The 175643-nt window shown below is 54.0% G+C and carries 153 protein-coding genes (1 of these 153 only partly in view); 75 read left to right on the forward strand and 78 right to left on the reverse strand.

All coding sequences use genetic code 11. The features are described from left to right. Window positions 1-440 carry the 3' portion of a hypothetical protein gene (locus tag ABNT34_RS06760; protein WP_348729979.1) on the forward strand. 235 nt of this gene lie to the left of the window's left edge, so only the last 440 of its 675 coding nucleotides appear in the window; the start codon falls outside the window, past its left edge; its stop codon occupies window positions 438-440. Between the two features lies 1 nt (window position 441). Here the strand turns inward: ABNT34_RS06760 and ABNT34_RS06765 are convergent, their stop codons facing one another. Further along, window positions 442-1533, reverse strand: a complete 1092-nt coding sequence (locus ABNT34_RS06765; RefSeq protein ID WP_348729981.1) for a serine hydrolase domain-containing protein — start codon at window positions 1531-1533, stop codon at window positions 442-444. 104 nt (window positions 1534-1637) lie between these two features. Next, window positions 1638-2432, reverse strand: a complete 795-nt coding sequence (locus ABNT34_RS06770) for a DUF2306 domain-containing protein (RefSeq protein ID WP_348729983.1) — start codon at window positions 2430-2432, stop codon at window positions 1638-1640. A gap of 98 nt (window positions 2433-2530) precedes the next feature. Between ABNT34_RS06770 and ABNT34_RS06775 the strand changes: the two genes are divergently transcribed. Next, on the forward strand, window positions 2531-3757 hold the full coding sequence (locus tag ABNT34_RS06775; RefSeq protein ID WP_348729985.1) for a helix-turn-helix transcriptional regulator: 1227 nt from the start codon (window positions 2531-2533) through the stop codon (window positions 3755-3757). 194 nt (window positions 3758-3951) lie between these two features. Further along, window positions 3952-5253, forward strand: coding sequence for an alpha/beta hydrolase (locus tag ABNT34_RS06780; protein ID WP_348729987.1), 1302 nt, complete (start codon window positions 3952-3954; stop codon window positions 5251-5253). Here ABNT34_RS06780 and ABNT34_RS06785 read toward each other — a convergent pair. The 3 genes from ABNT34_RS06785 to ABNT34_RS06795 form a co-directional block, all read right to left on the reverse strand. After that, complete coding sequence (locus ABNT34_RS06785; protein WP_348729989.1) at window positions 5241-6107, reverse strand: SH3 domain-containing protein; 867 nt, start codon at window positions 6105-6107, stop codon at window positions 5241-5243. The two genes, ABNT34_RS06780 and ABNT34_RS06785, sit on opposite strands and share 13 nt — an antisense overlap. A 17-nt stretch (window positions 6108-6124) precedes the next feature. Further along, window positions 6125-7279, reverse strand: a complete 1155-nt coding sequence (locus tag ABNT34_RS06790) for an alpha/beta fold hydrolase (protein WP_348729990.1) — start codon at window positions 7277-7279, stop codon at window positions 6125-6127. A 162-nt stretch (window positions 7280-7441) separates the two neighbouring features. Continuing rightward, window positions 7442-7867 carry a GNAT family N-acetyltransferase gene (locus ABNT34_RS06795; protein ID WP_348729992.1) on the reverse strand — a complete coding sequence of 142 codons (426 nt, stop codon included), beginning with the start codon at window positions 7865-7867 and terminating at the stop codon, window positions 7442-7444. A 118-nt stretch (window positions 7868-7985) separates the two neighbouring features. Here ABNT34_RS06795 and ABNT34_RS06800 point away from each other — a divergent pair, with 118 nt between their 5' ends. Continuing rightward, on the forward strand, window positions 7986-8870 hold the full coding sequence (locus ABNT34_RS06800) for a PhzF family phenazine biosynthesis protein (protein WP_348729994.1): 885 nt from the start codon (window positions 7986-7988) through the stop codon (window positions 8868-8870). A gap of 17 nt (window positions 8871-8887) precedes the next feature. On the opposite strand, the gene ABNT34_RS06805 is transcribed toward ABNT34_RS06800, so the two are convergent. From ABNT34_RS06805 to ABNT34_RS06815, 3 genes are all read right to left on the reverse strand, one after another. Further along, entirely contained in the window at window positions 8888-9166 is a 279-nt protein-coding gene (locus tag ABNT34_RS06805; RefSeq protein ID WP_348729996.1) for a hypothetical protein, read from the reverse strand. A 21-nt stretch (window positions 9167-9187) separates the two neighbouring features. Beyond that, window positions 9188-9946 carry a type 1 glutamine amidotransferase gene (locus tag ABNT34_RS06810; protein ID WP_348729998.1) on the reverse strand — a complete coding sequence of 253 codons (759 nt, stop codon included), beginning with the start codon at window positions 9944-9946 and terminating at the stop codon, window positions 9188-9190. A gap of 319 nt (window positions 9947-10265) precedes the next feature. Then, window positions 10266-12461 (reverse strand): M3 family metallopeptidase, encoded by a 2196-nt coding sequence (locus ABNT34_RS06815; RefSeq protein ID WP_348730000.1) that lies wholly within the window; start codon window positions 12459-12461, stop codon window positions 10266-10268. A gap of 235 nt (window positions 12462-12696) precedes the next feature. Here ABNT34_RS06815 and ABNT34_RS06820 point away from each other — a divergent pair, with 235 nt between their 5' ends. The 13 genes from ABNT34_RS06820 to ABNT34_RS06880 all read left to right on the forward strand — a co-directional run bounded on the left by ABNT34_RS06820 (window position 12697) and on the right by ABNT34_RS06880 (window position 27878). Further along, entirely contained in the window at window positions 12697-13317 is a 621-nt protein-coding gene (locus ABNT34_RS06820; protein ID WP_348730002.1) for a hypothetical protein, read from the forward strand. Window positions 13318-13329: 12 nt separating this feature from the next. Next, window positions 13330-13764 carry a GNAT family N-acetyltransferase gene (locus ABNT34_RS06825; protein ID WP_348730004.1) on the forward strand — a complete coding sequence of 145 codons (435 nt, stop codon included), beginning with the start codon at window positions 13330-13332 and terminating at the stop codon, window positions 13762-13764. A 22-nt stretch (window positions 13765-13786) separates the two neighbouring features. Beyond that, entirely contained in the window at window positions 13787-16381 is a 2595-nt protein-coding gene (locus ABNT34_RS06830) for an EAL domain-containing protein (protein WP_348730006.1), read from the forward strand. 118 nt (window positions 16382-16499) lie between these two features. Beyond that, window positions 16500-18536: an oligopeptidase A gene (gene prlC / locus ABNT34_RS06835; RefSeq protein WP_348730008.1), complete on the forward strand. Its 2037-nt coding sequence runs from the start codon at window positions 16500-16502 to the stop codon at window positions 18534-18536. 116 nt (window positions 18537-18652) lie between these two features. Beyond that, complete coding sequence (locus ABNT34_RS06840) at window positions 18653-19054, forward strand: hypothetical protein (RefSeq protein WP_348730010.1); 402 nt, start codon at window positions 18653-18655, stop codon at window positions 19052-19054. A gap of 35 nt (window positions 19055-19089) precedes the next feature. Continuing rightward, window positions 19090-19797, forward strand: a complete 708-nt coding sequence (locus ABNT34_RS06845; protein WP_348730011.1) for a DNA-3-methyladenine glycosylase I — start codon at window positions 19090-19092, stop codon at window positions 19795-19797. Next, window positions 19797-20561 (forward strand): class I SAM-dependent methyltransferase, encoded by a 765-nt coding sequence (locus ABNT34_RS06850; RefSeq protein WP_348730013.1) that lies wholly within the window; start codon window positions 19797-19799, stop codon window positions 20559-20561. Before ABNT34_RS06845 ends, ABNT34_RS06850 begins: the two co-directional genes overlap by 1 nt. A gap of 18 nt (window positions 20562-20579) precedes the next feature. After that, window positions 20580-21080 carry a peroxiredoxin gene (locus ABNT34_RS06855; RefSeq protein WP_348730015.1) on the forward strand — a complete coding sequence of 167 codons (501 nt, stop codon included), beginning with the start codon at window positions 20580-20582 and terminating at the stop codon, window positions 21078-21080. 110 nt (window positions 21081-21190) lie between these two features. Next, window positions 21191-24166 (forward strand): EAL domain-containing protein, encoded by a 2976-nt coding sequence (locus tag ABNT34_RS06860; RefSeq protein ID WP_348730017.1) that lies wholly within the window; start codon window positions 21191-21193, stop codon window positions 24164-24166. Window positions 24167-24286: 120 nt separating this feature from the next. Then, the gene (locus tag ABNT34_RS06865) at window positions 24287-24973 is read left to right on the forward strand and encodes a response regulator (protein WP_106388979.1); all 687 of its coding nucleotides are present in this window, start codon (window positions 24287-24289) and stop codon (window positions 24971-24973) included. A 25-nt stretch (window positions 24974-24998) separates the two neighbouring features. Continuing rightward, window positions 24999-26399 (forward strand): ATP-binding protein, encoded by a 1401-nt coding sequence (locus ABNT34_RS06870; protein WP_348730019.1) that lies wholly within the window; start codon window positions 24999-25001, stop codon window positions 26397-26399. Window positions 26400-26608: 209 nt separating this feature from the next. Beyond that, window positions 26609-27295 (forward strand): EF-hand domain-containing protein, encoded by a 687-nt coding sequence (locus ABNT34_RS06875; protein ID WP_348730021.1) that lies wholly within the window; start codon window positions 26609-26611, stop codon window positions 27293-27295. Between the two features lie 208 nt (window positions 27296-27503). Beyond that, window positions 27504-27878, forward strand: coding sequence for a DUF3718 domain-containing protein (locus ABNT34_RS06880; RefSeq protein WP_031568195.1), 375 nt, complete (start codon window positions 27504-27506; stop codon window positions 27876-27878). A 72-nt stretch (window positions 27879-27950) separates the two neighbouring features. Here ABNT34_RS06880 and ggt read toward each other — a convergent pair whose 3' ends face one another. Further along, window positions 27951-29675 (reverse strand): gamma-glutamyltransferase, encoded by a 1725-nt coding sequence (ggt, locus tag ABNT34_RS06885; RefSeq protein WP_348730023.1) that lies wholly within the window; start codon window positions 29673-29675, stop codon window positions 27951-27953. A 198-nt stretch (window positions 29676-29873) separates the two neighbouring features. Between ggt and ABNT34_RS06890 the strand changes: the two genes are divergently transcribed. Next, window positions 29874-31580 carry a M1 family metallopeptidase gene (locus tag ABNT34_RS06890; protein ID WP_348730025.1) on the forward strand — a complete coding sequence of 569 codons (1707 nt, stop codon included), beginning with the start codon at window positions 29874-29876 and terminating at the stop codon, window positions 31578-31580. Between the two features lie 43 nt (window positions 31581-31623). On the opposite strand, the gene ABNT34_RS06895 is transcribed toward ABNT34_RS06890, so the two are convergent. The 10 genes from ABNT34_RS06895 to ABNT34_RS06940 form a co-directional block, all read right to left on the reverse strand. After that, window positions 31624-32862 carry an FIST N-terminal domain-containing protein gene (locus ABNT34_RS06895; protein ID WP_348730027.1) on the reverse strand — a complete coding sequence of 413 codons (1239 nt, stop codon included), beginning with the start codon at window positions 32860-32862 and terminating at the stop codon, window positions 31624-31626. Window positions 32863-33521: 659 nt separating this feature from the next. Further along, window positions 33522-33884: a hypothetical protein gene (locus ABNT34_RS06900; protein WP_348730029.1), complete on the reverse strand. Its 363-nt coding sequence runs from the start codon at window positions 33882-33884 to the stop codon at window positions 33522-33524. Window positions 33885-33896: 12 nt separating this feature from the next. Continuing rightward, a complete protein-coding gene (gene gmhB / locus ABNT34_RS06905; RefSeq protein WP_348730031.1) occupies window positions 33897-34466 on the reverse strand; it encodes a D-glycero-beta-D-manno-heptose 1,7-bisphosphate 7-phosphatase in 570 nt (189 codons plus the stop codon). Further along, window positions 34466-35545, reverse strand: a complete 1080-nt coding sequence (locus ABNT34_RS06910; protein WP_348730033.1) for a glycosyltransferase family 9 protein — start codon at window positions 35543-35545, stop codon at window positions 34466-34468. The genes gmhB and ABNT34_RS06910 overlap by 1 nt, the downstream gene beginning before the upstream one ends. 6 nt (window positions 35546-35551) lie before the next feature. Continuing rightward, the gene (gene hldE, locus ABNT34_RS06915; RefSeq protein ID WP_348730035.1) at window positions 35552-36997 is read right to left on the reverse strand and encodes a bifunctional D-glycero-beta-D-manno-heptose-7-phosphate kinase/D-glycero-beta-D-manno-heptose 1-phosphate adenylyltransferase HldE; all 1446 of its coding nucleotides are present in this window, start codon (window positions 36995-36997) and stop codon (window positions 35552-35554) included. 10 nt (window positions 36998-37007) lie between these two features. Continuing rightward, a complete protein-coding gene (locus ABNT34_RS06920; protein ID WP_348730037.1) occupies window positions 37008-37580 on the reverse strand; it encodes an SIS domain-containing protein in 573 nt (190 codons plus the stop codon). Next, entirely contained in the window at window positions 37577-38641 is a 1065-nt protein-coding gene (locus ABNT34_RS06925; protein ID WP_348730039.1) for a hypothetical protein, read from the reverse strand. The genes ABNT34_RS06920 and ABNT34_RS06925 overlap by 4 nt, the downstream gene beginning before the upstream one ends. A 63-nt stretch (window positions 38642-38704) precedes the next feature. Further along, on the reverse strand, window positions 38705-39487 hold the full coding sequence (locus ABNT34_RS06930; RefSeq protein WP_348730041.1) for an ABC transporter substrate-binding protein: 783 nt from the start codon (window positions 39485-39487) through the stop codon (window positions 38705-38707). 66 nt (window positions 39488-39553) lie between these two features. Further along, window positions 39554-40837, reverse strand: coding sequence for a peptide-methionine (S)-S-oxide reductase MsrA (msrA, locus tag ABNT34_RS06935; RefSeq protein WP_348730043.1), 1284 nt, complete (start codon window positions 40835-40837; stop codon window positions 39554-39556). Between the two features lie 150 nt (window positions 40838-40987). Continuing rightward, window positions 40988-43117, reverse strand: coding sequence for a TonB-dependent siderophore receptor (locus ABNT34_RS06940; RefSeq protein ID WP_348730044.1), 2130 nt, complete (start codon window positions 43115-43117; stop codon window positions 40988-40990). A gap of 193 nt (window positions 43118-43310) precedes the next feature. On the opposite strand from ABNT34_RS06940, the gene waaA reads away from it, so the two are divergent. Beyond that, complete coding sequence (gene waaA / locus ABNT34_RS06945) at window positions 43311-45347, forward strand: lipid IV(A) 3-deoxy-D-manno-octulosonic acid transferase (protein WP_348730046.1); 2037 nt, start codon at window positions 43311-43313, stop codon at window positions 45345-45347. 67 nt (window positions 45348-45414) lie between these two features. On the opposite strand, the gene ABNT34_RS06950 is transcribed toward waaA, so the two are convergent. Beyond that, window positions 45415-47184, reverse strand: a complete 1770-nt coding sequence (locus tag ABNT34_RS06950) for a S8 family peptidase (RefSeq protein WP_348730048.1) — start codon at window positions 47182-47184, stop codon at window positions 45415-45417. A gap of 464 nt (window positions 47185-47648) precedes the next feature. On the opposite strand from ABNT34_RS06950, the gene ABNT34_RS06955 reads away from it, so the two are divergent. Together ABNT34_RS06955 and ABNT34_RS06960 are read left to right on the forward strand one after the other, a co-directional pair. Beyond that, a complete protein-coding gene (locus ABNT34_RS06955) occupies window positions 47649-48830 on the forward strand; it encodes an NAD(P)/FAD-dependent oxidoreductase (protein WP_348730050.1) in 1182 nt (393 codons plus the stop codon). Further along, window positions 48830-49210, forward strand: coding sequence for a hypothetical protein (locus ABNT34_RS06960; protein ID WP_348730052.1), 381 nt, complete (start codon window positions 48830-48832; stop codon window positions 49208-49210). Before ABNT34_RS06955 ends, ABNT34_RS06960 begins: the two co-directional genes overlap by 1 nt. Here ABNT34_RS06960 and ABNT34_RS06965 read toward each other — a convergent pair. After that, on the reverse strand, window positions 49207-49959 hold the full coding sequence (locus ABNT34_RS06965; protein WP_348730054.1) for an SDR family NAD(P)-dependent oxidoreductase: 753 nt from the start codon (window positions 49957-49959) through the stop codon (window positions 49207-49209). The genes ABNT34_RS06960 and ABNT34_RS06965 overlap by 4 nt on opposite strands. Window positions 49960-50296: 337 nt before the next feature. On the opposite strand from ABNT34_RS06965, the gene ABNT34_RS06970 reads away from it, so the two are divergent. Beyond that, entirely contained in the window at window positions 50297-50536 is a 240-nt protein-coding gene (locus ABNT34_RS06970) for a hypothetical protein (protein ID WP_348730055.1), read from the forward strand. A gap of 115 nt (window positions 50537-50651) precedes the next feature. On the opposite strand, the gene ABNT34_RS06975 is transcribed toward ABNT34_RS06970, so the two are convergent. From ABNT34_RS06975 to ABNT34_RS06995, 5 genes are all read right to left on the reverse strand, one after another. Then, window positions 50652-51215 carry a CBS domain-containing protein gene (locus ABNT34_RS06975; RefSeq protein ID WP_348730057.1) on the reverse strand — a complete coding sequence of 188 codons (564 nt, stop codon included), beginning with the start codon at window positions 51213-51215 and terminating at the stop codon, window positions 50652-50654. 86 nt (window positions 51216-51301) lie between these two features. Then, window positions 51302-51625, reverse strand: a complete 324-nt coding sequence (locus tag ABNT34_RS06980) for a hypothetical protein (RefSeq protein ID WP_348730059.1) — start codon at window positions 51623-51625, stop codon at window positions 51302-51304. Between the two features lie 190 nt (window positions 51626-51815). Further along, a complete protein-coding gene (locus ABNT34_RS06985; RefSeq protein WP_348730061.1) occupies window positions 51816-51989 on the reverse strand; it encodes a hypothetical protein in 174 nt (57 codons plus the stop codon). Window position 51990: 1 nt separating this feature from the next. Further along, window positions 51991-53016 (reverse strand): cytochrome d ubiquinol oxidase subunit II, encoded by a 1026-nt coding sequence (cydB, locus tag ABNT34_RS06990; protein WP_348730062.1) that lies wholly within the window; start codon window positions 53014-53016, stop codon window positions 51991-51993. Continuing rightward, entirely contained in the window at window positions 53016-54437 is a 1422-nt protein-coding gene (locus ABNT34_RS06995; RefSeq protein WP_348730064.1) for a cytochrome ubiquinol oxidase subunit I, read from the reverse strand. Before ABNT34_RS06995 ends, cydB begins: the two co-directional genes overlap by 1 nt. A gap of 305 nt (window positions 54438-54742) precedes the next feature. Between ABNT34_RS06995 and ABNT34_RS07000 the strand changes: the two genes are divergently transcribed. After that, window positions 54743-56656 (forward strand): HAMP domain-containing sensor histidine kinase, encoded by a 1914-nt coding sequence (locus tag ABNT34_RS07000; protein WP_348730065.1) that lies wholly within the window; start codon window positions 54743-54745, stop codon window positions 56654-56656. After that, a complete protein-coding gene (locus ABNT34_RS07005) occupies window positions 56656-58065 on the forward strand; it encodes a sigma-54 dependent transcriptional regulator (RefSeq protein WP_348730066.1) in 1410 nt (469 codons plus the stop codon). The genes ABNT34_RS07000 and ABNT34_RS07005 overlap by 1 nt, the downstream gene beginning before the upstream one ends. A 35-nt stretch (window positions 58066-58100) precedes the next feature. On the opposite strand, the gene ABNT34_RS07010 is transcribed toward ABNT34_RS07005, so the two are convergent. From ABNT34_RS07010 to ABNT34_RS07025, 4 genes are all read right to left on the reverse strand, one after another. Beyond that, window positions 58101-59447, reverse strand: a complete 1347-nt coding sequence (locus ABNT34_RS07010; protein ID WP_348730068.1) for a DUF3472 domain-containing protein — start codon at window positions 59445-59447, stop codon at window positions 58101-58103. A 120-nt stretch (window positions 59448-59567) separates the two neighbouring features. Further along, window positions 59568-60380, reverse strand: a complete 813-nt coding sequence (locus ABNT34_RS07015) for a hypothetical protein (protein ID WP_348730070.1) — start codon at window positions 60378-60380, stop codon at window positions 59568-59570. Between the two features lie 122 nt (window positions 60381-60502). Further along, complete coding sequence (locus tag ABNT34_RS07020) at window positions 60503-61834, reverse strand: M24 family metallopeptidase (RefSeq protein WP_348730072.1); 1332 nt, start codon at window positions 61832-61834, stop codon at window positions 60503-60505. A gap of 198 nt (window positions 61835-62032) precedes the next feature. Further along, window positions 62033-62494 carry a nuclear transport factor 2 family protein gene (locus ABNT34_RS07025; RefSeq protein ID WP_348730074.1) on the reverse strand — a complete coding sequence of 154 codons (462 nt, stop codon included), beginning with the start codon at window positions 62492-62494 and terminating at the stop codon, window positions 62033-62035. Window positions 62495-62670: 176 nt separating this feature from the next. Between ABNT34_RS07025 and rluF the strand changes: the two genes are divergently transcribed. Beyond that, on the forward strand, window positions 62671-63441 hold the full coding sequence (rluF, locus tag ABNT34_RS07030) for a 23S rRNA pseudouridine(2604) synthase RluF (RefSeq protein ID WP_348730076.1): 771 nt from the start codon (window positions 62671-62673) through the stop codon (window positions 63439-63441). Window positions 63442-64010: 569 nt separating this feature from the next. Here the strand turns inward: rluF and ABNT34_RS07035 are convergent. Next, window positions 64011-65201, reverse strand: a complete 1191-nt coding sequence (locus tag ABNT34_RS07035) for an IS481 family transposase (protein ID WP_348730078.1) — start codon at window positions 65199-65201, stop codon at window positions 64011-64013. 401 nt (window positions 65202-65602) lie between these two features. Between ABNT34_RS07035 and ABNT34_RS07040 the strand changes: the two genes are divergently transcribed. Further along, window positions 65603-65983 carry a hypothetical protein gene (locus tag ABNT34_RS07040; RefSeq protein WP_348730080.1) on the forward strand — a complete coding sequence of 127 codons (381 nt, stop codon included), beginning with the start codon at window positions 65603-65605 and terminating at the stop codon, window positions 65981-65983. 120 nt (window positions 65984-66103) lie between these two features. Continuing rightward, window positions 66104-66352: a DUF3297 family protein gene (locus ABNT34_RS07045; protein ID WP_348730082.1), complete on the forward strand. Its 249-nt coding sequence runs from the start codon at window positions 66104-66106 to the stop codon at window positions 66350-66352. Window positions 66353-66408: 56 nt separating this feature from the next. Here ABNT34_RS07045 and ABNT34_RS07050 read toward each other — a convergent pair whose 3' ends face one another. Next, window positions 66409-67977, reverse strand: coding sequence for an FAD/NAD(P)-binding protein (locus ABNT34_RS07050; RefSeq protein WP_348730084.1), 1569 nt, complete (start codon window positions 67975-67977; stop codon window positions 66409-66411). Between ABNT34_RS07050 and ABNT34_RS07055 the strand changes: the two genes are divergently transcribed. From ABNT34_RS07055 to ABNT34_RS07075, 5 genes are all read left to right on the forward strand, one after another. Next, complete coding sequence (locus ABNT34_RS07055; protein WP_348730085.1) at window positions 67922-68761, forward strand: SDR family oxidoreductase; 840 nt, start codon at window positions 67922-67924, stop codon at window positions 68759-68761. The two genes, ABNT34_RS07050 and ABNT34_RS07055, sit on opposite strands and share 56 nt — an antisense overlap. 127 nt (window positions 68762-68888) lie before the next feature. Further along, window positions 68889-70187 (forward strand): PAS domain-containing methyl-accepting chemotaxis protein, encoded by a 1299-nt coding sequence (locus ABNT34_RS07060; RefSeq protein WP_348730087.1) that lies wholly within the window; start codon window positions 68889-68891, stop codon window positions 70185-70187. 275 nt (window positions 70188-70462) lie between these two features. Beyond that, on the forward strand, window positions 70463-71761 hold the full coding sequence (locus ABNT34_RS07065; RefSeq protein ID WP_348730089.1) for a PAS domain-containing methyl-accepting chemotaxis protein: 1299 nt from the start codon (window positions 70463-70465) through the stop codon (window positions 71759-71761). Window positions 71762-71848: 87 nt separating this feature from the next. Continuing rightward, the gene (locus ABNT34_RS07070; RefSeq protein ID WP_348730091.1) at window positions 71849-72724 is read left to right on the forward strand and encodes a helix-turn-helix domain-containing protein; all 876 of its coding nucleotides are present in this window, start codon (window positions 71849-71851) and stop codon (window positions 72722-72724) included. Between the two features lie 90 nt (window positions 72725-72814). Beyond that, the gene (locus ABNT34_RS07075; protein ID WP_348730093.1) at window positions 72815-74092 is read left to right on the forward strand and encodes an acetyl-CoA hydrolase/transferase C-terminal domain-containing protein; all 1278 of its coding nucleotides are present in this window, start codon (window positions 72815-72817) and stop codon (window positions 74090-74092) included. 10 nt (window positions 74093-74102) lie between these two features. Here ABNT34_RS07075 and cysW read toward each other — a convergent pair whose 3' ends face one another. The 4 genes from cysW to ABNT34_RS07095 form a co-directional block, all read right to left on the reverse strand. Then, complete coding sequence (cysW, locus tag ABNT34_RS07080) at window positions 74103-74981, reverse strand: sulfate ABC transporter permease subunit CysW (protein ID WP_348730095.1); 879 nt, start codon at window positions 74979-74981, stop codon at window positions 74103-74105. Continuing rightward, the gene (gene cysT / locus ABNT34_RS07085; protein WP_348730097.1) at window positions 74978-75817 is read right to left on the reverse strand and encodes a sulfate ABC transporter permease subunit CysT; all 840 of its coding nucleotides are present in this window, start codon (window positions 75815-75817) and stop codon (window positions 74978-74980) included. The genes cysW and cysT overlap by 4 nt, the downstream gene beginning before the upstream one ends. A 23-nt stretch (window positions 75818-75840) precedes the next feature. Continuing rightward, window positions 75841-76923 carry a sulfate ABC transporter substrate-binding protein gene (locus ABNT34_RS07090; protein ID WP_348730099.1) on the reverse strand — a complete coding sequence of 361 codons (1083 nt, stop codon included), beginning with the start codon at window positions 76921-76923 and terminating at the stop codon, window positions 75841-75843. 162 nt (window positions 76924-77085) lie between these two features. Next, window positions 77086-78576, reverse strand: coding sequence for a PepSY domain-containing protein (locus ABNT34_RS07095; RefSeq protein ID WP_348730101.1), 1491 nt, complete (start codon window positions 78574-78576; stop codon window positions 77086-77088). A gap of 189 nt (window positions 78577-78765) precedes the next feature. Here ABNT34_RS07095 and ABNT34_RS07100 point away from each other — a divergent pair, with 189 nt between their 5' ends. Continuing rightward, window positions 78766-79176, forward strand: a complete 411-nt coding sequence (locus ABNT34_RS07100) for a GNAT family N-acetyltransferase (protein ID WP_348730103.1) — start codon at window positions 78766-78768, stop codon at window positions 79174-79176. Between the two features lie 190 nt (window positions 79177-79366). Here ABNT34_RS07100 and ABNT34_RS07105 read toward each other — a convergent pair whose 3' ends face one another. The 3 genes from ABNT34_RS07105 to ABNT34_RS07115 all read right to left on the reverse strand — a co-directional run bounded on the left by ABNT34_RS07105 (window position 79367) and on the right by ABNT34_RS07115 (window position 82342). Beyond that, a complete protein-coding gene (locus ABNT34_RS07105; RefSeq protein ID WP_348730105.1) occupies window positions 79367-79627 on the reverse strand; it encodes a hypothetical protein in 261 nt (86 codons plus the stop codon). 649 nt (window positions 79628-80276) lie between these two features. Next, window positions 80277-80837: a peptidylprolyl isomerase gene (locus ABNT34_RS07110; protein ID WP_348730107.1), complete on the reverse strand. Its 561-nt coding sequence runs from the start codon at window positions 80835-80837 to the stop codon at window positions 80277-80279. Window positions 80838-80854: 17 nt separating this feature from the next. Continuing rightward, window positions 80855-82342, reverse strand: a complete 1488-nt coding sequence (locus ABNT34_RS07115) for a VCBS repeat-containing protein (RefSeq protein WP_348730109.1) — start codon at window positions 82340-82342, stop codon at window positions 80855-80857. A 202-nt stretch (window positions 82343-82544) separates the two neighbouring features. On the opposite strand from ABNT34_RS07115, the gene ylqF reads away from it, so the two are divergent. The 3 genes from ylqF (at window position 82545) to ABNT34_RS07130 (ending at window position 86029) form a co-directional block, all read left to right on the forward strand. Next, on the forward strand, window positions 82545-83480 hold the full coding sequence (gene ylqF / locus ABNT34_RS07120; RefSeq protein ID WP_348730111.1) for a ribosome biogenesis GTPase YlqF: 936 nt from the start codon (window positions 82545-82547) through the stop codon (window positions 83478-83480). Window positions 83481-83561: 81 nt separating this feature from the next. Beyond that, complete coding sequence (locus ABNT34_RS07125; protein ID WP_348730113.1) at window positions 83562-85235, forward strand: amidohydrolase; 1674 nt, start codon at window positions 83562-83564, stop codon at window positions 85233-85235. A gap of 44 nt (window positions 85236-85279) precedes the next feature. Continuing rightward, complete coding sequence (locus ABNT34_RS07130) at window positions 85280-86029, forward strand: RNA methyltransferase (protein ID WP_348730115.1); 750 nt, start codon at window positions 85280-85282, stop codon at window positions 86027-86029. An 86-nt stretch (window positions 86030-86115) separates the two neighbouring features. Here ABNT34_RS07130 and ABNT34_RS07135 read toward each other — a convergent pair whose 3' ends face one another. Further along, on the reverse strand, window positions 86116-90633 hold the full coding sequence (locus ABNT34_RS07135; protein ID WP_348730117.1) for a S8 family serine peptidase: 4518 nt from the start codon (window positions 90631-90633) through the stop codon (window positions 86116-86118). 136 nt (window positions 90634-90769) lie between these two features. Here ABNT34_RS07135 and cysM point away from each other — a divergent pair, with 136 nt between their 5' ends. Together cysM and ABNT34_RS07145 are read left to right on the forward strand one after the other, a co-directional pair. Next, entirely contained in the window at window positions 90770-91678 is a 909-nt protein-coding gene (cysM, locus tag ABNT34_RS07140; protein WP_348730119.1) for a cysteine synthase CysM, read from the forward strand. Between the two features lie 8 nt (window positions 91679-91686). Then, window positions 91687-92577, forward strand: coding sequence for a DMT family transporter (locus ABNT34_RS07145; protein ID WP_348730121.1), 891 nt, complete (start codon window positions 91687-91689; stop codon window positions 92575-92577). Window positions 92578-92602: 25 nt separating this feature from the next. Here the strand turns inward: ABNT34_RS07145 and ABNT34_RS07150 are convergent, their stop codons facing one another. From ABNT34_RS07150 to ABNT34_RS07160, 3 genes are all read right to left on the reverse strand, one after another. Further along, entirely contained in the window at window positions 92603-92905 is a 303-nt protein-coding gene (locus ABNT34_RS07150; RefSeq protein WP_348730123.1) for a hypothetical protein, read from the reverse strand. 106 nt (window positions 92906-93011) lie between these two features. Next, window positions 93012-94220, reverse strand: coding sequence for a hydrolase (locus ABNT34_RS07155; RefSeq protein ID WP_348730125.1), 1209 nt, complete (start codon window positions 94218-94220; stop codon window positions 93012-93014). Between the two features lie 197 nt (window positions 94221-94417). Continuing rightward, window positions 94418-96430: a PhoX family phosphatase gene (locus ABNT34_RS07160; RefSeq protein WP_348730127.1), complete on the reverse strand. Its 2013-nt coding sequence runs from the start codon at window positions 96428-96430 to the stop codon at window positions 94418-94420. A 238-nt stretch (window positions 96431-96668) separates the two neighbouring features. Here ABNT34_RS07160 and ABNT34_RS07165 point away from each other — a divergent pair, with 238 nt between their 5' ends. Continuing rightward, window positions 96669-97124, forward strand: coding sequence for a GNAT family N-acetyltransferase (locus tag ABNT34_RS07165; protein ID WP_348730129.1), 456 nt, complete (start codon window positions 96669-96671; stop codon window positions 97122-97124). A 28-nt stretch (window positions 97125-97152) separates the two neighbouring features. On the opposite strand, the gene ABNT34_RS07170 is transcribed toward ABNT34_RS07165, so the two are convergent. The 4 genes from ABNT34_RS07170 to rfbD form a co-directional block, all read right to left on the reverse strand. Further along, entirely contained in the window at window positions 97153-97848 is a 696-nt protein-coding gene (locus ABNT34_RS07170) for a 2OG-Fe(II) oxygenase (protein ID WP_348730131.1), read from the reverse strand. Window positions 97849-98002: 154 nt separating this feature from the next. Beyond that, window positions 98003-99070, reverse strand: a complete 1068-nt coding sequence (locus ABNT34_RS07175; RefSeq protein WP_348730132.1) for an alkene reductase — start codon at window positions 99068-99070, stop codon at window positions 98003-98005. Window positions 99071-99212: 142 nt separating this feature from the next. Next, a complete protein-coding gene (rfbC, locus tag ABNT34_RS07180) occupies window positions 99213-99761 on the reverse strand; it encodes a dTDP-4-dehydrorhamnose 3,5-epimerase (RefSeq protein ID WP_348730134.1) in 549 nt (182 codons plus the stop codon). A 19-nt stretch (window positions 99762-99780) separates the two neighbouring features. Next, complete coding sequence (gene rfbD / locus ABNT34_RS07185; RefSeq protein WP_348730136.1) at window positions 99781-100689, reverse strand: dTDP-4-dehydrorhamnose reductase; 909 nt, start codon at window positions 100687-100689, stop codon at window positions 99781-99783. A gap of 222 nt (window positions 100690-100911) precedes the next feature. Here rfbD and ABNT34_RS07190 point away from each other — a divergent pair, with 222 nt between their 5' ends. The 4 genes from ABNT34_RS07190 to ABNT34_RS07205 are packed head-to-tail and all read left to right on the forward strand — an operon-like array spanning window position 100912 to window position 103447. Further along, entirely contained in the window at window positions 100912-101193 is a 282-nt protein-coding gene (locus tag ABNT34_RS07190) for a DnaJ domain-containing protein (RefSeq protein ID WP_348730138.1), read from the forward strand. Between the two features lie 7 nt (window positions 101194-101200). Beyond that, window positions 101201-101779, forward strand: a complete 579-nt coding sequence (locus ABNT34_RS07195) for a hypothetical protein (protein ID WP_348730140.1) — start codon at window positions 101201-101203, stop codon at window positions 101777-101779. Next, complete coding sequence (locus ABNT34_RS07200; RefSeq protein ID WP_348730142.1) at window positions 101779-102540, forward strand: hypothetical protein; 762 nt, start codon at window positions 101779-101781, stop codon at window positions 102538-102540. The genes ABNT34_RS07195 and ABNT34_RS07200 overlap by 1 nt, the downstream gene beginning before the upstream one ends. Window positions 102541-102550: 10 nt before the next feature. Further along, a complete protein-coding gene (locus ABNT34_RS07205) occupies window positions 102551-103447 on the forward strand; it encodes a hypothetical protein (protein WP_348730144.1) in 897 nt (298 codons plus the stop codon). A 28-nt stretch (window positions 103448-103475) separates the two neighbouring features. Here ABNT34_RS07205 and ABNT34_RS07210 read toward each other — a convergent pair whose 3' ends face one another. Further along, the gene (locus tag ABNT34_RS07210; RefSeq protein ID WP_348730146.1) at window positions 103476-105122 is read right to left on the reverse strand and encodes a diguanylate cyclase; all 1647 of its coding nucleotides are present in this window, start codon (window positions 105120-105122) and stop codon (window positions 103476-103478) included. A 251-nt stretch (window positions 105123-105373) separates the two neighbouring features. On the opposite strand from ABNT34_RS07210, the gene ABNT34_RS07215 reads away from it, so the two are divergent. From ABNT34_RS07215 to ABNT34_RS07260, 10 genes are all read left to right on the forward strand, one after another. Then, window positions 105374-106237 carry a hypothetical protein gene (locus ABNT34_RS07215; protein ID WP_348730148.1) on the forward strand — a complete coding sequence of 288 codons (864 nt, stop codon included), beginning with the start codon at window positions 105374-105376 and terminating at the stop codon, window positions 106235-106237. A 101-nt stretch (window positions 106238-106338) separates the two neighbouring features. Continuing rightward, entirely contained in the window at window positions 106339-106683 is a 345-nt protein-coding gene (locus ABNT34_RS07220; RefSeq protein ID WP_348730150.1) for a flagellar biosynthesis regulator FlaF, read from the forward strand. A gap of 174 nt (window positions 106684-106857) precedes the next feature. Beyond that, window positions 106858-108378 carry an FAD-binding oxidoreductase gene (locus ABNT34_RS07225; RefSeq protein ID WP_348730152.1) on the forward strand — a complete coding sequence of 507 codons (1521 nt, stop codon included), beginning with the start codon at window positions 106858-106860 and terminating at the stop codon, window positions 108376-108378. Window positions 108379-108413: 35 nt separating this feature from the next. After that, the gene (locus ABNT34_RS07230; RefSeq protein WP_348730153.1) at window positions 108414-109334 is read left to right on the forward strand and encodes an SMP-30/gluconolactonase/LRE family protein; all 921 of its coding nucleotides are present in this window, start codon (window positions 108414-108416) and stop codon (window positions 109332-109334) included. A 155-nt stretch (window positions 109335-109489) separates the two neighbouring features. Next, entirely contained in the window at window positions 109490-110236 is a 747-nt protein-coding gene (locus ABNT34_RS07235; protein WP_348730155.1) for a YIP1 family protein, read from the forward strand. 10 nt (window positions 110237-110246) lie between these two features. Beyond that, window positions 110247-111503 carry an efflux RND transporter periplasmic adaptor subunit gene (locus ABNT34_RS07240; protein ID WP_348730156.1) on the forward strand — a complete coding sequence of 419 codons (1257 nt, stop codon included), beginning with the start codon at window positions 110247-110249 and terminating at the stop codon, window positions 111501-111503. Then, window positions 111500-112243, forward strand: a complete 744-nt coding sequence (locus ABNT34_RS07245; RefSeq protein WP_348730158.1) for an ABC transporter ATP-binding protein — start codon at window positions 111500-111502, stop codon at window positions 112241-112243. Before ABNT34_RS07240 ends, ABNT34_RS07245 begins: the two co-directional genes overlap by 4 nt. A 35-nt stretch (window positions 112244-112278) precedes the next feature. After that, a complete protein-coding gene (locus tag ABNT34_RS07250) occupies window positions 112279-113514 on the forward strand; it encodes an ABC transporter permease (protein WP_348730160.1) in 1236 nt (411 codons plus the stop codon). Between the two features lie 31 nt (window positions 113515-113545). After that, entirely contained in the window at window positions 113546-114805 is a 1260-nt protein-coding gene (locus ABNT34_RS07255) for a histidine kinase (RefSeq protein ID WP_348730162.1), read from the forward strand. Window positions 114806-114819: 14 nt separating this feature from the next. Then, window positions 114820-115551, forward strand: coding sequence for a LytTR family DNA-binding domain-containing protein (locus ABNT34_RS07260; RefSeq protein WP_348730164.1), 732 nt, complete (start codon window positions 114820-114822; stop codon window positions 115549-115551). A 19-nt stretch (window positions 115552-115570) separates the two neighbouring features. Here ABNT34_RS07260 and ABNT34_RS07265 read toward each other — a convergent pair whose 3' ends face one another. Beyond that, complete coding sequence (locus tag ABNT34_RS07265; protein ID WP_348730166.1) at window positions 115571-117106, reverse strand: PLP-dependent aminotransferase family protein; 1536 nt, start codon at window positions 117104-117106, stop codon at window positions 115571-115573. 114 nt (window positions 117107-117220) lie between these two features. Between ABNT34_RS07265 and ABNT34_RS07270 the strand changes: the two genes are divergently transcribed. From ABNT34_RS07270 to ABNT34_RS07280, 3 genes are read left to right on the forward strand one after another with little or no spacing between them, the layout of a single operon-like run. Further along, complete coding sequence (locus ABNT34_RS07270) at window positions 117221-117667, forward strand: GNAT family N-acetyltransferase (RefSeq protein ID WP_348730168.1); 447 nt, start codon at window positions 117221-117223, stop codon at window positions 117665-117667. A 35-nt stretch (window positions 117668-117702) separates the two neighbouring features. Next, complete coding sequence (locus ABNT34_RS07275; RefSeq protein ID WP_348730170.1) at window positions 117703-118434, forward strand: FMN-binding negative transcriptional regulator; 732 nt, start codon at window positions 117703-117705, stop codon at window positions 118432-118434. Further along, the gene (locus tag ABNT34_RS07280) at window positions 118431-118958 is read left to right on the forward strand and encodes a GNAT family protein (protein WP_348730172.1); all 528 of its coding nucleotides are present in this window, start codon (window positions 118431-118433) and stop codon (window positions 118956-118958) included. The genes ABNT34_RS07275 and ABNT34_RS07280 overlap by 4 nt, the downstream gene beginning before the upstream one ends. Before the next feature lie 269 nt (window positions 118959-119227). On the opposite strand, the gene ABNT34_RS07285 is transcribed toward ABNT34_RS07280, so the two are convergent. Next, window positions 119228-120610 carry a Gfo/Idh/MocA family oxidoreductase gene (locus ABNT34_RS07285; RefSeq protein ID WP_348730174.1) on the reverse strand — a complete coding sequence of 461 codons (1383 nt, stop codon included), beginning with the start codon at window positions 120608-120610 and terminating at the stop codon, window positions 119228-119230. A 359-nt stretch (window positions 120611-120969) separates the two neighbouring features. Between ABNT34_RS07285 and ABNT34_RS07290 the strand changes: the two genes are divergently transcribed. The 3 genes from ABNT34_RS07290 to ABNT34_RS07300 all read left to right on the forward strand — a co-directional run bounded on the left by ABNT34_RS07290 (window position 120970) and on the right by ABNT34_RS07300 (window position 123647). Further along, window positions 120970-121947, forward strand: coding sequence for an alpha/beta hydrolase (locus ABNT34_RS07290; protein ID WP_348730176.1), 978 nt, complete (start codon window positions 120970-120972; stop codon window positions 121945-121947). A 1-nt stretch (window position 121948) separates the two neighbouring features. Next, the gene (locus ABNT34_RS07295; RefSeq protein WP_348730178.1) at window positions 121949-123091 is read left to right on the forward strand and encodes a sigma-70 family RNA polymerase sigma factor; all 1143 of its coding nucleotides are present in this window, start codon (window positions 121949-121951) and stop codon (window positions 123089-123091) included. 79 nt (window positions 123092-123170) lie between these two features. Then, window positions 123171-123647 carry an SRPBCC domain-containing protein gene (locus ABNT34_RS07300; protein ID WP_348730180.1) on the forward strand — a complete coding sequence of 159 codons (477 nt, stop codon included), beginning with the start codon at window positions 123171-123173 and terminating at the stop codon, window positions 123645-123647. A gap of 70 nt (window positions 123648-123717) precedes the next feature. On the opposite strand, the gene ABNT34_RS07305 is transcribed toward ABNT34_RS07300, so the two are convergent. Next, on the reverse strand, window positions 123718-124596 hold the full coding sequence (locus tag ABNT34_RS07305; RefSeq protein ID WP_348730182.1) for an alpha/beta fold hydrolase: 879 nt from the start codon (window positions 124594-124596) through the stop codon (window positions 123718-123720). 129 nt (window positions 124597-124725) lie between these two features. Here ABNT34_RS07305 and ABNT34_RS07310 point away from each other — a divergent pair, with 129 nt between their 5' ends. After that, window positions 124726-125076 (forward strand): MerR family DNA-binding protein, encoded by a 351-nt coding sequence (locus ABNT34_RS07310; protein WP_348730184.1) that lies wholly within the window; start codon window positions 124726-124728, stop codon window positions 125074-125076. 45 nt (window positions 125077-125121) lie between these two features. On the opposite strand, the gene ABNT34_RS07315 is transcribed toward ABNT34_RS07310, so the two are convergent. Beyond that, on the reverse strand, window positions 125122-128715 hold the full coding sequence (locus ABNT34_RS07315; RefSeq protein WP_348730186.1) for a leucine-rich repeat domain-containing protein: 3594 nt from the start codon (window positions 128713-128715) through the stop codon (window positions 125122-125124). A gap of 222 nt (window positions 128716-128937) precedes the next feature. Here ABNT34_RS07315 and ABNT34_RS07320 point away from each other — a divergent pair, with 222 nt between their 5' ends. After that, complete coding sequence (locus ABNT34_RS07320) at window positions 128938-129702, forward strand: transporter substrate-binding domain-containing protein (protein ID WP_348730188.1); 765 nt, start codon at window positions 128938-128940, stop codon at window positions 129700-129702. Window positions 129703-129711: 9 nt separating this feature from the next. Here the strand turns inward: ABNT34_RS07320 and ABNT34_RS07325 are convergent, their stop codons facing one another. Next, window positions 129712-131211 (reverse strand): amidohydrolase family protein, encoded by a 1500-nt coding sequence (locus ABNT34_RS07325; RefSeq protein WP_348730190.1) that lies wholly within the window; start codon window positions 131209-131211, stop codon window positions 129712-129714. 101 nt (window positions 131212-131312) lie between these two features. Beyond that, complete coding sequence (gene arfB / locus ABNT34_RS07330) at window positions 131313-131732, reverse strand: alternative ribosome rescue aminoacyl-tRNA hydrolase ArfB (RefSeq protein WP_348730192.1); 420 nt, start codon at window positions 131730-131732, stop codon at window positions 131313-131315. Window positions 131733-131888: 156 nt separating this feature from the next. Here arfB and ABNT34_RS07335 point away from each other — a divergent pair, with 156 nt between their 5' ends. Further along, a complete protein-coding gene (locus tag ABNT34_RS07335; protein WP_348730194.1) occupies window positions 131889-133316 on the forward strand; it encodes an ADP-ribosylglycohydrolase family protein in 1428 nt (475 codons plus the stop codon). Window positions 133317-133325: 9 nt separating this feature from the next. Here the strand turns inward: ABNT34_RS07335 and ABNT34_RS07340 are convergent, their stop codons facing one another. Further along, a complete protein-coding gene (locus tag ABNT34_RS07340) occupies window positions 133326-134213 on the reverse strand; it encodes a LysR family transcriptional regulator (protein WP_348730196.1) in 888 nt (295 codons plus the stop codon). 99 nt (window positions 134214-134312) lie between these two features. Between ABNT34_RS07340 and ABNT34_RS07345 the strand changes: the two genes are divergently transcribed. The 3 genes from ABNT34_RS07345 to ABNT34_RS07355 all read left to right on the forward strand — a co-directional run bounded on the left by ABNT34_RS07345 (window position 134313) and on the right by ABNT34_RS07355 (window position 139312). After that, window positions 134313-135515, forward strand: coding sequence for an MFS transporter (locus tag ABNT34_RS07345; protein WP_348730198.1), 1203 nt, complete (start codon window positions 134313-134315; stop codon window positions 135513-135515). A gap of 276 nt (window positions 135516-135791) precedes the next feature. Beyond that, window positions 135792-137693: a bifunctional diguanylate cyclase/phosphodiesterase gene (locus ABNT34_RS07350; protein WP_348730200.1), complete on the forward strand. Its 1902-nt coding sequence runs from the start codon at window positions 135792-135794 to the stop codon at window positions 137691-137693. Window positions 137694-137710: 17 nt separating this feature from the next. Next, on the forward strand, window positions 137711-139312 hold the full coding sequence (locus tag ABNT34_RS07355; protein WP_348730202.1) for a methyl-accepting chemotaxis protein: 1602 nt from the start codon (window positions 137711-137713) through the stop codon (window positions 139310-139312). On the opposite strand, the gene ABNT34_RS07360 is transcribed toward ABNT34_RS07355, so the two are convergent. Further along, window positions 139302-139982, reverse strand: a complete 681-nt coding sequence (locus ABNT34_RS07360; protein ID WP_348730204.1) for a TetR/AcrR family transcriptional regulator — start codon at window positions 139980-139982, stop codon at window positions 139302-139304. The two genes, ABNT34_RS07355 and ABNT34_RS07360, sit on opposite strands and share 11 nt — an antisense overlap. Before the next feature lie 90 nt (window positions 139983-140072). Between ABNT34_RS07360 and ABNT34_RS07365 the strand changes: the two genes are divergently transcribed. The 4 genes from ABNT34_RS07365 (at window position 140073) to ABNT34_RS07380 (ending at window position 145375) form a co-directional block, all read left to right on the forward strand. Continuing rightward, entirely contained in the window at window positions 140073-141122 is a 1050-nt protein-coding gene (locus tag ABNT34_RS07365) for an efflux RND transporter periplasmic adaptor subunit (RefSeq protein WP_348730206.1), read from the forward strand. Continuing rightward, a complete protein-coding gene (locus ABNT34_RS07370; RefSeq protein ID WP_348730208.1) occupies window positions 141119-144163 on the forward strand; it encodes an efflux RND transporter permease subunit in 3045 nt (1014 codons plus the stop codon). Before ABNT34_RS07365 ends, ABNT34_RS07370 begins: the two co-directional genes overlap by 4 nt. Before the next feature lie 165 nt (window positions 144164-144328). Continuing rightward, complete coding sequence (locus tag ABNT34_RS07375; protein ID WP_348730210.1) at window positions 144329-144790, forward strand: DUF4920 domain-containing protein; 462 nt, start codon at window positions 144329-144331, stop codon at window positions 144788-144790. 9 nt (window positions 144791-144799) lie between these two features. Further along, a complete protein-coding gene (locus ABNT34_RS07380) occupies window positions 144800-145375 on the forward strand; it encodes a DUF1697 domain-containing protein (RefSeq protein WP_348730212.1) in 576 nt (191 codons plus the stop codon). 36 nt (window positions 145376-145411) lie between these two features. On the opposite strand, the gene ABNT34_RS07385 is transcribed toward ABNT34_RS07380, so the two are convergent. Then, the gene (locus tag ABNT34_RS07385) at window positions 145412-145858 is read right to left on the reverse strand and encodes a hypothetical protein (protein ID WP_348730214.1); all 447 of its coding nucleotides are present in this window, start codon (window positions 145856-145858) and stop codon (window positions 145412-145414) included. A gap of 187 nt (window positions 145859-146045) precedes the next feature. Then, window positions 146046-147338 carry an endonuclease gene (locus ABNT34_RS07390; protein WP_348730216.1) on the reverse strand — a complete coding sequence of 431 codons (1293 nt, stop codon included), beginning with the start codon at window positions 147336-147338 and terminating at the stop codon, window positions 146046-146048. Window position 147339: 1 nt separating this feature from the next. Here ABNT34_RS07390 and ABNT34_RS07395 point away from each other — a divergent pair, with 1 nt between their 5' ends. Continuing rightward, window positions 147340-147837 (forward strand): DUF4870 domain-containing protein, encoded by a 498-nt coding sequence (locus tag ABNT34_RS07395; RefSeq protein ID WP_348730218.1) that lies wholly within the window; start codon window positions 147340-147342, stop codon window positions 147835-147837. 4 nt (window positions 147838-147841) lie between these two features. Here ABNT34_RS07395 and ABNT34_RS07400 read toward each other — a convergent pair whose 3' ends face one another. Together ABNT34_RS07400 and ABNT34_RS07405 are read right to left on the reverse strand one after the other, a co-directional pair. Next, window positions 147842-148675, reverse strand: a complete 834-nt coding sequence (locus tag ABNT34_RS07400) for an alpha/beta hydrolase-fold protein (protein WP_348730220.1) — start codon at window positions 148673-148675, stop codon at window positions 147842-147844. A 65-nt stretch (window positions 148676-148740) separates the two neighbouring features. After that, on the reverse strand, window positions 148741-149268 hold the full coding sequence (locus tag ABNT34_RS07405) for a porin family protein (RefSeq protein ID WP_348730222.1): 528 nt from the start codon (window positions 149266-149268) through the stop codon (window positions 148741-148743). Window positions 149269-149467: 199 nt separating this feature from the next. Between ABNT34_RS07405 and ABNT34_RS07410 the strand changes: the two genes are divergently transcribed. Next, entirely contained in the window at window positions 149468-149722 is a 255-nt protein-coding gene (locus ABNT34_RS07410; protein ID WP_348730224.1) for a superinfection immunity protein, read from the forward strand. Between the two features lie 70 nt (window positions 149723-149792). On the opposite strand, the gene ABNT34_RS07415 is transcribed toward ABNT34_RS07410, so the two are convergent. Further along, the gene (locus ABNT34_RS07415) at window positions 149793-151406 is read right to left on the reverse strand and encodes a methyl-accepting chemotaxis protein (protein WP_348730226.1); all 1614 of its coding nucleotides are present in this window, start codon (window positions 151404-151406) and stop codon (window positions 149793-149795) included. Between the two features lie 174 nt (window positions 151407-151580). Here ABNT34_RS07415 and ABNT34_RS07420 point away from each other — a divergent pair, with 174 nt between their 5' ends. Further along, window positions 151581-152633, forward strand: coding sequence for an ROK family transcriptional regulator (locus ABNT34_RS07420; RefSeq protein ID WP_348730228.1), 1053 nt, complete (start codon window positions 151581-151583; stop codon window positions 152631-152633). Window positions 152634-152657: 24 nt separating this feature from the next. Here ABNT34_RS07420 and ABNT34_RS07425 read toward each other — a convergent pair whose 3' ends face one another. From ABNT34_RS07425 to ABNT34_RS07450, 6 genes are all read right to left on the reverse strand, one after another. Continuing rightward, on the reverse strand, window positions 152658-155720 hold the full coding sequence (locus ABNT34_RS07425; protein ID WP_348730230.1) for an efflux RND transporter permease subunit: 3063 nt from the start codon (window positions 155718-155720) through the stop codon (window positions 152658-152660). Further along, window positions 155717-158776: a multidrug efflux RND transporter permease subunit gene (locus ABNT34_RS07430; protein WP_348730232.1), complete on the reverse strand. Its 3060-nt coding sequence runs from the start codon at window positions 158774-158776 to the stop codon at window positions 155717-155719. Before ABNT34_RS07430 ends, ABNT34_RS07425 begins: the two co-directional genes overlap by 4 nt. A 3-nt stretch (window positions 158777-158779) precedes the next feature. Beyond that, entirely contained in the window at window positions 158780-160072 is a 1293-nt protein-coding gene (locus ABNT34_RS07435; protein ID WP_348730234.1) for an efflux RND transporter periplasmic adaptor subunit, read from the reverse strand. A gap of 24 nt (window positions 160073-160096) precedes the next feature. Continuing rightward, on the reverse strand, window positions 160097-161194 hold the full coding sequence (locus ABNT34_RS07440; protein ID WP_348730236.1) for an HDOD domain-containing protein: 1098 nt from the start codon (window positions 161192-161194) through the stop codon (window positions 160097-160099). Window positions 161195-161413: 219 nt separating this feature from the next. Then, complete coding sequence (locus ABNT34_RS07445) at window positions 161414-163339, reverse strand: alpha/beta fold hydrolase (protein WP_348730238.1); 1926 nt, start codon at window positions 163337-163339, stop codon at window positions 161414-161416. A gap of 134 nt (window positions 163340-163473) precedes the next feature. Further along, window positions 163474-164961 carry a DUF3612 domain-containing protein gene (locus tag ABNT34_RS07450; RefSeq protein ID WP_348730240.1) on the reverse strand — a complete coding sequence of 496 codons (1488 nt, stop codon included), beginning with the start codon at window positions 164959-164961 and terminating at the stop codon, window positions 163474-163476. 141 nt (window positions 164962-165102) lie between these two features. On the opposite strand from ABNT34_RS07450, the gene ABNT34_RS07455 reads away from it, so the two are divergent. From ABNT34_RS07455 to ABNT34_RS07465, 3 genes are all read left to right on the forward strand, one after another. Continuing rightward, window positions 165103-165603 carry a malate synthase gene (locus ABNT34_RS07455; protein WP_348730242.1) on the forward strand — a complete coding sequence of 167 codons (501 nt, stop codon included), beginning with the start codon at window positions 165103-165105 and terminating at the stop codon, window positions 165601-165603. A 210-nt stretch (window positions 165604-165813) separates the two neighbouring features. Beyond that, window positions 165814-166707, forward strand: coding sequence for a matrixin family metalloprotease (locus ABNT34_RS07460; RefSeq protein ID WP_348730244.1), 894 nt, complete (start codon window positions 165814-165816; stop codon window positions 166705-166707). A 498-nt stretch (window positions 166708-167205) separates the two neighbouring features. Further along, the gene (locus ABNT34_RS07465) at window positions 167206-168681 is read left to right on the forward strand and encodes a sodium:solute symporter family protein (protein ID WP_348730246.1); all 1476 of its coding nucleotides are present in this window, start codon (window positions 167206-167208) and stop codon (window positions 168679-168681) included. 125 nt (window positions 168682-168806) lie between these two features. Here ABNT34_RS07465 and ABNT34_RS07470 read toward each other — a convergent pair whose 3' ends face one another. The 11 genes from ABNT34_RS07470 to ABNT34_RS07520 all read right to left on the reverse strand — a co-directional run bounded on the left by ABNT34_RS07470 (window position 168807) and on the right by ABNT34_RS07520 (window position 175499). After that, window positions 168807-169250 carry a TonB family protein gene (locus ABNT34_RS07470; RefSeq protein WP_348730248.1) on the reverse strand — a complete coding sequence of 148 codons (444 nt, stop codon included), beginning with the start codon at window positions 169248-169250 and terminating at the stop codon, window positions 168807-168809. A gap of 136 nt (window positions 169251-169386) precedes the next feature. Further along, the gene (locus ABNT34_RS07475) at window positions 169387-169797 is read right to left on the reverse strand and encodes a hypothetical protein (RefSeq protein ID WP_348730250.1); all 411 of its coding nucleotides are present in this window, start codon (window positions 169795-169797) and stop codon (window positions 169387-169389) included. A 706-nt stretch (window positions 169798-170503) separates the two neighbouring features. Beyond that, on the reverse strand, window positions 170504-170779 hold the full coding sequence (locus ABNT34_RS07480; RefSeq protein WP_348730251.1) for a hypothetical protein: 276 nt from the start codon (window positions 170777-170779) through the stop codon (window positions 170504-170506). A gap of 83 nt (window positions 170780-170862) precedes the next feature. After that, window positions 170863-171078, reverse strand: a complete 216-nt coding sequence (locus ABNT34_RS07485) for a hypothetical protein (protein WP_348730253.1) — start codon at window positions 171076-171078, stop codon at window positions 170863-170865. Between the two features lie 43 nt (window positions 171079-171121). After that, a complete protein-coding gene (locus ABNT34_RS07490; RefSeq protein ID WP_348730255.1) occupies window positions 171122-171637 on the reverse strand; it encodes a DUF1993 domain-containing protein in 516 nt (171 codons plus the stop codon). 90 nt (window positions 171638-171727) lie between these two features. Further along, a complete protein-coding gene (locus tag ABNT34_RS07495) occupies window positions 171728-172084 on the reverse strand; it encodes a hypothetical protein (protein ID WP_348730268.1) in 357 nt (118 codons plus the stop codon). A 352-nt stretch (window positions 172085-172436) separates the two neighbouring features. Next, the gene (locus ABNT34_RS07500; RefSeq protein WP_348730257.1) at window positions 172437-173087 is read right to left on the reverse strand and encodes a hypothetical protein; all 651 of its coding nucleotides are present in this window, start codon (window positions 173085-173087) and stop codon (window positions 172437-172439) included. A gap of 125 nt (window positions 173088-173212) precedes the next feature. Then, complete coding sequence (locus ABNT34_RS07505) at window positions 173213-173689, reverse strand: RDD family protein (RefSeq protein WP_348730259.1); 477 nt, start codon at window positions 173687-173689, stop codon at window positions 173213-173215. Between the two features lie 134 nt (window positions 173690-173823). After that, window positions 173824-174267, reverse strand: a complete 444-nt coding sequence (locus tag ABNT34_RS07510; RefSeq protein WP_348730261.1) for a DUF3592 domain-containing protein — start codon at window positions 174265-174267, stop codon at window positions 173824-173826. Between the two features lie 437 nt (window positions 174268-174704). After that, window positions 174705-174977 carry a hypothetical protein gene (locus ABNT34_RS07515; RefSeq protein WP_348730262.1) on the reverse strand — a complete coding sequence of 91 codons (273 nt, stop codon included), beginning with the start codon at window positions 174975-174977 and terminating at the stop codon, window positions 174705-174707. Between the two features lie 117 nt (window positions 174978-175094). Then, window positions 175095-175499, reverse strand: coding sequence for a hypothetical protein (locus tag ABNT34_RS07520; RefSeq protein WP_348730264.1), 405 nt, complete (start codon window positions 175497-175499; stop codon window positions 175095-175097). Between the last annotated feature and the right edge of the window lie 144 nt (window positions 175500-175643).

Genomic DNA, 175643 nt, shown 5'->3' on the forward strand with positions numbered 1-175643 from the left:
AACGCAAAGTGGGTGAGAGCTACCTGCTGCTGGCGGGGCTTGCGCTGGTTGCGGCGACGGTCGGTGTGCATGCACTGCTGCTGTGGGCCAACTACCAGCAAGACCCGGCGAGTTTAATCACCAGAAACAGCCCGCCTGAGGCGCTGGTATTTTTCGGCGTGGTCAGTTTGTTGTGCGTGGCGCTGGACTTGCGTTTGTTAAGAGCCGGTCAGATCGCCGGGGCACAGCGTCTGGTGCGGCATCTGTGGCGGATGGGTTTTGCCATGTTGATTGCCACCGGGTCTTTTTTCACCGGTCAGATGCAGGTGTTCCCGGCCATTATGCGTAACAGTTCGCTGCTTGGCCTGCCGCTGCTGGTGATCCCGGTGTTGTTGGTGCTGCTGACCACGCTGTACTGGCTGGCGCGCACTTTACTGCGACGCCGGCGAGCGCCACTCTAACTCAGGGTTTACAACCGGCCCAGGCCTGGATGGCGGGTGTCAGTGCATCGACCACGGCTTTGCCTTCGACAAAGCTGCCCAGCTGGCCTTCGCGGGCCAACATCGCCAGATATTGATGCTGATAGTCAATGAGCGGATAAGCGCCATAAGCGCCTGGGCAGGAATGGCGCTGTGCGCTTGCACATTGGCCGTTGCTGCATTCCAGCCAATGCCCGAGGCCATAAGGCCAGTCGGCACCAAAGCCGCTGACCGCGGGGGAATTCGCCACTGTGGCTGTACCGCGCTGATTGGCGAGCATTTGTTGCTGCAGCGCGGCGGACAATAATTTGCCTTGCTGCAGGGCCCGCAGAAAATCCAGATATTCCTGCGCTGTCCAGTGCATACCGCCGGCGAGGCGGGGATTGCCGCTCGACGGCAAGTCATAACGGGCGGTGCTGAATAAACCGGTTTGTTGTGTAAATTGGCGAAACAGCACTTGCCAGTCAGAAGCGCCGGCGGCGCGAATGGCCATCAGCCCGGCGACCTGTAAATGCAGGCCGTTGTAATCAAACACAGTGCCGGGGAGGCGGCCATTGGCGCTGTTATTGCTGAGCCCTTGGCGCACACACTGAGCAAAATCGATGCCGGGTAAATTCAGGCACAAAGGTTCTTCGGTGAGACCTGAGGTAAAACTCAGCAGTTGCTGCAAGGTCATTTGCGACAGCGGATGGCTGGCGCTGAACGGCCAGTCACTGAGCCGGCTGGCGGCCGTGTCGCTGAGCTTCAGCACACCGCTGTCGACCAGGCGCAGCATGATCACAGCGCTGACCCATTTCGAGGTCGATGCCGATTCGTAAGATGTCACAGCGCTGGACCCGCCGCGCGAATAGCTGAAGCTACGGCCGTCAAAGCGCTCCAGCAACAAAGTAAAATCAGTGTCGGTTTTCAGGGCGGCTGCCTGCTGGCGCAGGCTTTGTTCCAGCGCGCTAAGGTCACAGCTGGCCTGGGGCGGTTGTGTCGGCGTGGATTGAGTCGGCGGCAGTGACGAGCTGCCGCTACCACAAGCTGCCAGACTCAGAGAAAAAACCACAGTGCTGATGATGTGTCGACGCATTGGCATCGCCTTGACTCCCTGTATCGTGCTGAAGTTGCCAGTGTGGCAGAAGCGGATGACAGCACACAGTCAGGATTGGGTAAAGGTCTGGTAAATCTGTCGGTTCAGGTCAGTTCGTGCTGGTTGATGACCTCAAGCTCTGGCGTTGTTTGGCGCCGCCAATACGCCTCCAGCACCAGCAAATTCAGGCCCAATGCCGTAAGCCGGGCATAGTCATGTTGCCACTGGCTGACCGCCAATTGCCAGCCGTCGAGCTGGCCTAATGTCAAAGCTGCGACCAGTTCCAGCAATAAACCACTTAAGGTCGCCAGAACAGCAGCCAGGCCCCGGCACATCCAGCGTTGATGGGCAATAAAGCGGCGCTGGCGCACCCGGTAAAACGCCATGCTGAAACAGCCAATAATGGTCAGGCTCAGCGCCCACAGTCCAAGATAGCGCGGGCCAAGGTCAGCCGGCGTTAAAAAATGATGCATCCAGATACCGGACGCGGCCATCAGCAAGCCACTGCACAGGGCCAGCCGGCCGCTGTGCCGGTGCCAGCGCGGCATCCGCTGGCGTAGCCGGGCCGAGAACTGCAGCGGCACCATCAGGAAAAACAGCACGCCACTGCCAGCGTGCAGCAAAATGGGCGCAGGTGTCTGCAGATACCGCGGATTAACCAGACTGAGCAGTTCAGCAGGTAGCCATGACTGACCCAACAACAATAAGATAATCAACAGTGCCGGGATGCCGGGCACGGCCAGCAGCAGATATAAAATCAGCACCAGTGGCCATTGCCAGGTGCGGCTTGCATCAGAGTGGCGGCTTTGCGCATGATGGGCAATAAACATCTTGAGTTCCTCTGCGGTTTGGATTTGCTGAATGTGCGATAGGCCACCACCGCTGTCGTCCGGAACCATAGGCCCGGACCTCTGCTGTCCATCCCTGCAGGGCCGGACGCCGGCTGGATAAATAGCGGTATGATTTCACAAGATAAACACAAGCACGGAGGTGAAGTTTGACTGACAATCCGCTCGGCTATTTTTTCACCTGCGGCACGATGGCGGTGATTGCGTTCAGCGTGCATCTGTTGTTGCTGCGTGCCCGGCAGCAGCAGATGTATCTGGCGTTAGCCGGCTGTCTGTTGGCCATTGCCGTGTTGATTTGTCAGCCAGTGCTGGCGGTGTTAGCACCTGATTTACGCCTGTTGGCACTGATATTGGCTTTGCCGGCGTTATACCTGTTGCCACCGTTGTTCTGGTGTTATGTCAAAGGCTTAACCGCCAGCGCCGGCTGGCGCTTTAGTCGCCGTGAATGGCCGCATTTTGCGTTGGTTGCCCTGTGTCTGGTGATAGTGTTCATCACGTTATTGTTGCCCGGCAACATGCGGCATGCGCTGATTGCTGAAGGTCGTGACGATATTTTGCAGCATGTTACTGCGCCTCTGCGCGGGTTGGTGTATAGCCTGGCTATCCTCACTTTTTTGCTGATCACCGGCTGGGTGCTGCAGGCTGGTTTTTATCTGTATGCGGTGATGCGCCGCTTACAACTGTACCGGGCACAGTTACGCCAGCTGTTCGCCAGTACTGAAGCCGAAGAAGCGCGCTGGATTAACGGCTTGTTGCTGGCCGTTGCTCTGAGCGGTGGCCTGTTGGCGACAGCGTTGTTATACGACAACCTGGTGGCGCCGTTGCCGTCAGGTCTGCTGCTCAAAGATGTGTTGGCGTTGCTGCTGGTCTGGTATCTGGCGCTGTGGGGGCTGCGGCAAAAACCTGGGTTTGCCATGCTGGCTCAATCTGACCGCGTGGTTGTGTCAGGGCAGGAAACCGCCTCGCCCGATGATCTGCAGGAGGTGCTGCAGGCCGTCGTTGAAGGTAAATATCGGCGCTCGGCACTGGGCGCGGAGCAGGCCGCCAGTATCGCCAGCAAGCTGCAGCAGGCGATGGAACAGGACCAGCTGTATCTGGATGCTACGCTGTCATTGCCCAGGCTGGCGCGTCACATCGGTTGCTCGCCGAACTACATTTCACAAACTTTGAACGAAACGCTTGGGCTCAATTTCTTTGATTACGTCAACCGCTATCGGGTGCAGGCGGCAGCCAGACAGCTGCAAGACACCGATTTGACTGTGTTGGATATTGCGATGAATGTTGGTTTTAACGCCAAATCGTCGTTTTATACCGCCTTTAAAAAGGAATTGCAGCAAACGCCCAGCCAATACCGGGCGGCGGTATTGAAGCAATAAACCTGCTGGTTGCGATGGTGGCGAATGCTTTTTTTGGACTTTTGCTGCCCGCGCCCAACTTTTTGCGTTTCCCCCACGACATAACCCCGACATTCCAACAACTTAAGGATTTGAGCATGCAGGGTTATGGTAAAGGGGGTTATGATTTTATGCGTTTGGGGGCTCTATTTAGCGCCTGTTTGCGGTACATGGTAATGCTTGTGGTCATGCTCAGCAGCCAGGCGCATGCGGCCACGACGCCCGCCAATAGCATCAAACGTTATCTGTTCTCCGCGCCGGACCAAGCGGCGCTGCAGCAGCAATTCAAGCAGCGACAGATCCAGCTGACGTCGCCACAGTTGCTGCTCGACCGGCCAAGCCACCTGCAAATTGAAGGGACTGGCCGCAGTGGTCTTCGCAGCCAGTTTGTGATTGAACAGGTCGCCGGTGAATTCCATGTCTATGCGTTGCGGCTGCGTCCACAGCATCCGGTCGCCCCACTGCCTTATCTGACCCAGGAGCTGGTGTTTGATACGGCAGATCCGGCGGTGTCGCCGGTGGGGACTTTAAGTTATCCCAGCGGGGATGGCCCTTTTCCAGCGCTGGTGCTGATTGCCGGCAGTGGACCTCATGATCGCGACGGCAATATTTCTCTGCATAAAACTCAGGCGGTGCTGGCGGATCAGCTGACCCGGCAAGGCTTCGCAGTGCTGCGTTATGACAAACGTGGCGTAGGCCTGACCGGTGGCTCGTTGCATCCGGGGTCAACCAGTGATGATTATGCTGCCGATGCCTTGGCGGCTGTGCAATTTTTGCAGAAACAACCCAATGTTGATGGCCGCCGGATTGGCCTGGTCGGTCATAGTGAAGGCGGTTTGATAGCCGCAATGGTGGCGGCAAAAGCGCCGGACTTAGTCAGCTTTATCGCCTTGCTGGCCGCGCCCGGTCTCAAGGGTACAGACAGTATCAGTCTGCAGGACGCCACGATGCGGCGTGCCGAGGCGATGCCGGAAGCGCTGATACTGGCGAATCAGCAACAGGAACTGGGTTTGTTTAAAATTGCCGCCAGCGAACTTGACCAGCAGGCGGCGCTGGCGGCGATGGCGAAGGCGACGGCGGCTTTACCCCAGGCACTACGTACTCAGCTGGAGATCCCGGCTGAGGGTATTCCGCCCGAGGCGCTGCAGCCGTTATTAACGCCATGGCTGCGCCGTTATCTGGCGCTGGATCCGGCAGTTTATTTGCGTCAGCTGCGCTGTCCGGTGTTAGTACTGCATGGCGATAAAGATATGCAGGTACCAGCGACTGCGCATGTGGCTGCGATCAAACAGGCCTTAGCGGCGAATAAACAAAGTCAGTTTGTGATTGTGCCTGGACTGAACCATTTGCTGCAGCAGGCAAAAACCGGTCATCCGACAGAGTATCTGCTGATTGACCAGACGATTGCTCCGGAGGCGCTCGGGACATTATCCGGCTGGTTAAAACAAGTTGCAGGGCAACTGAATCACGCCAAATAATCGCGGCGGCGGCGGAATCTGTCCTGCGGTACTTTCTCTGGTCCGCACCAATAGGTTTCGTCCGCCATCAGTTGACGAATACCGCCGCTGTTGTTGGCAACCAGCAATGGCTGCAGGCGTTCGCGGCTCGATGGCGTGTAATCGCCGCGATAACGTAAATCCACCACCAAATCCCGCACTTTGGCTGGCAGTGCCGCCCAGTCGGTCACGCCATAACGTTTGACCAGATCCGGCTTTTGGCAGATGCGCAGCACGTCACTGACCATTTGTTGATAGGTCAGCGCAAACAGCAGTTTTTGCTGGCCTGGGCTGATTTCAAAATTACTCAGGTTGTTCTGGGTGATAAATGATTTCCCGGCAGCGCCGCTTAAACCGGCGGCTTTGGCAAACAGCGTGGCGGCAGTGGTGTCGAGGCCACAGGCTAATAAATCGGCCTGGATCATCGCCGGGGTTTTATCGCGCATATCGTAGCCACGGCCCAGCGTCACGCCGGAGCTGTCGGTCGGCACATGCGGGTTGCGGCTGAAATAACGGCCGCGTTGTTCCATACCTTCGGCATCAAAAGTCAGCTGACCGGCTGCGACCTGAAAATCATCAGCATCTGAGGTCTGCGCAGCGGTACTTGTTGGCGGCACTGCGGTGGCTGGCGGCAGCGGTGACGACAACGTGATATAGGCTTTGGCGGCATAACCTTCCTGATTACCGGCGCGCACCCGGTACCAGTCACCCGCTTCGGCCAGCACCTGCACCGGCCGGTCTTTACTGAGGCGGGCGACAATAGCACTCTGGCTGTCCGGCGCCTGACGCAGATTGAGCTGGCCGGATTGAATATTAATTGATGCACTTTGGTTCATGGCAGATCTCCGGTGATTCAGCTAAACAGCCAGACATTGGCATACAGGGGATGGCGTTGGCGCCGGCGCTGCGGGTCGGCCGGGCTCAGCCCGTCCATGCTGTGACGCAGGTCCAGATTAATGTCGCCAATCAGATAATAACTGTGCTCACTGAGACCATGCTTGGTCAGGCCATGCACCACCAGGCTGCAATCAAGCTGTTGAATTTTCTGATGCAGTGCAACCGGGCGGGCGGCACCGGCGGAGCCGAGCCGATCCGGATTGCCTTTGGTGTAATCCGAAATCACCAGCGCTTTGTCACCTTTGTTGTGATACACGGTAACCTGCCGTGCCAGTTCATGCAGCCGGCCCAGCTTTGCCGGGTCTTCCAGCGCAGTATCGTCGACATCCGGTGCGCATAAAAACACCTGCTCAAACAGCCGCGGCAGCGCATTGCCTGGGGTGAAATCATCAATCCGGCGCAGCGTGTGTTGCAGCAGATAGTTGCCCATCGAATGACAGAGCAAATGAATATTCTGGCCACACAAGGCCTGGCCCTGACCGCTGCGATCACGCAGGCCAGCCAGAAAATCGCGTAATTTCAGTAAACCCCGGCCAAAAGCCGCGCCTGAGCCTTCGGCTTCCGCTCTGTCGCTGCGGTAAGAGGTAAAAGGTAAAGCCTGGCCATCGGAAGGCCAGGTAAACAACAGCACCAGCACTTTTTGTTTCGGATCGCCCAAACCGGGCCGGTTCAGCATCAATTGCAGTGCCGCGGCATTGGCGACAGCATCCTGCCAGGACACATTAAAACCATGAATAAACACCAGCACATCGGAGCTTTGCAGCATGGCTTGCTGAATATCCTGAAACAGCGCTGCCGACCCTAAGGCAGCATTCTGGCTGTCCTGATGGATGTTACTTTGCAACGCTTCCTGATAAGCCTGAATGCTGCCATGCGGCACCTGCTTGCTCAGGTAGTCCATCAGACTGAGTCCGTCGCCGCTGCCGAGCTGACCCACCGGCGTCTGAAAACATTTCAGCACCCTGGCATCGTCCAGCTGCAGACTGACCCGGCCAAAGCGCAGGTTTTCCATGCCGTCGTCGCTGAATTTTTTGCCGTAGGCGGTTGGATTCCAGCGGTCTTTGCCGAGGTGGCAGCGGTTGGTGGCGTAATATAAATCGAGTTGACTCATCACGAATTCCTTGTGGGGCTGATATGGGTAGAACGAAGCTGGATCCAAGCCTAGTGGAAAGCCGGCAAAGCGCCAATTCCCGGCACATTGCGCGCTGAGTTACAGAGGGGCGGCGCCGGATACAGCCGGCTTTTAATCTGGCTCTCTTTAACACGGCTCTTTTTAACGCGGTAGTCTTGCACGCGGTAACGTCAATCCCATGCCAATTGACTCCGGCGCCACGTCGGCAAAACCAAACTGCTGATACAAAAATTTCGCATCGCCGTCGGCAATCAAATTGACATAACAACTGTCCGGTAACTGGCTGTCGACATAATCCATCAGTGCCTGCATGATTTGTTTGCCCAAGCCTTTGCCCTGATGCTGCGGTAACACGGCGATATCACAAATCTGACAATGACAGCCGCCATCGCCAACTAACCGGCCCATGCCAATGACCTGGCCTTCATGGCGGATTTGCACCGCAAATAAAGTTGCCGCAAGGCCAATCCGCGCCGCTTCCGGCGTCTTCGGACTAAGCCCAGTCGCTACGCGTAAATGGCAATAATCGGCGACAGTGGGGGGTTGTTGTTCCAACAGGTAAGACATAGCGGTACTCCTGAAAATAAAAGCCAGCAACACGTCTGATACATCTTTGATAAGCTGCGATGCAGGGACGCTGTGTAAGACATAGTGCAAAACCACAGAAACAGGCGCAATGGAGAATATGCAAGCATTTGTATTGGATGTATTTTGTAGCGATGAAGCCAGCGGCAACCCGGCAGCTGTTTGTGTCCTGACAGCATGGCCGGAAGATACGGTGTTGCAGGCGTTTGCAGCGACACAATCGGTGCCAGTCACAGTGTTTATGCGGTTACCACCGGCACAAACGGCACCACAACCCATCCCGGTGCGCTGGTTTGCCGGCGCACAGGAAATCAATTTATGTGGTCACGGCAGTCTGGCCGCGGCCGCAATAGTGTTGGCGCAGCGGCCTGAGTGGCCAGAAGTTAAGCTCACCAGCCGCTTTGGCGACATCAGTATCAAACGTAGTGCGCTGCAATTACCGGCACTCGCTGCCGGGCAACTTTGTTATGCGATGTGCTTGCCGGCCTGGCCTGCGCAAAAGCCAGCGGCACTGACCCAGTTGACAGACAGACTGAATTTGTCAGCACAGGGCCTGGTCCTGACCGACTGCTTCGCCACCCGCGATCTGATTGTAGTGTTGGAAACCGCCGCACAGGTGCAGACGTTTGTGCCGGATTTCGCCACGCTGCGGCAACTGCAGCCTTATCACGCCTGTATTCTGACCGCGCCGCTGTATGCTCAGGATGGTACAACCGCGATTGGCTATGTACTGCGTTATTTTGCGCCCGGCATCGGCATCAATGAAGACCTCGCCACCGGCTCGGCGCAATGTTCGTTAGCACCTTATTGGTCTAATCGTTTAGGCCTGACCCAATTTCAGGTGAGACAGCTCTCTGCCGGCGGTGGTTATTTTCTGGTGCAAGTGCAGTCACAGGATCAGATCTGTTTGCATGCGGCTGTTGCTGACCATAGCCCCGGACAGAGCCAGCGACTGGTTTCATGTGCTGCCGGCCAAATCTGCTGAGATGTCGCCGAACCTGCTTACCACCAGACCAGTTCAAACTGATACTGCACTGTGAGCCGCTGCACCCGCTCCGGTAATTCGGTGGCAGGTAACCAGTCAATCTGACTGATATCTGCGCTCAGAGCATGTTCTTTCAGGCTTTGCCTGAGACTTTGTGCAGTGATGGCCGCATCGCTGCATGGCAGATAGGCCACCAGCAAATGCAAAGAGCTTTTCGTATGGAGCTGCGCCCCGGCCACTTTTTGCAGGATCTGTGCAGTTTGCAGACCCGCATCGCAAACGATCAGTGCAGACATTTTTGTGGTTCCTGGTCGGGGTTACAGCGCCAGCTGACGGTGGCATTGCAGCTGTGGCTGCATGGCGGGGATCTGTTGCAGCCAACGCCGGTAGACTTTGTTGGCGGTCTGGTGCAAGGCGCTGACTTTGCTGTGCAGTTCGGCCAGAATACAGGCTTCACTTTGCACTGAGTTCAGATGCGCATACTTGCAGATATTGGCGTGGTCCTGACGGCACCAGTTGCGGACGGATTCTGCGGTCACTTCCAGATGCGACTGCAGCGCCAGATGCGGGCCATAGGCAAAAGCTTTATTCAGACAATATTGACCAAACAACAGGCGTTTGGCTCCTCGTGGGATCTGGAAAGTTTCAAAATGCCAGTGAAACATAAACAGGTCCTGCTGCTCACCCAGCCAAAATCGCGCTTCCGGATACAGCGTCCGCTGCACTTTGTCCCAGCCGATATGCGGCACCATGTTCGGTCTTACTTCCGCCCCCAGCACTTTCGCCAGTAACTGACCGCCAAAACAATGACCGAGGATCGGCTTGTGGCGCATAATGGCATCGGCTAACAACTGTTCTTCACGACGGATCCAGGGCAGTTGTTGGTTGACGCTGGCATTCGAACCCAGCACCACAACGGCTGCATAATCCTTGCTGCAAACCGGCGCATCATCGCCCTGATTGACGGCAAAAATCTGGTAAGGCAAACCGTGCTGGTCAAGAAAGGTCTGCAAATAGGCCGGTCCCTGGGTGGCATCGTGCTGACAAATCGCAATAGGTTGAAGTGGACTGTACATTTTGGGTTCCTGGTGGAAAACACCATGACATTGTAAAAGGGCAGGCTGTAAAAATGCTGCAAAGCGCCGGTGCCGGCGTATAAAGAGTCAGTAAAAAATGCAGGCAAAAAAAGCCCGGGACAGAGACCGGGCGAATTGACTCACAGGAAAACGAACAGATTGGAGGTCTGTGCTGCACAGCAGCAGAACCAGATGTTCAGATAAAGCCTAGGTCAGAGTGCTGAGTGGTGGTTTGAGGCAGATCAAGTCCGCGCTGTTTTCTATCAGGCAGCAAAAAGGGGACCTAAGTCCCCTTTTTTTACTCAGCAAACTTTGTTGCTTAGTTCACCGGTGCTTTCAGGCCACGGCGGATCAGCAGACCATCTGTGGTTGGCTCTTTACCGCGGAAGGCTTTGTAAGCTTCCATCGGGTCTTTGGTGTTACCGACCGACAGAATGTTTTTACGGAAGTTGGCGCCGTTTTCCAGCTTCAGGCCACCTTGTTGCTGGACAAAAGCAAAGGCGTCGGCCGCCAGAATCTCAGACCACATATAAGCGTAATAACCGGCTGAGTAGCCGCCGCCCATTGAGTGGCTGAAGTAAGTTGATTTGTAACGTGGTGGCACTACGGCTAAATCCACGCCGTGTTTTTTCAGCGCGTCGGCTTCAAATTTTTCCACATCGTCAATTTTGGTGCCGGCCGGAATAGAGTGCCATTCCATGTCGACTAAGGCCGCGGCCATATATTCCAGCGTGTCGAAACCCTGGTTGAAGCTGCGCGACTTCATGATTTTTGCCAGCAGTTCAGCCGGGATTGGCTCACCGGTTTTGTAGTGTTTGGCGTAGTTGCCAATCACGTCCGGGTGCGCCGCCCAGTCTTCCTGGAAGGTTGACGGGAATTCAACGAAGTCACGTGACACTGAAGTACCGGCTAAAGTCGGGTATTTCACTTTGGAGAAAATGCCGTGTAAGCCGTGGCCCAATTCGTGGAAAATGGTGGTGACATTGTCATAGCTGACCAGTGTCGGTTCGCCGGCCGGGCCTTTTGGAATGTTCATCACGTTGACGACCACTGGTTTGTCGTTCAGCAATTCGCTTTGCTCGACAAAAGAGCTCATCCAGGCGCCGCCACGTTTGCCTTCGCGGGCGAAGTAGTCGGCGTAGAAAATCGCCAGGCTGGTGCCGTCGGCGTCAAACACTTCGTATGCTTCTACATCCGGGTGATAAACCGGCAAGTCCGGGCGTTTTTTGAAGCTGACGCCAAAGAGTTTGTTCATGGTGTAGAACACACCGTCGTGTAACACGCGGTTGAATTCGAAGTATGGTTTTACTTCGTTTTCGTCTAAATCGTATTTGGCTTTCCGCACTTTCTCGGCGTAGAACTCCCAGTCCCATGGCTGCAGCTCAAAAGCGCCGCCGGTCTGTTTGATCATGTCCTGAATGGCAGCGGCTTCTTTTTTGGTGTTTTCCACCACAGTCGGCGCCATGCTGCCCAGCATATCCATCACCGCTTTTGGATTTTTCGCCATGCTTTGGTCCAGCGAGAAATGCGCGTGGGTGTCAAAGCCAAGTAACTTGGCGCGCTCAGCACGGATTTGTGCTAAACGCGCGACGATTGGCCGGTTGTCAGTTTCACCTTTAGTACCACGGTAAGCCGAAGCTTCCCAGATTTGCTGGCGCAGTTCGCGGTTTTCCAGCTGGGCTAATGCCGGCTGACGGGTGGTGTTGGTGATTTCAATGATGTACTTGCCGTCCTGACCTTTGGCCTTGGCGCCTTCAGCGGCGGCAGTGATTTCAGCTTCAGAGAAACCGGCCAGTTTGGCTTTGTCATCAACAAAAATGGCGATGTCTTTGGTGATTTGCAGCAGGTTCTGGCTGAACTTGGTGGTCAGCTTTGAGCTTTCTTCGTTCAGCGCGCGGATTTGGGTTTTCTGCGCATCATCAAGCAAAGCACCGGCGCGGACAAACCGCTCATAAGTGACTTCAGTTAAACGCAGCGATTCCGGGTCCAGGTTCAGGCTGGCGCGGTTGTCATACACTGCTTTGACGCGGGCGAACAGCGTTGGATTCAGATTGATATTGTCGCTGTGCGCCGCCAGTTTTGGCGAAATCTCGGCTTGGATTTTCAGGATCTCAGCATTGCTGTTGGAGCCAGACAGGTTGAAGAAAATACCGCTGGCGCGGCCCAGTAAATCGCCGGTTTTTTCCATCGCGACAATAGTGTTTTCGAAAGTGGCAGGCTCTGCGTTGTTGGCGATAGCGTCGATTTCTTTGGCGTGTTCTTCAATACCTTGCAGCATGGCAGGCAGGAAATGCTCAGTTTTGATTTTGTCGAATTCCGGCGCCTGATATTGCAGCGAACTGCGTTTCAGTAACGGATTCTCTGCAGCCACTGCAGCTGGTGCAGCTTCAGTTTTAGCAGCTGTTGCTTCAGCCGGCGCTGCAGCTTTTTGCTCTGGCGCGGCTGGTTTATTGTCGGTACAGGCACCTAAGGCCAATACAGTGGCGACTGTGGTCGCAACAAGAGTTTTTTTCATTGTGGAATCCTCTGGCACAGAAGTTTGACTATGGTTATCTCTGGAATTAGTGTCCCGAGTATGCCAAACACTGTGACAATATCACGAATTTTTTGCAGCCAATGGCAGGCAAACTGCGCCGAATGGAGATAAACACAGGGTGAAACGGAATAAATGGCTGCATTGCCTCAGATTGGGTGCGTGGCTGACCTGTCTCAGCCTGCTCTCTGGCCTGGTGACCGCCGCAGAACAGGTTATGCATATCGGTACTTTGACGCAGGTGTCGCCACAACATCCGTTGGTGTTAAGGCTGCAACAGGCCTATCAGAACATCGGTTTGCAGATGCAGCTGGAGACGATGCCGCTGGAACGATTACGCCTCGAAGCCGCCCGCGGGGTGTTGGTTGATGGCAATCTGGCAGCAGCCGCAAGCTTACAGCAGGTAGTCCCGCAATTAATCCGCATTCCGGTACAGGTGTATCAGCTGGAACTAACAGCATTTGTTCGTGATCCCCAGCTGAAACCAACGCAATGGGCTGATTTGCAATCGTTGCGCGTCAGCTACATGGCGGGCATGTTATCGGTGGAGGCGCGGTTAAAACAACACCAGGTCAAAGCCCTGACGGCTGCGCTGAGCCTGGAGCAGGCACTGCAATATGTCGCCAAAGGCCGGGTCGATGTGGCGGTTTTACCCAAAGCCGAAGCCGAATATGTCCTGAAGCAGTTGCCAAAATTGCAGCTGCAGGCGGTGTTGCCCGCACTGGAACTATTGCCGATGTATCACTACATTCATCAGAAGCATCAGGCGCTGGTTGGTCCGCTAACTGCGCAGTTAACCCAAATCATGGCGCCGGTCACAACGACTCAGGCGCAATAAGCGGAGCTTTGTATGTATCGTATGACCGAAGTTGAACTGACAGATCCGGCATTGCTGGCATTATTTGCCAGGCTGGCCGATGCCTTAGGCCATTCGCAGGACGAAGAACCGGAAAAGCTCAGTTTTCAGGACGCCGGGTTACTGCTGGCCGTTGTGGCCTGGCACGACGGTCATGCCGTTGGTTGTGGTCTGTTACGGCGCGAAGATGCCAGCCGGGCCGAAATCAAACGGATGTATTCCAGTGCGCCAGGCGTCGGTTCGGCCGTGTTACACTATCTGGAACAAAAGGCGCGCAGTCAGGGGTTCAGCACAGTGCTGGCTACCGCGCGTATCATTAACAGTAAAGCGCTGAACTTTTATCTGCATAAAGGTTTTAAAAAATGTCCCTCTTATGGCAAGTATCGCTACAGCTCACAAACCTTCAGCATGGAAAAACCACTGAATTAACCGCGGCGCCGGAGTCGGCATTTTGAAATCACCGGTCGTCCTGCCCAAAGTTTTGTGGCTGAGTGGTCTGGTATTGTTGGCCGTCGTGACCTTGTGTCTGTATCTGATGTTTGGCAGCAGCCGTGATGATCTGGCGCCACAGCCGGTACAGGTCTGGTTGTTGCAGGATGGCGCAGTGCAAAGCCCGCAGCAAGCCCGTCAAATCCCGCCAGAGCGCTGGCAATTATTAGCAGAACCAAGCCGGCCCTTGGGTTATGGCCTCGGTACGCTTTGGTTCCGGTTGGTGCTGGAGCCGCGCGATGACTATGTATTATCACTCGATGCGCCTTTTCTCGATGAAGTCGATTTTTATCTGCTGACACCGGACGAGCAGGTGTCACTGCAGATGCAAAGCGGCGACCAACGGCCTTTTGCCAACCGGCTGATCCCGGCCAGCAGTTTGATGTTCCCGGTGCAGGCCAGCTGGCAGCAGAATAAAGCCGAGTTGCTGGTGCGGCTGAACAACGTCGGCCAAAGTGTATTGCCACTGCGTTATGTCGCGAAGGATGCAGCGCTGCAACAAGCATCGCGCCAGCAAATGCTGCATAGTTTTTTCCTCGGAATTTTATTGTTTGCCGCCTTGCTCGCGGTATTGCTGGCAACAGTGACCCGTCAGCACAGTCTGCATTTGTTCAGTGGTTTGCTGCTGTGTATCACCGCAGTGCAGGCTGAGCTCAATGGTTTGCCTTTTCAGTGGTTATGGCCAGAAACACCGGGCTGGAACCGGTTGACTGAATTGTGTTTGCCGCTTGCCATATTCTGCTGCAGTGGTTTTGTCCGCAGTTATTTTCAGCTGAATACCGGCTGGTTAGCGCGTTTGTTTGGCTTGCTGATGGCCGTTGCCGTGTTGTTATTCGCGGCCACGCAGGTCAGCGCTTTGTTACAGTCATATGCCTGGCAGAGTCAGCTGAAACAGCTGGCGGTTTATCTGATGCAGCTGTGTGTGCTGGTCACTTTAGTCACTGGACTGTGGATGCTGAAAACCCAGCGGCGCAAAGCGGTGTTGTTTTTGCTGCCGATGTCGGTGCTGATGCTGAGTGTGGTGCTGGCGGCGCTGCGGGCTTTGGGTTTTATTGCTGAATCAGCATTGACCCGCTCGGCGCTGGAGCTGGGGACTACGCTTGCTGCTGTGCTGATGACCAGCAGTCTGGTACTCGGCATTTATCTGGAAAAAGCCTGGCAGGCACAGGTGCAACAAGCCTTGCTGGAGCGTAATGAGCAGCTGAGTAAACTACAGCAGCTGGAGCTGAACCGCTCGAAAATCGCGCCTTTTTATGGCCTGGGGTCGCGGCTGGCGCTGGTGGAACTGCTAAATTACGAGCTACAGCAGCACAGGTCGCGTTATCGGTTGTTATTGCTCGAATTTAAGCAATATAGCCGGATTGAAGCGGTGTTAGGCCGGCGTCAGGCGACGGCTATTGTTAATGCGTACGTCGACTCGTTACTGGTGTTATTTCAGCGCCACGGCACTGCGGTGGTGAGTCTGGGGGCAGAGCGGCATCAGACGTTGTTTTCGCTGGCGACTGACCGTTTTGCGCTGTTAGTCCAGCAAACAGATTTTGTGCCGGTACTGACCGGCATCCGCAAACTGCTGCATCAGAAATTTACTGTGGACGGTTTTACGCCCGACTTCAAACCACATTATGCCTCGGTGACTGTCAGCAGCGAATTTGGTCAGGATGCCGAAGAGCTGATTGCGCATGCGGCGCTGGCAATCACTTTTGTGCAAAAGACCGCCGGTCACCTTGGTTATCAGCATCAGCTTGGCGCCGACAGCCGGCAGCGGCTGGCGTTGGTCGCCGGTTTGGCGCATGCCTGTAACGCTGGCCAATTCAGTTTGTTGTTCCAGCCGTTATTGCACGTCAGTACACAGCAGCCTTATGGCGCCGAAGCCTTTATCCGCTGGCAACATCCACAGTTTGGCCCGGTGTCGCCGGCAGTGTTTATTCCGCTGGCGGAAGAGGCCGGCCTGATGAGTACCATCACCGCCTGGGTCTATAAAGAAGTGCGCAAAGTGCAGAATCAGTGGCTGGAACAGCGCATCATGCTACCCATCTCGATGAACCTGTCGGCACAGGATTTAGAAAATCCGGCGCTGATCAACAGCATTTTGCAGCACGAACAAAAATATCCGCCGGCGCAGCGGGTGAAATTTGAGCTGGCTGAAAGTGCGCTGGCACCGGATTCGCCGGCGGTGCACAAGTCGCTGCAGTTGCTGAAACAGGCTGGCAGCGTTCTGGTGATGGACGATTTTGGTGCCGGGCAGTCGATGCTGACCAAACTCGGCAATTTACCGGTCAGTGAGCTGAAAATCGATATGGCGCTGCTGACCATGCTGGACACTCACCGGGAACAGTTGCTGGCCGGCGCTATTAAACTTGGCAAAGCGCTGGAGATGACGGTGATTTGTGAAGGTGTCGAGCAGCAGCGCCAACTGGATTTCCTGACCTTAAACGGTATCGACGCAGTGCAGGGTTATTTGATAGCCCGGCCGATGCCAGCGGCTGAAGTTCCGCGCTGGCTGGCAAAACAGCAGGGAAAACAGGCTACGCTGGCAAACCAGCCACAACAAGCCTGAGGCAGACCGTAGTCCGGGCTGCTGGATCCGCACCAGCCCTTGAGATGCGTGCCGTGCTGCCCCATTATATATTTATCTCCGGCCCGGTATGCGGGCGCTTCGACTTTGCAGGTTCGCTATGAGCAATATCCTTTTAGAATTTACCGGTTTACCTCCTTTTAGTCAGATCACGCCCGATGCGGTCAAACCGGCAGTGGAACAAGCCTTAGAGCGCTGCCGCGTTGCGGTGGAGCAGGCTGTCGCCACCCGACCGGTCAGCTGGCAGAGCTTGTGTGCCACTGAAGAAAGTGCCGACCACTTAAGCCGGCTCTGGTCGCCGGTGTCGCATTTAAATTCGGTGTTGTCGTCAGCAGAACTACGCGACGCTTATGAAAGTTGCCTGCCGCTGTTATCCGATTACAGCACCTGGGTTGGCCAGCATGAAGGCCTGTATCAGGCTTATCAGGAACTGGCACAAAGTAGTGAATTCGCCACACTGACGCCGGCACAGCAAAAAGTGATTCAGAACGCGCTGCGCGATTTTAAATTGTCCGGCATCGGTTTGCCGGAAGCGAAAAAACAACGTTACGGCGAAATTCAGAGCCGCAGCTCAGATTTAGCGTCAACCTTCTCCAATCATTGTCTGGACGCCACCCAGGCCTGGTTTAAGCAGGTGACGGACGCCGCTGAATTAACCGGTTTGCCGGAAGACGCGTTATTGGCGGCACAAGAAGCCGCACAGGCCCGTGAGGTTGACGGTTATGTGTTTACGCTGGAATTCCCCAGTTATATCGCGGTGATGACCTATGCCGACAACGCGGCGCTGCGCCAGGAAATGTACAGTGCTTATTGCACCCGCGCTTCGGATCAGGGCCCAACCGCCGGTCAGTTTGATAATAGCCCGCTGATTGAAGAAACGCTGGCGCTGCGGCATGAACTGGCGCAATTACTCGATTTTAACAATGCGGCGGAAGAGTCACTCGCCACTAAAATGGCGGAAAACCCGCAGCAAGTGCTGGATTTCCTAGAAGATTTGGCCCGTCGCGCCAAACCGCAGGCGCAGCAGGATTTAGCCGAGCTGACGGCTTTTGCCAAAGCCGAGTATGGCGTCGGCCAGCTGAATGCATGGGATGTCACTTATTACGCTGAAAAACTGAAAATGGCGAAATATGCCATCAATGACGAATTGCTGCGACCCTATTTCCCGCAGCCAAAAGTGCTGGCCGGTTTGTTTACGGTACTGAACAAACTGTTTGGCGTTACTGTCACAGAGCGCGCTGGCGTCGACGTCTGGCATCCGGATGTGCAGTTCTTTGATATTCATGATGAAAACGGCGCACTGCGCGGTAGTTTTTACCTCGATTTATACGCGCGGGCGAAAAAACGCGGTGGGGCCTGGATGGACGACTGTCAGGGCCGCCGTCATCGCGCCGACGGCAGCCTGCAGCATCCGGTGGCGTACCTGACCTGCAATTTCAACAAACCGGTCGGTGGCAAACCGGCGCTGTTTACTCACGACGAAGTGGTGACTTTGTTCCATGAGTTTGGCCATGGTCTGCATCATATGCTGACGCAGGTTGACGCCAGTGCTGTTGCCGGCATTAACGGTGTGCCTTGGGATGCAGTCGAGCTGCCGAGCCAGTTTATGGAAAACTGGTGCTGGTCGCCGGAAGCTCTGGCGATTATTTCCGGTCATTATGAAAGCGGCGAACCGCTGCCACAGGCGCTGTTAGATAAAATGCTGGCGGCGAAGAATTTCCAGAGTGCGATGTTTTTAGTCCGTCAGCTCGAATTTGCGCTGTTTGATTTCCGTTTACATGCGGAATACGACCCGGCACAAGGTGGTCGGGTGCAGCAGCTGCTGGACGATGTGCGTAGCCAGGTGTCGGTGATAGTGCCGCCACGTTTTAACCGCTTCCAGCATAGCTTCAGCCATATTTTTGCCGGCGGTTATGGTGCCGGTTATTACAGCTATCTGTGGGCCGAAGTGTTGTCGGCCGATGCGTTCAGCCGCTTTGAAGAAGAAGGTATTTTTAACGCCGCCACCGGCCGTGATTTCCTGCATTGCATTCTGGAACGCGGCGGCAGCGCTGAACCTATGGAACTGTTTAAAGCGTTTCGTGGCCGTGAACCGTCCAATGCCGCGTTATTACGGCATATGGGGATTGCGGCGTGAGGTCGCGCCCGACATTGTGCGCCGCGGCCTGGCTGAGCAGCGGGCTGTGGCTTGCTGGCTGTAGCCCGGCACCAAACACGGGCGCTGCGGCGCCTGCTACTTCGAAGGAGCCTGTGATGGCGCAACTCCCTCCACAAGAAATTCCACCACAACAAACGCCACCACAAGCAACGCCGGTCTCGGTCCCAGCCGCATCGGCCAGCCACGCCGCTGAATCTGCGGCATTATTTGCTGAGATTAAAGCCATGGTCGGCACAGCCGCGGCGAGCGAGCCGGCGCAGTGCAAAAAAGTTGGCTTTGGTCATAAACCTTGCGGCGGGCCTGAGTCATATCTGATTTATTCCACGCAAGGGCTGGATGAAACCCAGTTGCTGCAAAAAGTGTCGCGTTATAACCAGCTGATGCAGGCCGAACAACAACGGCTGGGTCTGGTATCGGACTGCGCTGTAGTACCGGAACCCGGTGTGGCCTTAGTCGGTGGTTTTTGTGTCGCCAGCGGCACTGGCGAGACATTCTGACGGACCGGTGCAAAACCTGACAGGAAAACAGTCTGATGGTCGAACAATTCAACAGTATTTATCAACGTGCTGCCGAGCGTAAAGGCGGCACAGCGGCGCTGGAAGCCTTATTAGGGCAGCCGCTCAGTCCGGCACAATTACAGCGTTACAGCAATGCCGACTGGCTCAGTGCCTTTAGCAAAAAAGTATTCCAGAGTGGTTTTGTCTGGCGCGTCGTCGAGCAAAAATGGCCAGGTTTTCGCGAAGTGTTTTTTGACTTTGCGCCGGAAAAGATCCTGTTGCTGTCGGATGAGATGCTGGCCGAAAAAGCCGCAGATCCACGCATTATCCGCAACGCCGGCAAAGTGCTCAGTATTCAGGCCAATGCGCTGATGATCCATGAACTGGAGCAGGAACATGGCTCATTTGCCGGGTTGATTGCGCAGTGGCCGGATGAACGCATCATCGAGTTATGGGCGCTGTTGAAAAAACGCGGCGCCAGGCTTGGTGGCAATACCGGCGCTTATAGCCTGCGGGCTATGGGCAAAGATACGTTTTTACTGAGTCAGGATGTGGAAGCTTATCTGCGCGCTTATCAGGTGATTGACGGTGGCCTCAGTAGCCAGAGCAGTCTGAAGAAAATTCAGGCGCAGTTTAACGACTGGCAGCAACAATCCGGCCGGCCTTTACAGCAAATCAGCCAGATTGTGTCGATGAGTGTCGGCGACAACCGCGTCGGTTTTAGCCGGGCGCAGGCGGACTGATGCAGACCCGGACGACATTATTTCGCGCCGGACTGGAAGGCCCGCTGCAAGCAGAACTCGCGACCTTGCTGGCGCCTTTTGCGCTGGTGGAGTCTGAAGAGCCGCAGGGCTGGTTTCTGACACTGCAGGATGGCGCTTTGGTGCTACGCAATGCCGAATTGCCAAAACAAGGCGATATTCTGGTCGATTTTGCCAGCGGCGCCTCGACCTACCGGCGCAAATTCGGCGGTGGTAAAGGTGAGGGCATTGCCAAAGCGGTCGGGCTTGGTAAAAAGCCGCAGCTGCGGGTGATTGATGCCACAGCCGGCCTTGGCCGCGACGCTTTTGTGCTTGCGAGTTTAGGTGCGCACGTCACGCTGGTGGAACGCAATCCTGCCGTGGCGGCGTTATTGGCAGACGGCTTGCGCCGGGCGGCGCTGGACGCGCAAACCGCCGACTGGTTGCCAGCGCGGATGCAGTTGGTGCATTTGAGTGCGTTACAGGCGCTGAGCACCTTACCACCGGCCGATGTGGTGTTTCTCGACCCGATGTTCCCGCCACGGGAGAAATCGGCACTGGTGAAAAAAGAAATGCGGGCTTTTCATGACGTGGTAGGCGCCGACGAAGACGCTGATGGGTTATTGGCACCGGCGCTGGCGCTGGCGACGCACCGGGTGGTGGTCAAAAGGCCGGGTTATGCCGGCTTTCTCGCCGCGCAAAAGCCAACCATGAGTATTGAAGGCAAAAACAACAGATTTGATGTGTATGTCAACGCCGGCTTTTGATGTCGGCCCGGAGCTTAAATGAGTGACAATCGTATAACTGTTGGTCAGGCCTTACCGGCCGCCAACTTTCAGCGCCTGACCGACAATGGTCTGGTGACTTTAACCACAGCGCAGCTGTTTGCCGGTGAAACCGTCGCTTTGTTTGCCCTGCCTGGCGCATTCACCCCAACCTGCAGTGCGGCGCATTTGCCTGGTTTTATCGCGTTGACTGAGCAATTTTTTCAGGCCGGGGTCGACCGGATCTTCTGCACTGCCGTCAATGATGCATATGTGCTGGACGCCTGGGGCAAACAACAACAGGCCGGGGATGTGCAGTTTATCGCTGACGGAGCTGGTAAATTCGCCAGCGCTATTGGCATGGCCACCGACAGCGGTGATTTTGGCGGCATCCGTTCATTGCGTTACAGCATGCTGGTCGTCGATGGCGTGGTGCAGTTACTGAATCTGGATGCGCCGAAAACGTTTGACGTCAGCAGTGCTGAAGTGCTGTTAGAGCAAATCCGCCAACGCACAAATTAGCTTTAAAACGGGATCTGCCGCGATTAAGCCTGTGATCCCGTTCCCTTTTACGCCGGCGCCCACTGTAGCTATACTCGAAGTTTTTACAGCTCCAGTCGGGGAAATATTCAGTGCCGTTGTTACCCGCCATGCCCGCATTATCCTGGTTTAACCAACACCGGTTGCTGACCATGACTTTGGTCTGCCTCTTTCATCTGGCGCTGAGCTGGCTCGGCTTGCAGGTGCCGTTTTTTAATGAACATATCAGCCTGATTTGGCCGGCCACCGGTTTTACCATCGCGGTGATCTGGCGGCTGGGTTACACCTACAGCATCGCGATTGCCGCGAGCGTCATTATTCTTACGTTGTTCCAGGGCTTGCCGCTGGCCAGCAGTATTGCGCTGGGTCTTGGTAATGCCTTGGGGCCCGCACTTGCAGTGCGGTGTTTTGCTGCGAAAAAACTGCGTTATCAGCTGGATAACGCCCGCGACCTGATTTGGTTTTTGCTGTTATCGGTTGGGGTTGGCACACTCATCACCTCGGTCAATGGCGCCAGTCAGCTGTGGATCAGTGGTTACGTCAGCGATGCGCTGTGGTTTTCCACCATGCTGGCCTGGTGGTTTGGTGACAGTTTTGGCGTGCTGGTGTTTGGTATTCCGCTGCTGTGTTTCCAGCGTAGCCAGTGGCATTTGGTCGCTGGCTGGCGCTTCTGGACCGTGCTCGGCTGTTCTGTGCTCATTGCCTTGTTGGTGTTCTGGTTGCCGGATGTGGCCGACTGGTCCCCGACTTTGTTGTTTGTGCCGCTGCTGATGTTGTTATGGACAGTGCTGCGCCAGGGGCTGTGGGCGGCGTCGGTCAATGTTGCGGTGATCACCAGCCTCGCCGTGATTGGCACTATTCAGGGCCGTGGGATTTTTGCTGATCCGGAGCCAATGCAGGCTTTGTTCAGCATTAGTAGTTATATCCTGGTGATGAGCCTGTTCAGTTATTTACTGGCGTTTTTACAGCAATCCGGCGCCCGCACCCGCGACCATATCAACAGCGCATTACAGGGTTCTGGCCTTGGCATCTGGCAGCTGGATTTGCAGCAGGATTCTGTGCAGTTTTTTGGTCAGGCTGAAATGATGCTGGGCTATCAGAGCGCTGAGCTGGGCAGAAACTTCGCCAGCTGGACTGATTTGCTCCATCCCGACGACGCTCTGGCCGCCCGCACTGCACTGGTGCGGCATCTAAAAGGCGAAGACCCGCTGTATCAGGTCGAATTCCGCTTAAAACATAAACTGGGGCATTGGGTCTGGGTATTGAGTCAGGGCCGGGTGATTGAGCGGGACGCGCAGGGCCGGGCCAGCCGGATGGTTGGCAGCAATGCCGATATCAGCGCACTGAAACAGGCCGATTTGGCGGTCAGTCAGCTGAAGGATTTTTATGCAACTGTGCTGAGTAAAGTCGTCACCGGCGTTTGGGTCGGTGATGTACGGCATCAGCTGATTTACGTCAATCTGGGGTTAAGCCGGCTGATGTCGATGACCGAAGCAGAGCTGCTGGAAAAAAATATCCTGACGGATTTTCCGGAACAAACGCTGCAGCATTTCCGGCCCTTTTATTACCGGGCCATGCATGGTCTGACGCCGGTGCGGTTTGAAGCTCTACCCATTCAGACGCCGGGCGGCCGGCAATTGTTTTTAAGTGGCTGGCTGGTGCCGCTGCTAAAAGATGGCCGCTTTGACGGCATGATCGGTACTGTCGACGACATGACCCAGCATCGCCAGTACGAACAACAAATTCTGCAACTGGCCTTTGTCGACCAGCTCACGGGCCTGCCAAACCGGGCGGCTTTGCAGGACAAAGCCAGAGAAATGCTGGCCAGCGCTTTACAACAGCAGCAACAGCTGGCGGTTTATCACATCGATTTGGACCACTTCCAGCATATCAACGATTCGATGGGGCACGACACCGGCGATGCCTTGCTGAAACAAGTGGCTGACCGGCTGAAAATGCTGGCGACAGCACAGGACCTGCTGGGCCGGCCCGGTGGCGATGAATTTATTCTGATAAGACCAAGCCGTACCGAACACGATGTGCTGCAAACGGCGCATCAGCTGATTTTATTGATGGCCGAGGCCTTTGCCGTCGACGAACGGATGCTGCAGGTCAGCCCCAGTATTGGTATCGCTTTGTTTCCACAACATGGCCTCAGTTTTGCCGAGCTGCAGCGGATGGCTGATATCGCCTTATATGCCGCCAAAGCCTCAGGCCGGAACAGGTACAGCCTGTACAACCCGCAGATGTCCGAGTCGCTGCAAGACCGGCTGCAACTGGAGCACGGCATGCGTAGTGGTTTGTATGCCGGTCAGTTCAGCCTGCATTATCAGCCGGTGCAATCATTGGCAGATGAGCAAATCATCAGCGTGGAAGCCCTGCTGCGCTGGCAACATCCGCAGTTGGGTTTTGTCAGTCCGGCGCGGTTTATTCCGCTGGCTGAGCATTCTGGTTTTATCGTGGAACTGGGTGAGTGGGTGTTACAACAGGCGTTAAAACAGCTGGCACGCTGGCGGCAACAAGGCCTGAATTTACGCGTCGCGGTGAACATTTCCACAGTCCAGCTGCGTCATCCGGATTTTATGCGTCAGCTGCAGCAGGCGCTGACGCAACATGGGGTACCGCCGGCCTTGCTCGAACTGGAGCTGACTGAATCTGTATTGGCCGATCAGGTCGAACAAAGCCGGTTGCTGCTGCAACAGATCCGTGGCCTTGGTGTGACGCTGGCGCTGGATGATTTTGGCACCGGCTATTCCAGTCTGGCTTATTTAAAAAGCTTCCCGCTGGATAAACTGAAAATCGACCGCTCTTTTGTGCGGGATTTGCTGACCGATCCGGATGACCGCGCCATCGTGCATTCGGTGGTAGTGCTCGGCCACAGCCTGGGTTTGCGCGTCGTCGCTGAAGGCGTGGAGCTGGCCGGTCAGCTGCATCAGCTGCGTCAGCTTGATGTCGATGATGTGCAGGGTTATTTATTGAGTAAACCGCTGCCGGCAGAAGATCTGGAAAACTGGCTGCGCCGGGTGCATAGCCTCGGGTTGCCGCATACCCAGCCCGACCCGCAGTGAATGCTGCCGGTCATGGCTCTAACGCCCAAGGTATAGTTATGTAAAGCTGCTGCGGCGCCGGGCACCCTTTTCGCTAAAATAAGTCATAGCAGGCAGTTTTCTGCAAAATTGGGTGGCGATGTGGCGCAATTATTGTTAATCGATGACGACAAAGAACTGACGACGATGCTGGCGACCTACCTGCAACGGGAAGGTTTTCGCGTCGCAGTGGCGAATGATGGCCTGACCGGCCTGCAAATGGCACTGGCTCAGCAATACGACTTACTGGTGCTGGATGTGATGATGCCGCAGTTAGATGGTATCTCGCTACTGAAACGTTTACGTCAGGTCAGCGACAAACCGGTACTGATGCTGACGGCGCGTGGTGATGATATCGACCGGGTGGTTGGTCTTGAACTCGGCGCCGACGATTATGTGCCCAAACCTTGTTTGCCACGCGAGCTGGTCGCCCGCATCCGCGCTATTTTACGCCGTGTCCAGTTGCAACAGCAGCCGGATTTACAACTGCACGAAGGCCCGTTATTGCTGACGCCGGCCAATCGCAGTGCATCGGTTTACGGCCGGGCGCTGGAACTGACCGGTGCCGAATTCAGCCTGCTGTGGCTGTTGGTCAGCCAGGCTGGCCGCATTGTCAGCAAAGCGGATTTGTCAGCACAGGGCCTTGGCAAAACGCTGTCGCAGTATGACCGCAGTATCGACGTGCATATTTCCAACATCCGCGCCAAACTTGGGCCGCGGCCAGATCAACAACCCTGGATCGAAGCCGTGCGCGGCAAAGGTTACCAGTGGCTCAAATACAGTGCATAAGTACGGTTTATAAGGTGTAACTCCGATGGGGCAGTTGTTCTGGAAATTCCTGCTGGCGTTCTGGCTGGCGCTCATCCTGGCTTTTGGTGCTGTGTTTACACTGAACCAGCTGAGTCAGTCGCCGGAGCAAAACCGGGCACTACTGAGTCCGCAAGGCCGGTTTTTTCTGCAAAATGCCCAGCAGCTGATTGATGCCGGTGGTGTGCCGTTATTGCGCACTTTAGTGCAAAACTGGCAAGACGACCCGATGGCGCGGGAGCAACTGCTGGTGCTGGATGCGACCGGCGCTGATTTGCTTGGCCGCGAAGTGCCGGCCGATATCGGGCAAAATCCAAGGACCAAACATCTGGTGGTGCAAGCCGCCGGTCAGCCGTTGCAGCTGGTGCTGGTGAACAAAGACAATTTCTGGCAGCAACGCGCTTTTGCGATAAAGGAACGCCTGAATCCGCGTGACGCCGGTCCGCGCGAACGGGGCGGCCCGCCGCCGCTGCCGCCGTTCTGGTTTCATCCGTTATTCCTGCTGATGGCAGTGATTGTCACCAGTATCGCGGCAAGTCTTGGCCTCGCCTGGTATTTTGCTGCACCGGTGCGGCAGCTCAAAACGGCGCTCAGTGAATTGCCGCAGCGGCAATGGCAGACCCAGCTCAGCAGTGAAATGACCGGCCGGCGTGATGAATTTGGTGCGCTGGCGCGCAGTTTTAATCAGATGGCGCAGCAGGTGTATCAGGCCATCGTCTCGCAGCGCCGGCTGCTGCATGATGTGTCGCATGAACTGCGCTCACCGCTGGCGCGCCTGCAGTTGCTGACCGGTCTGGTGCGGCAACAACCGGCAGATTTGGACGCAGCGCTGGATAAAGTCGAAGCGGAAGCGGCACGGCTCGACCAGCTGGTTGGTGAGATCCTGACGTTTTCGCGGTTAGAAAGCGGTGAAGTCCAGCCGCGGCTCGAAGCAGTGCCGGTGCATGAATTGCTGGATTCGATTTGCGCCGATGCCACGCTCGAGGCAGAGAACCGGCAGCAACTGCTGGTGCTGGTGCAGAATCCACGTGCCGTGGTGCAGGCCGACGCCGAACTGTTGTACCGCGCACTGGAAAACGTGGTACGTAATGCGATTAAATACGCCGGTAGTGGTGCATTTATCCGGGTTGACAGCCAGTGCCTTGGCGCTGAATTAGTGGTGCAGATCAGCGATAACGGCCCCGGTGTCGCGCCTGAATTATTACCACTGTTGTTTAACCCGTTTTTCCGCGCGGATAAAAGCAATGACGGCGTCGGGCTTGGTTTGAGTATTGCCTTACGTGCGGTTCATACCTGCGGCGGCCAGATCCGGGCAGAAAATTTGTGGCTGCCGGACGGCTCTGCAGCGGCCGGATTATTGGTGGAGATCCGCTTACCTTGTCACTGCGGCAACGATTTGCCGTCCTAATGCTACGCCGGCATGCACTGTCGCCGGCAGTGCATCACAGCATGGCTATTTTGCGGCTAAACGCCTGATTTTGGCTGGATTTCGGCCGCTGCCAGTCATAGTTGCTGCTTTAACTTTACCTTCGCCTGACAGATCTCAACGCCTTCCGGCTGCACTATTGCAGGACCTGACGGCGGACACTGGGTCCGTCGTGACGAAGGAGCAATAAGATGCAAATACAAAGTCAGAGCCTGTGGGCCAACCGGCCGCAGCAACAGCCGCCAAAGCTGAGTCAGGAACAAATCAAAGCCGACGCCGGAGCCGTGTTTCAAAAACTCGATACACAGCAAAAAGGCTATCTGGAACAGGCCGATTTCAGTGCGGCGTTAAGCCAGTTACAGCAGTCGGCTGACGATGGTCAAAGTGCCGAATGGTTTAGTCAGCTCGATGCCGATCAGGATGGCAAGTTAACCAGCGATGAGTTCAGTACTTCAGTCTCCGAGCAGTTGTATAACGCACAGGGCAAATTTGGCATGCCGGGCAGCGCGTCACAAGGGATGCCACAGGGCATGCCACCGATGGGGCCGCCACCGGGTGAAGATGAAGGTAAAACTGTTGATGAGTTGACCGCGATGGTGGAAGAGCTCAGCAGCACCGACAGTAAAGCCGCTGCCGGACTGAAAGCGATCATTGACCAGTTTGACAGCGCGGATGCCAACAAAGATGGCAAAGTGACGATGCAGGAAGCGCAGGCGCTGCAACAGCAAAGCCAAACATCGACGGATAGCACCACCACGGCAAGTACTGAAGACAGCAGTCAGCTGCGCTTACAACAAACCCTGATGCAGCTGATGAAAACTTATGGTGCAACAGCCAGTCAGTCGGCGGATAACCAAAGCTTATCCTTCAGCGTCTGAGCACAGGCAGCAACAATCTATGTAAATACGATGTTTGATTGTTGCTGTAAATTTCTGAATTGTGGAGTTTTTTTCTGCAGTCACACCTGAAATGGCTGAAATTGCCGCGTTCTGACTTGCCAATCGCCTGAAAGGGCCAATACTTTGCACAAAGCATTGCTGAAATGCTTCGGTTTGATCCCTGAATGGATTTTGACAAGAGGTTGTTATGCAGAAGAAATTTTTGACCGCCGCAGTCGTTTTATCTGTCGCTGCTTTTACCGCACCACTGACCCAGGCGCAGGAACAATGGGGTGTGTCGTTGTGTGAATACACTAAAGCTGACGATAAAAACCGTATCCGTAAACTGTTGTCAGATAACAAACTGAATTTACGGAAAATCTATGATGCCGTGCAATGTAACAAAGAGTCGCTGATCAAATTTGCCATGCGCAGCGATGCTTACGAAGTGGGTTCATTCTTCGTCAAACAGATGCCAGCCAAGTCATTACAGGCAGAAGATCTGGAAAACTGGGCCAATGCCAATGGCATGGGACAGTCTCCACTGATTAACGATATCAAAGCGCGGATTGGTGCTGACTAAGCCACAGATTCACTATTTACAATAAAAACGCCGGCTGATGCCGGCGTTGTTTTGTCTGCCAGGTCAGCCAGCTTAATAACCGGCGGCTTGCCCATCTTTGCGTGATTCAGAGGCTCCAAAATACACGCCGCGCACCGGGTCTTTTTTGATCGCCTGATAACCACCGTAACCGCCAAAACCGTAGCGGATGTCATGGCCTTTTTGCATCAGCTGCTGCACGGTTTGCCATGGAATACCCCGTTCTACTTCGGTGTAACCGCCGTTTTGCAGATACATATCAGCGTTGTCGGTTGGTTCAGTGTTCCCCAGATGCTGCCAGCGCGCGGCATCACCGGCTTCCTGCAGATTCATGCCGTAATCAAGCATATTGACGACGATCTGCACATGGCCTTGTGGCTGCATGGCACCGCCCATCACACCAAAGCTCATGTACGGCTGGTTATCTTTAGTGATAAATGCCGGAATAATGGTCTGGAATGGCCGTTTACCGGGTGCATAAGCGTTTTGATGTTTCGGATCAAGCGAGAACATCTGACCGCGATCCTGGAAACCAAAGCCTAAACCCGGCACCACGACACCCGAACCCATGCCACGATAATTACTCTGAATTAACGACACCATATTGCCGTCTTTGTCGGCTGTGGTCAGGTAAATGGTATCGCCGGTGTACAGATGCGGGTTGCCGGCATCCACGCGTTGCGCCGCTTTGGGCCCAATCAGTTTGGCGCGCTCCTTGCCATAAGCTTCGGAGATCAGTTCTTTCACCGGCACTTTGGCAAAATCCATATCGGCGTAGAATTTGGCTCTGTCTTCAAACGCCAGTTTTTTCGCTTCGATTAAGGTATGCAGGCTTTCCGGACTGTTAAAACCCATGCTTTTCAGGTCGAAGTTTTTCAGAATTTGCAGCATTTGCAGCGCAGCAATGCCCTGACCATTCGGCGGCAGTTCCCACACATCATAACCGCGATAGTTCACCGAGACCGGTTCAACCCAGGTCGAGCTGTGGCTGGCGAAATCTTCATAACGCAGATAACCGCCTTCTTTTTGCATAAAAGCATCGATTTTTTTCGCGATGTCGCCTTGATAAAAGGCGTCGCGGCCGCCGCTGGCCAGCTGTTTATAAGTGTTGGCGAGTGCCGGGTTTTTGAAAATGTCGCCGGTTTGTGGGCCTTTGCCATTGATGGTGAAAGTGCCTTTAAAATCGCCGGGTTGGCTGGATAATTTCGGCACTGAGGCGTTCCAGTAGTAGGAAATAAGCTCAGTCACCGGAAAGCCGTTTTCGGCATAGCTGATGGCCGGCGCCAGCACTTTTTTCATCGGCAGTTTGCCGAATTTGTCATGCAGGCTGAACCAGCCATCGACTGCGCCCGGCACGCTGATTGGTAACATCCCCAGCGGCGGGATGTCAGTGCGACCGAGTTTTTTCACTTCAGCCTGCAGCTGTTCCAGCGTCAGGCCTTTCGGCGAGCGGCCGGACGCGTTCAGGCCATAGAGTTTTTTATCTTTCGCTGACCAGACGATGGCGTACAAATCGCCGCCGATGCCGCAGCCGGTGGGTTCCATCAGGCCCAAAGCCGCATTGGCGGCAATGGCGGCGTCGATGGCATTACCGCCTTGTTTCATCACATCCAGCGCAATTTGCGTCGCCAATGGCTGACTGGTCGCCGCCATGGCTTGCGTGGCGATGACTTCGGAGCGGCTGGCAAATTCCTGGCCTGTGACCCGGTCATAAGCCTGACTGGAGGCCGCCGGTAACAACAGCAACGGGATCAACACAGATAAAGGGGTTAAACGCATCGACTTGTACTCCGTGAGCAGGGCTGAAGTTAGTTTAGTGAATCTGAAACTACTGCGAAGCCGGGCTGATTACCAGACCACCGCGACCAAAGCCCCGGCGTCGGAGACAGGCCGCAGCAAGGTGCATTGGTCATTCTGCCGGCAACTGGCATTATGAAGTACAACATTTTTAGCCGTCGTCCGAAGGAACTGATTTTAATGAAAAAGCTGCGCCGCCCTGATTTTCGTGTTGCCACACTGAGTCTGACTCTTGTTGGCCTGACCGCTTGTCAGTCAACCGTCACGCCGCTCGACCCGCTGATCGGCGATACCGGCCAGCCGCTGTCCACTGTGGCGCAGGCCGCCGATGTTAAAAGCTATGATTTAACTTTGGAGATTGACCCGGCGACACAAAGCATCAGTGGTGTCGGCCGTGCTGGTTTTGTTCTGCTGGCGCCAAGCGCGCAAGTGGAACTGAAACTCGACAGCCGCTTCGTTATCGAAAAAATTGAAGTCGGTGGTAAAACCGCCACTTATCAGCGCAACGGTGGGGTGCTGAGCATCGACTTAAGCGGCCAGCAAGCGGCTGGCAGCGCGGTGGATGTGGCAGTGTTTTATGCTGGCAAGCCGCATGTGGCGAAAAACGCGCCTTGGGCTGGTGGTACTGTCTGGGCCAAGACGCCGGATGGCAAACCCTGGATAGCCACCGCAGTGCAAGGCGAAGGCTGTGATTTGTTCTGGCCCTGTAAAGACCATTTTGCCGACAAAGCCGATTCGATGCGCATCCGGCTGACCGTGCCCAATGGCCTGTCGGCTGTTACCAACGGCGTATTGCAGCAAATCACGCCGGTCGGCAAAGATAAGCAGCAGTTTGACTGGTTATTGTCGGTGCCGGCCAGCGATTACAATATTGCGCTGAATATCGGGCCTTATCAGCGGATTCAGCACAGTTATACCAGCGTCAACGGCAGCAAAGTTCCGGTGGAGTTCTGGGCTTTACCAGAAAATGCGCAGAAAGCTGAAGCTTTGTGGCAGCAGGATTTATTACAACAAGTGCAGTGGTACGAGCGGGTGCTTGGGCCTTATCCCTGGGGTGACCAGAAACTGGGTTTTGTTGAAACGCCGCACCTTGGTATGGAACATCAGACCGTCAACGCTTATGGTAAAGGCTACAAACGCGACGACAACGGCTACGACTGGCTGGCGCAGCATGAACTGGCGCACGAATGGTTTGGCAATTTAGTCACGCATAAAACGCTGAACCACGCCTGGATCCACGAAGGTTTTGGCCTGTATATGCAGCCGGCTTATGCCAAAGATAAACTCGGCATCGCCGCTTACCATTATCAGCTGTATAAATCTTATCTGGGGCTGGTGAACTGCGATCCTGTGGTGCGTACCGGTACAGTTACTTCGGATCAGGCTTTTAATTCAGATATTTACGGTAAAGGTGGTTGGACGCTGCACACTTTACGTTATCTGATTGGCGATGCGGTGTTCTGGCAGGCCACCCGCGAGCTGCTGTACGGCACGGCCGACACGGCATCTATCCCATATCCGATCACGCCAAAATACCGCACCACCGAAGACTTTATTGTCATCGTGAACCGCTTGACCGGCAAAGATTATCAGTGGCTGTTTGATGTGTATCTGTATCAGGCGGCCTTGCCTGAACTGATTGACAGCACTGCGGGGAATGTCCGCACCCTGAGCTGGAAAGTACCGGCGAATAAGCCATTCCCGATGCCGGTACCGGTGCTGCTGAATGGTCAGCCGACCGTGCTGGATTTCAGCAAAGGCCCGGTGCTGCTGAAAGCGTCTGATCAGCTGCAAATCGACCCGGAAATGCAAATTCTGCGGCAATTACCGTTGATTGGTTTGTGTGAAGAGAACCAGTTGAAGGTGAAGAATAAACGCAAAGACTAGGTCTTCATCAGGAACAAAAAGACGGCTGTGGCCGTCTTTTGTGTTATTGCGTCAGGATCACCAAAACGCCGCTCCAGTCCAGGCCATAGCTGGCACCTTGCAGCGGTGCGATCTCGACACCGGTATAAATGGCTAAAAACGGAATACCGGCGCCAACACATAAATCCCGCACGATTTCTGCTTCTTCGCCGTCACTGCCACTGATTGCTGACATGCGGCCACCGCAGTCAAAATACAGCGCCAGCCGGCCTTGTTGTCCGGCTGCTTTAATTTGTGCCAGTAAACGCGTGGTGTTGTCGCGGGCTGACTGCAGCATCAACGCCGGATCGCGGCGCATCAACATCACTTGCTGGCCTTTAATAAAATCTGCTTCAAATAACATCACAGCATCGTCGCCCGGCATCACGCCGGTCATCAGCCGGGTCACCAGCTGCTGTTCATCGCTGTCATCGCCAAGCGGCCGGGCCAGTGCCAGTGTGGTTACCGGTAGCGGCGTGCCGCTTGGGCTGTGTTTTAAATGCCGCCATTCTTTGCTACCCGTCAGGCGGTCGAGCAGCGGCACTATCGGTTCCTGATCCAGCTGATACAGATACTGGCCAAAGACGTCGGTCACAGTAAAACGCCGGTCGGACAAAGGCACACAGCCATGCATGATGCAGCTGGCGACCTGAAATTGCCCGGCCAGTTGCAGCGCGCTGGCACTGTGACGGCTGACACCGTCACCGCTGAATTGCCAGGTCAGATTAAAATGTGAATCGCCAATTAAACCGGCGCCAAATAACGGCAAGTGTTTTAAACGCGGATGGTGGACCCCGGAAATCATCGGGCCGGACGGCACCAGCACAGGCGGATTTTGTGCGGTGGCGGCAAAACGGATGGAGTCGAATAACACTAACAGGCAACGGCTGTCGGGTAAGCTGGGGAGTTGGCCGGCCAGTACTTCGCCGGATAAATGCGGGTCACGGTAAATGTCCTGACTGGTCGCCAGCTGCCATTCCCAGTCGTCACCGGCCAGGATCACCACGGCGGCACAAGGGCCTTCGGTAACACATTGCTGCGCCCAGCACAGCCCCATCGCAGAACCGCCAACAACCGGCACCCAATCGCCAAGCAATTGCCGGATACCGGCATAAAAACCGTGAGCGTCTAAATCGCCACTGCAAAAAGCTAAAGCCAGCCTTGGTGTGAGCTGGGGCGGAAGGTCTTTTAACGCGGCGGTGACGGCCTGAACACCGGCCTGAAAGGCCTGTACTGCGGTACTATTCCCGATTACGACGTGCATCTGATCCCTGATGAAAAACTAAATCGCCCCTCATTGTACCGAGTTTTGTTTAGAAATCAGCCTGATTTTTCAGATTTGGGCGTTGAAAAGGTACTGTTTGGCGTTGAAGATGGGATTGAGTGTTTATTTAAATCGTCACTTTGTGTCAGTTGCGGAGTTTGATGAACCGTAGGGGCCCTCTGGTCGTCACACGATTGTGGTCGCCTTCAATCCGCTCACGGATCCCAGGAGACCTACATTCAAAAACGAATGCTTAACGAAGATTGCAGCAAACGGCACGGACGACTACAACGCAGACACGCCGTGGATACAATCCCTGTAGGCTCCTCTTCGGCATCCCTGCCGCAGAGGGTCTGCTTTTGTAATCATCCGGCCGTTTTGATAGTCCATCGGTATCGTCACTTTGTGCCAAAAGCGGTCATTTGACGAACCGTAGGGGTAGGGCTTGTCCCTACCCGCAATCCGCGATATTCGGTTAGGGACAAGCCCTACCCCTACAATATAACGGAGATCTGCAATTCGCTCTTAGCAGTCTTCTCAAATTCCTACAATTCCAACATCGCCAGCCGCAAAGTGAGTGATCAGAAGTGAGCGTGGGAAGCACGAACAAGCAAGTAGCAATGCCGGCTTTGCCACCATTGAGGCCTAAGCTGTTGTACTTAAAGCACGCCGGCGCTGCGGTGGTTGTAGATGCGGATGGTCATGATAATGAGGATTGTCGCAATCAGCGCCGACACGGCGTGGTGCATGACCAGATGACCGAGCAGGAAAGCTGGTACATCCTGCCAGCCGTCAATCAGCAACATTTTGCTGAATAGCAGTGCATAAGTCGCCAGATGCAGATATAAACCGGTGCGGAAGATCTGCCGAAAGCGCTGTTGCAGCGGCTGGCTTAAACCGTTGCCAAACCAGCGCAGCGCCAGCAAAGCGGCAATACAACAAGCTAAAGTCACTAAGCCCAAACCTAATAACGAGGTTTTTGCGACCACTGCACTGGCCAGATACCAAGGTAACATCTTCAACAAGGCCTCATTTTATTCAGTGATTTGTGTAACGTCGGCCAGCGACGCCCAGACCAAATCCGCGCTTTGTAAATCATCGCTCGATAGTTCCTGACCACTTTGCACCAGAATTTTGCGGCCTACGCCGGCAGCAGCGGCCGCCTGCATATCTGCAGCTTTGTCGCCGACCATCAGGCTGAGCGCCGGGTCGATGCCGAATTCACGGATCGCCTGAGTCAACATGCCCGGATTGGGTTTGCGGCAGTCACAGTCGATATTGTACGGCACCTGGCCTTTTTCCAGATGGTGCGGGCAATAATAGACGCCGTCGATTTTAACGCCGTGCGCGGCAAATTGCTGTTTCATCCAGCTGGTCAGCACGGCGAAATCCTGCTCGTTGTAATAACCACGGGCAATGCCGGATTGGTTAGTAACGACAATCAGCAAATAACCGAGGTTTTGCAGATGGCGGCAGGCGTCAAATACACCGTCGATAAAATCAAAATGCTCGGGTTTGAAGGTGTAGCCGTGGTCGATATTAATCACGCCGTCGCGGTCGAGAAATGCGGCTTTGCGTAATGGTGTCAAAGTGCTTGTATTCATCAGAGTCCTTCCTGGCGGATCACGTTGTCCAGCATCTGCCGGACTGCTTCCACAGAGATGTTTTCCATAATATGGCTACCTTTGACCCGGATGCCCCAGGGTAATTGGGCAGCCGTTTTGCCGGTCTGCGCTTTGAGTTCGGCGTGGTAGGCGTCCACCACATACTGGCGATACAAATAAGGCCCGGTGCGGCCCGGGTTGCTGTGGCCATATAAGCCAATTACCGGCGTGCCGACAGTGACCGCCATATGCGCCGGGCCGGTATCCGGCGCCAGCACCACAGAGGCTTGCTCCAGTAGCGCCAGCAATTGTTTCAGGCTGGTTTTGCCGACCAAGTCGATGATGTCAGTTTGCGCCTGAGTTTTGATTTCCTTGGCGAGCTGCTGCTCCATCGCGGTCGGACCACCGCACAGATAGACACTGAAACCCTGCGTCGCGGCATAATCGGCAATAGCGGCATACCGCACCGGCAGCCAGTTGCGCTCGGCTTTGGAGGCGGCCGGGCAAATCACCAGATGGCGCGAAGTGGCGCTGTTGAGCTGAGCTTTGGCCCAGTTTCTGTGTTCATCGGTGATTGGCATCTGCCACTGCGGTTTGTCCTGCGGATTTTGTAAAAATGGCACACCGAGGTGGCGGGCAAAACCGGCAAAACCATCCAGCACATGCGGCTCTTGCTGCGGGGCAATGCGTTCACGCATAAACAGCGCATGCAGTTCTTTGGCGCGCGACCAGTCAAAGCCGATTTTGCGTCGCGCCGGGATAAACAAAGACGCGACATTGGCGCGCAGCGCGACCTGCATATGCAACAACACATCAAACTGCTGGCCTTTAAGCTTGTTACGTAAATCGCTGTATGCGCCAAGGCCAAGCTTTTTATCAAACACAATCAGCTCAACACCGGGCAGGTCTTGCAGTAACATGGCTTCAACTTTGCCGATGATCCAGCTGATTTTCGCTTTGGGGTAATAACGCTGAATAGCCTGCACTGCAGCGACGGCATGACAGACATCGCCAATGGCCGACAACCGCAGAATGCAGATGGAGTTCAGCGTGGCTGACGCCATGTTTTGCCCGGACATCAGCGCTTACCCTTTGATTTTTTTGATGATTGCGCTGGTTGAGCAGCCATCGACAAACTGCAGCACTTTGACTTCACCGCCGGCATCCAGCACTTCACGCGCACCGACAATAGTGTCGATAGTGTAATCGCCACCTTTGACCAGCACGTCTGGCTGCACTTTTAAAATCAGCTGCAGCGGTGTGTCCTGCTCGCTTGGGTCGTCGCCAAATGGCAGCACCCAGTCGACGGAGGCTAAGCTTGCCAGCACAGTGGCGCGCTCATCCAGCGGATTAACCGGCCGGCTTTCGCCTTTGAGGCGTTTGATCGACGCGTCTGAATTTAACCCCACCACTAAACGGTCACCCTGCGCTTTGGCCTGTGCCAGATAACGCACGTGGCCGGCATGCAGAATGTCAAAACAGCCGTTGGTAAACACGATGCGCTCACCATTTTGTTTCGCGAATTCAATATGTTGTAGTGCTTTGTCAAAAGGCGTCAGATAGACATCACCTTGCGAGAACAAATGGGAATTCAGTTTCGCCGCCAGCTCCTGTGGTGACACAGTGGCAGCACCTAATTTCGCCACGACGAGGCCTGCCGCCAGATTGGCCATCTCGACCGCCTGCGGCAACGCCATGCCAGCGCCTAACATGACGGCCAGCGTGGCAATCACAGTGTCACCGGCACCTGTGACGTCACTGACTTCCAGCACTTGCGCCGGGAAATGGTGCGTGTCACTTGCGGTAATGAGCGTCATGCCGTGTTCAGAGCGCGTCAGCAGCATGGCCGTGATACCACAACGTTCCAGCATGGCACGGGCGGATGCAAACATCGCGGCTTCTGAGCTGGTATCACCACCGGCTAAACGGAATTCTGACAGATTTGGCGTGATAATATCGGCGCCGCGATAGACAGCTAAGTCAGCTTGTTTCGGGTCTACCAGCACATATTTGCCGGCAGCTTTGGCGCTGGCAATAATGCGGCCGACTGCTGCCAGCGAGCCTTTGGCATAATCCGACACCAGCACATAATCATAATCCGGCAATAAAGCCGTGACCTGGTCAGCCAGCGCTTCGGCCTGCTGGCGGCTGAAGTTTTGTTCGATATCCAGCCGTACCACTTGCTGATGGCGCGAAATCACCCGCATTTTGGCGATAGTCGGATGCTCGTCCTGCGCCAATAATTCAGAGCGGATGCCGTCCGCCGCCAGAATTTGTTTCAGGCTGTCGCCGTTGTCATCGCGGCCAATCAGGCCAAGTAAACCCACTTTGGCATCCAGGTGGGCAATGTTACGCGCCACGTTGGCGGCGCCGCCGGCTTTATCTTCAATTTTGCTGACCCGCACCACAGGCACCGGCGCTTCCGGTGAAATGCGCTGCGTGTCGCCCTGATAATAACGGTCCAGCATCACATCGCCGACCACCAAAATGCGCGCTTGTGACAAATGATTTAAACGGCTGATATCAATCATCTTTTGCTTCTCAGTTTGCCAGCACCAGGTCCAGTGCTTCACAGAGCCAGTGACCGATAAACATATGCATTTCCTGAATGCGCGCGGTTTCGTCGTAGTTGACGATGATAGGGAGCTGGGCGATGTCTTTGACTTTGCCGCCATCGCGGCCGGTCAGCGCTACGGTAAAAGCACCCAGCTCGTTGGCTGCGGTCAGCGCCAGATTGATATTCGGGCTTTTGCCCGATGTAGTCAGGCCAATCACCACGTCGCCGGCGCGGACAATGCCACGTACCTGACGTTCAAACACAGTGTCAAAATGATAGTCGTTGGCATGCGCGGTCAGAATCGAGGTATCTGTCGTTAATGCAATTGAAGCCAGCGGGCCGCGTTCGGCTTTATAGCGCACCATAAATTCCGCTGCCAGATGCTGACTGTCGGCCGCGCTGCCGCCATTACCCATCCAGACCACTTTGCCACCGGCTTTCAGGCAGGCGACCACGGCGTCCAGCAATTGCTGGCTTTGTGCCGCATATTGTTCGGCCACGGCAAAAACTTCGCGGTGACGGGCGATGGCTGCGAGAAAACTGGCAGTTTGATTCATGCGGTTTGTCCTTTCGAAAATGCTTCAGAGCGGCCTAACAGGCGGAAAATGTCTTTGAGTACCAACTGCAGGCCTGGTTCAAACTGCTGCGCTGGTTGCAGCGGTTTGTGCATGGCTTTGTGGCATTGTGCCACGATGTCGGCTTTGGCTAAAGTCGCCGGATAGATTAAACCCGCGGCGGCGCAAGCCAGTACGCGGTCCGGCTGGTCACCGGCGACCGGCACTGCAACGATGTTTTTGCCAAGCACTATGGCCTGACCCATCATATCGCCGCCGCCACTGACAATCAGCGTCGCCTGATTTAACAAGGTCATCAGCTGCTGGTTTGGCAAAGATTTAACTACTGTGACGCTGTCGGTCGAAGGTAATTCACCGGTGAAATTGCCGCCGGCCACCAGCAGTGCCGGTTGATCCGGTGTGGCGACAGCCAGCGCAGCCTGATAAAACTCTTCAGTCGCACTGCGGCCCTGTACCTGATGGCCACCGCCACCGGCCGCCCAGACGCTGTAATTTTTGCCGGCAAACTGACTGAAGCTGGTCGGTAATTCTGCTTGAGGCGCGCTGAACACCGGGCCGGTGAAAATCGGTTCATCTTTGTTCAGCAAGCGTAATTTAAAGCGCTCCAGCGAAGTCAGATCACCGTCGACAAACTTAAACTGCACAATCCAGTGCGCATCCAGCGCGCTTAACCGGCGCAGGGCAAAACCTTTGGCGCGTTTTTTCTTGTGCTGCGAGACAAACACCACTTTGGCGCCGGCTTGTTTTGCTGCGCGCGCCTGGGAAGCCCGGCCGGAACAATCGAAAATCACCATATCGGGTTTCAGTTCGGCGAGCAACTTGTTGACGGCGGCTTTTTCTTTGGTGGCTGAATTATTCAGCAGATGGGTTTTAAACGGGCAGCTGGCCGCCGCAGGGGCATGCCGGTTCAGTACAAACTGAATATCCAGAGATGGATCTTGCTGGATTAACGCCTCAGCGATGATCAGCGAACGCATATATTCGCCGATGCCTTTGGGGCTGGAGACTGGCAAAAACACAATTCGGGGAGCGGCTGTTGTCATACTTGTCTGACCTTAGGCAAAAGTGCGGCCAGTATAACGGAAAGCCGATGCCGATGCATGGCCTCAAAACAGCAGTAAATGGCCGTCGCGTTGCACGTTGATTTGCAGTTCCTGCTGGATGCGTTGTTGCCACTGCACGGCAATTTGTTCCAGCTCGCCGCTTTGTTGCAGGGCTTTGGCGGCGTGTTGCCAGCGTTGTACCAAGCCGGCTTCAGCGTTTTTTGGCATGATCAGATACACAGTGCTGCTGCGCAGCGTCAGAGCCAGCTTAATCGGAGCCGTCTGACTGCTTTGCCTGAGCTGATAAGCCAGCTCCAGGCTGTCGCCGGCAATGGCGTCGACCCGGCCAGAATTTAACATCTGCAGATTTTGCTGATGACTGGTTACCGCCACCAGATTGGTAAATCCGCGCTGCAGCAGATAAGCCTCGCGCACGTCGCCGCGCACGACGCCTATGGCATTGAGCTTACGCAGATCGGCCAGGCTTTGTAGTTGGCGCTGGCTTTGTGCCGGCAGGTAAATTTGCCAGCGTTTTTGTAATACCGGCAGCAGCCAGTGATACAAGTTTTCGCGTTCCGCGGTGCGGGAGAAACTGAACAGCAGTACATTCGGTTCCTGCTGCGCGGTCAGCATGGCGCGACCTTCAGGGAGCAGCTCGATGGATGTGCTGTCCTTCAACTGGCGTTGCAAGGCTTTGACGATATCGACAACAAAACCATCCGTCTGACCATCCGGCAGGGCAAAACTGGCCGGTGGTTCTTCCACGGTAATAATGCGTGGCTCCAGGCTGGCCGCCTGTACCAGGCCACAGAACAGCAGTGTGCACAGTAAGCTTCCTTGCTTCATGGTGGCTTCCGTTCACGTTTTCGAGACATGGTTCCAGTCTAGCCAGCATTTGTGCGCAGTGCCAAATCAACTTTTATCTGCTGGTTCAATCGCCTGGCGCGCAACAAAATCCAGTACTGTGGCGTTGATGCAATAACGCGGTTGGCCGCCCGGGCCATCCGGAAACACATGGCCTAAATGAATACCACTGACTTTGGCGCGAATTTCAATCCGCTGCATGCCAAAGCTGTTATCCGGCAATTCCACCACACTGCCGGCCACAGGTTTGGTGAACGACAACCAGCCGCTGCCGGAATCAAAACGGTCGCGGGTGTCAAACAACGGCAAGCCGCTCAGTTTGTCGATAAACACACCGTCCGGCGTGTTTTTGAAAATTTCATATTGTTTGCAAAACCGGCTGTCTGTGCCTTTATCAAAAGCGACAGCAAAGGCTTCTGAATCACCGAGCTGAAAAGCGCCGAGCGCCTGATAAAACTCTTTCGGGGTTAAATAACCCTGATGGCCAAACACTTCTTTGCCGTCCTGCAAAAAAAACAAAGTCGGGGTGGCAAAGGTCGGGGTTTTCAGCTGCAGGCCCTGCAGTTGCGCACTGGTGCGGGTGGTGACTGCAATAGTGCCGCGATAATGCTGCAGCACTTCTTTGCGGAATTTTTCGCAATAGGGGCAATAACCTTCGGCTTCCAGTACTAAGAGTTGTTTGCCTTTGAGTAACGCACTGTTGTCTGTCGCTGCGACAACTGTCGTTGCAAAGCGCACACCGGTGCTGTGATCCGGGCAATACCCATCCGGGTTTTTCACTAAATAGTCCTGATGATAATCTTCAGCCGGAAAAAACTCAGTCAGTGGCTTAATTTGCGTGGTGATGGCGCTATATCCGGCAGCACTGAGCAGTGACTGATACTGTGCTTTGACCGCTTCAGCCAGCGCCTGCTGACTGACATTTTGTACCAGAATAATTGAGCGGTACTGAGTGCCGATATCATTGCCCTGACGGTTAAGCTGGGTCGGGTCGTGGTTTTCAAAATAAACCTGCAGGATGTGGCGCAGCGACACTTTGGCCGGGTCAAAAGTTACCTTAACCACTTCGGCATGGTTATTTGGGTCCAGCCGCCGCGCCGGCGCTGTGATGGCGCGGTAATTGGGTTCGACCCCTTTGCCGTCGGCGTAACCGGATACAGCATTCAGCACACCGGGGATGGCGGCATAACGTTTTTCGGCGCCCCAAAAACAACCGGCGCCCAGCACTATGCTGTCACTTTGCATGCTGGCTTGTGTGGCTGTGGCGGGCGTTGCGGCCTGGGCCGGCAAGCAGGTTAGGGCGGAAACAATAGCAGCAATCAACAAGCGCATGGCAGATCTCCGGTCTTTATTATTTCGGACTTATACGACAAGACCGGCCAAACAGCGCACTTTGTGCAGCAGGCCAACAATATTCCCGGATTTAATAGCAGAAAAGCCCGCAAGCGGGCTTTTCTTATCGTGCTGTTGTCGCTGCAGCGGTTAAAACTTATAACTGACACCAAGACGCGCAGCGCGCGGCGAGGCTGGCGTGATGTTGTTATTGCTGTGTGCTGACGCGTAATAAGTTTTATCCGTCAGGTTTTCCAGATTAAGCTGCAAGCGTAATTCCGGCATTGGTGTGTAAAACACTGCAGCATCGACGCGGGTGAAACCTGGTAAGGTCACCAGATTGTCGACGGCAACAAAAGCTGACGACTGGCTGATTAAGCCTAAACCAGCGCCCCATTGTTCATTGAGTTGATACCGGTTCCACAATGAGAAGCTGTGCTCAGGCACCTGGCTTAACTGTTTACCTTTTTGCGCGGCTGGCGCGAGGATTTCGCTGTCCTGGAAGGCATAACCGGCAACAAAATCCCAGTGTGCGCTGAGTTTGCCGTTCACTTCAAACTCGACACCATTAACCTGCTGGCCGTCGACCAGAATCGACAACGTTGGATTGACCGGATCTGTCACTGCCACATTGGTGCGATCCAGCTGATACAACGCAGTCGCCACCGATAAGCTGTCACTGACGTCCCACTTCACACCAAATTCATGGTTGATAAAAGACTCAGGGTCCAGCGCAGCGTTGCTGATGGTCAGTGACGCCATTTGTTCACCGGCGCGCGGGACATAGGCTTTGCTGTAATTGAGGTAAACCGATACATCTTCCACCGGTTTGTAAATCAGGCCGGCGCGTGGTGACAATAAATCGTCTTCGCTTTGAATCACGCTGCCATTGCGGTGGTTTTCCAGTTCAACCTGATAATCGTCATAACGCAGACCCAACACGGCCTGCCACTGAGGCGTGATTTCAATCTGGTCCTGCACATAGACCGCTTTGGCTTTGGCATCGCTGGTATTGTCTGCGTCTGTGGCTGAGGCGCGGAACTGGACAGTGCCGCGATAAACCGGATTGGCCAGCGTGACAAAAGCCGAAGTTGCGTTCGCACCAACGTCGGTGAAATAGCCGGTCAGACGCTGGTTGTCGGTGTCTTGCTGATTCAGCTCGGCGCCGACCAGCATTTTATGCGTCACAGTGCCGGCTTTGGCTTCAAAGGTCAGGTCGGTCTGGTTCATCAGATTTTGCCGCGCCGTACTGCTGCTATAGGCAGACACTGCGACCCGGCCATTGGCTGGTGTATAAGCACCCGGGAAGACGTTGCCATAAAACTTGTCGTAGTCGGCATAACGCGTCTGGTTCACCAGTAAAGCACCGCTTAAAAACTCATGGCTGATTGTGGCAGAGACCGCGTCTACGGTGGCGGTGGAAGTGCTCAAGTCCGGGTTGCCGATAAAAGTCGCGCGGTTGATATTCAGCGGTTTATTGGTCGCCGGGTCAAACGGAATACCACGGTCGGTGATGCGCTCGTCATCAAAATGTTCATAGCTGAGCGCGAGCGTGGTGCGGTCTGCCAGGCGGTAAGTCAGCGTTGGGTTCACTGCAGAACGTTCCAGCGTGTAAAAATCGCGATAACCTTCGGAGTCTTCATACATGCCGGTCAGGCGCACGGCCAGCTCGTCGTTGACGGCATAGTTGTAGTCGCCGCTGATCCGCGCTTGTTGCCAGGAACCAATGGATGCATCGATACCGCCGGTATCGGACCAGTTTGCTTGTTTAGTGACGCGGTTAATCAGACCACCGGCACTGCCACGGCCGAAAATCATGCCGCTTGGGCCTTTTAACACTTCCACGCGCTGCACATTGTATAAGTCACGCAGGTACTGCACATCATCGCGCATGCCGTTGATGTAGAAGTCTGCGGTTGAGGTATTGCCGCGGAAAATCGGCGCGTCGCGGTGGCCTTCACCCTGAGCCATCTGCACACCCGGCACATAACGCACCACGTCGGCCATATTTTGCATGGCCTGGTCGTCGATTTGCTCTTCGGTCAGCACAGTGATGGCCTGCGGAATATCACGCAGCGGTGTGTTGGTTTTGGTCGCTGTGCTGATGGCTTCGACTTTGTAAGACTGAACTTCGCCTTTAACTTCAATATGTTCGATTTTTTTCGATTCATCGTCGAAGGTTTCTGCATGCAAGGCACCGGCCGGCAATAAAGTGGCGAATAAACTCAGGCGCAGGGCTTTATTCAATGGTGACAAAGACGGGACAGACTTCATTGGCATCGGGAGACTCCACAGGATTAACCTTTCTTTACTGCGTAATATAACACGAACCATTCTTATTACGCATGCTGTTACCTGTTTTGCCACCAGCGCTGCCTCCACTGAGCTGGTCTGATACCTCCGAAGCTATAGCAACGGCGACACGCAGCCAGTATGATCAGGCTTTCCTTGGGTTGAATAAACGGATACTGGATTGTCCCGACTGGCGCTGATGTTGTATTCCCTGCTGATTTATCTGCTGCGGCCTGTGTTGTTGCTGCTGTTTGTCTGGCGCAGTCGGGCTGATGCCGCGTACCGTCAGCGTTTTGCTGAACGTTTTGCGCTGCAAGCCATCACTCCTGCACAACAAGGCGGTTTGCTGGTACACGCGGTGTCGATGGGGGAAGTCGTTGCGGCAACGCCGCTGATTGAAGCTTTGCTGCGCGATTATCCGGCGTTGCCGTTGACTATCACTTGCACCACACCCACAGGTTCCGCGCGTATTCGTCAGCATTTTGCTGCGCAGATAGCGACAGGCCGGGTTTATCACTGTTATCTGCCGTTTGATACGCCGGGCGCTAACCGCCGTTTGCTGCACAAGCTGGCACCACAGCTGGTGTTGTTGCTGGAAACTGAACTCTGGCCAAATCTGCTTCACGCAGCCAAAGCGCATCAGGTGCCGGTGTTTTTGGTCAATGCGCGTCTGTCGCAACGCTCGGCCCGTGGTTACCGGCGTTTTGTCTGGCTGGTTAAACCGATGCTGCAACAGTTGACCGCTATCCTGGCGCAGGATAACGCCACAGCCCGGCGTTTTAATACGCTGGCCGGCCGGGATAAAGGTGCACCGCTGGCGGTGCGCGCCGGCAATCTGAAATACGATATGCGCATTGCGCCGGATTTAGCGCAGCGCGCCGCGGCACTTCGCGCTGACTGGGGCACGCGGCCAGTACTGGTCGCCGGCAGTACTCATGCCGGCGAAGATGAAATTTTGCTGACGGCACTGCAGTTACTGCGCCAGCAGCAGCCGGACTTGTTATTGATTCTGGTGCCGCGCCATCCGGACCGCTTTGACAGCGTGGCGCGACAAATCGAAACACAGGGCCTGAAGTTTGTCCGGCGCAGCCGGGATCAGGCCGTGACGCCTGACACTGCAGTGCTGCTTGGTGACAGCATGGGCGAGCTGATGCTGTGGTATCAGGCGGCTGATTTAGTCTTTATCGGTGGTTCGTTGATCCCACGCGGTGGCCATAATCCACTCGAAGCCATGTGTCTGGCGAAGCCGCTGTTATCCGGCCCGCATGTGTTTAATTTTGCGCTGGCTTATCAATTACTGGAGCAACATGCTGCGGTGCGTTGGGTGTCTGACGCCACAACGCTGGCGGAGCAGGTGCAGGCGCTGCTGGGCGATCCAGCGGAGCAGCAACGTCTGGCAGTGGCAGGGCTGCAGCTTTATCAGCAACAAGGTGGCGCCACAGCGCGCATTCTGGCGAAGATCAGCCAGCAGGCGCTGGCGACTCCCGTACCGCTGCCCGGCGAATTACGCTGGTGTGCGCCGGCCTTGGCGGCTGAGCTTCATGATGCACCTTTATTTACTCCGGCCTGGTGGCAGACACAACAGGCGGTGACCGGGCATTCGGTCGGACGTAATACAGTGTATTTTGTGCGTGCAAGCGGAGCTGAAACTGACTGGGTGCTGCGGCATTATTATCGCGGCGGGCTGATTGGCAAATTGAATAAAGACTGGTTTGCCCCTGTGCCGGTGGCCCGCAGCCGGGCGCTGGCTGAGTTCGGTTTATTGTTGTGGATGCGTCAGGCCGGATTACCGGTACCGGCGCCGGTGGCAGCGCGTTATCAGCGCCGTGGTTTTGGTTATAGCGCCGATATTTTACTGGAGCGCATCCCGCAGAGTCAGGACTTGTTTCATTATCTGCAGCAACAGGCGCTGGCATCCGCGCAGTGGCAGCAGCTTGGAGTTGTGGTGGCGCGGTTGCATCAGGCCGGGGTTTATCATTCCGATTTAAATTGTCACAACATTCTGCTGGATGCCAAAGGGCAGTTCTGGCTGATTGATTTTGATAAATGTGCCAGAAGGTCGGGCACGGACTGGTGGTCAGAGCCGGTGGCGCGCTTGCAGCGCAGTTTGCAAAAAGAGCTGGCGCTGCGGGCTGCTTTTTATTTCACAACTGACAACTGGCAGGTATTCATCACCGGTTATCAGCAACAGCTGGCGGCCGAAGCAGAAATTCACTGATTGCTGATTGGGTCAAAGCCAGGAAAAAAAGCCGCATCAGCGGCTTTTTTAGTTCTATATCAGACGGTTATTGCTGGCTGGTGCTGAGCGTCAGGCCAGTAACTGCAGCATAACCGTACAGACCGATATGGTAAGTGCCGGCAGTTGGGTTGGTGAAGCTGCAGCTTTCAGTACTACCGGTTTTGTATGGCCGGCAGGTGTAGCTGCTCAGCGTCGGCTGTGAACCGAGGCGCACGTACAGGTCAACGTCACCAGTGCCACCCGCAGTGCTGATGGTCAGGTTAGTGCGACCGGCAGGCACTGTCAGGGTGTAATATTTCCAGGTGCTTTTTGCCACTGAGATATTTGGTGTAGTGGTGGTGACCGGCGTGGTACCGCCACCAGTACCGCCGGCGGCTTTCGTCACTGCAGCAGCGGCATCAACAATACCGGTACCGCAGCTGGTGCAGGTGGCCGGGAAGGCGCGGGTGGTGGTCTTCAGAATTGATTCCACTTCATCCGGCGTGGCCGTTGGTTTTTTCTGCAGTACTAATGCCGCGACGCCTGCTACATGTGGAGCAGCCATAGACGTGCCTTGCATATAGGTGTAGATGTCTGAGCCTGGTGTGGTGGTGCCGCTATTGTGGGTCGACAACACACCGTTCGAGTCATTGGCTGAGTTCTGTGCACCGCCTGGCGCTGCGACGTCAACCGAAGTACCGTAGTTGGAGTAATAAGCGCGGCCACCGTTGCGATTGGTCGATGCTACGTTGACCACGCCGGCACAGTTGCCCGGGTTGTAGTTGTTGGCGTTGTCATTGTCATTACCCGCGGCGATGACCACGACTGTACCGCGTGAACGCGCTGAGTTAATGGCTGCCTGCGTGGTTGAGTCACAGGCACCGGAGCCACCTAAACTCATGTTAATGACCTTCGCCGGGTTGGCGTTGGCCGGTACGCCGGACACAGTGCCACCAGAAGCCCAGATAATGCCGTCTGCGATGTCAGAGGTGTAACCACCACATTTACCCAATACCCGTACTGGCACCACTTTGGCTTTGTACGCCACGCCGGCAACGCCACTGTTGTTATTGGTGACTGCGGCTACTGTGCCGGCGACATGAGTACCATGCCAGCTGGAATCCTGTGCTTGTGTTGGCTGACCGCCACCACAGGCACCAACCGCGACCCAGTCACCCGGATCTTTAGCGTCACTGTCGCGGCCACTGCCGTCGTTACCGATGAAAGAATCGGAAATCATGTCATAGCCAGGCAGAATGTTGGCATTCAGGTCAGCATGTGGGCGGTAACCGGTATCCAGTACCGCCACAACCACGCCGGTACCATCGGCCTGGTCCCAGGCTGCCGGTGCGCGCAGGCCACCGGTATTTTCATAATAATGCCACTGGTTGTTGTATTGGGTGTCGTTCGGCGTTGCCATGATTTGCAATAAGCGGTCTTCCTCAACTTCACCGACATTCGGATCGTTTTTCAGCGCTTTGATCATGTCAGCTTTTTCTTTGTCACTCAGACGACGCTCAGCGCGCACAATATGGCGGCCATTGACGGCGCTGGCGCGGACATAATCCAGCTCAGAACCGGCCAGTACCGACAGAGTTTCTTCGACATGCTGCTGCACATTGATTTGTTCATCGACGAAACTTTGCGTGGTCATATCAGCGTCCGACAGCACGTCGCCGGTGGCATTGCCACCTTGTTTGTACGTCAGAATAAACTGGGTATTGGCTTCGGTGGCTTGTTTGTTATCCGCCAGGCTGACTTCCTGTGCGGTGACTGGGGCCAGCATCAATGCTGTAAGGGTTCCAAGGGCGATTTTATGTAATTTGAATGGTTGCATTGTAAGTTCTCAATAACGTCTTGTTGTAATTGCCTGGACAGTGCCCGCTATTATTTTTGCTGCTGCACACTGAGGTGCTGCGCTGTGATGCGGGAAGCGCAATATTTCATCAATGCATTCATGCTGTAAAGATAACTAAATTAACATTTGGTTATATAAATGGGACTGTTTAAAAATCACTATGCACTAATGTGGTGCAATTTGGCTGTGGCGATCGTGCTGGAGCAGGCATCATTGCTGTGAATTATTACAAATAGTTACAGCTGTGAATTTATTACTATCGGTAATAAGTTAGATTTAAAAGGTATAAAAAATGCGGTTATTTCTGCATTTTTGGTCATGTGTGACTGTTAGAGCGGCACTGACGTTTGCCTTTCTGGCAGATCCGCCGGACAATAGCCGGTTTTCAGCCCGTCATTGCTAATGCTGTGGCCGAACCCGAATATCAGAGGTGTAAATTCCAGATGCAGCAGTGGGATGTCATAGTGATTGGCGCAGGCGCCGCCGGTTTGTTTTGTGCGATTGAAGCCGGTAAACGCGGCCGGCGCGTGCTGGTGCTGGATAACGGCAAAAAAATCGGCCGGAAAATTCTGATGTCCGGCGGTGGACGTTGTAACTTTACCAACATCTATGCCAGCCACCAGAATTACCTGTCGCAAAACCCGCATTTCTGCAAGTCGGCGTTAAGCCGCTACACCCAATGGGATTTCATCAGTCTGGTGCAGCAGTACCAAATCCCTTATCACGAAAAAACTTTAGGTCAGTTGTTTTGCGATGACAGCGCCAAAGATATTGTTGAGCTGCTCAGCAGCGAATGCCGCAAAGCCGGTGTGCAGATTGCTTTGCAGCAACAAATTAGCAGCGTCACGCATGCAGATGGCCTGTATCAGGTAGTGACACCAGAACTGACACGCAGCTGCCAGAGCCTGGTGGTGGCCTGCGGCGGCCTCAGTCTGCCAAACTTAGGGGCTACTGCTTTTGGTTATCAGCTGGCGGAACAGTTTGGCCTGAAGCTATTACCGGTACGCGCCGCACTGGTGCCACTGACCTGGCAACCGGCCGACAAAGCGGTATTTGAAGAAATCAGCGGTGTGGCGTTGCCGGTCACTGCCGAAGCCAATGACGTGATGTTCCCGGAAGATATGTTGTTTACCCACCGTGGTTTGAGCGGTCCGGCGATTCTGCAAATTTCTTCGTTCTGGCAGCCCGGTGATGATTTGTTGATCAATTTACTACCACAGCTTGATGTCTCCGAATTTTTACGTGAGCAACAGCAAAAACACCCGGAGCAGGAACTGAAAACGGCCTTGGGTAAAGTATTACCGAAACGGCTGGTGGAAAAACTGATAGAAATCAAGCTGATCAACAATCAGCCACTAAAAGCGCTGCAACATAAAACCATCAGCAATATCAGTCAGGCGCTGCATCATTATGTATTTAAACCCAACGGCACTGAAGGTTATCGCACCGCTGAAGTGACCTTGGGCGGCGTTGATACCAACGAGTTGTCGTCCAAAACCATGGAAGCGAAAAAACAGCCGGGCCTGTATTTTGTTGGCGAAGTGATGGATGTCACTGGCTGGCTCGGCGGTTACAACTTCCAGTGGGCCTGGAGCTCGGGCTGGGTTGCCGGGCAGTATTGCTGATGGCCAGTGTTAAACCCGGCCCGGACTGGCTAAGTCGTAAATTATCGGCGCGCTGCCAGCAGCAGGAGCAAAAACTGCGCGAGGTGCTGCAAAAGTTGTGGCCTGACTGGCAACAACAGGGCGGCCTGGGCCTGGCTTATCAACTACAGTTTGAGCATTTTCCGCAAAGTTTATTGGTTTATGTGCTGGCGCCCGCTGACCAGCGCGAGTTGTTGCTCACGGCATTGCCAGATTGGCAGCTGCAGCTGCAACAGGCCTTGTTTAAAAAAGGCATTGTGCTAAAACCGCCGCTGCGTCATATCAGCGTCTGCAGTGAATTCCCGCCGCTGGACCTTCGATGCTTCTGCGTGCTCAGTTCACACCAAACAGCCTCACATTAATACGGCAGCACTGTGCCATCCCAATGTAACAAAGCACCATTTTGAGCCGGGGTTAAATCTTCCACTGTTGTGGCCAGTCGCTGTGCGGTTGCCGCAGGGCTTTGCAATTGGCCGGCTGGCAAATTGCGCTGGAAGGGTTTTGACATCGCTGTGTCGGTGGTACCCGGATGCAACGCAACCAGGGTCGCTTGCGGCAGCTGACGTTTCAGTTCTATCGCGGCGCCTCGTACCAGCATATTCAGTGCGGCTTTACTGGCGCGATAACTATGCCAGCCACCACTTTGATTGTCGCCAATACTGCCGACTTTCGCGGATAACCAGCACAATTTCACTTGTGGTGACCTGGTCAGCCAGGGCCAGACGGCCTGCAGCCACAACGCCGGCAAAATTGTATTCACTTCAAAGGCCTGGCGTAAGTTGGCAGCGCTGAGTTGCCGCAGGCTTTTCTCTGGCTGTAGCTCTGTCTGGTGCAGCAGACCGAGGCAACAAAACACCAGATCGACTGGTTTGCTGAACACAGAGGCCAGCGCATCTTGCAGCTGGGCAGAACTTTGTTCCAGCTGTTCTGGCTGATACAGATATTGGTGCAGAACCGGTTGTGATCCCTGCCGGGTCACAAGGGCAGCTGTGGCAGGTTCAACCGCCAGTGCGGCACGGCTAAATACCGACACCGTTTCGCCGCGACTCAGATAATGGGCGGTTAAAGCCGCGCCAATCCCGCTATTTCCACCCAAAATAACTACATGCATCTGCAGACTCCTGTTGTTGTCTGCTTACAGGTACGCAGCAGCGCCCGCTCAGATCAGCGGTTTGGTGTCATGCCGCAGCTGACTGTCACGCTGGCGAAAAAAAAAAATCCACCGGATGTGACGGCAACACCGCAACGGGCGCATAGCGGCAGATCGCAATAAAACTGAACTGTGTCAGCAATATAGGGGATCCGTCGTCTGCCTGTGGCTGCGTACGAATGCAGAGTCTGTAAAGCTGGCGTGGCGCGGGTTGTAGCGAATCTTTGCCCTGCGCTTGGCGAATCAGCAGCCTTGGCTATAGTAAAAAGGTTCAGGCAAACACCGCAGGAGGGATGCTATGGCAACAATCTCGGAAAATGCATATCGGATGATTCGTTCACATGCGATTGATCCGGTGGAAGCAGAACAGTTTTATCAGCAGGGTCTGGCCTATTTCGGCTCTGACGCGTTGTTTGCGCAGTGGTTGACCAATGCCAATGCTTATACCATGGGACAGGCGCCTATCAATGCTTTGTCGGCAGAAAATGGCATTGCCTATCTGACCAGTCTGATGAGCCGGATGCAGGACGACTACTGATTACTTGTAACTGCTTTCTAAGCAAAAACAACAAAGGCGGCCGAAGCCGCCTTTGTTGTCCCAACCAGTCCGGCCCCAACAGCCGGTCCCAACCTGATTTGTGTAACCCGACGCTTTATGCGTACAACCGGTCGAAGATATTCAGGAAGGTTGGATGCCGTTCAATTTCCAGCGGCGGTAAATGCAGGCGGCCGGCGATGTCACGGGCACTGATCACCCCACGGATCTGGTGGTTTTCTAAATCAATCACTACACAGAACGATTCGCCATTGTGCTGCAGTGTGTTCAGTACATCACCGACAGTGCAGTGCTGAATCTGCTGGTAGGACAGGGCGATCAGGTTGTCGCGGTGACGCATCAGATCAACCACCTGCAGCTCACTGGCTTTTAAGTCTTTGCTGACATGTTGCATGATGTTCTGTGATGACAGTTGTTCTGTACTGATCAGACCAATCATTTCTTTATGCGTATCCACCACCAGCTTAAAGCTGCAGTGTTCATGCGTCATCATATCCAGTGCTTCCAACGCATTCGTTTCTGCATCCAGAATGGCTGGTGCACTGTGACGGAAGTCATTAAAAATCTGCAGTGCCGGTGACTTTAACGTGGTATCGGCAAATTCGGTTGGTTGGATTAAATGATCAATATTATCAACGGTATAAACGTTTAACTTTCTCATACATGCCTCACAGGAGCCCGTCAACGCAGGCCCAATCTAATCTGGAAATAAAGAATGCAATGCTGTTTTGACAGCGGGACAACAGATTAGGCGATGGCAGGTGGTGCGCGAGGCGCAGCGAGCAGCAGATTTGGCTGACGTGGCTGTGGACCACTGAAGGTGTAGGCAATAACGTCCGGATAATAGGCAGTGGCAACAGATGTGGCCTGTAACAGCACCGGATGTTTGGTTTCGGGGTCTTTTGGCGTTTCTGCGTCAGCAACTTTAGGACTTTGCTGGCTGAGCAGGACCTGACTGTGACTGAACTGTGCTTCTGTATTATCAACCCATGCCTGAGATGCAGAGCGGGTTTCACCCGACAGCTGGATACTCATGTAGAGGATGACTAAAAACAGTTTCAGCAGACGCATAGAATCAAATCTCTGACAGGTTCAACAGCAGAACCATGATTTGACTATAGCAGTGGCTGTTTTAAAAAGGCAATGAAAAAAAACGCACAGCCTGAGCGAAAAAGTCAATCAGGCTGTGTTTAAAAACTCTGATCCAGGTCAAGATTTACTGCAGTTTATCTGGTTGGATCTTGTTTGAAAAACCCTGTAGCTACAGCAATTTTATGCCAAATTTCAATAAGCTGGCGATCGCAAAGATCGCGGCCAGCCCTCCCAGATACAACAGGAAAAACCAATGGTTGCCCGGGCGTTGTAACCGCTGCCATTTGCGACGAATGGCAGTTGTAAGAGAAAAAATTTCAGCTGTCCGGGTCTTGTTTTCCATCTCAGTAGCCCTCGCTGAAGTCTTCGACTTTACCGGCAAAGATACGGTAACCCCAACAGGTATAAGCCAGGATTAAAGGCACAAAAATCAATACACCCGGCAGCATAAACTGCAGGCTGGCTTGCGGTGCGGCTGCTTGCAGATAACTGAGCTGGCCCGGCACTATTGCCGGGAACAGGCTGACCAGCAGGCCGGCAAAGCCCAATGCAAACAAGCTGGCGGCAAGCCAGAATGGCCGGTCTTCGTGGCGGCTATGCGGGATGGCGCCAGCTTTTAAATGACGCTGCACCCGGCCTAAATCGCGATAAAGCAGACGGGCGGCCAGCACTGATAACAAAGGCAGCGGCCACAACCAGAGGAAATGCCAGCCGCCAAACCAGCGTTGCCAGATGTCGTCGCTGCCAAGCGCAGTAGCGATACTGACCACCAACATTGCCACCATCAGCACCCAAACTAAACGACGGCCGTAGCGCGCCGCGCGTTGTTGCCGCTCGTCGCGGCACTTCATCACCAGATAAGTACAAGCGAGCAGGGCATAACCGGCCAGTAAAGCAAAACCGGTAAACACAGTGAAGGGGGTCAGTAAATCCAGCGGCGAGGCTGACACCAGCGGTGTCCCGCCAATCAGTACGCCAAGCATCAGGCCCTGGCAAAAGGCTGCCACCGTGGAGCCGATAGCAAAAGCGCGGTTCCACCAACGTTTGGAGGTTGTTGATTTAAAACGGTATTCAAAAGCCACGCCACGAAAAATCAGCCCAATCAGCATCAGCATAATGGGCGCATACAAGGCCGAGGTCAGGCCGGCGTAAGCCGCCGGAAAAGCGCCGAACAGAATGACACCACCAAACACCAGCCAGGTTTCGTTACCATCCCAGACGTGGGAAATGGAGCGCATCAGCTGGTCTTTGTCGGCTTCGTCGCGAAACCAAGGGTATAAAATACCGATCCCGAGGTCAAAGCCATCCAATAGCACGTACATCAGGATGGCAAACCCCAGCAACAGGAAATAAAACAGCGGTAAATCCATTATTTGGCTCCTTCAGTCTGAGTGGCTGTGCCGTGTAGGGTTTTGGTCAGCGCCAGTGCATAACCAGAGGCTTCAACGCCAATCAGATGGTGTTGTAAGTCTGCCAGCGGCGGCGGGCCTTTTTTAATCAGTTTGCGGAAAAAATACAGATAGACGCCAAACAGCAGGCTGTATGTCAGCACAAACAGGGTCAGCGACAACGCCACCCGCTCTGGCGGCAGCGGAGACACCACCTCGCTGGTGCGGACCAGGCCATAGACAATCCAGGGCTGGCGGCCGACTTCAACCACATACCAGCCGGCTAATACTGAAATAACCCCGGTTGGCGCCATCAGACTACACAGCCATAAAAACAGCGGCTGTTGGTACAGCGCGTCGCGCCGGCGCAGCCAGAGGCCCCACAGCGCCAGCATTATCATCAGAACGCCCAGGCCAACCATGACGCGGAACGAGAAAAACACCAGTGGCACATTGGGTCTGTCGGCTTTTGGCACCGATTGCAGGCCGGTCAGTTCACCGTGCCAGTCGTGGGTCAGGATCAAACTGGCCATGTCCGGAATGGCGACTTCAAAGTGGTTTTTCTCCTGCACCGGGTCCGGAATGGCAAACAATAACAGCGGCACATTGTGTTCACGCGCTGGCCAAATGCCTTCCATTGCCGCGACTTTCACTGGCTGATGTTCTTTTACGTTCAGGCCGTGCAAATCGCCGACAAACGCCTGTAAAGGCGCAAAAATCAATAACCACCACAGCGAAAATGACAGGCCTTTGCGAGCAAAGGCGATATGTTCCTTGCGACGTAAATACCAGGCCGAAGTAGCGAGAACAACCAGACCAGCGGTCAGCATAGTGGCGAGCAGCATATGCACCAGCCGGTACGGCATCGACGGGTTAAAAATTACCTCCAGCCAGCTTTCGACGACAAATTTACCGTCAACGATGGCGTGGCCAGCCGGGGTTTGCATCCAGCTGTTGGCGGCGATGATCCAAAACGCCGAGATCCAGGTGCCGACTGCCACAGTGCAAGTGGCGAAGAAATGCAGCCGCGCGCTGACGCGTTGCCAGCCAAACAGCATCACACCGAGGAACCCGGCTTCGAGGAAAAACGCCGTCAGTACTTCGTAGGCCATTAAAGGTCCGAGTACAGCGCCGGTCAGCTCAGAAAACTTCGAGAAGTTAGTGCCAAATTCGTACGACAGTACAATACCGGACACCACGCCCATGCCAAAAGTAATGGCAAAAGGTTTGATCCAGAATTTAGCCAGTTGCAGGTACAGCGGATTGCGGGTTTTCAGCCACAGGCCTTCCCAGATAGCGATAAGCGTCGCGAGGCCAATAGTGATAGACGGGAAAATAATGTGAAAGCTGACAGTAAAGGCAAACTGCAGCCGGGACAGAAGCGCGGAATCCAGTTCCATCATGCTGCTCCCCGGCCGCGTCCGGCCCAGAACCATAACGGCGCCAGTACGGCGGCGATACCTACCAGAAAAGCCAATTCAGTGAAAAAGACAGACCACAGCATGGATGAACTCCCAAACGACCTGAAAATCAACAGCGATGCCAGTTCAATGCGATTGTTGGGCCATGCCGGTACAATTTAGCAAAACATTGATCTGTATCAATAAATACCAAGCCGCTTGAGCACGCTGACAAGCTGGTTTACGCTATGTCCACAATAAAGCGTCAACACCGTTGACACTCTGTGTCTGAAATGCGGGGAGACCTGATGGATTTAGCGCTGTTATTTGAAACCATGCTGGGACTGACCAGTCTCAGTGCTTTGTGGACCGGGCTTTGGCTCTGGTGGCATGCCCGTTTTCAACCGGTGTTAAAACCGCTGGCCGGTTTTTGCGCCATGATGGCGGCCTGGTGCGGTGGCCATCTGGCGCTGCAACATGACTTGCTACTGCCCGGTAAAGTGCTGATCTTAGCCAATCCGCTGATGCCGGCGTTTTTTCTGCAATTTGCGCTGCGTTATGTCACGACACAGCCGCAACAACCGCAGCTGCGCTGGATTGAATGGTTACGCCAGTATCAGGCCTGGCTGTTGCTGGGCTCGGTGCTGGTGGTGCTGCTGAGCTGGTCACAACCGTCGGCGCGGGTACAGGCGCTATATGGTATGCCGGTGTTTTTTCTGTTTGATGGCTTTGGCTGGTTTAATCTGGGGTACACCGTGCTGCTTGGTATGTTGGCGCACTGGGTGTTATGGCGCGGCCGCCATGCTTATCAGGGCAATAAACGTCATTCTGTGGTAGCTATTTCAATGACCGCCGGCATTGGTTTGTTACTGGCGACCAGCTTTGTCTTTCCCTCGTTAGGCCTGAACTGGTATCCCTGGCCGATGCTGGTGTTGCCGCTGTATCTGGTGCTGCTGGTGTACAGCGTGGTGCGTTATCAGCTGCTGGCGGTCAATGCCTTTGCCAGTCGCGCGCTGCTGTATCTGGTGATGGGGCTGCTGCTGTTGTTGCTGACGGCACTGATCAGTTCGTTATTCGGTCAGTTTGGCATGCCGGCTTTAGCCGCAGTGCCGGGCTGGCAGCTCTGGCTGTATTCCAGTTTGTTGCTGTTATTCGCCGCCGCCGCGTACCGGCCGGCCAGTCGGTTGGCCGAACGGCTGATTTTCCCTGGCGTGCAGCTCAGCGAAGCCATGGTCAGCCGCTGGCAGCAACAGCTGGCTCTGGCTGCCGACTGGCAGCAGCTTGCTGAGCAGGCGGCAGTGCTCATTCGTCAGCCGTTAAAACAACCGGTACAAATTGGGCTGTTGCAGGGCACTGAACTGCTGGCGCAGAGCACTGAATCGTCGTCGCTGAAATTGCAGGTTATTGCAGTGAAAAGCAGTGAGTCAGCAGGTAACAGCTGGCAATTTTCAATTGATGGCGAGCAAGGTCTGACACCAACCTTAAAACTGACTGCTGAAGTGTTTGGCTCCTTGCTGGTCAGCAGCTGCGCCCGTTTGCAATCGGCCTTAGCGCTGGCCGAAGCTGAAAAACAGCAGCTGGCGCAGCAACATTTGGTTGAACTCGGCGCTTTGGCCGCGGCGATGGCGCATGAATTGCGTAACCCGCTGAATATCATCTCGATGGCTTCGGCTGCGGTCGATGCCGAACTGCGTGGCCATATTCAGACTCAGCTAAAGCGCGCCGACCGGCTGATCGCCGACATGCTGGTGTATGCCGGCCGGATGCAGCTGCAACCGGTGTTGTTTGAGCTGCAACCGCTGGTGCAGTCATTGTTACAGCAGGCGCCGGATGGCGTGCGTACTGAGCTGGAGATGCCTGCTGGTTTACAACTGCAGGCCGACCCCTACCGCATCCAGCAGGTGCTGCAGAACCTGTTCGACAACGCTTTTGCCTTTTTACGCAATCAGCCCGGCGCTTGTCTGCGGGTGGAAGCCGGTATTTTCGGCGGCGAAGTGCAAATCCGTGTGCTGAACAATGGCCCGGCGCTGGATGCATCTTTGCTCGACGGCCAGCTATTCCGGCCTTTTGTCAGTAAAAGGGCCGGTGGCAGTGGCCTGGGTCTTGCCATTGTCGCCCGTATTATCGAGGCCCATCAGGGCCGTATCCAACATCAAAGCGACCCGGTCTGGCCGGTCTGCTTCGTATTACATTTGCCTGCTATTTCCGGAGAGATACGCTGATGAGCGCTGCTTTTTCGTTAGATAATTTCCGCACAACCCGCATCTTGCTGGTCGACGACGAACCGGCGTTTCGCCTGCTGGCTGAACGATTTTTGCAGCAGCAGGGCCATCAGGTGTTGCTCGCAGCCGATGTGGCTCAGGCCAAAACAGTGCTGGCGCAACAGCAGGTTGATTTAATCCTGTTGGATTTATCTTTACCGCCGGCCTTTGACCCGCAGGCCACCTTGCAGGCGCTACCAGAGCTGGCCGGCCAGCCGGTGATCATTCTGACCGGCCATGCCGAACGGGAACTGGCGCTGCAGGCAATTAGCCTTGGCGCCTGGGATTTCCTTGCCAAACCGATAGATCCGGACTTACTGGCGGTCGTGGTGAAGCGGGCGGTCAGTAAACACTTGCTGGAACAGGAGCTGAACAGCTTCAAACGCGGCGCTGTGGCGCAGCAAGGGCTGCAGCAGCTGGTGGGAGTGTCGCCGGCAATGCGCAATATCCGCACGCTGATTGAACGCATCGCACCGACCGACGTGCGGGTACTGGTGACAGGCCCGTCCGGGACTGGCAAAGAAGTGGTATCCAGAGCGCTGCATCAGCTCAGCTTGCGCGCCGCCGGGCCTTTTGTCTCGGTGCATTGCGGTGCTATTCCGGCCGAATTGCTGGAAAGTGAGTTGTTTGGTTATGTGCGTGGGGCTTTTACCGGCGCTGACAAAGACCGGCAGGGCCTGCTCAGTATGGCCGACGGCGGCACGCTGTTTCTCGATGAGATTGGTGAGATGCCGCTGCCGATGCAGGTCAAACTGCTGCGGGTGTTGCAGGAAGGCACTTTTTATCCGGTCGGTGGCCGCGAGCAGAAAAAAATTGATATCCGGCTGGTATCGGCCACCAATGCGCAGTTGCCTGAACTGGTGAAACAGGGTCGTTTTCGCGAAGACTTGTATTACCGCATCAAAGGCATCACGCTGGAAACTCCGGCGCTGGACGAGCGGCGTGAAGATATTCCGCTGCTGATCCAGCACTTTTTACAGCAGATCGCCGCAAAGTCAGCGCAAAACGTCCAGTTGTCGGCACCAGCACTGCAATGGTTTTTAGCAAGGCCCTGGCCGGGCAATGTACGTGAACTGCGCAATACGCTGGAAAGTGTGGTGGCGATAGCCCGTCACGGCGTGGTGCAGCTGGCCGATATTCAGCTGTTGCATCTCGACGCGCAGGAGTCTGCGTTTGCCGATGTGCAGTTACCGCCCGGCAGTTCGCTGGACGAGCAGGTGCGCCAGCTGGAAATTCGTTTATTAAGCGAAGCGCTGACCACCCATCAGGGCAACCGCAGTCAGGCGGCGCGTCAGCTTGGTTTGTCGCGCCAGGGCCTGCTGAAAAAAATTGAACGTTATGGCCTGCAGCAGATGGGGCAGACCGATTAACGGTTGCCCTTGTTCATCTGTGCGCTGTATTCAGTTTAAGGTAACTGGGTTAAATCCAGCACTGGTGCTGCGGTGGCTTCGCGGCTGAATTTGCTGCCATAAGTGGTGAAATCATCAAAAAAACCACCGTTTTTCAGATAAAACCGGCCATTTTTCACGCCGCCCTGATAGTCCCAGCGCGATTGCCGTTTAGCGGTATCGTCATAGCTGAAACTGGCTTGTTGTAACGGCAGCCATTCACCGGCGGCAGTTCTGATCCAGCCGTTGCCATATTGCGCTTCACGGCTGAACTGACCGGCTTCCGGGATAAAGTTTTCCAGAAAGGCGTGATGATGGGTTAACCAGGTTTGGGTCTTGGGCCGGCGGAAGCTGGCGATCAGGCGCCAGCTGGCCTGCTCCGGTGCATAAAACCAGGCGCTGTAATCGGTGCTGTTATTGTCGCCCGGTTTGGCTTTGAGCAGAAATTTGTAGGTGTTGTCGGCGCGCCACGGATAAACCAGATAACTCTGACCACCGGAGCCTTCATTGCCAAATTCACCGGTCTGGACCTCCGGCCCTTTGCGCAGCAGCTGTACCCGGTCTTCCGGCGGTATTTTACTTGGGTCGTCGGTTTCGTAAGGGCTCCAGACCGAAAACAACACGCGGCGCTCGCTGGCGGAATTGACCTGAATACCAAAATAACCCTGACCAAAACCATTGGCCATGTAATAAGAGCCAATCACGTCCTGGCCGGCCGGGACTGTCAGTTCCGAATAAAAGTATTCCACCGCTGCATTGGTCGGGCTCGGATAATTCAGGTGCACCGAAGGCCCACGCCGGCCCCAGTAAAACTCATCTTTAATAAAATAGCTGTCACTGCCGACCGCGCTGCCGCCGATGAAAATGTCATTAATATCGGCAAACACCTCGGCACTGGCACTGATGCCGCGCAACACGATTTTCTGATAACCCGGCTTGCTGACGCTGAATTTGCCGACATAAACCTGCTGCAAGGCCGTGTTGCTCAGTTCAACTTTTTTGCTGACACCGCCCAGGCTGACTTCCAGCGCCGAAGTGCCAGACAACACTTTGGCATTTAACGCCAGTTCCAGCTCGCCAGTTTTACCAAGCCGCAGGTATGTGACTATTGTGTCCGAACTACGACGCCAGTTGCGGATGCCATTAGTCTGAATAATGCTTTCAGTTTCTTTCGAATTGCCTTCCACCCAACTATTGGCCGCGGTCGGCACTTTGATGCTCAGTTGCGGTGTTTGCGGTTGCGACGGGGTTTGCTGTGCTGGTGTGGTGACAGTAGCGCTGGATGTGCCGCCACTACTGCCACAGCCTGTCTGCAGCAATGATAAAAATAACAGGGCCGTTCCGGCCAGTGATTGATGCCTCATAACAACACTCCTGCACACTTCTTAAATAAAGCTATTTAAAATAAAGTGAAATATTTATGAATGGTTTTGCAGGATGCTAACTTTTGCACAAAAAGAAAGCAAATGAAACTTGCGAATATTTTATTGTGGTGAAAAAAACTGCATCAGGTCGGCATGGATCAAGGCGTAGTCGGTGGCGCCAAAAAACTCGCGGTGATAACGCACTAAATCGCCCTGATACTGCCGGTCCTGCATTTTCTGGTCGAGCAGGCGAATGAGCTGCAGACCAAGCGGGCTTTTGTTACAGACGATATAACCGCGCGACAACACGACTCCTTGCAGCGTCTGGCCTATGACTGGCTGATTGATGCCTTGTTTTTTTAAGCTGGCCCGCACTATAGCCGCGAATTCAATTACGGCATCCAGTCGCTGTTTGCCGAGCATCAGCGCCAGATTTTCGGCAGCGTCATCGCCACTACGGACAAAAAACTGCTGCGGATATTGTTTGATAAGCAAGTCGATCGCCGGGTTATAACTGCGGCCTGCTGCCACTCCGATTTTTAGCTCCGGATGCTGCTGCAGCAGTTGTTCCAGATTAACAGGTTGCGTAGACAGTGGTCGGGTGCTGAGTAATTGCAACGGCGGATAAACGCTGGTTGGCAGTTTGGCGAAATACAAAAACTGCTCGCGCTCCGGCGTGTGGACTTTATTCAGCGCACAATAATTACTGTTCTGGCGCAGCAACTCCCAGGCGCGGGCATTGCTGAGCAGCTGTGGTTCTATTTGCAGTTCGGGCAGGGCGATTTGTTGTAGTTTGGGCAGGATCCGGGTTTCGACATTAATCCTTTTGTCGTCACTGAGCGGCATGTGATTTTCCAGCAGCACCATCTGCAGCGGCGCTGCTGTCGCTGCGGTGGCAAAAAAACTGAGGGCAAACAAAAATTGTCGTGTCACAGTCGTTCCCGTCGTGCTGCTCTGCATCAAACTGTAACGCAGTCAGCGATTTTTTCGACTGAATTTCAGCGAAAAAACCGGTGAACTGGCGAAATTTAGCGGCAAATTGGACAGAAAAACGGTTATTGGCTGCGGATCAGGTGCAGTTGTTGTTGTCTGCCGTCGAGATAATAAAATCGCTGACCATCAAAATAACCATCCTCTTCCAGCATGATGCGAATTTCGTTGCCCCAGGCCGGCAGATCTACCGCCACATTCAGTTCAATCGAATAAGCCGTATTGGCATAAAGCGGATAATCGCCGCTGCCCGGTGTGCCGTGTTGGTTGTCCCACATGCCGATGGTTGGGCCGGCGGCGTGGCCATGATGACCAATCGGATGGCTGTAGATGGTCGCTTTCAGGCCTTTGTTTTTGGCGTCTTGCAGACTTTTCGCCAGCAGGGCGTTGCCGCTGAGGCCGGTTTTAAAGTTGCCGGTCAGAATATCCTGCGCCTGATTGCCGTGTTGAAGCGCTTGTTTTAAATAGTCCGGTGCATCGGTTTCGCCCGGCCGCAACACATAAGCATGTTGTTGCTGGTCGGAATTAAGCCGCAGGTAAGTCAGGCCAAAATCGACGTGCAGCAGGTCGCCGGGCTGAATAATATTGTCGGCTTTTGCGGCGCTAAATGCCTTAATCTGGTCAAATTTGCCGGAGCTCGGCCGTTGGATGGAAACGGTTGGATGGAACCAAACCGGCAGGCCAAGCCTGGTGCTTTCCTGACGCAGCCACCAGACCACATCTTCAGTGCTGGTTTTGCCCGGTGTGACCACTTCGTTGGAAAAAGCCCGCGATATCAGCTTGTGGCCAATGGCGGTCAGGTTTTTATATTGCCCGATTTCTGCCGGCAACCGAGTCTCCAGCCAGCCGACCGCCAGTTTTTCCGCACTGACTAACTTGCCGGATAAGTCTGTGCCGAGGCTTTTTTTCAACAAATCCAGTTCGGTCGCGACCATACCATCAGCGTGACCATAATTGGCTGACTGGTTAATGCCAATGCGTTTGGGGTTTTTACTGCGGATAAGGTCGGCGAGTGCCTGCCATTGGTCCGGTTGTTTTTCCACATCCCAGGCTTTTTTAAACGCCGTACCGACGTCATAACGCGCCACAGCATACAGTTCCGGCGCCTTGCCTGCGCCCGGATTGACTATCACCAGCATGGTGCGGCGGCGCGCTGACAGCCAGGTCGCCGGTAACATGGTTTTCAGCACCGGGTCTTCATTGTATTCCCGCGAAATCAGCAGCCACATGTCGATGTTTTCGCGCTGCATCAGCGGCGGCAGAATCTGCGTCAGCCGTTGCTGGAGCAGCTCATCAATCAGCTGGGCCTGTTCGCGCTCCGACAACACATCGGGCGTGGTGGTGGCAAAAACAACAGGACTGAACAGCAGCGCGAGCGCCAGATAATGTGGTTTCATCGTTGATTTCCTTTGGGACAGACCCGGCTAAGCTCGCAACTATTGGCTGAAATTTATCCTAAAAGAAAAAAACTTTCCGCAACAGGCGATTGGACCGGATTTGGCGGGAGTTGGTCTTGTCGGTGATAGTTGAAGAAGCGTACTGCAACTGCGGCAGAGTCGTCTGGTGCTGCCGCAGGAGGTGATTGCTGATCGGTGTTACGACCAATGAATATGCTTAATTTTCCACTGGTCGCCCTGCAATTGCAGGATGATAGTTTCCATGCCCTGATGGTCGCGCTCTTTCCCCTTGTAGGTGCCTTTGGTATGGCTGCGGGCAATCGAAATGGCGGTATCGCCATTGATGCTGACCTGATGCTCGAGCGTGGTGACCTGCATGTTGGCCAGATAAGCCATATCCGCACCCATATGATGCTGTTGATATTCATCAGCACTGCGCTCGACACTGCCACCTTCATAGATAGTGACATCATCGGCCAACAGCGCGCGCGCCTGCTGTTTGTCGCCGCTTTTCAGCGCCTGATGAAAGCTCAGCACAACCTTGGCGGCGGCTGTGTCTGTGCCTTTGCTGATGGCCGGCGTATGCGGCTGATTGCCGTGGGCGGACAGGTTAAAACTGAGCAAAGCCGTCAGCAGCAGTGGAAAGGTGATTTTTATCATTATGTTCCCATTATTATCGTTAGTTTGGCTGGAGTTACTGTAACTGTTGTGACTGCATTTGGAAACGCTGACGACGCAGCGGACAAAACGGCTGGGCAGCGTGACAGCTTTACTTGCCCAAAACCCCCGCCGGCCTTAAACTTTGCGCACTTTTTTCCCGCCACAGGGCTGCCACTTTGACCGACGCTACTTCTTTATTCCGCCTGAACAAATTTATCAGCGACACCGGCTTTTGCTCGCGGCGTGAGGCGGACAAGCTGATTGAATCGGGCCAGGTCAAAGTCAATGGTCAGGTGGCGGTGGTCGGCACTAAAGTCGCGGCGGATGATAAAGTCGAAGTGGCTGGCAAACCGTTGAAAAACAAACCACGTCGGGTTTATCTGGCTTATCACAAACCGGTGGGGATCACTTGTACCACTGAGCTGCACGTCAAAGGCAATATTGTTGATGCGGTGCAGTATCCGGAGCGGATTTTCCCGATTGGCCGGCTGGACAAAGAATCCGAAGGCTTGATTTTCCTCACCAATGACGGCGATATCGTCAATAAAATCCTACGCGCCGGCAATGCACACGACAAAGAGTATGTCGTCACCGTCGACAAACCTATTCACGACAACTTCCTGAAAAAAATGGCCGCCGGCGTGCCGATTCTCGATACTGTGACTTTACCCTGTCAGGTCACGCAGAAATCCCGCCAGACCTTTAATATCGTGCTGCGTCAGGGTCTTAACCGGCAAATCCGCCGCATGACCGAATACTTGGGGTTTAATGTCACTAAGCTCAAACGCGTACGCATTATGAACGTGCGCCTTGCCGGCCTCGCACCAGGCCAATGGCGTGAACTGACGCCGGTCGAAATGGCGGAGCTTGAGGCTATGTTGCTGACTTCCAGTAAGACTGAAGAAGCTTCGAAGTTGGGCGGCGGGGCTTATCAAGACGAGGAGTGATGGGGTGGTTTTTGCCCAACGGGCAGCGGTTGGTTTATTTTTCGTTTTTACCTCTGCGGTGAGACCGTCTAGCAAAGAGTTCACCTAACGGTGAGTCACTTTCTTTTGTTTCAGCAAAAGAAAGTAACCAAAGAAAAACCGACCCCGGTTCCGCTCGAAAGTCCGTCTGAAAAGTCGCCGTCCAAGGCAGCGCAGCAACTCGCGGTGCGCTAGCGTCGCACCGCTCAAACACTCTGCGCTTTAAAACCTTGGCCAACGATTTTCAGCCGGCTCGCTCCAACGGGGGAGAGGGTTTTGTAGATGGTGCCGATGAAACAATCCAAAGCTGCATGCTGTAATCGTGAGATTTGCTTTTAACTTTCTTCCGTTAAAACAAAAACAACTAAGAAAACCCATCGCCCGTTGGAGCGAGCCGATGCAAATCAGCGGTTTGAGGTTTTAAGCTGGGGAGTGTTTGAGTGCGGCGACGGTAGCGCCGCGCGAGTTGCCCCAGCGCCTCAAACTGTTGATTTTCATCGGTCTTTCGAGCGGAACCGGGTGCTGTAGAAGTCAAAGACATAGGTTACATTTTACTTCACAGACATAGGTGACACTTTCAAAGTCAGGTAGTCCAGTTTGTCGCCTTTTGCTTTTCTTTCATCTATTGTCCCTAAACGAACGGGACCAAAATAGATATCCCAAACCCCATCTCCCACCAGCTCTAAGCCGACCCATTCCCGATGGAGTAAATAACCAATGTAGACGCGAAATGACCGCCAATAAATGAGCCCACTCTGGCAAACACGGGCATGCTGAAAATAAGCTGGGTATTTGATTTCTGGCAGTTTTTCCGGATATGAACTGCTCGACGGATGGTAGAAATCGCATGGCCGCTTTTGTGATAAACCTTCGTGAAGACGTTCATGGTTGTAATGTTGTTTAAATTCTTCAAGTAAGACCCGCTGCGCACTTAAATCGGCTGCGCCAGGCTGACCAACCCATCGTTTTAATGTCCGGTGCATCCGCTCGTGACGGCCATTTTGCTGGGGTTTTCCAGGTTCAATCCGCTCAGGAATAATCCCTAATTTTATCCACCAAATCGACAGTTGTGATAATCCGCCAACACCTGTGCTGGCAAAAGGGACTCCATTGTCACTGCGGATCCGCGCGGGTAAACCATATTCCCGAAATAAACGCTCAAAGACCGGCATTGCTTCAGCCGTCTTCGTTGAGTTCAGACCTTCACATGCCAGTAAATATCGACTGGCATGGTCCATGACTGTCAGTGGATAGCACCATTGCCCATTTTTCAGTCTGAACTGGCCTTTATAGTCGACTGACCATAACTGATTTGCCTGCTGCACACTTTTCAAAGGGCTGATGCCTTTGGGGGTTCGTCTGCTTTTTCGCCGCGCCGCTATGCAACCTGCGCCTTTGAGAATGTTATAAATGGTAGTTTGCGAAGGAACCTGTGAGCTATCAAAGCGACTGAACAACAAAGCCTGAATTTTCTTTGCGCCAAGCACATCACCTTTGTACGAGCGCAGCTCCACAATCGCCTGACGAATGGTATAAGGGGTGACACCCGTGTGATGTGGCCGCCGGCTCTGCTCGCTTAAACCTTCAATACCGGTTTTTTCGTAGCGTTCAACCCACTTATAACCTGTTTTACGGCTGATCCCGTATTGGCTACACAAGGCCTTAAACGGCGCGTCATGCCGCAGATAGTCAGCAATAAACTTCACTTTTTCATCCATTGGCTTCACCTCATTCCACGGCATAGTTCACTCCGGATGTTGGTTTATTCATCCAGAGAAGTGTTACCTATGTCTTTGAACTAATGTGTCACCTATGAGTGTGAACCTTACCGGTCGGTTTTTCTTTGGTTACTTTCTTTTGCTGAAACAAAAGAAAGTGACTCACCGACAGGTGAACTCTTTGCTAGACGGTCTCCCCGCAAAGGCAAAAACGATAACAACAACCAAACCGCCGCCCGCAGGGCAAAGCACCAGCGGCAGCGGCAGCAGAAAAAACGACTATTCATCACAGACAAAACACATCAAAAAATCTAATCCATCCGTCACAATTCTTCTAGTGCTTCCGCCACAACCCTGTCACGCAGGCCCTTTAATCTGACGCCCGTTGCTGCAGCCGCAGCGCCAACTCTCAGAAGGAAAATCGGATGAAACTGCTGACTCACACTCCATCACTGCTGGCCGGTCTGTTTGCCCTGGGTCTGATGAATATCGGCGCTGCACAGGCTGCAGAACAACACAGCTACAGCAACAGTGGTTACTGCCAGTTGGCAGCCAAAGGTACTTCACAGTATCAGCGTAATTTGCTGGCCGCTTATGCTGGCAAACTGGGTTATGCGCCAAGTCAGCGCGAATGCCGTACCCTACAGCAACAGCGCACAGAGGCCGCGCCGGTATTTGAGCTGGGTAGTGCCATTAAACAATTTGAACAGGGTTCAGTGCGCAAACTGCCAAATGCTACTGTGGAAAAACTGAAAGAGCTGGATCGCAGTCGCCAGCAACAGTGGTTTAATCAGGTCGCGGGTTAATCTGCACCATCACAATACGGGTGGCAACACTCACCGCCCGTACATTTCTGCTGCTAACTCTTGAGCCATCCCACTGCAATTGCCTACAATGGCGCTCTTTTTTTTCAGCAGAAGCTCAGCATGAACGACACCACCGCACGCCCGGAATTACCAGACCGTTTATCAGTCCAACCGCGCAGCCCGCATTACAATGCCGCTGTGTTCGAATTTGATATCGGCATCCGCCTGAACGGCAAAGAACGTTTTGATGTCGAAGAATATTGCATCAGCGAAGGCTGGGTCAAAGTACCAGCCGGTAAAGCGGTCGACCGCCGTGGCCAACCGCTGCTGATGACGATGAAAGGCACAGTCGAAGCCTATTACCGCTAAGACACAGCAAAATCTTTAAAAAATCGCCCGGTGTTGACCAGCCTGGGCGTTTTTTTTCAGGTCATGATCTCACTGGCAATCAGCTGCGCTTGCTGGCGTATTTCATGTAACGCGGTACTTTCCCACAATTCGCCGCGCAGCAAAGAACCAATGCCATACACAGCCGGATAGACAGCACCATTGCCGTTTTTGAGCCGCAAAGACGTGACATCGGCCGCAAGGCCCAGTCCCAGCGGCCCGGCCGCCAGTACGCCGGCAACTATCGCCTGTTGCAGCGGATGACCGGCCAATTTGCGGTAATCTTGCTCCGGCCCTGTGCAGTTCATGACTAAGTCGGCCTGAAACTCAAAGGTTTGTGCAGCCACATCCCTATGCACCCGGCTGCAAATCTGTAGGTTCAGCTGCTCACCAGCCGCGCTGGCCTGCACCACCTGGCCGGCGTGCACTTCCAATAAACCGTACAAACGCTGTTGCTGCAGCTGGTCATGTAAATGCAGCGGCACCCGGTGCCTGGCCACGCCCCATAAATGTCGTAAGCGACGCATAAACATGGTTTTTTCTGCAGTGCTGAATTGCTGCCAATAACGCTGGGTGTGTGGTCTTAATGCATCGATCAGCGGCTCGGCCGAAACGCCTAAGCGTCGCACCTGATGCCGGGCCCGGTTAAACAACCGCAATAGTTGCCGTAAGCTGGCCTGCTGCGGCAGAGCCTGACTAAACTGGCTGAGCTGCAGGCCGGGATGACGGTGCGGTAACATGCCATAACCATGTGGTGATACCGACAACACCGGTGTCTTTAAACCGGCTGCGCGCAGCGATAACAGCGTATCGACCATCGTCAGGCCGTTGCCTAAGATCAGCACTTTGCTGTCGGGTCTGAGTTTGGCAAGCCAGGCATCGGACCAGGGGTTTTGCACATAAGCCGGATGCTGAGTCAGGGCCAACACTCCAGCCGGATGGTGCGGCAACTCGTTACCACAAGCCAGCACCAGCGCCGTAAAGCTCAGCCACTGGCCGTCACTTTGCAGTTGTGGCGCCTTGGGATTTGCCAGGTCCAGCGCCGTTACCGCCTGCGGCCGCAACTCAAGTGTTATCCCCTGTTGCACCGCCCGGTTGCGCGCTTCCTGCCAGCGCTGCTCGACATAATCGCCAAATAATGCACGCGGCAGATAGGCCTGCGCCAACACCGCCGGTTCATCGGCTGCAAATGCAGGCTGCCGGGCCAACCACAGCAAAAAATCATCCGGCGCTTTCGGGTCCAGGCTCATTTTTCCGGCTGGGACATTGAGTAAATGCGCAACCTGGCGCGGCTGATAGGCCAGACCCCGGCCGAACTGGCCGCTTTTGTCGAAAACCGTCAGCGACATCCCAGTCTTTGCTTGCTGAATCAATTGGATAGCCACTGAAATGCCGGCTATCCCCCCACCTATTATCGCGATGTTGTGCATCTGTTTTTCTGACCAACTGCATGGATACCGCCGCTGTGATAACTGGCGGCCACCCTTCCTGTCAATGAAAAAAGCAGTTAAGGTGAAGCTGAAATTGATGTTTTGCCTGCCGGAGTCCCTGATGTCACAAGCCCCCTCATCTTTAATTGCCCTGGTCACCGGATGTTCCGGCGGCATTGGTCTGGCTTTGGCACGGGAACTGAAAAGCCGGGGTTATCAGGTATTTGCCACAGCCCGTCAACCCGGCGATTTGGCGCGGTTGCAGGCCGAAGGTTTTGGCGTGTTTGCACTGGATGTGAACGACCAGCAACAAATTGATGCCACCATCGCACAGCTCAGTACTCAACAAGGCCGGCTCGATTTATTGGTGAACAACGCGGGTTACGGCGCGATTGGCCCAGTACTGGATATCAGCCCGGAGCGGCTGGCGCTGCAGTTTCAGACCAATGTGTTTTCAGTGGTGGCGATGACCAAAGCCGCCTTGCCGCTGCTGCAACAAAGCCACGGCACAGTACTGAATATCGGCAGTGTCAGTGCCAGTCTGGTGACGCCTTTTGCCGGCGTTTACTGCGCGTCCAAAGCGGCGCTGCATGCGGTCAGCGAAGCGCTGCGGATGGAGCTGGAACCTTTAGGCGTGCAGGTGCTGTTAGCAGTTACTGGTGCCGTTGACACCGGTTTTGCCGACCGCGCCAGTCAACTGGCAGAACAAGTGCTGTCGGAAGATTCCAGCTGGTGGCCATATCGCGACGGCGTGCGCCGCAGAGCCCGCGCTTCGCAGGATTTTCCAACACCAGCCAGTGAATATGCCAGAGCTCTGGCAAAAGCGCTGCAAACCCCGCAGCGTCAGCTGCATATCCGCGTTGGCCGCGGCAGCTGGTTATTGCCGCTGCTCAAAGCCGTGCTGCCCGCCAGCCTGCTGCACCGGATCCTCAAACGCAAGTTTGGCCTCGCCGCACATTAACCCCCTGCCTTTGACCAAAATCGGTACCGGAAATTTATTTGTGCAAATTGCAGTGTCTTTAAGCTTATCTTAAGAATTGCCATTCTTAATTGTTTAAGTTTTTTAGCACCCTGCGTCCGGAGCTTGTATGTTTTTTTCACGTCAGAAAACGGCCGAAACCTCTGCTTTACTGTACGCCAAAGACGTCGCTTTACTGGAGAACGACCTAAATGCTATTCGCTCCAATATTGCTTTTATCAGTTTCACGCCCGACGGTACTATCCTCGACGCCAATAAACTCTTTCTCAACACTATTGGCTACGACTATGCCGAAGTCATCGGCAAGCATCACCGCATTTTTTGTGACAAAACCTACACCAGCAGCAGTGCTTATCAGCAATTCTGGCAACAACTAAGCCAAGGCATATCACAAAACGGCACTTTTGCCCGGCTGCATAAATCTGGCAAAACTGTCTATCTGCAAGCCAGTTACTTTCCGGTGCTGGATGATACCGGCCGTGTTACTAAGATATTTAAACTGGCGAGTGACGTCACGACAGACCAGCTGGCCCTGCGCGATAAAAATGCCATTCTGGCCGCGTTGGATAAATCCCTGGCGGTGATTGAATTTGCGCCGGACGGTTCCATCATCCATGCCAACGACAATTTCCTGCAAACCATGCACTATCAATTGCATCAGCTGCAGGGCAAACATCACCGCATTTTCTGTCATGACGAATTTTACCGGCAAAATCCGGATTTCTGGCAACGCCTCGCCAGTGGCCAGGTGTTTTCCGGCCGCTTTGAACGCAAAGATGCCCGTGGTGACAGCATTTGGCTGGAAGCGACCTACAACCCAATCCGCGATGAGCATGGCAAAGTGTATAAAGTGATTAAATTTGCTTCCGACATCAGCGAGCGCGTACATTCTGCCCGCCAGGCGGTAGAAGTGGCTGCGGCAACCTCAGAGCAAACCTCACAAATCACCAGCAATGCCGTGCAAGTGCTGAATGAAGCGGTTGCGACCTCAGTCCAAATTGCGCATCAGGTGCAGCAAGCCGCCGGCAACGGCACTGAACTGAACCAACAGGCAAAAAACATCAGCGATATAGTCGCGACCATCCGTGGTATCGCCGAACAAACCAATTTGCTGGCACTGAACGCGGCGATTGAAGCCGCCCGCGCCGGCGATTCTGGCCGTGGTTTTGCCGTCGTGGCCGACGAAGTACGCAAACTGGCTGGCCGTACCAGCGATGCCACGGCGGAAATTGCCCGGGTGGTGCAGACCAATACCTCTCTGATTAAAACCATTGATGAGCAGCTAAATGCCATTAGTTCCGTCGCAGCACAAGGCCAGCACAGTATTCAGGAAGTTGCTGCCGGTATCGCTGATGTTGGTCAGGGGGTCGCAAATTTTGTCGCGGTAGTCGAGCGACTGAAGCCATAACAACCGGCAGAACTCGCTGCGCTATGATGCAGGTCGATTGGGTCCGGGTCGGCAGACAGAATATTTTTTTTCAGCCGACTTGTCCCGAATAGATCCACTGCTATGGTTGATTAGCAGTCTCGCAGATACTCATAGTCTGTCGGGGCGCAAGGGGTGTTGCGGCGTGCTGCAAGAACCTGCAATATCGTTTGATGCCGCTGTCCTGTGAGTCAGTGACTACCTGAGTCAACAGGACGTTGCATCTTCAGTTGTGTTTGCTCTGATACGGAGATCCTATGTTTTTTTCCAAACACAAAACGCCGGCGCCTGCCGCTCTCCTGTTTAATGCCAATCAGGCGCAGCTGGAAAACGAGCTCAACGCCATCCGAAGTAATATCGCTTTTATCAGCTTCAGCCCGGATGGCGATATTCTGGACGCCAATAAACTATTCCTCGAAGCTGCCGGTTATAGCTACACCGAAGTGATCGGCCGGCATCACCGGATGTTTTGTGACGAAGCCTACAGCAAAAGCCCGGATTATCTGCAGTTCTGGCGTGCGCTGGCCGCCGGTGAGCCGCAAAGCGGTACTTTTTTGCGCCGGCGTAAAAATGGCGAAGACCTGTACCTGCAGGCCAGTTATTTCCCGGTTCAGGATGACAGTGGCAAAGTCAGTAAGGTGATTAAAATCGCTTCTGACGTTACGCGCGATCAACAGTTATTACGCGATAAAAATGCCATTCTGAGCGCGCTGGATAAATCGCTGGCCGTGATTGAATTCAGCCCGGATGGTCATGTCCTGCATGCTAATCAAAATTTCCTCGATACCGTGCATTATCGTCTCGAGCAAATCCGCGGCCAGCATCACAAAATCTTTTGTTTTGATGATTTCTACCGGAAAAACCCGGATTTCTGGCAAAAACTCAGCAATGGTCAGCTGTTTTCCGGTCGCTTTGAACGCAAAGATGCACAAGGGCAGCGGGTCTGGCTCGAAGCGACCTACAACCCGATCCGAGACGAACATGGCCGGGTCTATAAAGTGATTAAGTTTGCCTCCGATATCAGTGCGCGGGTTAATGCTGCGCGTCAGGCGGTGGAAGTAGCTGCCGCCACCTCAGAAGAAACCTCACAAATTACCGGCAATGCCGTCAAAGTATTAGGCGAGGCAGTCGCTACTTCGATGCAAATTGCCAGTCAGGTGCAGCAAGCCGCCAGTAACGGTGCGCAGTTAAGCCTGCAGGCCAAAAATATCAGCGACATTGTCACGACCATTCGCGGCATCGCCGAACAAACCAATTTATTGGCGTTAAATGCCGCCATTGAAGCAGCACGGGCCGGCGAGTCTGGCCGCGGTTTTGCCGTGGTGGCGGACGAAGTGCGTAAACTCGCCGGCCGCACCGCGGAGGCCACTGCCGAAATTGCCAAAGTGGTGCAGACCAACACGGGCCTGATCCAGACCATCGACCAGCAACTCAGCGCCATCAGCGGTATCGCCGCGCACGGCCAGCATGCGGTGGAAGATGTGGCCGCCGGCATTAAAGATGTCGGTCAGGGCGTGGCGAATTTTGTCGCTGTGGTAGAAAGACTGAAGCCCTGAGCCGGACAAAGCGAAAGCAAGAACGGTCAGGCGACGGTGTGATGACTTTGATACAGTAAGGCCACTTCTTGCTTAAGGACCTTGCTGATGTCAGAACCATTTTTAGTGCTGTTGCCCCAGTTACTCCAACTGATTGAAAACGCCGATGAACCACTGACGCTGAGCGAACTCAGCGCCCGCAGTGGCTATTCCGCCTGGCATCTGCACCGGCAGTTCCGGTTTTATTGTGGGATGCCACTGCAGAGTTATCAGCGATTGCTGAAGCTGCAACGGGCGGCCACTGCTTTGGCCTACCGGCAAACTCCGGTGACTGAGCTGGCGCTGGACGCCGGTTATCAGCACGCCGAAAGTTTCAGCCGGGCTTTTGCCCGTTGGTTAGGCCAGGCGCCGGCGCAGTTTCGCCAGCAGCCGGACTGGCAATATTGGGCGCAACAAACTGCACAGCTGAACCAAATTGCCCGCAACGACACCACAACCATTAACGGCGCGACACTATGGACTGAAACACGCAGCAGCACACTGTTGCTGCAATGGCTGCATCAGGGCCAGCCGGCCAGTATCGGCGACAGTATCCGGAGTTTTATTGAGTTTCGCCGCAGCAATAAATTACATCCCAGCCGCTTCGCGACCTTTAACCTGCTGTATGACGACCCACAGGATTGCGCACCGGATGACTACCGTTTTGGCCTGGCGCTGCAGCTTAGCGCACCACAACCGGAGCTATTGCAGCAGCCGGAATTGAGTCTGGTGACGGTGCCGGCCGGTTTATACGCCTGTTATGAGCACATCGGGCCTGATGCGCAGCTGGAACCTGTGATCCGCGCTTTATACACCGAACTGCTGCCGGCGCGGGGCTGGTTGCCCGCTGATGTGCCGCTGTTGCTGGAACGGGTGCAGTTTTTCCCGGACGTGCCGGCGCATCAGGCGCATAGCCGCATCTGGCTCGCACTGCAGACCGACTGAAACCATTGTTGATCAAGGTCAGTTTTGTCTGATGAAGAACCGGCTACACTGACTTCTGTTTTAGCCGTTTTTTTCCGCACGGAGCTGTCCATGAAATATCCCACCGCCGCCAGCGCTTTAAATCTGATCGGCAACCACGAATTCATCTGGAGCCATTCGATGGCGGCCACCCCCTACAGCATGCTGGACGCCTTAGCCCAGGTGGCGCGCGACAAACAGCAGTTGACGCTGCTGAGCCTGCATACCGAAAAAAGCGGTGCTTTGTGTGCGCCAGAACTCGCCGGCCATTTACGCCAACGGGTGTTTTTTGTCGGCGGTCCAACCCGCCCGGCGGTCAACGGCGGCCTGGCCGATTATGTGCCTTGTTTTTTATCAGAAATTCCAAAGTTATTCCGCAGCAAAGAACAACGCGTCGATACCGCCATTATTCAGGTGTCGCCGCCAGATAAACATGGTTTGTGCAGCCTCGGCGTGTCAGTCGAGGCCACCCGCGCCGCGATGCAAAATGCCCGGCGTGTCATTGCACAAATTAACCCACGTATGCCACGTACCCACGGCGACTCATTTGTCCATCTGCAGGACTTCGCTGCGTACGTTGAGCTGGAATCGGTAATTCCACTGCATCTGCCGGCGGAACAAGACCCAATCACCCAACAAATCGGCGCCAATGTGGCGAGCCTGATTCGTGACGGCGACTGCCTGCAAATGGGGATAGGCGCTATTCCGGATGCGGCGCTGGCTTGCCTTGGCGACCGGCAAAACCTTGGCGTACATACCGAAATGTTCTCCGATGGCGTGTTACCGCTGCTGGAAAAAGGTGTGATCAACAACCGCAATAAGAAAAAACATCCGGGCAAAGTGGTCACCACTTTTGCCATGGGCAGTCAGGCGCTGTACGACTTTGTCGACGACAACCCAGAAGTGGTGTTTTTGGATGTGGCTTATACCAATGACACTGCGGTGATTCGGCAAAACCCGCAGGTGGTGTCGATTAACAGCGCCTTGCAGGTCGATTTGTCGGGCCAAATCTGTGCCGATTCACTCGGCACCAAAATTTATTCCGGCGTCGGCGGTCAGATGGATTTTGTCCGCGGCGCCGGTTTATCCGAAGGTGGCCGCGCTATTATCGCGCTGCCAAGCACTGCTGCCGGCGGCACTGTGTCGCGCATCAGTTCCTTGTTAAGCCCGGGCGCCGGCGTGGTCACCACCCGTGCCCATGCGCACTACATTGTCACCGAATATGGCGTCGCGAACTTACGCGCCCGTAGCCTGAATGAACGCGCCAGGGCTTTAATTGACATCGCGGCGCCGCAATTTCGCGAACAACTGGCACGGCAGGCGTTTGAGGACTGGGGGTTGAGGCTCTGAACAGCGGCTGTCACTCAGGCCGCCGGCACGCCTCAGCTTCGGCTAAATCGCGTGCGGCGCGCCATTCCAGGCTGCTTTTTAACACCAGCGTCAGCAGCGCCAATAAAGCCAGCAAAGACGACACGGCAAAGGCGGCGGCAAACTGATATTCGTTGTACAGAATTTCGATATGTAGCGGCATGGTATTGGTCTGTTCACGGATTTTACCCGACACCACAGACACAGCACCAAACTCACCCATGGCCCGCGCGTTACACAAAATCAGCCCATACAGCAGTGCCCATTTCACCGACGGCAAAGTGACGCGGATAAAGGTCTGCCAGCCACTGGCGCCCAGCGTCAGCGCGGCTTCTTCGGCTTCGCGGCCCTGCTGCTGCATTAGTGGAATGAGCTCGCGCGCCACATAAGGGAAAGTGATAAAGATGGTGGCGAGCACAATACCCGGCACGGCAAACATCACTTGTAAATCATGGTCGTTCAGCCATTCGCCCCACCAGCCCCGTGCACCAAAAATCAGCATCAGGCTTAAGCCGGCAATGACCGGCGACACCGCAATTGGCAAATCAATCAAAGTGATTAAAAACTGCCGGCCACGGAACTGAAATTTGGCAATGGCCCAGCTCGCTGCCAGACCAAAAATCGCATTACAGGGCACCGCAATCACGGCGGCAATCAGCGTCAGCTTAATCGCATGCGCCGCCGCAGGCTCTGTAATAGCCGCCAGGTAAACCTGCCAGCCTTTACTGAAGGCTTCGCCAAAGACAATCACCAGCGGTAACAGCAGAAATAACGCCAGAAAGCCCAGTGCCAGAGTTAATAAAATGCCACGCAGCCACAGCGGTTCTGTGGTGGCGCGTCTTGGTTGAAACTGACCTGAACCTGCACTCACCGTGCACCTCCGTGCCGCTGCTGACTCCAGTGCTGCAACGCATTAATCAGGAGCAATAAAATAAACGAAATCAATAACATCACTGTACCAAGCGCCGCAGCGCCGGCGTAATCAAACTGCTCCAGCCGCGACATAATCAACAGCGGCGTAATTTCAGTGCGAAACGGCATATTGCCGCTGATAAAGACCACAGAGCCGTATTCACCAATCGCGCGGGCAAACGCCAGCGCAAAGCCAGTCAGTAGCGATGGGATCAACGCCGGAAAAATCACCCGGCAAAAAATCTGTAAGCGGTTGGCACCCAGGCTGGCAGCGGCTTCTTCCAGTTCCTGCTCTAAATCTTCCAGTACCGGCTGCACTGTCCGCACCACAAAAGGCAAGCCGATAAACACCAATGCCAGCGTCACACCAATCGGCGTATAAGCGATTTTGATGCCCCACTGATAAAAATACTGGCCAATCCAGCCGTTTGGCGCATATATCGCCGTGAGCGCAATGCCGGCCACCGCCGTCGGCAACGCAAAGGGCAAATCAACCAATGCATCTATGACTTTTTTAAACGGAAAGCTGTAACGCACCAGCACCCAGGCTACCAGCAGGCCAAACACCAGATTAATCAGCGCGGCAATAAAAGAGCTGCCAAAAGTCAGTTGATAACTGGCGATGGCGCGTTCACTGGCCACCACTTTGACAAAACCGGCCCAGTCCAGCTCAAAGCTTTTCAGCACCAGCGCCGACAGCGGCAGGAATACCAGCAGGCTCAGGTAAAAGGTGGTGAAACCCATACTGAGGCCAAAACCCGGCAACACCGGTTTTTGCGTCGATTTTCTAAACAAAACGAATGCTCCTGTTACCGGACTCAGCGCGCATAAATCTGGTCAAAAATGCCGTCTTCGGCAAAGTGTTGTTGCTGCACCAGATCCCAGCCACCAAAATCGGCGATGGTTTTCAGCTCCAGCTGCGGCAACGCCGCCACACCCGGCACCGGCTGCAGAGGCCGGAAATAGTGCTCAGCCGCTAACTTTTGCGCCTCTGGCGTGTATAAAAATTCTAAATAAGCCTGCGCCAACGCTGTGGTGCCTTTGCGTTCGGTGTTCTTCTGCACCACCGCCACCGGCGGCTCGGCCAGCACTGAAATCGACGGCACCACAATTTCAAACTGGTCCGCACCTAATTCTTTGACTGCCAGATAAGCTTCGTTTTCCCAACTTAACAGCACATCACCAATACCGCGGCGGGCAAAAGTGCCGGTCGAGGCACGCGCACCGCTGTCGAGCACCGGCACGTTACGATACAGCTTTTGCACAAAAGCTTTAGCGCCAGCTTCGCTGCCGCTGCTTTTCAGGCCATAAGCCCAGGCTGCCAGATAGTTCCAGCGTGCGCCGCCGGAGGTTTTTGGATTGGGGGTGATCACGTCGATGTTGTCGCGCACCAAATCATTCCAGTCACGGATGTTCAGCGGATTGCCTTTACGCACCAAAAACACAATGGTCGAACTGTACGGCGAGCTGTTATGCGGTAATTGCTGTTGCCAGTTGGAGTCAATCAGCTTGCCGACACGCGCCAGCGGGTCAATGTCTGCTGCTAAGGCTAAAGTCACCACATCGGCCCGCAGGCCATCCAGTACCGCGCGGGACTGGCTACCAGAGCCACCATGCGACTGTTCAACAATGAGTTTCTGACCGGTTTTTTCCAGCCAGACTTTGGCAAAGTGCTGATTAATATCGCGATAAAACTCACGGGTTGGGTCATACGACACGTTCAGCAGCCGCACTTCTTTGGCTTGCGTTTGCGTATTGGCCTGCAGCTGTGGTGCTGCGACAACGAGCGGCACAACGAACAGCGCCAGTTGGGCGAACCGGCGCCATGTGCTATGGCGCTGCGATGACTGCAGGTGGCGCCGTGTCGCGCTGACCTGCAGGGCTGAACTGAATAATTGCAACTTGTACTCCGCAATCAGGGCTGACCGCCGGTCGCAAGGCTCCGGCAGTTTCAGATATACAGACGTCTGAACATCTCTTGATGGGAGTAAGACTAAAACAATTCGGTCAAGATAAAAAGAATCAAAAAGTGCAGAGCTATAACCAAAAGTTATGTTAAAGCTTCAGCGCTGTAGCCGGTACTGCCAGCAGATCCAGCCGGACAACAGCAGGCCAGAAATGCCCCAGCACAGGCCCAGTTGCGGCAGTAAAGCCAGGCCGCTGGGCGGCAAGTGCAGTAGTTGTAGCAATATCAACAAGCATGTCGCCAGCACAAAACCGCTGGTTAATGTGCGCAGCAGCGCAAGCAGCCACCAGCTTCGTTTGCGGCCATAGGATTCTGCCGCCCCGCACAGCATCAGCACGGCCAATACGCCGCCAAACGCTAATAAAACGCGTAGCGCAGGCCCGGCATACAGACTTTGATGCGCCGCGTAGCCGAGATTTCGCAGTGACCAGGGGGTACTTTGCCAATAATCGTCCTGTGGCAGCACCTGCAATTGTGTATTCAGTGATTGTTGTCGCAGTTGATAAGGCGCGGTTTGTGGCCAGTTTGGCTGTTCGGTTAACAACCATTTGCCACTGGTTAGATCCAGCTGCACTTTGGCGACGGGCCAGCCCGGTGTTTGCAGCAAGGTCGCCAGTTCTGGTGCGGTGAATGTCGTGGCTGTTTCTTTGGCGGCAGCGACTGGCTGTGGCAGCGGTGTTGGAAACAGGGCCTGATAATAAGCCGCACTGTGTTGTTGAATCAGTTCCGGTGCCCAGTTGCCATACTGCGTCAACAGCGCCGAGCCAAAATACCAGCAAAGCCAAGGCAGACTCAGTAAAGCCCCGACCAAGTGCCAACGTAACGGGCCGTGGCCGAGTACATGGCCGAAAAGCTGCGTTGTGCCGGCTTGCCGCCAGCGCTGCCAGAATAAATAAATACCCGATGCAGCCAGCGCCAGCAGCGCAATCGACAGTCCGATTAATAGCGGCTGCGCCGCACGCTGCAACAAACCCGCCAGCTGATAATGCAGTGAAAAAAACAATTCACCGACGCTATGCCGGCTATTGCCGGGCGTCAGTTCCAGCGGTTCCCCCAGCGCAATCAAGCCGGTCTGCGCAGGATCTGTCGGAAGTTGCAGCCAATGGCGGGTTAAGGTCCAGCTACCCGGTTGCTGCAGGTGCAACGTCAGATAAGGTTTGCGGGGTGAAGCGAATTCCACATAAAGCTGGGCTGCGGCAGGCGCTTGCTGTTGTTGCCATTGCAGCGCCAGTTGTAACTGTTGCGCGGTTGGTATGTCGACGGCGCGGGCTGGCGCCAGCGCAGGCGTCAAAGCCAAATCAAGCTCAGCGCGATACAGCGATAAAGTGCCGCTCCAGCTCACGATAACCGCCAGCGGCAGCAACACGCTACCTGCCAGCGCATGCAGCGCTTTTTGCCGTTTCGCCAATTGCAGCAGACCAAACGCCAGCACAATCAGCAGCACCAGCTGCGTCAGTTGCGTCCATAACAGCGCATCGACAATCCCTAGCGCTGGCGTCAGCCAGGACAGCAGCCAAGTTGCCAGTTCAGTGCAAAGCCAATATCCCAGCGCACCGCCGAGGCTTAACCAAAGAATGTTGCTGAACAAAGGGCTTCCTTTTGAGTTGTGCTGTGCGGTGGAAGTGTAAGGCGGCGAACGTACGGCGACGCTGGCGCTTGCCGGTACCTACCCGGTACCTACCCGGTACCTACCCGAGACCTTCCTGTTATTGGCTTGGCGGTTGAGGCGAAATCCCGTATAACAAGCGCATATTTTTCCACGCAGAGTGTCGCATCAATGCAGCTGACTGAACAACATCACCCTGAGTTTGGCGACATTGCCAAACAAAAAATCGCCGAATTTAATGCCTTACACTGGGACGCCAGCCTGCGGCAGCCACTGGGCCTTGCCATCCACGATGACACCGGCAATTTACTCGGCGCCTTAGCCGGCCGCACTTTTGGCAACTGGTTTTATCTGGAATCGTTTTGGCTGGCAGCCGAATTACGCGGCAAAGGCCAGGGTTCCGCGCTCTTGATGCGTGCCGAACAAATCGCCCGCGAGCGCGGCTGCCGATATGTGGTGCTGGATACCTTAGATTTTCAGGCCCGGCCCTTTTACGAAAAACACGGCTATCAACTGCAATGGACCCAGCAAGACTACCCGTTCGCCGGCGGCGCTAAGTATTTTATGAGCAAGGTGCTGTAGTAACGCTGTTTAGATAGTTGGTCCATAGTGGCAAACCCAACGCCACTGCGTTCGCCCGTTCGCGCCTCCCGCGCTCACTCCGTGGACACCGATATTGGTTTGTTGGGTTTTGGGATGGCGGCTTTGCCTTAATTGTGGACACCAGTTTTTCGTGAACCTGACTCACTACCAAATCTACCTGGCTACAAATTTATTTTCTCGCGATCTGTCTGTACAGCTTTTGAGATATCACTACGTCCGTGTCTTTCCAAAAATCATTCTTAGATGCAATCATTTGGCTGAAATCAATAAACAACTGATTAATCCATTTTTCAGAAACCCGTTCATCCTCCATGGAATGGAATTTAACTTTTGTAGCGTCATAACATGACGCTACAAGTTCTCGTGAGAAGAAAGCTCCTTCTCTGATTTTATGAACTAACAAATCAATTAAATATGCATCAAAGTCCACTATTGTTTCCCCCATCTTTTAACAGTCCCACGAGGATCAAATGTACGTGTTGTTCCCATAAACTGCCTGAAGACTCCCGCGCCAAATTGGTTATATGAACTTGTGTAGTATTCGAACCCAACGCTCGGTCTCAATGTAAGATGCGAATAGCCTAAAGGTCGCGGTACGGCACTTCCTGGACACCTATCCGATTTCATATATGTTCAGACGTTAACATCTCCGCAACCGAAGCAAAAACTTGTTAGTGCAACTGAGGGTTTTCCAGAGCCAAGTTTTGTTGGAGCTTTGCATGTCCGTTTGGGGCGAATTGCAGTCATCGAATATGGAGCATTGTACGGCGACGCTGCGCTTGCCGGTACCTACGATCTCAATCAGCGAGTCGGTACGCGCAAGCGAAGCCCGCTGGGCGTCACACGCCGTACACGTTATCCCCAAATAGTTGTATGTGTATGCAACTGCCACAAAAGAACTCTCAAAACGGCCGGTCGATTACTAAAGCAGACCGTCAGCCGCAGGGATAGCGGCTGACGAGCCTACAGGGACGTATTCACGGCGTGTCTGCTGTGTAAGCGGCCGTGCCGTTTGCTGCGAATTCGAATCGAATGTTCATATATTCAACCACCAACTTCTGGCACAAATCCCCCACCACTCAAGGCTCAATCCGAATTTGCTTAATCAACACTGGCTGTTTTGGGCTATGAAAAGCAATAGGTTTTGCGCCCGGATTGTCGATCCATTTCTCTTCTACCGGCAGCGCAGCAAAGGCATCCAGTACTTTGTCGCCGTCGCTGAGCTGGCCGAAATTGGTGTATTTACCGTCTAAATGCGCGCGGCGTTCTAAGCAGATAAAAAACTCGGTGCTGCCACTGTTCGGGTCTTCGTCGCGGGCCATGCCGAGGCTGCCGCGGATGTGGGGTAACTTATCAGAGAACTCGGCCGGGACGCGGTATTTCTGATGGTCCGGATGATTGTCATCATTGATGCCGGCCTGCGCCACATGGCCTTTGACCACGCGATAAAATGATTTGCCGTTGTACCAGCCGGATTTGGCGAGTTCGATAAAACGCGCTGTGGTTTTTGGCGCCGCTTGCTGGTGCAAATCAAACTTCATCGTGCCGATGGTGGTTTCAATCACCGCAGTTGGCGCCGCCTGCACCGCGCCAATTCCAGCCAAACCCAATAACAACACCGCACTTTTTAACAGCTTCATCCGCTTTTCCTTGTGGTTTATTGCAATAAAATAGTGATTTGATTGGTCTGGCCTTTGGCTTCCTGCGCGCCAAACGGCAAGACTAAATCCTCTTTGCCATCGTCGTTTAAGTCATTGACCAGTAAATTAATGGCGCGTTTTGGCAGCTTAATCTTCTGCCGCGTACTTTTGTCGGAAAACAGCTTCGCGCCAACCGGCGCGTAACTGCGCAGCGTATCGTCATCTTCGGCTTTCAGCAGCGTGGCTTTGCCGTCAGCCCCTTTTAATACTGCGGTGACCGGCAGATTAAACTGACCGCTGCCAAGCGAAATGCCGACATCCACTTCCTGCCGGTGCACCGGCTTAGTGCCAAAACTGCCGTCGGCCTGCTGTTTGTAGAACAGCCAGTCGACCGACGCCGAACCGGTCAGCAATGCTGACACGATTTTACTGATGCCGATGTCCGCCGCCGGCGTGTAAAAATCTAAGCGGCCGTCGGCGTCTAAATCAGCAAACTGCACGTCAAACTGCACACCGGTGGTGTTGATTTGCTGATCCGCTTTAACCGGAAACACCAGCTTGCCGTTGTCATTGCGGCCATAGTGAATGCGGTAGCTGTATTTCTGCTCCATCACATCAACATAATGCTGTTGTTGCACTACTAAATCGGTGACTTTATCGCCATTTAAGTCGAGTAACCGCTCCAGCCGCGTGATGGTCAGGCCTTCATAGCTGCGACCATCGCCGCCACGCTGTTGCGCCTGTACGTCCGGCGTCAGGCCAACGCCGAGCGGCACCACAGTAGCAGTGGTGGCAAAGCTGCCATCGGCCTGCTGCGGATAAACCCACAGGTTGTCGTCGACGTTAAACACAATGTCGGTGCGACCATCCAGCGTGAAATCGACCTGGCGTGGTGTTTTCAGGAAAAAATCCGGGTCTTTCTGGAAAATCTGCATTTGTGCAGCGATTGGCAGGGCATAACTGCGAAAGCTGCCGTCTTTTTGCTGCATCAGCACCTGCAGGGCGCGAAAATCCGGCACCAGAAAATCGGTCAGGCCGTTTTGGTCTAAATCTGCGGCGAATTCAAGTTCCAGCATGCGTTTGGCGTCCGTCACCGGATAAGCCGAAGGCGCACTCGCCAGTTGCCGCCATTTTTTGCTGTCGGTTTGATAGTGCCACAAGGCGTCCTGCCCCATCGCCACCAGCTGGCTGCCATTGTGGCCAGCTAAAGTCGCGGCCTGAAAAAACTGTACTTGTGCCGGTAAAGCAATTTGTTCGGTGCTGTTATTGGCGTAGTCGACCCGGCTGAGCCAGCGGAATTCATGATTGTGACCAGACACCAGCAACACCGGCTGACCGGGCATCCGCAGCACGCTGCCATTGGCCGGATGTTCCAGTTTTATCGTGTTAGCTTTGAGTTGCAGCGCTTGGACCGGCGTCAACACCAGCGCGCTGGCCAGCATAGCCGTCAGCAGTTTGCCTGATGGGATGTTATGGAGAGAAAAAGAGCGCAGCGCCGGTGCCATCCTGTGGTTCCTCATCTTGGATCTATTCAAAAGTACAAAGCAGCATACGCTGCATCACAGTTCAAAGACCAACAAATGTGTAACAAATTCAGTCGCTAAAGCATTTTTTTCGATGGATATTGGCTGCTACCCTGCGAAAGATTCCCGCTCCAGGCCGGTTCGGGCTAAAATAGCGGGCTTTGTTGTGTGTTGGAGATGTGTGATGTCAATTAACTGGTTCCCGGGTCATATGCATAAAGCCCGCAAAGAAATTGCGGAGGTGATGCCCCAGGTTGATGTCATCATCGAGATGCTCGACGCCCGAATTCCATTTTCCAGTGAAAACCCGCTGGTGCCGGAACTGCGTGGCGACACGCCATGTATCAAAGTGCTGAATAAAGCCGATTTGGCCGACCCGGCTGTCACGGCCATCTGGCAGGCACATTTTGAACAGGAAGCCGGCGTCAAAGCCATTCCAATCAGCCAGCAGGACCCGGCACAAATCCGCGCATTACTTGACCTCTGCACCACGTTATTACCAGACCGCAACTTCGACGTACGTGGCCCGCGCGCAATGATTATGGGGATCCCGAACGTCGGTAAATCGACCTTAATCAACACCTTGGCTGGCCGGGTGATTGCCAAAACCGGCAACGAAGCCGGCGTCACCAAATCACAACAACGCATTAAACTCGACAACGGCGTGATTTTAACTGACACGCCGGGCTTTCTGTGGCCCAAACTCAGCCCAGCCAGCTGTGGTTATCGCCTCGCCATCACCGGCGCCATTAAAGAAACCGCTTTTGATTACGGCGACATCGCGCTGTTCGCCGCCGAATACCTGTTGGAACATTATGCCGACCAGGTATTAAACCGTTATCAAATCAAAGAAAAACCGGAAAATGATTTAGCCCTGCTCGATGCAATTGGCGCCAAACGCGGCTGTATGGCCAAAGGCGGTGTGGTCGATGTGACCAAAGCGGGCGCCATTTTAATCAACGAGTTACGCGCAGGCCTGTTTGGCCCTATCACGCTGGAAACCCCTGAAATGGTGACAGCAGAAGTCACCAATGCTAAGTTAGAGGAAGCCCGCAAAGCCAAAGAAAAAGCGGAGCGTGATAAAGAACGGGCGCGCCGCACCAAGAAAAACCGCCGCTGACGCCCAGACCCAGGTTTGTCTTTTGCGCTGTTTGCTGTCTATGCCGGCAAGGCGCAAAAGCCCACGTACACGGAGTTTGCGATGTCTTGTCTGTCCCGCCGGCAGTCCCTGCTGGCCTTGTTGATTTCCGGTTGTTTCACCCTGTCGGCGCACGCTGCGCCTGTGCTTATCAGCAATATCAAAGGTTATGGTTTTGACGACCAACGCCAGCTGTTGTCGTTTTCCGAGCTGGTGTTTGACGACGCCACTGGCAAAGTGTTGGCGCGCGGTCAGGGCATCGCCAAAGACTATCCGACAGCCAGCAAAATCGACGGCCAGGGCCGTACTTTATTGCCGGGGCTGATTGACGGTCACGGCCATGTGCTTGGCCTTGGTCAGAACCTCAGTCAGGTCGATTTACGCGAAAGCAGTTCGGAAGCCCAGGCTGTCACCAAAACCGCCGCTTTTGCCAAAGCCAATCCGCAGGCGCAGTGGATTTTAGGCCGTGGCTGGAATCAGGTGTTATGGCCGAGCCAACAGTTTCCCGGCAAACAGTTATTAGATGAAGTGATTAAAGACAAACCGGTCTGGCTCAGTCGCGTGGACGGCCACGCCGGCTGGGCCAACAGCAAAGCGTTGCAACTGGCCGGCATCAGCAAAGACAGTATTGACCCACCGGGTGGCCAAATCATCCGCGACGCCAATGGCGAGCCAACCGGCGTGCTGATTGATAACGCCATGCTGATGCTGGAAAAACAAATCCCCGCCATCAATGAAGCTGAACGCGTCAGTGCGCTGAATGCGGCATTTGCCCATCTGCTGTCGCTGGGCATCACCAGCACGCATGATGCCGGCATCGACGCGGCCAACCTCGCCACTTACCAGCAATTACGCGAAGCGAAACAGCTACCGCTGCGGCTGTATCCGATGTTGTCAGCGACAGATCCGGCGCTGGGGAATTGGCTCAAAGCCGGCCCCATCGATGACCCTCTTGATTTCCTCGATGTGCGTTCGGTGAAAATCTATGGCGATGGTGCGCTTGGCAGCCGAGGTGCGGCCTTGCTCGCGCCTTACAGCGACAAACCGAAAGAAAAAGGCCTGTTAGTCACCCAGCCGGATAAACTGACGGCGGTGATGAAACTGACCATAGACGCCGGTTTTCAGGCCAACGTGCACGCCATCGGCGATTACGCCAATCAGCTGGCGTTAGACCGCTTTGAGAGCCTGCAAACTGATGCGCAGCGTAAGGCTGGCCGTCACCGGATTGAACATGCGCAAATTGTTGCACCAAAAGACTTGCCGCGTTTTGCCGTTTTGCATGTGTTGCCATCGATGCAACCAACCCATGCCACGTCGGATAAAAACATGGCCGGCGACCGTTTAGGCGTGGCGCGGCTACGCGGCGCTTATGCCTGGCGCTCTTTAGTCGATGACGGCAATCGCATTGTCGGTGGTTCGGATTATCCGGTGGAGCTGGCCAATCCATTTTTTGGTATCCATGCGGCGGTGACGCGGCAGGATCAGCAAAATCAGCCGGCCGGTGGCTGGTTGCCGGAGCAAAAACTGACGCTGGTTGAAGCGCTGCGCAGTTTTACCGTCGATGCCGCTTATGGCGCTTTCCAGGATCAGGCGATGGGGAGCCTCGCGCCCGGCATGTGGGCTGACTTTATTCTGGTCGACCGCGACATCGTCAAAGTTGCGCCGGAACAGCTGTGGCAGACCAAAGTGCTGGCGACTTATGTCGGCGGCGAACTGAAGTACCAATTTCGTGAATAAATAGCTCCGTGAATAAACAGTTTCGGGAATAAACAAGGTTTTTTATGATTAGCCAGAAGTGGTCAAAACTAATTAAGTCACTGCATTTAAAGAAGTTTCGAAAAGCAGAGCAACTGTTTTTTGTCGAAGGTGAAAAAGCAGTGCTGGAAGTGTTGGCCGCGCACTGGCCGGTCAAAGCCTTATTTGGCACTGCCGACTTTTTTGACCGTTATCCGGAAACCGCCTATGCCGCCGAGATGAGCCACCCCTGCTCCGCCAGCGAACTGGAGCAGGTCGGCACTTTTACCAGCAATAACGCGGCGCTGGCTGTGGTGGCGATTCCGCAATATGCGCCTTTTGCTGAAACCGCCGGGGAATGGACTTTGGTGCTGGATAACGTCAATGACCCCGGCAATCTTGGCACTATTATCCGTATCGCCGACTGGTACGGCATCCGCCATATCCTCTGCTCCGCCGATACGGTGGATACCTTTAACCCTAAAGTGATTGCCAGCGCCAAAGGCTCGTTTTTGCGGGTCAAACTGCATTATGGCGACTTAGCGCCAGTGCTGAATCAGGCAAAGCAACCAGTGTACGGTGCCTTTTTAGACGGCGATTCGGTGCATCAGTTGACCTTGCCCAACGCCGGTGGCTTTATTGTGCTTGGCAACGAAGCCAACGGTATCAGCGACGCCATCGCAGCCTGTGTGAACCGCCGTATTACCATTCCGGCTTTTGGCCAGGCCGAGAGTTTAAATGTCGGCATCGCCAGTGCGGTTATTGTCGATAACCTACTGCGGCTTTCCGGGAAATAGCCGGTTATTGACTGAGTAAAATCAAGCAATTCAAGACAAAAAAGCGCCGGCCGGCGCTTTTTTTATGTCTGGACTGAAGCCAACAGTCAGGCTGCTTTGCGTATTGCCTGACTGTGTCGACGGCACCAGGCCAGCAGCGGTAAACCAAGCAACAACCCACCTAAACCAGCACCACCACCACCCGAGCCTGAACTGCCAGCATTTGGTGTCACCGGGTCGCTGCTGCGTGTTGCATCCAGCGGATATTTATCGCTGCTGTCGGCCACACCATCGTTGTCGTCATCCGGGTCGGCGTTATTGCCGATGCCGTCTTTGTCAGTGTCCGTCGTTTCTTTTGGATCTAACGGGAAGGCATCCGCAGTGTCTGCAGCGCCGTCGTTGTCATCATCCGCATCGGCGTTATTACCGATGCCGTCTTTGTCGGAATCCAGTGTTTCTTTTGGATCCAGTGGGAAAGCGTCCGCCGTGTCAGCCACACCGTCGTTATCATCATCCGGGTCAGCATTGTTGCCTATCCCGTCCTTGTCGGTATCCAGCGTTTCTTTTGGATCTAACGGAAAGGCGTCTGCTGTATCTGCCACGCCGTCGTTGTCATCGTCCGCATCGGAATTATTACCAATGCCGTCTTTGTCAGTGTCTGTGGTCTCTTTTGGATCTAACGGGAAGGCATCGGCCGTGTCTGCAACACCATCGTTGTCATCGTCAGTATCTGCATTATTGCCGATGCCGTCTTTGTCAGTGTCCAGCGTTTCCGTCGGATCTAATGGGAGAGCATCATTCACATCCGGCGTGCCGTCGTTGTCATCGTCCGGATCTGCGTTATTACCGAGGCCGTCTTTGTCAGTGTCTAAAGTCTCTTTTGGATCTAACGGGAAGGCATCGGCAGTGTCAGCCACACCGTCGTTGTCATCATCCGGGTCGGCGTTATTACCGATGCCGTCTTTGTCGGTATCCAGCGTTTCTTTGGGATCTAGCGGAAAGGCATCTGCGGTGTCAGCCACGCCGTCGTTGTCATCATCCGGATCGGCATTGTTACCGATGCCGTCTTTGTCGGTGTCAGTGGTTTCCATTGGATCCAGCGGGAAGGCATCATTCACATCTGGCGTACCATCATTGTCATCATCCGGATCCGCGTTATTGCCGATACCGTCTTTGTCGCTGTCTATCGACTCAGTCGGGTCAAACGGCAATGCGTCGTCTTTGTCGACTATGCCATCGTTATCGTTATCGTTATCAGCAGTGTTTAGAATGCCATCACTGTCAACGTCATTATCACCGCCGGCACTGGCGCCAATCGTCAAGGCTTCCGGAATCACTTGCGTCATGGTGTTACCGTTGGCTTGCACAACCTTGATACGCAAATCGGCTACGCGAGTCTCAGCGCTGATCGGCAAACCTACTGTATGCCCGGTTTCCGCTGATTTTTTATAAATAGTTCGCCAATTACCGCTGTCAGTCCTGAAATCCACCTCAACAGAAGTCACGGGCGATTGATCTACCGGCTTCCAGATATCGAAATTAAGCCGATGGTCTATACGGCTGACAATATCGCTCTGCGCTTTACGGTTAAACAAAGCGAGATTGGTTAAGCGTGGCATTTCTCCGTCTTGTTTAAAGGAATACTGCAACATCGGAGCATGACGGAGTAACTTTGTTTGGTCGTTATCAACTTGAATGCTGAGTTCGCTGCAAGTGTTACTTTGAACCCGCCAAACACCATACATCCAATCGGACCAACGTCTACTCGCTGCATATTCGCATTTATAGCTAACATCGGTATGCCGCGGAAAATAAGACATATTTAGAAATTGGTCATGCCACATCATTGGCGTATGTGATTCTTCAGACTCATTCCTAGGAGCCTGTTGAACTTGCAACGATTTGACATTGTCAGAGACCGTCACAACTCCGCTAAAAATCTTCATACTCGAACTTAACGGCAACTGCTTGGTATTAAAGTCAACGGCTGGAACCAAAACACGAGCCCCGGTATCACTGAGCCGCCACTTCACTATGGTGCCGGAACTGGACGCCGAGAAGTAACCTGAATTGGCCATTAAGTTATAGCTGTTTTGAGAACTCTTAATTTGCGGGGCTGTTTCCGCTAAAAGCAACGGCCCACTTTGATATACCCGCATCACATCACCCGCCTTGGCAGTGAATGGCCAGATATGACTCAATCCACCCCCAGTTACAGGCGAGTGATCTGGTATTAATTCAAATTTCAGCAGATTTTTATCGGTAAATTGAATGCGACTCTTTTGTGAACCTTGTCCAAGAGGGCCTTGCCAGGAATAAAACCAGGTTTCCGGGACCGCCACATTGAGATTGTCATAACGAAACGACTGTTCAAACTGCCAATCAGCACTATATGTACCACCAATCATGAAAGCACTGGGCTTGATGTTGCATTCATACTCACCACACCAGCGCATATTGTATAGCACCGGTATGACCTGTTGTTGTTTATGAAACAAACTGACGCCGGACATTGAAGTTCCCGGCTTTAACTCAATCTGTTCACCATTTACTGTCAAGTCCGAGACTTGATGATACTCCGTTAGCAAAGTGCTTTTCATGTCCAACTTTGCAGAGCCATTCACTAAAGCGGGCATTGGCACCCGGGAAAACCCCGTGACGTACGCATAGTAAGGATTTTTTGGATCTGGGAGCCAATAACGGGCGAAAATCTGCTTGAAGTTTTTGCTATCACGGAATCTGAGTTGTTTGCTTTCTGATACACCCGTTTGAAAGCCAGAGCTATAGAATTGGGCGCCTAAATTATCATCCAGAAAACGTAACTCGATTAAGGTACCGTCTGTTTGTACGTCAAGCGCTTGATATTTTTCATACCATACCGGCAGGAGCAGACGCTGGGCTCCAACGTCAAATGCCAGCTGAAATCCGGCTACGCCCGCGGTATTTTCTGGAGATTCAATCTCATTACTCTGCGCTGTATAACTCATCTCAAAAGTCACACTACTATTCGCGGCTACCTCGCGGACAGGCTGAGAAAAGTTTACTTTTAGTCCGCCATCAAATTGTCTGAGCACACTGGCTGAAACGGTCACAGATTGTGCCGTCGGATTGTTAAAGGTAATCTGGCGGCTGCCACTAAAGACTGACGGGTCATTCGGCACCCGCCCCAGCGAGATTGTCGTTTCGTTTAACGTGTAAACTTGCGCTAAAGCACTTTGTATATTCAACCGACCGCTGCCAGTTTCGGCAGGATTCCCATGAATCAAATCGGCAGATTGCATCAAATATCGTTTGACCTGCAGCGGCGTTAATGCAGGTCGCCCCTGCAGTAACAATGCAGCCGCACCAGCAACATGTGGTGCCGCCATACTGGTACCAGTTTTGCGAGTCAGTCCTCCACCAGACTTAGCCGCTTCAATATCGGTTCCCGGTGCCGCGATTTCTGGTTTCAGATAGTTAGCCCCCTCGAGCGGTCCGCGACTGCTGCTGTAATTAACGCGGTCATCACGCTGGGTATTTGCTACCGTGATAACAGACGGTGCAGCAGCTGGACTACCAATGGTCAGATAATCGTAACTATTACCAGCGGCTACGACGACGGTCACGCCAGCCTGCACTGCTTTCTCTGCGGCTTTACTAATCGGTGACTGGGCGTTACCTGGGCCGCCTAAACTCATGTTAATTACATCAGCGCCATCATCTGTGGCAGGATTGCCATCCGGATCAACCGCATATTCGAGACCCGCGATAATGCTGCTATCGTAACCATAGCCACTGTCGTTCAAAACTTTAACAGCAATTATTTTTGCACCGGGCGCTACGCCATTCCCAGCTTCCGCTTTACCGGCCGCGATAGCCGCTACATGTGTACCATGGCCATGCACATCAGTAACATCACCTGAGTTTACTAGCGTGTTTTTACCTAGAATCACTTTGCAGCTGGCGCCAAGACAGCCGCCTAATGCCGGATGGTTGTAATCAATACCGGTATCCAACACGGCGATTTTGACGCCCTGGCCAGTGATATCGCGGTTCTGCGCATCTTTCTGCGCCCAAACTTCTGGTGCTTTTACTTTTGGAACACTTTCGGTCAACGTCACTTGATAGGCCTGTTCCGGCCAGACTTTGACGACACCGGGGATCGCAGCCAGCTGCGCCTGCGTGACTGAGCCTGAGACCAGTAATAAATTGCCTAACTGGCTAAATTGCTGTTCAACCTGCGCGCCTTTGAGTTGCTGCACTGCCGCGATGACCTGCTGCTGTTCCTGTTCAATCTGTTGTCGTATAGACGCGACGACCTGAGGGTCCATCGCCAAAGCTTGAGCCGTGTTTTGCATTAACTGTTGTTGAGTTGCCGCATCGATGGATACAGGCTGCTGTTGCAGCTGTTCTGCGGCTTGTTGATGCAGTGCCGGATACAAACCGGGCCCTGTAAGCTCTAAAATATATTGTGGGTGAGATTGACGATACCAACGTAGGGTCTGTCCCTGGGGGCCTGTGGTCTGTAATAAATACCCACCTGTCTCGGGAAGACTAGCGGCATAAACGGCAGTTGTATCACCGGTCTGGGCCATTGCGACCATTGAACAGGCAAACGTGGAGAATACTATAAGTAAATTTTTCATTAGCACTCCTTTGCATTTTCATTAGTTTAACTTTTTTACCAGACTAAAACCAGAGGTCCAAGAGATTGCCGTTCCACTGCGTTTTTGGCCGTTTTTCCGCTACAATAGCGCCACTTTCCCACCGCCGGAGCCCCAGATGTCTGTTTCTGCTGAACCGAATTTCCCCACTATCGCCGACTATGTTGGCCAGACGCCGCTGGTGCGGCTGCAGCGCATGGCGGCGCATACGCAAAGCACGGTGTTGCTGAAGCTCGAAGGCAATAACCCGGCCGGTTCAGTGAAAGACAGACCGGCGCTTAATATGCTGAATGCCGCCGAAGCACGTGGTGATATACAGCCCGGCGATACCATTATCGAAGCGACCAGCGGCAATACTGGTATTGCGCTCGCGATGGCGGCAGCTATCAAAGGATACAAAATGGTGTTGATCATGCCGGACAACGCCACCGCCGAGCGTAAAGCCTCAATGCAGGCTTATGGCGCTGAGCTGATTCTGGTCACTAAAGCGCAGGGCATGGAAGGCGCGCGCGACTTAGCATTGCAGATGCAGCGTGATGGCAAAGGCAAAGTGCTGGACCAGTTTAATAACCGCGACAATCCTGCCGCGCATGTTCAGGGCACTGGCCCGGAGATCTGGCAACAAAGCGAGGGGCTTATCACACATTTCGTCTCCAGCATGGGCACTACCGGCACCATCATGGGCGTTTCCACTTATCTGAAACAACAAAACCCAGCCATTCAGATTGTTGGTCTACAACCAGCCGAAGGCAGTTCGATACCGGGCATCAGGCGCTGGCCGGAAGCTTATCTGCCGGGTTTTTATGAAAAAAGCCGGGTTGATTTAGTACTGGATGTCAGCGAAGCCGATGCGGTCGCGACCACGCGGCGCTTAGCACGGGAAGAAGGCATTTGTGCCGGCGTCAGCTCCGGCGGTGCTGTGTTTTCGGCCATCCGGCTGGCCGAACAAAATCCCGGTGCAGTGATTGTCGCCATCGTCTGCGACCGTGGCGATCGTTATTTGTCTTCCGGTTTGTTTGATTATTAGGACACTATGTGACGTTTGAATGGATGGCGCTGGCAGCTGCTTTGTGCTGGGCGGTTGGCAGTTTAATTTCGGCACCGGCTTCAGCGCATTTAGGTGCTTTTGCTTTTACCCGCTGGCGCATGACTTTTGCCAGCTTTTTGCTCTGGTCGGTCGCGCTGTACAGCGGTAGCTGGCAAACCTTGCCGCCGGACCAGCTCTGGTTGCTGGCCGCCTCTGGTTGTATTGGTATTTTAATTGGCGATACCGCGCTTTTTGCCTCAATGAACCGGCTCGGGCCACGCCGCGCCGGCGTGCTGTTTGCCACCCATGCGTTATTTTCCGCGCTGCTGGCTTATCTGTTTTTAGGCGAAACTTTATGGGGCTGGACGCTGGTGGGCTCAGGATTACTGGTCAGCGGCGTGATGTGCGCCATTTTGTTTGGCAAAAGAGCCAGTGAACAACATCACTGGGAAACTTCCAGCCATCAGCTGGGTATTGGTATCGGATTGGGCTTGTTGTCGGCTTTGTGTCAGGCCGTGTCTACCTTAATGCTGAAACCGCTGATGGAAACCGACATCGACGCCATCGCCGCCTCGGCGGTACGGATGACCACAGCGCTGATTTGTCATTTGCTGCTGTTGTGGCTCGGTTTTAAAGTCGCCCGTACATATCTGCCGATGACTAAAAAAGTGCTGGGCATGGTTGCCTTTAATGCGCTGTTATCGATGGTGATTGGCATGACGCTGATTTTACAGGCATTAAAACTTGGCGACGCCAGTCTGGTCGCGATGTTGTCGTCAGTGAGCCCTGTGCTGGTGTTGCCGTTGCTGTGGCTGGTGTACAAACGCCGCCCCGCCGCCGGTGCCTGGTTAGGCGCGGCTTTGACAGTTGGCGGTACAGTGTTGATTTTGCTGCATTGAATACATGGGGCCAGCCCCCATTTTTTTATTCCGCCTGTTCAGTGGACTGCTGCCGGCGCTGCCGCACTTCAGCCAAACCACTTTGGTCAAATCCGCCAAAAGCGGAATGATGGATAGCCCAGTACACCGCGGCGAAAAAAGGCCCGAGGATTAAAGTGCCTAACGCCCAATATCTGGGCTGGACCAGCCAGCAACGACTGCCATCTTGTTGGCCACGCCGCGCTGTCTGAAATACGCCGACAGCAAATACCAGATGTAATATCGCCATCGCCAGCACGAAAAAAAACATCAGTGACGTTGGAAAAGCCTGAAAACCGAGAGAATTCATTAGCATCCTTGTAGTGTAGTTCCGTAAAACGCCACAAGTTAACGCAAACAGGCTGCACATTCAATCTTTGCCTGTGGCAGGCAATCGGTAAAAATCAAATACAAACTCAGGGCGCCGCACCTGTTAACAGCGCTTCTGCCTGCTGTTCAGCCTGTTTCAGCTGGCGCTGTACCACTGGCAACTGATTGCGGTGTAAATCGATTTTCGCCATGATTTCGGACAGGGCCACGGCGTGGTCTGGTGTCAGAATACCGTTGTGGCCACTGATGATGTCGTCGGAAACCGCCAGCACCCAAACCGCCTGCATATTGGCGTCACCACAGCTTTGCACTGTGCGCCGCGCCTGCAGCCGGGCGCGAATTTTCCAGCCGGATTTGGCTAACGTCATCATGCAACCTGGGGTGGCGTCATGCTCGGCCAGCGCTTTAGGAATATTCAATGCGATGGAGCAATCACCGCGCACGCAACGATCAATATCGTGAGTAATGGCCCAGGAATTGCCCATCACCCGCTCACCGTCCCGCAGCCAGCTCCAGGCTTCTTTTAACGCATAATCGCCTTTGGATTGTAAAACTACCATCGCCGGTTTTTGCCGGTCGACACTAAGCAACTCATCCATTGGCCGGTATTCACTGGCGCGCACCGCAGGGTTTAACAGAATAAATAAATTCGGATTGTCTTCGCCGGCTTTAATCGCCTTGCTGATACGATCTTTGCTGCCATGCAGCGCGACAGCACCGCCAAGGCTGTGGCCGAGCACAGTGTAACGCTGCAACTGGCCGGCGCTGACTAAGCCATCCAGCTCGTCCAATAACGCCGAAAAACCGCTTTTACCGATGCGCCGCGCCACTGATTTACGCTGAAAAATAGTCGGGAAATCTAACGCTTCAACCTGACTGCTGGCGTCGGTCGAACCGTCCAGCCACAACGGGTCAAATTTGTCACCGCGCCAGCCAATGTAGAGGCCAATCAGATTACGCTGCGCGTCGGACTGCGCCATTTGCTGGTAAAACTGCTGGAAAGCAATGAAGTTTTCATCATCGGGTTTGGCGCTGTGGTGCCAGCCATGGATAAAAATCAGCAGCTCAGGTTTGGCACTGCTCTGGCTGATGCGGGCTTTGAGGCCAGCCAGCTGCGCTGGATTATGCGGCTGACCTTCGTCATTAAATTCAATAACATGAAAGTTCTGCTGCGCGATGTCAGCGCCGGGTACATGATAAGGCTGATCCGGAACATAACAAAGCGCCAGCGACAGCAATAACACCGCCACAAGCAGCAATTTAGAAATAGCGATACGGAACAGGACTTTTTTCAATTGATAACAACACGCTCTGGCAGGACAAAAACAACTGCGCCACAGCGCAGAAAAAACCAGCAGATTATACGGCAAAAGCTATGTCGGCAGGTAGCACTGCTGCTATTTAACTGACGGCTTTATTTTCTGATAGGCGGAAATAAAATGGCCGCTGTTCGGCGGCCATTCAGTTTCAGTCTGACAACAGCTTCAGGCGCTTAAGAACCAATCACGCCGCCATCGTCTTTGGTGACAATCACGGTCGCCGAGCGTGGGCGGCTGATTTTATCGCCGGCCGGCCAGGTCGAGGTCAGGTTGGTTACAGTCGAGCGGTCGCCCGGATGCTGAATATTGACGAACATCGTCTTCATATCCGGTGTAAAGCTGATACCGGTGACCTCACAGTCAATAGGGCCAACCAGGAAACGTTTGATCTGGCGGGTTTTGCTGTCTGCCACCACCATTTGGTTGTTACCAAAGGGGCCTGAAGCTTGCTGCGAACCGCTCATATCCGTCTGGATCCACAACAAGCCGTTATGATCAAAGGCCAGACCGTCCGGGCTCGCCAGATGGTTGTCAGCGCTCAGTTTCAGGCTTGTTCCCGGCGTTTCAGTGCCGACATCACCGGCCAGCAGGAAGATATCCCAGTCAAAGCTTAAGCTTTGCGACTGCTGACGCTCACGCCAGCGGATGATATGACCAGTGGCGTTGTTGGCGCGTGGGTTGGCTTTATCGACCTGTGCCGCCGTGCGGCCTGTGTTGTTGGTCAGGGTGAAATACACTTCGCCGCTGGTTGGGTGCACCGCGCCCCACTCCGGTCTGTCCATCTTGGTGGCGCCAACCACATCCGCCGCTAAACGGGTGTTGATCAGCACATCAGCCTGGCTGACAAACTCGACGTTTTTCGAAAGGGCCGCTGCGCGGAATTTCTCCGAGTTAAAGTCCAGCACTAACCACTCGCCACTACCGTCGGCATTGAATTTCGCTACATACAAAGTGCCTTCGTTCAGCAGATGACCGCCAGCGGTGGCTTTGTAATAAGGCGCTTTGGAGACATATTTGTAGATATATTCGAAAGTCGAATCGTCACCAGAATAAAACACTACCGGCTGACCTTCTGTCACCGGCGCAAACACCACGCCTTCGTGACCAAAGCGGCCCAGCGCCGTGCGTTTTTGTGGCACGCTGTCCGGGTTAAACGGGTCGATTTCAACAATCCAGCCGAAGGTATTTGGTTCATTGCGATAGTCGCGGTTGGCGTCTGTGGCAATGGTAGAAGCGTTAAAACGCTGATACTGGTCGGCGCCTGAATCAGCCGTTTCCCAGCTGTAACGGCCGTTTTTAGTGCCGACGCCATAACGTTTATGTTCACGCGGCTGCGCTGCATCGGCGTTCATAAAATAACCGGCCCAGTTTTCTTCGGCGGTTAAATAGGTGCCCCATGGTGTGTAGCCGTTACCGCAGTTGTTTAATGTACCGCGGGTGCGGGTGCCATCTGTACTGTATTTAGTAACCATCTTGGCATCGCCACGAGCGGGCCCTGCAATGTCCATCGGCGTCGCACCTGTGATACGGCGGTTCAGCGGGCTGCCCTGTACCAGCTGGAACTGGCCACTGGCGTCTTTTTTGATATGCGCCACAGTCACACCGTGCACGGCCACTTCTTTGCGCACTTCATCGGCCGGACGCGGGGCGCCGGTTGGGCCATTTTGATGCAGCGTTGCCGGTTCACAGTATTCATGGTTAAACACCAACAAACCTTCGTTGCTGTTTTTGCCGTCTGTGCGGGCATCCAGCGGGAAGAAATGCATACCATCATGGTGTGCGCCGACTTGTTGCTCCATCTCAGCGCCGGTATTGAGGCCACCTTCTTTATATGCCGGGTAGCTGCCGGTCAGTGGTGTACCCATTGGCAAAAACGCCCGCGCGCTGTAACCCTGCGGCACAGTGATTTTATCCAGGCGGTTGGTTGGAATGGCGGTGAAGTTCAGCAGCACCGGCGCCGGTTCTGGTTTCACCGCTTCCGGTAACAACAGCGGCGCTTTGGTGTCACTGTTGCAGCCGGCCAGAGTGCCGCCAAATACAGTAGCCACAGCAGCGGCAATGCCACCTTTTAAAAAACCACGACGGGTCGCGACGATGTCGCTGAACGTCGGGTTGTCCGAGAAATTGGTCTGCGGGTCGATGCCGCTATTATCGAAATCTAATTTGTTATTCTGCTTGTTATACATGAGCGCTCCGGCAGTGACAGTTCAAAAAGTTCCGCCGGTATTAGAGCTTTCACAGATGTCATCCAAGTGACGATTCATCGACAGTTTTGCGACATCCCGTCGACATTTGTATGACAAGCGTGAGCATCTGCTGGTCACTTCAGACAAAGGTTGCGTGTGTGGAGGCTGACACAGCACTGCCTGGCTCTGGTATAGTGCGGGCATCCCTGCACGGCAACTGAGGCAAACAGCACCGATGATGGAATGGCAAATTGTACCTTTTGAGCAGTTAGACAGCCTGACGCTGTACCAGATGTTACAACTGCGGGTCGATGTTTTTGTAGTGGAGCAAAACTGCCCTTATCCGGAACTGGATGGCAAAGATACTCAACCTGGCGTGCTGCATATCCTGCTGAAAAAGCACGATAAAATATTGGGTTACAGCAGAGTACTGCCACCGGATGTCAGTTATCCGGGGCATCCGGCGATTGGCCGGGTTTGTGTATCGCAAACCGCGCGCCGGCTTGGCCTTGGTGAATTACTGGTCGCTAAAGCTATCGCTGTTGCCAGCGAGCAGTGGCCGCAGCTGGACCTGTATATTTCCGCCCAATGTTACCTGCAGCGTTTTTACGAAAGTATGGGTTTTGCCGCCGCCAGCGAACCCTACCTGGAAGATGATATTCCGCATCTGAAGATGATCCGGCCGGCGGGTTAACCGCCAGCCGCTCGTCACTACGCCCCGGTTACTGCGCGTACAAATGCTCGGCGCGCTGCAGCAAAATCCAGCTGGTCAGGATGTATTTATCATTCGACACCGGCACACAACCGCGATGGGTATGAGTGAAATAAGCCGGCGCTATCACCATCCGGCCAGCTTTTGGCTGGATCGATTTTTGCTGATAATAAAAATCAGTCTGGCCGCCTTCGGCCACGTCATTGAGATAAAACATAAATAACAACGTGCGGTGCAGTGGTTCGTTCAGCGGTGCCTGCGGATAGACCTCACAGTGCCAATAGTTGTAGTTGCCTTTACCGGCGTCATATTTCTGTGCCTGAATCGGACCCAGCCGGTATAACAACCGCATATAGTCGCCGGCGCGTGCTTCACCGAGTTCAGCATAGTTTTCATGCGTCAGATTAACCGGCTCACCGGTGACCGGATGCTGGATAGTCAAAGCCACAGGCGCAATCAGCGCAAAATGATATTTGCGGAAATACTGCTCGGCATATTGGCCGGTGACTGCGATGATTTGCTGCAACAACGCCTGATACTCAGCATGGTCGTTCAGGTACAAATCGGTGCTGATTTTCTTGCTCGGGTCGACACCGCCACCGGTGCGGCCTGGTGTGCGGTGCGGGCTTTGCTCAAAAGTGTTGATAATAGCCTGACAGAGTTCAGGGCTTAACGCGTCGTCGTAGATCTCAATAAAATCAGTCATTGGAGTCAGTTCAGCTGGCAAGGTCTGCCTGCAAGATAAAGCATCAGACCTGCTGCTGAGAAGCTCTGTGCGCGGAAAATTTGCAACTCATTTACAGCAAACAGCAACGGCGGTATTAAACCGCCGTTGCTGTTACAAAGCGCGATAAACGAATTCAGCCCTGATAAGCCGGGTAATCAGTGTAACCTTTGGCATCCTGGGTGTAGAAGGTGCTTGAGTCCGGCACCGCTAAAGGCCAGTCGTGTAACCAGCGCTCAACCAAATCCGGATTGGCGATAAAGGCCGCCCCGACTGCCACTGCCTGCAGTTGACCATCCTGCACGGCCTGAGTCGCTTCGGCTTTCTGGTAACCCATATTGCCGATTAAATTGCCCTGATAGACCTCACGCGCAGCCGTCACCACATCACCCTGTTGCACGCCAAAAAAATCAGCCCGCATCAGATGTAAATAAGCCAGATTCAGCGGGTTTAAAGCGGCCGCGACGTGGCGGGTTAACGCCAGCGGATCAGAATCGACCATGCTGTTGTAACTGTTGAGTGGCGAAATCCGCACGCCCACCCGGTCTGAGCCCCAAACATCCACCACCGCCTGCACCACTTCGAGCAACAAGCGGCTGCGGTTTTCCAGCGTTCCACCGTAACGGCCACTGCGGGTATTGACGCCATCGCGCAGGAACTGGTCGAGCAGATAACCGTTAGCACCATGCACTTCGACGCCATCAAAACCGGCATCGCGGGCATTAATCGCCGCCTGACGGAACTGAGCAATGATGGCTGGGATTTCGTCGTCGGCGAGCATCCGTGGCGCGGTGTAAGGCAATTTACCTTGCGGGGTGTGGACGGTATCTTCGATGGCCACAGCGCCAGACGATACCGGCGTATTGCCGTTGTTCAGTGCCGGATGACAAGCGCGGCCACCATGCCAAATCTGCAACACAATTTTGCCGCCTTTGGCATGCACCGCATCAGTGACCTGCTTCCAGCCCTGAATCTGTGCGGCCGAATAAATACCCGGTTCACGCCAGAACGCAGAATTGCCCTCAGCCACCATGGTCGCTTCGGCGATGATCAAACCGGCACTGGCGCGCTGAGCATAATAATCCGCCATCATCGGCGTTGGCACGTGGTCGGCATCGGCGCGGGTGCGGGTCAGCGGTGCCATCAGAATACGGTTTTTCAGGGACAAAGCCCCCAGTTGGACTGGACTGAACAAATCACTCATGGTTTTTCCTTGGTTCGGCTGCGCGAAGATAGTGTCGTTGCAGGAAGTTTATTAACTTACTGAACGGTACATAAAGGTGCAAGCGGGATTTTTCAAGTCCGTGACCTGAGACTTTTTTGATCAGTCACGCCAGAGCGCAACATCAGTTGCGTAGCAACGGCAACAATTCAGCCCAGCTCTGACCGCGCTGGTCTTTGTCAGACAGCAGCGGTTGACCGTCGCATGGCCACTGAATTTGTAACTCAGGGTCCTGATAAGTCAGCACAAATTGATCGTCCGGCTGGTAGTAGTCGGTACACTTATAACTGACATCGGCCGGCCCTTCTGCCACATAAAAACCATGGGCAAATCCAGGTGGCACCCACAGCAGTTGCGGTAACTGGCTGTCCAGCCAGATCCCTTCCCAGCGGCCGAAAGTTGGCGAGTTTGGGCGCAAATCAACTAACACATCAAAAATCCGGCCACGGGTCACCTGCAGCAACTTGCCTTGTGGCCGGCGCAACTGAAAATGCAGGCCACGCAGCACACTGGCGTCAGACACGCTGTAATTGTCCTGCACCAGTTGATAAGGCCCGCAATGTGCCTGAAACTGGTCGAGGCGGAAATTTTCCATAAAACTGCCACGCGCATCCTGAAAGACTTTCAGCGTGATGAGTTGAACATTTGCCAAAGCAAGTGGTTGAAATTGCATGAATACTCCTGGACAGCCTCTATGATGTTGCCTGCAGCGCCAGCCATTGCTGAAAAGTCTGTTGTAGCCCTTGTTGCCAGTCTGGCAGCCTCTCGCCAAGCAGCTGCTCCATTGCCGTCACATTCAGCCTTGAATTTAAAGGCCGGCGTGCCGGTGCAGGCCAGACCGACGACGGAATCTCGCTGATGTGCTGACAACAAAGCCCGCTGACGCCCTGTTGTCTGGCTAAATCCAGAATAGCCTTAGCAAACTGATACCAGCTGCAACTGCCACGACTCGCCAGATTCAGCACACCGCTGACAGGCGCCGCCAGCAACCGCAGACTGACAGTCGCCACCAATGCTGCCGGCGTCGGCGCACCTATCTGGTCGGCAACGATCTGCAGTTGCGCTTGTTGCCGCATCAACCGCAGCATAGTACAGAGAAAATTCTGGCCATCCGCTGCATAAACCCAGCTGGTGCGCAGAATCAGCGCGTTTGCATTTGCAGCAAGCACCGCCTGATCGCCAGCCGCCTTGCTGCGGGCATAGACACTTTGCGGCGCCAGAGGCTGCTGCTCGTCCAGCCATTGGCCGCTGTCGTCGCCATAGACATAATCGCTGGAATAATGCAGCAGGCGGATCTGTTGCTGCGTCGCATAGGCCGCCAGTAACGCCGGCAGCTCGGCATTCAGCGTCCAGGCCGGCGCCGGCTCCGATTCTGCCCGGTCCACGGTCGTATAAGCTGCGGCATTAAGAATACCGGCTGGTTGCAAATCACTCAGATAAATTGCCAAGGCTCTGAGGTCACGCAAATCCAGTTCCTGCCGGGACGGCGCGACAACCAGGTAACCAGCAGCCTTTAACAGCGGTAACAACGCACTGCCAATCTGACCACTGCTACCGAGTAACAACCATGGACCGGCGGGGGCCGGCAGCAAATCAGACATAATTCTCTCAGTCAGGTATCAATGCGATGGGCTCAGCGCAAAGTGCTATTGTCAGGTCTGGCCGGGCAAACTGACAAGAGCTGCCTGCGATGCCGATATCAAAAAGCACAGGAAGCGGCAGAAAAGTTTCGCCCGCGACAGCTTCCGGCCCCCTCGCCCGGCGCCGAATTCTGCTATCATAGCCGGCCATGCCTGATGTTCAGCACTCGATTAAGGCGAATTATGATCAACCATTTCCGTGTGTTAGGCGTCAAAGCCAGCGCCAGTGAAGATGAAATTAAAAAAGCCTATAAACGGCTGTCGAATAAATATCACCCGGACAAGCTGCTTGGCCTGTCGGAAGATGAAAAAGCAGCGGCCGCACAGACACTGCACCAGGTCAAACAGTCGTATGATGTGCTGTCTGACCCTAAAGCCAAAGCGGCTTTTATCAAAGATTTTAACAATGTCATTGTCACAGACCCCGCCGCAGCGATGAAAGAGCTGTGGGACCAGTTCTATTGAGGACGTTATGACGAAGAAACTGAATATCCAAAAAATCAATCAGTTAAAAACTGATGCTTATGAGAACATCGATTCTTATAACGACCCGGACACACCCAAAGCGCTGGAACAATTCTGCGGCAAAATCAAAGCGATTTTACAGGCCGACCCGGAAATGCTCGAATCTGTACCGGAATATCTGCCAGTCGCACTCTATGGCCGGGTGAAATTCAGCGAAGAAGCCAAATTAAAATGGGCCAAGTGGGTTCAGACCGCGACGCTGCCAGCCTGGGACGAGTTTAAAGTCACAGTGGCTTTTAATAACGCCGACTTGCCACTGGTAAAAACCGTGCGTGATTATTCCGAAACGCTGCTGATTGAGTCCTGTGCAGTGCTGTATCTGCTGGAGCAACAAGGCAAAGCGCCAGCGCGCAGCCGCAGCAGCAACAGCGAAGATCATGACGACGAACCGTCCTACGACGAAGATGATGACGAAATGCGTGACGAGGCCGATGATGACTACAACGGTCGTGACGATCATGACGAAGACGAAGAAGGTTATGATGATGCCTTTGACGATGTCCGCTTTAAAGGAGAAGGCCGCTGATGAATCAACTGATTGAAATTACTGTGGCCGAGATCAAAGAGCTGGCCATCGTCGAACCAAAGCAGGCCAGCAAAAAATTTGAGCTGATTGCCAATGAAATGTCTGATGAGCAACTGGTCGAAGTCATTGAACAGATTGATATTGTCACGCTGACGCAAATCAACAGCCAACACGATATCTCCTTCCCGTCGATTATTTCCGAGCTGATGACACCGGAAAAAATCCGCGACATCGTCTGTCAGCAGCCTTTGTACTGGGAAGAGAAAATCAAAAACAACGCCGAAGAGTTGAAACAGCATACTTTTGATTTTCTGACCTACCTCATTCGCACGCAGGACACAGAAGAAAAACAAGCCGAGATCCTCGAATGTATCGCCGAAGATCCGGCCGGGCTGTTTTATTTGTCGATTCCGTTTATTGAGTTGTATCGCGGCGAAGTGATTGAAGACGAAGACTTTTATCAGGATATCCTGCATGAAGAAGAGCAGGATCTGGAAGAAGCCGTCAGTTACACCGAACGTCATCTGAACGAAGAAGTACACGGCCTGGGTTTTGACGACCCACGCAGCCTGCTGGCGTTAATCCGCCAGTTAACGCCACAAGTCGAGCAGTCGATTAAAGCACTGGTGCGTAACGAAAATTCTGGCTGGGAAGGCATTATCAGCAAGTTCGCGACTGAACTGGTAATGCAGGCCAAAGAGAAGAACCAGGGCAGCGACGAATACGCTGAAGTAGACGAAATGTTCAGTTTCCTCGATTAAGGACTGCCGGATGCAATTAGTAGTACGTGTGCAGGAACAAGGGCCATTTCTGAGCAAAGTGCTGAATTTTGGCAAAGCACAGCAGTTACTGACTGAAGCCGACATCAACACGCTGAAAAGCAAAGCGGTGCTGATGAGCCTGAAGTTCGCTGACAAGTTTTACAACAAATACAAAATGCATTTGCTGGAACAAGCCGCGCACGATGTGGTCGGCGTCGTCAGCCTCGGCCTTGCCGAATTATCCGGCCATGATTTACAGCGCGCACTGGTGTTGCTGCAGGGCGCGGACGGTGTCATGAAACCGTTCCAGAAAGGCTGGAGCATGTTGGTCACGGTCAGCCCGAAACAGCAAAACCGCAAATCGCTGTACGGTGATGTCGACGAGCAACTGCTCAGCGACATCTCCAGCCCGCCGGACGCCGAAGAATGGCACGGCTGGCAGCTGTATCAGCAAGCTTTGCTCGAATCCAATCGCCGCAATGCCATTCATTTGCTGAAACAACAGTTTTTCCAGCAGCAACAGGTGGACCCTTTTGAGCATTTTAATCTCGAAGGCATGCTGGCCGAAGTGGTGATTTACCGGGTCATTTGTGGTCATGGCAAGGTGAAACAAGACCTGAAACAACGTATTCGCCAGACCGAGATGCAGGAGCGCTGGTTCAACACTGACTATCTGCTGCTGCAAACCGAAGCGGCGCTGGCCGAATTACCGGCCGGTATTGCCGAGGCTATCCGCGCAGACATCGGGCAAAACTTTGCACCTGCTATGTTAAAAACGCTGCAGTTTGCAGTGAAATACCGCGAAAAAGCGCTGGCGCAAGCCTCGCCGGAACAGCTGGATGCCTTTGAACACAAACAAGGCATGCAAAACCCGTTATTGGGCTGGCCGCAATATATTGAGATGTAAACTGCTGCAGCATAGCCCAGAGCCCGGTCTATGGCTGCGCTTTGGGCTTTTCCGCCAGCAACACCCGGTTCCGGCCGGTGGTTTTTGCCAGATACAGCGTTTTATCTGCCGCATCCAATGCCGCCTGGGCTGAACCAAAATCGTTGCTGCCGGCGACGCCGGCGCTGAAAGTAACCGAAAACATCTGCTTCGCTTCGCTAAAAGCAATCTGGCCAAACTGCGTCAAAATCTGCTGCATTACCTGCAAAGCGGCCGCTGGCTCAGTGTCTGGCATCAACACTAAAAACTCTTCGCCGCCATAGCGGCCAATCGCGTCACTTTTACGCAGCCGTTGCTGTAACAGTTGCGACAACGACACTATGACCCTGTCCCCCACCGCATGACCAAAGCGGTCGTTCACCGACTTGAATTCATCGATATCCAGCATGATCAGACTGCAGCTTTGTTGTTTGCGGCCAGCCATCACAAACAGCTGCTGAGCCAGTTCCTGGATATAACCATGATTATGCAGACGGGTCAGACTGTCCTGTTTCATCAGCTGACGCAGCTGCCGCCCACGCCGGACCCTGGCGTTGAGTTGTGCCAGTAACGAGTCGCTGCTGATATTTTTCGGGATCACATCGTCAGAACCCAGCTCAACCAAATCATCTTTAATCAGGGCGCTTTGTTCGGCTGTCATAAACAGAATAGGCACAGCTTCATATTCCGGGATCTGGCGTAACAGCTTTGCCAGCTCTGCACCGTTATAGTCCGGCAGATGGTAATCGAGGATAAATAAATCCGGATTGTAGGCATCCAGCGCTGTGAGTAGATCTGCCGGGTGCATCACGCCACGAAATTCAAATCCGTCCTGTTCGAGCAAAGCCTGATAATAACTTAATACCGGCTGCTGATCGTCGACCATCAGGATACGATAAGGCCTGGCATTTTCCATATCGAGCAAATGGCGAATTTTAGCTACCAGCTCATTGATTTTGGGTGGCTTATTAAAAAACGCCGCCGCTTGATGCCGCACCGCCTGCATCCGTACTTCAAAGTTATTTTCGCTGGTCATAATGACGGCTTTGCTACCGCGCCGGTGCAAACCATTGACGAGTTCAAACACCTGCTGACGGCTGCCGTCCGGCAGATTTAAATCGATAATGGCGATGACCGGTGTCTGAGTCGCCAGATACTGTTCCGCTTCTTTGAAGGTTTTCACCCAATCCACGGCAAAACCGAATTCGGACAAATTGGTTTGCAGCACATAACCATGACTGTCGCTGTCTTCTAACAGCAGCACGCGATCAATCAGCGCAGCTTTTTCTGATGTGGTTGCCGTAGGTACAGAATTGTCGGGGGCGACCTGCGCTGTACTCAGCGCAATAGCCCGCTCCAGTTGTTTCATCGCCTGCTGCAGCTTGACCTGCGCGCTGGCAAAACTGGCGGCGTCACTGACTTCTTGCTGCAAAATCTGCAGTAAATCTGTAGCAGCGTCGGAGATTTGCGGCAGACCAAAGGTGCCACCTGAGCCTTTCATCACATGTAAGCGACTGACCAGCTCATGGTTGCCATAGCTGTTCCAGCGCTCCTGCAGCTTCTGAAAAATATCGACAATCTGGCTAAATTGCTGCGGTAACCGGCTGCGGTATTGCTGCGACAGTTCTGCAATTTTAGCCTTCAATCCTTCTGACATAACACCCTTATCCGGCTGACATTCTGATTGCCGACGCCTGCTCCTGAGCTGCGCCTGACTCTTTATCTGACAAGTCAGTGTGAAAGACTTCGGCGGTAGCGTCAACCAAAGCCACGCCAGCCCAATGATGTCAGTACCGGCGACACCACAATACCGACACCACAGGTGGCAACTTTTTGCCGCCACAGGCTGAAAAACCAGCAAAGCTTTGATACACTCAAAAGGTTTTTCGCCCTTAGCAGGAGACCAGCATGGTCAGCGCAATTTCCGGCAGCTCTCAGGCCATCAGCCAGACGCAACAAAGCACCAGTACCACCGCGACATCAGCCACGCAGGCGACTCAGGCGAAGACCAGCCCCACGGAAAACAGTGGTACCAAAACCACCCGCAGCACAGATGCCGAACGTTACACCGCCGTGCAGCAAAACCTGGCCAACAGCAAAACAGCCATTGGTGCCGCCAGCACCGCCAATAAAGAAATTGATGGTCAGCTCAAGCAAGTACGCGATATCGCCACTAAGCTGGCCGACGAAAAAATTACCGGGAAAGACCGGGAAAAACTGCAGGCCGATTACACCAAAGCCCGCGACAGCATTATCGCCAGCCAGGATAAAGCCACAGTCAAATCCGGTTCCGGCGACAAAGCCAACAAAACCAATTTATTGACTGACAGCAAAAACCAGACGGTTTCGACCAACACCCGTGGGGGTGAACTGGAAGTTGCCAGCAGTAAATCTGCCAAAGCACTGGGGCTGCCGGAAAAAATCGGTTCAGCTGCAGAAGCCAAAGCGCTGCTCAGCGGCGATGATAAAAAAGCCGGTTCACTGGCAAATGCCGAAAAAACCACCCAGGACACCAGTGCCCGGCTGAAAAAAGCCGACGCTGATGTCAGCAAACGTCTGGAAACCGCCAGCCTGGCCGCCAAAGCAGCGCAGCGACTGGAAAGCGCGAAGAGCGGCAACAGCCGGACTTTGTCAGCAGACGAAGAAGAAAAACGCTCTCAGGCGCTGGAACAGGCCAAACAGACCCGTGAGCAAATCAAAACACAATTCAGCGGCCTGTCGCAAAACAGCGGCAATAAAAACGTCAATTCACTGTCAGCGTTATTCAGCTAAACGCCAACAACGCCAGTCAGCCGCAGCGGTCATTGGTCAACCTGCTGCGCTGCCTGACCGGCAATCATTCCTGTCCGGCACAAGTGCATAAGAAGTTTGCAATGAATAAAGCCATACAACTCTATCAACAAACCCGTCAGCTGACGCCCCAGAGCAAGCAACTGGATGCGCAGGTACTGGCACAAATTTGTTTTGCTTTAGAACGGGCGATAGAAAGCCGCGATGCTTATGCGCTGAATCAGGTGTGCGGCGACTGCCGGCTGGTTTGGGTGACCATTCGCGGCCTGATGCTCGATGACAACCACCCTTATCCGCAGGCGTTAAAACAAAGCCTGCTGCAACTGGCCGAAACTGTGCTGAACGAACTGCAACAGGACCCGGCTGAAGCCGATCTGCCACTGGTGTTACAAATCAGCCAAGAGATGGTAGCCGGCCTGACCGCCTGACTTCTGTACTGGCCGACATGCAAACAACTGGACGGCTCACCCTGTTACACCATCGATTTGCCACTTGGCCCAGCCAGCCAGACCCGCTAAATTGAACCCAAACGCTCAGCCGGGGGTCAGAAGTCCCTAATCCCCAAACCACGATGTGGTTGTTTTCTTTGAGGCTTCCTTTAATTGTTACGACGTCAATTTTTCGGCTTATGCAGCGCCATCCCGGCACTTACAGCGGTCACAGGCTGCAGCCAGCCCCTACCGAAAATCCAGTCGATCTCCCCGTTACCCTCTGCCGAAGACTGGCTGACGCTGCAAAATCAGCTGCAGGGCGAACTGCTATTTTCGCAGCACGCTGAATTCCAATGGCGCAGCCGCGCCGCCAACAGCCGTTATGATCATAAAATCCCGGCGCTGATAGCCCGTCCGGTCAACAGCCAGGACGTGCAGCAGCTGGTACGTTTTATCGCGCGTTTTGCGCTGCCTTTTGCCATCCGCGGCGGCGGTCATAGTTATACCGGTTTATCGTCAACCTCCGGCGTGTTGATTGATCTGGGCGCAATGAACCAAATCAGTCTGAGCCAGGATGTCGCCAGCATCGGCGCCGGCGCGACGCTCGGCAATGTCTATGCGGCGCTCGGTCAGTGGCAACGTTCCATTCCGGCTGGCAGCTGTGCCGGTGTCGGTATTGCCGGCTTGGTACAAGGCGGAGGTTTGGGCATTGCTGACCGGCTGTATGGCCTGACCTGCGACGCCTTACTGGAAGCCGAAATCGTCACCGCCGATGGCGAGATCCACCGCTGCAACAGCAGCGAAAATAGCGATTTGTTCTGGGCGGTGCGCGGTGGTGGTGGTGGTCAGTTTGGTATTTTGACGCAGTTGAAAATGCAGACTTTTGCCAGTGCGCCGGTGCGCAACTACATAGGCCGCTATCCTCTGCAAGATGGCGAGCTGGTATTGCAGGAATGGCAACGTTGGGCCGCGCAGTTACCGGATACTGTCTGGACGCAGCTGGCAATTTGGGTCAACGGTAACAGCAAAAAAACGCCGGAAATTCAAATTCGTTGTTGCGGCATTGGTCATCAGGCCGATGTCACTGCCGCCTGGCAACAGCTGGAAAACCGCCTCAGCAGTCTATGGGGCGAAGTGGATATGCAGGACCACCAGTATCTGGAGTTTATGCTGAGCGACTGCAGAGGCCTCGACACTAACCAATGTAAATTACCGACCCAACACGAAGCCGGCCGGTTGAAACGGGTGGCGATGGCCGGCAGTTCCGACATGTTTAACAAAGCGCTGGATCAGGCCGGCTGCCGCACGCTGCTCACTGCACTGCGCCGGCGCGCCAGTCAGGATCAGACCGGCGCTGTGCTGCTGACACTGATGGGTGGTGCTATTGCCGCCAAGCCGCGTGATTTTAATGCTTTTGCTCATCGCCAGGCGCTGTTCAGTGCGCAGTACCTGACGATTCATCCGGAGCACAGCGCTGAAAAGCTGTTGACGCAAAGTGCCGACTGGTGCCATCAGATGCGTTATCAGATGCGACGCTGGAGCAGTGGTGGTGCTTACCTGAACTATACCGACGCACTGATGAAACATCCGGCAAAGGCCTATTACGCCAGCCATTATGCCCGGCTGCAACAGATTAAGCGGCGCTATGACCCACAAAGCTTGTTCCGTCAGCCGCAAGGGATTAAAGTCTGATTTGTGATTTTTTAACACAATTCTGGAGTTTACCTGTGCGAAACAAACTCAATGCCGCTGTACTTTGCCTGCTGCTAAGTGCGTGCAGCAGCACGCCGCCTGTAGCGCAAACTGCAGGCGCTGACAGCAGCAACACAGCCACTAAAAGTGAAGCCAGTCCCGCCGATAGCCAAATTTTTGTGCCGGCCGGCACTTTTCACGGCGAAATCGAAGGCCCGGACACCGACAGCGCCGGCAATCTGTATGCAGTCAACTTTGGTGGGCCCGGCGATGAGCACAAAGGCTCTGTCGGCAAAGTGACGCCGGATGGCAAAGCCAGCCTGCATTTGCGTCTGCCGGCAGGCAGTACCGGCAACGGCATTCAAATCGATGCGCAAGGTGTGATGTGGATTGCCGACTATACCGGCCATCAGATCTGGCGCTATGCCAACGGCCAGTTAACTTCTTTTGTGTTTGAACCACGCATGCACCAGCCGAATGATTTAGCCCTGACCCGCAGCGGCGTTATTTTCGCCAGCGACCCGGACTGGAAAAACAGCAAAGGCCAGCTTTGGCGCATCAGTGCTGACGGCAAAGCCCGGTCGATTGAGCAGACCGGCACCAGCAATGGTGTTGAGGTCAGCCCGGACCAGCGCTGGTTGTATGTCAATGAGAGTGCGCAGCGGAAAATCTGGGCCTATCCACTGAATGACCAGCTGGACGTTGGCGCGAAAAAACTGCTGATTGAATTTGCCGATTTTGGTCTCGACGGCATGCGCTGCGACAACCAGGGCAATCTGTATATCGCCCGGTATGGCAAAGGCACTGTGGTGAAACTAAGCCCGCAAGGCGTTGTATTAAAAGAATTTACTCTGAGCGGCAAGTACCCGACCAACGTGGCGCTGTCGCCGGACGAGCACTGGCTCTATGTCACGATGCAACGTGACGGTAGCATCGAAAAGATTGCGTTGCGCTGATTTGCCACAATAAATCCCAATCACCTTTTATCCGGCATTGTCGCCTTTTGTCACGCTGCAATGCCGAACTTCACATCTTTTTCACCTGTTCGTTCCGGCTATTTTACTCTGCACTCAGTAACTCCACTTTGTGAACCCCAACAAGGAAGACTGAGATGACAGACCCCATGATCAGCACGCCAACCGCGGCAGCTACAGCAACCAATTCGACAACGCCCGGCTTTTTCAGCCAACTCCTCAATACCTTATTAAACCCGGCAGCCGCCATGGCCACTGTGCCACAGCAATCCGGCCGTCACCTGTGGTTGCTGGCTATTCAGCTGCTGCTGACCGCCGCCATCATCTATTGGTTTTATGCCGGTATGAGCCCGGCCTGGCTGGTCGAGCAACAAATTTTACATGCCGGTGAATTAACTCCGGCCGAAACCGAACAAATTCGCGCGGCGATGGCCGGGATGGCCGGCGCTACGCCGTTGATTGGCGCAATTTCTGTTGCCGTCGGCAGTCTGGCTTTTACCGCCATCACCGCCGGTTATCTGCTGCTGACCGGTAAACTGCAAAAAGCGCTGAGTTATGGCCAGTGGTTTGCGTTAGTGGTCTGGAGCCAGCTGCCGACACTGGTCAATATCCTCGGCCTTGCCGTGCTGATGCTGCTCGCCGACAGCCCGGACCAGCCGCTGATGCTGGTGAACTACGCCTCATTGAATCAACTGGTGCTGGATTTACCGGTCGGCCATGCGCTTTTTACCTGGGCTGAAAGCATCAACGTGTTTTTAATCTGGCAACTGTGGATTTTATTTGCTGGTCTGCAAAGCGCGGCGGCTTTCAGTGCCAAGCGTGCGGCTTTAGTGGTGGGCACTCCGGTGCTGCTGATTTTTGGCCTGTGGGCTCTGCTGGCCTGAGGACATTTGCATGACTGAACCGACTGTTTCTCCGTCTGTTTCTGCGACAGCGGCAGCCACGCCTTGGCGCCGCCTGCTGCTCGCTGCGGTGATTTTAGCGACCATTGCCGGTGTCACAGCATACCGCAAACAAACACAGGCGCTGGATGTGCAGGTCAGTCCTGTCACCAAAGGCGATTTGACTGACAGCATTCTGGCGTCCGGCAATCTGGTGTACCGCACCCAAGTGGCGCTGCGCTCGGAATTAATGGCCCGGGTCGATGCAGTCTTTGTGCAGGAAGGCGACAAAGTGGAAGCCGGTCAGCTGCTGCTGCAGCTCGACCCGCAAAGCTACAGCGCCAGTCTGGAGCAAGCCCACGCCCAAACCGCACGAGCGCGCACTGACATTCAGATGGCCAGCACCCGGCTGAAAAATTCTGAACGACAATTAAAACGCCAGCAACAGCTGGCAAACAAAGGCCTGATCCAGCAGGAGTTGCTGGATAACTTGCGCAGTGAACAGCAGTTGGCGTTGTTACAACAACAGGCGGCAGAGCAACAGCTGGCACAAAGTCTGGCGGCAGAAAAACAAGCAGCAGATTTACTCGCTAAAACTGAACTGCGCTCGCCGATTAGTGGCGTCATCGTCGCGGTGGATGTCAAAGCCGGCGAAACCGTGATCCCGGGCAGCGCCCAGATGATGGGCAGCGATCTGATGACCATCGCTGACACCAGCGCTTTACTCGCCGAACTGCGGCTGGACGAAGCTGATGTACACAGTGTATTTGTCGGTCAGCAGGTTAAAGTCTTTGCCGCCGCGGCACCGGACCAGGCGCTTCATGGCAAAGTACAAAACATCAGCAGCAGCGCCCGTCAGCTTGGTCAGAGTCAGGCTTTAGCCTTTAAAGTCAAAGTCTTGCTGGAAAATGCTGAGGAAGCGCTTTATCCGGGCATGAGCTGTCGGGCTGAACTGCAAACCGCAGCACTGTCGCAGGTCTGGTCAGTCCCGGTATCGGCGCTACAAGCTGCACCAGCAACTTCGGCCACAACTGCAGCAGAAAAAAGCACCACTGGCAGCAACAACAGCCGGCAAGTCTGGCTGGTACGCGACGGCCGCGCATATCCGCAGACCGTTGAAGTCGGCCTTGCCACCGACACCGCGCAGCAAATCAGTCAGGGCCTGACTGGCACTGAACAAGTGATCACGGGGCCTGCGCGGATTTTCGCCAGCCTGAAAGATGGCGCCAAAGTGCGGTTTGAAGCGCCAGTTACCGGAGCCAAACCATGATGGCGGCAGCAACTGCACAGCCTGTCACTGAGCCTCCGGTGATTGAGCTGCGCGGCCTCAGTAAACATTATGAAATGGCCGGCGAGACCTTCACTGCGCTGGCGGATATTCAGTTGACGGTGCACCGCAACGATTATGTTGCGCTGATTGGCCCGAGCGGCTCCGGTAAATCCACACTGCTGAATATGCTCGGTTGCCTCGATACGCCGGATCAAGGTGATTATCTGCTTTGTGGTCAACCGGTGGCGAGCCTGGATGAAACCGCGTTGGCACAGGTCAGAAATCAGCAGATTGGATTTATTTTTCAAAGCTTTAACTTATTGCCACGCTTAACCGCATTACAAAACGTGATGCAGCCGCTGCTGTATCGGCTGATGAGTAAACAACAGCGGCTCAGCCGCGCTATGGCGGTACTTGAACGGGTGGGTCTTGCCGACAAAGCCCAGCATCTGCCCAGTCAGCTTTCCGGCGGTCAGCGCCAGCGCGTCGCTATTGCCCGGGCTTTAGTGACAGAGCCGGCAGTGCTGCTTGGCGATGAACCGACCGGCAACCTCGACAGCAAAACCACCGCCAGCATTATGGCGCTGTTTGACGAACTGCATGCGCAAGGGCAGACCATCATTCTGGTGACCCATGAACAGGAGATCGCCGACCATTGCCGTCGCGTGGTGCGCCTTGTCGATGGCCGTATTGTCGCCGACCGGCAACAGCAGCAGGGCCACAGCGCGCTCGCCGTTTAACAGTGCAGGCGGTCTGAAGCAGATAAGGAGTTAAGATGTTAGCTTTCTGGCAAATGTTCAGTCAGTGCGCGCAAAGTGCGGTGTTATCCATCCGGCTGCATTTACTGCGCAGCGGCCTGACCACACTCGGCATTATTATTGGCGTCGCAGCGGTCATCAGCGTGGTTGCCATTATGCAGGGCCTCAGCGCCGGTATTCGCGGTCAGCTCGATGATTTGGGCTCCGACATGACCACTTTGCGCGCTTTTACTACGCCGGATCAGGAACTGCTGGGTTTTCGCAATAAATTAACCGACAGCGACTACGACGCCTTACTGAATAAAATCAATGACTTTGAGCAAATCACTGTGGCGATGCCAGCTTTTAGTATGGGGCTCAGTGTCAGTTATGGCCGCAGCAGCAGCCAAAGCCAGCTGATTGGCGCGGCGCCGAATTACCAGCATGTGATCCGGATTTACCCACAGCTCGGCCGGTTTATTTTGCCGCAGGATGACGAACGCCGCCGTCGGGTGGCGTTTATCGGCCCTTCGCTAATCAATAAGTTACAGTTGCCAGCCAATCCGGTTGGCGAATTTGTGCTGATCTCCGGTGACTGGTTCCGCATTATCGGTGTCGGCGAAAAACGTGGCAGCCTGTTTGGTTTTGATCAGGACAACTACATCATCACGCCGTTTCAGACCGCCAAAGCACTGAATGGCCCGGACCAGTTGCAGGTCGAAATCAGCTATCGCGCCAAAGCCGGTGTCGATGAACAGGCGCTGCAGCAGCAAATCCGCACTGTGCTGCGCGCCAAACGCGGCCTCGCCAGCGACGCGCCGGACCCTTTTGAATTTATCACCGCCGAAAAAATGAAAAGCCAGTTTAATCAGGTGCTGAATTCGGTCACGCTGGTGGCGGCTGGCGTGGTCGGTATCAGTTTACTGGTCGGTGGTATTGGTGTGATGAATATCATGCTGGTGTCGGTGACAGAACGCACCCGCGAAATCGGCATCGTCAAAGCGCTGGGCGCCACGCCGCAAGTGATTTTGTTGCAGTTTTTGTTAGAGGCCGTGCTGCTGAGTTTATTTGGTGGTTTGCTTGGATTATTACTGGGTTATGGCGTGGCGGCTTTGCTTGGCGCGTTAATCCCCAGCCTCAGTGATACTGTGGTGCCGCTGTGGGCGGTGTTGTTGTCGCTTGGCTTTACCACTTTTATCGGCGTGGTATTTGGCCTGATGCCGGCGGTCAAAGCCGCCAGACTTGCACCTATTGATGCGCTGCGGTATGAATAAGCCGTTGAAATTTATCAGAACAGGAGCACAGATGTCCGAACCGGCAACATCCGGCGCAGGCAATAGCCCGGCAAACGGCTGGCGACAACGCCTGCAGCGTTGGTGGCGCATCAGTTTTCAGTGTTCCGCAGCTTATTTGTGGGTCAGCCTTGGCGCTTATCTGGTGTATCTGCTGTTTTATCTGCTGTCGATTGGCGTGATGTTTAAAGTACCTAGCCTGGATTTGTACCTGATGGCTTTGGTGCGCGGCATGCTGGATACCGGACTGATGGTCGTATTTTGCCATTTTCTGCTCCGGCCTTATCTGAAGCTGGAGCTGCTCCCCAGGGGGCGTTATGGCAGTAATCTGCTGGGATTTCTGCTGTATTCACTGCTCCTTGGCCAATTGTTGATGTTGCTGTCACTGAATATTGCCGAGCTCACTCCGATGAAAGAGCTGGATTTACGCGATATGACGATCCAGCAATCGGGCGGTCAGCAAACTCATCTGCAGATTGGCAAAGCCACCTTACAGCTGATTGGCGGTTTTAATCAGGCGGTGATTTTCTGGCTCTGGGCGCTGGCTTATGTGTTCTGGGGCACTTTAGTCAGCAAACGCCAGATGCAAAAACAAATGCATCAGGCCCAGCTGCAGCAGCTGACCAATCAGCTCAATCCGCACTTTTTATTTAATGCGCTGAACAGCATCCGCGCACTGATTTATGAGGATCAGGACAAAGCCGCCGCCACTGTGACGCAGCTGTCCGAACTGTTCCGCTTCCATTTGCAGGCGCATTTAAAGCCGTTATCGACGCTGGCCGACGAATGGCAAATCACTTCACAATATCTGCAGATTGAACAGGTGCGGCTGGAACAACGCCTGCAACTTGACCTGCAGTTTGATGAGCAGCTGTGGCAGCAAAAACTACCGACCTTAAGCCTGCTGACGCTGGTCGAAAATGCGATTAAACACGGCATAGCGCCGCTGCCACAGGGCGGCCGGCTCTGGATCAAAAGCCGCCCGGTCGCCAATGGCTGGCAGCTGATTGTCGGCAACAGTTGTGCTGGCCTTAGCAGCACACACGGCACCCGCACTGGTCTGAAGAATCTGCGCCAGCGCCTGGCGTTATTGCCAGGCCGGCATAGTTTGCATATCGAACCACAGCTGGAGCAATATCAGGTCACTATTGCACTGGAAGCCGGTGAACTGGGGGCCGGTGAACTGCAAGCCGGTGAACCGGAGGCCGCTGAACTGGAAACCGCGCCATTGAGCCAGCCCTCAGAACCTACGGCTCCACCCCACCGCCACTGAAATGGAGTTTCATCATGTGGAAAACCCTGATCGTTGATGACGAGCGCCTGGCGCGCAGCGAACTAAAACGTTTGCTGCAAGCCCATCCGCAGATTGAGATTGTCGCAGAAGCCGACAGTGCCGACAGCGCCCGCGATATTCTGGCTGTACAGCCGGATATCGCTTTGGTATTTCTGGATATTCAGATGCCGGGCACAAGCGGACTCGAACTGGCGGCAGAGCTCAGACCCAACCTGTTTTTTGTGTTCTGCACCGCCTTTGACAGCTATGCGCTGGACGCCTTTGCGCTCAATGCGCTGGATTATCTGGTCAAACCCATAGTGCCGCAGCGGCTGGCGCAAAGCTTGAGCCGCTTGCCGGCAGCAGTTGCAGCCACTGCCAGCGACAACAGCCAGCAAAGCTATTTACCGGATAACCATGGTTTATTACTGAAATTTGGCGAAAACAGCCGCATTGTGCGGTTAAGTGAAATTTGCCGCTTTGAATCGGTTGGTAATCACAGCGCGGTCTACACGCCATACGGCAAAAGTTTTGTGTTAAGTTCGCTGTCGCGCATCGAACAACGGCTCGACCCGCAGCAGTTTTTTAAAGCCAGCCGCGCCGACATTATCCGCATCAGTGCCATCACGGCGTTAGAGCCAGGTCTTGCTGCCGGCAGCATGCTGGCTAGCTTACAGGACGGCCAGCAAATCGACGTTAGCCGGCGTCAGGTGCAACAACTAAAAACCTTGTTTGGTGGGTTTTAATTTAGGCCAACGCTGCGTCCTATCCGAGCTCAGACAGCGCTGTGTTGTTGTGCTGTGTTGTTGCGCTGTCTTGTTGCGGCGAACACTCAGCTGCGATGAACTGCAACCCCCGCTTTAGCTCGGACTCACTGATATTGGCGATGCCAATCACCAAGCCGGCTGCGGTTTCGCCGGCAAATTGATATTTCGACAATAACGCCGGCGCAAAACCTGCTGCGGCCAGCCGCTGCTGCAATGAAGGGCCATCAAAGGACGCTTGCAGCGCGGCCGGGCAACGCAGCACTAAATGTAAACCGGCGTGCAGCGCGTGTAGCTGCCAGTCAGGTAAATACCGGCTGGCCAGCTGTTGCGCCCGTTGTTGTTTCTGCTGATACAGTTTGCGCATTTTGCGCAGGTGCCGGCTGAAATGACCTTCGCTGATAAAATCGGCCAGTGCAGCTTGCGTCAGCAGCGGGATATCGCCATGAATGGCTTGCACTATCGCCGCTGCACGCTGAATTAAACTCGTCGGCGCCACCAGATAACCGAGCCGCAATGCCGGCAACATGGTTTTACTGAAACTGCCGACAAAAATCACGCCTTGTCCGTGCGCCAACCCCTGCAGGCTGGCGACAGGCCGGTGTTTAAACTGAAACTCGCTGTCATAGTCATCTTCCACTACCCAACAGCCTTGTTGCTGCGCCCATTGTAAAATCGCTAAACGTTGTGACAACGGCATGATGCCGCCCATCGGATATTGATGGCCTGGTGTCAGGAACAGCGCTTTGCAATCCTGCCAGGTCGCCAGGTCTTCTGCGACTACACCTTCAGGCCCGGCGGCATTCAGATAACCAATGGTTAAATCCTGCAATTGCAGCGCCTGGCGCAGCCGGCCATAACCCGGTGATTCCATCAGCACTTTGTCACCCCGCGCGGCCACCAGCAGCGCCGCGATATACAGCCCCTGCTGCGCGCCGGCCGTGATCAGAATTTGCTGTTCAGTGCAGTGCACTTGCCTGGACTGCTGCAGATACAAACATAACGCCTGACGCAGTGGCAGATAACCCAGCGGATCCCCGCCAACGCCCAACAGCGGCCGGCTGGCATGGCGCTGCAATAAACGTTGCCAGATCCGGTAAGGGAAAGCGCTGAGATCCGGCACGCCGGGCTCCAGCAAGCCGGTCTTAAAGGGTGTCGCCATCTGCTGCGAAGTGCTGGTGGCAAATGGTTGTGGTGTGATGGCCCTGTCAGGGTTTGCAGCCGGCACGGAGTTGTTTGGTAAACCGTCTGGGCCCACACCACTGCTGGCCTGAAAATAAGCATCAGGCAGTTGTGTAATGACGCAATAACCCCGACCAGGCTGGCCTTGCAGGTAACCTTCCGCCACTAACTGTGCCAATGCAGCGTTAACTGTATTGCGACTGAGCTGCAGCTCACTGGCCAATAGCCGGCTCGATGGCAACAAGGCGCCGCTGGGCCACAGCCCGCTTAACAAGGGTTGTCGCAACGCCTGATAGAGCTGACGCTGCAAACTGCCTTCGCCACTGAGCTGGATACTATCGGGTTCAATCCGCATAACTGGATCCATCACTTTATTAAAACTGGTTCTTTTTATAGAACCAATAGACTCTTAAGCTGCATTTGAACAGCGATTGACCACCACTGCAAGTTTGTATTTCAGGAGTTCTGTATGCATCAAACAACCAACCAAGCTTTTACCACCAACACAGGAGTCGCTCTGAGCATCGACGTGGAGCACTGGCAGCCTGAGCTGCTGGATGAATATCTGGCGCTGTATCACTCATCCGGTATTAAGCGGCCCTTGTCAGACCGCGCCCGCATGGCGCAACTATTCAGCGGCGCCAATCTGACCATCAGCGCCCGGATCGACGGCAAGTTGGTTGGCCTGGCCCGTTGTTTAACCGACAGCGCTTTTGTTTGTTATATCGCCGATTTGCTGGTGGCCGGCGAACTGCAGCATTCAGGCATAGGCCGGATCTTATTGCAGGCCGTTGCTGATCATAGTGGGCCAGAGGTTCAGCAGTTGCTATTAAGTGCGCCGAGTGCCATGGGCTATTACCCCAAAGTGGGTTTTCAAGCCATCAATAATGCTTTTGCCGTGCCACGCAAACAGTAAACCAGCCCCTTCGGCACATCCTCCCGAGGTTGAATATGACTCCGACTTACACGCCCGCGCACTATGCGTCAGATGATCCGCAGCTGATCCGGCAGTTTTTACAACAGCATTATTTTGGTTTGTTGCTGACGACGGATTTACAGCTCAGCGCGATACCGTTTTTGTTTGAATGGGAGCAGCCGACCGGTCTGACCGGCACCGTCTACGGCCATTTAGCAGCACAAAACCCACAACTGCAGGGCCTGCGGGATGGCGATAAAGTGAAACTTGTTGTGCAGGGTCCACATGCTTTTGTCGCAGCTGAGTGTTATCAACAGCAGCCGCAGGTCGCCACCTGGAATTACAGTCTGGTGGAAATCAGCGGCACTGTGCAATTGCTGGATACCCGCCACACACTGGCGTTAGTGCGCCGGCAACAAGCCGCGGCCAACCGGGCCTTGCCGCCACAGGTGCAGGATGAGCTGGTCCGTAAGGTGGGTACTGATCCTGGCGAAACAACTGCCCGCCAGAGCAATCTGGCGTATGAGAAACAGTTGTCCTCTGCCATCACAGGCTTTGCAGTGTCGATTGAATCGCTGCACGCCAAAATGAAGCTGTCGCAGAACAAAACGCCGGCCGCCCGTCAGGATGTGCTGCAATTTCTGCAGCAGTCCGAGCGGCCACAAACCGTTTGGCAATTGATGCAGGCACAGGGGCTGTTCGCTGCTGAGACAACCATAAACAGGCAGAACCAGGCACCCGGTGCCAGCAATGGAGCAGCAATATGATCAAAGACGGCAATCTGGCCATTCGGCATATTACCCGGCAAGACCTGGCGACACTGGTACCGCTGCTGAATGATCTGGATGTGCGCGGTGAGTATTTGCCCGGCGCTATCACCTCACCCAGAACCTATGAGAAAAATTTTGACAGCGACGGCCTTTCCAATGACAGCCATGAAAAACTGCTGATCGTCGATCTGGAGAACAACATCCTTGGCATCATCTGGCATTTTAAGTCGGTGCCGTATTTTAATGCCCGCGAAATCGGCTATACCGTGCTGGCACGCGCGCAGCGCAACAGCGGCATTGCCACCAGAGCCGTGCGTATGCTGAGCCAATATCTGTTTAATACGCAGCTGATCAACCGACTGGAAATTCGGATGAATATTGCCAATCTGGCTTCAGAAAAAGTCGCCATCAACTGTGGTTTTACCCGCGAAGGCGTAGCGCGCGGTGCCAATTTTGTCCGGGGCCAGCATGTGGACATGGCAGTTTATGCGTTGCTGCGCGAGCAAGCGATGACTGCGTAGCACAACAAAACGATGTGATATCAAAGGCGTCGGCCGGCGGTAAAAATCGGTGCAATAAGCCCCTGCAGCCACTTGGTGCAAGCGCTGAAACCTTGGTTTAGCGGTTGTTAGCCGGATGTTTGCAACGAGCGAGTTGCAGATCTCCGTTATATTGTAGGGGTTGGCTGGTCGTCACACGATTGTCCCTACCCGTAATCCACGGAATTCGGGCACCCACAAGGGGTGCCCCTACGGATTTTCAAAGTCTGCAATTGGCACAAAGTATCGGTTTAGCCGCCAACAACCCCCAGCGGCTTGGTTTTCTGCCATAAACCACGGGTGAAATCCGGGAAATCGCGGCTGTTGCCGCGGTCGGCGACGGATGCGACCGACAACGGTAATACTGCGGACCAGGCAGCGCCGTCGTAGACGTCCTGATCCAGTGGTTCAGCGTTACGCAGACAATAAATCAGCCGCCAGCACATCAGGAAATCCATACCGCCATGGCCGCCGTTGCGTTCGGCTTCGCGACCCATACGTTGCCACAGCGGGTGGTCATATTGCTGATACCAGGGCGCCATATCCATATCCCATTCATGGTAACTGCCGCCATGGCCACCGGTTTCCAGCGCGATACGGTTGGGGAAACCGGCAAAAGCGCCGTTGGTGCCCTGGATCAGGTTGTGCCGGCTGTATGGCCGCGGTGTGGTGGTGTCATGCTGCAGCATAATGGTCCGGCCCTGCACCGTTTTGATAATGCTGGTATTAATGTCACCGCAAGTGTATTTGATTTGGTTGCGCGGATGGTCAGCCGGGAATTCACGTTTGGCATAAGCAGCGCGGCCAATCGCCGGCGAGCTGACCGAATTCAGAAAATCAAAGCGGTCGCCGCGGTTAATGCCCATATATTGCGCCACCGGGCCTAAACCATGCGTTGGATATAAATTGCCGTTTTGCCGCGCTTCTTCAAAAGTGCGCCATGAACCGGTTTTGCGTTCGATCTCTTTGATTTGCCAGCGTAATTCGTGGATATAAGCCGCTTCGCCGTGCAGCAGCTCGCCAAACAGGCCCTGACGCACCATATTCAGCACCATCAGTTCGTCGCGGCCGTAACAGACGTTTTCCAGCATCATACAGTTGCGCTGCGTCGCTTCGGCCGTGTCAACCAGATCCCACATCTGCTCCAGTTCCAGCGCCATCGGCACTTCAACAAAAGCATGTTTGCCGGCGAGCAGCGCCGCTTTGGCCATCGGATGGTGCAGCGCCCAAGGCGTAGCAATCACCACGATATCGACATCTTGCCGCGCTAATAACTGATGATAACTGTCCGGGCTGTCACCAAAATACGCCGGCTGCGGCTTGGTCATTTTGTCGAACAAGCCCCGTGCGCGCTGTAGGGTTTCTGGATCTGTGTCACAAATGGCCGTGATGCGGGCGCCTTCAATTTGGCTGAAATGGCTGATATAACCGACACCACGCTCACCGACGCCAATCAAACCAACCCGCACTTCTGCCATCGCCGGCACCACCAGCCCCATCACCGATTTGCCTTTGCTCGTAGGCGCTGCGCCGCCCGCCCGGCTGCCACTTTGCTGGCTACAGGCTGCCGCCACACCCAGTGCCGCAGTGGCCATCGAAGCTTTCATAAAACTGCGCCGGTCAAAATTCGCCATAACTCTCTCCTGTGATGGGGTTTCGCCAGTGTTCGTGCGGGCCGGGGCGCCGTCAGACCTGACTGTTTTTATCAGTTGCTGGCTTTGGTATAACACAAATAAAAACACAATGAAATACTTTCGATTTGTTTCGATACAATTTTGCGACCAATGCAGGGTTAACAGAACCAGCGGCCGCAGCAAGACAAATGGCTGCTATCCATAAGTCATAAATTTATAGCTTTATCGCGAGCGTTAAAAATAAATTTCATTAAATTCAGTCACATAAAAAATAACTAAAAAATTTTTGTCACAGTCGCTGCAGCAGCCGGCACTAGGAGATATCAACAAGACATATCACTCAGATGAAGGAATTGAAGATGTTTAAATGTGCCAACCCCACCACTGCCGTGCGTTTATCGATGATCCCAACCATTTTTATGGCGGTTTTTGCTGCGAACCAATCCGGCCATAGTCATGCTGCCCCGGCACCAAAAGCAGTAACCGCGCCTGTGGCTGCAGTGGCCAGTGCTGCCGCCACAACCAGTTTTAGCGTTGAAGTCATTGGCAATGGCCGGCCGGTGATTTTAATACCGGGACTGATGTCGTCGCCGGCCGTCTGGCAAAGCACTGTGGATGCATTAAAGGCCGACCATCAGCTGCATCTTATTCATCTCGCGGGTTTTGCCGGCAAAGCGGCGCGCACTGGCGTGCAGCCGGACAGCTCGTTGCTCGGTGTGGTGCAGCAGGAATTATTGGCTTATATCGCAGCCAAACAGTTGAAGCAGCCAGTGGTGATTGGTCATAGCCTCGGTGGTTTTCTGGCGTTTGCGCTGGCAAGCAAAGCGCCGGATACCATAGGCCCAATAATCTCAGTCGATGGTTTGCCGTATTTAGCCCCGGTCTTTACCCGCAATCCGGCGACCACGGCGGCGCAGATGCAAACTCAGGCCGCGCAAATCAGTATGCAATATGGTGGCATGACTAAAACTCAGCTGAGCCAGGCCACAGCGCAAGGTTTAATTATTCAGGCAACCCGCCAAAGCGCGCAGCAACAAGTGTTGGCGATGGCGGAAGCATCTGACCCCAAAACAGTCGGTCAAGTGATGGCAGAACTGCTGACCACCGACTTGCGGCCACAAGTCGTCAATATCAAACAGCCGGTGTTGTTATTAGGCGCCAGCGGCGCTTTACCGCCACAGGCACAGGCCGGCGTCAAAGCTTTGTATCAGCAGCAACTGGAAAAATTACCGTTTGCGCAACTCGACATTAACACAAAGGCAAGGCACTTTATTATGCTGGACGACCCGGCCTGGCTGAATCAAAAAATCCGCCGCTTTTTGCAGGAGGCAAAATAACATGGATCACAGCATCGAATTACAGTTAATGCCTGACGTGTTAGCCGCGCAACAAGGCGACATGGCGGCCTATCAGCGCCTGATCAAGCGCTGTGCTCAGATGGTCAGCAGTATTGCGCTCGCCATCGTCAAAGACTTAGACCGCAGCGAAGATGTCGCCCAGCAGGTGTTTATCCATGTCTGGCAGCAACTGCCGCAACTGCGCGAAGCCAGCAGCTTTTTACCCTGGGTGCGGCAAATCACCCGCTATCAGGCCTTTCATGGTCTGCGCGACCAAAAAGCCCGGCGGGAACTGGATGGCGACGATGCAGAAACTGTATTAGCCGAATTCATCGACCCGGACGCCTGCCCGGAGTTGTGGCATGGCCGTGCTGAACAGAGCCAGCTATTACAGCAGTTTCTCGACGCACTGCCGGCCGAGAGCCGTGAAATGTTGTTGCTGTTTTACCGGGAAGAACAATCGAGCAGCCAGGTCGCGGCCTTGCTTGGCATCAGCGAAGCCAATGTGCGGAAAAAACTGCAGCGGGTGCGTGAATCCTTAAAAGAACAATGGCTGAGCCGCTACGGCCAGCTGATTTTGTCGACCGCGCCGGGGCTTGGTTTTTCCGCGGCACTCACTGCAGCACTGGCCACCGCCAGCCCGCCAGCAGCGGCGATGGCAGCCGATCAGCTGGCGCACTCTGTCGCACCGGGCGCGGCTTCAGGACCGCTGAAGTTCTTGGCGCTATTAGGTGGCGCTGCTATCGGCGCTTTGCTGGCGATAGCAGCAGTGTTTTACGGCATGAAACCGGCGATCGACCGCGCCGACAGCGCTGAACTTGCTACGCAACTACGCCAGCTCAGACGCCGCACTATGGCCTGGATGGCGTTGTTTGGCTTGTGCTGGGTGGCGGCCTATGAGCTGACAACAAGCGCCTGGGGGCCCATCGCGTGCATGACGATGCTGACGGTGCTGCTGCTCAGCACTCAGGTCCAGCTCAGTCGCCTGCTGGCGCCACAACAAGCACGGGAACGGTTGGCAGATCCAAAAGCCGCAGCAAAACAACGCCGGCAATGGCTGGGGTGTGCAATAGGCACCGTTGTCGGCATCGGCGCCGGCTGGGCCGGTATGATCGCAGGCTTGATAGCTTCTGGCCGGCTTTAACAGCAGGGTTTGCCTTTTGCACCAATTGACTCACAATGGATAAGCCCCTTTTTCTGCCAAGATCTATTGTGAGTCTGCAATGCATAAATTGAATTTCACCATCGATATCAAAGCGTCACCGGCGCAGGTCTGCCAGCTGATGCTTGACGACCCGACGTACCGGCTCTGGACTGCGCCTTTTCATCCGGGCTCATGTTTTAGCGGCAACTGGCAAACCGGCAGTAAAATGTATTTTATGGCGATTGAAAATGGCCAGCAGCACGGTATGGTCAGCCGGATTGTCGACCACGTCCCCGGGCAACATGTGTTTATTGAGCATTTGGGCATCCTGAAAGATGGCGCTGAAGTACTGAGCGGCGAAGAAGTGGACCCTTGGGCCGGCGCCCGGGAAGATTATTACTTCAGTGCGACCGCAGAAGGCTGTCATCTCAAAGTGCAGATGGACAGTCAGCAGGACTGGGCGGATTTTTTTCAGCAGACCTGGCCAAAAGCGCTGCAACTGCTGAAATCGCTGGCAGAAGGTCAGCCGGCGCGAACTCCCCCCTCTGACCAATAAGCTTTTCCATCCTCAGTCAGATATGGACATGAGACAACACTGCCGGTCCTGACGATTCAGACGTGGATCATCACGAAGCTCTCTGAATGTGCTGGCGAAAATACGCCAGCACATCAGGCCAGAGCCCTTGTGCATCCGCGCGAAAATAGCCCATATGCCCCAACTGTCGGCATCCGTATTCTGCAGGCGATACATCAACACAGCTGAAGGCGCTGCTTCGGTAATGCTGAATAAAAGCGTCTCTGGAGCGTGGTGGCGCCCATTTATCATCGATGGCGCTGACCGCTTTTATTGGGGTGTTGACGGTGGCAAATTGTTGTTTCAGTTCGGGAAAAGCACTGTCGTCAAAGAAATAATGCCGGAAAGTACACCAGCGTTTCCATTGTTGGTAGACGCCAAGCGGCAGGTCCTCGCCCATGCCTAACGCACTCCAGCCGAGGTAACCCTGAGAGCGGGTGAGTACCGGTGCCACCAGGTGCCACATCAACAACACTTTCAGCCGCTCAGCAGCCGGCATCCAGCCATGCCAGCCTGCGCCCAGACCAAAAAAATAAGCCGCACTCAGCAGCTGATGATTGTCGAGTAAACCCAGTGCGTGCCCGCCGTAAGAATGGCCGAGTAAACAGAGCGGCAACTCTTGCTGACTCATCTGCTGCACCACCGCCTGTAAATCCAGCCGTGCCCAGTCGCGATAATCCATGCGAAACCCTTTCAGGCTCGCGGGTGCAGACTGACCAATGCCCCGGTAATCAAAAGTGACCACGGCAAAACCCTCAGTGGCCGCATATTCGGCAAAACGCCGGTAAAAACGCTGCGGCACACCAGTGGCACTGGCAATAATGATGATGGCGCGGGCCTCAGCGGCCGGATAAAAAGTCCCGGCTAACGCATAGCCGTCGGCGGCGCTGAACTGCAATTGCTGAGGCTGGTATTGCTGTTGAATAGACATCAGGGTCTCCTGTGAATGGCACTGGCAACAGCTTAAAGGATGTAGTTAACTACAGGGTCAAGGCTTTTTTATTCACCAATTTAATCATCAATTTAATCATCAATTTAATCACCAATGCAGGTTGCGGCTATGACACCCAACGATGTGGCAAAACGGGCGGAAATTTCAAAAGAAACATTGCGTTATTACGAGAGCATTGGTCTGGTTACGCCAGCGCAGCGGCTTGCTAACGGTTACCGTAGCTATAAACCTTTGGTGCTGGACGAACTGCGTTTTATCAAACTGGCCCAGACCGCTGGTTTTACCTTAAATGAAATCAAACCGGCCATCGCGCATCTACAACATCCAGAGCCGCAGTGCCCGCAATTAATTGCCGCTATCCGCACACAAATTGACCGGGTCGACGAAAAAATCAATGAGCTGCAAGCCGCCAGAGTATTACTGAACCGCTGGCTGGAGAAACTGACTGCATCGCCATAAAACACAAAGCCGGCCTGGTGCCGGCTTTGTTGTCACTGCAACCGCTTACCGAGGTTGACGGAATTCCCGCACCGACAGTTGCTGACGCCAAATCAGCCGCCAGTCACCACCCGGTGGCAACGCACTGCTGTCGCGGCAGAATTGGCCTGCTGTTTCGTTTAACGCCAACACTGTATCTTCGCCGTTTTGCTGATAAATCACACTCAGTGAGGCGTCTTTGCTGGCCGGCCAGCTGACACAAAGCTGATTGGCGCTCTCGTCCAACTGGAACTGACTTTGGTTCAGTTGCTGTTGTTGGCCGGTGCTGCCGGCCAGTGCCGCTGAATTATCCTGCGTCGCAACCATCACCCCATTTTGCCAGATCTCAAAACGCTGAATGCTCATCTGCGGCAGTTCCACACTGAAATGGCGCTCAGCTTGGTCGGTTGGATGGTCTAGCTGCAACAGTTGCAGGTTAAATTCAAACCAGCTGCCCTGCTCGTTTAAGACTCTGATGCTGTAACCGCTCGGCTGCTCGCTGCGCGGGGCACGCGATAACGGCACTAAGGTCCGCACTTGTACATTGCTGCCCTGTAAAGTACCGGCGAAGTATAAAGCACCGCTGACCGTTTGGGCCTGAGCGGCTGCCTGTGCCGGCGTTGGGAATGCCGCCGGTGGGTTCTTTATCACAAACTCTTGCACGGCCGCCACACTGTAATCAGACACATGTTTAGGGCCGCAATACGACATCAGGTCGACATGATCTTCCGGCGACATCCAGCCATTCAACACCAGATCCAGCCCAACAGATCCCATCGTTGTCGCCGGATATGGATAGGCCGGATCCGGTCCGGCCGGGTTACCACAACCGACATGTTGCCGGCCAAAATTGTGCCCCAGTTCATGAGCCAGAATCTCGCCATCGTCACTGTCATAGCCGACTGCAATAGGCGCCCCGATGTAACCTAAACCACCACAGCAATTGTCGCCCATTTCTGGCTTGAAATAGCCGTAGTAATACACACCTTCGCCTTCAATATTCCGCAAATCCGCCAGCTCGGGCAACATTACATAGGCTGAAGATTTCGTGCCGCCCGCTTTGAGTTGATAAGGCGCACGGGCGCGCACTTCAATCTGGCTAAAAGGCCAATAAGTACGGACTGCATTCTTCACTGTATTAACATCAGGTAGTGTCGCTACCTGCTCTCCAAGCTGAAACGGCACAATTCGGATCGCCAGTGGCCGCACCGGCGCAAATTGTGGTGTATAAGTCCGGACCAGTTGGCCTTCCTGTAACACTTTGATTTGCAGACCAGGTTGCATCCAACTGGCCGGAATAACAGCCTGATAAGCGTCGGTCAGACTACGATGCACTTTGCTGACCGGTAGCTTTTTCGGTGCTGCGGCATCCAGCAGTTGGGTCTTGCCATTCAGCTGCAAATCAAGTTGAAATTTCGGTAGAACTGCCGGGCTTTGCGCGGCCGTCACATGTAAACGCAGCAGGCCATCACGCTCTGCCACCAACAGCGGCTTGGCAGAAATGGTGATTTGGCTTAAATCCAGACTCTGTAGCGCCGGTTGCGCCGGAGCGGCACCAACTTCATCCAATTTAACCAGTTTTTCGCCACCGATCCCGTTATCAAACCAGATAGCCGGGCGGAACTGGTCGGCCTGATGGCTGCTGTAGGTCGCGGTGCCGTTTGCAGCACATGCCTGTAGAGTTGAGGCACTTGAACCTGGCAATTGATCGTCCTGATCCAGATACAAAGCGCAATGCACCGGCGCAGTATTGCCACTGATTTGCCAACTGTACTGCAAAGTACGGTCTATCACCTGCGCCTGTATATTCAGGCTGGTACCACCCCAGGTATCGGCGCAGTCCTGACGCTTCCCCTCGCCAACTTGCAGATTGAGCTTATATTTGGTTTGCAAAGCTGCCAGCTGCTCGAGATGGCGGGAATAACCGTTCTGGTCAATACAACCGGAGATGGACAGATAGGCCTGCTGTGCAAATGGCAAAGTGCTCAACACGTCGAGGTCTTGCACCAGGCTACTATTTACCGATAATTTATACAACTGGGTAACCTGACGTAATGGGCTCAAATCGGCAATATCAGTATCAGAAATGACAACGCTCCGCAGAGCGGACAAGTTTTTCAAAACTGAGAGATCCGCTATTTTACTTTGTGTTACATCCAGATGGCGCAGTGGCGCATCAGCCAGTGGGCTGAGATCTGTGGTGGCGCTGAACCAAAGGTAGAAAGTTTGCAGCGGCATGCCTTTGAGCGGCGTCAGGTCTATGGCCGCTTCATTACTCAACGCAAGCTCTGTCAACTGTAAACCTGCCAGCGGCGACAAGTCAGTGACAGGTGCATCAAACAGCCACAAGTTGCGTAAATTTTTCAACTGACCCAAAGGTTGCACACTATTGATTGGGTTGTAGTCCAAATGCAATTCCTGCAACTTTGTCAGATACTGCAACGGCCACAGATCTGTCAGTTTTTGATTCGAAAGGTGAAGGTTAATCAGTCCTGTCGCATGCTGTAATCCCTGAAGATTTTCAATTTTGCCAAAAGGCGTATAGAGACTGGTTAATTGTTTCAGCTGGACTTTAGTGATGTTGCTGCTGTCGTTGACCCCAAGCGCTTTCCTGACTTCCTTATCCAACCCCGTATCCGGGAACACCACAATGGCTGCGTCGTTAAACTTTGCTTCAACAGTACAAGCAGCTGTGACAGGCGCTGTGGTAAACACCGCGCCTTGTAATTTGCCGCCACAACCAGAAGCCGTGGTGATATCAAAACCAGCATCCGGCAGCAGCGTCAGCTGCAGGCTTTCGCCATATTTCACCTGTGGGTTTGTCAGATTCAGCTTACCACCGCTGCTGGTTGTGGTCGTCACCTGAATCACGGCCGGCCCAAATACCGCATCCACTTTACAATCTGCGCTGATGGTGCCGGTACGGTACAGCTCGCCCTGCAACTGGCCGTTACAGCCGCTGGCTGAATTGATAGCAAAACCGCTGTCCGCTTTCAGCGTGACCGTGGTGGTGTTGCCATGCTCCACCTTTTGTGTCGCAGGCGTCACAGTACCACCGGCATTGGCGGCGGCGCTGACGGTATAACTAAGTTTTTTGAAACTGGCGCTGACTTCGCAAGCGCTGGTGACAGTGGCGACGCTAAAAGTCTCGCCATTCAGACTGCCGTTACAACCGACCACCTGATCAATCTGATAACCGGTTTGGGCTTTGACCGTCCATTCGGCTTTATCGCCATAAAACAAACGCTGTTCAGCTGGGGTGATAGTGCCGCCAGTACCGGCTTTGGCTGTGAGCAGGAAGTTCTGTTTTTTGAAACTGGCAGTGACAGTACAAGCAGCATTCACTGCCCCTGTGGTGTATTGACTCCCGCTCAGACTACCTCCGCAACCACTGACGCTGTCAATGTCATTGCCAGTCGCCGGGCTCACAGCGAAAGTAGTAGTCGATCCCTGGCGCACCTGAGTGCTGGCCGGGCTCAGGCTGCCACCGGCACCGGTTTGGGTGGACACCAGATACTGTTGCACTTCTGGTGTGACTGGTGCAGGGCTGTCTCCGCCTCCGCCGCCACAACCACTGAGGCCCGCACATAAACTGAGCGTAAAAATTGTTTGATACCGCATAAGATGCTCCCTGCCCGCCCTTGCTAATTCTGGCTAAATTACCTTTGTATCAGCGGTTGTAGTGAAAAAAAGGCTACACGTTACCTGAATGTAGCCAGATTGCAAATCATCTCACCAATATCGGAAAAGCCCAAAAAGCTACCGAACTCGACTTCACTGTGGTTGTTCCTCCATCTGCTACACTCAACAACATCGATCACAACGATGGCCAGGGAGGCGCGGATGCAACAACGGATGTGGCTGCTGGCTTTGTTCTTTTGCGCCGTCACAGAGGCTGCAACACCACTGCGGGTTGGGCTTGGTGTGTCCGATCAGGTTTTTAAAAACCCGACCGCGCAAAGCGGTTATGAACAGCTGCTGGTCAACGAGCTGATGCAAACCTTACAGCTGCCTCACCAAATCATTAAAGTGCCGCACGCCAGGCTGCGTCAGATGCTGGCTGCCGGCGAGCTGGATCTGGCGGTGCGCCAACAGCAGCCTGGTCTATCCGGCGTTTATCTGACATCCCCTTATACTCAGGTCCGCAATAAAGCTTTTGCGCTGGCTGATTTTCGCGGTCAGCTGCAGTCCACCGCGGATCTTGCCAACTATCGCCTGACCGCCTTCCAAAATGCTACTGCAGTACTTGGGCCCATTTTTGCCGAAGTCACAGCCCGGTCGCCGGAGTACCGTGAACTGACCGACCATACCCAGGCTGTGCTGATGCTGCTCAAAGGCCGCACCCAACTGCTGGTAATGAACGAAAAAACGCTGGAGAACGTGCTGACCGGGCTTGGCAGAACGCGCAATGAACTACGTGAATTTGATCTGTTTGCCGTCACAGAATTCCGGCTGGGCAGCCGCGACGCGGCACTGGCGCATGAACTGGACCAACTGCTGAACCTGTGGCAACAAAACGGCCGGCTGCAGTTGTTGCGCCAGCGCGGTCAGGAGCTGCGCTATGCCAAAAGACCTCAGCCTCAGCCGGCGACTGTGCGCAACGAATAACCCCTGCGCTTAATCCGGCTGCTGATCTAACTGTTGTTTCTGCGCAGCCGCCTGCTGCAACAGCAAGTCCAGCGCTGCACGGTCATAGACTTTGCCCTGATATACCAGCGTTTGCAGCTGACGGCTGGCACTGATATCCAGTAACGGGTTTTGTTTAAGCAATAGCAAATCAGCTTTTTTACCAGTCGCCACAGAACCATAATCGGCCGACTGCTGCATAAAACGCGCACCATTGATGGTGGCAGCGCGCAGGATATCGGCACTTTGCATGCCAGCCTGTTGCCATAACTGCAGCTCGGCGTGCAGCGCCTCGGCCGGATAGACATAGGTATTCAGCGCCGCCGAATCGCTACCCGCCAGCAGTAATACACCGGCCTGTTGCAAGCGCGGTAACTGGGCGGCGATCAACTGTTCTTTGTCTTTGCGTTCCTGCTGCTGCGCTGGTGTTTCACCAGCCATCCGCTCAATACGCCACTGATAATTGGCGGTAAAATCGGTGCTCAGATACTGCAAAAACGCATCATGGCTGTGATCGGTGTCATGCAAATGTGCCAATTGCTGGCCGCCGATTAAAGTTGGCGTGACCGCAACGCCGGCAGCGGCTAAGCGACGATAACCGGCGTCGGCACTGGCCTGATCAAAGCCCTGCCGGTAAAAATCGGCAGCTTGTTTGTTAGTCAGCTGACCGCTGCGTACTTGCGCCGCGATGCTGCTTTCGCCGGCAAAACCAAGCCGTAATAAATACGAGGCGTGTTCAATGCTGCTAAGGCCAGCCTGTGCCAGTTCGTCAATGGCCGTGCCGTATGGCACATGGCTGGACACCAACAGCCCACGTTTGCGCGCTTCACGGATGGTCGCGAGATATAAATCCGGCGCTAAGGTGTTTTCAGTGATCTTAATAAAATCAACCTGTTGCGATTGCAGCAAATCCATGCCGGCCAACATCTGCTGTTCGTTGCCAATTTCGAGGTCACCGTCCCACAGTGAATTAATGCCTTCAAATTTCTGCCCGGCGGTGAAAATCCTTGGGCCCAGCCGCTGCCCGCTGGCCACTTCACTGCGCCAGCGCAGCACAGTCGGCGCCAGGTTACTGGCCGCTTCGCGCACGGCGGTGATGCCATAGGCCAGATAGACCGGCAGCAACAGCGCGTTGTCAGCGACCAAATCGCGGCCTTCAAAGTGCACATGCATATCCCACAACGCTGGTGACAGATACTGGCCCTGCCCGTCCAGCTCCGCCTTGCTTTGCCACCTCGCCGCTTCTGCCTCCGGCACAATGGCCACAATACGGTCTGCTTTAATCAGCACCGTCTGGCCCTGGCGTAACTGCCCGGCTTCGACATCCACCAGCTGAATATTATGAATGCGTAAATCGGCCTGCGGTGCGCTGCCTGCTGACGGGTTGCTGCAACTGCTGAGCAAGCCGCCGAAGGCACAGGCGAGGCTCAGCATTATCAGGCGTTTTGCCGGCCAAACGCGGCGTGACAAGGAGTTTGCAACAGGGAACATGGCACAGATACCGAATTTTTAATGATGCCGGCAGCATGCCGAAATCTGTGCAGCAACGCCAGTGCAATGGTCAGCGCCACATGGGCGTTGGTCGCAGCGGGTTATTCCAGACCCGGTTTTTTCTGCCGCAGGCTTTTGGTGCCACTGCGCTGTTTTTTGCTGTCGAGCCGGCGTTGCTGGCTGCCGTAAGTGGGCTTAGTCGCATGGCGTTTTTTCGGAACTAAGCCAGCGGATTTAATCAGTGCAATCAGTTGCTGCAGCGCGGTTTCGCGGTTCATTTCCTGACTGCGGCTTTGCTGGCATTTGATAATAATTTTGCCGGATGCGGTGATGCGATGATCGGATTTTTGCAGCAATGCGGTTTTGTAATGTGCCGGCAAAGACGACTGCTCAATATCAAACATCAGCTGCATCGCGGTCGAAGTTTTATTGACATGCTGCCCGCCCGGGCCACTGGCGCGAATGGCTTGCCAGTCGATTTCGGCTTCATCGATGGCGATGGTGGCAGTGATTTGCAGCATGTATAGCAGTCCTTAAACGAAGTGGCGCCAGTGTAGCAGGAGTCCACTTTGGAAAGCGTCGGTCAACCTAACTTTCTGGATCAGCAGGTGCTGCCGATTGACAGTTTATAGCCAACGCTGCAGGATAAATGAAAGCGCTTTCCAAATGGATTTTTCATGTCAGTTCTGCTGCCCACCCAGTGCCGCCGTCTGTCCTGCCTCGGCCTTTTGGCTTGTTTGTTGTCAACACCACCGGCTGGCGCTGCAACAACAGTACAGGCCAGCTGCACTGCTTCTACGGCCACTGAATTTGCCATATCAAGAACCGCCTATCAGGAAAAACTGGCCGGCTTCTGGTTAGGGCTCAGCATTGCCAATTGGACCGGGCTGGTCACCGAGATGGATAAAATCGGCGGTGCCGGCCCGGCTGGGCGTTTTTACACCCGCGCCGACTGGGGCAAAGCCGATGAACCCAGCATCTGGGGCCAGGGCGTGCCGAGCGATTTGTCGCCGACCATCAACTGGGTGCTGCGCAGCCCCGCGCAGGTCTGGGGTTCGGACGATGACAGCGACATTGAATACATCTACCTGCAACTGATGCTGCAAAGCCCCAATCCGCTACTGACTGGCGCCCAGATCCGCGCCGGCTGGCTGGCTTATATCTACCGCGATGACAACACACCGCACCGCACCAAAGACGGCAAACCGGAGAATTTCCTTTGGGTGTCCAATCAGCAAGCCTTTGATTTAATGCAGCAAGGCATGCTGCCACCCTTTACCGGCATGCCGCCGCAAAACCCGCATTTCGATATGATTGATGCCCAGCTCACCACTGAACTCTTTGGTGCTTTGGCACCGGGCCGGCCCGATATTGCGCAGCAGCTGGCGTATTTACCCATTCGTACCACCGCAAACGGTGAAGCGGCTGATATCGCGCAGTTTTATGTTGAACTCCATGCCCGCGCCGCACTGCTGAGCGCTGATGTGGTGCAGGATAACGCCAAACTGCGACAGGCGCTGCTCAGCATCGCCGCACAGGCACGCCAGACGCTGCCGGCCAATCAATATCCGGCCAAAATGTATGACTTTGTGCTGGCGCAGTTTCAGGCCGGCGTGCCATGGGAAACGGCGCGCGACGCGTTGTACCGGCGTTACCAGCTGGAGCAGCAAGACGGCTATGAGATCAGCGCAAAGCAGCTGTATTGCAATGGCTGTTTTGCCGCCGGGATTAACTTCGCCGCCAGCCTGCTCAGTTATTTTTATGGCGCCGGCGACATGCAGGACACGCTGAAAATCGCTGTGTTGGCCGGCTGGGATTCCGACAATCCGGCCGCAACCTGGGGTGGGCTTTATGGCCTGATGCTGGGCGCAGATAATGTCGAGCAGCAGTTTGGCCAGAAACTATCGCGACGTTTTGATATTCACCGTACCCGCAAAGGCTTTGCCAACAATGGCCAGACTGATTTCGCCACTATGGCGGCGCAGGGCATCGCCGTGACCGACAAAGTGGTCAGTCAGCTGATGCGGGGTAAACGCAGTGCCGATGGCCAGTGTTGGCTGATCCCGGCAGCTCCCCTGCTGACGCCTGCCAAAATCGGCGGCTAAGTCCACCGCTTAAAGCTGCAACCGGCTCGCCAGAAAATCGATAAAACAGCGGATCCGCGGCGCCACCGCCTGCTGCTGGTAATACACCGCATGCACCTGCTCACGCGGGTGCGGGCTTTGCACAGCGCCTGGCAGCACCTGCTGCAAAACACCACTTTGCAGGTCTTTGGCAATCATAAACTGCGACAATAACGTTATGCCGTGCCCGGCCAGACAAAGTTGGCGCAGCGTTTCGCCGGAACTGGCGCTGATGCTGGGCGTGATCTGCAGCTCCCCCGTTGTCAAAGGCCATTGATTAAGCCGGGCGTTATCAGCAAAACCGAGCAAAGCATGCGCCGGTAGATCCGCTACTTGCTGCGGCACACCCCGTCGCGCCAGATATTGCGGGCTCGCCACCAGATGCAGTTTGCTGCGCCCAAGCAGACGGGCATGCAGATTCGAATCGGTCAGCGCACCGATGCGAATCGCCACATCGGTTCTTTTTTCTATCAAATCAATCATGTTTTCGCTGCTCATCAGCTGCAGCTCTATCTGCGGATACAAGGTGCGAAATTCACCGAGCAGCGGCACCAGCTGGTGCAGCATAAAAGGGCTCGCTGCATCCACCCGCAGCCGGCCCGCCGGCGTGTCGGCAAAACGTATTTGTGCTTCCGCCTCTGCCAGCAGTGCCAGACCGGGCCGCACCTGCGCCACAAACCTGTGACCTTCTTCGGTCGGTAACACTCTTCTTGTCGTGCGGCTGAATAAACTGCAGCCCAGCTGCTGCTCCAGCGCCTGCACCGCCCGCGACACTTTGGCGACCTGACAGTCCAGCGCTTTGGCCGCCGCCGAAAAACTGCCGGTGTCATACACCGCCAACAGCATTTCGAGTTGTTCTGTTTGCGATATTATTGCCATTTTTGAGAAAGTCATTTGTGATTAATGCTATTTTTCACAATAGTAGCGCTTGCGACAATCTCCGCGCAATCCATTGAGGAGCTACACAGGAGAATTGTTATGCCACTTGCGTTATGGGCGCTGACGTTAAGCGCTTTTGCTATCGGCACCACCGAATTTGTCATTGTCGGACTGGTGCCCACCATCGCCCATGATCTGGGTGTGTCTCTACCTTCAGCTGGCCTGCTGGTCAGCCTGTACGCGCTGGGCGTTGCCATCGGTGCGCCGCTGCTGACGGCACTGACCGGCCGCTGGCCACGGAAACCGCTGTTGCTGGCGCTGATGACGTTATTTATTGCCGGCAATCTGCTGGCGTATTTAGCGCCGGGCTACAGCTCGCTGATTACAGCACGGGTATTGACTGGTCTCGCCCATGGCGTGTTTTTCTCTATCGGTTCGACTATTGCCACCAGCCTGGTCAGTAAAGACAAAGAAGGCAGTGCTATTGCGCTGATGTTCAGCGGTCTGACCGTGGCGTTGGTGACAGGCGTGCCGCTCGGTACCTGGATTGGCCAGTTTTTTGGCTGGCGTATGACCTTTCTGGCCGTGGCAGCGCTTGGCCTTATCGCCCTGCTCGGCAGCCTGATATTAGTGCCGCGCCGGTTAAAACAAGGTCAGCCGGCTTCTTTGTTGCAGCAGTTAAAAGTGCTGACCGAACCGCGTTTGTTGCTGGTGTTTGCGATGACTGCGGTGGGTTATGGCGGCACTTTTATTGCCTTTACCTACCTTGCCCCTATCCTGCAACAAGTCAGCGGTTTTGCCCCCGGCGCGGTCGGCCTCATTATGCTGGTGTACGGCGTGTCGGTCGCCGCCGGCAATATTTGGGGTGGCAAACTGGCCGACCGGCATGGCCCGGTTAAAGCACTCAGCCTGATTTTTGCCGCGCTGGCGCTGGTGCTGGCGCTGTTCAGTCTGACTGCACCCCATCCGGTGTTAGTGGTGCTGACGGTGTTGTTATGGGGCGCTTTTGCCTTTGGCAATGTACCGGGGCTGCAGCTGTACGTGGTACAGCTGGCTGAAAAATACTGCCCACAGGCTGTCGATGTCGCAGCAGGCCTGAATATCGCCGCGTTTAATGTCGGTATTGCGTTCGGCGCCTGGCTTGGCGGGCTGGTGGTCAGCCAGCAGGCACTGACCGATACCGGCTGGATTGGTGCGCTGATTGTGCTGGTTGCGCTGGCCCTGACCCGCTGGTCCGGCGTGCTCGACAAACGCGAACAGCACAGGCACGAGCAACACAAAGGTGCACAAACCACCTGCTGATCTCTGCCGCTTCACGCCGGCTCCTGACAGGAAGCCGGCGACCCCAAAGTACCCCGCCCCATCTTGGCTAACAATTGGCCGCGGCACCGCGCAATCGGCATCCCATTCAGGCTGATCATAGCCGCCATGCTGAATCGTTTTAGCCACCGCAGTGCAAACGCTTCACAATTCTGGTAAGACCAGAAAATATTCCATTGCGATCAAAGGGAATCGCACCGACACTGCACAAATACTGCTGTATTTTGGTGCAACCTGTCGCCCGGAGTTGTGATCACAATGCCAAATCAGGATTTATCGTTGCAGGGTACCCTGGACGTGCTCTACAACAACCTGAAAACCGGGCTGATCGGCACCGGTGTCGCGGCAACGGCAGCCAGCCTGTTATTGTTTCAGCACAGTCAGAATACTGCCATCGGCATCTGGTGGTTGTTGATGATTGGGCTACTAAGCTGGCGCGGCTATGACTTGCGCTGCTGGACCAGCTTAAAAACCAAAAGGGAAAAATATCAGCCGCAGATTTTCCGCCGTTTTGCCGCCCTTGCCATCGCCACCGCGCTGTTGTGGAGCCTGTTTAGCCTGTGGTTTGGCATTGGCAGCGATTCCGAACAACTGATCATTATTCTCGCCACACTGGCTGCGATAGCCGCCGGTGTCACCAATGCCCTGTCTTCGGATAAAACGCTGATTATCAGCTACATAGTGCTGTGTTTATTGCCCTTTGGCCTGTGGTTTTTGTGGCAAGGCGGCGAGCAGGTGATTTTTGGTTATCTTGGCATCATTTTCACTGGCTTACTGAGTTTCTCCGCCCGCAACAGTTACCTGTTTACGCTGGAATCTATCCGCTTGCGGCGTGAACACGAGCACCTGCTGGCGAATCTGGAAACTGAAGTTTTACTGCGCACCAAAGAACTGTCTTATTTGTCAGATATTGAGACCTTAACCGGCCTCTACAACCGCCGGCGTTTTATTGAAATTGCTGTGGAGCTGACCGAAGTCAGCCGGCGCAATCAGTTAAAACTGGCGCTGGTGATGATTGATTTGGTTGGTTTAAAAAGCATCAATGATGGCCTGGGTCATGAAGTCGGCGACGAGTTTTTGCGTGAAATCGCCGAGCGTCTGCGGCTGCTCACGCATGAACCGGCAATTTGTTGTCGCTGGGGTGGCGACGAATTTCTGATTGCTATTCCGATCACGGATGAGGCGCTGTATGACTTTGTCGATCAGGTTCAGCAGAGTATTTCACAGCCCTTCCGGCTACAAGAGAATGCGCTGCGGCTATCAGCCAATATCGGTGTGTCGATGTATCCGGACCATGGCCAGGACATCTCCCAGCTGATTAATCTGGCGGACCTCGCGCTGTACGGCAATATCGAAAAAGCCGGCAAGCAGGGTTTTACCGTTTATGACGGCCAGATTGCCGGCAAATACCGGCGTAAATCAATGCTGCGCACCCGGCTCGAACAAGCCATCAGCCGGCAGGAGCTGCGGCTGGTGTATCAGCCGATTGTTCAGCTGCACGCGACGCAGCAGAATTATTACGAAGTGCTGTTACGCTGGACCCTCGACGACACGCCGGTGGCACCGGACGAATTTATTCCGCTGGCCGAACAAAGTGGCCTGATCAATCCGATTGGTTATTGGGTACTGGATCAGGCTTGTCTGACCATCAGCCACAGCATAAAGCTTGGCAAGCCATTGCAGCTGGCGGTGAACGTCTCAGCGCTACAATTTCAGCAGGATGTGTTTGTGCCTGACTTGCTGGCGCTGCTGGATAAACATCAAATCCCGGCCACATTGCTGCAGATCGAAATCACCGAATCAGTGTTTACCGTCGATAAAAATATCCTCATTGATAAAACCAATCAGCTGCGGGACGCCGGTATCGCCATTGCGATAGATGACTTCGGCACTGGCTACTCATCTTTGTCGGTGATCAATGAACTGCAGGTCAATAAAGTTAAAATCGACAAAGCATTTATCGACAAAATCGGCGATGGCGGTATGCCGGTGTTACGGGCTATTGCTTCGATGTCGCAATCAATGGGCTGGGAAATAGTGGCTGAAGGCGTGGAGACCGCAGCCCAGGTGGAGGTGCTCAGCAAACTGAATATTCACTACATGCAGGGTTATTATTTCAGCAAACCTGTTGAATATTCGTCTCTTTTTCAAAACTCGTGAAGTTGTAGAGGTTGTGAATGAATTACCATGGTCTGCGTTTTAAAGCCAGTGTCCCTACTGCGCTGATGTTTATCACCTTAGTGTTTGTCCTGAGTTTATCCTCGGTGATAGTGTCAAAACTGCAACAAATCGTGCACGAAGAATCTGATGTTTTTCAGCAAGCTATTTCAATTGTTCTGAACGCGGACCGCGATTTGTATCAGGCGAAACTGGCTATTTCTGAGCACAAAGCGGCGGAAAATCCGCAGTTCAGCGCCGATTATCAGGAAAATGTCAGCCAGGCCAAAGATCGCTTTAATCAATATAAACAGCTGATGAGCGTCTACCCGGAATTTAGTGGCCAATTTAGTGAATTTGAACAGAAATTGAATGACTGGACGCAAAGTGCCGACCAGTATTTTGCCACGGGCGCCAGCAAAGATGCCGCCTTTATCCAGCTGGAAGATCAGCAGTTTGCTGCACTGCGCAAAATTTACAACAACGCCGGCGAATTTGCGCTGAACTTGTCCAAACAACATATCGAACAAGCCAATCAGGAGGTCCAGAATATTAGCGTCACCGCCTTGCTCATCAGCTTGCTGGTGTTTGCCGTGGCGGCCTGGTACAGCGTCAAAATGCCTACCGCTATTAAGTCCAACGTCGAAACCATTATTCACCGGCTGGACGAAATCACGCAGGGTGAAGGCGATTTAACCCAGCGCATCAGCGTGCAGACCAAAGACGAACTACGCGACCTGGCCGATGCCTTTAACCGCTTCCTCGATGCGCAAACGTTGATGATTGCTGACATTTTGCGCAGCAGCCAGCAGCTCAGCACAGTCACAGAAAATATGCTGAGTTCAGTGCACGAAACCAAAAGCATCACCCAAAGCCTGAATAGCGCCACAGATTCGATCGTCAGCGCCGTGCATGAAATGTCGGTGGCTAACCGCGAAGTTGCCGTAGTGGCAGCAGATACAGCCCGCGAGTCCGACGATTCCCGCGGTTACGCCGAAAAAGGCATCAGTTCGATTCAGGCGGTGTCCGGCAGTATCAATGGTGTATTAACCGACGTCGATACCGCGATGAATTTGTCCGAAGCGCTGAACAACAGCTCTATCGCCATTTCCGGTGTGATTGAGGTGATCAGCAACATCGCCGGTCAGACCAATTTGCTGGCACTGAATGCCGCCATCGAAGCCGCCCGCGCCGGCGAGCAAGGCCGCGGTTTTGCCGTGGTAGCCGACGAAGTGCGTAAACTCGCCTCGAAAACCCAGGAAAGTACCGAAGAAATCAAAGCCACAGTGCATCAGCTGCAGCAGTTGGTGACAGAATCGACTCAGGCTATTCGCCGTGGCCGCCAGTCGGCGGACAGCTCAGTGCAACAAACCGAAGTGGCGGAATCTGTGTTCAGTCATCTGATGAAATCGTCGGCGGAAGTCAGCGGCATGTCGCTGCGCACCGCGGCGGCGACAGAGCAGCAGTCGCAGGTGTCGGAAGAAATTAACCGCAACCTGCACCAGTTGCATGATCAGTCGGTCGTCGCGGAGCAAATCGCTGATCAGAACTATTTGCTGATCAATGAGTTAAAAAGTGTGGCAGAGCATTTAACCGGTCTGGTTGGTCGGTTTAAGGTGTAGTGGCTGCGGCCACATCCCCCTGATGCAGCTGTAAAAACAGCGTCACCACAGCGCGGACATGGCCGGGGACATCGGCTGGTTGGCGCTTCGGTGCCTGCTGAAACAAGGTCCGCAGCATATCCATACCCACCAGCATGCCGTATAACAGTTCTGCACTGAAATCCGGTTGTGGGCAGCGGATAAGACCGAGCTGGTGCACCTGCGCCAGCCAGGCTTCCACCTGAATACAAGTGGCGACCGGCCCCAGTTCATACATGCGTTCGCGCAAGTCAGCCGGAATATCCCGATGCCCCTGCAGGGTTTTCATCAGACACAGATGATCTTCGCTGAATAAATACTGCAACAGCCGCAGGCTAAAGGCTTCCAGCGCAGCAAAAGTCTGCGCAGCGTTTTGCACCGCCGGGCTTAAGGTTTCGACAAAAAAATCGGACTGGGCGCGCAATACGGCTTCAATCAGTAGATTGCGGTTGCCAAAACGCGAGTACAAAGTCGCCTTAGACACCCCGGCTTTACTGGCCACCGCTTCCATCGTCAGCGCACTGGCGCCTTCAAATAACAGGATTTGCCGCGCCGCCTGCAAAATGGCTATATCCTTATTGCGATCAACAGGCCGGCCGCTCGATGCAGCGCCTGAAAACGAAGATGTGTCTGGGCCGGAGTTGGTGGTCATCATTTTACTCTTGTTTATTGAACACATCCGTTCAATAATACATTTCTGAACGAAGCCGTTTAATAATACCAGACTCTGCCCGAGGTGGCCATGTTACGTCCTTTTCCGCTGCTTGCACTCGTCTCACTGCCGTTGTTTCTGGCCGCCTGTTCCGACCCGGCCGCGCAAAATTCAGTTCCGGCACCACGGGTGGTGATGACTGCTACTATTCAGCCACTGACTCAGTCCAGCTTAACCCTGACCGGCGTGGTACGCGCCCGCAATGAAGTACCGGTAGCCTTTCAGGTCAGCGGCCGCATTGCCGAGCGGCTGGTCGAAGCCGGTCAACCAGTGAAACAAGGTCAGCTGCTGTACCGGCTGGATCCAAAAGATTTAGCTGAGTCAGTACGGGTGGCCAAAGCGGCCCAAGCCGCAGCCCGCGCCAGTCTGCAAACAGTACAGGCGGAAAAACACCGCACTGAGCAACTGATCAAACAACGTTTTGTCAGCGAACAGGCCAAAGATCAAGTCGAACTGCGCTTCAATGAAGCCAAAGCCAATCTCGACCGTGCCAATGCGCAGTTACAACAAGCCGAACACGGTCTGACCTACGCCAATCTGACCGCCGGCAGCGACGGGGTGATCACGGATGTCACAGGGGAACCCGGCCAGGTGGTGGCGGCAGGCCAGCGCCTCGGCGCTTTAGCGACCGCGCAGCAAAGTGAAATTGAAGTGCAGCTGCCGGAACATATTCAGCCGCCGCAAAGTGGCAGCACCGATTTTGCCGGCCAGCCACTGCAATTAAAGCTGCGCAGTGCTGCCGGCAGTGCCGACAGTGCCAGCCTGACCCGCCAGGCGCGCTACAGTCTGAATGAACAACCGGCCGAACTGGCACTGGGCCGGGTGTTAGCGGTGCAGCTACAACTGCCGGCGCAGGACCAGCAGGTACAGGTGCCGTTAGCGGCGCTGGATGAACGGGGTCAGCAGCCGCAGCTGTGGACTGTCATAGACGGCAAAGCCCAGCCGCACCCAGTACAAGTAGTGTCGCTGAATGCGCAATCGGCCACAGTACGCACTGAGCTTGCCGCTGACAGCCGCATTATCACGCTCGGCACCCATCTGCTGGAACCGGGTTTGGCGGTGCGGGAGCTACAGCCATGAGTTTTAACCTGTCGGTATTGGCGGTGCGCGAGCGCGCTATCACCTTATTTTTTATTCTGCTGGCCTTTATCGGTGGCACCTGGGCGTTTTTGTCGCTGGGCCGCGCCGAAGACCCGTCTTTTACTATCCGCGCTTTAGTAGTGTCGGCCTACTGGCCTGGCGCCACCGCCGAAGAAGTGCAGTCGCAACTGGCTGACCGCTTAGAAAAACGCATTCAGGAAGTACGGAATATCCATAAAATTGACAGCCAGGTGCGCCCCGGCGCAGTCAATTTAACCATTGAATTTAAAGACTATACGCCGTCGGCCATGGTGCCCGACCTGTTTTATCAAATCCGTAAACGGATGCAGGAAGAAGCGGCCAATATGCCGGCCGGCGCTATTGGCCCACTGGTCAACGACAACTTTTCTGATGTTTATTTCAGTTTGTTGTCGCTGACCGCGCCCGGCCTGCCGTTTCGTGATTTAAGCCGCCAGGCCGAACAGCTGCGTGATGAACTCAGCATGGTGCCGGGTGTGCTGAAAGCAGTACTCGTTGCCGACCGGCCAGAGCGGGTTTTTATCGATTTTGACCAGAACAAACTGGCAGCGCTGGGCATCAGCCTGCTTGATTTGCAACAGCAAATCACTGCCGCCAGCCGGATGTTGCCGGCCGGCCAGCTGGAAACTCAGGGTCAGGCGCTGCAATTTCGCCTCGATGCCCGCACTGACAGTTTCAGCGAGCTGCAACAACTGCCGGTCCGGGTCAATGGCAAGCTTATCCGCCTGTCAGAAATTGCCACAGTACAGCGCGGTTATGAAGAACCGGCGCGGTTATTGGCGCGCACCGGCGGCGATGCGGCTATTTTAGTCGGCGTGGTGATGCAACAAGGCGAAAACGGCCTGGTGCTTGGCAAAGCGCTGCAACAAAAACTCAGCGAAATTCAGGCGCAGCTGCCACTCGGTATGGAGTTACACCAGCTGACCAATCAGGCCGAAGCCATCTCTAAAGCCGTTGATTTATTTGAAATTAAATTTTTAGTCGCGGTATTGGTGGTGATGGCGGTCAGCGTACTGGCCATTGGCCTGCGCGCTGGTTTAGTGGTTGGTATCGCCATTCCACTGACCCTTGGCATCACCTTTTTGCTGATGAAAATGGCCGACATTAACCTCGACCGTATCACGCTGGGCGCGCTGATTATCTCGCTAGGCTTGTTAGTTGACGACGCCATTATCGCCATCGAAATGATGATGGTAAAAATGGAACAAGGCGTGGAACGGGTGCGCGCTGCAGGCTACGCCTGGTCCGCTACTGCTGCGCCGATGTTGTTTGGCACCCTGGTCACTATCGCCGGTTTTGTGCCTATTGGTTTTGCCAAATCCGGTGTCGGCGAATACACCGGCAATATTTTCTGGGTGGTGGGTTTTGCACTGATTGTATCCTGGGTCGTCGCTGTGACTTTTACGCCCTACCTTGGCGTGAAATTGCTGCCGGATGTCAAAGCCCATGCCCATGACCCTTACCAAAGCCCGTTCTACAGCAAACTGCGTGCGCTGGTGCTGTGGTGTATCGACCACAAAAAAACCGTGATTGGCATTGTGCTGCTGGCCTTTGTACTGGCGCTGCTGGGCATGGCTAAAGGTGTGCAAAAGCAGTTTTTCCCCAGTTCCGACCGGCCGGAAGTCCTGGTCAGCGTCTATATGCCGCATGGCAGCGCCATCGCCAATACCGATGCTGTGGCGCTTAAAATCGAGCAGTTGCTGAAAGACAATCAGGACGTACGCTCGCTGTCGTCTTTTGTCGGCGCCGGCGCCCCACGCTTTTTTATCTCGGCCAACCCGGAACAGCCGGACCCGTCTTTTGCCAAAATTTTAATTGTCGCCAAAGACGCTGACGGCCGCGACCGGCTGATCCAGCTGCTGAATGAACATATCGCCGCCGGCGAATTCAGCGCAGCGCGGGTACGGGTCACGCGGTTGTTGTTTGGCCCACCGGTGCCATGGCCGGTCAGTTTCCGTGTGATGGGTAAAGACCCGCTGGAGCTGCGCCGTATCGCCTATCTGGTGCGCGACAAAATGGTTGCCAATCCGAATACCGTCGGCGCCCATCTGGAATGGGAAGAACGGATGCCGGTGCTTGCGCTGAAACTCGATACCGCGCGCCTGCTGGCCTATGGCCTGACCGCTTCTGATGTCGCGCAGCAACTGCAGTTCCAGTTCAGCGGCGCCAGCATCACGCAGCTTAGGGAAGATATCCGTACTGTGGATGTCACAGCGCGCTTAGACCGGGCGCAAGTACTGCAACCCGATGCTATCGAATTAAAAACGCCGGGCGGCAAAGCCGTGTCGATCCGCCAACTTGGCGAGATCCGCGTGCAATATGAAGAGCCGCTGTTAAAACGCTACAACCGCCAGACTTATCTGGCCGTGGTGGCCGACGTGCAAGGTGCGCAGCCAAATGATGTGTCGAACCGCATCTGGGCCGAACTGGCTGAGATTCAGGCGCAGTTGCCACCGGGTTATCGCATTATGCAGGCCGGTTCAGTCGAGGAATCCGGTAAAGCCAATGCCTCTATCCAGAAACTGATGCCGCTGATGGTGGCGCTGATGCTGATTTTTATCATGCTGCAGATGCGCTCTTTCACCGGCATGTGGATGGTGCTGGCAACAGCGCCGCTGGGCCTGATTGGCGCCACGCTGGCGCTGCTGGTGTTCCGCCAGCCCTTTGGTTTTGTCGCTTTGCTGGGCCTGATTGGCCTTGCTGGTATTCTAATGCGCAACACGCTGATTTTAACTCAGCAGGTCAGTGACAACCTGAACGACGGCTGGGCCGCGCGCGATGCCGTGGTCGAAGCCACCATTCACCGCGCCCGCCCGGTGCTGCTCACAGCGCTGGCCGCGATGCTAGCCTTTGTGCCGCTGACGCTGGATACCTTCTGGGGCCCCATGGCTTTTGTGCTGATCGGCGGCGTTGGTGTCGGCACTGTACTGACGCTGTTATTCGTGCCGGCGCTTTATATGGTGTTTTTCCGCAAACGCCTGGCGCAAGTGCCGGTGGCGTGAGGCTTCCAGCATAACGGCGGGCCACGCTTGCCGCCACCTACGATCTGGTTCAAAGCGTAGGTACGCGCCAGCGCAGCTCGCTGGGCACCACGTGCCGTACATTGGTACATTGACAACCGGATACAAAGCAAAGAGGATGGTTTTTTTCGACACAGGATGTTCCCGATGAAAAAAACCATCGCTTTGACCTTTGTGCTGCTTTTAAGCCCCCTTCTGCAAGCCAGCCAGAGCTTTGGCCCGGCCTTTGATTTCAGCAAATCCGCCGCGGTGACAGTGGCACAGATACTGGCCAAACCCGATCGTTATCTGCAGCAGCCTTTTACCGTACAAGGCAAAATTGACGCAGTCTGTGAGAAAAAAGGCTGTTGGATGCAGTTTGCGACTGGTGCAGCTGAGCCGACTTTCCGCCTCAAAGTCAAAGACGGCGATATGGAATTTCCCATCAGCGCTAAAGGCAAAACCGCCTATGCCTATGGCTCACTAAAAGCCAAAGCGATGACGCTGGAACAAAGCAAAACCTACCTGAAACACCGCGCTGAAGAACAAGGCGACAGCTTTAATGCCAGCAAAGTCACCAGCGCTGTAACCTTGTATCAGTTTGAACCTGTGTCGGTATTGATTGAATAAGCGGCTGAAATGAATACATATATTCTGTTATTGCGGGGGATTAATGTCGGCAAAGCCAACCGGCTGCCGATGGCGACGTTAAAAACAGTGCTGGAGAATCTGGGCGCGCAGCAGGTGCGGACGCTGCTTAACTCCGGCAACGCCATCTTCGCCCTGCCCGCTGATGTTGCCGGGACCACGGCTACCGGTGACGCCGCTTGCGACCTGATTGCCGATCAAATCGCGGCAGCTTTATTACGCGACACCGGCCTCGATTTACATTGCATCGTCAAAACCGCCGCCGATGTGCAGACCGTGGCCGCTGCACTGGAACCGGTCGCTTTAACAGGTCTGGCAGCACCAGACCCAAGCCGGTTGTTAATTGGATTTAGCCGCAACCAGCAAACACTGACCCAGTTCGAGGCTGCTGCCAGCGTTTTGCCGGCAACCACATCGAAGCTGCAAATCAGCACCACAGCGCTTCATTTGTATTGTACCGATGGCATCAATCAATGCCCGATGGCCGATTTGCTGGTCAGTAAAAAATGGCGCGCCATCACCTGTCGCAATCTGGCTACCTTACAGAAAATCATCGCGTTACTGTAGCTGCACCGTAATAAGGCCGGCAGCTGAGGCAGCGGCTTATTGACCGCTTGTGCCTTGCGCTGCGCCAAACTGATAACTGGCAGTGATATTCGGGTTGGCCGACCAGACCGGATCGGCCTGCAATATCGCGCCTCTGAACTTGCTGCTGACCTGAAGCTGCAGGCCTTTGTCACCAACAGCTTGCCACTGCACATCCACACCAAGCTGTTCCGGATGGCCTTCGCTGATAAACAAATTGCCTGGGCCATCGGCCAGGATACCGTCTTTGACCAGCACAGAAATATTGCTGCTAAATCCCGGCACATTGTTACAGCTGCGCACAAACACCACGGCGGTAAATTTGTCATCCGGCGAGGCCAGTTGTTTGACGATGCCGTTGCTGCAGGCTGGGGTCGTCGCGGCAAACATCCAGGCCGTCAGGCCGCCTAAAATGACCAGGGGCGCAACCACAAACAAACCAATATCTCTGACAACCTTTTGCATGCTTGTTCCTTCAGGTGAAAGCTTGAAAACGGCGCCATTACATGCCAGCCGATGAGCAAAAGCAAGCAGGAAGTCTGGATCCGGCACAGCTGGATGTTCTGTCAGCTCAGTTCATCGTGAACAAGCAAAACTAACAAGCCCGTCGCTAATGCAGACGGGCGTTCTGGCTGAGCCACAGGGCAGTCAGTTACAGGCCACAAGCCGGACCGTAAATCGCTTTAACCCATTGCGGGTTGTCGATGAACGGATTGCGGTTTTTTTGCAGTTCATAAATCCGATTGTTACGGCGCTGCTCAAAACTGTCGATCGGGTCGGCCAGGTGCCAGGCCACCAAAGTGCAGAGTTTGCCCATTTGTGGCGCAGTGCTGCCAGTTGGCGCCACATTGGGAATTTCTAAATCCGGCGTGCCGCTGTCGTCGGCGCCTTCATAGCGCACGTCCATGTAAAACAGCATGCGGGCGACGTCGCCTTTGACTGCTGCGCGCGGTTCAAAGCTGTCGCTGTCGGTTTTATTGGCCGGCGCTTCGGTCACTGCAGTGCCACCGTTATCAAAGTCTTTATTACCGCGGGTCGAATTCAGCGACACATCTTCTGGTCTTAAATGATGTAAATCGGTATGCGCATATTGCGATTCATTCGGAAAGCCATGGCTTTTGGCCCAGACGTGTTCGCGGTTCCAGGCATCCAGCGAGCTTGAAGTGCCGGCGCGGAAGGTTTTTGCCTGCGAACGGCCGGCGTACAACAAAATCACGTTGCTGGTGTTAGCCGGATCTTCGTCGGTATAGCTAATCGCATCCCAGACTTCGGCATAGCTGAAACGGACGTGGCCGCGCAGCACATTATTCAGCGCGGTTTTTAACGCTTCGCCGCTTTTGCCGCTGGTATTAACGTAATAAGTGGGCAGATTGATAGTGTCGCCGGTACCACCACCGGTATCGCCACCGCCAGTGTCACCGCCGCCACAGCTGGCAGTTAAAGCGCCAGTGCCCGGATTGCCGGCATTGCTGCTGACCTGCCAGTCGCTGACGGTATTGCTGTCGGCGACGTTTTTGCGCGCCAGCGATTTATCAATGGCTTCAATAGACCAACCACTGATGGCGTTTTCAAACGCGACTGAATCCAGTTCGGTACTGCCCTGGCGTAATTTGACGTAATCGCCGCTGTTACCCAGCGCCAAAGTCAGGCCGGACTGATTGGCGGCTTTGCCGGTTAAGCTCTGCAGCGCAGCACTGTTTTTCGCCACAACGAAATAACTGCCGGCGCCGATGCTGCCGGTTAAATTAAAGCTGCCGCCATTGTCGGCCAGACTATAGCCGCTCAGGCTGACGGCGCTGCAGCCATCATTAAAAATCTCGACAAATTCTTCGGTGCTGTCGTTATTTGGTGCGTCATACAGCACTTCGCTGATCAGCAGCTTGGCCTGAGCCTGCATGGCGCAGCACAGCGCTATGGCGGTGAATATCGGGGCAAAAGGTTTCATGGTGTCCTCTGGTTTGATGGGGTTATTTGATAACAACCTAACCCATCAATATGACACTTTGCTTAAATTAGCAACATCTTACCTATATCCACACCAGCAACTGCAGATGGATTTACAAAGCTATCGCAGCTGCAGTAGTCTGCAGTTCACGCCACAGCAAAAAAGGACGAACATGGACAACCTGCATAGCCCCAATCAAGACAGCAAAAATATCGCCGCCATCACCCACATTGCAGCGATTTTCTTCGCCTTTCTGGCGCCTTTGGCAGTGTATCTGCTGAAAAGTGACGATCTGTTTGTCAAAGAAACCGCCAAAGAATGCCTGAATTTCGCCATTACCGTGCTGTTGGTGTACGTGGTGTTGGGGATCAGCATTGTTGGCATCAGCCTGATGCCACTGTTGTGGTTTGTCACCGTCGTGTTGTATGTCCTGGCGGCGAAAAGCGCCACTGAAGGCCAGATCTTCCGCTTCCCGCTGACCTGGCGGTTACTGAAATAAACGGTCAGGGATTTTTATATAACCACAATACGGCCTGGCGGAACTCTGCCGCCCAGGCGGCTTCGTTATGCTCGGCATCGGCCGACAGGGTGAACTGGCGTTGCCCTGCACTGGCCGTCAGCTTGTCAACCGCCTGATAAACCTGCTGTGCTTGTATTGCCATATCACCCCCTTCACTGCCACCAACATAAAAATACCAGCGGGCATTTACTGGCACCGGGCTTTGTTGATAACGCTGCACCTGCTCAGCGGTGATCCAATAAGACGGCGAAAAAATACCAATTTTGCTGAAGGTATCCGGAGCCTCCAGCGCAGCAAAATGGCTGAATAAACCACCCATCGAACTGCCCATGATACCGGTGTTCGCCGCATCCGGCAGCGTGCGGTATTGGCTGTCGATATAAGGTTTCACTACATCGCGCAGCAAGGCTAAATAAGCTTTGGCTTCGGATTTACCAAATTCGGCATGGTCCAGCGGGTTCAGTTCTGTCATGCGGTGCTCGCCGCCGTTGTCGATGCCCACGACAATCAATTCAAGCTGTCCTTCCGCGGCCAGCTGATTCAGGATCTCATCGACCTGCCATTCGCCGGCGTAAGCGGTGCTCCTGTCAAACAGATTCTGGCCATCGTGCATGTACAATACCGGGTAGCGCTTGGTGTTGTTGGCATAATCCGGCGGCAGATAAAGCCGCACAGTACGTTGCCGGTTCAGGCCGGGAATAGTGAAAGGCTGGGTCAGCACAGTGACATTGGCGGCCGCACTGGGCGAGCGGTCCGGCTCTGGGGTACAACTGGCGCAAGCCAGCAATAGAACGATGAGATAAAGCGGATTTTTCATGGTGCATGCCTGCTGCGGAAGGATAAACCCAGCCTACCGCAGCAGTATAAAATTCACCAGTCAGATCAGAAGCGGTAACCCAGGCTCAAACGGAAGGTATCGGCCTGCAGCTGGTCTTTTTTGAATAAATGCACCACTTCAGCCCGGCCAAACCAACGTTCGTTAAAGTTCTGTTCCAGACCCAGGCCCAGCATCGCGTGCAGCTGATTGTCGTCCACTGAGGTGGTTTTGTTGTTGATAGTGACATCAGCCTGATGGTTCAGCTGGCTGACACCGGCACGATAATACAGCACAGTGGTGTCGTTTAATTTGGTTTTACCCAGTGCTGCCAGCGTCACGGCTGTGGTGTCCAGACCAACCGTGATGCCATCTTCGCTTTCTTCTTTATCAAACAGCTGTTCGGCCGTCAGTTCAGCACTCCACTGCTGATTGATAACATAACCCAGACCCAGCTGATATCCGCCGTCGTCCAGGTCATAAGGTTCGCCAGTGCGGCTATATTGCAAACCCGCAGTGCTGTAAATATCGGTCGCGGCCATGGCCGGTCCTGTGATCCCGGCCAGCAGCACGGCAGCCATTAACATCTTTTGCATAAAAAATTCCTTTTATGGGACAAAAATCGGCCGCAACCTTAGCTTAAAAACCACAGCGCCGGCAAGCCGCAGCACAGTGGACCGCTGCTTTTCGCCGAATATCCGCACATAAAGCCGGATTTCACATTTTTACGCTGATTTGCCGGCTTTGTTGACATGCTGTATCTAACAAATCCCCGTAGATCCGAAGGAGTGAATCATGAATGAAGTCATGCAAGTTTTTCAAAATGCCAGCCCCATGTTCTGGGCCACTTTAATTCCGCTGGTGCTGTTTATCTGGTTTTTGCCGGTGATCCTGGCGGCCTTTTTTAACCGGCCGCATTTGAAATATATCGCCATTGCCGCAGTACCCGCCGGCATGTCGTTTATTGCCTGGGGCGCGTTGTTGGTTTGGGCCTGCAGCGGCAAAGTCACTGGTCGCTTTGCTAACCGCTTTAATGATATTCCGAAGTAACGGCAAGCCGTGGCGCTTACCAAAACAACAAGGGCGCTCTAAAGCGCCCTTGTTGTTTGAGCCTAAAGTTTCAACTGACTTTAAACTTACCGACCAGACCAAACAGCATCTGTGACAAACTGCTGATTTCATTAGATAACTGGTCATTCTTTTTCGCCACTTCGCCAGCAGCCAGCGCCTGGTCATTCAGCGCATACAGATTTTTACTGATTTCTTCCGACACTGTGGTTTGCTGCTCGGTCGCTGCTGCGGTGCGCACCGCCATATCGTTGACTTGCAGGCTGGATTGCATAATGTCCTGAAATACTTGTGCCGCCTGAGCAAAATTGCCAACCGTCAGGTCGGCATTGTTTTTGCCACTACCAATCGCCTGGCGCGACTCGGTCACCCGCAGATGCAATTGCTCAATCATCTGCTGAATATGGTTAGTACTTTGTTGGGTGCGCGACGCCAGCGTGCGCACTTCGTCGGCGACTACGGCAAAACCGCGGCCATGCTCGCCAGCCCGCGCTGCTTCAATGGCCGCATTCAGCGCCAATAGGTTGGTCTGATCAGCAATACTGCGGATGACTTCCAGCACCGACGAAATGGTCGACGAGCTTTGCTCCAGCTCCTCGGCTGCACCCAACGCCATATGCACATCACGGGTGAGGTTCTGCATGCTGCTGTTGACGACTTTGACCACTTCCAGGCCCTGACCGGCGCTGCGTTTGGCCTGCTCCGACACTTGCGCGGTGTCAGTCGCCACCTGCGCCATTTCTTTGTTGGCCATCGCCATTTCGTGCACAGCGCTGACAATGGAATCGGACGCGGTATTCAGCGACTGCGTAATAGCGCTGGTGCGGTCCGCCGATTCAGACAAATGGCCGGTCAGCTGACTGAGCTGATTGGCCTGGCGCAAAATCGCCGCGATCATCTCGCATTGTTTGCTGATGAAATTATTAAATTCATTCGCTAAATCAGCCACTTCGTCTTTGGTGTCGATATGCAGCCGCGCCGTTAAATCACCATCGCCGTTGGCGATATCACTGAGGCGCGCCGATAAAGTGCGGATTTGCTCGGCCAGTTTTTTCGGCCCCTGATAACTGAACCAGCCGGCGATCCCCAGCAGCAAAAACGACAGGCCATACACCCAAAGCCTGGTGGTGGCGATGCTGTTGCTGAGTTCCGTCTGCTCCTGCTCTGAACGCGACAGCGCCGCTTCGCCGGCTTTGTCTAATACATCCCGCAGCGCTTCAAATTCGGTATGCTCCTGCGCCGCCAGCGCGTCTTTTTGCGCTGCATCCTGGTTATCCAGCAAAGTCACAGCACTTTGCTGCCAGCGGTTAAACTGCGCGTCAAAACCATTAAAACGCCCGGTCACATCGGGATAGGCTTTTAATAGCACTAAGTACTGGTCAAAACGTTCTTTGACCTGTGCGGCATTGTCAGTAAAATCTTTGCGCTCAGCTGCGGCGTCACCGACACCACTAAGTAAATGAGTTGTAGCCAGTTTCGCCTGATAGATATCACGATCAGCATTAAGCACCAATGAAATGGCCTGCAAAAATTTTTCAGCCTGAACTTCCAGCGCCTTGTGCTGCATCGAAATTAAACTGCTGAACATTAACATCACTGTGAGCAGGCTGACGCCTAACATCACCACCGGAATACTGCTTTTCACTCTGATACTTTGCCAGTTCATCTTTGTTGCCTCTGTCCTGAGAAAACCGGAAAACATCCGACAGGATGTTTTACTGATGGGGGTACAAAACAGTATGGCTGGCCGATCAGGAACTGCAAATTTGCAAATGAATCAGCCAGATGCGCTATCATGCCGTTTTGCTCATTTGCCTGAATTGAAAAGGACAGTCCGACAGTGAGAACCGGAGCCAATGCCGAAATGCTCGGTGACCTGAATGCCCGTCTGTTGCTGGGCGCCGTGCGCCGGCGCATGCTGGCATCGCGGCCTGAACTGGCCGACGAACTGGGGCTTTCGCTGCAGGCTGTGACACGGATTGTCGCCGGACTTTGCCGCGACGGATTGCTGCAACCCTGCGGTAAAAAAACTTTAGGCGTGGGCCAGCCGACGCAGTTTTATCAGCTAGTGCCGGACGTGGTATTCAGTATCGGAATTCAATTACAACGCACTCAGCTGCAGCTGGTGCTGACGGATTTCTGCGGCAATATTCTGCGCCGTCAGCACTGCGCACTCGACAGCTGGTCGCCGCAGCGCGTGCAAACCGCCCTGCTGCAACAAAGCCGGCAATTATTGGCGCAGTTATCCGCATCCCAGCAGGAACGGCTTTGTGGCATTGGTCTCGCTATGCCCTGGTTTGCCGGCAACAGTCAATTCGCCGCACGCTTGTATCCGCAGCTGGACGCCACCGCATTGCAGCAATTACAACAGGCCTGGCAAGATGTTGATTTGGCGGCTGATTTACAGCATGAACTAAAAATCCCGGTCTATCCGGAAAACGACGGCTCGGCCGCAGCTGCCGCGGAGTTATGGTTGGGCAAACCAGCCGCAGCTGATTTTTTGTATCTGTATCTGGACCAGTTGCCGGCCGGCGGTTTGGTATTAAACGGCCAGCTCTGGCGTGGCCGGCATGGCAATGCGGCCCATCTGGCGGTGCTGCCGGTATCTAATGGCCAGCTGCTATTGCAACAACCGGATGCACACAACATCAGCAATGGCCTGCAGGCGGTGATGGCGCTACTGGATATTCCACTGCTGATTATCGACAGCAGCAAAATCAACGACCTCACGCCACTGCTGGCAGACATCCGTCAGCAGCTGGAGCTTTGGCCCGCGCTGGGGTTGCTGGTGCCGCAGCTGCAACAAGGCAGCCTCGGCAGCGACGCCATGCTGCTCGGCGCTGCCATGTTGCCGTTGTATCAGGCTTATGCGCCAGACCGCACCGTGTTATGACCAGCCATGCGGTCTGCCAGTTGTTTAAACCTGAGCCGGCTGCTCCACCACAGTTTTTTGCTGCCGGAACCGGCTCAACATCAGATACACAGCCGGTGTGCTGTACAGCGTAAACAGCTGACTTAACAATAAACCGCCAACGATACTGATCCCAAGCGGCTGACGCAGCTCCGACCCTTCGCCCATGCCCAATAACAGCGGCACCGCACCAAGCATCGCCGCGCAGTTCGTCATCAGAATTGGCCGCAGCCGTTGCTGACCGGCCAGCACTATGGCTTCGAGCGGCGACAGGCCCTGTTGACGTTCAGCTGCTAAGGCAAAATCGACCAGCAGAATGGCGTTTTTCATCACGATACCAATCAGCAGGAACAAGCCAAGCTGCGCAATCAGATTCAGCGGCGTATCGGTAAAATACAGTGCCAGCAAAGCGCCAAGCGCGGTGCAGGGCAAGGTCGACAAAATCACCAGCGGCTGCAGCGTGCTTTCATACAAAATGCCGAGCAGCAGATACACCGCCAGCACCACACCGATGAACAGCCAAAGCTGGTCGCCCTGACTGAATACCGCGTTGCGCTGATCTTCGCCATTGATGGCATAAATCGCCGTCGGCACCATCAGTTCGGCCAACATGCGGTCGAGCGCCGCATCGGCCTGTTGCGCTGTCACGCCTTCGGCTAAGGCATAACCGATGCCTTGTGCAGCGAATTGATTGTCGCGGCGGATACGGTCATTTGACAGGCCATACTGGTAACTGGCGATAGCGCTTAATGGCACCCGCTCACCGCGGCTATTGATCAGCTGCAGCTGTTTCAGCACTTCCGGCTGTGCTGTATAGCCGGGTAACAATTCCATCACCACCCGGTACTGGTTCATTTCGTCATACAAAGTCGCGACCTGGCGCTGCGAAAACGAGTTATTCAGCAGTGTGGCCACAGTGCGCATATCAACGCCAAGCCGCTGCGCCGCTTCACGGTCAATCGTCAGCACAATTTGCTGCGTGTCTTCGCCGCCCGGCGTATTCACGTCCACCAGTTCAGGCAATTCCTGCATCGCTTTGGCGATTTTCTTCGACCAGCTTTTCAGTAGTTTTAAATCACCGGACATCAACAGCAGTTCATAGTCAGAACTGGCAAAAGGCGATGCGAGGCGAATATCCTGATCAACACTTAAAAACATCATGCCGCCGGGGATTTTCGGCGCGCCGTTGCGGATACGGTTCACCACTTCCTGCGCCGAAATGCCACGCTCTTCCAGCGGTTTTAACCGAATGCGCAGGAACGAGTTACTGGTGCCCATCTGGCCACCACTGGCGCCTGTGACATCAGCAATGGCCGGGTCTTTTAGTAAATATTGCCGGTAAGCTTCGATTTTTGGCTGCATCAGCTGATAAGAAAAACCATCGTCGCCACGGACAAAACCATTAAGCTGGCCGGTATCCTGCTCCGGCAACATGCCACCGGGCAGCGTGCGGAATAACCAGACCGAGGCGGCAAAAAGCGCCAGCAGCAACACCCCGACGCCATAACGATAACGCAGCACCGCGCGCAAACTGCGCTGATAACCGGCCTGAAAGCGCTGGAAAAAACCGGCTTGCGGGTCTTTGGCGCCTTCGCGCACCATCAGCCGCGCCGACAGGCCCGGCGTTAATGTCAGCGACACCAGCAAGGAAATGAGCATTGCGCCGACCAGCGTGATAGAGAATTCACGGAACAGCCGCTCGACTAAACCGCCCATAAACAAAATGGATAAAAACACCACCACCAGCGCCAGGTTCATCGCAATCAGCGTGACGCCGACTTCACTGGCGCCACGGCGGGCCGCGCTTAACGGCGACAAACCCTGCTCCAGGTGACGTTTGATGTTTTCCACCACGACGATGGCGTCGTCCACCACCAGACCTGCCGCCACAATCAGCGCCATCAGCGACAAATTATTCAGTGAAAAACCAAAGGTATACATCACACAAAAGGCGCCAATCAGCGACACCGGAATGGCCAAAGTCGGAATCAGCGCCACGCGGATACTGCGTAAAAACAGCAGCACCACAGCAACGACCAGGCCAATCGACAACAACAAACTAAACTGCGCTTCGTCTAAAGTGGCGCGGATCACCGGGCTGCGGTCCATCACCACGGCTAATTTGGAATCTTGCGGAATGAGCGCTTCCAGCACCGGCATTTGCTGATAAATCGCGTCGATAGTCGCGACAATATTGGCGCCGCTGCGCCGGCTGATTTGCAAAATCACCGCAGGTTTGTCGTTATGAAAACCAGCGCTGTAGCGGTTCTCTGTCGAATCACTGACGATCGCCACATCTTTTAAACGAATGGCTGCCTGATTGACGTATTTAATTACCAAATCACCATAATCATCGGCGTTTCTGAGCGTCTGGCTCAGGTTGATTTGCCAGCGCAAATCGTCTTGCTCCAGCGTACCTATCGGCAAATTGGAATTGACCGCGCTGATGGCGCTACGCACTTCATCCAGTGCAATGCCATATTGACTGAGCAAGGATGGATTGAGCTGGACCCGCACCGCCGGCAACGAAGAGCCTGTGACTTCGACTTCGCCAACCCCCTGAATCTGGGCGATTTTCTGCGCCAGTATAGTGGCGGCAGTGTCGTACAACGCCGACGCCGGCAGGCTGTCACTCGACAGCGCCAGCGCCATCACCGGCATTTGCGACGGGTTCATTTTGCGGTAAGTCGGGTTACCCGGCATGCCGGCCGGCAACTGACCACGCACTGTGTTAATAGCCGCCTGCACTTCCCGCGCGGCTTCGTCGACATTACGGTCTAAATCAAACTCCAGCCGGATTTGCGTTGAGCCCTGATTGCTGCTGGAACTTAACCGGCGCAGACCGGCGATAGTGCCAAGCTGGCGCTCCAGCGGTGTGGCGACTGTTGCCGCCATCGCCTCCGGGCTGGCACCCGGTAAACTGGCGGTCACCACCACCATCGGAAAATCCACCGCCGGCAGCGGCGATACCGGTAAAGCGCGGTAGCTTAAAAAGCCAAGCAGCACTATCGCAAGCGCCAATAAACTGCTGGCGATGGGTCTTTGGATCAGCGCCAGACTCAGCTTCATAGCGCCTCCGCCGTTTTGCGACTGAAATGCCGGTCAAACCATAAATACACCACAGGCGTGGTAAATAAGGTTAAGACCTGGCTGACCAGCAAACCACCGACCATCACCAAACCCAGCGGCTGACGTAATTCAGCGCCAGAACCTGTTGCCAGCAGCAGCGGAATAGCACCAAACAAGGCGGCCAGCGTCGTCATCAGAATAGGCCTGAACCGCAGCAATGCCGCTTCATAAATCGCCTGCTGTGGTGACAAGCCACGACTACGCTGCGCATCCAGCGCAAAGTCGACCATCATAATGCCGTTTTTCTTCACCAGGCCAATCAGCAGCACAATACCGATGACGGCAATCAAATCCAGCGGCCGGTCAGTCAGCAGCAACGCCGCCAAAGCGCCCACAGTCGCTGAAGGTAAAGTCGACAAAATGGTCACCGGGTGGATCAGGCTCTCGTACAACACGCCCAGCACTATGTACATGGTGACCACCGCCGCCAAAATCAGCCATAAGGTGTTGCTGAGGCTGGCGCGGAAGGCTTCCGCTGCGCCCTGGAAGGTCAGTTCCATTGACGCTGGCAGCTGTAACTCCTGCTGTACCTGTTCAATCGCCGCCACCGCATCGCCGAGTGAATAACCTTCCGCCAGGTTAAATGACAGCGTCACCGCCGGGAACTGGCCCTGATGGTTAATCAACAGCCGCGCCGGTTTTTGTGTGACGGTGGCGACCGATGACAGCGGCACCGGGCTGCCGGAGGCAGTATTGATAAAGAGCTTATCCAGCGCATCCAACCCCTGCGCCTGGTCCGGATCTACTTCCAGAATGACGCGGTATTGGTTGGCCTGCGTAAACAAAGTGGTGATTTGGCGCTGAGCAAAAGCACTTTGCAGCGCAGTACCGATTTGGCTGACGCTGATGCCGAGCCGCGCTGCCGCAGTGCGGTCGATATCGACATACGCCTGCAGGCCGTTTTCGGCTAAATCGTCCGCCACATCAGCCAGTTCTGGCCGCGCTTTGAGTGCGCTCATCAGGTCTGGTAACCACTGCGCCAGTACTGCGGAATCGGGTGAAGTCAGCGTGAATTGATACTGAGTGCGGCTGATTTTGTCTTCGATACTGAGTTCCTGCACACTCTGGAACCAGGCGGTGATGCCCGGCACCTGCGCCGCTTTATCACGCAACCGGTCGATCACCACCAGCGCATGTTCGTCGCGTTCATTGTGTGATTTCAGGTTCAGTTGAATACGGCCGGCATTGAGGCTGACATTGCTGCCATCGACGCCGATAAAACTACTCAGGCTCGCCACGGCCGGGTCGTCCTGCAAGGCCGCAGCAAGCTGCTGTTGCCGCTCGGTCATGGCCGCAAAGGAAATATCCTGCGGCGCTTCAGTGACAATCTGAATGACGCCGCTGTCCTGCACCGGGAAAAAGCCTTTTGGCACCGCCAGATAAAGCACTGCGGTTAACGCCACACTGCCGAGCATCGCCAGCATGCCCAATCTTTGATGCGCCAGAATCCATTGCAGCATCTCGCCGTAGCGACGGATCACCCGCGCCATAAAACCTGTGCCATCGTCATGCGACGGTAAGGTTTTCAGCAAGTGCGCACAGAGCATTGGCGTCAGCGTCAGCGACACCAGCAAGGAAATTAAAATCGCCACCGCCAGCGTCACGGCAAATTCAAAGAACAACCGCCCGACCACATCGGCCATAAACAGCAGCGGAATTAACACGGCAATTAAGGAAAAGGTTAACGAAATCAGCGTAAAACCAATTTCTTTGGCACCGTTTTTCGCTGCATCCAGCGCCGACGCACCCTGTTCACGATGGCGCGCAATGTTTTCCAGCATGACGATGGCATCGTCGACGACAAAACCGGTCGCGATCACCAGCGCCATTAACGTCAGGTTATTGATGGAGAAATCCAGCAGATACATCACGGCAAAAGTGCCGATGATCGACAGCGGCACCGCCAGCGACGGAATAATAGTGGCCGGAATGGTACGTAAAAACACAAAGGTCACGGCGATGACCAGCGCGATGGCAAACAGCAGCTCGTGTTGCACGTCGCGTACTGCGGCGCGGATGGATTCGGTGCGGTCGCTCAGCACCGACACATCCAGCTCGGCTGGCAAAGTCGCGGTCAGCTGCGGTAATAACTCCCGTACCCGATCTGTCACTTCGATGACGTTGGCGCCGGGCTGACGCTGAATATTAATCAGCACCGCCGCGCTTTGATTGGCCCAGGCCGCGAGAAAACGGTCTTCGGCGCCTTGTTCAATTTTCGCCACATCACCCAGGCGCACCGGCGCGTCACCTTTAAAGGCGACAATCAGCGCTTCATATTCAGCGGTCGAGCTTAACTGGTCGTTGACTTCCAGCATGGTAGAGCGGAACGGGCCGTCAAAATTGCCTTTGGGCTGATTGGTATTGGCGGCAACAATAGCGCTGCGCAAGCTGTCCATGGTCAGGCCCAAACCGGCTAAAGCCGCCGGATTGGCTTTGACCCGAATGGCCGGGCGCTGCCCACCAGCCAGGCTCACCATGCCAACGCCATTGACCTGCGCCAGCTTCTGCGCCATCCGCGTATCCACCAAATCATAGACTTGCGGCAAGGCCATCGCTTTGGCGCTGACCGCCAGCGTCAAAATAGGCGCATCGGCCGGGTTGACCTTGCGGTACACCGGCGGAATTGGCATGTCATTGGGCAATAAGGAACTGGCAGTATTAATGGCGGCCTGCACTTCCTGCTCGGCCACGCCCATATCAACAACAAGAGCGAACTGCAGCGTCAGTACAGACGCGCCGCCACTACTGGACGACGACATCTGTTTCAGACCGGGAATTTGACCAAGCCGCCGTTCCAGCGGCGCTGTGACGGTACGCGCCATCACATCCGGGCTGGCGCCCGGATAAAAGCTGAACACCTGAATAATCGGGTAATCGACTTGCGGCAGCGCTGCCACCGGCAATTGCCGCCAGCCGAGAATACCGGCGATCAACAGCGCCAGCATTAATAAGGAAGTGGCAACCGGGCGCAGAATAAAAGGTTTGGACAGTTGCATGGGTTATTCCTGCTGGCCGCTTTGCACCAATTCTACGTCGCGGCCCGGTCTTAACCGGTCAAGGCCCTCCATCACAATCTGGTCGCCGCCTTTGAGACCACTGCGCACTTCAACGCGGCCATTATCAACCACACCCAGCTCGAGCATTTTCAGCTGAGCCTTTTTGTTTTCAACCACATAGATAAAAGTGCCGTCAGCGCCATATTGCACCGCGTCTTGCGGAATAGTCACTGCACCAGGTCTTGAGGCGATATTCAGTCGCACATTAACAAACTGATTCGGGAACAGCTGGTCGTCGCTATTGGCAAACTGCGCTTTGAGTTTCAGCGTGCCGGTAGCAGGGTCAATCTGGTTGTCCAGCGTGGTCAGTTCACCGGTTGCTAACAACTGTTTGTCATTGCGGTCCCAGGCTTCTACCACCAGTTTTTGCTGCTGTTTTTGTTGGTCCTGCACGGCCAGACGCAGGCTTTGCAGCTGTGTTTCCGGAATGCTGAATACCACATAAATCGGTGCGCTTTGCGTGATACTGACTAAGCCTTCCGCGCTGTTGGCCTGCACCAGATTGCCGGCATCGACTTTGCGTAAACCGGTTTTGCCGCTGATCGGCGCCACAATACGGGTGTAAGATAATTCAAGTTTGGCGGCATCGATTTGCGCCTGATTGGATTTTAATGAGCCTTTCAGCTGATTGACCAGCGCCTGCTGCGTGTTGTACTGCTGGCGTGAAATCGAGTTCTGCGTTTTCAGTTTTTCATAGAGTGCAAGGTCGAGTTCGGCGTTTTTCAGCTGCGCCACGTTTTGCTGCAGCTGGCCTTCCGCCTGTGCCAGTTTGACCTGATACGGTGCCGGGTCAATTTCCGCCAGCAGCTGACCGGCTTCAACTTTTTGCCCTTCGGTAAAATGCAGTGCCAACAACGGGCCACTGACGCGCGGTTGGACTAACACGGTGTTTAACGCGGTCGCAGTACCAATGGTTTTAAACTGGACTTTTAAATCGGTGGTTTCGGCGCTAATGACCCGCACCGGCACCGGTGCATTCCAGGGGTTGGCACCGCCAGGACCACCCGGGCCACCGGCGCGGCGTGGTCCGCCGCCTGCGCCAGGCCTTTGTCCAGCTTGCGGGGCGCCAGCTTGAGAACCGGCAGCTTGCGGACCGCCTGGTCTTTGCCCAGCCTGAGCCCCTGCGGTTTGTGCAGCCCCGGCTGGCGCTGCTTCATCCTGTTGCTGCCACCAGTAACCACCCATCCCGGCGGCTGCCAGCAATACCGCCCCTGAAACCAACCATTTTACCTGCATCTTTCCCTTTCCAACTATTTTGTGTCAGAGCACAAATCCGGCCTGTAAGGCTTGCTGTCGCTCTGCCGCGTTTAATGTGATGGTCCCTTGCTGCTGGGCCCGCGCCAGATGCAGACAATTGCTGATCTGAGCACCAACCCCTTCAGATTGCCAGCTGTGCTGATTCAGCACTGCGGCAATAACCCAATTTTCAAAACCCCATAACGTCAGTAAAAACGCCGACACCGCCAGATAACTGGAGCGGCCGGCCGGATTGCGTTCACTGAGTTCTGCATCGCCGGCCGCGCGGCCGTTTTGCAGCAGCACCAGCTTGCCAAAACCACTGAGCAGCGCCGCGATAAACACCTGGTCCTGCAACATCCGGCTAAAACCTGAGCTGCGGGCATAACTGCGCGCCTGTCCGGCTTGTGCCAAAATCTGATCCAACAGCTGCTGCCGTTCGGCTTGTTGATCTTCCGGTACCTTGCCGCCTTTCATCGCCAGCACTACCACCAGACTGCGCAGGCTCTGATAACCCAACCGGCTGATCGCGACTTCCAGATTCCAGGTTTCGCTGACAAAACCCATATAAGGCGAATTCACTAACTGGAATAACCGGGATACGACCAGCGGATCTGTGCTGATCAAACCGGCTATCGCAGCAGCACTGACGTTGGACTCAGCCAGTAACTTGTCCAGCTCAGTCAGTAACGACGGCAGCTGCGGAAAGTCATACAGCCCACCGACCAGCCGACGTTCCTGCTCACCGAGCGGCAATTCCGACAAACGCGCCGCGTTGGCAAACAGCTGCTGTAAATGTTCGGTATTCAGCTCAGTGCCGATAAAACTGTGAAAATGACTCAAATGGCCGAGCACCACATCGTCATGCTGCGGGTCGGTCAAAATCACCCGCAGTGCCAGCGGTGCCTGAAAACATACCAGCCGCTTGTCTTCCAGACTGCAGCTGGTACTGAGTCCGTCAAAAATCAATAAATCAATCTGGCTGTCGAGCCGTGGCGCCTGCAGATAACTGCCGACAGTCGGGAAAAATTTACATTGCCACAGATGGGCTTTTTCCAGACATAAATGCCGCACCAGGCTTTGTAACGACGGATTGATGCCAACAACAACTACTTGAAACATTTGATGATTCTCTCCATAGCAGTCACGGCAGCTGCACTGTAGCAGCAGCCCCGCCGTGTTCGTAGTGAATTTACAAAACCTTTGCATGGCGACGCGCCGGCTTGTTTAGCATAGTCAGTCAGGTCAGTACCAGAGGTTGTACCGGTAGACTCGACAGGCAAACCGGCAAACGGGCTGTCTGCCGGTATCAAGCAAATGACCGGTGTGACGGCGACAAGTTCAGGGCAATAGCTGCAGCGCCACAGCCAGCAGCACCGCTGCGCCGAGTGCCAGCTGCGCCAGCAACTGCCGCCAGTGTTGCTGCCGAGCCAGCCACCAGCAAAAAACCAGTACCGGCAGCAATGTCAGCGCAATAACCAGACGCCAGGGTTGACTGTCCGGCGGCAAGCCCAGCCAGAGTTCAGCGCTTCGCCGCGCCAGCGTCTGCCACAAAGTCATACCCAGCGCGCCCCAGACTGCCAGACTTAGCAGCACGGACGCGCCGCTGAGTAAACCAATGCGGCAGACCGGCTGCGGCCGGCCGCTCAGCCAAAACCAGAGCACGGCAAACACAGGCCAAATCACACCAAGCAGCGCACTGAGCAGCAGGCTCAGCACCAACGCCAGTAGCAGCGCAGACGGTTGTGCCTGTTGTAGCGACGCCAGCGCTGTCGCGACTGTCGGGTTCGGCTCCAGCGCGGTGACCAGATAAGGCTTCGCGACTTCAGCTAAACAACCTGGTGGCCCAAAACGCTCTGGCGCACGGATAAAATCACCGACCATTTTGCGCAGGCATGGCGCGGCACCGCGCACACCATGTAATGCGCCAGGCACTGCCACCAGTTGACTGTGTGGTCCCAGCCACTGTGACAACACCAGGCTATCCGGCTGAAACAGATCCAAACCGCCGGCCAGCAACAACACCGGTGTTCTGACTTTGGCAGTTTCCGGCACCTGCGGCACCTGTACCGGCCCGGCCTCAACCCCGGCAGCTGCGCCGGTTGCAACACCAAACGACGCGCAAACCCCTTCCGGCAGACCAAAACTCTGCTCCAGACTGTCCGCCCTTCCTTGCTGATAATAACGTTGCCGATCGGCACACTCTGTTGCCATCGCCGCAGCAAACTGGATAGTCGACGGCTGCAACATAGCTTCGGCCCAGGGTTTCAGCAGTGCGGTATTGCGCTGACTGACCGCCTGCAGCCACAGCGGTAACAGCGATAATGGCTGCTCTGCTGTCGCGGCCGCCATCACGGCGAGTCGCAACTTATCCGGGCTCAACAGCAAAGGCCCGGCGCTGGTTTCCAGCTGCAGCGGCCGCTGCGTTAATTCGCTGATGGCGCGGTTAAACAGCTCCGACATGGCGCCAAACCGCGACGCACAGCCCCTTTGTTGCTGGCAGAGCTGGTCAAGCTGGCGCAGCCACTGGTCCTGTTGCAGTTTAAATGAAGTCAGTAATTCGTCGGGCGGGTAGACGGAGTCGAGCGTGACAGACACCAGTGCCTTTGGCGCCACCGCCAGATACTGCAGCGCCACCACAGTGCCGTAAGACTCTGAATACAAATGCCATTTGTCGACATTGAGCTGTTCACGCAGCAGTTCCAGGTCTTGTACTGTCTGCACGGTGCCGAAATCCTGCGGGCTGTAGCCCTGCGCCAGCATCTGTTGCTGGCATTGCAGCAAGGCTGCACGTCTTTGCTGCACGAAGCTGTTGTCGTCCGGGCTTTCTGCCAGTGCTTTAGTTAATTCTGCCGCAAGCTGTGGGCAAAACAACGGCTTGCTGCGGCCGGAGCCACGCATATCGATGGCAATCAGTTCGTGCCCAGGCGAAAAATCGCTTTCGGACAAACCAATGAAACGGGTCATTTCCCCGCCAGGGCCGCCATGTAAAAACAACACAGGGGCAGCGCCGGCTTTTGGCTCAGTGGCGGCTTTGCGCACCACGGCCAGCTGAAACTGGCTGCCATCCGGGCTTTGTACTTTCAGCGTGCCGCACTGCAACCGCGCCGCGACTGCAGTGGAGGCAACCGGCAGATCACAAGGCTGTGCCTGATAGGCTGGTTTAGATTCCTTCGCTGTCGTTGCTGCGTCGACTTCTGCCACAGCGCCCGCAGCCACACTCAACAATAACCCTGTCAGCACAGTCAAAAACATCAATCTGATCATGCAGTTTTATCCTTTTATCCGGCCTTTGCCGAGCCTATACCAGAGCGCTGCTCCTCGCCAGTGCGGGCCAGTACCGCCAGTGCAGCCAGCCGCCGTGAATGCAGGCTGCTAATACAGGTTGTTAATACAGGCTGCTAATAACAGCCCGGCTCGCGCGGGCAACTGTTGCCGCGGCTGCAAATCAGCTGCGCCGGTTTGTCCAGCGAGCGCGCCACCCAGTTGATATTCAGAATGTTACTGATGGTGGTCAGCGTCGAACGGATCGGTGCCGGTACTGCGGCTTTGCCACCGCCTTTGACGCAGAGTTGTTTCATTTCCTGCGCCAGACTGTCGGCGTCTATGCCCTGCGCGCTGATGGCCGGATTTAAATCTACTCCGGCGCACAGCACGTGCGGGTTGCCGGCCAAATCCATCACCTTGGTCGACTCACAGCAATAAATCCGCGGCTGGCCCTGCACATTCAGCAAAGACAGCTGCGCCGAATGCTGCTGTGTCGCCGCTTCAAACATGCGGAACACCGCCCAGTGCTGACAAGGGTCTTCGACCTGACGCATATTGCCCCAGGGCAGCGGAATGCCATTGCCACGGTATACGGCTTTAAGTTTACCCGGTGTATAGGCATCAAAATAATGCCAGTGTTGATAAGGCGACACCGCCGTCATCCGTCGCATCGCCACAGAGGCTGACACGCCAGCCGCCTGATGTGAGCTGATTTCATAGCCATGCCGATCCAGCAACTGCCGGAATGGCAGCTTGGGACAGAGCAGCGCACCGGCAAAAAAACTCGATTCAAAATCACGCCAGGCATGCAGAATATCCTGCGGCGCCAGGTTGGCATTGCCGTCTGAGGCTTCCTGCGCGCCACCGACCCGCATACTGCTTTTGACGCCGTCTTTATTGTGCAGCACGGCATGGCCAATATGCACCGCCAGCTCGTATTTCAGCCGGGTCGGATGTTGTTCCAGGATACGGTTTAGATGCAAAGTGCCGGGCGGCAGGAAATACGACGTCTGCACGTTTTTACTGCGCACGCCCAGTTCGTCGAGTAATTCGGTCGGCACTTCGGTAAACCAGCGCACCTGCAAGCCAACTTTTTTTGCGATCTGCAGTAACTCTTCGGCGCTCAGCGGCATGCGTTTTTGGCCAATCTCTTCGGCCGCCCGCTCCAGTTCCGGAAAATGGTTCTGGTGATGTTCCTGATGGGCGCGAATCAGCAGCTGGGCAAACTGGCGGCCGCCGGTGCCGGTTTGTGACAACAGCTCCGGAATGGCGATTTGCAGAATGTCCGGCGCAAACAAAAAACCCGGTTCCAGCGCCATGCCGGAGATCCCGCCGCGGCTGCCTTTGGCGGGCGTTAAGTCAGTGCCGGCATCGATGCCGTCTAAAAACCAGTCTGGTGATTTTTGAAAAACTTCGGCGATCACTGCCAGCATTTCCGGCGACGGCACCCGCTTGCCGGTTTCAATCATCGACAAATAGGACACCGACGGCGCGTATTCGGCATTGATGCGAATACAACGCGTGGACAGGTCGTCCATAGTTAAGTTATTGCGTTTTCTCAGGTTTCTGATTTTTGTCCCAAGAAAATGTGACTGGCGTAACAAGCTTTTTGGATTAGTCATTTTGTAAAATTCACACTGTGAAGTTTTAATTGTGAAATTTCGCTCAAAAACAACATAGACTGTTTTTCAGGCAATCACAACAGCCGCCATGCCCGCCACCCTACCGGGCCCAACAGACAAAGAGTGAGCGAGGATAGAACTATGACCATGACCGCACTGCAGATTGAAACCGACCCGATGATCCAGCAACAGCTGCAACAACTGACAGCGCTGAATGACGCGCATCACCGTCAGGTGCTGGATTACTCCAAAGCCATGCTGGATAAACTGTTTCCACTGGAACAGGGCTCGCATCAACAGGTAAAAAGCTATGTGGTCTATTACCAGCATTTGCTGGCGTTTTTTGCCAACGGCCAAAGCACAGGCCTGCAGAATCCGGCACAGTTTGTCGCACTGTGTGGCAGCAAAGAACAACCACAAACCCTGTTATTCAACGACGGCAGCCGCCATCTGGAAATCAGCCTGAGCCGCCACAGCGATCGCGGCAGTGCGGACTGTGCCGGTATTGAAGATATTCAGCTGCAGCTGGCCGGCGAGGAGTGGTTTTCCCTGGTACGCGGCACTGTAGTCACCACGCAGAAACAATGCCGCAGCGGCGCCTGCTACACCCACAAAGCCGGTGGCGACTACCGGTTAAAATAACCAGCTGAAATAAAGCCTTGATACCCATGACAGGTCTGCTGCGCTGCGCCGGACCTGTCGCCTCCCCCGACGTCCCTTCCCCGGATCCGCGGAATTTTTTACCGCGCCAGCACTCTGAGGTAAACTATGGCGGTTTTTTCACCGACCAAGTCGCTGAAGCCTGAAACACATGCGGTGTTTCAATCCGCCTAACGCTGCCTGTGGAGCCTGTTGAATTTGATCCTGCGTCTACTTTTGTTATTGGCCGCTGTGCTGCTGTGGTGGTTCTGGCCCGCCGCAGCACCGGTCAAAGCACCATCTGGCAATAAAACCGCCAGCTGCGATCAGCTGATCAGCTGGCGTCTGGACTCGATAGATCCGGCCTTTGGCCTCAGCACGGCCGAGGCGCTGCCACTACTCAGTGACGCTGCAGCGCAGTGGAATCAGGCACTTGGCAAAGAAGTGCTGCGCTATGACCCCCTACAAGGTTTCCCGATCCGCTTTGTGTTTGATGCCCGCCAGCAACAACAGCTTGAGCAATTGCTGCTGGAGCGCAATCTGCACCGTTATGACGATCGCATCAGTGACCAGCAACAGGATTTCGAACGCCAGCTGGCTGATTTTCAGCAGAATAAACAAGACTTCGAACAAAAAGACCGTCAGCTGGCTGCTGACATCAAACTATTTAATGAAAAAGCCCAGCAAGCCGATCCGGGCGCTGCGGCATTATTAGGCCGTGAACAGGCTGAATTACTGAGCCGGCAAAAAGAACATGCACTGGAAGCCGAGCAAATCGATGCGCTGCAGGCCAAGCTGCAGGACCGCCAACAGCAACTGAATAATCTGATAACCGACCGCAATGCGTTAATTCCGCAGCAGCAGCCCACAGGCCTTGCCGAAGTTGGTTTATTGGAACAACGCGGCCAAAACCGCACTATGACCATTTTTGCCTATAAAGATGCGCATCATCTGACGTTGACGCTGCTACACGAATTCGGCCATGCACTGGGCATCGGGCATTTAACTGAACCCGGCAGTATCATGCACGACCAGCTCAACAGCGCGCAGCAGCAGCTTACAGACGCCGATATCAGCGCCTGGCGCCAGCAATGTCACCAAGGCTAAGCAACAGGCCGTGAATACCAGACTGAGAGTACCAGGCTGGTGTTGCGCCTGACATCCGCCAGGAAAACGCCTGTGCATTTCTGCAGCACTGCTCTAAATAACCCTGATAAAAACCGGGGTTTTATCCCAAGATAACAGCGATTAAACCGCTACGTGCTGCGCTTTTATCTCTGGAAAGGCATAAATAGCAGTTAATATATAAATATCGTTTTTATTCAATAGATTAAAATAATTCACTCTGCACTCATCATCGATAACCGCTGCACATTCACGACAGATTGTCATCTTTTTGCCCAAATTTGCCGATTTTGTTTTGCCCTGAGCCAAACTCGACTTTACAATAGTTTTATCCCTAACCAATCGCATCCCTCTGATGCGGCCGGGTGACAAGGGCTGCTGCTTCCTGCGGCGCTCTTTGGTTGACCCTGAAGCCTGCCCGTTCGGGCGTCTTCCGGAAAGACGTTTTCAATTCAACCTAACACAGGACCTTGAGCCATTATGTTACTTTGGTTTGTTATCGCCTATTGGGTCATCTCAGTTGCTATCGGTTTATGGGCAGCTATGCGCGTGAAAAGCGCCGCTGACTTCGCTGTAGCTGGCCGCCATTTGCCATTTTATATGGTAACGGCAACTGTATTCGCCACCTGGTTCGGCTCTGAAGCTGTGCTGGGCATTCCGGCCACTTTTATCGACGGCAATTTGCGTGACATAGTCGCAGATCCGTTTGGCGCTTCCATGTGTCTGATTTTGGTCGGTATTTTCTTTGCCGCCCCGCTATATCGGATGAAATTACTGACCATCGGCGATTTCTACAAACGCCGTTATGGCCGGGTCGCCGAAGTGCTGACGTCGCTTGCGATTGTCGTGTCTTACCTCGGCTGGGTCGGTGCGCAAATCGTTGCACTGGGTCTGGTGTTTAACGTGGTGTCGCAGGACATGATCAGCCAGGAAATGGGTATGTGGATTGGTGCTGTCACTATCCTGATTTATACCTTTTTCGGCGGCATGTGGGCTGTAGCCATTACGGATTTAGTGCAAATGGTGGTGATTGTCGGCGGCTTGCTGTTTATCGGCAGCGAAGTTGCGGACATGGCCGGTGGTGTGTCGACAGTCGTTAACCACGCCGCTGCCGCCGGCAAGTTTGAGTTCTGGCCGGAAATGGATGCCAAGGAACTGATCGCCTTTATCGCCGCAGCCTGTACCATGATGCTCGGTTCTATGCCACAGCAAGACGTGTTTCAGCGTGTGCAGTCGGCCAAATCAGAACGCATCGCCGTGTGGGGCTCGATCCTCGGTGGTTCTTTGTATCTGTTATTTGCTTTCATCCCGCTGTTTATCGGCTATGCCGCGGTCATGCTGGTACCGGATATGGTCAACAAACTGATGGCAAACGACAGCCAGCTGATCCTGCCACACTTTGTGATGACCCATATGCCATTTGTGGCACAGGTGCTGTTTTTCGGTGCGCTGTTATCGGCGATTAAAGGCTGTGCGTCCGCCACGTTACTGGCGCCTTCGGTGTCGTTTTCCGAGAACATCTTAAAACCGATGTTACCGCCGATGACCGACAAACAATTCCTGAAAATGATGCGGATGGTCACGCTGGTCTTTACTTGCCTGGTGATGGCTTATGCGCTGAATACCGAAGCAACGATTTTCGGCATGGTCGAAAGTGCCTATCAGGTCACGCTGGTGACGGCTTTTGTACCGCTGGCCTTTGGCGTGTACTGGCGTAAAGCCACCAATCAGGGCGCGCTGGCATCGATTTTTGCCGGTTTCCTGGTGTGGCAAGGCGTCATGTGGCTGGGCCCGGAAGACCCGTTTATTCCGGCACAATTCGCCGGCTTACTGGCAAGCCTTGCCGGTATGATCATCGGCTCACTGCTGCCGCAATACTTCGAGCATGACCACGAAGTACACGACCGGCTGCACCGCGGCGAACACGCCCACGAAGCACTGGCCAAAGCGGATTAAGCTGGCTGGTCACAGCGCGGTTTGCAGATGAAAAAGGACGGCGCTTGCCGTCCTTTTTGTTGATGGAGCACCGGCACTGAGGACCTTTGCGTGCCATAGCTATCTAATTCGGCAACAAGCCGGCCTTAACTGCAGGCTAACTGAGCCCGGCGCTTACAGGCTTGTTCCGCTTGCGCTGTTGATTCCCCGCCCATACAGAAATCTAACCGCAGTGTTCTTTTCTCCGCAGCCAAAGTACCTGCCGGGGCAGCCGGCACCCATTGCCATTTTTTCAGCATTTTGCGTGAATAAATCCCAATCTGCCGGTTTGGCACTGAGTGCAGGATCTCCACGTTTTCCGTTTTGCCCCCTGCTGAGATATCAAATGATAAAACCGCGCAACCTTGGGTTCTTGAACTGGCAAATTCTATCGGATAGACCATGGTATTTTTATTTTTGCGTTGCCAGATAAAGCCCTGGGTCGGGGCTACATCTGTCACCTGAATATCGGCATAAATATTGGTACTGTTTGCCAGAAAACTGACCGGGCTTAAAACGAGGACTAGCGGGATTAATTTCAGAATTTTCATATACATTCCTTTGTTTAAATACAGCACCCAGCGCATATTTGGTGAAAGGTGCATGAGTTTATCTTGCGTTCTGTCCTGGTAAAGCTATCAAGGCCTTTGCGGCCAAACAGCTCAAGCCGGAAAATATGATTCAGCACTAACCACGTTGCGCCAGGCCTCGGAACTTTGTCGCTGCGACCGGCGCCACGGCAACCACTACCAGCACCAAAGGCCAGATATTACCGTTTTTAAAAGTGTAGGCCTCCAACATCACAGACCAAGACATGCCCTGCCAGCGGGCCATCGAAACCTCGAAGACGAGAGTCAGGGCTAACCAGCCAAATCCAATGCGCCACAGCGTTGGCAGGTGGCGCGTGCCAAGCCAGGGTAACGCGAGATAAGCCGCGTAGAAAATGATCGCCGACAACAGCACGCCACTCAACACCATGCCCCATGGCGTGCCAAGCGCTGGCAACAATACCGCAGCCCGCAACATACCGTTCAGGATGGCCAGCAGCAGAATGATGGCCCACACGACCAGCGATTTTAGCGCAAGCTTGACGGCCATAAGACCTCCTTAATACCTGACTAAATGCGTCCGCACGTGAACCCTGACCTCGCGCCCCATATGCTAACAACCAAACTCAGCATAGGGAAACTTATGCATATAGCCGATGCTGCTCTAGAAGAGCATTGAGCATTAAAACTGATTCTTATCTGTTATTTCTAGGAAGTTCCTTTACTACAACAAAGTAATAGACCAAATAACCAAGCCAGGAAATAAAGAAAGACATCAGAAACCAAATGACCTTGTGCATTCCTTTTACTTTATTCGACATTAAAGCGAGCCCCCAAGGAAGTATCCAAAATAAACACACTACAAACAAAAATAAAATCTGCCAAACACTTATACCGTTCAAAATAAATCCCTTTTAAAACTACATCAAAAATCCCGGCATCGACAGCAGTGCTGCGTAAGCCGTCCAAGTCACGAAAACGCCAACAACAACTCAACTTATGTACCTGATATTTATGTATTTATACATTTACCAATGTACACCCCCAAAAACAAACCAATGATTAACTCTGGCACCAGCCCGATAAATAACAAGATACCGAACCCCAGATCTTCACCGAGCTCATGCCGTTTCAGACCAGTCGAAAACATCTCATATTGCGTTAGCAATTCAGAACCCAGAAAAACCGCCATTAAAACGCAAAACAAAATCGAGACTAGATAAACAAAAAACTTGTTCAAACTAACACCACTCTTGTTAGCGCTCATAACGCTTAATTGCGTAGTATTGCTTGAAAAAATACAAATAAAACCCAACAGCTGCAGCCAACAATAAAAAATACAACTCCCCAGATACAACAGTGTTGCTTGCCACTATTAATGATATCAGCACAGCCCAAAACAGCCTCTTCGGTTTAGAGTACTCAACCTTGACAAAGCGCCCGCTTTTCATTGCGATACTTTGCAAAAACAGCAGCACGCAGACAACTAAAAAGACAACTAGAGGAACCATTGGTAACGATGACTCATTCATTTCTATTTCATCCTTGTAAAAATAATAATTAAAACAGCTGAACAATAGAGAGCGATTCTTTTTCCTGTTTTCAACCACCGTAACTACTTACAGCCACCGTGCTGAACCTGATTTTTTTTAAACAACAATAGAAGAAAATAAACGACGCTAAAGATTGGAACCAATGACAAAACAGCACCAAGCAAACCTGCAACCTTTGGTTTTTTCATTTTACCACGAGCGACGGAATAGCATAGGACGCCCATAATCAGCGCGAAAATGATAATAAACTGGCCATACAATGTTGCATCGATATTCAAACGCACTCTCCTTGTGGTTTATAGCGCCTAGCTAAGCGGCTTGTCAGCTGTCACCACGCTCAAATGAAAAACCAGGCGGATACTGATGCAGACCATCAAAGTCGCCTTTTGTTAAAGGTACACCCTGGGATCGGGCAATGGCATACACCATCCCCAGATGAAAATAGAAATTTGGATAGGCAAAACGCAGCAGAAAATCCTCTGCTTGCATCGAGACAGGCGCCGGGCCCGCCATATCTTCAATAACGACTTCGAGATTGCTCTGCTTGTCATCCAAACTTGCAATGTAGTTGACGGTATCCTCAAGTTGCGCACGCAGATTTGCAAATGACTTCCCCGCACGGGCATACGAACGGACCTCAACGCCGGCAATTGGACAACAGGACCTTAAGGCGAAACTGGCCACAATCTCGACTTGAACACATAAAGGGAACATATCAGGACTTAGTCTTTCATGGAGGATACTTTCGTCCCCCCCAACATGTACCTCGACCTTTTTGAGTAAGCCCGAGAGTAATCTCAGGTATTCAATAAAGATTTGAATATGCTTGTTTTTCATTTTGACCTTATTTGCACCTGACAACTGCTACACAGGTGAGCAACTTGTTGCGAGCCCAACGGCCAAAGGCCGGTTTGTTTAGAGTGTTTGTTATACATTTGTGCAAATTACCACTGCGACAGTAACAAAAATTACCACTAGCCCGTAGGAATTAAATAATTTGGATTGACGAGGATTAATATCGATTAATTCATGAATAAAATAATTATTGACAACTTTATGTGCGGAAACTTTAGCGTCCTTTTTTCCATGCTCAGACTCTACAATAAATATTTTTAATATGGCGCCAACTTTATGAATAGACTTATCAAAATCATCGATATCTTTCAATGGAAAAAATCCATGTCGTTTAGCACCATAATCTACAAATGCTGCCTCCAATGATGGTTCTATGTGAGTTATTTTCGCTAAGAAATAATTTCCTCTCTGGAAAAATCCGTGCTTCATAATCAGTCCTAGATGTTCCCAACGACCGCAGGAGCGGCGAGCAAAGCAGTGCTTTGACTGTCCAGCGCACGTTGTGTGCGGCTGCCTGTGCTCGTTATTAGGTCGCAAGTGGCCCACAGTGTTATTAAGCCTTGTGGCAGACAGCGTCAGCCGTGCAATCTGAAAACTTATGGCAGATTGAAAACAAACCTCGCTGCCACGTTCCGGTCGTTGGCGCAAGACGCCAACGGTTTGATTGACCTTTGACGTCTATAACAACCAGTCGTGCTATGACAACCGGAGCTGCCGGAACGAACGTGCTAACCGAGAGAACTCCACAAAAAAACGCTTACACCGCCATTGCTTTTGCAAGTTAATGAGCGAAGCGCTCGCGTACTTGCAAGGGCCGACGGCCATGGTTTATTAAATTTTTGTAGTTAGCTCGGAGTAGCAATAATAAGGAAAAAGAAAATATCACTATTGTTGAAGGCTCTGGAACGCTATGCATGGATTTAACCACCCAATTTGTAGCAAATACCTTAGGATCAGTAACATGTCCTGTGATTCCTCCATATACACTACCTACCCCAATAGTAAACTCAATCCTGCTTGGATCTATAGTAACTTGACCGGTTTGTATTTGATAACGAAGTGAAAGGGGTCCAGATTTATTTACTATTGGATCAAAATCTATAATTTGACCGGAGTTATATTCTGCTAGAATACTAGTACTTGTATACCATTCAAAGAATCTTCCGAAGTGAGGGCCGCTACTGAAAAAATCGCTACTGTCAATTCCTAATTGCTTCCCACCAACATATAAAGATGCCAAGGGATTATGGTAATAAAAAATTGGGGTCATATTACCAATCAACACCCTGAATGAATCAAATTTTTTTAAGGGGGGCGATGTAAATTCTAATTGGAATTCTAAATACTGACCTGAATTCAAAGTTATTAAGCCAGCCCTTGCGTTTGAGCACACTATTAATAATGCGATTACCAAAATTTTACTTAAATTCATTTATTTCTTATTTCCATTTTGTAAGATTAAAACTCAACGACGTGGCTAGAGGCAGCCGAAGCGCAGAGTAGGCTGTTCCACTCAGGCAGCTACTTTTACAGCCTGAATATACTTGATCACTTCAGTTAGCAATTTACAACCGTTGTACCCGCCGCAAAGTCATGCCCACAACGCCTTTGCTTACCAAAGATTACCAATCCATTTGCTATGGATAAAAATTGGCCAACTATTGGCACTTGCCCAAGTAGAAAGTATATCCCATAGCGCTTTAAAAGGTGTTCTCTGAACCCCGGGAGATCACCTGTGAGAGTTACTATTTTTATACCCATCGTACGCTTGCCAATAGTTTGGCCGCTGGCAGTAAGCAATTTCCAATTGATAAGAAAAAATATGCCTATACCGAATAGCGACACAAAAAGTGTGTACCACAACGAAGGCTGAACCCCTTCTGAGATTCCATCAAAGCCGCCAGTAAAATACATTACCGGAATGACAACCATCATCATTATCAAGCTATCTATTAAAGAAGCCCATAACCTATCCCAGCGGCTTGCCGTATTGTATTCATCTTTAGAGGGGGTGGCTATGTTTTCAGTTTCCATTTCGACTCGTTCCTTATTGATTAATTTGTGTTGCTAACTACCAAAGCTGGGGCGCGCGTTAGCGCGTTCAGCCCGAAGGGCGATACTGCCTTTGCTTGTTAGACATTTTTTTGCATCCCTAATTTATGGTTTTGCTAATGTTTTAAAGACATAACGAGGTATATTGCAAATGCCCCACCTAGCAATAATGGAACTGTTTCATAAGGTATTTGTTTTTTTAAAACTGCACTCTTGGGAAAAACAGGATTGACGAATACAGTTAATTCGTTGCCTTCGATATATTTTTCCAATTCCCTATCTGCCAAGATCTTATTTTCGAAAACTTCTCTTTTTGTATATTTCACTTGGTTTGATTCAAAATTTTTATCTTTATATTTATATTTATACACAACTGACAGATGGTATTTATCCCCATATTCAATGTCTTTCACATACTCTAACTCTGAATTTTGGACCTTACCAGTAGTCGGCCTATACCCGAATACAATGAAAGCCTTTAAGGTGAAGAACCATACAGCGGCATTCCATGGGATGAGAAAAATTAATACCAGATAGAAGACCACATCTTTGCTGAACATAGAAACCTAACGTTTAGCGCACGCGCGCGAACCTCGGTGAGCGTCGCTGCGGCCGCAGACCGCAAGTGCCGCGACGTGTTAGCCGAAAGCCCGAATAACGGGAACGCGAAAACCCAAACAACGCCGCACGTGCGAATTTAAAACTTACCCCGCAAACAGCTGACTTTTGCAGCTTGCTGCCATAAAGCACCGAGCGGAGCCTGTAAATAATTGGTGAATACCAAACTACCAGAATGGAAACGGAGAACGCAATTTCCGTTTGCGCTTTATCCAAGCAACGCACTGCCCGAACAAAGCCACCTCCCTGGTGTTGGCTGCACAACCTGTCGAAAACTTTAAAACCGATTAACGGCTAACTATCAAATTTAGCGCGGAAAAACGCGCATGCGTTTTGCCGTCGCAGCCCATGCGAAGCGTGGGCGATTAACATTTGCTTGTTATGTTTTAGTTGCTGAACTCTTCTCAATAGCTTCAGCCTCTAGCGCTTTACTCTGAGCTGAACTGTTAAAAAACCATCCTACTAAAGCAAAGAGTGCAGGAACTAAATAAAACCCTGTTTTTCGACCGGCAGCTTCCATACTATTCCTCGCTGTTTCAGTGTTGGGAGATAAGATTCCGAACATGGAAGCAATTACAATCAGTGCAGCTAAAACAAAAAGTACAATCGCAACTCGCTTTCTGAAATTTGCTTGCTGTCTAGGTTTATTCATAGTGACCTCAATTGAACCGAACATAACTACCAAATTTAGCGCGGGAAAACGCGCACGCGTTTTGCCGTCGCAGCCCATGCGCAGCGTGGGCGATTAACATTTGCTTGTTATATGCCTTTAACACTGTTCATGCTCGAAGTACATAAGCCTAGAAACAGGTGGCAACTCGTATATGTTTTTTTCAAAACCATTTGCAGATTTGTAGTAAATATAAATTTTTATCTCACCACCGGAATTCCCTGAATCTAGAAAGCCTATATTGATTCCTTTTTCAGGATTGTCGGTATTAATTGGTGCATTAATTATGAATACCGTCTTACCTGATACAGTAAAATCAGCCACATACAAATCTGCGGTATATTCGTTTATTTTTCGAGGAACAAATAGCTCAATTCCAGATTGCCGCAATGCATTCCATTTAAACCCCAGACACAATGCTTCTTTTTCATTCAGTACTTTCTCAGCTGCTGTTGCACTAAAAGCTGAGCTGAAAAACATTATGAAATATAAGATTTTACGCATTAATGTTCCTAGGCATATAACGCTGAGCGCACGCGCGGCAACTGCATCGCAGTTGACGTCGCTGCGGCCGAAGGCCGCAAGTGCCGCGATTTGTTAGCCGAGAGCCCGGATAAGGGCAACGCAAAAAACCAAACAACGCCGCAC

Origin of the sequence: Rheinheimera texasensis (genome assembly GCF_964031785.1) — a bacterium.
GTDB classification, from domain to species: Bacteria; Pseudomonadota; Gammaproteobacteria; order Enterobacterales; family Alteromonadaceae; genus Pararheinheimera; species Pararheinheimera texasensis_A.

What these genes read in the sequence shown, in the direction of transcription:
- ABNT34_RS06765 (WP_348729981.1), bottom strand. Translation starts at nt 1,533, where the DNA reads ATGCGTCGACACATCATCAGCACTGTGGTTTTTTCTCTGAGTCTGGCA.
- ABNT34_RS06770 (WP_348729983.1), bottom strand. Translation starts at nt 2,432, where the DNA reads ATGGTTCCGGACGACAGCGGTGGTGGCCTATCGCACATTCAGCAAATC.
- ABNT34_RS06780 (WP_348729987.1), top strand. Translation starts at nt 3,952, where the DNA reads ATGCTTGTGGTCATGCTCAGCAGCCAGGCGCATGCGGCCACGACGCCC.
- ABNT34_RS06785 (WP_348729989.1), bottom strand. Translation starts at nt 6,107, where the DNA reads ATGAACCAAAGTGCATCAATTAATATTCAATCCGGCCAGCTCAATCTG.
- ABNT34_RS06790 (WP_348729990.1), bottom strand. Translation starts at nt 7,279, where the DNA reads ATGAGTCAACTCGATTTATATTACGCCACCAACCGCTGCCACCTCGGC.
- ABNT34_RS06795 (WP_348729992.1), bottom strand. Translation starts at nt 7,867, where the DNA reads ATGTCTTACCTGTTGGAACAACAACCCCCCACTGTCGCCGATTATTGC.
- ABNT34_RS06800 (WP_348729994.1), top strand. Translation starts at nt 7,986, where the DNA reads ATGCAAGCATTTGTATTGGATGTATTTTGTAGCGATGAAGCCAGCGGC.
- ABNT34_RS06805 (WP_348729996.1), bottom strand. Translation starts at nt 9,166, where the DNA reads ATGTCTGCACTGATCGTTTGCGATGCGGGTCTGCAAACTGCACAGATC.
- ABNT34_RS06810 (WP_348729998.1), bottom strand. Translation starts at nt 9,946, where the DNA reads ATGTACAGTCCACTTCAACCTATTGCGATTTGTCAGCACGATGCCACC.
- ABNT34_RS06815 (WP_348730000.1), bottom strand. Translation starts at nt 12,461, where the DNA reads ATGAAAAAAACTCTTGTTGCGACCACAGTCGCCACTGTATTGGCCTTA.
- ABNT34_RS06820 (WP_348730002.1), top strand. Translation starts at nt 12,697, where the DNA reads ATGCATATCGGTACTTTGACGCAGGTGTCGCCACAACATCCGTTGGTG.
- ABNT34_RS06825 (WP_348730004.1), top strand. Translation starts at nt 13,330, where the DNA reads ATGTATCGTATGACCGAAGTTGAACTGACAGATCCGGCATTGCTGGCA.
- prlC (WP_348730008.1), top strand. Translation starts at nt 16,500, where the DNA reads ATGAGCAATATCCTTTTAGAATTTACCGGTTTACCTCCTTTTAGTCAG.
- ABNT34_RS06840 (WP_348730010.1), top strand. Translation starts at nt 18,653, where the DNA reads ATGGCGCAACTCCCTCCACAAGAAATTCCACCACAACAAACGCCACCA.
- ABNT34_RS06845 (WP_348730011.1), top strand. Translation starts at nt 19,090, where the DNA reads ATGGTCGAACAATTCAACAGTATTTATCAACGTGCTGCCGAGCGTAAA.
- ABNT34_RS06850 (WP_348730013.1), top strand. Translation starts at nt 19,797, where the DNA reads ATGCAGACCCGGACGACATTATTTCGCGCCGGACTGGAAGGCCCGCTG.
- ABNT34_RS06855 (WP_348730015.1), top strand. Translation starts at nt 20,580, where the DNA reads ATGAGTGACAATCGTATAACTGTTGGTCAGGCCTTACCGGCCGCCAAC.
- ABNT34_RS06870 (WP_348730019.1), top strand. Translation starts at nt 24,999, where the DNA reads ATGGGGCAGTTGTTCTGGAAATTCCTGCTGGCGTTCTGGCTGGCGCTC.
- ABNT34_RS06875 (WP_348730021.1), top strand. Translation starts at nt 26,609, where the DNA reads ATGCAAATACAAAGTCAGAGCCTGTGGGCCAACCGGCCGCAGCAACAG.
- ABNT34_RS06880 (WP_031568195.1), top strand. Translation starts at nt 27,504, where the DNA reads ATGCAGAAGAAATTTTTGACCGCCGCAGTCGTTTTATCTGTCGCTGCT.
- ggt (WP_348730023.1), bottom strand. Translation starts at nt 29,675, where the DNA reads ATGCGTTTAACCCCTTTATCTGTGTTGATCCCGTTGCTGTTGTTACCG.
- ABNT34_RS06890 (WP_348730025.1), top strand. Translation starts at nt 29,874, where the DNA reads ATGAAAAAGCTGCGCCGCCCTGATTTTCGTGTTGCCACACTGAGTCTG.
- ABNT34_RS06895 (WP_348730027.1), bottom strand. Translation starts at nt 32,862, where the DNA reads ATGCACGTCGTAATCGGGAATAGTACCGCAGTACAGGCCTTTCAGGCC.
- gmhB (WP_348730031.1), bottom strand. Translation starts at nt 34,466, where the DNA reads ATGAATACAAGCACTTTGACACCATTACGCAAAGCCGCATTTCTCGAC.
- ABNT34_RS06910 (WP_348730033.1), bottom strand. Translation starts at nt 35,545, where the DNA reads ATGTCCGGGCAAAACATGGCGTCAGCCACGCTGAACTCCATCTGCATT.
- hldE (WP_348730035.1), bottom strand. Translation starts at nt 36,997, where the DNA reads ATGATTGATATCAGCCGTTTAAATCATTTGTCACAAGCGCGCATTTTG.
- ABNT34_RS06920 (WP_348730037.1), bottom strand. Translation starts at nt 37,580, where the DNA reads ATGAATCAAACTGCCAGTTTTCTCGCAGCCATCGCCCGTCACCGCGAA.
- ABNT34_RS06925 (WP_348730039.1), bottom strand. Translation starts at nt 38,641, where the DNA reads ATGACAACAGCCGCTCCCCGAATTGTGTTTTTGCCAGTCTCCAGCCCC.
- ABNT34_RS06930 (WP_348730041.1), bottom strand. Translation starts at nt 39,487, where the DNA reads ATGAAGCAAGGAAGCTTACTGTGCACACTGCTGTTCTGTGGCCTGGTA.
- msrA (WP_348730043.1), bottom strand. Translation starts at nt 40,837, where the DNA reads ATGCGCTTGTTGATTGCTGCTATTGTTTCCGCCCTAACCTGCTTGCCG.
- ABNT34_RS06940 (WP_348730044.1), bottom strand. Translation starts at nt 43,117, where the DNA reads ATGCCAATGAAGTCTGTCCCGTCTTTGTCACCATTGAATAAAGCCCTG.
- ABNT34_RS06950 (WP_348730048.1), bottom strand. Translation starts at nt 47,184, where the DNA reads ATGCAACCATTCAAATTACATAAAATCGCCCTTGGAACCCTTACAGCA.
- ABNT34_RS06955 (WP_348730050.1), top strand. Translation starts at nt 47,649, where the DNA reads ATGCAGCAGTGGGATGTCATAGTGATTGGCGCAGGCGCCGCCGGTTTG.
- ABNT34_RS06960 (WP_348730052.1), top strand. Translation starts at nt 48,830, where the DNA reads ATGGCCAGTGTTAAACCCGGCCCGGACTGGCTAAGTCGTAAATTATCG.
- ABNT34_RS06965 (WP_348730054.1), bottom strand. Translation starts at nt 49,959, where the DNA reads ATGCATGTAGTTATTTTGGGTGGAAATAGCGGGATTGGCGCGGCTTTA.
- ABNT34_RS06970 (WP_348730055.1), top strand. Translation starts at nt 50,297, where the DNA reads ATGGCAACAATCTCGGAAAATGCATATCGGATGATTCGTTCACATGCG.
- ABNT34_RS06975 (WP_348730057.1), bottom strand. Translation starts at nt 51,215, where the DNA reads ATGAGAAAGTTAAACGTTTATACCGTTGATAATATTGATCATTTAATC.
- ABNT34_RS06980 (WP_348730059.1), bottom strand. Translation starts at nt 51,625, where the DNA reads ATGCGTCTGCTGAAACTGTTTTTAGTCATCCTCTACATGAGTATCCAG.
- ABNT34_RS06985 (WP_348730061.1), bottom strand. Translation starts at nt 51,989, where the DNA reads ATGGAAAACAAGACCCGGACAGCTGAAATTTTTTCTCTTACAACTGCC.
- cydB (WP_348730062.1), bottom strand. Translation starts at nt 53,016, where the DNA reads ATGGATTTACCGCTGTTTTATTTCCTGTTGCTGGGGTTTGCCATCCTG.
- ABNT34_RS06995 (WP_348730064.1), bottom strand. Translation starts at nt 54,437, where the DNA reads ATGATGGAACTGGATTCCGCGCTTCTGTCCCGGCTGCAGTTTGCCTTT.
- ABNT34_RS07000 (WP_348730065.1), top strand. Translation starts at nt 54,743, where the DNA reads ATGGATTTAGCGCTGTTATTTGAAACCATGCTGGGACTGACCAGTCTC.
- ABNT34_RS07005 (WP_348730066.1), top strand. Translation starts at nt 56,656, where the DNA reads ATGAGCGCTGCTTTTTCGTTAGATAATTTCCGCACAACCCGCATCTTG.
- ABNT34_RS07010 (WP_348730068.1), bottom strand. Translation starts at nt 59,447, where the DNA reads ATGAGGCATCAATCACTGGCCGGAACGGCCCTGTTATTTTTATCATTG.
- ABNT34_RS07020 (WP_348730072.1), bottom strand. Translation starts at nt 61,834, where the DNA reads ATGAAACCACATTATCTGGCGCTCGCGCTGCTGTTCAGTCCTGTTGTT.
- ABNT34_RS07025 (WP_348730074.1), bottom strand. Translation starts at nt 62,494, where the DNA reads ATGATAAAAATCACCTTTCCACTGCTGCTGACGGCTTTGCTCAGTTTT.
- ABNT34_RS07035 (WP_348730078.1), bottom strand. Translation starts at nt 65,201, where the DNA reads ATGCCGTGGAATGAGGTGAAGCCAATGGATGAAAAAGTGAAGTTTATT.
- ABNT34_RS07040 (WP_348730080.1), top strand. Translation starts at nt 65,603, where the DNA reads ATGAAACTGCTGACTCACACTCCATCACTGCTGGCCGGTCTGTTTGCC.
- ABNT34_RS07045 (WP_348730082.1), top strand. Translation starts at nt 66,104, where the DNA reads ATGAACGACACCACCGCACGCCCGGAATTACCAGACCGTTTATCAGTC.
- ABNT34_RS07055 (WP_348730085.1), top strand. Translation starts at nt 67,922, where the DNA reads ATGTCACAAGCCCCCTCATCTTTAATTGCCCTGGTCACCGGATGTTCC.
- ABNT34_RS07050 (WP_348730084.1), bottom strand. Translation starts at nt 67,977, where the DNA reads ATGCCGCCGGAACATCCGGTGACCAGGGCAATTAAAGATGAGGGGGCT.
- ABNT34_RS07060 (WP_348730087.1), top strand. Translation starts at nt 68,889, where the DNA reads ATGTTTTTTTCACGTCAGAAAACGGCCGAAACCTCTGCTTTACTGTAC.
- ABNT34_RS07065 (WP_348730089.1), top strand. Translation starts at nt 70,463, where the DNA reads ATGTTTTTTTCCAAACACAAAACGCCGGCGCCTGCCGCTCTCCTGTTT.
- ABNT34_RS07070 (WP_348730091.1), top strand. Translation starts at nt 71,849, where the DNA reads ATGTCAGAACCATTTTTAGTGCTGTTGCCCCAGTTACTCCAACTGATT.
- ABNT34_RS07075 (WP_348730093.1), top strand. Translation starts at nt 72,815, where the DNA reads ATGAAATATCCCACCGCCGCCAGCGCTTTAAATCTGATCGGCAACCAC.
- ABNT34_RS07100 (WP_348730103.1), top strand. Translation starts at nt 78,766, where the DNA reads ATGCAGCTGACTGAACAACATCACCCTGAGTTTGGCGACATTGCCAAA.
- ABNT34_RS07110 (WP_348730107.1), bottom strand. Translation starts at nt 80,837, where the DNA reads ATGAAGCTGTTAAAAAGTGCGGTGTTGTTATTGGGTTTGGCTGGAATT.
- ABNT34_RS07115 (WP_348730109.1), bottom strand. Translation starts at nt 82,342, where the DNA reads ATGGCACCGGCGCTGCGCTCTTTTTCTCTCCATAACATCCCATCAGGC.
- ylqF (WP_348730111.1), top strand. Translation starts at nt 82,545, where the DNA reads ATGTCAATTAACTGGTTCCCGGGTCATATGCATAAAGCCCGCAAAGAA.
- ABNT34_RS07125 (WP_348730113.1), top strand. Translation starts at nt 83,562, where the DNA reads ATGTCTTGTCTGTCCCGCCGGCAGTCCCTGCTGGCCTTGTTGATTTCC.
- ABNT34_RS07130 (WP_348730115.1), top strand. Translation starts at nt 85,280, where the DNA reads ATGATTAGCCAGAAGTGGTCAAAACTAATTAAGTCACTGCATTTAAAG.
- ABNT34_RS07135 (WP_348730117.1), bottom strand. Translation starts at nt 90,633, where the DNA reads ATGAAAAATTTACTTATAGTATTCTCCACGTTTGCCTGTTCAATGGTC.
- cysM (WP_348730119.1), top strand. Translation starts at nt 90,770, where the DNA reads ATGTCTGTTTCTGCTGAACCGAATTTCCCCACTATCGCCGACTATGTT.
- ABNT34_RS07150 (WP_348730123.1), bottom strand. Translation starts at nt 92,905, where the DNA reads ATGAATTCTCTCGGTTTTCAGGCTTTTCCAACGTCACTGATGTTTTTT.
- ABNT34_RS07160 (WP_348730127.1), bottom strand. Translation starts at nt 96,430, where the DNA reads ATGTATAACAAGCAGAATAACAAATTAGATTTCGATAATAGCGGCATC.
- ABNT34_RS07165 (WP_348730129.1), top strand. Translation starts at nt 96,669, where the DNA reads ATGGAATGGCAAATTGTACCTTTTGAGCAGTTAGACAGCCTGACGCTG.
- ABNT34_RS07170 (WP_348730131.1), bottom strand. Translation starts at nt 97,848, where the DNA reads ATGACTGATTTTATTGAGATCTACGACGACGCGTTAAGCCCTGAACTC.
- ABNT34_RS07175 (WP_348730132.1), bottom strand. Translation starts at nt 99,070, where the DNA reads ATGAGTGATTTGTTCAGTCCAGTCCAACTGGGGGCTTTGTCCCTGAAA.
- rfbC (WP_348730134.1), bottom strand. Translation starts at nt 99,761, where the DNA reads ATGCAATTTCAACCACTTGCTTTGGCAAATGTTCAACTCATCACGCTG.
- rfbD (WP_348730136.1), bottom strand. Translation starts at nt 100,689, where the DNA reads ATGTCTGATTTGCTGCCGGCCCCCGCCGGTCCATGGTTGTTACTCGGT.
- ABNT34_RS07190 (WP_348730138.1), top strand. Translation starts at nt 100,912, where the DNA reads ATGATCAACCATTTCCGTGTGTTAGGCGTCAAAGCCAGCGCCAGTGAA.
- ABNT34_RS07195 (WP_348730140.1), top strand. Translation starts at nt 101,201, where the DNA reads ATGACGAAGAAACTGAATATCCAAAAAATCAATCAGTTAAAAACTGAT.
- ABNT34_RS07200 (WP_348730142.1), top strand. Translation starts at nt 101,779, where the DNA reads ATGAATCAACTGATTGAAATTACTGTGGCCGAGATCAAAGAGCTGGCC.
- ABNT34_RS07205 (WP_348730144.1), top strand. Translation starts at nt 102,551, where the DNA reads ATGCAATTAGTAGTACGTGTGCAGGAACAAGGGCCATTTCTGAGCAAA.
- ABNT34_RS07210 (WP_348730146.1), bottom strand. Translation starts at nt 105,122, where the DNA reads ATGTCAGAAGGATTGAAGGCTAAAATTGCAGAACTGTCGCAGCAATAC.
- ABNT34_RS07215 (WP_348730148.1), top strand. Translation starts at nt 105,374, where the DNA reads ATGGTCAGCGCAATTTCCGGCAGCTCTCAGGCCATCAGCCAGACGCAA.
- ABNT34_RS07220 (WP_348730150.1), top strand. Translation starts at nt 106,339, where the DNA reads ATGAATAAAGCCATACAACTCTATCAACAAACCCGTCAGCTGACGCCC.
- ABNT34_RS07235 (WP_348730155.1), top strand. Translation starts at nt 109,490, where the DNA reads ATGACAGACCCCATGATCAGCACGCCAACCGCGGCAGCTACAGCAACC.
- ABNT34_RS07240 (WP_348730156.1), top strand. Translation starts at nt 110,247, where the DNA reads ATGACTGAACCGACTGTTTCTCCGTCTGTTTCTGCGACAGCGGCAGCC.
- ABNT34_RS07245 (WP_348730158.1), top strand. Translation starts at nt 111,500, where the DNA reads ATGATGGCGGCAGCAACTGCACAGCCTGTCACTGAGCCTCCGGTGATT.
- ABNT34_RS07250 (WP_348730160.1), top strand. Translation starts at nt 112,279, where the DNA reads ATGTTAGCTTTCTGGCAAATGTTCAGTCAGTGCGCGCAAAGTGCGGTG.
- ABNT34_RS07255 (WP_348730162.1), top strand. Translation starts at nt 113,546, where the DNA reads ATGTCCGAACCGGCAACATCCGGCGCAGGCAATAGCCCGGCAAACGGC.
- ABNT34_RS07260 (WP_348730164.1), top strand. Translation starts at nt 114,820, where the DNA reads ATGTGGAAAACCCTGATCGTTGATGACGAGCGCCTGGCGCGCAGCGAA.
- ABNT34_RS07265 (WP_348730166.1), bottom strand. Translation starts at nt 117,106, where the DNA reads ATGCGGATTGAACCCGATAGTATCCAGCTCAGTGGCGAAGGCAGTTTG.
- ABNT34_RS07270 (WP_348730168.1), top strand. Translation starts at nt 117,221, where the DNA reads ATGCATCAAACAACCAACCAAGCTTTTACCACCAACACAGGAGTCGCT.
- ABNT34_RS07275 (WP_348730170.1), top strand. Translation starts at nt 117,703, where the DNA reads ATGACTCCGACTTACACGCCCGCGCACTATGCGTCAGATGATCCGCAG.
- ABNT34_RS07280 (WP_348730172.1), top strand. Translation starts at nt 118,431, where the DNA reads ATGATCAAAGACGGCAATCTGGCCATTCGGCATATTACCCGGCAAGAC.
- ABNT34_RS07285 (WP_348730174.1), bottom strand. Translation starts at nt 120,610, where the DNA reads ATGGCGAATTTTGACCGGCGCAGTTTTATGAAAGCTTCGATGGCCACT.
- ABNT34_RS07290 (WP_348730176.1), top strand. Translation starts at nt 120,970, where the DNA reads ATGTTTAAATGTGCCAACCCCACCACTGCCGTGCGTTTATCGATGATC.
- ABNT34_RS07295 (WP_348730178.1), top strand. Translation starts at nt 121,949, where the DNA reads ATGGATCACAGCATCGAATTACAGTTAATGCCTGACGTGTTAGCCGCG.
- ABNT34_RS07300 (WP_348730180.1), top strand. Translation starts at nt 123,171, where the DNA reads ATGCATAAATTGAATTTCACCATCGATATCAAAGCGTCACCGGCGCAG.
- ABNT34_RS07305 (WP_348730182.1), bottom strand. Translation starts at nt 124,596, where the DNA reads ATGTCTATTCAACAGCAATACCAGCCTCAGCAATTGCAGTTCAGCGCC.
- ABNT34_RS07310 (WP_348730184.1), top strand. Translation starts at nt 124,726, where the DNA reads ATGACACCCAACGATGTGGCAAAACGGGCGGAAATTTCAAAAGAAACA.
- ABNT34_RS07315 (WP_348730186.1), bottom strand. Translation starts at nt 128,715, where the DNA reads ATGCGGTATCAAACAATTTTTACGCTCAGTTTATGTGCGGGCCTCAGT.
- ABNT34_RS07320 (WP_348730188.1), top strand. Translation starts at nt 128,938, where the DNA reads ATGCAACAACGGATGTGGCTGCTGGCTTTGTTCTTTTGCGCCGTCACA.
- ABNT34_RS07325 (WP_348730190.1), bottom strand. Translation starts at nt 131,211, where the DNA reads ATGTTCCCTGTTGCAAACTCCTTGTCACGCCGCGTTTGGCCGGCAAAA.
- arfB (WP_348730192.1), bottom strand. Translation starts at nt 131,732, where the DNA reads ATGCTGCAAATCACTGCCACCATCGCCATCGATGAAGCCGAAATCGAC.
- ABNT34_RS07335 (WP_348730194.1), top strand. Translation starts at nt 131,889, where the DNA reads ATGTCAGTTCTGCTGCCCACCCAGTGCCGCCGTCTGTCCTGCCTCGGC.
- ABNT34_RS07340 (WP_348730196.1), bottom strand. Translation starts at nt 134,213, where the DNA reads ATGGCAATAATATCGCAAACAGAACAACTCGAAATGCTGTTGGCGGTG.
- ABNT34_RS07345 (WP_348730198.1), top strand. Translation starts at nt 134,313, where the DNA reads ATGCCACTTGCGTTATGGGCGCTGACGTTAAGCGCTTTTGCTATCGGC.
- ABNT34_RS07350 (WP_348730200.1), top strand. Translation starts at nt 135,792, where the DNA reads ATGCCAAATCAGGATTTATCGTTGCAGGGTACCCTGGACGTGCTCTAC.
- ABNT34_RS07355 (WP_348730202.1), top strand. Translation starts at nt 137,711, where the DNA reads ATGAATTACCATGGTCTGCGTTTTAAAGCCAGTGTCCCTACTGCGCTG.
- ABNT34_RS07360 (WP_348730204.1), bottom strand. Translation starts at nt 139,982, where the DNA reads ATGACCACCAACTCCGGCCCAGACACATCTTCGTTTTCAGGCGCTGCA.
- ABNT34_RS07365 (WP_348730206.1), top strand. Translation starts at nt 140,073, where the DNA reads ATGTTACGTCCTTTTCCGCTGCTTGCACTCGTCTCACTGCCGTTGTTT.
- ABNT34_RS07370 (WP_348730208.1), top strand. Translation starts at nt 141,119, where the DNA reads ATGAGTTTTAACCTGTCGGTATTGGCGGTGCGCGAGCGCGCTATCACC.
- ABNT34_RS07375 (WP_348730210.1), top strand. Translation starts at nt 144,329, where the DNA reads ATGAAAAAAACCATCGCTTTGACCTTTGTGCTGCTTTTAAGCCCCCTT.
- ABNT34_RS07380 (WP_348730212.1), top strand. Translation starts at nt 144,800, where the DNA reads ATGAATACATATATTCTGTTATTGCGGGGGATTAATGTCGGCAAAGCC.
- ABNT34_RS07385 (WP_348730214.1), bottom strand. Translation starts at nt 145,858, where the DNA reads ATGCAAAAGGTTGTCAGAGATATTGGTTTGTTTGTGGTTGCGCCCCTG.
- ABNT34_RS07390 (WP_348730216.1), bottom strand. Translation starts at nt 147,338, where the DNA reads ATGAAACCTTTTGCCCCGATATTCACCGCCATAGCGCTGTGCTGCGCC.
- ABNT34_RS07400 (WP_348730220.1), bottom strand. Translation starts at nt 148,675, where the DNA reads ATGAAAAATCCGCTTTATCTCATCGTTCTATTGCTGGCTTGCGCCAGT.
- ABNT34_RS07405 (WP_348730222.1), bottom strand. Translation starts at nt 149,268, where the DNA reads ATGCAAAAGATGTTAATGGCTGCCGTGCTGCTGGCCGGGATCACAGGA.
- ABNT34_RS07410 (WP_348730224.1), top strand. Translation starts at nt 149,468, where the DNA reads ATGAATGAAGTCATGCAAGTTTTTCAAAATGCCAGCCCCATGTTCTGG.
- ABNT34_RS07415 (WP_348730226.1), bottom strand. Translation starts at nt 151,406, where the DNA reads ATGAACTGGCAAAGTATCAGAGTGAAAAGCAGTATTCCGGTGGTGATG.
- ABNT34_RS07425 (WP_348730230.1), bottom strand. Translation starts at nt 155,720, where the DNA reads ATGAAGCTGAGTCTGGCGCTGATCCAAAGACCCATCGCCAGCAGTTTA.
- ABNT34_RS07430 (WP_348730232.1), bottom strand. Translation starts at nt 158,776, where the DNA reads ATGCAACTGTCCAAACCTTTTATTCTGCGCCCGGTTGCCACTTCCTTA.
- ABNT34_RS07435 (WP_348730234.1), bottom strand. Translation starts at nt 160,072, where the DNA reads ATGCAGGTAAAATGGTTGGTTTCAGGGGCGGTATTGCTGGCAGCCGCC.
- ABNT34_RS07440 (WP_348730236.1), bottom strand. Translation starts at nt 161,194, where the DNA reads ATGTTTCAAGTAGTTGTTGTTGGCATCAATCCGTCGTTACAAAGCCTG.
- ABNT34_RS07445 (WP_348730238.1), bottom strand. Translation starts at nt 163,339, where the DNA reads ATGATCAGATTGATGTTTTTGACTGTGCTGACAGGGTTATTGTTGAGT.
- ABNT34_RS07450 (WP_348730240.1), bottom strand. Translation starts at nt 164,961, where the DNA reads ATGACTAATCCAAAAAGCTTGTTACGCCAGTCACATTTTCTTGGGACA.
- ABNT34_RS07455 (WP_348730242.1), top strand. Translation starts at nt 165,103, where the DNA reads ATGACCATGACCGCACTGCAGATTGAAACCGACCCGATGATCCAGCAA.
- ABNT34_RS07465 (WP_348730246.1), top strand. Translation starts at nt 167,206, where the DNA reads ATGTTACTTTGGTTTGTTATCGCCTATTGGGTCATCTCAGTTGCTATC.
- ABNT34_RS07470 (WP_348730248.1), bottom strand. Translation starts at nt 169,250, where the DNA reads ATGAAAATTCTGAAATTAATCCCGCTAGTCCTCGTTTTAAGCCCGGTC.
- ABNT34_RS07475 (WP_348730250.1), bottom strand. Translation starts at nt 169,797, where the DNA reads ATGGCCGTCAAGCTTGCGCTAAAATCGCTGGTCGTGTGGGCCATCATT.
- ABNT34_RS07480 (WP_348730251.1), bottom strand. Translation starts at nt 170,779, where the DNA reads ATGAATGAGTCATCGTTACCAATGGTTCCTCTAGTTGTCTTTTTAGTT.
- ABNT34_RS07490 (WP_348730255.1), bottom strand. Translation starts at nt 171,637, where the DNA reads ATGAAAAACAAGCATATTCAAATCTTTATTGAATACCTGAGATTACTC.
- ABNT34_RS07495 (WP_348730268.1), bottom strand. Translation starts at nt 172,084, where the DNA reads ATGAAGCACGGATTTTTCCAGAGAGGAAATTATTTCTTAGCGAAAATA.
- ABNT34_RS07500 (WP_348730257.1), bottom strand. Translation starts at nt 173,087, where the DNA reads ATGAATTTAAGTAAAATTTTGGTAATCGCATTATTAATAGTGTGCTCA.
- ABNT34_RS07505 (WP_348730259.1), bottom strand. Translation starts at nt 173,689, where the DNA reads ATGGAAACTGAAAACATAGCCACCCCCTCTAAAGATGAATACAATACG.
- ABNT34_RS07510 (WP_348730261.1), bottom strand. Translation starts at nt 174,267, where the DNA reads ATGTTCAGCAAAGATGTGGTCTTCTATCTGGTATTAATTTTTCTCATC.
- ABNT34_RS07515 (WP_348730262.1), bottom strand. Translation starts at nt 174,977, where the DNA reads ATGAATAAACCTAGACAGCAAGCAAATTTCAGAAAGCGAGTTGCGATT.
- ABNT34_RS07520 (WP_348730264.1), bottom strand. Translation starts at nt 175,499, where the DNA reads ATGCGTAAAATCTTATATTTCATAATGTTTTTCAGCTCAGCTTTTAGT.